The sequence below is a fragment of the Kitasatospora sp. NPDC018058 genome, assembly GCF_044327205.1.
Lineage (GTDB): Bacteria > Actinomycetota > Actinomycetes > Streptomycetales > Streptomycetaceae > Kitasatospora.
The window spans coordinates 113,802-340,521 of sequence record NZ_JBIRFA010000003.1 but is presented as its reverse complement, the minus strand read 5'-3'; the positions used below and the strand labels follow the sequence as shown (position 1 = coordinate 340,521).

Sequence of the window (226,720 nt, the reverse complement as noted above, 5' to 3'; positions counted from 1 at the left end):
ACCCGCTTCAAGGTCGAGACCGACTTCCTCACCCGCTACCCCGTGCAGCAGGCCGGCGGTCGGACCATCCTCGAACTCTGGGTGCCAGCCGAGGAGTTGGCAGAGTTCAACCGGCACATCGTCGGCCGTATCGAGGTCGTCCACGAGTTCCGGCCCCAGCCGTGACGCCGGGCACGGGCCAGGCGGGCATGGGTCAGGCGGGCACGGGCAAGGCCGACACGGGTACGGGCACGGCCGCGGCGGAGCGGGTCCTGCTCACCTCCGCCCAGACCACCAGCACCACCACCCTGCTCGCCGAGGCCGCCGTCCGGCGCGGCCTGACCACCGCCGTCCTGGACCGCCCGGGGACGGTCGAGCGGCTCGCCGGGCGACCCGTCCACTGGTACGGCGGGCCGCTCGCCGCCGCACGGATCGCCGCGCCGCTCGGCCTGGCCCTGCTCGAACCCGGGGACGACTGGCTCACCCGGCTCCCCGAGGAGTTCACCCGTCGTCGGATCGAACTCACCACCCTCGCCGAGGCCTGGACCCTGCGCCACCCGGCCTTCGTCAAGCCGCCCGCCGACAAGTCGATCCCGCCCGCCGTCTACCCGGACGGCTCCCGGCTGCCGCGCACCGGCGAGCGGATCGGCCCCGACACGCCCGTTCTGGTCAGCGAGCCGGTGACCTTCGCCGCCGAGTATCGGCTTTTCGTCCGCGACGGCGAGGTGCTCACCGGCAGCCGCTACGCCCGCTTCGGCCGACTCGACCCGGCACCGCTGACCGATGGGGCCGCTGCCTTCGCCCGCCGCCTGCTCGACACCGTCGGCCACACCCTGCCCAGCGCCGTCGCCCTGGACGTCGGCCCGATCGCCGACCCGTACGACCCGGCCGAGCACTGGGCCGTGGTCGAGGCCAACCTGCCCTGGTTCGCGCACTGTTACGCCGCCGACCCGGAGCGGGTCCTCGACGTGGTGCTGCGCGCCGCCGGACCGGCCGCCGAACTCGCCGAGGCCGACCGCAGGTTCGTCCGCCCGCTGACGGACAGCTGACCGATGGCCGGTCGACAGCTGACCGGCGACTTCCCGACACCTCGCGGACACCTGTCGTTCGACGCGGCGACGCCGAGCGGTACGGCGGGCGGTGAAGCATGGCGCGGTCGGCGGTGCCCTCGGCGGGCGCGGCCGGGTGTGCACGACCGAAAGGAAGCCCCAGCATGTCCGCAGCTCAGTGGCCCCGCCCCCGGGTGCTCGTCGTCGGGATCGACGGAGTACGCCACGACTACCTGGCCGAGGTGCCGATGCCACGCCTCCAGGAGGTCGCCGAGGCCGGGTTCCTGGTGCCGGTCACCGTCGCGGACGGCACGCCCACGATGTCCGGCCCCTGCTGGGCCACCATCGTGACCGGCGTCGAGCCCGCCAAGCACGGCGTCTGGGGCAACCACCTGGGCGGCAACCGGCTCGACGTCTTCCCCGACTTCGCCACCCGCCTCAACCGCGGCGATCGCCGCCGCACCTTCGTCGCGGCCGGCTGGGACCCGCTGATGATCAACCAGTCCGGCGGCCCGCTGTTCCGCGCCCCCGGCCGGCTCTCCTATATAGCCCCGGCCGAGGACACCCCCGAGGCCTGGGAGACCGTCGACGAGGAGGTCACCCGGGAGGCCGTCCACGTCCTCTCCACCGCCGACCCCGAGGCCTCCTTCGTCTACCTCGGCGCCGTCGACGAGACCGCCCACTTCCTCGGCTGCGGCGAGGAGTACCGCGCCTCGATGCGCACCGCCGACGAACGGCTCGGCCGTCTGCTCGACGCCGTCCGCGGCCGGGCGACCTACGCGGAGGAGCAGTGGACCGTCATCGTCGTCACCGACCACGGGCACGTCGACGCCGGCGGCCACGGCGGGCGCACGGTCGAGGAGCGGACCGCCTGGGTCGCCTGCGCCGGGCACGACATCCCGGCCGGCCCGCCCACCGGTGAGATCCGCCACCCCGACGTCGCCGCCCAGGTGTACGCCTCCCTGCTGCGCCCCATCGACCCGCACTGGACCCTCGACGGGCGCCCCTTCCCGGTCGCCCGACCGGTGCCGGCGACGGTCTGACCCACCTCTGCCCCGGCACTGTTCGGCGGACCCGTTCGAGGCCGTCCGTGCCCCGGGTGCAGCAGGCGGGGCTGCGGCGGTCCCGTGCTTCAGACAGGCTCGATCGGGGCCCGAACGGCACGTACCCGGGGATCGGGCCGCCGGACATACGCCTGAAGGTGGAGACGGTACCCCGTGGGTTGGATGCAAGATCGCGACCTCGTGGTGACGATCCGATGGGTCGGCCCGGGCCACGATAGGTACAGCCGGACGGCGGACCATTCCGCCGGACGGTCCGGACGGTCCGGACGGTTCGGACCGTCCGGACCGTCCGGAAACGGTCACACCGGCAACCGGCACATCGGCACCGGACACGGAGAGGGCAGTCGGGCATGAAGGGCATCGTGAGCAAGGTCGCGCTGGGAGTCGCGGGCGCCGGCATGGCCGTCGCCGTGGCCGCCGTGGCAATCGGCCCGCGGGTGTCCGAGTGGTGGGACGGGCGCCACCAGGAGCAGGCCTCGTACGAGAGCGGGTCCCAGGCCAAGGCCGACCGCCGATCGATGCCCGCCTGGCTGCCCGACAACGCCTCCTCGGTGAAGTACCTGATGTCCACCACGGGCGAGGACCGCCTGCTGCGCGCCACCCTCCCCGAGGGCCGGCTGCCCTCCGGCTGTACCGCCGGGCTGTCGGGCAAGGGCCCGCACCCGGTGCCGGTCTCGCTCAAGGCCGGCTGGTTCCCGGAGAGCATCGCGGCCAAGGCGAGCGGCACCTGCGGGCACTACAATGTGACGCTCACCGGCAACCAGCTCTACGCGTGGCAGGACGGCGCGGCGATGCAGGCGGCCCGTCGGGCCGAGCACGTCGCCAAGCACTGAGGGTGCTGACCGGGTGCTGATCCCGGATCGGCCGTCCTGACCAGGGAGTGGAACGGCCCGCCGGGCACCGGAAGGTGGCCGACGGGCCGTCGTCGTGCGCGTGCCGTGAGCCGTGCGGCGTGCTGTGATCGGCCAGTGGGCGGATCCGCCCGGACGCACCCCTGCCGTCGTTTCCCCCGCCGGGCTGCGATAGGACGGATCGCGAACGAACCCACGTCACCGCGTCCGTTAGGAGAGCCATGCCCGGCCCGACCGTCGGCCCCGCCGACGACACGTCGACCGCTCCCGCGCCCGCAGCAGACACCACGTCCGGCATCGGCCGGGCCGGTGCCGGCCGGGCGATGATCGCGGTCCTCGGCGGTCTCACCGCGCTCGGCCCGCTCACCACCGACCTCTACCTGCCCGGCCTGCCCGCGATCGCCGAGGAGCTGACGGTCGGACCGGCGGCCGTTCAGCTCACCCTCACCTTCTCGATGGTCGGGGTCGCGGCCGGGCAACTGCTCTTCGGGCCGCTCAGCGACCGCTTCGGGCGCCGCCCGCCGCTGCTCGTCGGCCTGCTCGTCTACACCGTGTCCAGTGTGGTGTGCGTGCTCGCGCCCAACCTGTCGGTGCTGATCGCCGCCCGCTTCGTCCAGGGCGCGGCCGGGTCGGCGGGGCTGGTCATCGGGCGAGCCGTCGCCAGGGACCGCTTCCAGGGCGTCGCGATGCTGCGCTTCCTCGCCTCGATCGCGCTGATATCCGGGCTGGCGCCGATCCTCGCCCCGATCATCGGCGCCCAGCTGATGCGGTTCACCTCCTGGCGCGGCACCTTCGGCGCGCTGACCGCGCTCGGACTACTGCTCACCCTGGCCGCGTTCGGCGCGCTGCGCGAGACGCTGCCGCCACAGACCCGGGACGGCGGCGGGGTGGGCGCGGCGCTGCGCACCATGGGGCGGCTGCTGCGCCATCGTCCCTTCCTGGGACTGGCGTTGACCAGCTCGCTGTCCTTCGGCGCGCTGTTCGGCTACATCAGCGGGTCGTCGACGGTGCTGCAGCACGTGTACCAGGTCTCGCCGCAGACCTACAGCCTGCTGTTCGGGCTGAACTCACTCTCGATCGTGGTGATGACCCAGCTGAACGGGCGGGTGCTGGCCCCGCGCTTCACGGCGCGGGCGCTGATGCTGGGCGGGCTCGTGACGGCGGTCGCGGCCGGGGTGGCGCTGGTGCTGCTGACGATGGTGTGGGACTTCGGGCTGGCCGGGTTCTGCCCGCCGCTGTTCGTGCTGATGGGCAGCCTCGGGGTGGTCCTGCCGAACACGGCGGCGCAGGCGTTGGGCATGGTCGAGCCGCAGGTGGCGGGGACGGCCTCGGCGCTGCTGGGCACCGGCAACTTCCTGTGCGGGGCGCTGGTCGCGCCGCTGAGCAGCCTCGGCGGACGGCCGTCGGCGGTGCTGCTGGCGGTGGTGGTGCTGGGGTGCGGGGTGCTGGCGACGGTGGCGTACGCGACGATGTGCCGACCGGGGTGGTTGCGGGCCGCGGCGAGGTGACCTCGGCGGACGGGTGACAGCTGGCGGCAGGTGACAACTGACGGCGAACAGATAACGGCTGACAGATTTCAACATCTGTCAGCCGTTATCTGTTGCGAGTCGGCCGTCGGCCGGCAGTCATCAGCCGCTAGGCGATCGAGAAGTCGTCCCCATAGACAGTGCCCTGCCCGTACCAGCCGTGCAGGTACACCGTCACGGTGCCCGAGGAGCTGGTCGTGAACGGCACGGACAGCTTGGTCCAGCCCGAGGAGTTGGTCCAGGTGCTGGCGGTGGCACCGCCGGTGACCCCGACGTAGGCGTAGTCGCCCTGCACCCACCCGCTCAGCGTGTAGCTGGTGTTGGGCTGCAGCGTCACGATCTGCGAGCACTCGCCGGTCTGGATCGCGCCGGGCGCTGCCCGCAGCGCGTAGGAGCCGGCGTGGACCGGGGTGGAGACCACGCCGCCGCCGCTCTGGCAGGTCCACGGGGCCGGGCTTCCGGCCTCCAGGTCGCCGTTGACCAGGCCGGTCGACGGCGCCGTGCCGGTGACGGTCAGCGCGTAGGTCGTGGTGTGGGTGCCGGAGGCCGCGCTGCCGGTGATCGTCAGCGGGTACCTCCCGGGCGCCACCGCCGAGGTGGTGGCGATGGCGAGCGTCGCGCTGCCTCCTGCGGTGACACTGCCGGGCGTGACGGTGGCGGTGACGCCCGCCGGGGCGCCGCTCACCGACAGGCTGACGCTCTGCGCCGAACCCGCCGCCACCGCCGTCACGATGGCCGCAGAGGTGGACGAACCGGCGGTGACCGTGGCCGAGCCGGGGTTCACCGCCACCGAGAAGTCGTTGGTCACCGTTGAGCCGCTGGTGAACGGCGCGAAGAGTTGGGAGAAGTCCCAGGTGTTCTGGCTGATGCCGGAGCAGGAGTCGTCCCCGCCCTTGCCCGGGCAGCCGCCGTTGTCGCGCTGGAGCGCCCAGAAGGACAGCGTGTTGATGCCCTTCGACACCGCCCAGTTGTAGACGGTGGTGGCGTTCGCCACCGTGAAGGTCTCGGCCGCGCCGTAATCGTCGATGCCGACCATCTCGGTGATCCCGATCGAACCCCACAGCTGCGCCGGGGTCTTGGACGGATAGAGCTCGGCCAGCTGGTTGTACAGGCCCTGCGCGGAGGTCTGGGTGTCGGCCGCCATGTCGTGGGTGGCGCCGTCGTAGTAGTCGAAGGTCATCATGTTGACGACGTCGATCCGTGCGTTGTTGCCGACCGCGTTCTTCAGCACCGCGAGGCCGCTGGCGGCCAGTCCGCCGGTGGTGGTCGGCAGGGTGTAGGAGAACCGGACGGTGCGCCCGTTGGCGGCGGCCCAGTCCTGCACGGTCTTGATGGCCTTGTTGCGGCGGTCGATCCCGGCCGTGTTGGTGAGCGAGTTGTCCTCGATGTCGAGGTCGATCCGGCCGATGTCGTAGGTGGTGATCAGGTTCTCGTAGGCGGCCGCGATCTGGTTGACGTCGGTGCAGCTGTCGGCCAGCTCGGTGCCGGTGTTGTCGGCGGTGTAGCCGCCGAAGGAGGGGATCACGTCCCCGCCGTTGGCCCGGATGGCGGCGATGTCGGCGCCGAAGGTCGAGGAGGAGACTGGCTTGGAGGTGTCGCCGTTCCAGTACGGGGTGCAGGAGCCCTTGGTGGCGGCCTGCAGGAAGGCCATCGTCAGGTACTTGGCGCCGGATTGCGCGGCCAGGGTGGCGGGGCTCTGGCCCGTCCAGGACTCGAAGTAGGGGGCGAACACCCGGCTGGGCAGCGGGGCCGCGGCCTGGGCGGTGCCCGTTCCGGCGGTGACCAGACCGGCCGCGGCGACCAGTGTGGTGCAGGCCGAAAGCGCGGCCTGGACGGTTCTGCGAAGACGCATGGATTCTCCAACAGGCGTGGTGGGGCATGGCGTTGGGGAGGCTCGAACGGGCCGGGGCGTTCGAGGCGGACGCAAGGGCATGCGGAACCCGTCGACTCGCGTGGAGGCGCGCGACGGTGCGAACGTGCGCACGCCGTACGGAGCGGGGGTGGAGCGGAACAGGGCAGGGCGGTGCCTCAGCCGCCGGTGGTCACACCCCCACAGTGCATCCCGGTCGGATCGACATGCTTATGTTTGGACTAGACCACTGGCCTGTCAAGGGACCTGACTGTTCGTCAGCATGCGTTCCCCGGCCGCAGAAGGGAGGGGATCCGCGGCCGGGGCGCGGCGGAGTCGGGTGGTCAGGCCCTGCGGCGCAGGTCGCCCAGCGTCTCCTCGACCAGCCGCAGGGCGGTGGTCTCCTGGTAGCAGCGCAGAGGCCGGAGCTTGACGACGGTCTGCGTCAACCATTCGTCGTCACCCAGGAGTTCCGGGCGGCGCTCGCAGGCGGCGTGCAGCAGCATGAAGCGGAGCAGCAGGATGTGACGGGCGGGGTACCAGGCGTGGTGGTGGGTGAACCGCGCGGTCCAGTCCTCCTCCGGATCGCGCAGCATGGAGCCCAACGCGGCGCCCGTCCAGGGGTTGTGCGGCCGGAGCGACAGGAAGCCGGCGGACCTCGTGGCGAAGACGGGGTCGCAGGCCACCTGGAGGCTGATGCCCCGGAAGCGGTCCCAGGTGACCAGCTTCGACTCTCGGCCGACGACGCGGTGCTCCATGCCCTCGGGGAGGAGGGCCAGGTGGGCCTTGCGGGTGTGGTCGCCGATCACCCAGTGCTCGTCCGTGCGCACCAGTGGGCCGAGCTGCAGCGAGCGGGCGGCGTCGGCGGGGACGGGCGAGGCGGTCCGGTCGGCGTTCACGGTGGCTCCTCGGGCAGGGTTCGGCACCTTGCCGACCAGTCTTCCCGGCTCACCTTTCACCGACCCTACACGACTCCCGCCTTTTCCCGTAAGGGAGTTCGGGTTCGCGGACGCCGATGGCCGCGCACCCGGCGGGCGGGGCGCGGCCACGGCTGCCCGGAGCTCAGGATGCCGGGCGGTCAGGGGGTGCTGAGCGTTCTAGCGCGTCGGCGGGCAGAGCGTGGCGCGCAGCGCGTCGTTGATCTTCGCGGCGGTGTCCGGCCCGAAGCCCTGCGGGTGGTCGGGCGAGGTGAAGTGCTGGTCGGCCAGTTCGATCAGCTTCGCCTTGTCCTTGGGGAACTGGTACATCGACTGGCACTGCTTGCGGGCCTGCTCCACCACCTGGTCGGGCTTGTCGCCGACGATCGCCGGGTCGATCGCCTTCAGCGCGGCGACCACCTTGCCGGTCACGTCGGCGTCCGGCTTGGCGGGCAGCCCCGCGTCGGCGGGCGGCGCGGGCTTGGCCGGGGCCGAGCCGTCCGTACCGGGCGCCGGTGCGCCCGTGGCGCCGTCGGCCGTGCCGGTCGCGGAGGGTGCGGGCGTCCCGGGCGTCCCGGCGGTTCCGGGCGTTGAGGCGGTCGAACCGGTCGAGCCGGGGGTCGAGGTGTCGGACGGGGTGGCGACGGCGGTGGTGGGGGAACCGGCCGCGGCGGTGGCCTTGCCCGAGCTCGATCCCGAGCTGGAGCAGGCAGCGAGGCTCACCGCGGCGAGTGCCGTGAGGGTGGCGGCGAGGAGTCGAGTGCGCATGGCGCCACACTGTCATGTTCGCGGCGTCGAAGGGAAGGTCCCCCCGTACGGCGGACGGCGGCCCGGAAGCCGAGGCCTCCGCACCGCCGTCCGAAGGGCGAGCCGTTCACCGTCCGCCGTACGCCCCGGGCGTCAGCCGAGCCGTTCACCGTCCACCCCGGGCGTCAGTCGAGCCCGTTGGCCTTCAGCCAGTCCTTGGCCACCGTCGAGGGGTCCTCCTTGTCGATCGCGACCCGCTTCATCAGTGCCGTCAGCCCGGCGGTGTCCAGCTTGGCCGACACCGCGTTGAGCGCTGCCGTCGCGGTGGCGTTCACGCCCGCCTTGCTGACCAGCGGGGTGACGTTCTGCGCGCCGAAGACGTTCTTCGGGTCGGTCAGCGGGACGAGCTTGTACTGGACGATCTTCGGGTCGGTGGTGAACACGTTGCCGACCTGGATGCTGCCGTCCTTGAGCGCGTTCGCGGTGGTGTCGGCGGTGGGCTTCCACTCCTTGAAGGTCAGCCCGTAAACGTCCTTGAACTGCTGCTCGCGGCGGGACTTGAACTCCGGCGGACCGCCGATGGTGAACTCGCCGGCCTTGGCGGCCAGGTCGGAGATGCTCTTGAGGTTGTACTTGTCGGCAGCCTCCTGGGTGACGCTGAGCGTGTCCTTGTCCTCGGCGGGGGAGGAGTCGAGGATCCCCAGCGAGGCGGGCAACGTCTTGGTCAGTGCCGCGTTCACGTCCTGGGTGGTGACGGCGGTGGCCGTGGCGTCCAGGTGGGCGAGCAGTGAGCCGTTGTACTCGGGAAGGACGGTCAGGTTGCCGCTCTGCAACTGCCCGTAGAGCACCTCGCGGCTGCCGATGTTGAACTTCTCCTCGACCTTGACGCCCTTGGCCTTGAGGGCCTGCGAGTAGATCGAGCCGAGCAGGACGTTCTCCGGGAAGTTCGCCGAGCCGACGATCACCGTCGACCCGGAGCCGCCGCCCGCCGCGGCGCTCGAACCCCCGTCGAGCGGGTTGCTGCTGGAGGAACTGCACGCGGTGGCGCCCAGGGCGAGCGCGGCGAGGGTGCCGAGGAGGACGGCGCGCCTGCTTCTCTTCATTGTCGACATGGTGACAGTTGTCCTTCCGGAACGGATGGGAGCGGAGAGTTTCAGCGGGCCCGGCGCTGGGCGCGTACCCCGGGCGGGAGCGCGAACCGGGCGAGCAGGGCGAAGAACAGCTGGGCGCCGACCGCGAGCAGCACCACCAGCAGCGCGCCGCCGACGGTCACCGCGTACTGGCGGGTCGCCAGTCCGTCGATGACGTAGCGGCCCAGACCGCCCAGCCCGACGTAGGCTGCCACCGTGGCGGTCGCGATCACCTGGACGGTCGCGGTGCGGAAGCCCGCCAGCAGGGTCGGCGAGGCCGACGGCAGGCAGACCTGGAGGAGCACCTGGGGGTGGGTCAGGCCGATGCCGCGCGCGGCGTCCCGGACGTCCGGGTCGGTCCCGCGCACCCCCTCGACCGCCGCCACCAGCAGCGGCGGCGCGGCCAGTGCGACCAGCGGGATCAGCACGGCGGTGTCGCCGACTCCGGCGAGCAGCACCGCCAGCGTCACCAGACCGAGGGTGGGCAGGGCGCGGGCGGCCCCGGCTAGCGCGGTGACCGCGGTGACACCGCGCCCGGTGTAGCCGATCAGCAGCCCGAGCGGCACGGCCAGCAGGGCCGCGAACAGCAGGGCCTCACCGGAGAGCAGCAGGTGCTCGGTGATCCGGTGCACGATCGAGTCCGGACCGCTGCGGTGGTCCGGGGCGGAGAAGAAGTCGCTCAGCCAGTCGAGCCAGTTCACGAGCCCGCCCCCTTCTCCCGGACGGCCCAGGGCGCGAGCAGCCGCCGGGCGGCCACCAGCAGCAGGTCGACGGCCAGCGCGAGCACGGCGATCAGTACGATGCCGGCCACGATCGGGGTCGGGAAGGTGCGCTGGAAGCCGTCGACGAACAGGTAACCGAGCCCGCCGCGTCCGACCAGTGCGCCGACGCTGGCCAGCGAGATGCTGGACACCGCGGCGACCCGCAGTCCGGCGATCAGGTACGGCACGGCGGCGGGCAGTTCGACCGAGGTCAGCCGGTGCCACGGCCCGTACCCCATCGCGGTGGCGGCCTGCCGGACGGACTCGGGGACGGCGCGCAGCCCGTCCACGGTGGTCGGCAGCAGCACGGCGAGGGCGTAGAAGGCGAGCGGGATCATCACGGTCGCCTGGGTGGCGAGCCCGGTGTAGGGGATCAGCACCACGAACACGGCCAGCGAGGGCAGCGCGTAGACGACGTTGAAGACCGCGGCCAGAGGCTGGTACAGCCGGGGGAACCGGGAGCAGGTCAGACCGAGCGGGACGGCCAGCAGCAGGCCGATGAGCACCGGGACCAGGGCGATCACGGCGTGGTCGGCGAGCAGATGGCCGAGGTAGCCGAGGTGGTCGCCGATCCAGTACCAGCGGACGATCGGTTCATCGTCCATCGTCGGCTCCGTCCGCCCGATCGGCGCCGGTCATCTCGTTGGCGCCGGTCGTCGTGTCGGTGTCGGCGGTGCCGTTCGCCCTGTCGGTGCCGGCCGGCTCGCCGGTGTCGACGCTCTTGTCGCAGGCGGCGCCGGTTCCCGTGACGGGCGCGAGCGCCGCGAAGATCGCCTCGCGGCTCACGGTGCCGGTGGCCCGGCCCTCGGCGTCCAGCGCGACCGCGACCCCGACGGGGGAGAGCACGGCGGCGTCCAGGGCGGTGCGCAGGGTGTCGGTGTCCGGGCGGTAGCCGGCCACCGGCTGCAGCTCGGCGGCGACGGCGTTGCGGTCGATCCAGCCGATCGGGCGGCGCTCGTCGTCCAGGGCCAACTCCCAGCCCCCGTAGCGGACTCCCTCGCCGACCGGGCGGAGCGGGACGGCGCCGGCAGGGCGCAGCCCGAGACCGCGCAGGCCACGGTCGCGGCCGAGGAAGGCGGCCACGCCGTCGTCGGCGGGGGCGGTCAGCAGGGTGTGCGGGTCGGCCAGTTGGGCGATCCGACCGTGCTCGCGCAGCACCACGACCTGGTCGCCGAGCCGGACGGCCTCCTCGATGTCGTGGGTGACGAACAGCACCGTCTTGTGCAGCTCGGACTGCAGCCGTAGCAACTCGTCCTGCAGCCCGGCGCGCACCACCGGGTCGACGGCGCTGAACGGTTCGTCCATCAGCAGCACCGGCGGGTCGGCGGCCAGCGCGCGGGCCACGCCGACCCGCTGCTGCTGGCCGCCGGACAGCTGGAACGGGTAGCGCTTGGCGGTCTCGGGGACGAGCCCGACCAGTTCGAGCAGTTCGGCGGCCCGGGCGCGGGCCTTCTTGCGGTCCCAGCCGAGCAGGTAGGGGACGGTGGCGATGTTGTCGATCACCCGCCGGTGCGGGAAGAGCCCGGCCTGCTGGATCACGTAGCCGATGCCCCGGCGCAACTTGGCGGGTTCCAGCTGGGCGACGTCGGTGCCGTCCAGCAGCACCCGGCCCGAGGTGGGCTCGACCATCCGGTTGACCATGCGCAGCAGGGTGGTCTTGCCGCAGCCGGACGGTCCTACCAGGACGGTTATCCGACCGGTCGGGACGTCCAGGTCCAGGCCCTCGACGGCGATGGTGCCGTCGGGGTGGCGCTTGCCAGCGCCCTCGAATCTGATCACGGGGTGTTTCCTCGTCAGGGCGCCCCGGGGAGGCGGCGCCTGTGTCGTTCGGTCGTTCGGTCGGGTCGTTCGATTGACGGCGGCTCCAACCGCCCGGGCGTTCTTCCGCCCGCGTGGCTGCCCAGGTTTGGACCGGCGGAAACTCCGATCAGACTATGACCTGAATCATCTCCTGTCCGTGATTTACCGTGTGGCACGTGCCGTGGAGCCCGGCTCAGACCAGGCTTGAGCCCCCGTTCCCGCGCCGCTTCTGCGCTCCGCTCGGGCCCGCGGCTCAGCCGCCCGGGCGGGTCGGCAGCCCCGCGGCCGCCCATCCGGCGAAGCCGCCGTCCAGGTCGGTCGCCCGGTGCAGTCCCAGCTCACGCAGCGAAGCGGCGGCCAGGCTGGAGGCGTAGCCCTCGGAGCAGACCACGATCGGCTCGATGTCGTAGCCCGTGGCCTCGGGGATGCGGTGACTGCCCGTCGGGTCGAGCCGCCACTCCAGGACATTGCGCTCGATGATGAGCGAACCGGGGATCTCGCCCTCGGCCGCCCGCTGCGCCGCCGGACGGATGTCCACCAGCAGCGCGCCCTCCAACTGGGCCTGGTACGCCTCCCGGGCGCGCGGGCGGTGCACGCCTTCGCGGGCGCGCTCCAGCAGGTCGTCGATCGTGGTCACCACTGCTCCGGTCCTTCCTCCGAGGTACGCACGAGCCCGCCGGCCCGCAGGTCGTAGTGCGCCATCGAGCTGAGCGGCGGCGAGTAGGCGTGCAGGGTGACGGCCGGGCCGGAAGCGGTGTTGCGGACGTCGTGTACGTACTCGGGGCCGAAGGCGCGGGCGGTCCCGGCCGGGATCCGGCGGATCAGCAGGCCCTGCTCCGGGCCGCCGAGGGACAGCTCCTCCAACTCGCCGAGGGCGACGGTGAACGCGCCGCGCGAGCCGCCGTGGTCGTGGAAACCGGTGGACTGGCCGGGCAGCCAGCTGATCAACCACACCTCGTGGTCGTCCTCGGCCACCAGGCGCTGGTACCAGCGCTCCTCGGTGGAGAGGCGGACCAGGTGGATCCACCGCTCGGGCCGCTCGGCCAGCTCGCGGACGACGGTCCGCAGGGCGTTCGGGGTGAGCGGGGCACGGGCGCGCTCGGCGGGGGGTGTCTCGGGGGTGTGCGTCGGGGTCTCGGCGGCGAGGTCCAGGCTCATGGGGCGTCCTCGGGTGCGGCGGGAACGTCGGCGGGGTGCGCCCGGGTGCGGCGGCCGCAGCGCTGGTGCCCGGGCGGGCGCGGGCCGACGGGGCGGCCCGGCACCACCGGGCACGGCACGCACGGTGCCGCCGGGCGGGCGGGAGTCAGAACTGCGGGTGTGGGTGCGCGGCGCGGGCCCTGGCAGACGTCACAGGGCGGGACCGGCGGGGGAGAACAAGGTCAACAGGCACAGATGGAACTCGCCTGGCGTCGCAGATCGACGTGCAGGCGGCAAACCAGAGTGGTGCCGGAGTCCATGCACCGGATCTTTTCCGAGCCGGTCGGACGAAGTCAAGCCGGGGCGCCCGCCTGTTGCGCCCTGTTAACCCTCGGCGGAGCGGCACGGCGCCGGGGGAGCCGCGGCCGACGGCGCCTGTGCGGAGTGGCCGGACGGCGTCGAGGGCGAGCCGCCGGGCGGCTGCGCGGGGACCGGCGCGACGTCGGAGCCCCCGGTCGGCGACAGCGCCTGCTCGATCACCGGCCCCGCCTGCTCGCCCAGGTAGCGGCCGAGCGTCTGGTAGGCGTCGAACTGCTGGTGGTCGAACCACTGGTCACTGGTGCCGTCGTTCGGGAAGGCCCGGTTCGCCACCGCGTAGGAGTGCAGCTCGTACGGCATGTCGGCGGTCAACACCGCCTGGAGGACGACCAGCGTGCCGTGCCGTTCGGACTCCGGCCGGCCGTCGGTGTCGGGGTAGCGGATGTCGCCGGTGATCACCCCGCGGGCCGAGAGCCGGTCGGCGAGCTGGGCCGCCAGCCCGCGCAGTGGTGCGCCGGCCCCGTCCCGCTCAGCGGCCCCGGCCCGGTCGCCGGCCCCGTGCTGGTCGGCGGTGGCGCTGCCCGGGATCAGCAGCTCCGGCCGGTGCAGGGTGATCACGATGCCGAGCTCCTCGCGGGCCAGGGTGATCGCGGCGGCCAGGTTCGCGGCGTAGCCCGAATCCCCGCTGGCGTCGATGCACACGGCCGTCCGCACCCGGTGCCGCAGCAGCTCGACCAACCCGAGGTTCTCGTAGTGGCCGCCGTCGGTGGTGAGCAGGAAGCGGTCGTCCGCCGGGAACCGGCCGGTCAGCTCCCGCAGTTGGTACGGGAGCCGACGGACCGCGGGCTGCGCCGCGCGGCGCCAGTCCGGGGCGCCGGACCAGACCGGGCCGAGCACCGCCGGGTTGGGCAGCCATGTCCCGAGCCGGGCGTTGGTCACCGCGAACAGGCCCTGGTAGACCTGGGACTGGCGCCCCATAGCGGAGGAGAAGGCGGCGCCGGAGACGGCCATCGCCGACTGGACGGTGAGGTCCCGGGCGATGTGCCGCCGGGTGCGCCGCTCCAGCAGGTCGGTGCGCGCGTACCCGACGTCCGGACCGCCCACGTAGTCGTGGGAGAGCGAGAAGGAGACCGCCCGACGGCCCGGCGGCGTACGGGAGTTGCCGGAGAGATTGGCCGCGGTGGAGAAGATCACCTGCGGGAAGTCGGGGTGCCGGGCGGCGTAGTGGCTCAGCCAGGTCTGCTCGCGGTAGAAGTCGTACCGGCGGGCGAACGACCGGCCGCCCTCGGTGACCCGGCGGACCGCGAACGCCGAGGCCAGGCGCAGCCGGTAGAACGGGTGCAGGCTCATCCAGGTCTGGTCGAGGTTGAGCCCGACCGCGCCGAGCACCAGCGGCAGCAGCACCTGGACGGCCGTCGGCCAGGCGTACCCTGTGGCGACCGCCCAGCCGAGGGCCAGCAGCGCGCCCGTCGTCATCGTGGTGAGGGCCGCCCACACCACGACGTACTGCGGCAGGTTGGCGGTCAGCCCGCCGCCGAGCCGGCCGACGCCGCGCAGTACCCCGGCGACCGCGGCCGCGCCGCTGCGGATCGTGCGGCGGTCGCGCCAGAGTATGCCGAGCAGGAGTGCGAGGTAGCTCAGCACCACGGTCAGGCTGAGCCCGGCGCCGGTCAGCTGCGGACCGGCCGCCAGCGCCTGTTGGAGCCGGACCGCGCCCCAGGCCAGCCCCGGCACCGCCAGCACCCCGACGGCCAGCAGAGCGGCCAGCGTGAGCGCGGCGTAGTAGAGCCGGTGCAGCGTGCGTGGCAGCAGCGCGTGCCAGCCGAGCGGCGGGAAGGCCAGCAGCCACAGCAGCCAGCACCCGGCCGCCGCGGCGAGCAGTGCGCCGACGGCGGCCAGCGCGGGAGCCCGGAACGCCAACCCGCCCGGTACGGCGCCCGCGTGGCGCAGTCCGGCCGCCGCCAGGCCGTCCAGGTCGGTGAGCGGGAGGGCGTGGTAGAAGCGGCTGAGGCCGAGGCCGAGCACCAGGACGGCGGCCAGCAGCAGGGTGAGCGCCGACAGCACGCCGCGCAGCAGCGTCCCGAGGGCGACCAGCCACTCGCCGGTGCCGTCGGCGATGAACTTGCTGTGGCGGCGGAGGTGGTCCTCCTCCGGGGAGCCGGGCTCCAGCACGGTGTCGGCCGTCAGCCCCGAGACGGCGTGCACCGGGCTGCCGGGGGCGGAGTCGCTGAGCGCGAGCTGCAGTGCGCCCACCGTGTAGCCGCCGCCCGAGACGGAGACCAGGTACCGGGCCCGTTTGAGCCACGGGCGCAGCGCCTGGAGGGCGCCGAGCGTGACGCAGGCCGAGCGGATGCCGCCGCCCGAGGCGCAGAAGCCCAGCTCGGCGGGCTCGCGGCCGGGTGGCACCCGGGCGGCTTCGCGCCAGTGGGTGCGGGCGCCGGGTGGCTCCTCGGACGGCTGCCCGCCGTGCCGGGCGGCCGTCGGCCAGGGCGGGATCAGCGCCGGACGCTCCGGGTCGGTTTCGTCCGCGGGCTTCGACGAGGAGGGCAGCAGCCCGCGTACCGCCCGGGCGGCCGTCACCATCAGCAGGCCCGCCGCCACCACCCCGGCGGGCGGGAGCAGCAGCCAGGCGACGGTGGAGAGTGCGGCCGCCAGCGCGAAGGGGGTGTCGGAACCGCCGTGGTCGAGCCCGATGCGCAGCAGAACGTTCCCGGTGAGGTCGCAACCGGCCGCGAGCAGCCCGGCCCCGCCGACCGCGAGGACCAGGGCCCGCTGACGCCGCCGGCCGAGCACGTACCCGCCGAGCAGCGCCGCGGCCACCAGGGTGAGCCCGTACCCGACGGTCAGCCAGACCTCGGCGCGCAGGGCGGCCGCGTAGTCCCCGGCGCGCTCGCCGACCACCGCCTCGGCGGCGGTACGGGAACCGGCCAGCCGCAGGGCGACCTCCCGTGCCGGGGGCGCCTGCCGGTGGTACAGCAGCCGGCCGAGGACCAGCGGCAGCAGGGCGCCGAGGGCGAGCAGCAGGCCCGCCCAGGCGGGCAGGGCGGGCGGGCGCACCGCCGCCGGGCCGTCGCCCGCGGCCGCATCCGAAGGACCCGTCGCACCCGAAGGACTCGTCACGCCCGGAGTGCCCGTCGAGCCCGAGGGGCCCGCCGTATCCGGAGTACCCGCAGTACGCTCCGCGCGCTTGCTGAACGCTGCCACCCACACCACCCCTTGGTCCCGATGCCACCCCGCGTCGTCGCCGTGCCGTCGCCGATTCCCCTGCCAGATCCCCGAATTGACGCCGCCAGGCCACGGTGTGACGGTCCGTCGCGGCGTCCACCGGCGGTTTACCCTGCGGTGGCCGATTCCGCACCCCGGGCGCCCGCATTCACTCGAATGAGTAAGGAGCGCACGTCCGGGGTAGATGAGCGTTTCATCCCACCCAGGACCACCCGCGTGTCCGCGTAACAAGATCGCCCCAGACGCGTTACCGCCAACGTATTGTCAGGCCACCAAGGCCCGGCCTACCGTCTACAGATCGCTTTCTACGCACGTAGACCCCTGCGGCTCCCCGAGCGGAACCGCAGGAGAGACCCGCCCCGTCAACCCTCAGACCGCGGGTCCGACCGCTCGGCCGGGCCCCGGAGTTGCGGAGGTACCCATGTCGCAGATCGTCCGTGCCGCGCTCGTCCAGACCCGCTGGACCGGCGACCAGGAGAGCATGATCGCCCTCCACGAGCGGTACGCCCGTGAGGCCGCCGCCCAGGGCGCGAAGATCATCGGGTTCCAGGAGGTCTTCAACTCCCCGTACTTCTGTCAGGTCCAGGAGCCCGAGCACTACCGCTGGGCCGAGGCCGTCCCGGACGGCCCGACCGTGGGCCGGATGCGGGAGCTCGCCCGCGAACTCGGCCTGGTCATGGTCGTTCCGGTCTACGAGGAGGAGCAGACCGGCGTCTACTACAACACCGCCGCCGTGATCGACGCGGACGGCAGCTACCTCGGCAAGTACCGCAAGCACCACATCCCGCAGGTCAAGGGATTCTGGGAGAAGTACTACTTCAAGCCCGGCAACCTCGGCTGGCCCGTCTTCGACACCGCCGTCGGCAAGGTCGGCGTCTACATCTGCTACGACCGCCACTTCCCCGAGGGTTGGCGCGCCCTGGGACTGGCCGGCGCGCAGATCGTCTACAACCCCTCCGCCACCAGCCGCGGCCTGTCCGCCTACCTGTGGCAGCTCGAACAGCCCGCCGCCGCCGTCGCCAACGAGTACTTCGTCGCCGCCATCAACCGGGTCGGCACCGAGGAGTACGGCGACAACGACTTCTACGGCACCTCCTACTTCGTCGACCCGCGCGGCCAGTTCGTCGGTGACGTCGCCTCCGACAAGGAGGAGGAACTCGTCGTCCGCGACCTCGACCTGGATCTGATCGAACAGGTCCGCCAGCAGTGGGCGTTCTACCGCGACCGCCGGCCCGACGCCTACGGACCGCTCGCCGAGGCCTGAGGAGCACCGCGATGACCACCCGCGACCCGCACCAGCGCACCGTCGTCCGCGGCGGCCTCGTCATCACCGCCACCGACGAACTCCACGCCGACGTCCTCATCGAGGGCGAACACATCGCCGCGCTGGCCGCCACCGGCAGCGCCGCCGCCGAGGCCTGGACCGCCGAGACCGCCATCGACGCCACCGGCCACTACGTCATCCCGGGCGGCGTCGACGCCCACACCCACATGGAGCTGCCCTTCGGCGGCACCGCGGCCTCGGACACGTTCGAGACCGGCACCCGCGCCGCCGCCTGGGGCGGCACCACCACCATCGTCGACTTCGCCGTCCAGCCCGTCGGCGGCTCGCTGCGCGAGGGCCTGGACACCTGGCACGCCAAGGCCGAGGGCAACTGTGCCGTCGACTACGCCTTCCACACCATCGTCTCCGACGTCAACGACGCCGTCCTCAAGGAGATGGACGCCCTCGTCGACTCCGGCGAGTCCACCTCCTTCAAGCTGTTCATGGCCTACCCCGGTGTCTTCTACAGCGACGACGGCCGCATCCTGCGCGCCATGCAGCGCGGCGCCGCCAACGGCGGACTGATCATGATGCACGCCGAGAACGGCATCGCCATCGACGTCCTGGTCGAACAGGCCCTCGCCGCCGGTCACACCGCCCCGCGCCACCACGGCGAGGTCCGCCGCGAACTGCTGGAGGCCGAGGCCACCCACCGGGCCATCAAGCTCGCCCAGGTGGCCGGCAGCCCGCTCTACGTGGTGCACGTCTCCGCCGCCTCCGCCCTCGCCGAACTCGCCCAGGCCCGCGACGCCGGGCTCAACGTCTTCGGCGAGACCTGCCCGCAGTACCTCTTCCTCTCCACCGACAACCTCGCCGAGGAGGGCGCGGACGGCTTCGAGGGCGCCAAGTACGTGTGCAGCACGCCGCTTCGGCCCCGCGAGCACCAGGAGGCGCTCTGGCGGGGGCTGCGCACCAACGACCTCCAGGTGGTCTCCACCGACCACTGCCCGTTCTGCTACGTCGGGCAGAAGGAGCTCGGCCGCGGCGACTTCTCGAAGATCCCCAACGGCCTTCCGGGCGTGGAGAACCGGATGGACCTGCTCCACCAGGCCGTGGTGGACGGGCACATCAGCCGACGCCGCTGGGTCGAGATCGCCTGCACCACCCCGGCCCGGATGTTCGGGCTGCACCCGCGCAAGGGCACCATCGCGCCGGGTGCCGACGCCGACCTGGTCGTCTACGACCCCACCGCGGTGCAGACCGTCTCCGCCGCCACCCACCACATGAACGTGGACTACTCGGCCTACGAGGGCCGACGACTCACCGGCCGGGCGCGGACGGTGCTCTCACGCGGCACCGTCGTGCTGGACGACGGCAGCTGGCTCGGCCGGGCCGGTCACGGCGCCTTCCTGCGCCGCGACACCTGCCAGTACCTGACCTGAGCCCTCCCTTCTCCCGCCCGGGGTCGCGCGGCACACGCCGGCCCCGGGCCGCCCTCCCACCCCTCCCGGAGCCACCCATGGACATCGGCCTCGTCCTGCAGACCGACCCGCCCGCCCGCCTGCTCATCGACCGGATGATCCGCGCCGAACAGGCCGGCTTCAGCCACGGCTGGACCTTCGACTCCTGCGTGCTGTGGCAGGAGCCCTTCGTCATCTACAGCCGGATCCTCGCCGAGACCGAACGCCTGACGGTCGGCCCGATGGTCACCAACCCCTCCACCCGCACCTGGGAGGTCACCGCCTCCCTGTTCGCCACGCTCAACGACATGTACGGCAACCGCACCGTCTGCGGCATCGGCCGCGGCGACTCCGCCATGCGGGTCGCCGGACGCCGACCGGCCACCCTCGACCGGCTCTCCCAGGCTATGCACGCCATCAAGGAGTTGGCCGAGGGACGCACCATCGAGGTGGACGGCACCGAGATGCACCTGCCGTGGGTGGGCCCCGGCGCCGCGCTGCCGATCTGGATGGGCGCGTACGGCCCGAAGGCGCTCGCACTGACCGGCCGCCAGGCCGACGGCTTCATCCTGCAGTTGGCCGATCCCTACCTCACCGAGTACATGATCAAGGCGGTCCGATCTGCGGCCGTCGAGGCCGGCCGGGACCCGTCCTCGATCACCATCTGCGTGGCCGCTCCCGCGTACGTCACCGCCGACGACTCGCCCGCCGCGCTCGCCCACGCCCGGGAACAGTGCCGCTGGTTCGGCGGGATGGTCGGCAACCACGTCGCCGACCTGGTCAGCCACTACGGCGAGCACTCCGGCCTGGTGCCCGACGCGCTCACCGACTACATCAAGGGCCGCCAGGGCTACGACTACAGTCACCACGGCCGGGCCGGGAACCCCGACACGACGTTCGTCCCCGACGAGATCGTCGACCGCTTCTGCCTCATCGGGCCGGTGGAGGCCCAGCGCGCCCGACTGGCGGCGCTCCGCTCGCTCGGCGTCGACCAGTTCGCCGCCTACGCCATGCACGACGCCGTCGAGTCCACCATCGACGCCTACGGGACGGGCGTCATCCCCCACCTCTGATCCCCTTGCATCAGACGGGAGTTGCCCATGACCGACTCCGCGGCCGGCGGCAGGCAGCGGCAGTACCCCGACGGCCGGGTCGAACTCGACCCGGCCGACGCGGCGTTGCCTCCCAACGGCTTCACCAGTGACGACCTGCGGCCGGTCCCGGTGCGGCAGCGCACCTGGACCACGTACAACTTCCTGGCGCTCTGGGTCGGCATGGCCCACAACATCCCGTCCTGGACGCTGGCTTCGGGCCTGGTCGCGATCGGCATGGACTGGAAACAGGCGGTGCTGACCATCGCGCTCGCCAATCTGATCGTGCTCTTCCCGATGCTGCTCACCGGACACGCGGGTACCAAGTACGGCATCCCGTTCCCGGTGTTCGCCCGGGCCTCGTTCGGGCTGCGCGGGGCCAACCTGCCCGCACTGATGCGCGCGGCGGTGGCCTGCGCGTGGTTCGGCATCCAGACCTGGATCGGCGGTGAGGGCATCTTCCTGCTGGCGGGCAAGCTGTTCGGCGAATCCTGGCGCACGGCACCGGAGTTCGGTGGATACCCGTGGACGCAGTGGCTCTCGTTCCTGCTGTTCTGGCTGATCGAGATGGCCATCATCGCCCGCGGGATGGAGGCGCTGCGGCGCTTCGAGAACTGGGCGGCGCCGTTCGTCATCGTCGGCGCGCTCGCCATGCTGGTGTGGATGACCGTCAAGGCGGGCGGGTTGGGGCCGCTGCTCTCCCAGCCGTCCCAGCTGGGCTGGGGCAAGGGGTTCTGGAAGGTCTTCTTCCCGTCGCTGATGGGGATGATCGGCTTCTGGTCCACCCTGTCGCTCAACATCCCCGACTTCACCCGCTTCGGCGGCAGCCAGCGGGCCCAGATCCGCGGCCAGGCGCTCGGCCTGCCGACGACGATGACGCTCTTCGCGCTGCTGTCGGTGCTGGTCACCTCGGGCTCCGAGGCGGTCTACGGCGAACCGGTGTGGGATCCGATCAAGTTGGCCGCGAAGTTGGAGAACCCGGTCGCCATCCTGTTCGCGCTGCTGACCGTCCTGGTCGCGACGCTGTCGGTGAACATCGCGGCCAACGTCGTCTCCCCGGCCTACGACCTGACCAATCTGCTGCCCCGGTTCGTCAACTTCCGCACCGGGGCGCTGATCACCGGCGTGGTCGGGATCGTGATCTTCCCCTGGAAGCTGACCGCCGACCCGCACGTCTACATCTACGTGTGGCTGGGAGTGGTCGGCGGACTGCTCGGAACGGTGGCCGGGGTGCTGATCGCGGACTACTGGGTCGTGCGCCGCACCCGCCTCCAACTCGCCGACCTCTACCGTCCGTTCGGCGCATACTGGTACGCGGCCGGGTGGAACTGGCGGGCGGTGGTCGCGCTGCTGGTCGGCGGCCTGCTGGCGGTCGGGGGCTCGTACTCGCCCGTCGACGGGCACGGGGTGAAACAGGGACCGTTCCCGGTGGACGGGGTGATCCCCTTCCTCAAACCGCTCGCCGACTACGGCTGGGCGGTCGGCTTCGCGTCGGCGTCGGTGCTGTACCTGGGGCTCAGCGCGGTGTTCGGCGGGTGGCGGGGAGCGAGCGCGGGGCGGCACACGGCGGGCGGGTGATCGGTGGCCCGGGGGAGCGACCGACGGGGTTCAGCGAACGGATAGCGGCGAACGGATACCGGCGAACAGATGACAGCGAACGGCGTCGGAAGGGCGCCGCGCGCGGATCGGGCGGTTCCCGGTGGCCGGATCCCGCTCGCCCGCCCCGGACGGCGGAACCGGGCCTGCGGGCGGCGGCGTCCTTAGGGGCAGAGCGGGCGGGACGGGGCCGTCGCGCTGCGGACGGGAGGGATGACGGATGAGCATCGTCGCGTGGATCGTGCTGGGCCTGGTGGCCGGAGCCCTGGCCAAGCTGCTGCTGCCGGGGAGGGACCCGGGCGGCCTGATCGTGACGACCCTGATCGGTATCGCCGGCTCCTTCGTCGGCGGCTGGATCGCGTCCCACTTCCTGCACAGGTCGATCACGGCGCGCTTCTTCGACGGACCGACCTGGGTGTCGGCGATCGGTGGCGCGCTGGTGCTGCTGATCGCCTACCGACTGCTGTTCGGCAACTCTCGTCGCTGACCGTGGAGTTGTCGCGAATCTGACGGGCCGGCCCCCGGGAGAGGGGGTCGGCCCGTACGTTTCGCCGCGCGGCGCCGTTCGGCTCAGGACTCCGCCGACACCTCGGCGACCCAGCCCGGCAGCTCTTCACGGGCGGCGAGCCAGGCGGGCGGGACGTCCGCGAGCCCGGTGCGGGCGGCGACCACCCCGGCGGCGATGGCGCAGGTGGTGTCCATGTCGCCGCCGCCCTCCAGGGTGTGCCAGATCGCCTCGGGCAGTGAGTCCAGGTGTCCGGCGGCGGACCACAGGGCGAACGGGACGGTGTCCGGAGCGGAGATCATCAGCCCCGAACCGAGCACGGTGGCGGCGTGCCGGACGCTAGTGCTCCCGGGCATCCGGGCGGCGATCCGCAGTCCGGAGCGGACCTCGCCGTCCGGCAGCCGCCCGGCCACCTCGGTCAGCAGCTCGGCCCGCCCGGGCGGGGTTCGGCCCCGGCTGCGGACGGCGAGCGCCGTGGCGAGCGCGACCGCCACCGCGCCGGTGGCCGCCTCCGGGTGGAAGTGCGTGGTGAGCGCCTGGAGTTCGGCCTGCCGGGCCACCTCGTCGAGGTCGTCGGCGAACCAGGCGCCCAGCGGGGCGACCCGCATCGCGGCGCCGTTCCCGTACGAGCCCTGGCCCTCGAACTGGCCCGAGGTGATGGCGCGCCAGTCCCCGCCCGCGCCGATCCCGCGCAGCACCCGGTGCATCGACGGGCCGTACTTGCGCCCGTACTCGCGGGTGTACTCCGCCGCGAACTGCTCGGCCAGCGCGTCCTGGTGGACCTCGCCCCGGGTGGTCAGGTGGCGGACCAGGACCAGGGCCATCGCGGTGTCGTCGGTCCAGTGCCAGGGCGCCGGGCGGGCCAGGCGGCCCGCCTGGGCGGCGGGCGCCTCGTCGGCCGGGACGGAGAACCACCGGTCGCCGAAGGCGTCGCCGAGGGCGAGCCCCCGCAGGCTGTCCAGGACCGGACCGGCCGCACGCATGCCATCCTCCATGTGAGATCAACTGTGGGCGGCAGTCTGCCCGACGGCCGGGGCGCCGGCGACCGGATTTCGCTCCGGACGCCGGCGCCCCGACTGCCGACAGCACGCTACTTGGCCTTCAGGCCGCCGAGAACGAGCTTCCAGACCGCCTCGAAGCGCTCGTCCGCGGTCGGCTCGGACCAGGTGGGCGCGTAGGCCGGGTCGTGGAAGGGCGCGGTGGCGTCGAAGACGGCGCGGGCGGTGCTGAGGATGTGGGCGAGCTTGAACTCCTTGCGGTCGATGCCGTCGTGGACGATCTGCGCGATCTGCTTGACCAGGGTGTCGATGTGCGCCGCCACGATGCCGCTGTTCTCCCCGACCAGCACCATGTAGGTGGCGAACAGCTCCGGGTCGTCCAGTGCCTTCTTCCGCTTGGCCGCGAACAGGGTGGTCAGCCAGTGCTTGAGGCGCTCGGCGGCGCCGCCGGCGTCGATCGAGATGGTCTCCAGCTCGTGGTGCGCCTGGTCGAGCCAGCGCTGGGTGACCGCCTCGCGCAGGGCGGCCTTGCTGGGGAAGTGGCGGTAGACGCTGCTGTGGCTGACGCCGAGTTCGCGGGCGACGTCCACGACGGTGGCCTTGGCCGGGCCGAACCGCCGGAGGACTTCCTCCGCCGCGATCAGGATCTGCTCGGCGGTGAGTGCGGTGTCCGTGGTCACGGGGAGGGCCGTCCTTAGGGTCGTGCGGTCAGGTGGTGCGGAGGGTTTCCGCTGGTCAGCGCTCGCTGTCCAGGTTCGCCATCTGCGCGGCAGCGTACCGGTCGCCCGCGGCGGCGCCGGCGGGGACGGCCGCCTCGATCGCGGCGAGGTCGTCCGCGGTCAGCGCGACGTCCAGGGCTCCGAGGGCCTCGGTCAGGCGGTCCCGGCGGCGGGCGCCGACCAGCGGGACGACGTCCTCGCCGCGCGAGGCGACCCAGGCGATCGCCACCTGGGCGACGCTCGCGCCCTTGGCGACGGCGACCTGGCGCAGCGCCTCCACGAGCGTGAGGTTGTGGGTCAGGTTGTCGCCCTGGAAGCGCGGGCTTTGGCCGCGGAAGTCGGTGCCGGCCACCGAGCGGTCCCGGTTCCAGTGGCCGCTGAGCAGGCCGCGCGAGAGCACGCCGTACGCGGTGATGCCGATGCCGAGTTCACGGGCGGTGGGCAGCACGGCGGCCTCGATCGAGCGGGAGAGCAGTGAGTACTCGATCTGAAGGTCGCTGATCGGGTGGACGGCGGCGGCGCGGCGCAGGGTGTCGGCGCCGACCTCGGACAGGCCGATGTGGCGGACGTGGCCGGCCTTCACGAGGTCGGCGATGGCGCCGACGGTCTCCTCGATCGGGACCTTCGGGTCGAGGCGGGCCGGGCGGTAGATGTCGACGTGGTCGGTGCGCAGGCGGCGCAGGGTGTAGGCGAGCGCGGTCTTGGTGGCGGCCGGGCTCGCGTCGTATCCGAGCCACTGGCCGTTCGGGTCGCGCTGGGCGCCGAACTTCACGCTGATCTGCACGCTCTCGCGGTCACGGCCGCGCAGCGCCTCGTGGATCAGCAGCTCGTTGTGACCCATGCCGTAGAAGTCGCCCGTGTCGAGGAGGGTGATCCCGGCGTCCAGGGCGGCGTGGATGGTGGCGATGCTCTCGGCCTCGTCGGCCGGGCCGTACAGGTCGGACATGCCCATGCAGCCGAGGCCAAGGGCGGAGGTGACGGGCCCGGAGGTGCCGAGCTCGCGCTGTGCGGGGCGGGTGGTCGAGGCCATGAAGTACTCCAGGGGCGGGGGCGGCGCCGGGTGGCGCGGGCGGTGTGACCCGGGTCTCACTATGGCATGACAGCGAACAGATTTCAAAATCTGTTCGCTGTCGTCTGTTATCTGAAATTTGAAATCTGTCGATTGTCATCTGTTCGGAGCGGCGGGGGCCGGTGCCGGGGTCGGCGAACGCAGCAGGTAGGCCCGGGCGGGCGGCAGGTTGCGCCACACCGTGCGCTCGCCCAGTCCGTACGTCGCCTCGAAGCGCCGCAACAGCCGCACCACCGCCCGGTGTCGGGCACCCCGACGCGGGCCGGAGGTGAGCGTGCGCGCCGTCGTCGTGCCGAGGTAGCCGAAGTACGTCAGCTCGCCGTCGGGCGCCAGCAGTCGCAGGTAGAGGTCGAGGATGTCCCGGACTCGGGCCGGCCCGAAGTTGGTGAACGGCAGCCCGGACACGATCACGTCGTACCGTCTTTCGGGGCGCGGGGTGGCGCCCGGCCCCTCGGTGGTTGCCTCCTGGATGGGCGTTCCCTCGCCCGTCTTGGGTAGCTCCTCCACCCGGCAGACCGACAGTCGCAGTTCCACCCCCGGCCTGCGTGCCGCCAGCACCGGGTCCTCCCGCAGCCGCTCGGCGAAGCGCGGGTTCGCCTCGACCACGTGCAGCCGATCGCCCGGGCGCAGCACCTGGGCCAGCCGTCGGGTCACCACGCCCGTCCCGGCGCCGACCTCCAGCACCGAGATCGGCCGGTTCGGACGGCTGGTCGCGGGTACCACCAGCGCGTTCACCAGCTCCGTGCCGCTCGGTGCCAGCGCGCCGGTGTCGTGGAAGGTGCGCAGTGCCTCAGCGAGGAACAGCAGGTGGTCCCCGCCGGCAGGCGAACCGAGCGTGTCGCGCGAACCGGGCTGCGGGGCTGGGGAGTCGGGGCGGCGGTGGAGCTGTCCGTTCGTCATGCTGTCGACGCTAGAGAGCCCGCGGCGGCCCGGAATCGGCCGGTGCGCGGCGCCTACCCCCGACCAAAGTCGAGGGTACGGCCACCCGGGAGAAGGGGGCGTCGGGCCGCCGCCCGACCTAGCATCGAGCGGACGGACGGACGGACGGACAGACGGGGCGGGAGGGGAGGAGTCCGATGCGCGCAGGCCTGCTCGGCTGGTACGGCCCGGACCGCCGGCCCCGGACCGACACGCTGCTGCTGCTCGGCGTCCTCGCCCTCGCCGTCGAGGAGGGACTGGCCCAGTGGCTGAACACCGACGGCCCGCTGCGCCTGCCCCGGAGCGCCGTTGCCGCGCTCGCCGCGCTCTGCCTGCTGTTCGCCCGGCGCTACCCGGTGGCCTCGGCCGTTCTGCCGGTGCTCACCGGCGGCCTGTTCAACCGGGCCTTCCCCGCCCTGTTCAGCGTCTACTACCTCGCCTCCCTCGGCCGGACCGGACCCGCGGCGGCCGGTGGCGCGGTCGTCGCGCTGCTCAGCTCGACCCGGGCCGACTCGCTGGTCGGCTGGGCGGGCATCACCGGCTCCCAACTGCTCGTCCAGGCCGCCGTCCTGTCCGTCGGGCTGTGGCTGCACGGCCGCCGAGTGCTGATCCGCACCCTGCACGAGCAGGTCGAAACCCTGCGCCGCGAGCGCGAGTTGCGGGCCGGGCAGGTCCGCTCCGCCGAACGCGCCCGGATCGCCCGGGAGATGCACGACGTGCTGGCCCACCGGCTCAGCCTGCTGGTGCTGCACGCCGGGGTGCTGCGCGACCAGGCCCGGGCCGGGACGGTCGTCGCCGACCCGGACCGGCTCACCCACCGCCTCGAACTGCTGCGTACCGCCGCCGCCCGCTCGCTCGACGACCTGCGCGACGTCCTGGGTGCCCTGCGCGCCGACCTGCCGGAGCCGCCCGCCGTCGGGGAGGAGCAGCCCGCGCCGACCGGGACGCCCCGCGTGCCGGCTCCCGCCCTGCGCGACCTCGCCGAACTGGTCGGCGAGGCGACCCAGGCCGGTCAGCAGGTCGAACTCGCCCTCTCCGGCGACCCGGAGGCCGTACCGACCACCCACCGGCTGGCGGTGCACCGGCTCGTCCAGGAGGCGCTGACCAATGCCCGCAAGTACGCGCACGCCGCGCCCGTCACCGTCCGGGTCGGTTACGGCGCCCCGGCCACCACCGTCGAGGTCCGCAACGGTCCGGGCGAGGCGTCGCCGAACGGGCCGGGCAGCGGCGGCGGGTACGGCCTGGTGGGGCTCAGCGAACGGGTCGGCGCACTGGGCGGCCATCTCGACGCGGGCCCGGACGGCACCGGTGGCTTCCGGCTCTCCGCCCGACTGCCCGCGCCGGACCGCCCGCCGCAGCCGTTCCCCGCTCCCGAGGCCGGCCGGCCCCTGGAGCCACCCACTGCGCAGTCACCGACCCCGCAGTCTCCGCCCCCGCAGCCGAAGGACGCCGCATGATCCGCACGATGGTGGTCGACGACGATGCGCTGGTACGCCTCGGACTGGTCGACCTCCTCGCCCAGGACCCGGCCCTGACCGTGGTCGCCGAGGCCGTCGACGGGCTGCAGGCCGTCGAGCTGGCCCGCGGCCACCGGATCGACGTCGCGCTGATGGACATCCGGATGCCCCGGCTCGACGGCATCGCCGCCACCCGGCGGCTGCGCGAACTGCCGGACGGCCCGCGGGTCATCGCGCTCACCACCTTCGACCTGGACGAGTACGTGTACCAAGCGCTCGCCGCCGGGGCCGACGGCTTCCTGCTCAAGGACACCCCGCCCGCCGAGATCGCCCGGGCCGTCCACGTGGTCGCGGGCGGCCAGGGGATGCTGCACCCGGCGGCCGCGCGACGGCTGATCGACCGGTACCACCGGGTCGGCACGCCCCGGTCGGTCGCCGCCCGGAGCCGGGTCGCCGGGCTCACCCCGCGCGAGACCGACGTGCTGCGCGAACTCGCCGACGGGCTGTCCAACACCGAGATCGCGGGCGTGCTGGGGATGCGGGAGAGCACCGTCAAGGCGCACGTCAGTCGGATCCTGACCGCGCTCGGCGTCGGCAATCGGGTCCAGGCCGCGCTGCTCGCGCGGGATGCGGGGGTGGTCGGGGACGGTGCCTGACGGGCGGCGCTCGCGAGGGCGGGCCGGGGCGCAGCGTCGGACGGTGTTCACGCGAATGTTTCCCGGACGTCAGGCCGGGGGCCGCGATGGGCTTCCCTGAGCCGTCGCGTGCCCCCGGTTCGTATCGCCTGCTGAGCCGTTGTCACCCATCCGGCGTGGAATTGCCGTGCCTTGGCGCTTTGCGCTGCCGAACGCGGGCGGCGGGTCCATGGTGGAGATGGGCGCGATCCGGCGACCGCGCCCGCGCGCCGATCCGGGCCCGCGCGCCGAGCGCCCGCCGCCGTTGTCCGACGGGTGTCCCAGGCCGGGGCCGGTACCGGCACGCTGGGAGCAGGGCCACCTCGCAGGAAACCGAACGGTTCTTCTAGGCTCACATCTCGGCTTCCCTGCGGTGGTTCGGCCTCTGCGCCCACCCCCCAGGAAGCCGCCGTGCACGGGGCTCCGGGTGGACCGGGGCACCGGATCGAGCGAGGAGGACGCAATGCCAAGCACGCCGCCCAGCCGTTCCACCGTACTTGGGCCAGACGGGCCGTTCCGACAGGTCGTCCATCATCCCGGCCGACCGGTGCGGTCCGGGCGGGCCTGGTGTCCGGGCGGGAGCGGTCGGCCGGTACGGCCGCTGAATACCGGCGGCGGCCGCGGAGGCGAGCGTTGAGTCCCCAGATCGTCGGGTCGCAGGCCGCTCCGGGTGCCGCCGCCGAACCCGACCCCGTACCGGTGACCGTTCCGACCGCCGCCGACGGTGAAGCACTCGTCGCCGCTACCGCTACTGCCGCTACCGCCACTTCCGGTACATCTGCCGCATCCGCCACTTCCGGTACATCTGCCGCATCCGCCGCTTCCGCTACGTCTGCCGCGGCCAAGACCGCCGCCGGTGTCACTACGGCGCTGCCAGGCCTGCCGCAGGCGCTCAGTGCCCGCGCCCGTACCCTCGCCGGTGCCGTCCGACGGCGCTGCGCCGACCTGGCCCGGATCGAGTCACCGAGCGGGGACGCGCCCAGACTCGACGCGCTGGCCGAGGAGTTGGCGGCCGGCTTCCGCGCCACCGGGGCCACCGCCCGCCGCGAACCCGGGCCGGCCGGTGATCACCTCGTACTGGAGTGGGAGGGCAGGGACGAGACCCTGCCGCACCTGCTGATCGTCGGCCACCACGACACCGTCTGGCCGGTCGGCACCCTGGCTGACTGGCCGGTGGCCGAGCGGGACGGGCGGCTCACCGGGCCCGGTGTGGTCGACATGAAGGGCGGACTCGCCATCCTGGAGGGCTCGTTGGCGCTGCTCGCGGACCTGGGGGAGCGGCCGCACCGCGCCGTGCGGCTGGTCGTGGTCTCCGACGAGGAGGTCGGCAGCCCGGACGGTCGGCGCCTGGTCGAGCGCCAACTGCGAGGCGCGGCCGCGGTGCTGGGGCTGGAACCGCCGCACCCGGACGGGCGGCTGAAGACCGCGCGGCGCGGCAGCACCAGGGTCCGGCTCACCGTGACCGGGCGGGAGGCCCACGCGGGCAACGACGCCCACGACGGGGTGTCGGCGGTGGACGAGCTCGTCGACCAGCTGGTGGTCGTCCGCGGCCTCGCGGGCCAGCCCGGCACCGAGCTCAACGCCGGTCGGATCAGCGGGGGTTCGCGGGCCAACGTGGTGGCCGGCCGGGCCGAGGCGGAGCTCGGCCTGCGGTTCGCCACCGCCGAGGCGCAGCGCCGCACCCTGGACAACCTCGCCCGGCTCACCGCGCTGCGCCCGGGTGCCCGGGTGCGGACGGAGGTGCTGTCCAGCCGCCCGGCCTGGCCTGAGCGGACCGGCAACCCGCTGCTGCGGCACGTGCGTTCGTTGGCCGCGGTGCTCGGGCAGCAGCTGGACGGCGCCCCGGCGGGCGGGGCCGGGGACACCAACCTGCCGGGCTCGCGCGGGCTGCCGACGCTGGACGGCTTCGGCGCGGTGGGCGCCGGCGCCCACGCCAGGCACGAGCACATCCGGCTGGATCAGCTCGCTCCCCGGGTCGCCCTGCTGGCAGCGCTGCTCGCCGTCCCGCTGCCGCGGTTGCGGGACCGCGCGGAGGGGTAGCCGGGGCGGCTGACAGAGGGGCGCTGACAGCGGACAGCTGACAGCGAACGGATAACAGCTGACAGATTTCAGAATCTGTCATCTGTTATCCGTTTCCCGTGCCCCGTTCATCCCTTGCCATCCCTCCACCCCGCCGCGCAGAATGGTACCGACCGAACGGTCAGTCGGTTGGCCTAGGCGCCCGACGGGACACAGAGCGCAAGAGCGGGAACACGAGAGGGGACCGTGGTGACAGCAGAGGTGGCAGAGGCGGTCCCCGCGCAGACGCCGGAGGACCGCTTCGAGACGGTGATCGCCGCCGAGCAGCGGATCGAGCCCAGGGACTGGATGCCCGACGCCTACCGGGCCACCCTGATCCGCCAGATCGCCCAGCACGCCCATTCCGAGATCATCGGCATGCAGCCCGAGGGCAACTGGCTCACCCGGGCCCCCTCGCTGCGCCGCAAGGCCATCCTGCTCGCCAAGGCCCAGGACGAGGCCGGCCACGGCCTCTACCTCTACGCCGCCGCCGAGACCCTCGGCGTCGACCGCGCCGAGCTCACCGAGAAGCTGATCAGCGGCCGCCAGAAGTACTCCTCGATCTTCAACTACCCCACCCTCACCTTCGCCGACGTCGGTGTGATCGGCTGGCTGGTGGACGGCGCCGCGATCTGCAACCAGGTCCCGCTCTGCCGCTGCAGCTACGGACCGTACGCCCGTGCGATGGTGCGGATCTGCAAGGAGGAGTCCTTCCACCAGCGCCAGGGCTACGAGCTGCTGATGACCCTGATGCGCGGCACCGAGGCCCAGCGCCGGATGGTCCAGGACGCCGTCGACCGCTGGTGGTGGCCGTCGCTGATGATGTTCGGCCCCTCGGACGCCGACTCGCCGAACACCGCCCGCTCGATGGCCTGGCGGATCAAGCGCCACACCAACGACGAGCTGCGCCAGCGCTTCGTCGACATGACCGTCCCGCAGGCCGAGCACCTGGGCGTCACCCTCCCCGACCCCGAGCTGCGCTGGAACGAGGAGCGCGGCGGCTGGGACTTCGGCGAGCCGGACTGGTCCGAGCTGACCAGGGTCATCCACGGCCAGGGCCCCTGCAACGCCCAGCGGATCGACCGCCGGCGGGCCGCCCACGAGGACGGCGCCTGGGTGCGCGAGGCGGCCGTCGCCTACGCGGCCAAGCGCGCCGCCGAACAGACCGCCCCCGTCGAGCAGCACACCGAACAGGAGAACGGAAAGTGACCGAGCCCAAGGCCGAGTCCCCGGCCGAGTCCAAGGCCGGCTGGCCGCTGTACGAGGTGTTCGTGCGTCCCCGGCGCGGCCTGAACCACGTCCACGTCGGCTCGCTGCACGCGTCCGACGACCGGATGGCCCTGCTCGCCGCCCGCGACCTGTACACCCGCCGCAACGAGGGCGTCAGCCTCTGGGTGGTCCGCTCGGACGCGATCACCGCCTCCACCCCGGACGAGCGTGACCCGTTCTTCGAGCCCAGCGGCGACAAGGTCTACCGCCACCCGACCTTCTACGACATCCCCGAGGATGTCCCGCACATCTGACGGGGGAGCCACCGTGCACGACCACACCACGTCCACCACCGAGGACGACCACGTCTACCTCAGCCTCGCGGACGCCACGCCCGGCCCCGAGGGCGAGGGCCGCTGGGCGTACGGGACGGGCTTCGCCGACCCGCTGCTCGGCGTGGACACCGCCCTGCCCGCCGGTCTGGACGGCGCCGACCTGGCCGCCTACTACCAGATGCTCGGCGACGACGCCCTGTTCCTCGCCCAGCGGCTGATCGAGTGGTGTACCCGGGCGCCCGAGCTGGAGGAGGAGGTCGCGCTCGCCAACCTCGGCCTCGACCTGCTCGGCCAGGCGCGGCTGCTGCTCACCCGGGCCGGCCAGGCCGACGGCTCCGGCCGCACCGAGGACGACCTGGCGTACTGGCGGGAGGAGCACGAGTTCCGCAACGTCCGCCTGGTGGAGACCCCGAATGGCGACTTCGCGTACTCGGTCGCCCGGCTGCTGCTGTTCGCCACCGCCCGCGGCGCGCTGTACGAGGCGTTGAGCTCGCACCCCGACCCGGTGCTGGCCGCGGTCGCCGCCCGGGGCGTCAAGGAGCTGGCGTACCACCGCGAGTACGCCACCGCCTGGACCCTGCGGCTCGGCGACGGCACGCCGTACTCGGCGGAGCGGATGCAGGCCGGGCTGGACGCGGTCTGGCCGCTGCTGGAGGAACTGTTCACCGCGCACCCGGTGGAGCAGCGGGTGGGCGTCGACCCGGCGGAGCTGCGCGAGCCGGTGCTGCGCTCGCTCGGCGCCGTGATCGCCGAGGCCGGGCTGACCGTGCCGGACGTCCCGCCGCTGGCCACCGTGCTCGGTCGGGCCGGCCGGGACGGGGTGCACACCGAGGCGCTCGGCCCGCTGCTGGCCGAACTGCAGGTGGTGGCCCGTGCCCACCCGGGGGCGACGTGGTGACGGACACCGTGGGCACCACCCGCGACCTGGCCTGGTCGGTCGCCGCGGCCGTCCCGGACCCGGAGCTGCCCATGCTCACCCTGGCCGACCTGGGGGTGCTGGCCGAGGTCGAGGTGGACGGCGGCGGCACGGTGACCGCGTGGTTGACCCCGACCTACTCGGGCTGCCCGGCCGTCGCCGAGATGGCCGCCGACGTGGACCGCCGGCTGCGCGCGGCCGGGTACCCGGACGTCCGGGTGCGGCTGCGGCTCGACCCGCCGTGGTCCACCGACCTGATCACCGCGGAGGGCCGCCGCAAGCTCGCCGAGGCGGGCATCGCCCCGCCGCGGCCGACCTCGGCCGTCGGCGCCGTCGGGGCCGGCCCGGTCCCGCTCAGCCTCGGGCCCACCCGCACCGGAACCGTGGCCCCCGTGCACTGCCCGCTCTGCGGCGGCACCGACACGGAGGAGCTGTCCCGCTTCGGCTCCACCGCCTGCAAGGCGCTCTGGCGTTGCCGCGCCTGCCGTGAGCCCTTCGAACGCGTCAAGGAGATCTGAATGCCCGCCGCCTCTCCCGCCGGCACCTCCGCCACGTCCGGCACGCCCGCGACGGACGCCGTGCGTCCCGCCCGCCGCCCGACCTTCCACCGGCTGCGGATCGACCGGGTGGAGCGGCTCTGCGACGACGCCGTGGCGGTGACCTTCGAGGTGCCGGACGGCCTGGCGGCCGAGTACGCCTTCCGCCCCGGGCAGACGCTGACCCTGCGCAAGCTGGTGGACGGCGCCGACGAGCGCCGCTCGTACTCGATCTGCGCCCCCGTCGGAGGGCCGCTGCGGATCGCCGTCCGGGAGGTGCCCGGCGGGCTGTTCTCGCGCTGGCTGGTGCGCGAGGCCCGGCCCGGCGAGGAGGTGGAGGTGCTGACCCCGTCCGGGCTGTTCACCCCCGAACTCGGCGTCCCCGCCGACCACGTGCTGCTCGCGGCCGGCTCCGGCATCACCCCGATGCTGTCGATCGCCGCCTCCGTGCTGGCCGCGGACCGCCGCTCCACCGTCACCCTGCTCTACGGCAACCGGCGCAGCGACACCGTGATGTTCGCGGACGAGCTGGCCGACCTGAAGGACCGCTACCTCGGCCGCTTCCAGCTGGTCCACGTGCTGTCCCGGGAGACCCGGGACGCTGAACTGCTCAGCGGCCGACTGGACCCGGAGCGGGTCCGGGCGCTGCTCTCGGCCCTGGTGGACGTCGGCAGTATCGGGCACTGGTGGCTGTGCGGCCCGTTCGGCATGGTCACCGGGGCGAAGGAGCTGCTCGCCGATCTGGACGTGCCCGGTGAGCGGGTGCACCAGGAGCTGTTCCACGCCGAGGACGAGCCGCTCGCCGAACGCGACGAGGACTGGGACCGCGCGGACGGCGACGCCGAGGGCGCGCCCGGCGAACGCAGCGAGGTCACCGTCGTCCTCGACGGGCGCGGCAGCACCCTCACCCTCCCGCGGGACCGCTCGATCCTCGACGGCGCCCAGCGCTCCCGCCCCGACCTGCCCTTCGCCTGCAAGGGCGGGGTCTGCGGCACCTGCCGCGCCCTGGTCACCGAGGGCGAGGTGGAGATGCGGCGGAACTTCGCGCTGGAGGAGAAGGAGCTGGCGGCCGGTTACGTCCTCACCTGCCAGGCCCGTCCGGTCACCGACCGGGTGACGGTCGACTACGACCGCTGAGCCCGCGCTGCGCCTCAGACGGCGGCGGGGAGCTGCTCGGGAAGCTGCTCGGGCGCCTTCGCGGGGACTTGTTCGGGCGTCTGCTCGGGCACCTTCGCCGGCTCCCCGAGCAGGTTGACCAGGTCGTTGACGGCCGCCCGCCCGGCCCGGTTGGCACCGATGGTGCTGGCGGACGGGCCGTAGCCGACCAGGTGGACGCGCGGGTCGGCGGTGGCGCGGGTGCCGGTCAGCGCGATGCCGCCGCCGGGGGAGCGCAGGCCGAGCGGTGCGAGGTGGCCGACCTCGGGGCGGAAGCCGGTCGCCCAGACGATCGCGTCCACCGCCAACTCCTGGTCGTCCCAGGCGACCCCGTGCTCGGTGAGCCGGTCGAACATCGGCCGTCGGTGCAGCGCGCCCAGCTCCTCGGCGCGCCGGTAGGCGACCGAGGGGCCGAGGCCGGTCACGCTCACCACACTGCGCACCGGCAGCCCCTGGCGGACCCGCTCCTCGACCTTGGCGACCACCGCGCGCCCGTACTCGGGGGTGAACGGGCCCTCGTGGTAGACGGGTTCGGAGCGGGTGACCCAGACCGTCTCGCCGACCGCGGCCACCTCCGAGAGCACCTGGATCGCCGAGGCGCCGCCGCCCACCACCAGGACGCGCTTGCCCGCGAACTCCTCGGGGCCGCCGTAGTCGGCGTAGTGCAGCTGACGGCCCGCGAAGTGCCCCGGGTAGTGGGGGAGGAAGGGGCGGGTCCAGGTGCCGGTGGCGTTGATCAGCGCGCGGGTGGACCAGGTGCCCCGGTCGGTCTCGGCCAGCAGCCGGGCGTCGGGGCGGTCGGACTCGGCGCGCACCGCGCGAACCGCGACTGGGCGCACGACCGGGAGCGCGTGCCGGGCCTCGTACGCGCTGAAGTACCCCGGCACCACCTCACGGGCGGGGGCCTCGGGGTCGGTCGGCGGGAGTTCGGCGTCCGGGAGGTCGTGGAAGCCGTGCACGGTGGCCATCCGCAGGGACGGCGAGCGGTGCGCCCAGGCGCCGCCGGGCGCCGCGTTCGCGTCGAGCACGACGAAGCCGCCGTCGGCTCCCTCCCGGTAGGGGGCGAAGCCGCGGCGGCGCAGGTGGTAGGCGGCGGACAGGCCCGCCTGCCCGGCGCCCACCACCAGGACGTCCACACGGCGCTGCGGCCCGCAGGGCCGTTGGCCGTCGAGTCGCCGGGCGTCGAGCGGCCGTCCGCCGAGTCGCCGTCCGCCGGGCCGTTGGCCGTCGGGAAGCTGCGGTGCGCTGTTGGTTGCACCGTAAACAGTCACGACGGTGAAACATCTGGGCGGCGGTGGCTGTTCCCGCGACCGGTTCCGGTGCCCGCGTCCGTAGCCGCGGTCGCGTCGAATCGCATCATCGGCGCCGTGTTCCCGCGACGCGTGCGGGGAGGCCTCAGGCGATCCGGGAGATCACCGCGGCGGTGCCGTAGGCGCAGACCTCGGTGCCCACGTCCGCCGCCCCGGTCACGTCGAAGCGCATCATCAGCACCGCGTTGCCGCCGCGCGCCTTGGTCTGCTCGATCAGCCGCTGCATCGCCTCGTTGCGGCTGTCGACCAGGGTCTTCGTCAGGCCCCGCAGCTCACCGCCGATCAGCGACTTCAGCCCGGCGCCGATCTGGCTGCCGACGTGGCGGCTGCGCACGGTCAGCCCGAAGACCTCGCCGATCACGTGGTCGACCCGGAAGCCGGGGATGTCGTTGGTGGTCACGACCAGGACGTCGGCGTTCGGGCCCTGCCCGCCGCCGTACTCGTTGATGTCAGCCATGGAGCCCATCCTGCCGGGGGCGTGCGTCCGAGTGACAGAGGCGCGGCCCGGCGGTGGCCGAGAAGGCTTCGCGAAGCTGGTTCAGACCGGTGATCGGGCGGCCGAAAAGCCGTACCGTAGCCCCATGGGCGAGCGAAGCGATCATCCGCAGGGGCCGGGCGCGGCGGAGTACTCCGGCGCGCCGGAGATCGAGGCGACGGTGGTGCTGGGCCTGCGGATCACCGACTGGCCGGCGCTGCGCGCGGCCGCGATCAGGGCCGTCGAGGAGCTGGACTTCGAGGGCATCGACCCGGCCGGCCAGCGCCGTGAACTGCTGCGCGAGGTGGCCGAGGACGCCAACGCGGCGCTCGGCGCGCTGCTGCACCCGGACCGGCTGGTGGCCGCCATCCCGGGTGTGGAGGCGATCGGCGGGACGCTGGAGATCAGCGTGACCGAGGACTTCACACCGGACTTCGCCGAACTGTTCCCGCTGGACGGCGAGGACGAGGACGGCGGCGCGGGCGCCGACTGGACCCTCACCCCGCGCACCGCCTGCCTGCTGCACGCCCAGTTGATCGGCCTGGGTGACGCCGCCTACGACGACCTCGACGAGCACGGCGACGACCCGGTGATCGAGAGCGAGGACACCGACTGGACGGTCTTCGCCCGGCTGCCCCAGCGCACCTGGCGGCTGCACCGGGGCTGGCGCCGCGCGATGGCCCGGGCCTTCGACGACCTGGCCGACGACCTCGCGCTCGGCGAGTGGCCGCTGCCGCGCTGCCTGGCCGAGGAGATCGCGCTGCGGATGGCGCTGGTGGACGCCCGGGCGCTGCTGGGCTCCCAGCCCGAGTCGGTGGCCGACATGATGGGCGATCTACCGGCCGACCTGTACGACTACGACTGGGACGGCTGCCACGATGAGCTGTTCGGCGTCTACGGGCCGGACGACGGGGACCCGGAGCTGGGCGCCGAGCAGCGCACCGAACTGCTGCTGGCGGCGACGCACCCGGAGGGGTGGTTCCTGATGTACGAGGACGCGGAGGAGCGGGACCCGCAGCGCGGGTACCGGCGCTGAGCGGGGGTCTGCGCTGAGCGGGGTCGGCCGGGGCGCCTCCGGTGAGCAGGGCGCGGTGGTGGGTGGGCGGCTAGGCTGCGGGCATGCCCGATGTGTCTGGTGCGTCCGGTCCGTCCGGTGCCTTCGCCGTGCCCGGTCCGCCCTCGGGGGAGTCGGGCGAGGATGAGCCGGTGCTGGCCCGGATCGCGCTCGGGCTGGACGGTGTGCAGGCGGCGCAGCGCGGACGGACGGCCGAGGCGCGGGCCAGCTTCGAGGCCCTGTGGGAGGCGCTGGGCGAGCGGGACGTGTTCCACCGCTGCGTCCTGGCGCACTATCTGGCCGACTTGCAGGACGACCCACGGGCCGAGCTGGAGTGGGACCGGCGGGCGCTCGCGGCCGCCGACTCGTTGACCGCCGAGCGCGCCCAGATGTACGAGTCGGCGCTCCAGGTGCGCGCCTTCTACCCCTCGCTGCATCTCAACCTGGCCTCGGACCACCTCAAGCTCGGCGAGCCCGACCTGGCGCGTGAGCAGCTGGAACGGGCGGTGCGGAGCCTGGACGCGCTGCCGGAGGACGCGTACGGCGCGGGTATCCGGGCGGCGGTGGACGAGCTGCGGCAGCGGCTGCGCTGAGCGGTTGGGCGGCTGGGCTGGGCTGGGCGGCTGGGCTGAGGGGCTGGGCTGAGGGGCTGAACGGAGCGACCGTGCTGTGTCCGGGGGCGGGCCGGGGTGGGTGACGGCGGGGCTGGCATGCTGGACGGGTGACTTCTCCGTTCGATGCCCCGACCCCTGTTCCCGCGCCCGACGGCGCTCCCGATGCCGGGGACTCACCCGCGCCCGAGGGCCGCGACGCGCGGCCGCAGTACGTGCTGCCGCTGGTCGTGCGGCTGGAGCGGGCCACGCCGCCGGGGCGGACCGACGCGCTGGAGACCTCGGCGCGGGCGGTGCTCACGCTGCTCGCCGATCCCCGGGTGACCGAGCCGGAGGGCGAGTGGGCGGAGCGGGTCACCGCCTGGGAGGACGCCCGGATCCGCAAGGTGGTCCGGCGGGCCCGGGGCGGGGAGTGGCGCCGCGCGGGGGAGCTGCCGGGCATCACCGTGCAGGGGCGGGAGGCGGAGGTGCGGGTGTTCCCGCCGGTCCCGTTGGACGGCTGGCCGAAGGAGCTCGCCAAGCTGCAGGTCTCCGGGACGGATCTGGAGGAGACGGCCGAGGTCGGTGCGCCCGAGCCGGGGCTGCCGGTGTTGTGGCTCAACCCGGAGCTGGAGATGAGCGCGGGCAAGACGATGGCGCAGACCGGGCACGCCGCTCAGCTCGCCTGGTGGCGGCTGGACGAGGCGCAGCGCAAGGAGTGGGCCGAGGCGGGTTTCGCGCTCGCGGTTCGGACGGCCTCGCCGGAGGCGTGGGAGGGGCTGGTCCGCAGCGGGCTGCCGGTGGTCCAGGACGCGGGCTTCACGGAGATCGCGCCGGGGAGCTGCACGGTGATCGCGGATCACCCGGCGCTGCGGTGACGGGTCGCAGAGGGCGGGCCGCGGAGGGCGAGTGGCGAGCGGCGAGTAACAGATGACAGCGAACGGATCACAGATTTCGAAATCTGTTATCCGTTCGCTGTTCGTTGTCCGCTGTTTGTTGTTCGCGGTCAGCCGGCCCGCGTCTACCGCCCCCGTCGTCTGTCGTCTGTCGTCCGTCGTCAGGCGCCCGAGGCCTGGTACCGCTGCATCGCCCGCCAGCCTCCGTACATTGCTGCGGCCGTCCAGAGGGCCATGATCAGCAGGCCGGTCCAGTGCCCGTAGTGGATGCCCGGTTCGGCCTGGGTGCGCGTCGCATACAGGCCGGCCCGGTCGGGCAGGAACTGGCCGACCTTACGGACGCCGGGGATCACGGCCAGCCAGGTGGTGCCGAGGAACACCATCGGGGTGAGCAGACCGAGCGCAGCGCTGAAGTTGCCCAGCATCGCGGTCAGTCCGAGGCAGATCAGCACCATCAGCGGGTGGTAGAGCACGCCGGCCAGGAAGCTGCGGCCCAGCCCGGGAGTGGACGTGTCCAGTCCGACGGTGGTGGCGACGGCCAGGAACGAGCCCGCCGTCGACAGCAGCCCGAGCAGCAGTCCCAGCCCGGCGCCGAGCAGCAGCTTGGCGCCGTACGACCGCCCGCGCCGGGGGACGGCGGTGAGCGAGGTGTTGATCATGCGGGTGTTGAACTCCTGCCCGATGAGCAGGATTCCCGTGCAGGCCACGGCGACGTGGCCGAACAGCAGCCCGTAGTAGATCCCGCCGGCCGGGTCTTCGCCGGGGGTGTGGTCCTTCGTGCCGTAGGCGATGTTGACGGCCACGGTGATGCCCACGGTCAGGGCCAGGGCGGTCAGCGGGGCCGCCCACTGCGAGGGCAGGGTGGTGAACTTGATCCGTTCGGCGCGCAGGGCGTTGGCGGCCGGTCCCAGGCTCATTCTCATCTTCCCTTCTTCCAAGGCGACTTGCCGCAGTGTCACTTCTCGCGCCGAAGGGCGCGCAGGCCGGCGTACGCCGAAGCGGCCGCCCAGAGCGCCATGATCAGCAGTCCGGTCCAGTGCCCGTACGTGACCTGCGGGTCGTCGACGTAGTGGAGCGCGTACTGGCCCGCGCGGTCGGGCAGGAACTGCGCCACCAGCCGTACCCCGGGCAGGCCGCCGAGCGCCGGCGAGGCCAGGAAGACGGTCGGGACGATCAGGCCCATGGCGGCGGTGAGGTTGCCGAACAGCGTGGTCAGCCCGAGGCAGAACACCACCAGCAGCGGTGGGTACAGCACTCCGGCGACGACGGCGCGGGTGAAGGCGGGGCCGTGCCAGTCGCCGGGGACGGTCGCCGCGTACCCCGCGAAGGCGCCCGCCGTTCCGGCCGCGCCGACGACGAGGCCGACCAGCGCACCGAGCGCGAGCTTCGCACCGTACATCCGGGCACGGCGGGGGACGGCAGTGAGGGAGACGTCGATCATGCGGGTGTTGAACTCCTGGCCGATCAGCAGGATGCCGAAGCAAGCCAGCGCGACATGGCCGAAGTTGAGCCCGTAGAAGACGCCCACGCCGGGATCGTCGACGATGTGCGGTTCCGCGCTGCCGAGTGCGGCGCCCACGGCCGTGGTGACGCCGGCGGTGAGCAGCAGGGCGAGCAGCGGGGTGAGCCAGAGCGAGCGGAGCGTGGTGAACTTGATGCGCTCGGAGCGGAGGACCTGGAGGGCTCGGGCGGCGGGGGGCGCGGACGCTCCGGGGGAGTCGATGCCGATGCTCATGCGGGCACTTCCGCGCGGTACTCGACGCTGTCGGCGGTCATCCGCATGAACGCCTCCTCCAGGGAGTCCTGTTGGACTGCGATCTCGTACAGGACGACGCCGTGCGCGGCCGCGAGTGCGGCGATCCGCTCCGGTTCGACGCCGGTCACCTCCCAGGCGCCACCGTCGACCTGGACGGCGGTGAAGTCGTGGCCGCCGCCGAACAGCGCGGCCAGCTTGTCCGGGTCCACGGCCCGCACCCGGATCCGGGTGCGGCCGTGCTGGTCGATGAACTCGGCGGTGGGGGCGTCCGCCAGCAGTCGGCCGCGGCCGATCACCACCAAGTGGTCGGCGGTGAGCGCCATTTCGCTCATCAGGTGGGAGGAGACCAGCACCGATCTTCCCTCGGCGGCCAGTTCGCGCAGGAGCGTGCGGATCCAGCGGATGCCTTCGGGGTCGAGGCCGTTCACCGGCTCGTCCAGCAGCAGTACCGCCGGGTCGCCGAGCAGCGCGGCCGCCACCCCGAGGCGCTGGCGCATGCCGAGCGAGAAGCGGCGGATGCGCCGGCCCGCGGCGTCCGTCAGGCCGACCTGGCCGAGCACCTCGTCCACCCGGCGCTCCGGCAGGCCGTTGCTGGCGGCGAGCCAGCGCAGGTGGCCGCGCGCCGTCCGGCCGCCGTGCAGGGCTTGGGCGTCCAGCAGCGCACCCACCTGCCGCAGCGGGTCGGCGAGTTCGGCGTACGGGCGGCCGGCGACGAGGGCGTGTCCGGCGGTGGGCTGTTCCAGGCCCAGGGCGAGGCGCATGGTGGTGCTCTTGCCGGCGCCGTTCGGGCCGAGGAAGCCGGTCACCAGGCCGGGTCGGACCTCGAAGGTCAGGTCGTCGACGACGCGTCGCCCGTCGTACTCCTTGGTGAGGCCCTGGATTTCGATCACGGCCGCGCTCCCCTCTGGCTGGTCCGGTGCGGGTGCCGGCGTCCTGCCGACGATCACATTCCACCGGAGCGGCGGTCCGGGCGGATCCCGCCGCGGAGTGGAGCCGCCTCCCTCCTGGGAGGGAGCGTGCCCCCGGCCCCGGGCGTGATCCCTCACCGGCCGCTGACCTGGCAGGATGGCTCGGTGACCAAGATCGCAGTGCCCAGGATCCTTGCGCCGCTGCTGGCCGGCGCCACCTATGCGCGTCTGCTGCACCTCCTGGTCGGATGGATCTTCATGGGAGTCATCCTGCTGATCTATCCGGGGACGTACGGGCTGACCGTTCCTCGGATCGTGGCGGAGGCCGCGGCCACGGATTGCGTCCTGCTGGTGCTCGTCGCCCTCATTCCGGCGGCGCGGCGGGCGGAGGGGGTCCAGGCCCGGCTGCTGCTGGTGCCCGACTGCGAGGCCGACATCGCCGACGATCCCTCCGGCAGTTGGGCCGACCGGTGGCGCACCGCGCTCTGGCTGGTCGGCCGGGTCGCGCTCGGCTCGGCCGTAGGGATGGCGACGGTGCTCGGCCTCGCCAACGGTGCCGACCTGCTGACGGGTCCGCAGGGGCCGCGCTACCTCCTGCTGCTGCCGGTGGCGCTGCTCGGCTACGGCTGGCTGGTGGTGGGTGCCGGGCGACTCCAACTCGCCATGGCGGTCCGGCTGTTGGGGCCGTCTCCGGCGGAGCGGTTGGCGGAGGCGGAGCTGCGGGCCGAACGGCTGCTGGAGCGAAACCGGTTGGCCCGCGAACTGCACGACTCCATCGGTCACGCCCTGACGGTGACGGTGCTTCAGGCCGGTGCCGCGCGGGAGGTCGGGGACGCGGCCTTCGTCGCCAAGGCGCTCGAAGTCATCGAGGAGACCGGGCGGCAGGCCATGGAGGACCTCGAACGCACCCTCGTGCTGCTGCGCGAGAGCCCTGAGGGCGCGGCCACCGAACATCCGGGCGTCGACCAGCTGCCCGCGCTCTTCGACACCGCGAGGGCGGCCGGCAGCCCGGTCGAGGCGCTGGTCGACCTGTCGGAGGGGAAGCTGCCCGGGGTGCTCTCCCGCGAGTCCTACCGGATCGTCCAGGAGGGCGTCACCAACGCGCTCAAGTACGCGCCCGGCGAGCCGGTCAGCATACGGATCGCCGTCCGGGGCGGGCAGTTGGAGCTGCGCTGCGCCAACGCGATGTCGGCGGCGGGGGGCGTCGCGGCACGGAATCCCGCCGCCGGGGCGCGCAAGGGCGGCAAGGGGCTGCGTGGCATCCGCGAGCGGGCCACGCTGCTCGGCGGGGAGGCCACGGCGGGGGCGTCGCAGGACGGCAGCGGGGAGTGGGTGCTGCATGTGCGGCTGCCCCTACGCTTGGGCTCGTGACGAATGATCTTGTGGCTGACGGTCCGACCAAGGGGGTTGCCGGGATGACCGACATCCTGCTCGCCGATGACGAGGAACTGGTTCGCGCCGGGATGCGGGCCGTCCTGGAGGCCCAGGGCGATCTGCGGGTGGTCGGCGAGGCGGCCGACGGCGCGGAGGCGGTGACCCTGGCCCGCGCGCTGCGCCCGCACGTGGTGCTGATGGATGTCCGGATGCCGGTCCTGGACGGCCTGGCGGCCACCCGCGAGCTGCTGCGCCCCGGCGCGCCGGGGGAGCGGCCGCCGCGGATCCTGGTCGTCACCACCTTCGAGAACGACGACTACGTCTACCAGGCGCTGCGCGCGGGCGCCGATGGCTTCCTGCTCAAGCGCTCCCGACCGGCCGAGATCGCCCACGCGGTACGACTGGCGGCCGCCGGCGAGTCGCTGCTGTTCCCCGCGGCGATCCGCCGCCTGGCGGCCGGGCACGGCAACCCCGGCGCCCGCGCGGCGATGGTCCGGGCGGCGCTGACCGAGCGCGAGGCGGAGGTGCTGCGGCTGATGGCCCGCGGGCTCAGCAACGGGGAGATCGCCGAGCAGCTGTTCCTCGGCGTGCAGACGGTGAAGACGCACGTCAGCAGCGTGCTGGCGAAGCTCGGCGCGCGGGACCGCACCCAGGCGGTGATCGCCGCGTACGAGTCGGGGTTCGTCGAGCCGTCGGAATGACCCCGGCGGGTCGGGTCGGCCGGCCGCGCGGTCAGGCCGGGTAGGCATGGGTCTGGGTGGCCTTGACGGAGGCCCAGACCGCCACCCCCGGCGCCAGCTCCAGCTCGGCGACCGCGGCCGGGGTGAGGTCGGCGGCCATCGGCAGGTCCCCCGACAGCTCGGCGCGCACCCGGTCGCCGTGCAGGTCCAGGCCGGTGACCTCGGCCTTCCACAGGTTGCGGGCGCTGGACCGCGGCCGTTCCCGGTACAGGGTCACCGCGGAGGGCGGGAAGGTCACGAAGGCCAGGCCGGTCAGCTCCTCCGCGGTGGACACGACCATGCCGTCCGGAAGGGCGACCCGGGAGCCGTCGGCCCGGCCCTGGTACAGGTTCAGCCCGACCAGGCGGGCGATGTAGTCGGTGCGCGGCCGCCGGGCGACCTCCGCCGGGCTGCCGGACTGCACCTCCCGGCCGTCCTCGATCACCACCAGCCGGTCGGCCAACACCATGGCGTCCAGCGGGTCGTGCGTCACCAGTACCGCCACCGCCTCGAACTCGGTCAGATGGCGCCGCAGTTGGGACCGGACGTCGAGCCGGGTGCGGGCGTCCAGGGCGGCCAGCGGCTCGTCCAGCAGGAGCAGCCGGGGACGGACGGCCAGCGCCCGGGCGAGCGCCACCCGCTGCGCCTGGCCGCCGGAGAGCCGGCCGGGGCGGACCGAGGCATGCTCGGCCAGGCCCATCCGCTCCAGCCAGGTGGCCGCCTCGGCGCGGGCCTCTCGCTTGGGGCGGCCCTGGCAGCGCGGTCCGAAGGCGACGTTGTCGAGCGCGCTGAGGTGCGGGAACAGCAGGTAGTCCTGGAACACCACACCGACCGGCCGCTCCTCGGCCGGGGTGTGCAGGCGCTGCGCCGGGTCCTCCAGCAGGTGGCCGTCCAGGCGCAGGTGGCCGCCGGTGAGCGGGAGCAGGCCGGCCAGGGCACGCAGGGCGGTGGACTTGCCGGCGCCGTTCGGGCCGAGCAGCGCGATCACCTCGCCGGGGGCGGCGGTGAGCGCGAGGTCGAGGGTGAACGCGGCGCGGTCCACCCGGAGGTGGGCGTCGAGGGTGGTGGTGTCGGTGGCGCTCATGGGCTCCGCATTCCGGGTCACGGGGTCGACATCCAGCGGTCGCGCAGGCCGACCAGGACGGCGACGGAGACCGCCAGCAGGACCAGCGACAGTGCGATCGCGGCTTCCGGGTCGGACTCCATGGCCAGGTAGACGGCCAGCGGCATGGTCTGGGTGCGGCCCGGGAAGTTGCCCGCGAAGGTGATCGTCGCGCCGAACTCGCCGAGTGCCCGGGCCCAGGCCAGGACGGCTCCGGCCGCGATCCCCGGGGCGATCATCGGCAGGGTGACCCGTCGGAACGCCGTCAGCCGGGAGGCCCCCAGGGTCGCGGCCGCCTCCTCGTAGCGGGGGTCGGCCGCCCGCAACGCGCCCTCGACGCTGATCACCAGGAAGGGCATCGCCACGAAGGCCTCGGCGATCACGACGCCGGTGGTGGTGAACGGCAGCGTGATGCCGAAGGCCGAGTCCAGCCAGGAGCCGACGATCCCGCGCCGCCCCAGCACCAGCAGGAGCGCCACACCGCCGACCACCGGCGGCAGCACCAGCGGCAGGGTGACCAATGCCCGGATCACCCGCCGGCCGGGCAGCTCGGTGCGGGCGAGCAGCCAGGCCAGCGGGACGCCGAGGACCAGCGAGACCGCGGTGGCGGTCGTCGCGCAGACCAGCGACAGCCGCAGGGCCTCCCAGACGGCGGTGCTGGTGAGCTGCTCCGACAGACCGCTCCACGGTGCCCGGACCAGCAGGCCGACCAGCGGGAGGATCAGGAACGCCAGTCCGAGCAGTGCCGGGAGCAGCAGCGTGACCGGGACGCGGTGCGCGCCCGGGCGGCGGCGCGGCAGGGCCTTCGCGGGTCCTGCCGTCGCCGGGGCGCCCTGGTCCTCGGTGCCGTCGCGGCCGGTGGTGCGGTTCTTCACGGTGCCTGGAAGCCCGCCGCGGTCAGCGCCTGCTTGGCCTCGGGCGACTGGACGTAGGCGACGAAGGCGGCCGCGCCGTCCTTGTTCGGCGCCTTGGCCAGCGCGGCGATCGGGTAGTCGTTCACGGCCTTGTCGGCCTCGGGGAAGTCCACACCGTCGATCTTCGCGGCATCGGACTGTACATCGGTCTTGTACACCAGAGAGGCGTCGACCTCGCCGAGCTCGACCTTGGTGAGCGCGCCCTTGACGTCCTGCTCCAGGGTGACCGGGGTGAGGTTGAGGCCGGCGGCCTTCAGCGCGGTCTGGGCGGCGGCGCCGCAGGGCACCTCCTTCGCGCACAGCGCGACCTTCACACCGGAGGTGGTGAGGTCCTTCAGGCCGGCGATGTGCTTGGGGTTGCCCTTGGGCACGGCGATGGTGAGGGTGTTCTTCACGAAGGTCTTCGGCTCGCCGCTGGCGCCGCCCGCGTCGGTGACGGTCTTCATGGTGGCGGGGCTGGCGGCGGCGAACACGTCCGCCGGGGCGCCGGAGTTGATGCTGGTGGCGAGGGCGGAGCTGCCGCCGAAGTTGAACGTGACCTTGGTGCCCGGGTTGGCGGCCTCGAACTTCTTGCCGAGGTCGGTGAAGGTCTCCTTGAGCGAGGCGGCGGCGAAGACGGTGATGTCGCCGTGGGCCTTCGGGGCACTGCCGGTGCCGCTGGTGCCCGCGCTGCCCGCGCTGCTGCTCGCGGTCGAGGAGGTGGAGCCGCCGTCGCTGCCGCAGGCGGTGACCCCGAGGCTGAGGGCGACGGCCGCTGCGGCGGCGACGGCGAGTCTGCGGGTGGCGGTCGTGCGGGTGCTCATCGGTGCTTCCCCTCCAGGGTGTGCGCCGGAAGGGGCGCGGAGCCCTGGCCGCAGGTGCGGCCATTACGGCGATCATAGTGCCGCAAATGCGAGTGATAAACCCTCTGTCGCTTCGCACAGGCGGGGCGGGGAAGGTGGCTCGGGCCCGCTGTGGGAAGGCTCAAACGCGCACGGACGGTTCGTGTGTGGGGGCGGTTCGGCGGGGTCGTCGGCGCCGCCGTGGAAAACCCGTCGCACCGAGGCCGGTCGAACGGTCAGAGTGTTCGCAGCCCGGTCGTACGATCGATGAGCGGTCGTGCCGGGCGCCCTTCGTTCGAGCCCAGGGGGAAGAGTCCGCCCATGTCCACACTTCGAGTCACCGCCGAGAGGCTCGTCATTCTTGAGCACCCGAACGCCGACGCCCTGGAGTTGGCGCAGGTCGGCCTCTATCGGGCGGTGATCGCGAAGGGTCTCTACCGGACCGGCGACTTCGCCCTCTACATCCCCGAACAGGCCGTCCTCCCGGATGGGTTGATCGAGGAGATCGGGCTGACCGGCAAGCTGGCCGGCTCCCGGGCGAACCGGGTGAAGGCGGTACGGCTGCGCGGAGAGCTCTCACAGGGCATCGTCTGTCGGCCCGGTGCGCTCGCCGACACCGACCTGGCCGCGGCCGCCGACCGGCGCGAGGACTTCGCCGAGCTGCTCGGGATCGTCAAGTGGCAGCCGCCGGTGCCGACGTCGATGAACGGCGACGTGGTCAGCGCGCCGGACCTGCTGCCCTGGGTGGACGTCGAGAACCTCAAGCGCTACCCCGACGTCTTCGAGCCGGGCGAGCCGGTGGTGCTCACCGAGAAGCTGCACGGCAGCTGCTGCCTGGTCACGTACACCGCCGCCACCGGGGAGGTGCAGGTCTCCTCCAAGGGGATCGGCGCGCAGGGGCTGGCGCTGGCCGAGGACGGGCGCAACCTGTACTGGCGGGCGGTGCGCGCGTACGACCTCCCGGCGGTGGCGGCCCGACTGGCCGAACGGCTGGGCGCCGAGCGGGTCGGCATCTTCGGCGAGGTGTTCGGCGAAGGCGTGCAGGACCTGACGTACGGGGCCTCCGCGCGCACCGAGCGGCCCGGGTACGCCGTATTCGACGTGTCCGCCGTGGTCGACGGGCAGCCGGCCTGGCTGCCCGCCGCCGAACTGCTGGACGGCGAGCTGCCGTTGGTGCCAGAGCTGTGGCGCGGGCCGTTCGACACCGAGACCGTGCTGGCGTACGCGCGCGGCAAGGAGAGCCACTCCGGGCGCGAACTCCACCTGCGCGAGGGCGTGGTGGTCCGGCCGGTGGCCGAGCGCTGGAGCCCGGTGCTGGGCGGGCGGGCGATCGCCAAGGTGGTCAGCGACGCCTATCTGACGCGCAAGGGCGGCACCGAGTACGAGTGATCCCGGCGCCTGTGACCGGTGCCTGCGGTTGGGGCGGGTGCGTACGATGCGCGCCCGCCCCCGCGTTTCGGCTGGACGCTTCCACGACTGAATACCCGTCAGTAAGGTTGAAGGATCGCCAGCGCAGAAGGAGTGCCGATGACCACCGCAGCCGCCGTACCCGGACCGGCCGGGAACCCCCTGGTCGGGTCGCTCTTCGCCCTCACCCGCCGTCCGCTACGCACCTACCTTGAGGCCCGTCGCGACCACGGGGACGTGGTGCGCTTCCAGGCCGGACCGCCCGGCCTGCGGGTCGAGTTCTACGCGGTCTTCTCGCCCGAGGGTGCCCACCAGGTCCTGGGCAGCGAGGCGGCCAACTTCCGCAAGGAGAACAGCTTCTACGACGAGCTGCGGACCAGCGTCGGCAACGGGCTGCTGACCAGCCAGGACGGTGACTACCAGCGCCAGCGACGGCTCATCCAGCCGCTGTTCACCCGGCGCCGGGTGGACGGCTACGCGGACGCACTCGCCCAGGAGGCGCAGGCGCTCACCGAGCGGTGGCGGGCCGTGCCGGGCGGGGTGGTGGACGCGGCGGAGGAGATGTCGCGGTTCGCGCTGCGCGCCGTCGCGCGGATCCTCTTCGGCGCCGACGTGGAGGAGGCGGTGGAGGTGGTGAACCACAACTTCCCGGTGCTCGGCGAGTACATCAAGGAGCGCGGCTTCGCGCCGGTCCGGATCCCGCGCACCTGGCCGACGCCGGGCAACCGGCGCGGCGCGGAGGCACAGCGGGCGCTGTACGAGATCTGCGACCGGATCATCGCCGAGCGGGCCGCGCGCGGGGGCGGCGACGAGGACGCGGACGACCTGCTGACCCTGCTCGGGCGGGCCCGCGGCGAGGACGGGGAGCGGCTGGATCCGTCCGAACTCCGTGACCAGGTCCTGGTGTTCCTGCTCGCCGGGCAGGAGACCACGGCCACCTCGATGGCCTTCGCGCTGCACCTGCTGGCCAAGCACCCGGAGCAGCGCAAGCTCGCGCAGGAGGAGGCGCGAACCGTCCTGGCCGGGCGGGCGCCGACGGCGGCGGACCTGGAGCGGCTGCCGTACATCACCCGGGTGCTCAAGGAGGCGATGCGGCTCTTCCCGGCGGCGGCGCTGATCGGGCGGCGGGCGGTCGAGGAGACGGTCATCGACGGGCACGTCATCCCGGCGGGGGCCCAGGTCGTGGTCGCGCCGCTGGTCACCCAGCGGCACCCGGACCACTGGGCGGAGCCGGAGCGCTTCGACCCGGACCGGTTCCTGCCGGAGGAGGAGAAGGTCCGGCACCGGTACGCCTGGTTCCCGTTCGGCGGGGGACCGCGGGCGTGCATCGGGCAGCACTTCTCGATGCTGGAGGCGGTGCTGACCCTCGGGGTGCTGCTGCGGGACTTCGAGGTGGAGGTGGTGGACCGGAGGGTGGCGCTCGTGCAGGGCATCACGCTGCGGGCGGCGAGCCCGATGCGGGTCCGGGTGACGGCGGCGGGCTGACGGGTTTCAGCGTTCAACTTTCAGCGGACAGATAACAGATTTCGAAATCTGCTATCTGTCCGCTGTCTGTTGTTCGTTGTCCGCTGTCGCTCGCCGTCGTGTCGTTCGCCTCGCCCCCATCACCGCTCGTCCGCAGCTGGGCATACGACCGGGTCATTCGAACACATCGCCCCCGCCGCGCGGGCAGCTTTTCAGATCTTCCGGTGGCCGATTCCGGCCCCTCGATAGCGTCCCAGGCACCCCAGGTCGAAAGCGCACATGCGGATGGCATATGCCTCGCGTGCAGTCCGCCCGGCCGGGGAGCCCGGGCGCACCGCGTACCGCCCCGGGCCCGACCGGTCGACCGGAGGTCCCATGGGCACCCTCAACCAGTTCAGCTTCGGCTGGCTGACCCCCGTCCTCTCGTACGTGATGGCCTGCGTCGGCGCCGCCCTCGGGCTGCGCTGCACCCTGCGGGGCCTGGCCGCGAGCGGCGCCGCCCGTCGGAACTGGCTGATCACCGCCGCCGCGGCGATCGGCTCGGGCATCTGGACCATGCACTTCGTCGCCATGTTCGGCTTCACCGTCGACGGCACCGAACTGCGCTACAACGTGCCGCTGACCGTGCTCAGCCTGGCGGTCGCGGTGCTGGTCACCGGCCTCGGCCTGACCGTGGTCTGCTACGCCAGCCACCGCGGCCTCGCCTTACTGGGCGGCGGCTTCACCACCGGGATCGGCGTCGCCGCGATGCACTACCTCGGCATGGCCGCCGTCCGGATGCACGGCGGGCTGCGCTACGACGCCGGGACGGTCGCGCTGTCCGTGCTGATCGCGGTGGGTGCCGCGACCGCCGCGCTCTGGGCCGCCGTCACCATCCGCAACGTGTACGCGGCCGCCGCCGCGTCGTTGGCCATGGGACTCGCCGTCAGCTGCATGCACTACACCGGCATGGCCGCCGTCCACGTCCAATTGGACCCCGCCCGCACCGGTCTCGGCGGGGTCAGCCCGATGGAGTTCGTCTTCCCGCTCGCCGTCGGCCTCGGCTCGTTCCTCTTCCTCGCCTCGGCCTTCGCCGCCCTCTCCCCGACCGCCCAGGAGCGCGACGGCTACCTGGTCGCGGGCGAGCTGACCATCGAGGAGTTCCCCGCGACGGCCGCCCACCCCGACGTCGAGTTCCCGGGCGCGGAAGCCCCCGACCGGTCCCGTCACCACAGCGCCGCCTGAATCCGGCCCCGAGCCCGCCCCGCCCGAAAGGCCCCTCACCCATGCGAGAAGACCGCGGTACCGCCCCCGGCGCCCGCCGGGGTGCCCACGCCGGGCCGCCCGCCCGTCCACCGCGCCCCGGCCCCTGGCTGCGCGGGCTGCGCCCCCGGACCGTCCGCGCCCGGATCATCGCCCTGCTGATGGTCCCGGTCGTCTCCGTCATCGCTCTCTGGGGCTTCGCGACCGTCACCACCGCCCAGGGCGTCTGGGACCTGCTGCGCCTGCGCGACGCCCAGCGCACCCTGCTCACCCCCGTCGCCGGGACGGTCGCCGGCCTGCAGGCCGAACGCGCCGCCGTCGGACAGCTGTTGGCCGCCCAGGGCTCTTCCCCCTCCGCTGCCCGGGAGAGCGCCCTGCGGGAGGCCGCCGACACCACCGACCGGGCGCTCGCTCCGTTGTTCCCCGACCCCCGGCACCCCGGCCAGGGCTACAACCGCGCCGACGCCCAGGGCCTCGGCGCCGACGCCGCCGCCCGCCTGGACGCCTTCGGCGCCTCCCTCACAACGCTGCCCGAGCTGCGCGCCCGGGTGCTGGCCCGGACCGTCGGCTGGCCCGAGGCGTACGCCGCGTACGGCGCGGCCGTGGACCGGGCGCTCGCCGTGTCCGGCGCCGTCGCCCCGCAGCAGGACGGCCGGGCGGCCGCCGACACCCGGGTGCTGCTGGACCTCGCCCGCTCCCGCGAACTCCTCGCCCGGGAGGACGCGTTGCTGCGCACCGCCCAGCTCTCCGGCGCGCTCGGCGACGACCAGCTGCGCGAGTTCTCCGGTGCGGCCTTCGCCCGGCGAGAGTTCGAGCAGGGCTCGGCCGCCGACCTGCGCCCCGCCGACCGGGACGCGCTGCTCGCCGTCACCGACGGCCAGGACCACCGCGAACTGGTCGGCTACGAGGAGAAGGCCCGCACCGCCGCCGACGGCCGGGCCGCCGTCGCCGCCGTGCCCGCGGACCGGTGGGCGATGGTCGCCGGGAACGTGGCCGGGGGCCTGCGCGCCGTCGAGGACCGGGCCGGACGGCTCGCCGCCGAGCGCCAGAACCCCTACGCCCTGGGCCTGTTCACTCCGGCCGGGATCGCCGTGCTGCTCGGTCTGCTCGGGGTGGTCGCCTCGCTGGTGATCTCGGTGCAGATCGGCCGTGGCCTGGTCGCCGAGCTGATCGGCCTGCGGAACTCGGCACTCGACCTCGCCGGTCGCAAACTGCCCGCCACGATCCGCAAGTTGCGCGCGGGGGAGGAGGTGGACATCGACACCGAGGTGCCCCGGCCGGTGGGTCGCGACGACGAGATCGGCCAGGTGCACCGGGCACTCGGCACCGTCCAGCGGGCGGCCGTCACGGCGGCGGTGGAACGGGCCGAGGTGCTGTCCGGGGTCTCCGGGGTGTTCGTCAACCTCGCGCGCCGCAGCCAGGTCCTGGTGCACCGCCAACTCACCCTGCTGGACGCGATGGAGCGGCGCACCGAGGACCCGTCCGAACTGGCCGACCTGTTCCGGCTGGACCACCTGACCACCCGGATGCGCCGGCACGCGGAGGGCCTGATCATCCTCTCCGGGGCCGTCCCCGGCCGGGCCTGGCGCCGGCCCGTCCCCCTGGTCGACGTGGTGCGCGCGGCCGTCTCGGAGGTCGAGGAGTACGCCCGGGTCGAGGTGCACCCGCTGCCGCGGGTCGCCGTGGTCGGCCACGCCGTCGCCGACCTCACCCACCTGGTGGCCGAACTGGTGGAGAACGCCACCGGGTTCTCCCCGCCGCACACCCGGGTGCACATCCGGGGCGAACAGGTCGGCAACGGCTACGCGCTGGAGATCGAGGACCGCGGCCTCGGCATGGGGCCGGCCCCGCTGGCCGACGCCAACCGCCGGATCGCCGCCGCCGAGCAGACCGACCTGTTCGACAGCGACCGGCTCGGTCTGTTCGTGGTCAGCCGGCTCGCCCGACGGCACGACGTCAAGGTCTCGCTGGTGACCTCCGCGTACGGCGGCACCACCGCCGTGGTCCTGCTGCCCACCGGGGTGCTGGCCGACGAGCGGGACGGCAGGGAGCAACTCTTCGAGCCGGTGCCGGAGTTGGACGTCGTGACCGCCCCGGAGGGTCCGGTCGCCGCGTCGTGGCCGGAGCCGGCACCGCTCCCGGCCGAGGAGCCGTCCTTCCCCGGCGACGGGGTGACGGAGATCGAGCTTCCGGCGGCGGGTGGGCCGCTGCCGGAGGGCGGGGCGCTGCTGCCCTTCGGCGTCCGGGGCGACGACCCCGGGCCGGTGCGCCGCACCCCCTTCCGGGCCTCCGGTGCCCGGACGGCCGGACCGGCTGCGGACGGGGGCCCGGGTGCCGCCTCCCGTCCGCAGTCCGGTCCGCCGCAGCCGTACCGTACGGCGGCCGCGCCGGTGGCCCAGGTGGCTGAGGTAGCCGCCGGGCAGGTCGGCGGGGAGACGGCCCCGACGGCGCAACCCGGCGACGGGCCCGAGGAGTTGCCGCGCCGAGTCCGGCAGGCGAGCCTGGTGCCCCAACTGCGCGAGGCCCCGGCCGATACGGGCCCGCGCAGCCGCCGGATCGCGGCCTCCGGAGCCGGTGCGGCGCTCGCGAGCCGCAGCCCGGAGGCAGCGCGGGCGGCGATGTCCGCATTCCAGAGCGGCTGGGCGCGCGGACTGCGCCCCGACCGGCGGCCCGAGGAACCGCCGACCGACCCCGCCCGGCCCCGGCCGCTGCACCACCACCCGTCCTCACCCCGACCCGAAGGAGACCGTCCGGTGCGACACGAAGTCGCTCCTTTTCAAGTGAACGGCCCAGCCGAGGAAGGCGGGTGATCTGGGTCGTTTCGGATCAGTGTCCGTAGGTCCGTCCCCACGTCCGCATGCGTCGCTGGTAACGGCGGGGTGTGAAGCCGGACGGGTCAAGCTCAAGAGCGCCTCGCGCCATCGAGGGGCAACAAGCAAAGGGGAAGACTGGACGGGTTAATGCGAATGAACCCTTGATGACGTCTCGTTATCTCCAAACCGCGCTGATGGTGTGCAATCGGCGGTTAGAAGGACCTGATGCGGAGGAGTATCGGACGGCCTGGGCTGCTACGCGGGCAAGCTCGGGTAGGACACCGTCGGTCCCGGGATTAAGAGGGAGCCCTAACCCAGTCGCAACTTGAAGGAGTGGAACGTGGGAACCCCGTCAGGGTCCGGACTTCCGTCCGGTAAGCCGGAGGCAACGAAGGCCCAATCCCCTGGCGGGAAGACGATGGTCCGAGAAGCGAATGCCGATGGGGCGAAAGCCCAGGGGAAACGACGGGGACTCCTCGATCCCGTTCCATAACCCGTCGGATACGGGTGGGTGCCCGGCCCGAAAGGGAGCTGACGCGGACCAGGTGGACCGGTGAAGACGAACAGCGAAGAAGCCAGAACCAAAGGATAAGTTAGACATGGAGGAAGGCGTGACGGCAGTACTTGAGACGGCGGTTATGCCCGCCATCGTGAACGGACCGGAGGACCCCGCTGAATACTGGAATGGCATCGACTGGGCCAGTCAAGAAGCGGCGGTACGGCGACTGAGGCAGAGAATCTTCACGGCCTCGCAGGAAGGGGATCTAAAAAAGGTCCGCAACTTGCAGAAGCTCATGCTGCGCTCACACGCGAATACGCTGGTCAGCGTAAAGCGGGTGACGCAGCAGAGCAAGGGCCGTCGGACGGCCGGGATCGACCAGGAGACTGCGCTCAGCCCCCACGAGCGGGGGAAGGTGGCGATGGAGATCGCCGCTGATTGGAAACCTGGGAAGGCCCAGCCGGTTCGTCGCGTGTACATCCCGAAGGCCAATGGGAAGCAGAGGCCGCTCGGTATCCCCGTGATTCGTGACCGGATCAGACAAGCCCAGGTCAAGAACGCGCTGGAGCCCGAGTGGGAAGCCCGGTTTGACCACCGGAGCTACGGCTTCCGGCCGGGCCGGGGCTGCCACGATGCGATCGGACGGATCTCCATCGTGCTGGGGCAGAAGAACGCCCAGCGCTTGTGGGTCCTAGACGCCGACTTGACGGCGGCGTTCGACCGTATCTCGCACGACCACCTGATGGCCGCCCTCGACACCTTCCCCGCGCGGGAAGCGGTTCGGGGGTGGCTGAGGGCCGGCGTGATGGACGGCGGCCGGTTCGCGCCGACCTTTGAGGGAACTCCTCAAGGCGGCGTGATCAGCCCGCTTCTGCTGAACATCGCCCTGCACGGCATGGAAACCGCCGCAGGGTGCGTCAACGAGGGCTCAAGCAACCGAGTCCGACCAGGCGCACCGATCCTTGTCCGATATGCCGACGACTTCGCGGTGTTCTGCCGCAATGAGGCGGAGGCGCGTCAGGTCAAGGAAAACCTGGCCCGCTGGATGGAGGGCCGAGGAGTCACCTTCAATGACGAGAAGACTCGCATTCTTCACGCCGAAGAAGGTTTCGACTTCCTCGGATTCAACGTCCGCCGGTACAGCGGCAAACTCCTCATCAAGCCGAGCAAGCAGGCCGTCAAGAGGGTCCGGGAACGGCTAAAAGCGGAAATGCTCGCGCTGCGCGGGTCGAACGCCAAGGCTGCCGTCAGGAAGCTCAATCCGATCATTCGGGGATGGGCGACCTACTACCGGACAGTGGTATCCAAGAAGATATTCCAGGACTTGGACCACTACGTGTGGAGACTCACATGGAAATGGACCAAGTTCCGCCACACGAAGAAACCGGTGGGCTGGCGCATCAATAGATATTTCGGCCAGTTCAACTCGACCCGACAGGACAACTGGGTGTTCGGCGACCGGGAGACCGGCGCCTACCTCTACAAGTTCAACTGGACCAAAATCGAACGGCACGTAATCGTCAAGGGAGGCAACTCCCCCGACGACCCCGCGCTGGCCGAGTACTGGTCGAGCCGCCGACGCAAGTCGGTCCCGGCGACGCTCGACAAGACGTCGGTGTCGTTGGCCGCCCGCCAGAAGGGGGTCTGCCCGCTGTGCAAGCAGGCGCTGATCTCCGGGGCCGAGTACGAGCCGGACAGCCCGCGTGAGTGGGCCGAATGGTTCTCGGCTGTGGCGAAGACGCTGCACAAGCACCACTTCGTCTACCGGCGGGACGGAGGCTCGGACGAGCGGACGAACCTTCGCCTCGTACACGCAGATTGTCACCGTCAGCACCACTCTGGCGATCACAGAAAGGCCCAGCAAGTATGACCTCCCGGCAAGACCAGAAAGGTCCGCTTGAGCCGGATGCCGCGACGAGTGGCACGTCCGGTTCTGAGGGGGCCGGGGTGCGGCAACGCACTCCGGCTACCCGAGTGATCGGCACCACCCACCGCGCGGGGGAACTGAACTGGCTCCTGGACGAGTTGGTCCAGCGCGCCCCCGAGGTCCGCTTCGCCGTGATGCTCTCCGCCGACGGCCTGGCCATGGGCGCCTCGACCGGACTGGACCGCGAGGACGGCGAGCACCTGGCCGCCGTCGCCTCCGGCTTCCACAGCCTGGCCAAGGGCGCCGGCCGGCACTTCGGCGCGGGCGAAGTCCGCCAGACCATGGTCGAGTTGGAGGGCGGATACCTGCTGGTCGCGGCGGCCGGGGAGGGCACCTGCCTGGCCGTGTTCGCCAGCGCGAGGGCCGACCTCGGGCTGATCGCCTACGAGATGGCCAGACTGGTCCGCCGGGTCGGGGAGCACCTGGGCGCCGCGCCCCGCGTGGTGCACGGCGGGTGAGCCCGGTGCCCCAGCCGGACCGGCCGTATCGAGCGGACCGCCCTCAACAGCCGGACCGCCCCTACCAGTCGGCGCCCGCGTTCCACCCGTACCACCAGCGACATCCGGAGCATCCGAGGGCGGAGCCCGGCGGACACCCCCGCAACCCGCTCGCTGCCGCCCACCGGGCCCGCTGGTACGACGACGAGGCCGGGCCGCTGGTCCGCCCGTACGCCATGACCAGGGGCCGGACCGGGGTCGGCGAGCAGCAGTTCGACCTGATCGCCGTGGTCGTGTCCGACCTACCCGACCCGGCGCTCGCCCCGGACACGCCCGAGCCCCCGGTCGGCCCGGAACAGGCGCGCATCCTCGACCTGTGCCGGGGCGCGCCGCTGTCCGTGGCCGAGCTGGCCGCCGACCTCGACCTGCCGGTGGGCGTCGTACGGGTGCTGCTCGGCGACCTGCTGGCGGCCGGGCTCATCCGGGTCAGCCGCCCCGTCCCGCCCGCCCTGCTCCCCGACGAGCGCATCCTCCAGGAGGTCATCCATGGACTCCGCGCACTCTGACCGCCCGTCCGGCCGTTGGCCGTCCGACCCGGTGGACCCGGCTGACACCGTGCTCGCACTCAAGATCCTGGTGGCGGGCGGCTTCGGGGTCGGCAAGACGACGCTGGTCGGCGCGGTCAGCGAGATCCGCCCGCTGCGCACCGAGGAGCGACTGACCGAGGCCGGGCGGGAGGTGGACGACCTCGACGGGGTGGAGCGCAAGACCACCACCACGGTGGCGATGGACTTCGGCCGGATCACCATCCGCGAAGGCCTGGCGGTCTACCTGTTCGGCACCCCGGGGCAGGACCGGTTCTGGTTCCTCTGGGACGAACTGGCGCAGGGCGCGCTCGGCGCCGTGGTGCTGGCCGACACCCGGCGGCTGACCGACTGCTTTCCGGCCGTCGACTTCTTCGAGCACCGGGGTATCCCGTTCGTGGTCGCGGTGAATCGTTTCGCCGGTACGCGCGAGTTCGGGCCGGAGGAAGTCTCCCGCGCGTTGGATCTGGAAGCCGGTACGCCGGTGGTGCTGTGCGACGCGCGACGGCGGGCCTCGGGGAAGGAGGTGCTGATCAACCTGGTCGAGCACGCGGGGCGGATGCATACCGCGCGGCTGCTGGCGGAGGCCTCGTCGGTTCGGTGAGAGCGGAGCTCGACGGACGGATCTCAACCGAACTCAGCGGATCTCAACCGATCTCGGCGAACGGAGTTCAGCGAACGGACTTCAGCGAACAGAGTTCAGCTGACGGATGACAGATTTCGAAATCTGTCATCCGTCAGCTGTCGATTGTCGTCCGCTGCCCGTCGTCGCTACCCGCTCAGCTGCGCCACTGGAAGACGATCTTCGTCCAGGCGGATCCCGGGCAGTTGCCCCACACGGCCCAGGCCTGCGGCCGCGCGCCGATCCACAGGCCGACCGTGTAGGTGCCGTTGGCGCAGTAGGTGATAGTGCGCAGCTGGCCGGAGTAGACGTTGCAGTACCCCTCCCAGCGCCAGCCGTAGTTGGCGGTGATCACGCAGTGGTAGGCGGCGGCGGCGATGTGGGGCGAGGCCGCCGCGACACCGGGGGTGATGGTCTGGTCGGCGGCGGGCGCCGCGGCGGCCGGCGGGGTGGCGGTCCCGAGCACGCCCAGGGCGGCCGCGGTGGCCATCCCGAACGTGGCGATCTTCCTGGCGATGCAGCCTCGCATGGCGGTTCTCCTCACTCAACGGTTCCCATCGGGCGGAGCGCCCCGGTCGGCGGGACGGCGGTCGGAGGTGAATTCCCCCCTCCCGTCCGGCCGATGACTAATTGCACACGAATAACTGCGCAGCGTGAGACGACGAACTATGATGTGACCTGTGTCACAATCGACCCAGTTGGGCTGAGGTCAGCCTCAACCGGGCGTTCGGGATGCCGATTTCCGGGGAGAGCGGCATGGCGGATTGCAGCGGGCGATATGCGGGCGGGCGAGGGAAGGGGTTCGGAACGGGTCCTACGGAACGCCAATCCGCCGATTTCAACCGGGTGTTCACCGACCTGCTGCCCAGGCTCCAGCAGGCGGCCGCGATGCTCACCGGAAGCCAGCTCGCGGCGGGCGACGTCGTTCACGACGCCTATCTGCGGATCGCCAGAAGCCCCGAGCGGTTCCTCAGCCATCCGCAGCCGTACGCCTACGTGTTCACCACGATGACGAACATCCTGCGCGACCAGTGGCGCCGGGAGCGCCGCCGTTCGGCGCTGCCCGAGGTGTCCGAGCCGGCCGAGGCGGCGGAACGCGGCCGGTCCGCGCTCGACCCGCGGTCCGGCGGGATGGCCGAGCTGCAGGCGCGCTGGGAGGTGATCCGACTGCTCGGCTTCCTGACCGCCAAGCAGGCCCGGGTCGTGGTGCTGGTGGACCTCGACGGCTACTCCGTCGACGAAGCCGCCGAACTGCTCGGCCTGCACCGCAGCACCCTGGCGGTCACCCGGCGCCGCGCTCACGGCCGACTGCGTGCCGTCCTGGAGCGGGAGCGTCGGCACGGCGCCTGAGGGCAGCGTCTGAGAGCGGCGTCTGAGAGCGGCGCCTGAGGACAACGGCTGAGAGCGGCGTCTGAGAGCGGCGCCTGAGGGCAACGGCTGGGGGCGGCGGCTGATGATGGCCCCTGGGAACCGCGCCGGACGGCCTCGGTCGGCCCTCCGACGCACCGAGCCGACGGCAAGTCGGCTGATGCGCCGCCCCGGCCCGTACGCTGAAAATCGTGATCACGGACGATGACCACCGCCTCTGTGCCCTGGCCGAGGACGGCCGCTGGCCCGAGCTGCTCGCCGCCTACCGGCAGGGCCGGGCGGCCGCTGTCGTGCAGGCCGGCGAGCAGGCCGCCGCGGCCCTGACCGCGCCGCTCGGCCACCTGATCGCCTATTCGGCGCCGCCCGAACTCGCCGTCCGGCTGTTCGACGCGGACGGCGGTGAGGGGGCGGTCGCCGGGGTGGCCGACCACGATGCCGGCCCGCTCTGGGAGGTGCTGGCGACCCGGCACTCCTGGCTGCGGCTGGCCCCGCTGCTCGGCCCGGCCCCGGTGCGCCGGCTGGTCGCGCACACCCGGGTGCTGCTCGGCGAGGACCTCTCCTACGGGGCCGAGCCCGACCCGGAGGGCGTGCCGCTGCGGCTGGAGCCGTGGGAGACGGCCGGATGGGGTGAGGCCTCGCGGGTGCGCGAGTACCTGCCCGGCGGGGGAGCGCGCAGCGCGGTGCTGACCCTGCCGGCCTGCAGGGAGGGCCTGGGCGAGGTCGAGCTGCCGGAACCGGGCGCGCGGCTGGGCGGTCAGCGGGTCACCCGGGCGCTGGCCGAACTGGCCGCGCTCGTGCCCTGGGCGGAGGTGGTCTGCGTGCGCGGCCAGGCCCCGTTGGCGGCCGCCGTGCTGGCCGGGGGCCGTCGGGTGGTCGGCGGGTACCTGCCGTTCGCGCTGGCCTACCCGGCGTTGGTGCAGGCCGCCGCCGTGGGCCGCACCCAGGGCGGCGCGCACGGGCGGCTGGGCCTGTGGCGGGCGCTGGGCGCGATGGCCGGCGCGGACCGGCCGGACCGCACCGAGGTGACCGCCCTGGTGGCCCGGATGCGCTGCTTCACCTGGCAGGAGCCGGCCGCCGGACTGCGCCATCTGCACCTCGCGCTGGAGGACCCGGCGAGCGGGGTGGCCTGGGCGGTCAGCGGGTCCCAGGAGTTCTGATCGGCAGAGGGCGGCGGGAACCCCCGGCCCGGCGCCGTTTCCGGGGTTGGTGGGAGGCGCCGGACCGGGGGAGTCGAGGGGGGCGGGGCCGCTCAGGCGGCGGCGGATGCGGCGGGTGCCGCGCCCTGGGCGGGGAGGGCCTCCGGCGCGGACGCGGGGGTGCCCGCGGCGCCGTGGGCGTCGACCAGGGTCAGCTCGTCGAACGGCAGCTCGCCGCCCAGCACCCGGCGGGCGCGCTCGGTGTCCAGCTCGCCGGTCCAGTGCCCGATCAGCACGGTCGCGACGGCGTTGCCCGCGAAGTTGGTGAGCGCCCGGGCCTCGGACATGAAGCGGTCGATGCCGACGATCAGGCCGACCCCGTCCACCAGCGCCGGCTTGTGCGACTGGAGTCCGCCCGCGAGGGTGGCCAGCCCGGCGCCGGTGACCCCGGCCGCGCCCTTGCTGGCGATCACCATGAACACCAGTAGCGAGAGCTGCTCGCCGATCGACATCGGCTTGTCCATCGCCTCGGAGATGAAGATCGAGGCCATGGTGAGGTAGATCGCGGTGCCGTCCAGGTTGAAGCTGTAGCCGGTGGGCACGGTGATGCCGACGACCGGGCGGCTGACGCCCAGGTGCTCCATCTTGGCGATCAGGCGGGGCAGCGCGCTCTCGGAGGAGGAGGTCGAGAGGATCAGCAGGAACTCGCGGCCGAGGTACTTGAGCAGCGCGAGCACGTTGATCCCGGCGACCAGGCGCAGCAGCGCGCCGAGCACCACGACGACGAACAGCGCGCAGGTCACGTAGAAGCCGATCATGATCACGGCGAGGCTCTTCAGTGCGGCGGTGCCGGTGGCCCCCACCACCGCGGCCATGGCGCCGAAGGCGCCGATCGGCGCGACCCACATGATCATCGACATGATCCGGAAGACCAGGCGCTGCAGGTGCTCGATCCCGCGCAGCACGGGGGCGCCGAGCGGGCCCATTGCCTGCAGTGCGAAGCCGGCCAGCAGGGCGACCAGCAGGGTCTGCAGGACCTTGCCCTGGGTGAGGGCCGAGAACAGGGTGTCGGGGATCATGCCGAGCAGGAAGTCGGTGGTCGACTGGGCGCCGCCGGCGGCCGCCTGGGCGTGGCCGGACTTGGCGAGCGCGGCGGTCAGGTGCAGGCCGTCGCCGGGCTCCAGCAGGTTGCCGACGACCATGCCGATGGCCAGCGCGACGGTCGACATGGCGAGGAAGTAGCCGATGGCCAGGCCGCCGACCTTGCCGACCTTCGCCGCCTTGGTGACCGAGCCGATGCCCAGCACGATGGTGCAGAAGATCACCGGGCTGATCATCATCTTGATCAGATTGACGAAGCCGGTACCGACCGGCTTCAGCTCCACGGCGAAACCGGGGGCGACCAGCCCGACCACCACGCCCGCGATCACGGCGGCGATCACGGCGAGGTAGAGGTAGTGGGTCCGGTCCTTGCGTCTGGGTCCCCCCGCCGTTGCGGCTCCAGCGATCGACATCTGCGGCTCCTTCGCCCTGCAGTCCTGGCGGCCCCGGGTGGTGGGCCGCTCCGACTATGGGGCTCGGGCGTGACGGAGGTCACGTTTGCGTTCATAGAGTTCACGGTCGGGCCTTCCCGGGGCTCCCGGTCGCGGGTTCCCAGGGCTCCCGGTCGTGCGTTCCCGGACTTCCCCGAGTTCCCCGAGTTCCCCGAGTTCCCCGAGTTCCCCGAGTTCCCCGAGTTCCCCGAGTTCCCCGAGTTCCCCGAGTTCCCCGAGTTCCCCGAGTTCTCGGCCGAGGCGGGCGATGGACTCCTGGGGAGCCTGATGGGCGTGGTGCACACTGGCAGGCATGTCCGTGCGCACCGCCCCCACCCGCCAGCGTCGGCGGCCGCCCCTGCCGCGCCGGCTGGTCCGCAGTCTGGCCGGGCAGCTGTTCGTCGTCCAGGTGGTCATCGTGGCCGCCGTGGTCGCGGGCGGCGCGGTGCTCGCGTACCTGTACACCGCCGAGCGCACCGAGGACGCGGCCCGCCGCGAGGTCACCTCCGTCGCCCACGCCGTCGCCGACTCGCCGTCCGTCCGCTCCGCCGTCGCCGGGCCCGATCCGACCGCGGTGCTCCAGCCGTACGTCGAGCAGGTGCGCCAGGACACCGGGGTCTCCTTCATCACCGTCATGGACACCGGCGGGGTGCGCTGGACCCACCCGCTGCCCGATCAGATCGGCAAGCGCTACCTCGGACACATCGACTGGGCGCTCGCCGGCCAGACCCGCAGCGAGACGTACACCGGCACGCTCGGCCCGTCCGTGCGGGTGGTCACCCCGGTGTGGGACGACCGGCACCAGGTGGTCGCACTGGTCAGCGTGGGCCTGACGCTGGAGTCGATCTCCGCCCAGCTGAGCGGCCCGCTGCTGGCCCTGGTCGGGGTCGCGGTGGCCGCGCTCGCCCTCGGCGGGGTCGGCACCTACCTCGCCAACTCCCGGCTGCGGCGGCACACCCACGGCATGGGGCCGGACGAGCTCAGCCACCTCTACGAGTACCACCAGGCCACCCTGCGCTCGGTGCGCGAGGGGCTGATCCTGCTCGACCGCTCGCACCGGGTCGTGCTGTGCAACGACGCCGCCCGCGAACTGCTCGGCCTGGCCGGTGAGTTGGATGGGCGGCCGATGGCGGAGCTGGGCCTGCCGGAGGCGCTGGTGGCGGCCGTGCTCGGCGAGGCGCCGGCGCGGGACGAGGTGCATCTGACCGCCGAGCGGGTCGTGGTGCTCAACACCTCCACCATCGGCACCGGTCTCGGCCGGGTGGTGACCCTCCGCGACCACACGGAACTGCAGTCGCTCAGCGGCGAGTTGGACTCAGTGCGCGGCTTCACCGAAGCACTCGGGGCGCAGGCGCACGAGGCCGCCAACCGGCTGCACGCGGTCGTCTCGCTGATCGAACTCGGCCGCCACGAACAGGCGGTGGAGTTCGCCACCGCCGAGCTCGAACTCGCCCAGCAGCTCACCGACCGGGTGGTCGCGGCGGTCAGCGAGCCGGTGCTGGCCGCGCTGCTGCTCGGCAAGGCGGCCCAAGCGGCCGAGCGGGGCGTGGAGTTGACCCTCACCGAGGACAGTCGGATCGACGACGGAGTGCTCCCGCCCGGCCTCTCCGCCCGGGACCTGATCACCGTGCTCGGCAACCTGATCGACAACGCCGTGGACGCCGCGATCGCCGGAGCCGCGCAGAGCCCCGTGCCGCCGGAGGTCACCGTCACCGCCCGGATCGACGGCGAGGCCTCCCCGGAAGCCTGCCTGCTGCTGCGAGTCGCCGACACCGGGGCGGGCATCGACTCGGCCGCCGTCCAGGACGTGTTCCGGCGTGGCTGGAGCACCAAGCAGGACGGCCGCGGACACGGCCTCGGGCTGGCCCTGGTCGCCCAGGCCGCCCGGCGCAACGGCGGCACCGTCGAGGTCGGGCGGGAGCGGGGCGCCGTGCTCACCGTGCGGCTGCCGCTGGCCGGCCGGGCTCGGGAGCGGGAAGGGGCCCTGACGTGACGGCGGCCGAGGGCGCCCGATCGGGTATCTCCGTACTGGTGGTCGAGGACGATCCGGTGGCCGCCGCCGCGCACACCCTCTACGTCGAGCGCGAGCCCGGCTTCCATGTCGCCGGGACGGTGCACAACTGCGCCGACGCGCTGCGCTTCCTGGAGAGGGCGCGCGCCGCGGGGACGCCCGTCGACCTCACCCTGCTCGACCTCTACCTGCCGGACGGCCACGGCCTCCAGCTCTGCCGCACGCTGCGCGCGGCCGGGCACGGCACCGACGTCATCGCGGTCACCTCGGCCCGCGACCTCGCCATGGTGCGGCAGGCGGTCTCGGCGGGGGTCGTGCAGTACCTGCTGAAACCGTTCAGTGCGGCCGCCCTGCACGACCGGCTGGAGCGCTACGCCCGCTACCACGACAGCCTCGGCCGGGCCGGGGAGGCGACCGGGCAGGACGAGGTCGACCAGGCGTTCGCGCTGCTCCGTACGTCCGACCGCAGCACGCTGCCCAAGGGGCTGAGCGCGCCCACCCTGGACACCGTCGCATCCGTCCTGCGCGAGGCGGCGACCGGGCTGTCGGCGGCGGCCGCGGGCGCCGCCGCCGGGGTCTCCCGGATCACCGCGCGGCGCTACCTCGAACACCTGGTGGACACCGGGCGGGCGGTGCGGGAGCCGCAGTACGGGAACGTCGGGCGGCCGGAGCTCTGCTACCGGTGGAAGGGCCGGGCGTGACCCCTCGGCGCGGTTGAGGTCCGGCCGCGCCGGGACCCCGGGTGTTCGGGCGTGACCTTTCGGTGCCGCGCTCGTTGGAGCGGTCGGGGGCGGCACCAGTCATGTCGGGGGAGGTTCACTCGCTCGGGTGGTTCTTGGTGCCCCGGGGCATCCCGCCAGGTCACGAGCGATAAAGTTAGGCTTACCTAACTTCTTCTGGGGGTTCGCCTTGTCGCTCGCCGCCGTACCCGCCCAGGCCGCCTCCGGGGCCACCGCCACCGGGGCCCCGTCCGCCGGCGAGGCCATCCTGCGCCGTCAGCGTGTCCGCGAGTCCGCCGCCCGGACGTACGCCCGCTCCTTCCCGATCGTCCCGGTCCGGGCCAACGGCATGACCGTCGAGGGCGCCGACGGGCGGCGCTACCTCGACTGCCTCTCCGGCGCCGGCACGCTCGCCCTCGGCCACAACCACCCCGTGGTGCTGGAGGCGATCCGCCGCACCCTCGACAGCGGCGCCCCGCTGCACCTGCTCGACCTCGCCACCGCCGAGAAGGACGACTTCACCAGCGCGCTGTTCGAGAGCCTGCCCGCCGAGTTCGCCGACCGCGCCCGGGTGCACTTCTGCGGACCGGCCGGGACGGACGCCGTCGAGGCCGCCCTCAAGCTGATGCAGACCTCGACCGGCCGTGCCGGCGCGCTCGCCTTCACCGGCGCCTACCACGGCATGACCGCCGGAGCGCTCGCGCTGACCGGCAGCGTCGCGGTCAAGGAGCCGCTGCCGAGCGGCGGCGAGGTGGTCCGGCTGCCCTACCCGTACGGCTACCGCTGTCCGTTCGGGGTCGGCGGGGAGGCGGGCGCCGAACTCGCCGCGACCTACGTGGAACGGCTGCTGGACGACCCCTCGGGCGGGGTCGTGCCGCCCGCCGCGATGATCCTGGAGGCCGTCCAGGGCGAGGGCGGGGTCGTCCCCGCGCCGGACGGCTGGCTGCGCGAGATGCGGCGGATCACCGCCGAGCGCGGCATCCCGCTGATCGTGGACGAGGTGCAGACCGGCGTCGGACGCACCGGCGCGATGTGGGCGGTCGAGCACAGCGGCATCGTCCCGGACGCCATGGTGCTCTCCAAGGCCATCGGCGGCAGCCTGCCGCTCGCCGTCGTCGTCTACGGCGAGGACTACGACGGCTGGCGGCCCGGCGCCCACACCGGCACCTTCCGCGGCAACACCCTCGCCATGGCCGCCGGGGCCGCCACCCTGCGGTACGTCGCCGCGCGCGGGCTGGCCGAGCGGGCCGCCGTGGTCGGCGCGCGGATGGTCGCCCGACTGCGGGAGCTCTCCGCCGAACTGCCGGTGATCGGCGATGTGCGCGGGCGCGGGCTGATGCTCGGCGTCGAACTGGTCGACCCGACGGCCGAGACCGACGCCTGCGGGGCCCGCCCGGCCGATCCGGCGCTCGCCGTCCGGGTCCGGGAGGCGTGCCTGGCACGGGGGCTGATCGTGGAACTCGGCGGGCGGCACGACGCGGTGCTGAGGCTGCTGCCGCCGCTCACCATCACCGACGAGCAGGTGGCGGCGGTGCTCGACCGGCTGGCGGAGGCGATCGAAGCCGCTGCTTCCGCCCGGGGTGGCGCGTGACCTCCGAGTCCGGCGCGGTACCCGAACTGCCGGGCGACGAAGTCCCGTTGGACGCGCTCGCAGGTGGGGCCGGCGGGCCCGGGGTGCTCGGGCCGCTCCTGGCCGCCGTCCTCGACGCGCTCGACACCGGCACCGGGCTGCGCTCCGGTCCACTACCGGCGGGCAGTCCCGCCGAGATCGCCGCCCTGGTCGCCGACGGACTGGCCGGCGCGGGCGGTCGCGGCGCGCTGGCCCGGCTCACCGAGCTGCTCGCCTATGGCTCCGTCGACCCGGCCGACCCGGCTTGCGTCGCCCACCTGCACTGCCCGCCGCTCGCCGTGGCGGCCGCCGCCGACCTCGCGGTCAGCGCGCTCAACCCCTCGCAGGACTCCTGGGACCAGGCCCCCGCCGCGACCGCCCTCGAAACCGCGCTGCTCGCCGAACTCGCCGCGCTGGTCGGCTACGACCCGACGCGCGCGGCGGGCGTGCTCACCTCGGGCGGCACCGAGTCCAACCTGATGGGGCTGATGCTGGCGCGGGACCAGAAGCTCGACGGCATCGTGGAGTTGGACGGACTCCCGGCCGGCGTACGACCCTGCATCCTCGCCTCCGAGGCCGCGCACTTCTCCGTCCAGCGCTCCGCCGCCCTGCTCGGGCTCGGCGAACGGGCCGTGGTCAGCGTGCCGGTTGACCGCCGACTCCGCATGCTGCCCGAGGAGTTGGAACGCGCCATGGCCGAGGTCAGCTGGGCCGGGCGGACCCCGATCGCCGTCGTCGCCACCGCCGGCACCACCGACACCGGCGCGATCGACCCGCTGGAGGCCGCCGCCGACCTGGCTCGCCGCTACGGCGCCTGGCTGCACGTCGATGCCGCGTACGGGGGCGGCGCGCTGCTCTCCGACCGACTCGCCCCGCTGCTCGACGGCATCGCCCGCGCCGACTCGGTCTCCCTCGACTGGCACAAGCTCGGCTGGCAGCCGGCCGCAGCCGGGGTGTTCCTGGTCCAGCGGGCGGAGACCTATGTGTCGCTCGCCCGGCGCGCCGAGTACCTTAACCCGGTGGACGACGAACAAGCCGGCTACCCCAGCCTGCTCGGCCGCTCGCTGCGCACCACCCGCCGGGCCGACGCCTTCAAACTGGCCGTCACCCTGCGCACCCTCGGCCGGGACGGGCTCGGGCGACTGGTGGACGCCTGCCACGAGTTGGCGCTGGCCGCCGCCTCGGCCGTCCGTGCCGAACCCTCGCTCGAACTCCACGCCGAGCCGGTGCTCACGGCTCTGCTGTTCCGCTACCGGCCGCCGGGGCTGACCGACGAGGCCGCCGTCGACGAGTTGAACGGGCAGCTGCGGCGACTGCTGCTGCGCACCGGGCGGGCGGTGGTCGGGCGCACCGAGCTGCCGGGCGAGGGGCCGGGGCGGGTCCGGCTGAAGCTGACCCTGCTCAATCCGCACACGACGGTGGGGGAGGTGGGCGCGCTGCTGCGGGAGGTGGTCGGGGCGGGGCGCAAGGTCGCGGGGGAGCGGGCGGGGTAGGGCTCGGCCCGAGGTTGTTTGAGGCAGCCTGGCCCGTTTGGGCCCGCCTCCGGTTCCGGTCTTCGGGTTTTGACTTCGGGCTTCGACTTCGGGCTTCGAACCTCGGGTGGAGACGGGTGCGGGGTGCGGCGGGGGGTCAGTCGCTGAGCAGGATGTCGCGGGTGAGTTCCCAGGTGCGGGGGTCGGCGGCGACCAGGAGTCCGTCCTCGCAGCCGGGGGCCTCGGGGCGGTAGGGGGTGCCGTCCAGTCGGGCGGCGACGCCGCCGGCCTCGCTGAGCAGCAGGGAGCCGGGGGCGTGGTCCCAGGGGAGGGTGCGCCAGTAGAGGATGAAGTCGAACCGGCCCTCGGCGACGTCCGGGTACTCGACCCCGGCGGCGCTTCGGCCGGGGGAGATCTCGCCGAAGGCCGAGCAGTTGGCCTCCAGTCGGCGGCGCCGGTCCGGGGAGAGGAAACGGCTCTTCAGGATGCCGGTCAGCTTGGCGGGGTCGGCCGGTGCCGGCGGGCGGGTGAGGCGCTCACCGTCGCGCCAGGCGCCGGCGCCCAGTTCAGCGCGGTAGCCGGTGGCGGTGGTGGGCTGCCAGATCCACGAGGCGACGGTTCGGCCGGAGCGGACGAGGGAGCACATCACGGCGAAGTCGGGGCGTCCAGCGACGAAGTTGGAGGTGCCGTCCACCGGGTCGACCAGCCAGACGGCGTGCTCGTCGTGGATGGCCCGGGCGAGGGACGGGTCGGCGGAGACCGCCTCCTCGCCGACCACCGGGACGGGGAGCAGCTCGCGCAGACGGCGGGAGATGATGGCCTCGGCCTCGCGGTCGGCGACGGTCACGATCTCGCCGGGCGCCTTCTCCATCACTTCGCCGGCGGCCAGTGCCCGGAAACGCGGCTCCACCGCCTCGGCCGACGCCTCGGCGAGTATCTCCGCCACCTTGTCCATCAGCACGTTCGCGCTCCCTTCGCTGCCTACCACTGTCGCACGCTTGCGCGGAGGGGGTTGCGGCGGACGGGGGCGGAGAACAGATGACAGATAACAGATGACGGATGACATATGTTGAAATCTGTCATCCGTCATCTGTTATCTGTCAGCTGAACCCGGTCGGCAGTCGGCAGTCAGCAGTCAGCCGTCAGCGTCGGCCATCAGCCGAAGGACACCACCCGTTCGTCCTCACGCCCCCACGTAGTGGAACCCCGGGCGCGGGTGCATCAGGAACTCATGGTGCGAGATGTTCCACGCGTACGCGCCCGCCATCGCGAACAGCACGCGGTCCGCCGCCCGCAGACCGTCCGCGCCCCCCGCCGCCCGCGCCAGCACGTCCTTCGGGGTGCACAGCTGCCCGGCCAGGGTGGCCCGGCCGGTGGTGACGGCGGGGCGCGGCCAGGGGTGTGGCCAGGCGTCGACCGGGAGCACCTCGAAGGGTTGGGAGTGTCCGCGGGTGGCAGGGGTGCGCAGGTGGTGGGTGCCGCCGCGGACCACCGCGAAGTCCTCGCCGTGGCTCCGCTTCACGTCCAGCACCTCGGTCGCGTACCAGCCGCAGTAGGCGGTCAGCGCCCGGCCCGGCTCGATCCGCAGGGTCAGTCCGGGGCGGGCGTCGAGCAGCTTGGCCAGGCCCTCGCCGAAGGCCGTCCAGTCGAAGCGTTCCGCCGGGGCGTCGTAGTCCACGGCCATCCCGCCGCCGATGTTGACCTCGGCCAGCGGGAAGCCGCTGCGCTCGGCCAGTTCAGCCGACCAGATGACGATCTGCTCAGCCACCGACAGCTGCTCCGCCGCCGTCAGCCCGCTGGCCAGGTGGGCATGCACCCCGCGCAGGCGCAGCTGCCGCCCGAGCGGACCGCCGCCGGTGAGCAGCCGGACGCACTCCTCGGCCCGCTCCGGGTCGAGCCCGAACGGCGTCGGCCGTCCGCCCATCGCGAGCGGCACGGCGTCCAGGGCGTCGGTGATCACCGGCAGGTTGACCCGGAGCAGCACGTCCACCGCCGCCTCCGGCCGGTCGGCGAGCACGGCGCCGAGCCGGTGCAGCTCCTGCTCGCTCTCGACGTGCCAGCGGTGCACCCCGGCGTCGACGGCGGCGGCGATCTCGGCCGGGGTCTTGCCCGGCCCGCCGAAGGCCAGCGGCGCATCCGGCACCGCGGCCCGCACATGCGCCAACTCCCCGCCGCTGGACGCCTCGTAGCCGTCGACGGCGTCGCGCAGCGCGGCCAGCAGCGGCGCTTCGGGGTTGGCCTTGGCGGCGTAGTACAGCTCGACCCGCTCGGGCAGGGCGGCCCGGACGGCGGCGGCGTGCTCGCGTAGCGCGGCCAGGTCGTAGACGTAGGCGGGCAGTTCGTCGGCCGCGAGGGAAGCGACGCGGCGGTGGACGGTACTGTTCATCGGAGGGCGCTCCCGGCGGGAAGGTGGGCGGTCATGCGGGCGGCCTCGGCGAGCACCGAGCCGGCCAGCGGGGAGGGCAGCCGGACGTAGCCGGCCTCGCGGTCGGCTTTGCGTTCCCAGCGGGTCAGCAGGTTGGCCTTGGCGGGCAGCGGGACGCCGGCCAGCAGGGCCCGCAGCCGGGGCGGTCGGCCGTGTGCGGCGGCGTACTCCTCCAGGGTGTCCCGGACGGCTTGCCAGAGCGCGCCCTCCAGCTCGGGGTGCCGGTCGGCGAGGGCGGCGAGCAGTTCGGCGACGTGGTTGACCAGCAGGCAGTAGACCACCCGGTCCCAGCCGCGCTCGGCGTCGTACGTCATCGGGCCGGCCACCTCGGGGGGGAGGGCGGCCAGGATGTCGGCGTTGTGCTCGGGGACCAGCTTCGTCCCCTCCAGGTCGCGGAAGAGCACCTGGGCCGGACGGCCGTCGGCGTCGACGCCGATCAGGACGTTCTGCAGGTGCGGCTCCAGCACCACTCCGTGGTCGAAGTAGGCGGCCAGTACCGGGGGCAGGAGCAGCCGCAGGTAGGCGCGCCACCAGCCGAGGGCCGCAGCGCCGTGCGAACCGTCACCCAGCAGCCGGGAGATGTGCGCCGAGCTGGTCGGGTGCTCGTCGGCGACGGCGGCCGCGAGCAGCGGGGTGACACCGGGCCGCAGCAAGCCGCCGAAGCCCTCGCGCACGATCAGTCCGAAGCCCTCGTACAGTGCCCGGTCGGGGTGGCCGTCGGCGCCGGGCAGGGCGAGGGTGCGGAAGGCGGGCTCGCGCAGCATCGCCGCGTCGGGGAAGCGCCGGGCGAGGTCGCTGAGCGCGGGGGCCAGCAGCCGGGTGAGTTGCACGGCGCCGGTCAGCTCGTAAGCGGCGTTCTTGCGTAGGCAGTTGGTGATGCGGACGTTGAGGCTGAACTTGAGGAAGGCGTCCGCGCCGTGCAGGGTGCGTACCGAGGCGGTGGCGGTGAAGCGCTCGCCGCGCGGGCCGAGGTCGAGGATGTCGCCGCGGGCGATGGCCGCGCGCACCAGCGGGTGGTCGCCGATGAGCTGGTACTGCCAGGGGTGGGCGGGCAGTAGCCGGTAGCCGGCCGGGACCTCGCCGAGGCCGTCCAGCAGGGCGCTCGCGCTCCCGTCCAGGGACTCCTCGGCCAGCAGCTCGGCGCGGACGGCGAGGTGGTGCAACGGGAAGGCCGCGCGGGACTCGGGCGCGTACCGGCTCCAGTCACCCCGGGCGGCGGAGCGGGACTTGGGGGCCGGGTGGAAGCGGTGGCCGAACAGCAGGGCCTGCTCGGACTCCAGGTAGCGGTCGTCCCCGGCGGTCGGGCGCGCCGCCAGGCCCTGGCTCACGCCGTGGTGGCTGGACGCCACCTGGTCGAGGAACTCCTCGTTCACCGTGCCGGTGCGCAGCTCCAGTTCGTCCTGGGCGTACTCGGCCAGCGCCCGCCAGCCCAACTCCTGCCAGCCGTCCGCCGTTTCCTCGAAGACCGGCCCGGTGAAGCGGTGCGCGCCGAGCAGCGAGGTGCGGCGCAGGGCGACCCGCAGCAGGGTGCCTCGGCGGGGCATGCGCAGCAGTAGGTGGCCCTCGTCGGCGGCGGTCTGGTGCTCGGGCGCGGAGACCTCGCGCAGCAGGCAGTTGAGCAGGGTGTGGGCCACCGCCTCGTCGGCGGTCGGCAGGTCGGTCGACAGGTCGACGGGGAGGCCGGTCGCGGTGGTGGCCGACTGCGGGTGGGCCGTACGGGCGGTCATCGGGGGCTCCTACGGGTCAGGAGGGCGAGCAGGGCGGCGGCCAGTGCGGCGGCGGTGCCGGTGACGACGGGGGCGGCCGGTCCGCCGCTGCCGTTGGCCAGCGCGGCGGCGAGTCCGGCGGCGACGGCACCGCACTTGGAGACGGTCTCGCGGGTGCCGAACATCCGGCCCGGCGCGCGGCCCCGGGCGGCTTCGGCGGCGAGGACGGCGAGGCAGACCAGGCCGAAGGTCATACCGAGCCCGAGCACCGCCCGGGTGAGGGCGAAGGTGAGCAGGGAGTCGGCCGGGGCGTGTCCGGCCAGCCCGAGGGCGACCAGGGCGAAGCCCAGGGCCAGCCCGGTGCGGGGCCGCGCCTCGACGGCGGCGTGCACCCGTCCGGCGGCGATCAGGTAGACCAGGTGCGGTAGCGCGAACAGGAAGCCCGCGACCGTGCCGTTGACGCCCGGCAGCCGCTGCTGCACCAGGGTGATCAGGTAGGGGAAGGAGATGATGGTGGCGAAGACGAAGGCGAACTCGAAGGTGTAGAGCAGCCTCAGTGAGCCCGGCGGGTCGGCCTGCGCCACGTCGTCGCCGACCAGCTCGGCGGCCGGGCGGATCGGTTCCGGCAGGAAGCTGAGCAGCACGGCGGCGGTCAGTGGCAGCAGCGCCATCACCAGGTACTGCCGGTGCGGGTCGATCCACGGCGACAGCGTGCCCACCAGGATCGGTGCCGCGACCAGGGAGGCCCGGGCGCTGCCCTGCATCAGGGTCAGCGCCTTGGACAGTCGGGATCCGTCCAGCGCCGAGGCGAGGTAGCCGTTGGTGGCGGAGAAGGTGCCGCCGAGGAAGCCCTGGAGCACCAGCGCGATGGTGAACGCGGGCAGGCTGTCGGCGGCGCCCGCGAGCAGGAAGGAGACGGCGAGGCCGAGTTGGGCGCGCAGCAGCAGCCGCTTCTGGCCGAAGCGGTCGGCCAGTCGGCCCCACAGCGGTGCGCCGAGGGCGGTGAAGACGGTCGGCGCGATGTAGAGCAGACCGGCCCAGCGGCCGTCGTGGTCGCCGAGGCCCGGGAGGATCTCGGTGAGGTAGGGCGGCAGGCCGAGGGCGGCGAAGGAGGCGACGAAGTAGCAGGCCGCGATGGCGTGCACCTGGCGCCGGTCCAGTCCGGCCGCCCCGACCGGCCGCGCCAGCGGTTCGACGGTCATCGTGAGCGGTCCTTCGGCAGCAGGTAGTTGGGGCCGTCGGTGTAGTGCTTGTTGATGTCGGCGGCGCCGCTGCGCTCCTTGCTGAGCAGGGTGCCGGCGCTCACCATGGCCTTGACGGGCAGCCGTTCGGCCTCCAGCAGGTCCGTGCGCAGCGGCTGTCCGGCCGGGCCCAGGCGGTCGAGGGCCTCGCCGAGGATGTCGCGGAGCAGTCCGAGGCCGCGCTCCGGCGGTACCCGGTCGTGCGCGGCGAGGCCGAACGCGAGCGAGGCGGCGCACAGGTGGCCGGTGATCGTGGTGAACAGGTCGGTGAGCGCGCGGTCCTGCTCGCCGAGAATTCTGGGGTCGCGGAACTCGGCTGCCAGCTGGGTGAGTTCGCCGATCCGGTCGGTGTTGATCCTCGGCCCGTCGTTGTCCTTGTAGAGCAGTCGCAGACCGGTGCCGTCCAGGACGAGCGAGGTGTTCTGCTGGTGCGACTCCAGGGCGATGCCGTAGCCGAACAGGGTGGTCTGCCAGTCGACCAGCAGTCGCAGCAGCTCCTCGTACAGCCCGAGGACGGAACCGGCGTAGAAGCGGTCGGCGAGGTGGTCGATCACCAGCCGCCCGTCGGGTGCCTCGGCGAGCACGGCGGCCAGCGGAACGGTGACGGCGTCGTCGAGGCCGTCCGGGTAGCGGCGCAGCAGCACGGCCAGCAGCTCGTCGTCGGCGTGGGCGTAGCGCTGCTCGTCGACGTGCAGCACCCGCCCGGCGAAGCGCGGTTCGCGGGCGACCACGGCCTCCACCAAGCGCTGCCCGACCGCCCCGTTGACCAGGGTGACCGGCTTGATGGTGCGCCGGTTGCGCAGCCCCAGGGTCGCGGTGGCCAGCGGGAGTTTGAGGTGGCAGGCCGGATCCTGGACGACGGCGACGGTGCGCATGGACAGCGTCGGCAGCACGGTGAGGTACGGCTCGGGGGCGAGCACCGCGCCCGGCGCGATCCGCTCGAAGTCCTCGCCCGCGGTGAGCGGATGGACCGGGAGGGTGAGGAACTCTCCCGGGACGCCGAGCTGTTCGGCGGTCGGCCACCAGGCGGGCAGCGGGCCGTCGCCGCGGACGGTCAGGTGCGCGGCCGGGACCGCGAGCCAGCGGAGTTCGAAGCTCGGGTGGAACTCCGGTGCGTAGGCGCGCAGTTGCGGCTCGGTCAGACCGGAGCGGCCGCGGGCGGTCGGGTAGACCGGGTGGTCGAGGAAGGCGGCGAGGGCCTCGAAGCCGAGCGAGGCGCTCGGGCCGGTCCAGTCGGCCACATCCTTGCCGTAGCGCTCGGCGAGCACCGTGTGCACCTCGGGGCGGACCCGGTCGTGCAGCTCCATGGTGGCCAGGGTCTGGCGGCACTCCTCGGCGAAGGCCAGGTGGCCGGGCCGGTCCAGCGGATCGGCGCGCTCGGCCAGGTGGGCGAGGATGGCGGGCAGCTCGGTGAGCCGGACGCCGTCGGCCTCCAACTCCGGGAGCCGGGCCGCGTGGTCGCCCTGGAAGCCCTCGGGGGCGACCGGCAGGGCGAGCGTCCCGTTGCTCAGCCAGGGGCCGTCGGCCCGCTGCTCCAGGACGCCGTCCGCGCGCAGGCCGAGCACGTCCTCGCGCAGCAGGGCGGACAGCACGCGCAGGGTCAGCTGGTCGGCCGAGGCCCCGCCGACGGGCGGGCTGTCGACGGGCGGGCAGTCGACGACCGGGCTGTCGGTGGGCGTGCTGTCGGTTGGCGTCATGAGGCGATCTCCCAGCGGCTGGCGGCGATGAACCCCGCCACGGCCGTGTCCACCGCGCCCTGGTCCGGGCCGACCGCCCAGACGATGCCCAGGTAGTCCCGGTTGGTGCGGTAGAGCCCGTGCCGGGCGCCGAGTTCGCGCACCGGGCGGTAGGAGAGCGTGACCCCGTCGGCCCGCCGCTCGAACAGCGGCTCGGGCGCGGCGGTCAGGGTGCCGGCCCGGTCCGCGCAGACGCGCTCGTGGCGGGCGTGCCGGTCGGTGTGCGCGCCGAGGTCGGCGGGCAGCGTCTCGCCGAGGTGGGTGCGCAGCACCAGCTCGAAGTAGGGGATGCCGAGGATCTCGGCGAGCATCAGGTCGCACTGGTCGCCGATGGCACGGTAGTTGACCTCGATGATGCGGGCGCGGCCGTCCGGCTGGAGAACGAACTCGGTGTGGCAGGCGCCGAGTCCGACGCCGAGCGCGTCGAGCTGGGCGAGCACCTGGTCGACCACCGGCTCGGGGTGCGCCGGTGTGAAGGTCAGCACCTCCTCGATGAAGTCCGGCGGCGGGGAGAGCCGGGTGCGGAAGCCGCCGAGGACGTGCCGGACGCGGCCGTCGCCGAGGGTCTCCAGGGTGCACAGCTCGCCGGCCAGGAATTCTTCGACCACCAGCGTGGCACCGGTGCGGCGCTGCTGGATCTCCTGGACGCGCAGGGCGAGTTCGTCGGCGTCGGCGACCAGCGTGACGTCCTCGCTGGCGACACCCTCGCGGGGCTTGAGGATGCACGGGAAGGGCGGGGTGAGGTCGGCCGGGTCCTGCCCGGGCGCCAGCTCGGCGGACCAGACCCGGTCCAGGCCGGTCTCGGCGAGGTGGCGGCGCAGCTCGCCCTTGTTCTTGGCCCGTAGCGCGGCCTTCCAGTCCTTGGCGGGCAGGCCGAAGTAGTCGGCGACCAGGGCGGTCTGGGTCTGCAGGTGGTCGCTGTTACTGAACACCGCGTCGGGAGCGTGGTGTTGGGATATCGCCCCGATCACCTCGCGGAAGTCCTGAACGTCGCACTCCACCAGCTCGTACGGGAACTCGGCGTCCGTGTAACCGCGTTGGTGGTCCTCGACGTGGTCGGTGAGGACGGTGACGTCGAGGCCTAGCCGGGCGGCGGCGGGTAGGAAGCCGCGGGTGACCGAGTCGGTGGGGTTGAGGGCGAGCAGGTAGAGCCGCATGGGGTGTCCTTGGGGGCGAGGTGACGGGCGAAGGACGGCGAACAGATCACGGATGACAGATTTCGAAATCTGTTATCTGTTCGCCGTCATCTGTCATCGGTTACTTGGGCGCGTCCACGCCCGCCGCCTTGGCGATGTCGACGAGCATCGCGTCCGCGGCCTGGACGCCGATGCCGGACATCCAGGTCTCGTCCGGAACGTTGAACACCTTGCTGTTCTTGACGGCGTTCAGGCCCTGCCAGACCGGGGTCTGCTGGACCTCGCTCTCCTTGGTCTTGGTCGGGTCGTCGGCGGTGGTGACGAACACCAGGTCGGCGTCGGCCTGGCTGATCTGCTCGGCGCTGACCTCGATGATGTTCTTGTCCGCGTCCTGAGAGGCCGGACGGGCCAGGCCCACGTCCTTGAGCACCACACCGCTGTAGGAGGCCTTGGCGTACAGACGGGTCGGGCCGGCCACGAAGCGCACCACCGAGGCGGTCGGCATCGTCCCGTTGTACTTTGCCTTGATCGCCTCGCCCAGCTTGTGCGCCCGCTCCTCGTAGTCGGCCAGCGCCTTCTTCGCCTCGTCCTCCTTGCCGAGCGCCTGGGCGTACAGCGCCAGGTTCTCCTTCCAGGGGAACCCGGTGGTCTCGGCCAACACGGTCGGCGCGATCGCGTTCAGCTGGTCGTACACCTTGGCGTGGCGGACCTTGGAGGACAGGATCAGATCGGGCTTGAGGGAGGCGATCAGTTCGAGGTTCGGCTCGTTCATCGGGCCGACGTCCTTGGTGTCCTTGATCTTGTCCTTGAGGTAGTCGGGGAACCCGCCCTCGGTCTTCATGTGCGGGGACACCGCGCCGACCGGCGTGATGCCGAGCAGCGTGACGTCGTCCAGCTCGCCGCTGTCCAGCACCACCACGCGCTTGGGCCGGGACTTGATCTCGGCGGTCCCAGCGGCGTGCTTGACGCTGCGCGGGAACCCGGCGGCGGTGCCGGCCGAGGCGGCGGCGGACGCGGAGTCGCCGGACTTGGCGGCGTCCCCGTTGCCGCCGCAGGCGGCGAGGAGCGTGGCGGACAGCGTGACGGCGAGGACGGCGACGGGAAGTCGGCGGTTCATGGGGGTTCCTTGGATCGGGTCGAACACGGGGGAGGGGAGGGGAGGGGAGTTCAGGCGGTGGCGACGGTGGTGACGGCGGCGGAGGAAGCGGCGGCGGCCCGGCTGCGCGCCCGGGGCACGACCAGCGGGGTTCCGGTCTCCGGGTCGGGCACCACCCGGCACGGCACACCGAACACGGACTCCACCAGCTCGGCCGTCAGCACCTCGGCGGGCGGACCGGCCGCAGCGAGCCGCCCGTCCTTGAGCACCACCAGATGGTCGGCGTACCGGGCGGCCTGCCCGAGGTCGTGCAGCACCATGACCACGGTGCGCCCGGCCTCGGCGTGCAGGTCGGCGACCAGGTCGAGCACGTCCAGCTGGTGCCGCAGGTCGAGGAAGGTGGTCGGCTCGTCGAGCAGCAGCAGGTCGGTCTCCTGGGCGAGCGCCAGCGCGATCCACACCCGCTGGCGCTGCCCGCCGGAGAGCCGGTCGACCTGCCGGTCGCGCAGCTCGGCGGTGCCGGTGCGCTCCAACGCCTCCTCGACCGCGGCCTGGTCGGCCTTGGACCACGGGCTGAGCATCCGCTGGTGCGGGTAGCGCCCCAGCCGTACCAGCGCCTCGACGGTGACCGCCTCGGGCGTGACCGGCTGCTGCGGCAGCAGGCCCATCCGCTTGGCGAGCGTCCGCGCGGGCATCCGATGGATGTCGGCGCCGTCCAGGGTGACGGTGCCGGCGGCCGGGTCGAGCAGTCGGACCAGCCCGCGCAGCAGAGTGGACTTGCCGCAGGCGTTCGGTCCGACGATCGCGGTGACGGCGCCGCCGGGCAGTTCGAGGTCGAGCCCGTCGACGATGGTCCGGTCGCCGTAGCGCAGTCCGAGGCCGTGGGCGGCTAGCCGGTTGGCGCCGACGTGATCGCTGCCGACCTGATCGGTGGCGGCCCGGTCGTTGCGGACCTGATCGGTGGCGGTCTGATCGGTGGCGACCTGGTTGGTGGCCGAGCTGGTCATCAGCTGCTCCTCTGGGGAAGCCGGCTCTGGCGGATCATCAGCACCAGGAGCCAGGGCGCGCCGAGGGTGGCGGTGACGGCACCGACCGGCAGGCCGTGGACGGGGATCACGTGCAACACCAGGAGGTCGGCCGAGAGCAGCAGCACGGCGCCGGTGAGCGCGGTGAGACCGAGTGTGCCGAGGGTGGGCGGTCCGGCGAGCAGTCGGACCAGGTGCGGGACGGCGAGCGCGACGAAGGCGACCGGCCCGGTGAGGGCGGCGGCCAGCGAGGCGAGCGTGATGGTGAGCAGCAGCAGCCAGAGCCGGTCCCGGGCGGGGTTGAGGCCGAGCGCGCCGGCCGAGTCGTCGCCGAGGTCGAGGACGGCGACCCGCCGCTGGCAGAGCAGCACGGCCCCGGCGGTCAGTGCGATGGCGGTGCCGCCGATCCACACCTCGGTCCAGTTGCGCCCGTACAGCGAGCCGGTGGTCCACTGCATCGCGGAGGAGGCCAGCTCGGCCGGGAACCGTACGATCATCAGGTTCACGGCGGCGGCCAGGCCCTGCTGGACCGCCAGGCCGACCAGCACCAGCCGGGTGACGGCCATCTTCGAGCGCCAGGCGAAGCCGCCGAGCAGCAGCGCCGCCAGCAGCCCGCCGCCGACCGCGGCCACCGGGATCAGCTGTTGGGAGGCGCCGGTGGCGAGCATCAGCACAGCGCCGAAGGAGGCGCCGCCGGTGATGCCGATGGTGTCGGGCGCGGCCAGCGGGTTGCGGAACAGCCGCTGGAGCATCGAGCCGGCCATCGCCAGCCCGGCGCCCGCGATCAGCGCGGACACCACGCGCGGCGCCCGGAACTGCTGCACCACCAGGACGTTCCCGGGCGCGCCCTGTCCGACCAGGGCGCGCAACGCGTCCCAGGAGGAGATGCTCACCTGGCCGGTGCCGAGCGCGATGCCGGTCAGCAGCACCAGCAGGGCGAGGGCCACCAGCGACCAGGCGGCGGTACGGGCCCGGCGGCGGGCGATGGCGCCCAACGGGACGGCGAGCGCGCTCATGCGCCCACCTCGCTTCGCGTGCTCACTTGGCCACCTTCCGGGCCAGCACCGCGAGCAGCGGGGCGCCGAGGAAGGCGGTCACGATGCCGACCTCGATCTCCGAGGGGCGCACCACGAGTCGACCGAGCACATCGGCGGTGAGCAGCAGCAGCGGACCGGCGATCAGGCAGCCGGGCAGCAGCCAGCGGTGGTCGTTGCCGAGCAGCGGGCGGACCAGGTGCGGCGCGGCCAGTCCGATGAACGCCACCGGTCCGGCGACGGCGACCGCGCTGCCCGCGAGCAGGACGACGGCCAGTCCGCCGACCACCCGGATCCGGACCACCGGCACGCCCAGCGACTGCGCGGTCTCGTCACCCAGGGCGAGCGCGTTGAGCGCGGGCGAGACGGCGAAGGCGCCGAGCAGGCCGAGCGCCAGGAACGGCAGTACGGGGGTGAGGGTGTCCAGGTGCCGCCCGGCGATCGAGCCGGCCAGCCAGAACCGGGCTTCGTCCAGGGTGCGGTGACTGGCCAGCATCAGCGCGGACGTCCAGGAGGTGAGCACCACGGTGAGCACGGTGCCGCCGAGCGCGAGCCGGACCGGGTCGAGGTCCCCGCCGCGCCGGGACATCGCGTACGCGGCGACGGCGGCGACGGCCGCTCCGGCGAAGGCGAACCAGACGTACTCGACCGGGCGGGAGAGGTCCAGGGCGTAGATCGCGGCGACCACGGCGAGGCTCGCGCCGGCGTTGATGCCGAGGGTGATCGGCGAGGCCAGCGGGTTGCGGGTGACGCCCTGGGCGACCGCCCCGGCGACGCCGAGCGCGGCCCCGACGGCCAGTCCGATGAGCGTGCGCGGGACGCGAAGGCCCGTCACCACATCGGCGTCACCGCCGTGGGCGGCGCCGGTGAGGGCGTCGATCACGGTCGACAGCGGGATGGATCGGGAGCCCAGTGCGAGGCTCAGGGCCGCACACAGCACGAGCGCGCACACGCCGGCGACCAGCAGCAACGGCCGCTGTACCGCCGAGGAACGAGGCGTCGCCGGGGCTGTGGTGGCCGGGGCTGTGGTGGCCGGCGGGTCGGTTCTCAACACGAGTCGATATCTTAGGTTAGGCTCACCTAAGTTCGTCAAGGTCGACCAGTGGATCGGGTGGTCCGCTCGACCGTGACGCAAGGTGGTCGGGTGGGCCCTTTGAGGCATTGTAAGGTGAGGCTCACCTAAATCGATCGTTCGGAATCGATCACGGGAGTGCCCATGGTCCCCGGAACACCCCTGCCCGTACGCGCCCAAGCGCGACCGTCCGCCCTGGTCGGCGACTACGAGCGGCTGCGCGAGCTCTGCCCGGTGCTGGAGCTACGCCTGCTCGACCCCGCCGAGCCCGACCTCTCGGCCGCCGACGGCTGGTACTCCGGCGCCCGACTCGCCACCGAAGAACGGGCCCTGGCCGCCGTCCTGGCCGGAGCCGAGGAGCGCATCGCCGCCGAACACGGCCGCGCGCCCCGCCCGCACGTCACCGCCTCCCGGCTGCTCCACCACTACGTCTGGTCGGCCTGCCTGCTCATCGCCGGCCCCTGGCACCTCGCCCGACGGGTCCCCGTCGTCGACCTCGCCGACCTCTGGCTGCACGCCCCCACCGGCCGGCTCGCGCTGCGCCCGGGCGGACACGTCGACCTCGCCGGAGCACCCGCCGGGGCCCTCACCGGAGTCCTCCCCGGTCACCTCCCCGGCGACGACGAACTGCGCGCCGAACTGCGGGCCGCCGTGGTCGCCCACCTCGAACCGGTGCTCGCCGCCTTCGCCGGACCGACCCGGCGCCGCGACCGCGCCCTCTGGGGCATGGTCACCGACGACCTCGCCTCGGCCGTCTGGTACCTCGGCCGGATGCTCGGCGCACAGGACGCCGCCCTCGCCGTCGCAGCGGAGGGCGCCGCCGTCGCCGCGGCCGGGGCCCTACTGCCCGGCGGCACCCTGCCGCTGCCCGGCGCCGCCGACTTCCGCCGGCTGCGCACCCCCGACGGCCGTGAACACCACACCCGCACCAGGCTCGGCTGCTGCCTCTACTACGCGGTCAAGCCGGAGGCCGTCGCCTGCCTGACCTGCCCGCGCACCGGCGACGAGGAGCGGCTGCGCCGACTCTGACGGTCCGTCCGCGAGGCCGCCCTACCGCCTGCCCCCGTCGCCCCCGTTCCCGCCCCCGTCCTCTTCGGGCCGGCGCAGCACCGCCACGCCCCGGTCCAGGTCCACCCCGAAGTTCGGAGGCGCCCCGGCCTCCGCGTCGTCCCGGTGCGCCAACTGCTCCCGCCGCTGCTCGATCTGCACCCGCTTGCCCGGGCTGAACAGCGCGTGCAGCTCCTCCAGGCCGCCGCCGCCCACCCCCACCCCGGGCCCGCGCGGCCGACGGCGCGGTGAGGACTCGCCCCGCACCTGGCAGGCCGCCAGCACCACCAGCCCGACCGTCACGGCCACCGCGCACCCCACACCCACGATCCACCCCATGTCCGCTCAACGCCTCACCACCGCAACGCCGTTCCCGGGCGGGCGGGCTCCGCCGACCTCCCCGGTCCCACCGGATACGCTGCCCACGAACCGTAAGGAGAGCCCTCCCATGACCGTGCGCGGAACCCTCGTGGACATTCCGACGACGGACGGCACCGCCGACGCCTACCTCACCCACCCCGACGACGGCGCGCCCCACCCCGGCGTCCTGTTCTACATGGACGCCTTCGGGCTCCGGCCCCACCTCAAGGCCATGGCCGACCGGATCGCCGCAGCCGGGTACACCGTCCTCGTCCCCAACGCCTTCTACCGCAACGGCCGCGCACCGCTGGTCGAGCTGCCCGAGCTGATCGACATCGAGCAGTGCGACGAGATCTTCGACCAGATCGTCCCGTTGCTCGCCACCCTCACCCCGGAGGCCACCGCCGGCGACGCGGACGCCTTCCTGTGGTGGTTCGCCGAGTCCCCCCTGGTCCAGGACGGTCCGATCGGGCTCACCGGCTACTGCCGGGGCGCGGTCCTCGCGCTGCGCACGGCCGCCAGCCACCCGGACCGGATCGCCGTCGCCGCGGGTTTCCACGGCGGCAACCTCGCCACCGGGCGCCCGGACAGCCCCCATCTGGGCGCCCACCGGATCACCGCCGAGCTGTACTTCGGCCACGCCGACCAGGACGAGTCGCTGCCGCCCGAGCAGATCGCCCGGCTCGACAAGGCCCTCACCGCAGCCGGGGTGCGCTACCGGGCGGAGGTCTACTCGGGCGCCCCGCACGGCTACACCCAGGCCGACACCACCCGCTACGACGCGGCCGCCGACGCCCGGCACTGGGAGGCGCTGCTCTCCCTGTTGAAGCGCACCCTGCCCGCGTAGGGCCTGTCTGCGAACTCCCGCCCGCCGGGCGACACCAGGGCACGCTCCGCCCCGTTTGTTGGTTCTCGGTTCGCCGGACGGCCGGACGGTGTTTGGGCGCCGGTGCCCTTGGGCAATCAGCGTCGGGTTCCTGCCGTGCAGGGGTAGGAATCCACGCTGACGGATCCAGGGGGGAACCGAACGTGCAGACCGGGTGGGAAACGCGAGTCGGGCCGGGGGGCCTGAAGGGCGTCCAGGAAGCCATCGTCAAGGTCCTCGCCGAGCGCACCCCGGCCGAGGTGCGGCCGGGTGAACTCGACCGCGACGGACGGGCGTTGCGCTGGGTGGAGGCCGGCTCGGGCGCCGGTGCGCCGATGGTGCTGATCGCCGGCAGCGGCACCTCCTCGCTCACCTGGGCCCCGGTGCTGCCCGAACTCGCCGAACACGGCCGGGTCGTGGCGTACGACCGGGCCGGGCTCGGCGCCAGTGAGCCCGACCGCGCCCTCGGCCTGACCCTGCAGGCGCAGATCGGGGACCTGGCCGCCCTGCTGCGGCACCTGGACGCCGGACCGGCCATCCTGGTCGGGCACAGCTGGGGCGGCCAGCTGGCCCAACTCCTCGCCTGGCAGCGGCCGGAGCTGGTGGCCGGCCTGGTGCTGGTGGACCCGGCCCACGAGGAGTTCCGGCCGGCGGCCATCGGCGCCGCCGAGGCGGTGCTGAACCGGCTCTGGCTGCTCCGGACGGTGCTGGCACCGACGGCGGGGCCGGGCGCGGGCGACGCGCTCGCCCGGGCCGAGGCGGCCGTCGTCGCCCATCCGCACCAGCGGCGGACCGTCCTCAGCGAGAACCGGATGACCGGCCTCGCCGTCGCCGAGCTGCGCCGCCGACGCGCCGCCGGGCGGCTGCCCGAGGTGCCGGTGGCCGTGCTGAGCGCGACCGAGGGACTGCCCCGCGTCATGCGCGCCCGCTGGACGGCCCTGCAGTCCCGGATCGCGGCCAACGCCGCCCGGGGCAACCACATCGTGGTGAGCGGCGCCGGGCACGCCGTCCACGCCGACAAGCCGCGCGCCGTCGTCACGGCCGTCCTGGAGGTGTCCGAGCATGCCGGGAACGTCCGGAACGTCTGACGAATCCTCCCAATGTCCGTCCGAACAGCGTCTGCTGGGGTCGCGGCACGCTCTGGCACACTGTGTGCCGACGGCCCGTCGGGGCGGGTCATGACACCTGGGGGGACAGGTCGATGAGTAGCACGGGCACCGTGCTCGGCGGGCGGTACACGCTGGTCGAGAAGGTCGGCGGCGGGGGCATGGGCGCGGTCTGGCGGGCCGACGACGAGGTGTTGGCCCGGCAGGTCGCGATCAAGATCCTGCGCGCGGACCTGTTCGAGGACGGCACCGCCGTCCAGCGCTTCCGCCGGGAGGCCCAACTGGTGGCCGCGATCGACCATCCCGGCATCGTGGACGTCCACGACTACGGGGAGAGCGGCGGGGACGACGACGAGCGCTGCGCCTACATCGTGATGGACCTGATCGAGGGCCGTCCGCTGCACCAGGTGCTCAAGGAGAGCGGGCCGATGAGCGCCGAGCGCGCACTCGCCATGCTCGCCGACGCCCTGGACGCGCTGCACGCCGCGCACCGGCGGGGGATCGTGCACCGGGACATCAAGCCGTCCAATCTGATGGTGGGCCCCGAGGACCGGGTGGTGATCACCGACTTCGGCATCGCCCGGGCGATCGCCAGCACCAAGCTCACCGCCCCGTACGCGATCATCGGCACGGCGGCGTACATGTCCCCCGAGCAGGCCGCGTCCGCGAGCACCGGGCCCGCCTCGGATCTCTACTCGATCGGCGTGGTCTGCTACGAGCTGCTGGTCGGTCAGGTGCCGTACCTGGGCGAGGGGCCGCTACAGGTCGCGCTCAAGCACGTCAACCAGCCGGTGCCGGAACTGCCGGAGACCTTCCCGGCGGCGATGCGGGAGCTGGTCGCCAGGGCGCTGGCCAAGGACCCCGAGGACCGGTACGAGAGCGCCGCCGCGATGGCGGCGGCGGCCCGGGCGGCGATCGGCGCGCCCGCGACGCCGTGGAAGCCGGCGGACAGCGGGACGATCGACCTGCGGGCGGCGGGGGCCGGCACGGGCGGTGGGGACCCGGTGGTGAAGGTGGATCCGCAGGCGGACACCGAGCCGGGCAAGCGCCGCTCGCGGCGCACCCTGCTGGTACCGGTCGTCATCCCGATCGTCATCTCGATGGGCACGGCGACCGCCCTGCTGATCGACCGCAGTCCCGGTGACTCCAACGCGGCCGTGCCGCCCGCCGCGCAGCCGACCGTGGTGGTGACCGTTCCGGCGGCCCAGACCGCCACCACTCCCGCGGCCACCACGACCGCGCCCGCCACCCCGCAGCCGACCGACACACCGTCGGCCACCCCGGCCGCCGACCAGCCGCCGTCCGGCGGACAGCCGAACCAGCAGCAGGCGCCCGTCCCGGTCCCCGGCCAGGGAGGGAACGGCGGCGTGGTGGGCGGCGGCGGTGCCCAGCCGGGCCGGACCAGCGGAGGCGGGAGCGCCAACTCCGGCTCCGGCGGTGGCGGTTCGGCGTCCGGTGGATCCGCCGGCGGTCAGGCCGGCCAGCCCACCGGCGGCGGTGGCGGGGGAGGGCCGGTCAACCCGTCGGACCCCAAGCCGCAGCAGCCGAGCCAGACCACCACCGGCGGCAACCCGCCCGCCCCGCAGACCCCCTCCCGGCCCGCGTCCTGCGGCGGCGGCAACTGGAGCACCATCGTCAGCGCCAAGGACGGCCGTCCGATCGGGATGCGCAACGACAACCTGAGCGGCGACAACCCGATGGTGCTCGGCGGCGCCGCGCAGTACGGCTGGGTGCGCTCCATCGATCCGGGCAGCTGGACCGTGATCAACGCGTGCAACAACGGCGGCCCGATGCTCGTCCAGACCATGGACGGCAAGGTCGTGCTGAACAACGGGTACAGCTTCCTCACCAGGTGGACGGTCCGCAACGGCAGCACCGCGGGTTCGTACACCCTGGGCGACTACCAGAACCAGTCCTGCATGACCGACAACGGCCCCGGCAACGAGATCACCATGGTCACCTGCACGCCCGGCAACTCGGCGCAGGAGTGGCGGTTCCAGTGACGGCGGACCGGGGGCGGGTGTCTTAGCAGACGCCCGCTCGGCGGGGCAAGGGGGACCGGTGGCGGGACCTCGCCATCTGCATGTCAAGGGTGTGTATGGAAACCTCTACACACTTGTAAAAGCCGATCGATTGATGATCGGGACTGATCGTTTTACTGGGGACTGATGACCATTCAGACGTCAGTGCAGGCGGTCGGCCGTTGTTTGATTCTGAACCCATCGCTCGACGGGGTGAATTGCCCCGATTTGACTGCCGCTTGACGTGCTTTACCAACTGGCGGGACCTGGCCAATAACTGAGGTAGACCTGTCATTTCACCTGTTGGATTGTCATGCTTCTGGTCATCCCCCAGCGGTAGCCCCCACCCCCACCCCTTGGTGGCGAGCCGCTCGACCGCACGGGGTTTCAGCACGTCAGCGCCCGTTCCGCCCCACAGGTGCCGACCCCGGCCCCCGGAACGCGGTGCGACCGCGCCCACACGCGGTTTCCCGGAAGGACTCGTACGTGAAGCGAAAGCTCGCGGCTGTCGCCGTTCTCTCGGCCACGGCCATGTTGACCGGTGTGATCCAGGTGAGCACCTCCGTCGCCCAGGCGTCGCCGGCTGCCCCCTCGCTCCAGGCCCAGGCCGCCCAGCAGCACGCCGCCGTCGTCGCGGTGGCGAAGGGGCAGTCCGGCCCGATCGCCAAGGCGCTCGCGCTCGGCGACCAGGAGAAGCTGGTGGCCAAGGACGCCATCGTCGACAAGGACGGCACCCGACACCTGCGCTACGAGCGCACCTACGCCGGCCTGCCGGTGATCGGCGGCGACCTGGTCGTGCACCAGAAGGCCGACGGTGCCGTGAAGTCGGTGAACAAGGCGGTCTCCGCCCAGATCGCGCTGCCGAGCCTGACCCCGCAGATCCCCGCGGACAAGGCCGCCGACCAGGCCACCGGCGCGGTCAAGGCCACCGTCGGGGTCACCGTCGACTCCGACGAGTCCCCGATCGCCGACGTCCACCAGACCGGCAAGCCCGAGCTGGTCGTCTGGGCCACCGACGGCAAGCCGCGTCTGGCCTACCGGACCACCGTCGAGGGCGTGCGTGCCGACGGCACCCCGAGCAGCCAGATCCTGATCACCGACGCCACGAGCGGCCAGGTCCTCTCCACCCACGAGAAGATCGAGACCGCGGCCGGCACCGGCAACGGCGTCTTCGTCGGCCAGGTCCAGCTCACCACCAACCAGAACGGCTCGCAGTTCGAGCTCAAGGACACCACCCGCGGCGGCCAGTCCACCAGCGACATGAACAACGGGACCTCGGGCAGCGGCTCGTTGTTCGCCAACCCCAACAACAGCTTCGGCGACGGCACCGTCAACAGCCGCGAATCCGCCGCCGTGGACGCCCAGTTCGGTGCCGCCACCACCTGGGACTTCTACAAGAACACCTTCGGCCGCAACGGCATCCGCAACGACGGTGTCGGCGCCCTCAGCCGGGTGCACTACGGCTCCAACTATGTGAACGCGTTCTGGAGCGACGACTGCTTCTGCATGTCGTACGGCGACGGCAACGGCGACGCCGCCCCGCTCACCGAGATCGACGTGGCGGGCCACGAGATGTCCCACGGCGTCACCGCCGCGACGGCCGCGCTCAACTACTCGGGCGAGTCCGGCGGCCTCAACGAAGCCACCTCGGACATCATGGGCACGATGGTCGAGTGGTACGCCAACCTGCCCTCGAACCCGCCGAACTACTGGATCGGCGAGCTGATCAACCTGCGCGGCGACGGTAGCCCGCTGCGCTACATGGACCAGCCGAGCAAGGACGGTCAGTCCGCCGACAGCTGGGACCCGAACGTCGGCAACCTGGACGTGCACTACTCGTCGGGTGTGGCGAACCACTTCTTCTACCTGCTGTCCGAGGGCAGCGGCGCGAAGACGATCAACGGGTTCAACTACAACAGCCCGACGGCCGACGGCTCGACGCTCGCGGGCATCGGCCGGGACAAGGCCGCGCAGATCTGGTACCGCGCGCTGACGACGTACTTCACGTCCACCACGGACTACGCGGGCGCCCGTGCGGCGACCCTCAGCGCGGCCTCGGACCTGTACGGCGCGAACAGCGCGGAGTACAACGCGGTCGCGGCCAGCTGGACCGCGGTCAACGTCAACTGACTCGGGCCTGAACCGGGCCGGTCCTGAGTTGGGCAAGGCCGGCCCGGGGCGCGTCCGAGTTGCCCGGCCCTGTGTGGGTGCATGCCGGCCGGGCTGACGGCGGGGGCGACGGTGTGCGGACCACCGTCGTCCCCGCCGTTGCGTGTCTTCGGTGGGGCCGGGTCAGTCGAGGTCCTGGGCCACCTCCCACACATGGCCGGCCGGGTCGGCGAAGGCCGCCGTCCGTCGACCCCACGGCCGGTCCACCGGGCCGTTGAGCACCGTGACGCCGCGCTCCGCCAGTTGGGCGCAGACCGCGTCCACGTCCGGGACCCGGACGGTGAGCAGCCCCCGCGCCCCCGTGGCGGGCGCCGCCACCGCCGCCGGTGCCACCAGCTCCGGCGCCTGCTCCGCCGCCAGCAGGTTGACCAGCAGGTTCCGCAGCCGGACGACGGCCGAGGCGTCGTCCTCGTAGACCACCGGGAGGCCGAAGACCTCCTGGTAGAAGGCCTTCGCGGCGGGGACGTCCGCCACGAAGAGCGTGATGACTTCCAGTTCGTCCAGTCGCGTGTCCATGGCCGCCCTCCGGGTCGTCGCGTATGCACGACGAGGGTGGCACGCGGGACTGACAGTACGTCAGCGTGTGCCGGGGTCGGAGTGGCGCTCCTGGGCCGCGAGGACGGCGTCGCCGTGGACGGCGGCCCAGGCGCCGAGCGCGCGGATCGGGCCGATCAAGGCGGTGCCGGCCGCGGTGAGGGTGTAGTCGACGCGAGGCGGGGCCTCGGCGTAACGGCGGTGCTCCACCAGGCCGTTGTACTCCAGCCGGCGCAGGGTCTCGTTGAGCACCTTGGGGCTGATCCCGCCGATCCGGTCCAGCAGGGCCCGGGGGCGCATCGGCCCGCGCTCGCCGAGGACGTACACCACCACGCTGTCCCAGCGGTTGGCGATCACCTCGAAGGCCAGCCGGGCGCGGCAGTCCGCGGCGAACACGCCGCCGCCCAGGTCCTCGTCCGTCCCGTCCTCGGCGTCGCCCCGGCCCTCGCTCCTCATGTACCCATCCTGCCCGATCCGTTGCGTACCGGGCGGTGTGCATCGGCCCGGCTAGCGTCCGGGGCGCGGCGGTTCGCGGAGGGCGGCCGCCGGTGACGGGCAAGGCGAATGCGAGGGATGGACCATGCGGATCGGCATTCTCGGTACGGGCGCGATGGCGGCGGCGCTGGGCGGGGCCTGGGTGCGGGCCGGACACGAGGTTCTGGTGGGTGGGCGCGACGTGGCGGCGGCTCGGCGACTCTCCGCTTCGGCCGGCGCGCTGGGTGGTGGTGAGTTGGCGGAGGCGGCGCGGTTCGGGCAGGCCGTGCTGGTCGCGGTGCCGGCGGAGGCGGCCGTGCCGGTGGTCGCGTCGCTGGCTGGCGAACTGGCCGGTCGGACCCTGCTGGACTGCACGGTGCCGATGGCCCCCGGTGCGGATGGGCCGGTGCTGACCACGGCGGGGGCCGACGACTCGATCGCCCGGCGGCTGGCCTCGGCGGCGCCGGACGCACGGGTGGCCAAGGTGTTCGGGATCTGCCACGAGAGCATCTGGACCCTGTCGCGGCCGGACTTCGAGGGGGCTTCGCTCGGTGTTCCGTACTGCGCGGACGATCCGGCGGCGGGTGCCGTGGCCGCCGAGCTGGTGGCCTCGATGGGGTGTGCGCCGGTGGACTGCGGCGGCCTTGACCGGGCTGGGCTACTGGAGGCGACGGCCGTGTTCGCGGTGGGCGTCTGGTGGTCGGGCGGCGAGGTGCGGCACGTCTTCCCATCGCCGGCTCTGGCGCCGGGGGCGCTGGACGACGACGAGTAGGGGCGGCCCCGTACACCGAGTAGAAGATGCCTGCTCGGGGCTGATCTCCAGCGAGAAGCCGGGCTTGTCCTGGTTGGCCGGGCGGCCGAGCCCGAGGTCCTTGAGTAGCGCGCCGACGAAGGTGTCGTTGAGGTAGAGCCGGGTGGGCGCACCGGCCAGGAAGCGGGCCATCTCGACCCGGGTGGCGGCCGCCCTGGCCGGCCCGCCGAGCGTGGTGACCGGGTCCCGCAGCTTCGTCCGGTACGTCGCGTCCGCCGCCCCGGCCTCGCTCTGGCGGCCCATCGCCTCGGCGTGCAGCCGGACGTTCTCCTTCCGGGTCGGCCCGGTGGTCTTGGACAGCGCGGTCGGCGCGACCCTGGAAAGCTGCTCGTACCGCTTGTCGTCGCGGACCTGGTTGCTCAGGATCAGGTCCGGCCGCAGCGCCGCGATCGCCTCCAGACTGGGCTGGCCGATCACATCGACCGCCTTCGTCCCGGCCAGCCGCTCGGCGGGCAGGTAGGCGGGGAAGGATGCACCCTCGCTGACCGTGGTGGCGCCCACCGGGCCGAGCCCGAGGCTGACCACCGAGTCCAGCGCGTCGGTGTCCAACGCCACCACCCGGCTCGCTCCGGCCGGCACGGTGCTCTCCCCGCGCGCGTGCCGGACGGTCCGGGTGCCGCCCGAGGCGGACGAACCGCCGCCCGGCGCGGAGGAGCCGGATCCGCAGGCGGCGAGCGCCAGGCCCGGGGCGAGTGCGGCGGCGAGGCCGAGCGCGGTTCGGCGGCTGAGGGGTCGGGTCATCGGCGGCTGCTCCGGCGGGCGGATTGCTCCCGGCGGGCGGACGGGGCGCGGGAATCCCCGCCCGCCTGGCAGACCCGCTACGCCTCGGATTCGTATTCCCGTCGCTGGCGCAGCAGTTCGGCGTATTCGGCCTTCACCAGTCGGTCCATCGCCAGCGTGAACTGGGCGTCGGCGACCGTACGGGCGAGCGGCCGGACCCGCAGGATGCGCTCGGTGAGCCGCGCCGCCTCGCCGGGCGCCAGCGGGGTCTCGCTGGAGAGCGCGCTGAGCAGGTGCGCGCTGACCACCTCGATGAAGATCTCGGCGATGGCGTCGACGTGCTCCCGGGTGCGTCGGCTGGCGTCCAGCACCGCGGAGAGCGGCACGCCCTCCGCGACCAGCTCGGTGGTGGCGTCCATCAGTCGACGGCTGACGTGGGTGATCCCGTCCTCCTCGACCGTGATGTAGCCCTGGGCGATCGACTCGGCGGTGTTCTCCTCGGTGAGCTGGTCCCCGAAGGCGCTCTTCAGCTCCTCCCAGTCCAGGCGTACCGGGGTCTCGTCCGACCAGGGCGCGACGATCGCCGCCTCCAGCCCGATCAGCTCGGCGACGTCCCGTCCGCTCTCCCCGGCGCCGATCAGTTCGGCGATCCCGCCCAGGGTGTGGCCGCGTTCGAGCAGTTCGCCGATCATTCGCAGCCGGGCCAGGTGCTCCTCGCCGTACCAGGCGATCCGGCCCTCCTTGCGGGGCGGCTGGAGCAGTTTGCGCTCGCGGTAGAAGCGCAGCGTGCGGGTGGTGATCCCGGCCGCTTCGGCCAGTTCCTCCACCCGGTACTCGCGCTTTTTGTCGTCCGCAGCAGCTCTGACCTTGTCCACGGCGATCAGCATAGGTCCGTGGTGTCGGCTGGGGATCCTTCGGGAACTTCCGGTGAATCGGGGCCGTCGCGCTTCTTCCATCCGGTGTCAGCAAGGACTACCCTGCCAACCGTGCCAGTGATTGCTGGCGCGATTGGCAGGGTCCCGGAGGCGAGCCCCCGGGAGGTTCCGGGGCGGACGCCTCGGGAGAGCGCGACGATCACCGCCCCACCCTCAGGAGGTTGCCGCATGGCATCCAGCAGCAAGCGCCCCCGCTCCGGCGAGTCCGCAGCGACCGACACCACTGCTGCGCAGGAGACCGTCCCGCACGTCCGGGTGGCGGTGATCGGCTCCGGCTTCGGCGGCCTCGGTGCCGCGGTCCGGCTGCGCCGCGCCGGGATCACCGACTTCGTCGTCCTGGAGCGCGCGGACTCCGTCGGCGGCACCTGGCGCGACAACAGCTACCCCGGCTGTGCCTGCGACGTGCCCTCGCACCTCTACTCCTTCTCCTTCGCGCCCAACCCCGACTGGCCGCGTAGCTTCTCCGGCCAGCCGGACATCCGCGCCTACCTGGAGAAGGTCGCCACCGTCTTCGGTCTGCGCCCGCATCTGCGCTTCAACACCGAGGTACTGGAAGCCTGTTGGGAGAACGAGCAGACCCGCTGGCGGATCACCACCTCGGCCGGGCAGTGGACCGCCGACGCGATCGTCTCCGCCGCCGGACCGCTCGCCGACCCGCAGATCCCCGACCTGCCGGGCCTCAGTGGTTTCCCCGGGAAGGTCTTCCACTCCTCCCGTTGGGACCACGACTTCGACCTGGCCGGCAAGCGCGTCGCGATGGTCGGCACCGGCGCCTCGGCCGCCCAGATCATCCCGTCGATCCAGCCCAGGGTCGGCAAGCTCACCGTCTTCCAGCGCACCCCGGCCTGGGTGCTGCCGCGCCGCGACCGGGAGATCAGCCAGCTGGAGAAGTGGCTGCACGGCCGCCTCCCGGTCACCGCCAAGATCCGCCGCGGCACCCTCTTCGCCCTGCGTGAGCTCCAGGTGGACGCCTTCGTGCGCCGCCCCGGAATGCTGCGCGTGGTCCAGCAGCTCGCCGAACGCCACATCGCCCAGGGCGTCGCCGACCCGGCGCTGCGCGCCAGGCTCACCCCGGACTACCGGATCGGCTGCAAGCGCATCCTGCTCAGCAACACCTACTACCCGGCGCTCGCCGCCGCCAACACCGAGGTCGTCTCCTCCGGCCTGCGTGAACTGCGCGGCTCCACCCTGGTGGCAGCCGACGGCAGCGAGCACGAGGTGGACGCCATCGTCTTCGGCACCGGCTTCCACGTCACCGACATGCCCATCGGCTCCCGGGTGTTCGGTGTGAACGGGACCAGCCTCGCGGAGGAGTGGAAGAACGGCATGGAGGCGCTGCGCGGCTCGACCGTGCGCGGCTTCCCCAACCTCTTCTTCGTGATCGGCCCCAACACCGGTCTCGGCAACAGCTCGATGATCCTCATGATCGAGTCCCAACTGAACTATCTGATCGACGCGTTGACCACACTCAGCTCGGTCGGCGCCACCGCGATGCAGCCCACCGCCCGGGCCCAGCGGCAGTGGAACCTCGAACTGCAGCACCGGATGGACCGCACCGTCTGGACCACCGGCGGCTGCCGCAGCTGGTACCTGGACCCGAGCGGCAGGAACACCGTGCTCTGGCCCGGATCCACGACGTCCTTCCGCCGCGCCACCCGCAAGGTCGACCTCGGCGAGTACGAGCTGATCATGCGCGCCGCACCCGCCAACGCCCGTACCGCCCAGGAGGTTTCCGCATGAGTGAGCGAGGCGAGCGAGTCATGGAGAGGTGCGTGTTGCGCGGAGTGGCTGCCGTGCGAAGCGAGGTGGGCGCATGAGCGCCGCCGTCCAGTTGCCCGCCGAGTACGTGCCGCCCACGCCCGTCGAGGAGTCGAGCGTCCGCTCGGCCGACGGCATCCGGCTGCACGTCGAGGTGCACGGCCAGCCGGGCGCGCCCACCGTGGTGCTTGCCCACGGCTGGACCTGCTCGACCGCTTTCTGGGCCCCGGTGATCCGCGAACTCTCTGCCCGCTACCGGGTGGTGGCCTACGACCAGCGCGGCCACGGGCGCAGCGAGATCCCGCCGAGCCGGGCCCGCTACTCCACCCGGGCGCTCGCCGAGGACCTCGCCGCCGTGCTCGCGCGGACCGTTCCGGCGGGGGAGCGGGCGGTGCTGGCCGGGCACAGCATGGGCGGGATGACCATCATGGCCGCCGGCGGTCGCCCCGAGGTCGCCGAGCGCACCGCCGCCAATGTGCTGATCTCCACCGGCCCGGCCGAGTTGGTCGCGGAACTCACCGTCCTGCCGGATGGCGTACGAGCCCCGGGTCTGCGGCGCTTCCTGAACCGGCAGCTGCTGCGCTCCCGGATGCCGCTCGGGCCGGTCACGCCGATCAGCCGCGCCGCGCTCAAGTACGCCACGATGGGACCGAGTTCGCCCGCCGGTCAGGTCGAGGCGACGGCCCGGATCGTGCACGCCTGCCCGACCGCGGTCCGCGCCCACTGGGCCGGGGTGCTCGGCCGGCTGGACGTACGCGCCGGGCTCGGCCGGATCACCGCGCCGACCGCCGTGGTGGTCGGCACCGCGGACCGGCTGACCCCGCCCGTGCACGCCCACCGGATGGTCGCCGAACTCGCCGACCCACAGGGGCTGTTGCTGCTGCCCGGGGTCGGGCACATGGCGCCGCTGGAGCGGCCGGTGGAGGTCGCCGCCGAGATCCACCGGATGGCCGCCGCGCACCTGGCCGCCGAAACCCCCGTTTCCGTTCCCGCCGCCGCTGCTTCCGCCGTCGAGAGGACCACCGTCGCATGAACGCCATCCCGCCGTTGTCCGCACAGGTCGTGGTGGTCACCGGAGCCGCCCGCGGCATCGGGGCCTCGCTGGCCCGCAAGCTCGCCCGGCGCGGCGCCAAGGTCGCGTTGCTCGGGCTGGAGCCGGAGGAGCTGAAGGCCGTCGCGACGCAGTGCGGCGCGGCCGCCACCTCCTGGGAGGTGGACGTCACCGACGTGGAGGCGCTCAGCGACACCGCCCGCCGGATCAAGGAGCACTACGGGCGGATCGACACCGTGGTCGCCAACGCCGGCATCGCCATCGGCGGACCGCTCATCGACAGCGACCACCGGGCGTTCAGCCGGGTCATCGAGGTCAACCTGCTCGGCAGCGTGGCCACCGCGCGGGCCTTCCTGCCGGCGCTGACCGAGAGCCGCGGCTACCTGCTGCAGATCGCCTCGCTCGCCGCGCTGACGCCCGCGCCGCTGATGAGCGCGTACTGCGCCAGCAAGTCCGGAGTGGAGGCCTTCGCCCACTCGCTCCGCGCAGAGGTGGCCTACCAGGGGGTCAAGGTCGGTGTGGGGTACCTGAGTTGGACCGACACCGACATGGTGCGCGGCGCCGACCAGGACGCCCTGCTGAAGCAGATGCGCAGCCGACTGCCGTGGCCGGCCAACAAGACGTATCCGTTGGAGCCCGCGGTGGACCGGATCGTCGCCGGGATCGCCCGCCGGTCCCCCCATGTGTACGCCCAGGCCTGGCTGCGCGGCATGCAGCCGGTGCGCTGGCTGCTGCCGAGCCTGATCGCGGTGGTCGGCTCCCGCGACGTCGCCAAGATCGCCCCGCAGCTCGCCGCGACCGCAGCCTCCCGGCTGCGCGCCGTCGGGGCCGGTGGTGCCGCCGACACGGCGGCGCGGGGAAGGCGGGCGGGGGTGGACAGCTGACAGCTGACGGACCACGGCTGACAACTGACAGATTTCGAAATCTGAAATCTGAAATCTGTCAGTTGTCAGCTGTCAGCCGTGGGCTGTCAGCCGCTCGCCGCGATCCCCGCCAGCACCCCCAACGCCCGTGCCAGCGCCGGCGGCGGCGGCGAGGCCAACCCAACCCGGACCGCCGACGGCGTGCTCCGCGGGTCGACGGCGAACGCCGCCGCAGGCGTCACCGAGATTCCCGCCCGCGCCGCCGCCGCGACGAAGGTCTCCGCCCGCCAGGCCCCCGGCAGCTCCCACCACAGGTAGTACGAGCACGGGTCCGCCCGCAGTCGCTGCCCCGCCAGCACCTCCCGCGCCACTGCCTGCCGAGCCGCCGCGTCCACGCGCTTCGCCGCCTCGACCGCAGCCAGCGTCCCGTCCCCGATCCAGCGCACCGCTGCCTCCAGCGCGAAACCGCTCGGCGCCCATCCGCCCGCCCGCAGCGCGCCCGCCACCCGCTCGCGCACCCCGTCCGGGACGACCGCGAACCCGGTGGTCAGCCCCGGGGCGAGCCGTTTGGACAGGCTGTCCACCAGGACGGTCCGCTCGGGCGCCAGCGCGGCGAGCGGTGACAGCCCGGGCCGGAGGAAGGACCAGACCGCGTCCTCGACCACCGGCAGGTCCAGCCGGCGCAGCTCCCCGGCCAGCGCGACCGCCCGCTCGTACGGCAGGCTCGCCCCGGTCGGGTTCTGCAGTCGCGGCTGCACGTACACCGCGCGCAGCGGCGCCGCACGGTGGGCCGCCGCCACGGCCTCGGGCAGCAGCCCGTCCTCGTCCATCGCCAGCGGCACCAGCCGGATGCCCAGCCGCTCCGCCACCGCCTTGACCACCGGATAGGTCAGCGCCTCCACCCCCAGCCGCTGCCCCGGCGGCACCAGCGCGGACAGCGCCCCCGCCATGGACTGCCGCCCGTTGCCCGAGAACAGCAGGCGCTCCGGGTCGACCGGCCAGGCGTCCGTCGACAACAGCCCCGCGAAGGCCCGCCGCGCCGCGCCCGTCCCGACCGCGCCGACCGGCCGCAGCGCCTCGCCCAGCGCGTCGGCCCGCAGCAGCGGCGCCAGCCCGTCGGCCAGCAGCTCGTCCTGCCCGGGCGCGGTCGGGTAGTTGAGTTCCAGGTCGACCGGTACGGCGGCGGGCTCGGTGAGCGCGACCCGCCCGTCGTCCGTACCCTGCCCGGCCCGGACGAAGGTGCCCCGCCCGACCTCCCCGACGGTCAGCCCGCGTCGGACCAGTTCGCGGTAGACCCGGGTCGCCGTCGAGTCGGCGATGCCCCGGCTGCGGGCGAAGGCGCGCTGGGTGGGCAGCTGCTGGCCGGGTCGCAGCCGTCCGTCGGCGATGTCGGCGGCGATCCCGTCCGCGATCAGGCGGTAGTCCTCCATCGGCGGTCGGCTCCTCCCGAGCCCTGAGCGATACAGCATTGCACCGAGCACAAAGTCATCATTGCATCGAGCTCGCTGCGCACTCTAGCCTCCTCCCATGAGCGAGTTGGACGCGTTGATATCCGCGGTGGACGGCCACGCCGTGCTCGGCATCGCCGCCGTGGCGCTGGGCATGGCGCTGTCGCCGGGGCCGAACATGATCTACCTGGTCTCGCGCTCGATCGCGCAGGGCCGCCGCGCCGGGCTGGTGTCGTTGACGGGCGTCGCGACCGGCTTCCTGGTCTACCTGGTCGCGGTGACCGCCGGGGTGGCCGCCGTCTTCTCGGTGGTGCCCGCGCTCTATACCGCGATCAAGCTGGCCGGCGCCGGCTACCTGCTCTGGCTGGCCTGGAAGGCGGTCAAGCCGGGCGGCGCGGCGGTCTTCGCCCCGCAGCAGCTGCCCCCGGACCCGCCGCGCCGCCTGTTCGTGATGGGCTTCCTGACCTGCCTGCTCAACCCCAAGATCGCCATCATGTACATCTCGCTGCTGCCCCAGTTCGTGGCGCCCGAGCGCGGCCACGTCGCCCTGCAGAGCCTGGTGCTGGGCCTGGCCCAGATCGTGATCGCGGTCGCCGTCAACGGTCTGATCGCGATGAGCGCGGGCAGCATCGCGAACTTCCTCAGCCGCCGCCCGGCCTGGCTGCGCGTCCAGCGCTACGCGATGGGCACCGTCCTCGGCGGCCTCGCCGTGCACATCGCCGCCGACCGCGCCAAGGCCGTCGCGGCCTGATCGGTACGACTGGCGTCTCGGCCTCGGCGGCGTCGCGCCGTGTGACGCCGAGGCGGTTTCGGCCGGAGCCGAGCAAGCGTCGGATGCGCCTCCTCGCCTGGATCTCATCACCCGGTCGGACGATGCTCCTGTCCGGCGCTACGAGCACGACCGACCGTCCGTCTCCGCAGCCCGCTGAGCAGGGGAGTCGCCCTGGGTATGGGCTCGGCTGCGGCGAGTCGGTACGGTCGGGGGTATGACCACAGCCTTGATCACCGGCGCGACCGCCGGCATCGGAGCCGCGTTCGCCCGCCGGCTCGCCCGCAGCGGCTACCAGCTCGTCCTGGTGGCCCGGGACACCGAGCGCCTGGAGCGCGCGAGCGCCGACCTGCACGCCAAGTACGGCATCGAGGCGGAGGTGCTGCGCGCCGACCTCTCGACCGATGAGGGCATCGCCGCCGTCGAGGCCCGGCTCGGCGACGCCGAGCGCCCGGTGGACCTGCTGGTCAACAACGCCGGCTTCGGCAACAAGGGCGCCTTCGGGGCCGTGCCGCTCCAGGCCGAGCTGGACATGGTGAAGGTGCACATCGAGGCGGTCCTGCGGCTGACCACGGCCGCCCTTCCGGGGATGCGCGAGCGCGGCCGGGGCGCGATCGTCAACGTCGCCTCGGTGGCGGCCTTCCTGCCGCGCGGCACGTACGGGGCGAGCAAGGCGTGGGTGGTGAGCTTCACCCAGGGCGTGCTGCGCGACCTCGGCGGTACGGGCGTGCGGATGATGGCGCTGTGCCCGGGCTTCACCCGCACCGAGTTCCACGAGCGGGCCGGCATGGGAACCGGCAACATCCCGTCCTGGTCCTGGCTCTCGGCCGAGCGGGTGGTCGACGAGGCGATGCGCGACCTGGCGCGCGGCAAGTCGTTGTCGGTGCCGGGCAGGCGTTACAAGGCGGCGGTGGCCGTCGCCCGGATGCTGCCCTCCGGCAAGCTCGGCGGCCTGTCCTCCAAGGCGGCGCGCACCTACCGGACGAACTGAGGCCCCGGCGGTCGGTCGGGGTATCGCAGCCGCGAGGGAATAGAGTCACCCTCACTATTAGCTTGCCTAACTATGAGCTGCTCTCGCTATGCTGGCACTCACCCGACCGCCGCCCCCGCGCCCGGCCCCACGCCCCCGCGCACCCGACCCAGGGAGGCCCGTCCTTGAGGCCCGCCGCCATCGACTGGACCCCGCCCGAGCACGCCAAGGGCGATCCCCGCCCGCCGGCCCAGTGGCGGCGCATCCTCGCGCTGTTCCGCCCGTACCGGGGCCGCCTCGCCACCGTCGGGCTGCTGGTGGCCGCCTCCGCCGTGGTCTCCGTCGTCTCCCCGTTCCTGCTCAAGGCCGTCCTGGACACCGCCATCCCGCAGGGCCGCACCGGACTGCTCAGCCTGCTCGCGCTCGGGATGATCCTCACCGCCGTGGTGAACAGCGTCTTCAACGTGCTGCAGACGCTGATCTCCACCACCGTCGGCCAACGGGTCATGCACGACCTGCGCACCTCCGTCTACAGCCACCTGCAGCGGCAGTCGCTGGCCTTCTTCACCCGCACCCGCACCGGCGAGGTGCAGTCCCGGATCGCCAACGACATCGGCGGCATGCAGTCCACGGTGACCTCCACCGCGACCAGCCTGGTCTCCAACCTCACCGCGGTGATCGCCTCGATCGTCGCCATGGTCGCGCTGGACTGGCGGCTGACCGTCGTCTCGCTGCTGCTGCTCCCGCTGTTCGTCTGGATCAGCCGACGGGTCGGCCAGGAGCGCAAGAAGATCACCACCGAGCGGCAGAAGCAGCTGGCCGCGATGAGTTCGGCGGTCCAGGAGTCGCTCTCGGTCAGCGGTATCCTGCTCGGCCGCACGATGGGCCGCTCCGACTCGCTCGCCCGGGAGTTCACCGGGCAGTCCGACCAGCTCGCCGACCTGGAGGTGCGGGCCAGCATGGCCGGGCGCTGGCGGATGAACACCATCCAGATCGTGATGGCCGCGATGCCCGCGCTGATCTACTGGGCGGCCGGGCTGACCTCCGCCGCCGGCGCGCCGATCGTCTCGGTCGGCACCCTGGTCGCCTTCGTCACCCTCCAGCAGGGCCTGTTCCGGCCGACCGTCAGCCTGCTCTCCACCGGCGTGGACGTGCAGACCTCGCTCGCGCTGTTCCAGCGCATCTTCGAGTACCTCGACCTGCCGGTGGAGATCGCCGAGCCGGCGCACCCGGTGAGCCTGACGGACATCCGCGGCGAGGTCCGCTTCGAGGGCGTCGACTTCCGCTACGACCCCGAGCAGGAGCGCCCGACCCTGGCCGGCGTCGAACTCAAGGTCCCGGCCGGGAGTTCACTGGCCGTGGTCGGCGAGACCGGCTCCGGCAAGACCACCCTCAGCTACCTCGTGCCGCGGCTGTACGACGTCACCGGCGGCCGGGTCACCCTGGACGGCGTGGACGTGCGCGAGCTGTCCTTCGACACGCTGGCCCGCGCGGTCGGCGTGGTCTCCCAGGAGACCTACCTCTTCCACGCCTCGGTCGCCGAGAACCTGCGCTTCGCCAAGCCCGGGGCCAGCGACGCCGAACTGGTCGAGGCCGCCCGGGCCGCGCAGGTCCACGACACCATCGCCGCCCTCCCGGACGGCTACGACACCCTCGTCGGCGAACGCGGCTACCGCTTCTCCGGCGGCGAGAAGCAGCGCCTCGCACTCGCCCGCACCATCCTGCGCAACCCGCCGGTGCTGATCCTGGACGAAGCCACCAGCGCGCTGGACAACCGCACCGAACGGGCCGTCCAGCAGGCCGTGGACACCCTGGCCGCCGGCCGTACCACCATCACCATCGCGCACCGGCTCTCCACCGTCCGCTCCGCCGACCAGATCGCCGTGCTCGACCACGGTGAGGTGGTCGAACTCGGCACCCACGAGGAACTGGTGGAGCTGGACGGCCGGTACGCGGCGCTGCTGCGCCGGGAGGCACCGGACGCGGCGGAGGCGGCGGCCTCCCTGCCGGAAGCCGCCCTCGGACACGCGTAAGGCCGTCGGGGAGGGGCGGTCAGGCCGCCTTCGGCACCTCGTTGTAGCTCTCCACGACCTCCTGGCCGGAGAGCCGCTGGATCGCCGCCATCACCTCGTCGGTCACCTGGCGACGGGCCTTCAGCGAGCGGGCCTGCCCGTGCAGCTCGTCGAAGTGCAGCGGCTCGCCGAAGCGGACGGTCACCTTCTTGATCCGCGGGACGCGCTTGCCCACCGGCAGAATCTGCTCCGGGCCCTCCAGGGCCACCGGCACGACCGGAACGCCCGCGGTCAGCGCGAGCCAGGCGACGCCCGTCTTGCCCCGGTAGAGCCGGCCGTCGAGGGACCTGGTGCCCTCGGGGTAGATGCCGAAGGCCTTGCCGTCCTCCAGGATCTCCAGCGCCGACTCCAGCGAGGCCTGAGCGGAACGGTAGGTGCCGCGCTCGACCGGTACCGCGCCGATCGACTCGAAGAAGCCCTTGGAGATGCGGCCCTTGAGGCCCGGTGCGTTCCAGTACTCGGCCTTGGCGAGGAAGTGCACCCGGCGCGGGGCGGTCAGCGGGATCACCACGCTGTCGATGAACGACAGGTGGTTGCTGGCCAGGATCACCCCGCCCTTGCGCGGCACGTTCTCGGCACCCTCGATGACCGGGCGCCAGATCCCCCGTGACACGGGTTTCAGCACCAGCCTGGTGACGAGATCGAGCATGTTCCCTCCCTGGACGAACGACCGCCCGGGAGGTGCCCGGGCCCGCAATCAGATCCGCAGACTACGACACCCACCCCCGCGCCCGTCCACTCCCGCCCGCCGTGGCGCGTACCACGGCCGGGTAGGGTACGGCCGTCCGAACCGAGCACGACCCCGCAGTACCCAGGAGGAAACGATGGAGAGCGTCGAGGCCATCAAGGAGATGTTCGACCGTTTCGACAAGAACGGCGACGGCAAGATCACTGCGGCCGAGTACGCGCTGGCCGCCAACGAGATGGGCGACCACAGCGTCACCATCTCGATGGCCGAGGCGCTGATCCACGCGATGGACACCCGTCACCAGGGCTACCTGGACTTCGAGGAGTTCCTGGCCGCCCGCCAGCGCTGAACTCGCGCCGACGGGGCCGGTCGCCGTACCGGCGGCACCGGCCCCGTCCGCAGGCTCCGAGGCCCTGCCCGCGGCCCCGCAGGGTCAGCCGTGCGCGACCGGGAACACCCGGCGCACCACCCGCTCCGCCGCCCCGCCGTCGTCCCAGACGCAGAACTTCTCCCGGAACCTCGCCCGCGCCGCCGGCTCCGGATCGCCCGCCCGCAGCGCCCGCGCCAGCCCGTCCGCGTCCGTCGTGACCGCGCCCGGCGGCTCCTCGAACAGGTCGAAGTACACGCCGCGCTCGCGCTGGTACTCCTCCCAGTCCGGCGCGAAGACGACGACCGGCCGGTCCAGCACCGCGTAGTCGAACATCATCGACGAGTAGTCCGTCACCAGCGCGTCCGCGGCCAGGTAGAGGTCCTCCACGGTCGGGTGCGCCGACACGTCCACGATCTCCGCCGCGTCCTCGCCCGCCACCAGGTCGCCCGGGCCGCCGGCGTGGAAGTAGTGGGTGCGCACCAGCAGCGTGAACCGCGGACCCAGCCGCCGGGCCAGCTCCTCCACGTCCAGCAGCGGCAGGTAGCCGCCCTTGCCGCCGCGGTGGGTCGGCGCGTACAGCACGGCCGTGGTTCCGGGCCGCAGCCCGAACCGCTCCCGCATCGCCCGGACTTCCTCCGGGGTCGCGTTGGCCAGCCGGTCGTTGCGCGGGTAGCCGGTGTCCAGCATCTCGTACCGGCCCGGGAAGGCCCGGGCGAAGTGCTCGCTGGTGTGCGGGTTGGAGGAGACCAGGAAGTCCCAGCGGTCGATGGCCTCCTGGAGCCGGTCGAAGTCCATCCCCTCGGCCGCCTCCGGGCGCTTCCGCAGGTCCATGCCCATCGCCTTGAGCGGGGTGCCGTGCTGGGTCTGGACGTGCACCGTGCCCGGCCGCTTCACCATCGTGCGCGGGAAGTTGACGTTGTTGACGAAGTACTTGGCGGTCGCCATCGCCTTGAGGTACGCGGGTGTGTTGACGATCACATACGGCACGCCGGGCGGCATGGTGGCGGCCTGGGTGCGGTTCTCCACCACCCACACGCCCCGGATCTGCGGGGCGAGTTCCTTAGCCTTCTCGTAGATCGCCGCAGGGCTGCACGCGTAACCCCGGTGCCAGTACGCGGCGTAGACCGCCAGGTGCTCGTCCAGCGGGAGGCGGCGGAAGGCGTTGTACGCGGTGAACCGGGCGCCGCTGCGCACACCCTTCTTCACCGCGGGCGCCACCGACCGTGCCCCGCGCTTGAGTTCGCGCGGCAGGCGGCCGGTGCGGCGCAGCTCCGCGTACGCGATCCGGGCGCCGCGCGCGGCCAGCCGGTACTGCACACCGCGCACCCCGCCGGGGAAGCGGTAGTCGGCCGGGCGGTGCCGCTCGAAGTGCTGGGAGATCCGGCGGAAGAACTCCTTGCGCCGGTCGGCGGGGACGAGCCCGGGGGTGTCGTAGACGTTCAGCGCCTGGCGGACGGTCCGGTCGAAGACCAGGGTGCGCAGCGACGCCGGGACGGGCCGACCGGGGTGGTCCTCCGGGCTGCCCGACCGGTCCATGAAGGCGAAGATCGCGTCGTACTGGGCGAAGACGTCGGCGTGCTTGGGGGAGGCGGTCGCGGTGATCGCGCCGTCCCGGCCGCGCCGGTAGAAGTAGCAGGGGCGGTCGAGGTAGCGCAGCCGCTCGGCGGCCAGCAGTGCGGGGTAGGTGACCGAGATGTCCTCGTAGTAGCCGCGGCCGAAGGCGACGCCCAGGCCCTCCAGGAAGGCGCGGCGGAAGACCTTGTTCCACACCGACATCACGGTCTGGAACAGCGCCGGGTGCTCGGCCAGCGTGCAGCCCTCGACCAACGGGGAGCCGACCAGCACGTGCCGCCAGGGGTTGGGCTCCGTCCCGCCGTCCGGGTAGACGTGGGTGAAGTCGGTGAGCAGCACGTCGGCGGGGGTCTCCAGGCGGCGCTCCTGCTCCAGCTCGTCCAGGATCACGCCGACGGTCCGCTCGGGCACCCAGTCGTCGCTGTCCACGAACCAGACGTACTCGCCGCGCACCAGCGGCAGGGCGGCCGCCCGGGCGCCGCCGAGGCCCTGGTTCTCGGTGAGGTGCAGCACTCGCAGGCGGGGGTCGCGGGCCGCGTAGGCGTCCAGGATCGCGCCGGAGCCGTCGGGGGAGAGGTCGTCGACCGCGATCACCTCGAAGCGGGTCTCCGTGGCGTGGGTTTCGCCGAGGATGGAGTCGAGGCAGCGCGGCAGGTACCGCTCCACGCCGTGGACCGGAAGCACGATGCTGAGGAGGAGGGACACGCTGGCCGAGTCTACCGATCCACCGGGCGCGACCTGCGGGGACGTCCGGTCGGTGGTGGGCGGCGGGGGCCGGGCCCGGAACCGCCGGTGCCGGGCCCCGAGCGGGGCGGCACCGGCAGTCTGGTGGCGGCCCGGCCGACCCTCTACGGCCGGCCGCCGGTCCGGGCACCCTGCGAGCCTGGCCACCGCAGCGTCGAGGTGACCGGGCAGTGGCTCGCGGGAGCCGGAGTTTGATCGAGTCATTTCATCACTCGAACACGCGCCTGGGTGCGGTGCGGGCACCCAACACGTGCAACAGATATTGCTTGGAGGATCGACGCGAGTCAATCCCCCGAATGTGTTCACTTCATGAACCATCCCACTGGCGCCGATCGTCCCGCCGGTGATCGTTTTATCGACCTTGTGGTTGTCCCCTATATGGGGGCGACTCGTCGACATGGCCGCGAGACCGTCCGGACGCCCCCGTGCGCCCGGCGCGTACCGCGCGAACGGGCGCCGGGCCAATGCCTCCTGGCCCTGCTGACGGCCCGCGGGTCGTGCACCATCATTGATGCCTAGTCGTGACCGGAGGGGTGGCCCCTGGTGCATCGTCAGTTGGCGCTGCACGATACGGTGGCACAACACCAAGGACGGTTGCGCGAAGGCCGTCTGTCACGGATAGTCTTCGCCTCACGGCCCTGGCGCCTCGTAGGGGTGGGAAAACTGATGGAACACATGCAAGTGCGGACTCGGCCCCGTGTGCCGGCGATCCAGTGCGGTGTCGGTGCGACCGGCCGCCGGATCGACCGACACCTGGCCGTGCTCGGCGCGCCCGCACTCTCGGCGGTTGACACCGCCGAGGCGCTCGGGCTGATAAGGGAGCTGACGCCGCGCGGCGCCGACGCCCCGGCGGCGGCCCGTCGTCGCCACACCCGGGTCTCGTTGCTGGCGCCACTGCGCCGGCTGCGGCGCAGCCTCTTCGGCGGGCGCGGCTAGCGGCCTCCCGGTCGCGGCCGACCCGGGCCTGACTCGACCCGGCGGACCAACCGGTCCGTCGGGTCTTCGTCGTGTCCGGAAGTCCGCCGGCGGGCAGGCCCGTCGCGCGGTGGATCCACCCGCCGATTTGGTCTGAACCTCTCACTCTATGCGAGTTTGCCTCCCTGGCAAGGGCAGACGGCGAGGCAGTACGCCCGGCCCGCTGACCTGGGTCAGGATGGCGCCATGGCGGACAACAACCACTCCACGTCGACCGGCTCAACCGGCTCGTTCCAGACCACCACCCTGGAGATCACCACCGGCAGCCGTGAGGTCGCGCTCGACATCACGGACCGCTGCGCCGTGTTCCTCAACGAGCGGGCCGCCGGGCGCGACGGCCTGCTCAACGTGTTCGTCCCGCACGCCACCGCCGGGATCGCCGTCCTGGAGACCGGCTCGGGCAGCGACGACGACTTCCTCGCCACCCTGCGCGACCTGCTCCCGGCCGACGGCCGCTGGCGCCACCGGCACGGCAGCCCCGGCCACGGGCGCGACCACGTGGTGCCCGGCCTGGTCGCCCCGCACGCCACCCTGCCGGTGATCGGCGGGCAGCTGGCGCTCGGAGTCTGGCAGTCCGTGGTGCTGATCGACACCAACGGGGACAACCCGCGCCGCACCGTCCGGCTGTCGTTCCTGGGCTAGGGCCTTGTCCGGCGGATCTTGCCGGGGCAGGGCGATCAGCGGGCCGGGGTGGCGTCGGCGACGTGCTCGGCCACGGCGGTCAGGTAGCGCTCGATCGCCAGGTGCTGGCAGAGCAGCGCGACCGGACGGCCCAGTCGGGCGTACCAGGCGGAGAGCCGGGAGAACGCGGCGACCTCGAACCACACCTCGCCGTCGGCGTCCATCGACACCAGGAACGACTCCTCGCCGCACTCCGGGTGCCCGGGAAGCGTTCCGTACGCGAAGCCGATCCGGTCCGGCTCCGCCACCGTCCACACCACTCGGCAGGGGATCACCAGGCGCGGCCACCGGGTGCCCGGCAGGTTCAGCCGCAGGAGCACGGTGGCCCCCTCCCGGGCCAGCTCGCCCGGCCACACCGCGAAGCCCGTCCCCAACTGGCTGCCCCAGCCGAGCACATACCGCCCGGCCCGCTCCAGCGCCTGCGGCCCGTGCCCCAGGTGGATCCGCCGCCGTAGATGCGCGTACCCGTCCGGTAGCCGACCGCCCCGGGTGGCCCCGACCTCGGCGTAGGTGGGGGTGGTGGCCCGGGCGGCATGCAGACGTCGGTGGAGATCGGCGACCATGTCGGCCACGGTAGTCGGGGGGTGGTGGCGCTCTGTGGGTGGGGCGGCTCGGACGACGGCGAACAGATGACGGATGACAGATGTTGAAATCCGTCATCTGTCATCTGTTATCTGTTATCTGGTCGCTGTCATCCGTCGGTCGTCATCCGTCCAGTGCGATCGCGTTCTTCGCCCGCTCCACCGAATCCTCGGAAGCCGGCCCGCCCGGGTTCTCGGTGGCCAGCGCCTGATTGAGCCGGACGAACGGGCGCAGCCGCCGCTCGTGCTCGGCGTAGGCGGCGCGGTGCTCCCCGCCGGAGCGGGTGAGGGCGTCGGCCAGCACGTACGCGCCGACCAGGGCGAGGCTGGTGCCCTGACCCGACAGCGGGGAGGCGCAGTAACCCGCGTCCCCGAGCAGGGCGACCCGGCCCCGTGACCAGCGGTCCAGGTGGATCTGCGCCATGGAGTCGCAGTAGAAGTCCGGCGCTTCGGCCAGGGCCTTCAGCAGCCTCGGAGTCTCCCAGCGCAACGCGGTCATCCGTTCGGCGACGAGGGCCTTCTGCGCCTCGGGACCGCGCCGTCCGGCCGGCAGCGGCTCGCCCGCGAAGCCGAAGCTGATCCGCAGCTCGGAGTTGCCGCGCACCGGGTAGACGCCGTAGCCCGCCTCGCCTTCGCGCAGCCAGAGCTGCCAGTCCTCCAGGGCGAGGAAGTTGTCCGCGCTGAAGATCGCCAGGTGCATGCCGAGGTGGCGGGCGAAGCGCTCCTCGGGCCCGAAGGCCAGCCGGCGTACGGTCGAGTGCAGGCCGTCGGCCCCCACGACCAGGTCGAAGCGTCGAGGCTCGGCGCGCTCGAAGCAGATGAAGGCGCCGTCCTCGCCCTCGGCCCGGTCGAGCGCGGTGACGGTGTCCCCGAAGACCAGCTCGACGCCCTCCGCCGCCGCCCGGTCGTGCAGCACGCGGACGAGGTCCTCACGCAGCAGCTCGACGTCCTCGCTGTCGAGTCGCCCGCCGCTGAAGGTGCTCTCGGTGGAGCGGTGGATCTCCCGGCCGTCGCCGTCCAGTACGGACATGCCCCGCATCCGGGTGCGGTGGGCGCGGATCTCCTCCAGCAGCCCGAGCCGATCGACCACCTTCAGCGCGACCCCGCGGACGTCCACCGCCTGCCCGCCGCCGCGCAGCCCGTCGGCCCGCTCCACGACCGTGGGGGCGAAGCCTCGACGGCTCAGCGAGACGGCGAGCGCGAGGCCCGCGATGCCGCCGCCGGAGATGAGCACGGACTTCATTGACAGCTCCCTGCCGTTGGTGCGCCGATGGCGCTCGTACGGTGTATGCGTCCTGAATGTACGGCGTACGTACAGGGCTGCCAAGGGCCGCTTTCCCGCTGCTGCGCTAGTGCAGCCAGCGGATTCGAGGGAGCGCCGCTGGTAGGGTCTGAGCTAGTACAGCACTGGTCATCGCGGAAAGAGATCCGCATCACCTGAGGGAGCCGGCCGCATGGTCTCCACGCCCGAGCCCGTCCCGCCCTACCGGCGCATCGTCGACCAGATCGCCCGGCGGATCACGGACGGCACGCTCGCACCGGGCGAGCGGGTGCCCTCGACCCGGCGGATCGCCCGGGAGTGGAACGTCGCCCTCGCCACGGCCACCAAAGCGCTCACCACTCTGCGGCTGGAAGGCCTGGTCGAGACCCTGCCCCGGGTGGGCACGGTGGTGGCGGCCCGCCAGGCGCCCCGGCGTCGTCCGAGCGCTCCTTCGGCAGAGGCTTCGCCGACCGCCGTTTCGGCGGCCTCGGGGGCGGCCGTCGAGCTGAGCCGGGAGGCGATCGTCCGGGCCGCCCTGGAGATCGCCGACCGCGAGGGCCTCGCCGCGCTCTCCATGCGCAGCGTCGCCGCCCGACTGGGCGTGGCGGCGATGTCCCCGTACCGGTACGTGCCGAGCAAGGACGACCTGGTGCTGCTGATGGCGGACGCGGTCTTCGGCGAGGAGACGTACCCGGCCGAGCCGACGGGGGACTGGCGGGCACGCCTGGAGCTCGGCGCGCACACCCTGTGGCGGACCTACCGCCGCCACCCCTGGCTCGCGCAGGTCGGCGCGCTCACCCGGCCGCTGATGCTGCCCGCGCTGATGGACCACGCCGAGTGGGCGCTCGCCGCCCTGGACGGCCACGGTCTGGACGCCGCGACCATGCTCGACCTGCACGTCCTGCTCTACTGCTACGTCCAGGGCGTCGCCGTCCACCTGGAACGGGAGGCCCAGGCCGAGGCCGGTACCGGCCTCACCGAGGAGCAGTGGATGGACCACCAGGGCCCGGCACTGGCGGCGCTGGTCGCGGGGGAGCGGCACCCGGTGTTCGCACGGACCGTCGGGAGCGTCGGGGGCGGCTACGACCTGGACCTGGACTCGCTGTTCGCGTTCGGGCTGGGGCCGATGCTCGACGGGGTCGGGGCGATGATCGAGGCGGCCCGGGCCCGGGCCGGGGGTCTCCGCGGCGGCGTCTTGCCGCAGGGCGGGGGCGGGGAGTAGGAAGGCGGCATGAGTGGCGCGGCGGACGATGTGGTGGTGACCGAGGGCGCGGCGGTGTGTGAGCTCGCGCCGGACGGCTCGGCGGAGGCCGCGCTGCGGCACGACCCGGGGGCGACCGGGCCGCGGGCCGACTGTGTGCTGTGCGGGGAGCCGACCGAGCTGCCGGCCGATCAGCCGGGCAGCACCCTGTGCCCGGTGTGCGCCTGGCAGCAGGCGCAGCGGGTGGCGTGTTCGGGCTGACAGGCCGTTCCTAGACGTCCTCTCGGGTGGCCAGGGCCAGGGTGGAGCCGTGGCGGCCCTTGCGGACCATGAGCTGGGCGGGGATGCGGCTGCGCAGGTCGGCGACGTGGCTGACGATGCCGACCGCGCGGTCCCGCTCGCGCAGGCCGTCGAGGACGTCCATCACTTCCTCCAGGGACTGTTCGTCCAGGGTGCCGAAGCCCTCGTCGATGAACAGGGTGTCCAGCGGCATGCCGCCCGCCTCGTCGGTGACCACGTCGGCCAGGCCGAGGGCGAGGGAGAGCGAGGCGAAGAAGCTCTCGCCGCCGGAGAGGGTCGCGGTGTCCCGCTCGGTGCCCGTCCAGGCGTCGACCACCAGCAGGGCCAGGCCGGAGCGCTTGTTGCCGGTGCCCCGGTCGTCGCTGTGCACCAGGGTGTAGCGGCCGCCCGACATCCGGACCAGCCGGTCGCTGGCCGCCGCCGCGACCTGCTCCAGCCGGGCCGCCAGGACGTACGACTCCAGGCGCATCCGCAGCCGGTTCTCGGTGGAGGTGCCGGCGGCCAGCGCGGCGAGCCGGTTGATCCGCCCGTACCGCTCCAGCGCCGGGGCGAGGTCCCCGGCCAGCTCGGTCAGCTGCCGCCCGATCGAGGCCAGCGCACCGCAGCGCTCGCGGGCGGCCGACCGGGCCGCGTGCGCCCGGCCGAGCCGGTCGGTGGCGGCGCCGAGCGCGGCAGCGGCGGCGGACAGGGCGACCGGCGGACGGGCCGCGGCCTCGGCCAGTTCGGGCAGCGCGAGCTCGTGCTGCACGGCGGCCGACTCCGCGCGGTGCCGCTCCAGCCGGGCCTCCAGCCGCTCGCGCTCCTCGCGCGGCAGCAGCACCGCGAGCGCCGCCGCGGCGTCCGGGAAGCCCGCCGCGGCGCAGGCCTGGCCGAGCTCCTCCTCGGCCTCGCCGAGTCGCGCCCGGGCCTGCGCGCAGGCCCGGGCGGCGGCGGCGGCCGCGGCCACCTCCTCGGCGAGCCGGGTGAGAGCCGAAGCCCGGTCGGCGACCGAGGACGCCTCGCCCCGGGCAGCCGCCACCTTGGCGGTCAGCTCCCGCTGCTCGGCGTCCAGCGCCTGCAGTCGGTCGGTGAGGACGGCGGCGCGCTCCTTGGCCTCGTGCAGCTCGTCCAGGCGGCGGGCGCGGTCCTGCGCCAGCCGGCCGATCTCCTGCTCGACCCGGCCGAGCGTCTCCGCCTCGTGCAGCGTCCCGCGGTGCTCGCACTCCAGCCCGGCCAGGGACTGCGCGAGCACGTCCGTACCGTCCGGCCCGGCCGCCCCGGCGGCGGTCGCCTCGCGCACCCGCAGCGCGGTCAGGGCCTGGTCGGCCGCCGTCCAGGCCTGCTCGGCGGCGGCCTGGGCCCGCCGGGACCGCTCCTCGTCCTCGGCGCTCACCCGGCTGCCGGCGGCGGCCTCGGCGGGCGCCGGGTGCTCGGGCGAGCCGCAGACCCGGCAGGCCTCGCCCACCCGCAGTTGCTCGGCCAGCTCGGCGGCCATCCCGGCCAGCCGGCGGTTCCGCAGGTCCAGGCTGTGCTCGCGGGCGTCCAACGCCGCGGTGCGCAGCTCGACGACCCGCGGCTCGGCGTCCATGATCTCGGACCGCAGGCCGTCGCGCTCCCGGGCCGCGCCCAGTCGGCCGGCCAACTCGGTGCGCTGACCGTCCAGTTGCTCGACCCGGGCGCTCGCCGCCTGGGCCCGGGACTGTCGCTCCTCCAACCGGCCCAGCTCGCCGTCGAATTCGGCGAGCCAGTCCTCGGCCTCCTCGGCCAGTTCCTCGGCGGCGCTCCGTTCCTGCGCCAAGGCACGCTGCTCACGGGCGAGTTCGGCGCAGCGCCGCTCCTCCGCCCGGGCCGCCTCCAGCCGGACCACCTCGGCCCGCAGCCGCAGCTCGGCCTCGGCCAACTCGGCGGCGCCCGCCTCGGTGTCGGTCCCGGCTTCGGCGTCGGCTCCGGTTCCGCCTTCGGCGAGCCTGCGGCCCTCGGGGCCGGACCGGGCCAGCGCCTCCCGGCGCCGCCGCTCCGCCTCCCGCGCGCGCCCGAGCGCCTCGGCCGCGTTGTCCCGCAGCCGCAGCGCTGACTCCACCCCGACGGCCTCCTGCGCGGCCGCCAGCCGCTGCCGGTCCCGCGCGGCGGCGGGTTCGAACCCGGCCAGCCGCTCGGCCTCGACCAGTGCCTCCCGGTGTCGACGCTGGCGCCCGGCCAACTCCTCGGCGGCCTCCCGGCCGTGCTGGGCCGCCCGCTGCGCCGCCTCCGCGCCCGCGAGCGCGGCCTCGGCGACGGTGAGCTGCTCGGCCGCGCCGCTGCGCAGCACCGCCGCCCAGCCGAGCACCCCGGCGGTCAGGTCGGCGTCGCCGTCCTCGGCCGGCACCCAGCCCTCGGCGGGCTCGGCGTCGGGCCCGGCCGCCTGCTCGGCCTTGCTGGCGAGATCGCGCAGGCGGCGCCGACCGGCCTGGACGGCGGCCTCCTGGGCGCGCCGCTGATCGGCGAGCCAGGACTCGACCTGCCCGTACCGATCGGTGTCGAACAGCCGTCGCAGCAGCTTGCCGCGCTCCTCCGAGTCGGCCTTGAGGAAGCGGGCGAAGTCACCCTGCGGCAGCAGCACCACCTGGCAGAACTGCTCCCGGCTCATGCCGATCAGCCGGTGGATCTCCTCCCCGGCCTCCTGGTGCGACTTGCTGAGCGGCCGCCAGCCGGGCGCGCCGTCGCCCGCGTCGGCCGCCCACTCGCGCAGCAGGGTCTGCGGCCGTTCGACCGTGGTGCCGCTGCCGACCTTCTTCGGCCGACGCTGCTCGGGCAGCCGGGTGATCTGCAGCCGCCGCCCGCCGAGCGTCAGCTCCAGCTGTACCTGGGTCAGTTGTTTCGGGTCGGCGTGATCGCTGCGCAGCCGGTTGGCCCGGCGGGCGTTCGGCGTCTCGCCGTAGAGGGCGAAGCAGACCGCGTCCAGCACGCTGCTCTTGCCCGCGCCGGTCGCACCGCGCAGCAGGAACAGCCCGCCGGCGGCGAGCGCGTCGAAGTCCACCGTCTCGCTGCCCGCGAACGGGCCGAAGGCGGTGACGGTGAGCCTGTGCAGCCTCATCGGGGCAGGTCCGCCTTCCGGTCGGTGCTCTGCCGGACGCGCTCGAAGCCCTCGCGCAGCCAACCGAGCTCGTCCGGCTCCGGCTCGGCGCCAGGGCGGACGTGCCGCAGGAAGCCCTCGGCGATCTCCAGGTCGTCCCGGCCGCTGACCCTGGCCGCGTACGACTCGGACGGCCCGCCCTCGCTCTCCTCGGGGTCGAACAGCAGCTGGAGGGTGTGCGGGAAGCGGCGGCGCAGCTTCTCCATCGGCTCGCTCGGGCGGGCCGTGTCGGTGAGCGTGGCCTGCACCCAGGACCGCTCGTGCTCGGCGTACCTCTCGTCGGTGAGGAGCGCGTCGAGCGTGTCGCGCAGGGTGGCGAGCGGGCGGGGCTGCGGACAGTCGATCCGCTCGGCGGCCACCGAGCCGTCGGCCGCGAGGTCGACCAGCCACATGGTCTTGCGCTGGCGCACCTCGGAGAAGGAGTAGGCGAGCGGGGAGCCGCTGTAGCGCAGGTGCGGGGCGAGGGTCTGGCAGCCGTGCAAGTGGCCGAGTGCGGCGTAGTGCACCCCGTCGAACACCGCGGCCGGCACGGAGGCGACCCCGCCGACCGCGATGTCCCGCTCGCTGTCGCTCGGCGTGCCGCCGGTGACGAAGGCGTGGGCCAGCACCACGGCCCTGGTCCCCTCCGGGCGCGCCGCCAGATCGGCCCGGACCTGGTCCATCGCCGCGCCGAGCACCGCCGCGTGCCCGCCCTTGGCCAGCCCGAAGCGCTCGCGCACCAGCGTCGGCTCCAGGTACGGCAGCCCGTACACCGCCACCGGCCCGTGCTCGTCCGCCAGTAGGACGGGCTCGGCGCACTCGCCCGGATCGGTCCGCAGGTGGATCCCGGCCCGCCCGATCAGCCCGGCGCCGACCCCGAGGCGGCGGGCCGAGTCGTGGTTCCCGCTGATGAACACCGTCGGCACCCCGAGGTCCGCCAGCCGGTGCAGCACGTCGTCGAACAGTGCGACCGCCTCCAGGCCCGGCAGTGCCCGGTCGTACACATCCCCGGCGACCAGCACGGCGTCCACGCCCTCGGACCGGACCACTGCCACCAGGTGGTCCAGGAAGTCGCGCTGGGCGTCGTGCAGGCTCTCCCGGTGGAACGAGCGCCCGAGATGCCAGTCGGAGGTATGCAGGAGTCGCATGGTCCCCGACGATAGCGCCCGGTCCTGACAATCCCGCCGGGCTCAGGTGTCACGGGCCCCTCGGCCACTGCCCGGCCCTGGAGGGTGTCCGGGGTGTCGGTGAAGCCGTTGGCGCCGCGCTCACGGTCCCCGGCCGGGGCGTGCGCCGCAGCGGCGGTCCGCCGAGGACCGGTCCCGCCGTGCGCATCCGTGCCACCGTCGCTGCGCCGGCGAACGTCCGAGCCGTGATCGTCGAGCCCCCTCGGCCGGCGGTCGCTGAGGCGACCTGCCAGGACAGCAGCCCCGGGATCGGGTCGTTCGTGGTCTCAGGAGGACGTGATTGATCGGCAATGGCCGAAATTCCGACAGGAAATCGCCAGGACCGTTCGACGTGCGACCGCACAGCCGGGCGGCCCTGACCTTGTTCGATTACTAGGGGTCGATTGTCGGTGGCTCTGTGTAGGTTCCGTGGTGTCGGCGACTCCGGGAGTCGGAGTGGCCGGTGCGGTCCGGCGCTGTCCGGTGCCGGCCGGTGCCGAGAGGGCGAGTGGGAGGAAACCCATGACTGTGCGGGAGTCGGTGTACGAGGTGTCGGGCATCGTGGTGGTGCGCGGCGGGCCGGCACGGGGGCGGCGGGTGCTGGTGTTCGGCGGGCGGCGGCCCGGGGCCGGGCTCGGCGGGGTGCCGACCGGCGGTCCCGGTGGGTCGGCACCGCCGGGAGGTGGGCGGCCGCCGGGCGGGCGGGCCGGTGGGGCCGGGGCGCGTGGGCGGCGTGGCGGCCGGGCCCGGGGTGCGCCGCCGCAGCCGGTGGCGGTCGCGCTGGCCGCGGAGGCCGCCGACTTCGCCGGGCTGGCGAAGTACGGGCTGTTCGGTGCGCTCGGGCACCAGGAGTACCTACGGCGGGCGGAGGAGCAGCTGAGGGGCCTGTACGGGCAGGGGCTGGAGGTGCACCTGCGCGTCCTGGAGGCGGGTGACTTCGAGGACTACTGCGCGGCGCTCGGGCTCGACCCCCGGACGTCCGCCGCGCGGGTCGCGTACGCGGGCGATCCGGAGCTGGCCGGGGAGCCGTTCGTCTACGCGGGGGAGCGGTTGGCCGAGCTGCTGCCGGTGCTGCTGGACGACCACCGGGCGCGGGTGCGGATGTCCGTCGCCTGCGCGGCGCTGCTGGACGCGGTCGGCGGCGACCCGGCCGGGCAGCGGCGGATGGCGGCGGTGATGCGGTACGTGACCTCGGTCTACCTGGCACTGGCCGAAGGCGCGGGGGAGGGCTGCCACCTGCTGACACTGCGGTGTCACGGTCCGGAGGACGGCGAGGAGCTCACCTCGGCGGTGGACGTCTGTGTGGAGGCGGGGCGACTGCACCCCGCCGGACGGGACACGGAGGCCTTCTGTGTCACGCTCGCGGCGGGCGTGGCCTCGGGTGGCGAGGGGGCGCTGCTGCTGCACGGCGATCCGTCGAGCGGGCCGCCGGTCAACTCGCCGGCTGACTCGTCGGCCGACGCTCCGGGCGGGTCGGCGGCCGACCGGCCGTCCGGGCCGCTGGTGCGTGGCTGGGCCCTCGCCGGTGGGCGGCTGCGGCCGATGACCGCCCACGAGGTGTTCGACGAGCTGGCCGACGACGCGGCGCGGGGGCTGCCCTTCCCGCCCGGGGTGGTCCCGCGGCCGGGGTTCCCGCTGCCGGGCTTCCCGGGATCCGGGGGCGGGGGTGGGTCGCTGGGGTGATCAGCGCGTTCGTGGTCGCCACATCCACCATGCGGCGCTGGGGACTGTTCATCGACCGCCTGTTCGGGGAAGATCGGAGAAGATCAACAGCAGGAGCGCCCGGTACCCCACGCCGCCGCTCCGGCCGCTCCGCTCCGAACCGTGCTCCGCAGGTCCGGCGAGCCCGACACCGAGAGGGGGGACGCACGGCATGGGCCGGATCGAGTTCACGGCGGAGGTCGCCGAGCTGCTCGGGAAGGTGCGGCGGCGTCCTTCGGCGGGCTGGCCGTGGCGGCCGGGCGAGCAGGTGCCGGACGGGTTGCCGGTGAAGCAGTCCTGGGGCTGGCTGTTCGCCCCGGACGGGCGGGTGCTGACCCTGGTGAACCCGCGGGACGGGATCTGTTCGCTGCCCGGCGGCTCGCTGGAGCCGGAGGACGACGGGGACCCGGCCGCGGCCCTGGCCCGGGAGGCGGGCGAGGAGGCCCAGGCCGTGATCGGCCGGCCGTACTACCTCGGCTACCTCTACGACCGGGTGGGTTCGGCGAACGGCGGGCACGAGTGCGCGCGGGTCCGGATGGCGGCGGCGCTGCGGGCGGTCGGTCCGAGCGCGGCCGACCCCGCCTCGGGCCGGCACTACCGGCGGCTGCTGGTCGCGCCGGGGCTCGCGGTCGAGCTGCTGGGCTGGGGCGCGCCCGGGCTGCGCCAGGCCCGGGCGGCGGTCGCCACGGCCGTCCAGTGGCTCGGGGTTCCGGCCGCGGCGAACGAGACGATCGAGGAGCTGCCGGCCGAGGGCTGCACGGTCTCCGCCGGGTCGGTGTACGCCGGGCGCGGCTGGTCGGCAGGAAGCTGACCGGGCCCCGGGCGGGCAGCTGATCCGAGCCTTCGGGCGCGGAACCGGCCCGGGCCCTCGGGTGGGGAGCTGAACCAACCCTTCGGGTGGAGTGCCGAACTGACGCAGCGGCAGCCGTACGCTGACCGGCTGTTGACGCCGAGCTGACTTCCCCCGATTTTCTCATCTACACGCGATGACCGACGCGCGTCGACGTGCACCGGCGCCCACCAGCGTGAACTCACGCTCCGTCTAGGGCGGTTCACTTCAGCGCCATCAGACTGGCCGTCAATGTCCTTGGCATGAGCGCTTCCGCGTCCGGCTACCGCCTGGTATCCCTTCCTGTGACCCACGTCATACCAGGAGGTGCCATGCTCCGCCCTGCCCGTGCTCTGTCCGTTGCCGCGATAGCGGCTCTCCTTTCCATGACGACGCTCTTCGCCGCGTCATCGGCCAACGCGGCCGGCGTGAACTATGTCGCCCTCGGGGACTCCTACTCCGCCGGTGTCGGTGCCGGCGGCTACCTGAGTGACAGCGGTAGCTGCAAGCGCAGCACCAGCGCCTACGCGTACCTGTGGAAGAGCGCGCACAAGCCGTCCTCCTTCAGCTTCGTGGCCTGCTCCGGCGCGAGAACCGGCGACGTGCTCAACAGTCAGATCTCCGCCCTGAACTCCGGTACCACGCTGGTGAGCCTCACGATCGGCGGCAATGACGCGGGCTTCGCCGACACCATGCAGACCTGTGTGCTGGGGAGCGACAGTGACTGCCTCGGCGCCGTGAACGCGGCCAAGAGCTACGCCCTCAACACCCTGCCCGGCCAGCTGGACCGGGTGTACTCCGCGATCCACGCCAAGGCGCCGAACGCCCACGTCGTGGTGATGGGCTACCCGCACCTGTACAAGGTGGGCGGCTCCTGCATCTTCGGCATCGGTGACACCAAGCGCGCCGCCATCAACGAGGCCGCGGACACGTTGGACGGTGTCATCGCCAAGCGGGTCGCCAATGCGGGCTTCACCTTCGGTGACGTCCGGAGCGTCTTCTCCGGCCATGAGATCTGCGGCTCGCTGAGCACCTGGCTGCACAGCACCACCCTGCCGATCGACGAGAGCTACCACCCGAACTCGGCCGGCCAGGCCAGCGGTTACCTCCCGGTCTTCAGCCGCTCCTGAGGCCGCGCCTCGGTGGCGATCCGCCAAGTAGGCCATGTTCGCGAGGAGTTCACTTCCACGCCGCCGGACTGCCAGTCTGCGTCCTTGGCGTGAGCCCTTCCGCGGCCGGTTACTACTTGGTATCCATTCTGTGACCCACGTCATACCAGGAGGTGCAATGCTCCGCCCTGCTCGTACCCTGTCCGTCGCTGCGATAGCCGCTCTCCTCACGCTGACGACGCTCTTCACGGCGTCCTCCGCCGACGCGGCCGGTGTCAACTACGTGGCGCTCGGGGACTCCTACTCGGCCGGCGTCGGTGCCGGCAGCTACCTGAGCGACAGCGGTAGCTGCAAGCGCAGCACCAACGCCTACGCCTACCTCTGGACGAACGCGAACGCGCCGTCCTCCTTCTCCTTCGTCGCCTGTTCGGGTGCGAGAACCGGTGACGTCCTCAACAGTCAGATCTCGGCCCTGGACTCCAGCACCACGCTGGTGAGCCTCACGATCGGCGGCAACGACGCCGGGTTCTCCAGCACCATGCAGACCTGTGTGCTGGGGAGCGACAGCGACTGCCTCAACGCCGTCAGCGCCGCCGAGAACTACGCCCTCAACACCCTGCCCGGCCAGCTGGACCAGGTGTACTCCGCGATCCACGCCAAGGCGCCAAACGCCCACGTCGTGGTGATGGGCTACCCGCACCTGTACCAGATCGACGGCTTCTGCATCTTCGGCATCGGTGACACCAAGCGCGCCGCCATCAACGAGGCCGCGGACACGTTGGACGGTGTCATCGCCAAGCGGGTCGCCAACGCGGGCTTCACCTTCGGTGACGTGCGCGACATCTTCTCCGGGCACGAGATCTGCGGGTCTCTGGACACCTGGCTGCACAGCACCACCCTGCCGATCGACGAGAGCTACCACCCGAACTCGGACGGCCAGGCCAACGGCTACCTGCCGGTCTTCAGCCAGTCCTGAGGCCCCGGCTCCAGCGCGCCGTCAGGTGCGTGACGCAACACCGGTGCGGCCGTCCCCTCCCGAGTTGTGGGAGGGGACGGCCGCACCGCCGTTTCAGCCGCCGGACGGGGCGGGCCGGGCCGGCGGGAAGGGGATTCCGGCGAGGGTCGGCAGCAGTTCGGCCTCCTCGTAGTCGAGGTGCGCCTCCAACAACTCGGCCGACATCCGGTCCAGTTCGGCCCGGAGTCGCTCGGGTTCGGCGACCGCGGCCCCGGCCAGCAGCGTCACCAGCTCCTGTTTGATCCGCCCGATCGCCCGGTGCTGCTCGCCGAGCCGCTCCAGCACCCCGGCCAGCTCCGGGTGGCTGCGGGCGAGCGCCGGGAAGATCGCGGCATCCTCCCCGGTGTGGTGGTGCGTCAACCCCTGGCAGAACGCCAGGCAGTGCTGTCGCAGCTGCAGACCGAGCCCGGCCGGACGGCCGGAGGAGTGGGCCCGCGCCTCCTGTCGGATGTGACGCAGCTGCGCGCGCAACCAGGTGTGCGCCTCCAGCAGCTTGTCGGCGAGGCTGTTCACCTCGCGGGGTGCGTCGGCCGGCGCCTCTGGTCGCTCCAGAACGATCACTGGCAACTCCCGCTCGGTGTGCGCCTGGTAGTCGCCGTACCCAGGTGCCTTCCGGGCGACGGTGGCGAACAGCCGCTCCCGGCGGGCGCCTTCGGCGGGTACGGCGATCGCCTCGAAGGCCTCGGTGCCGAGCTCGACCCGGACCACCGGGTGGGCCAGCCGGTTGCGGTACCACTGAGGGTGTTCAGGTGCTCCGGCCGCCGAGGCGACCACCAGCACCAGGCCCTCGGTCCGGACGTACCCGAGCGGGACGGTGTGCGGGCGCCCGGTGCGGGCCCCGGTGGTGGTCAGCAGGAGCAGATCGCCGCCCTCGAACGGGCCGCCGGCCCGGCCGCCGTTGGCGCGGAGCTCGTCGATGACATTCAGATTGAAGGAATTGACGGACGTGGAGGATGAATCGGGCATATGTGTGTGGTGAAGTCTCCGGAGAATTCGGGGAGGTCGCGGCCACACGCGGTACCAGCGGGCGGGCGGACACCGCGGTGACCGCCAAGGTCAGATCAGGGCAGCGGAGAAAGTACTCATCGCGCATCGTCCCCTTGTGAATTGGGTGCTGGTTCGGCTGCCGACCGGCCCACTGCTCTGTGGCCGACGCCGCGCCGCACGCCCCCATTAGAGCCGCGCCGCGGACGCCATGTCAACGATCGAGATCACCGGCCGGAGGGGCGGATGGCGGCGAACGGATGACAGATAACAGCTGACAGATTTCAGATGACGAAGTCTGTCATCTGTCATCCGTCAGCTGTCATTCCTCATCTGTCGGTCAGTCGGCCCGACGCGATTTCAGCGCAGATAGTCCACCAGCCCCGCCGGCTTGAGTCCGGCGGCGTCGGCGGCGAGGGCGGGCGGCAGGTCGGTGGCGAGGGTGTCGGTCCAGTGCATCAGCACCACGTCGCCCGGCTGCAGCAGGCCCGGGTGCCAGATGGTGGAGGCGCCCCGGCTGAAGTCGGCGTCGACGGTCAGCGCGGTGCGGATGCCGCAGTCGGCGGCGGCCTGCAGGGTGTCGGCGTTCCAGGCGAAGTACGGCGGGCGGAACACCGCAGGCGCGGTGCCGAACAGGCGGGTTATCGCGCTATCGCGTCCCGGGCGTCGCAGATCTCGACCTGCTGCTGCTCCAGCGGGAGCGTGCTGAGGTCCGAGTGCGAGACGCTGTGGTCCTGGATCGAGGAGCCGGGCACGGCGGTGACCCGCTTGAAGAAGTCCGGGTCGGCGCCGGCCGGCATCGGCAGTGGGAAGGCGGTGATCGGCAGGTGGTGGTGGTCGGAGATGAACCGCTCCGCCTCGGGGGTGCGCTGCCAGCCGTCGTCCACGGTGAGGAAGACGACTTGTCGTTGGTCGGGATCGAGCCCCGCGTCACCGCCGGGGCGGGCGCCGGACCGTCGACCCGGACGTCGTCCACCGAGAACGGCCCCTGCTGCTACCAGCCGTGCACGTACAGCCGGACGCTGCGGGCGTTCGGGCCGCCGGTGCAGCTCCAGCCTGGGATGCTGCCCCAGTCCGCGAGGCCGGCGGAGGGTAGCTCGTCGGAGTCGTTGAGCCGGGACGCTCCCGGAGGGGCGGGAGCGGGCTGTACCGGTGCGCCGCACGCGGACCGAAGAGCAGCAATGGACTGGACCAATCAGCCCGTCAAGGGAATTGGTCGGTGAGCCGTGCCGCCAGGGACCAGCTGCGCCATGATAAGCAAGACGGAACGTCAGAGATATTGCGCGCAACGACAGTTCAGGAGAGGTACAACTCCTCGATGTCCTCGGCGTAGTACTCCGCGATCGCCGCCCGCCGCAGCTTGAGCGAGGGCGTCAACAGCCCCTGCTCCTGGCTGAACTCCCGTGGCAGCAGCCGGAACGCGCGGATCGACTCGGCCCGTGACACGGCCGTGTTCGCCGCCGCCACCGCGCGCTGGATCTCGACGTGCAGCTGATCGTCCGCGAGCACCGCCCACGGGTCCAGCTGCGCCCGCCCGTGGGTCTTCAACCAGTGCGCCAGCGCGGCCGGGTCGAGCGTGATCAGCGCGGCCACGTACGGGCGGTCGTCGCCCACCACCAGGCACTGGGAGACCAGCGGATGCGCCTCGACCCGCTCCTCCAGCGCCACCGGGGCGAGGTTCTTGCCGCTGCTGGTGACGATCAGGTCCTTCTTGCGGCCGGTGATGGTGAGGTAGCCGTCCTTGTCCAGCCGGCCCAGGTCGCCGGTGGCGAACCAGCCGTCGACCAGTGATTCCGCCGTGCACTGCGGGTGGTTCAGGTAGCCGCCGAAGACCGAGTCGCCGCGCACCCACACCTCGCCGTCGTCGGCGATCGCCACCGACGCGCCCGGCACGGGCTGCCCGACCGTGCCGAGCTTCTGCCGTCCGGCCGGGTTGGCGGTGATCGCGGCAGTGGTCTCGGTCAGCCCGTAGCCCTCGTACAGCTGGAGCCCGGCGCCGGTGAAGAACAGGCCTAACTCGCGTCGCAGCGAGGACCCGCCGCACATCACGCTGCGCACCCGGCCGCCGAGCACGGCGCGCAGCCTGGGGTAGACGGTCCGCTCGTAGGCGAGGTGGCGCAGCCGCAGTGCCGCGCCCGGACTGGGGCCGCGACCGAAGACCTTCTGCTCCCGGGCGGCTGCCCACTCGACCGCCACCTGCCGGGCCTGCTCGAAGAGTTCGCCGCGTCCGGCCTCCTCGGCGGCGCGCCTGGCCTGCTGGAAGATCTTCTCGAAGACGTACGGCACGGCGTGCAGGAAGGTGGGCCGGAAGGTCTTCAGGGCGGGTAGTAGCGCGTCGGTGGAGACCTCGGGGATGTGGCCGATCCGGAAGCCGCCGCGGATCGCCGCGATCTGCACGGCCCGCCCGTAGACGTGCGCGAGCGGCAGGAACAGCAGGGTGGCGGGCTGGCCGCCGCCGGTGTCGCGGAAGACCTCGCCCCAGCCGTCGAGCAGCGCGTCGGCCTCGGCGGCCAGGTTGCCGTGGGTGATCAGGCAGCCCTTGGGGCGGCCGGTGGTGCCCGAGGTGTAGACGACGGTGGCGATGTTGGCGGCCGCGACGCCGAGCCGCTGGCGGTGCACCAGCGCGTCGGGCACGTCCCGACCGTCCTCGGTGATCGCGGCGACGCAGCCGCGGTCCAGCTGCCAGATGCCGGTCAGGTCGGGCAGGGCGTCGCAGACCGCGCCGACGGTCATCGCCGCGTCCTCGTCCTCGACCAGGCAGGCCACCGCCTGGGTCTCGGCGAGGATCCAGCGCACCTGTTCGGGTGCGGCGGTGGGGTAGACCGGGACGGTGATCGCACCGATCGACCAGAGTGCGTAGTCGAACAGCGTCCACTCGTAGCGGGTGCGGGACATCAGGGCGACCCGGTCGCCGTAGCGCACGCCGCGGGTCAGCAGGCCCTTGGCGAGGGCGAGCACCTGGTCGCGGAACTCGCGGGCGGTGACGTCCTGCCACCGTTCGTCGCCGGCCCTCCAGGACAGCTGGACCAGCTCGGGAGTACGTTCGGCGGTGTCGTACAGAGAGTCGGCGAGTCCTCCGGTGGCCTCGCGCCCGGGCGGGGCGGGGGTGGTGAACTCGCGCACAGTCCTCCCCAGTTCGCGTCTCGCGGCGCTGTCTGCCGGTCCCGGCGGGCGGGCGTCGGGGTGGCGGCGCCCGGTCGCGCGGGTGGAGCGAAACTATCGGATCGTCCTGTCACTGCCCAGGGTTGTGACGGTGAACCGACGAGATCGGCACGGGGTCGCTTGGATGGTGTCGCGATTGGGGAGGCGCGGGGGAGGAGTCGAGGAGTTGGTGCGTGCACCGCGTGACCTGGGCATTCGGGGTGCCGGTGGACGATCCGGGCGTGATCCGGGTCGGTGTCGGCCATCGGGCGGGGGCGAAGCGGCCGTGATTGCGGGCGGTTCCTGACGTGTCCTGGGCAAGGTGAGGGGGTGGAGTGGTTCGACCCTCGAACGTGTGGTCACGGCGTAGTAGAGTCTCGCAGACCTGAGGCCGGGAGCCCTCCGCAGCTTCCTTCCCATACCTCCGCAAAGTCCGTCCGAGCCGTCCTCCCCACGCCCGCCGAACCCGCCCGAGTCCGTCGAACCCTCCGCACACCTCACACCGCTTCCCCCGCTCCCCGTCCGCGCCTGGCACTTCCCGACCGAGGACTCCATGCGTCTGCGCAGCAGCTCGATCCGCGCGAAGATCATCGCGCTGCTCCTGGTGCCCATCGTCGCGCTCGCCGCCCTGTGGGTGTACGCGACGCTCGCCACCACCGGGGACGTCTGGAACCAGTTGGCGATCAGCCGTGCGTACAAGGAGTACGGCGCCGCGGTCGACCAGTATGCCAGCGACCTGCAGAGCGAGCGGCGGGCCGCCGTCCAGCGCCTGGCCGACCCGAACTCGCCGGTCGCCCGGGACGCCTTCGAGCACGCCAAGACCGCCACCGACCGCAGCCTCGCCGCACTGCGGCAGCGCAAGGACAGCGCCGGCGGCGAGCTCTCCGCCGCTCAGCGGGCCCGCCTGGTGCAGATCCTCGCCGCCGCCGACCAGATCACCCCGCTGCGCGCCCAGGTCGGCCGGCTCGCGCTCAACTGGGAGTTCGCGCTCGGGCAGTACAGCGACCTGGTCCGGCCGGTGTTCGGCTTCCGGTCCGCCTACGTGGCCCGGCAGAGCGGCCAACTCCCGCGGCAGGGAACCATCCTGATCGAGCTGGTGCGCGCCCGCGAGTACCTCTCGCAGGAGGACGCGGCCATGGAGGGCCTGCGCACCAGCGCCGCCAAGCCCACCGCCGAGCAGTACCAGGTCGCGCTGGACGCCCTGCACAACCAGCAGGCGCTGTTCACCGTCTACATCGCCGAACTCGAACCCGCCGACCAGGCCGACTACATCGCCCTGCGCGGCGGCGAGGCCTGGGGCGCGCTGGCCCGGGCCGAGGCGGACTTCGTCGGCGCCGGTGGCCCGGACCGGGTCGTGCAGGCACTCAACGGCGACAACTGGCGGGAGACCGCCGACCGTTCGCTCGGCGACCTCTCCTCGATCAACTCCCGGATCGCCGCCGGACTGGACGAGCGCGGGCGGTCTACCGCGATCGCGGCGCTCTGGAGCGGAGGCATCGCCGGTGCGGTCGGCCTGGTCGCCGTCGTCCTGACCATCCTGATCTCCTTCCGGATCGGTCGGGGCCTGGCCCGCGAGCTGATCGGCCTGCGCAACGCGGCCAACGAGCTGGCCACCACCCGGCTGCCCTCCGTCATGCTGCGACTGCGTCGCGGCGAGCCGGTCGACGTGGCGGTCGAGGCGCCCGAACTGCACTTCGGCCAGGCCGAGATCGGGCAGGTCGGCCAGGCCATCAACGCGGTCCAGCGGACCGCCGTCGAGGCCGCCGTGGAACAGGCCGAGCTGCGGCGCGGCGTCTCGGCGGTGTTCGTCAACCTGGCCCGCCGCAGCCAGGTGCTGCTGCACCGGCAGCTCACCCTGCTCGACACCATGGAGCGCCGCACCGAGGACCCGGCGGAGCTGGCGGACCTCTTCAAGGTCGACCACCTCACCACCCGTATGCGCCGGCACGCGGAGGGCCTGATCATCCTGGCCGGCGGCTCGCCCGGGCGCGCCTGGCGCAAGCCGGTCCGGATGGTGGATGTGGTCCGCGCGGCGGTCGGCGAGGTCGAGGACTACGCCCGGGTGGCCGTCCGGCCGTTCCCCGGCACCGGCCTGCTCGGCAGCGCGGTCGCCGATGTGACCCACCTGGTCGCCGAACTCGTGGAGAACGCCGCGGTGTTCTCCCCGCCGAACACCCAAGTCACCGTCCAGGGCGAGGTGGTGGCGCACGGCTTCGCGCTGGAGATCGACGACCGCGGCCTCGGGCTGAGCGAGCAGCTGCTCGCCGAGATCAACGAACGCCTCGCCGTGGAGCAGGAGTTCGACCTCGCCGACACCGACCGGCTGGGATTGTTCGTGGTCAGCCGGCTCGCCCGGCGGCACGGTATCCGGGTCCACCTGCGGCCCTCCCCGTACGGGGGGACCACGGCGGTGGTGCTGATCCCGCGCGAGCTGCTGGCGGAGGCGCCGGACGGGCTGCCGGAGCCGCCGGCCTCCGGGGCCGCGGGCGCTTCGGGCGCCGCGTCCGGCCGTCCCGCGAAGCGGGCGGCGGCGGGGCGGCGAGGGCAGCGCGACCTGGTCGCGGTGCCGGATACGGCCTCGGCCTCGGCATCCGCGTCCGCGTCCACGTCCGCCGCGACGTCCTCGGCGGGTCCGGGTGGCCGCCACCGGGTGACCGGTGGGCCGCGCCCGTCCGCGCCCGAGGCGGGGCGTACGGCCAACGGGCTGCCGCGCCGGGCGGCGCGGACCAAGGGCGGACCGGTGCTGGTGTCCGCGCCTGCGCCGGACGTCGAGGGCACTCGGGGAACGGGACGGCACCGGCGGGACGAGGCGGCTGCTGACACGCCGGTGGCCGACGCGCCCGTGACCGTTGCTCCCGTGGACGCCGCGCCGTCGGACGCCGTGCCGTCGGACGCCGTGCCGGTGGACGCCGCGCTCCGGACCCGGGGCGGTCTGCCCCGGCGGGTCCGGCAGGCGAACCTCGCGCCGCAGCTCAGGGAGCAGGCGAAGGAGCGGCTCAGGGGTGGGAACGGGTCCGAGGACCGCGCCGCCCGGGAGGCCGGGTCGGCGGGCGAGTCGGGTGAGGTCCGGGAGCTCAGGGAAGCCCGGGAGTGCTCGCCCGAGGAGGCCCGGGCCACCTTCGCCTCGTTCCAGCGCGGCTTCACCCGCGGGCGCGGTGCCACCGGTCCGGCCGACCGTGCCGCCCGGGACCGCGCCGCCCAGAGCCGTACCGCCCCGGACCGCATCCTGCAGGATCGTTCCGGCCCGTCAGACGCCCGGCCCACGGCCGTACCCGCCTGGCAGCCGCCGGACCTGTCCCGGCGGGCGATCAGCCCGGCTCCCGCCCCGGCGGCACTGCCCGCGCCCGCCCCCGAGGACGCCGGCCGGGCCCCGCTCGCCCGCCGGGTCCCGGCCGGGCAGCCGGTGCGGCGGAACCCGGCGTCCGTCCCGCCCGTACAACCAGTGACACTTGCAGTACCCGAAGCAGCTGAAGCACCCGCAGTACCGGCATCACCCGCATCACCTGCACCACCCGCCCCAGCGGAAGGAACTGATTCATGACCACTTCGACGCAGCCGTCCGGCGACCTCAACTGGCTCCTGGACGACCTGGTGGGACGCGTCGCGGCCCTGCGCCACGCGGTGATCCTCTCCAGCGACGGGCTGGCCACCGGTGCCTCCCGCGACCTCGACCGGGAGGACGCCGAGCACCTCGCCGCCGTCGCGGCCGGGTTCCACAGCCTGGCCAAGGGCACCGGCGGGCACTTCAAGGTCGGCGGGGTCCGGCAGACCATGGTCGAGCTGGACGAGGCCTTCCTGTTCATCACGGCCGCCGGCGACGGCAGCTGCCTGGCCGTGCTGAGCGAGGCCGAGGCGGACATCGGCCAGATCGCCTACGAGATGGCCCTGCTGGTCAAGCGGGTCGGCGAGCACATGGCCGCCGAGCCGCGCACCGAAACCGCCGCGCCGAGGAGCTGAGCGGTCCGATGGCGGATCCGAAGGCGGACGTGCCGGAGCGCCCGGAGGCGCTCGACGGCTCCCAGGTGCCGGTGGACTCGGCCGAGGCCACCGGCGAGGAGCAGGCGGCCGGCGAGGAGCAGGCGACCACGGACGAACCCGAGGTCGACCTGTTCCAGCCGCGTACCCCGGTCGACGACCGCTGGTTCGACGACGAGGCCGGCCCGGTGGTGCGGCTCTACTCGATGACCCGGGGCCGCACCCGGCCGGTCGAGGAGGGCCTGTTCGACCTGATCTCGCTGGTCACCGCCAAGGACCCCGGGCCGGACGCGGGGGCCGTGCCCGCGCACGTCCTCGACCCGGAGCACCAGACCCTGCTGGCCTGGTGCCGCCACGAGCCGCTGTCCGTCGCCGAGCTCGGCTCCTACACCGACCTGCCGGTCAGTGTCGTGCGCGTCCTGCTCGGCGACCTCTACGACGCCGACCTGATCAGCGTCACCCGACCCGTTCCGCTCGCCGAGCTGCCGGACGAGCGCCTGCTGCGAGACGTGATCAATGGACTCCGTGCGCTCTGACCACACCCCTGCGAGCCCGTCTCCGCAGCGTCGCGGGAACGACAACGACCCGCGCTGGCGCGGCGGTCCGGCCGCTGCGGTGAAGATCCTGGTCGCGGGCGGGTTCGGCGCGGGCAAGACCACCCTCGTCGGCGCGGTCAGCGAGATCCGGCCACTGCGCACCGAGGAGGAGCTCAGCGAGCTGGGCCGCCCGGTGGACGACACCTCGGGCGTCGAGGCGAAGCGCACCACTACGGTGGCCATGGACTTCGGCCGGATCGACCTGCGGCCCGGCCTCGCGCTTTACCTGTTCGGCACCCCCGGGCAGGACCGGTTCTGGTTCGTCTGGGACGAGTTGGCGCGTGGCGCGCTCGGCGCCGTGGTGATCGCGGACACCCGGCGACTGGCCGACTGCTTCCCCTCGGTCGACTTCTTCGAGCAGCGCGGCATCCCGTTCGTGGTCGCGGTCAACTGCTTCGAGGGCACCGAGCGGTTCGCCCCGGGGGAGGTCCGGGACGCGCTCGACCTCGACCCGGGGATCCCCGTGCTGCTGTGCGACGCGCGACTGCGGGAGGACGGGAAGGAACTCCTGGTCGCCCTGGTCGAGCACGCCGCCGCCCTCCGCCACCGGGCCCCCGCCCGGGCCTGACATCCGCGCCTGACGGCCCGGGCCTGACCGCCCGCCGGATACCGCTGGTCAGGGCCCTTCGTCCACTCGGCGTCTCATTCGGTCGTCCACATCCCGGACGTTCGGTGCGCTGAAGGTTGCCTAGACCGGCTCGGGCGTGGAAGGCTCTGTGGACGAAGGCCGCCCCGGCCATGCCGTCGGAGGGCCGGAAGCGTCCCGTTCGCGCGGGTGTTGCCGACCGGTGACGGGCCTTCGACGATCCGACGCGGCACCGTCGGCGCGCACCGGTAGTGGGCGTCGTCACGCAGAACGAAGGGGGAGGGTACCGGGGATGACCGCCAGTCAGCGAGGCATCGCCGCCATGCCCGGCCCCGTCGTGCCGGTGCTCACCGTCCGCCGCCACATCGACCACGCGCTGATCTGCAGCGCCTGTTGTCGCTGACGGCCTCACCTCGCCCCGGTACGTCCCCCGGCGGTTCCGGCCCACCCGGCCGCCGCCCGACGCACCGCCGACCCCCGTCGACCAGGCCGTAGCGGACCGCCCTCCCGGTGTGCCCGCGGCCGACCAACCGGCCCCGCCTCGCGGAGAAACCACACGTGGACATCGTCTGCCCCAGCCCTGCCCCCGGCGTCGCCGGCCGTACCCGTCCGACCGGGCCGGCTCCCGCGATGTGCGCGGGTCCGCGGACCGGGCGGTGGAACGGGCGCGCGCGCCGCGCCACGGACCGCCGACAGGGTCGGCTCGACCTCGAGCCGTTCTGGCCGTCCCGGCAGCCCCACCTGTTCGATCAGACGTGTCCGGGCTCGCCCAGCGCGTCCCGGCTCTCCGCCCGCTGACACCGGTTCGGCCCGGTCCGGCAACGGCAGTACGCCCGGTCGACGCGCAGACGACTCCACCCCGTCCGTCACGCGCGAAATGAGCGGCACGCCATGTCTTCCTCCTCCATCGCCACCCTGCCCCTGCCCGCCGCGACCCCGCACCTGCGCGCGGTCCGCTCGGTTCCCTCCGTTCCCTCCGTCGCCGCTGTCCCCTCGGCCGCCCCGGCCGCCCCGGCCGCCCCGGCCGCCAGGCCGCAGCCCGGGGCGGTCGTCCCACCGGTGCCGGCCTCGCTGCTGGCCGCGCTGCCGGAGGGGGCGACCGTCGTCGCCGCCCTGCCGCAGGGGCTGGTCGCCCAGTACGGCCCGCAGGCCGGCGGTGCGGCGGGCCACCCGATGGTCGGGTACCTGGTGCTGGTGCCGGCCGAAAGTCCGGCGGCTCCGCCCTCGGGGGCTGCCGGCCCCACCGTCTCGGGTGGCGTCTCAGCCACTGGACGCCCGGTCCGCCCGGCCGGGCGCGGGATCACCGTCGACACCGAGCGGCGCAACGCCTACGTCGACGGGCGGCTGCTCGACCTCACCTACCTGGAGTTCGAGCTGCTGGCCCACCTCACCGAGCACCCGCAGCGGGTGCACACCCGGGACCACCTGGTCTCGGCGGTCTGGGGCTACGGTCACGTCGGGGACGGGCGCACCGTCGACGTGCACGTCGCCCGGCTGCGCCGCAAGCTGGGAGCCGCTTACCGGGACACGATCGTGACGGTCCGTCGGGTCGGCTACAAGTACACCCCGGCCGGCTGACCGGAGCCGCCGTCGGTACCGGGACGACGGGCGGCTTGCAGCTGACGGTCGACGGCTGGCAGATCTCGAAGTCTGTCAGCCGTCGACCGTTCGTCGTCAGGAGTCGACCGGCCGTCAGTCGTTGGCGGCCAGTCGCCAGTCGCCAGTCGCCAGTCGCCAGTCGCCAGCCACCAGTTGAAAGTCGAGAGTCGAAGGCCGAAGGTCGCCTGCCGTCCGGCTCAGCGGCTCAGTCGGTCGATCTCCGCCAGCGCATCCGCCGTCAGCGGTCCGCCCGCCAGCGCGTCGAGGTTCTGGTCCAGCTGGGCCACGCTGCTCGCTCCGATGATCACCGAGACCACCCGCGGGTCCCGCAGCACCCAGCACAGCGCCAGCTGCGCCAGCGTCTGCCCGCGGCCCTCGGCGACCTTGACCAGCGCCCGCAGCTGCTCCAGCTTGGTCCCGCTCAGCGCCTCCTCGGTCAGGAACTTCCCGACCGACATCCGCGAACCGGCCGGCACCTCGCCGGAGAGGTAGCGGTCCGTCAACAGTCCCTGGGCGAGCGGGGAGTAGGCGATCAGGCTGGTCTGGGTGTCGCCCACCGCGTCCAGCACGCCACCCTCCTCCACGTGCCGGTTGAGGATCGAGTACGCCGACTGGTTCATCAGCACCGGCGTCCCCAGCTCGCGCAGGATCGCCACCGCCTCCCGGTGCTGCTCCGCCGGGTAGTTGGAGATCGCCGCGTACAGCGCCTTGCCCGAGCGGACCGCGCTGTCCAGCGCCCCCATCGTCTCCTCGATCGGGGTGTCCGGGTCGTAGCGGTGCGAGTAGAAGACGTCGACGTAGTCCAGTCCCATCCGTCCCAGCGACTGGTCCAGGCTGGCCAGCAGGTACTTGCGGCTGCCGCCGTTGCCGTACGGGCCGGGCCACATGTCCCAGCCGGCCTTGGTCGCGATGAACATCTCGTCGCGGTACGGCCGGAAGTCCTGCGCGAACAGGTAGCCGAAGTTGCGCTCCGCGCTGCCGTACGGCGGGCCGTAGTTGTTGGCCAGGTCGAAGTGCGTGACGCCCCGGTCGAAGGCCCGGCGCAGCACGGCCCGCTGCACCTCCAGCGGTTGGGCGTCACCGAAGTTGTGCCAGAGCCCGAGCGAGACGGCGGGCAGCTGAACGCCGCTGCGGCCGGCCTTCCGGTAGGTCATCGAGGCATAGCGGTCATCCGAGGCGAGGTAGCTCATGCCGGACATCTTGCCAGTCGTGAGTGGCGGATCAAGGCCTTGGCCCGCCCCGCCGTGAACTGAGCTCCGCCGCGCCGACCTTGGGTGACGGGAGCCGGACCGGCCCGCCCGAACCGTCGCGCGCGCCCGCCCGCGTGGCGCGCCGCACACCCCTCACCCGGCGTGATGCCCGCCACCGTGCGTGACGTGACGCGCGCCACCGGCCGCGGCGGAATGCCCTTCGGTGGCACGGGGGATGACGAACGGTCGAGGGGCCGTGGCCGCCGGGGGGCGGCGCACGGCCCTCTACCGTTCCGGCGGCCTGAACCTTCGAACGGGAAACCCCTGGCGCTCTGTACCTACTGGTATGTACAGTGATCCACATGAGCACTCAGGACCGCCTCATCGAGAGCACCCAGGCCCTTCTCTGGGAGCGCGGCTACGTCGGCACCAGCCCCAAGGCCATCCAGCAGCGCTCCGGGGTCGGCCAGGGCAGCATGTACCACCACTTCACCGGCAAGCCCGACCTCGCCGCCGTCGCCCTGCGCCGCAGTGCCGAGCAGATGCGCGGCATCGCCGAGGCCGACCTCGCCGCCCCCGGCACCGCCTACGACCGCATCGCCGCCTACCTGCACCGCGACCGCGAGGTGCTGCGCGGCTGCCGGATCGGCCGGATGGCCCAGGACCCGGACGTCGTCGCCGACCCGCAGCTGCGCGCCCCGATCGAGGAGACCTTCGACTGGCTGCGCGGCCGGATCGCCGACCTGGTCGCCGAGGGCCAGGCGAACGGCGAGTTCACCCCCGACCTGGACCCGGCGGACACCGCCGCCGCCGTGGTCGCCGTCGTCCAGGGCGGTTACGTACTGGCCCGCGCTTCGAACAGCGCCGAGCCCTTCGAAACGGCCGTCCGCGGCGCCCTCGGCCTGCTCGCCGTCCACCGCCGGGCCTGAAGCCGGACGGCCACGACGGACTGAAGCCCGAACAGCCCGAACAGCCCGAAGTCCGCCCGAAGCCCAGGACGAGGAGTCCCGCCGTGCACGCCATGCAGTACGAGATCACCCTCCCCGCCGACTACGACATGGGCATCATCCGCAAACGCGTCGCCGACAAGGGCCACCTGCTCGACGCCTACCCGGGCCTCGGCCTCAAGGCCTACCTGGTCCGCGAGCGCGGCCAGGACGACTCGCCGGTCAACCAGTACGCGCCGTTCTACCTCTGGCACACCGCCGAGGGCATGAACGGCTTCCTCTGGGGCCCGGGCTTCCGCGGCCTGAGCAACGACTTCGGCCGCCCCGCGGTCCGGCACTGGCTCGGCGCCGGACTCGCCGGGGGCTCCCGGACCGAGGCCCCGACCAGCGCCACCCGCGCGACCGTACGGCTCCCGGAGACCGCCGACCCCGCCGAGGCCGTCGAGCGGGCACTCGCCGAACTCCCCACGCACCCCGCCCTGCACACCGCGGCCGTTGCCGTGGACCCGAGCCGCTGGGAGCTGCTGCGGTTCGCCCTCTGGCACGGCCCGGCCCCCGAGGACGAGCCCGGCACCCGCTACCGGGTGCTGCACCTGTCCCGCCCCGAACTCGACCGGCTGCCGTCCGGCCGCCACTGGTGAAAGGACCCACCACCACGATGCCCACCACCGTGTCCACCACCACCGTGTCCACCACCACCGTGCCCGCGACCGCGATGCCCACGACCGCGACGACCGCCACCCCGGCCCCCGCCATGACCCCCGCCGACCTCACGCCCGCCACGCTCGACCGCGAAGCCGGCTACGCCCTGCTCGCCGACCTGGCCGGCCCCGTTGCCGCCGCGACCCTCGGCGGTCTGGACGGCCTCGCCCCCGGCTTCCCCGACTGGATCGTCACCAGCCTCTTCGGCGGTACCTACCAGCGCCCCGGCCTCGGCCTGCGCGACCGCCAGATCGCCAACCTTGCCGCGCTCACCGCCCTCGGCGGGGTCGAGCCCCAGCTCGCCGACCACGTGCGCAACAGCCTGCGGATCGGGATGACGAGGGAGGAGATCACCGAGGTCCTGGTCCACCTCGCCCCCTACGTCGGGGTCCCCAAGACCCTGGCCGGCCTCCGCGTCGCCACCGCCACCTTCGCGGCCGCCGACGACCAGGCCGAAGCCCGAGCCGCAGCCGAAGCCCAGGTCCGAGCCGAAGAAGCCCGAGCCGACGCCGCAGCCGAAGCCCGAGCCGACGCCCCGGCCGAAGCCCGCGCATGACCACCACACCCACCGCCGCCCGCACGGTACGGACCGTCCTGGGCGACCTCGCCCCCGCCGAGCTGGGCGTCACCGACTCCCACGACCACCTCTTCATCCGCAGCCCCCGCTTCCCCGGCCAGGAGCTGGACGACCCGGCCGCCGCCGAGGACGTCCTGCGCGCCTACGCCGCCGCCGGCGGCCGCACCCTCGTCCAGTGGACCCCGTGGGGCCTGGGCCGCGGCGCGGACTCCCTCGCCGAGTTGTCCCGCACGACCGGCGTCCACGTCGTCGCCGCCACCGGCGCGCACCAGACGGCCCACTACGCCCCCGGCCGCTTCCCGATCCTCGGCGACCAGGGGTCCCGACGCCCCGCCCCGTACGCCGACCTCGCCGAGCGCTTCGTCACCGAACTCACCGCCGGACTCCCGGGCGCGCCCGAGGGCGTCCGCGCCGGCCTGATCAAGATCGCCGACGACGCGGGCCCCAGCACCCGGCACACCCGCTGGATGATGGCCGCGGCCGCCGAGGCGCACCACGCCACCGGTGCCCCGATCGCCGTCCACCTGGAACCCGACGGCGACCCGTACCGCGTCCTGCGCCGGCTCCACGGCCGGCACGGAGTCCGCCCCGACCGGATCATCCTCGGCCACCTCACCCGCTTCACCGACCGGACCGTGCACCGCGGCCTCGCCGCCGAGGGCGTCTTCCTCGCTCTGGACAGCCCCTCCCGGATCGGTCACCCCGCCGACCTCCAGGCCTTCGACGTGATCGCCGACCTGGTCGAGGCGGGCCACGCCGACCGGCTGCTGCTCGGAGCCGACACCACCACCCGCACGGCCCGCGAGGTCGGCGGCCCCGCCCGGCTGCTCACCGACCTCGCCCCGCAGCTGGCCCGCAGCCACGGGCCCGAGCTGCCCGAACGGCTGCTGGTCGCCAACCCGGCCGTCGCCCTGGCCGTCGACTGGCGCGTCCCCTGAGCGCACCCCCTGAGCGCGTCCCCGCCGGGCCCGTTCCTGTGGCCGAGTGTGCCCGCCGGGGTTTGAATCCGAGTAGCCCCTGCCGGACCACGCCCCAGAGAGGCGGCCCGACGATGCACTCATGGCTCGCACCCGCCCGGCTCGCCGTCGCGGTCTTCCTCGCCGTCGCGCTCTGCTTCTCCGGCTACCACGCGGCGACCGACGCGACGGGGATCGTGAACTACTTCAGCTACTTCACCAACCTCGGCAACCTCGCCGGGATGGCTGTCCTGGGCTACGGCGGCTGGGCCGGGCTGACCGGGCGCCTGCCCGTGCCGGACGCGGTGCGCGGGGCGGTGGTGCTCTACCTGGCCGTCACCGGTCTGGCCTACGGCACGACGCTGGCGAACTACCCGGACCTGCTGGTGATCCCGTGGGTGGCGGACGTGGTCCACCGCGCGATGCCGCTGGTCGTGCTCGCCGACTGGCTGATCGACCCGCCCGCCCAGCGCATCCGCCCGGCGGTGGTGTTCAGCTGGATGGCGTTCCCGCTGGTCTACCTGGTGTACACACTGACCCGCGGCCACGCCGTCGACTGGTACCCCTACCCGTTCCTCGACCCCGCCCGGCCCGGCGGGTACCGCCGGATCGCGGGGGCGTGCTTCCTGATGACGGTGGCCTTCCTGCTGGTCGGCGCCGCCGTCGCCGCGGTGGGCAACGCCCTCGCCGCCCGCCGCGACGCCCGGCAGGGCGCGGTGCCGAACGGGCGGCACGCCCAGGCCGGAACCGGCTGACGTCGGCCCGCCGACCCCCGGCCGATCATCAGCTTTCTCCCAGCTCCCGCTAGGGTTGGTGAGCGCGTGCCCCGGCGGGGGAACCGGGGAGACCTCCTCGGATGTCCTGAGCGGAGGGGGCGGGGAGTTCGAGGCGTGGGAGCAAGCAGGACATGGGTCTGACGAGCCACAAGGTGTTGGCGCTGGCCGTATTGATCGCCGTCGTGATGATGGCCGGCACGGTCTGGCTGTGGCCCAGACTCGCCGAGAAGACCTGGCAGGCGGTGCTCGGCCGGGTCGGGACGCTGCTCGCCACCCAGCTCGCAGTGCTCGCCGCACTCGGTCTGGTGGCGAACAACTACTTCGCCTTCTACAGCAGTTGGGACGACCTGCTGGGAACCGGCAGCACCGGCCCGGTGGTGATCCACAACAAGGCGGACGCCTCCGGCCGACTCATGGTCGAGACCGTCGGCCACGCCTCGGTCCAGGGCGGGGGAGCGTTGGGCCGCGAGCCCAGCCGGTCCGGCGAGATCCGCAAGGTTCGGATCGACGGCAAGGTCAGCCGGCTGTCCACCGAGGGCTACGTCTACCTGCCGCCCCAGTACTTCCAGCCCGAGTACGCGCAGAAGCAGTTCCCAGCCGTGATCGTCAGCACCGGCTTCCCCGGGATCGCCGAGAACCTGATCACCCGCTTCAACTATCCGGGCGCCGCGCTCAAGCTGCTGCAGGACGGCAAGATGCAGCCGACCGTCATGGTTCTGATGCGCCCCTCGCCCGCCCTGCCGCAGGACACCGAGTGCGAGGACATCCCGGGCGGCGCCCAGTCCGACACCTACTTCACCAAGGACGTCCCCTCGGCGATCCAGGCCAGCTTCCGGGTCTCCACCGACCCGCAGGCCTGGGCCTTCATGGGCAACTCCACCGGCGGCTACTGCGCGCTCAAGCTGGCCATGCGCCACCCGGACGTCTTCCCGACCGCCGTCGCCCTGTCCGCGTACTACGACGCCGCCGACGACCCGACCACCGGCGACCTCTTCGGCGGCAGCAAGCAGCGCCGTGACGAGGCCAACCTGATGTGGCGCCTGAAGAACCTGCCCCAGCCGAAGATCTCCGTGCTACTGGCCGGCACCAAGAAGGGCGACGGCAACTACAAGCAGGAAACCGAGGCCTTCATCGACGCGGCGCAGAGCCCGATGAAGGTCTCCTACAGCATGCTGGACAACGGCGGCCACAACTTCGAGACCTGGAGCGCGCTGCTGCCCTCCTCGCTGGAGTGGCTGTCCGACCACCTCAAGGTGCCGAACCAGACCGTCTGACGCCCGCGTCGGACAGACCCGACGACCCGAAGAACCTGAGACTGGACTGAACCCCCGGAGCCACGGCTCCGGGGGTTCAGTCCACGTTCAGGAAGCGCCTCAGGCCACCCGCTCCAGCGTCCCGGTGTGCAGCTGTCCGACCCGGCCGCCCTCGCCCTCGAAGGTCCAGAAGGCCCGCACGGTCAGCTTGTTGAGGTCCATCACATGGCTGACGGTGATCCCGCTCTGCTCCGTCCAGCTGACGAAGTAGATCTCCGGCGCGACCTCGGCGACGTGCAGCAGCACGTCCTCCCACTGGCCCGCCGACTCGCCGAGGCCCTCCCAGCGCAACCGCCTGCCGTCGGCCGAGTAGGTGTTGCGGAAGGCCGCGCCGTTGTCGGCCCGGAAGAGGTAGGTACGGCCGGCGAAGGCGGGCAGGGACGCGGTCATGGTGAGGCGGGACCTCTTCTCTGGAGCGTGGGCGGACCGTACGGGACGGGCGGGAGGTGCAGGGGTCGGGCGGGTCGGGCAGGTCGTGCGGATCGGGCTCGGCGCACTTGTGCACCACGGAAAATGTCAGGGTTCCAATTTATCCGACCGGGCGGACTCGGGCGGCCCGAGCGCCACGGTACGGGCCGCCACCGCGCCACGCCGACCGAGCCTGGGCGAACCCGGGGGAGAGCGGTACCTGCGGTGCCGCCACCTGCCCGTCCACCGGCCTCGCCCAGTACCTGGCCGGCACCGGTCGCAAGGTCTTCGCCATCGGCTTCGCCCACAAGCACGGCGACAACCTGCTCCAGGCCCAGGCCCAGGCCCAGGCCGTCGGCGACGCGCTCGCGCTGATCCGGGCCCGCCTCGGCGTCCCGCAGGTCGACGTGGTCGCCTGGAGCAAGGGCGAGGTCGCCGCCCGGGCGTACGTGTCCTCGGTGCGCCCCTCCTGGGGGAGGACGTACGCGGGCGACGCGCGCCGCCTGGTCACCCTCGGTGGACCGAACGGCGGGCTCGACTACGTCTACGCGCACGGCTGGGACTTCGACCTCGCCACCTGGCCGGCCTGCGGCGGCACCGCCAACGCACCGTCCCCGCACCTCTCAATGGCCTGCTACGGCACCTACACCGCGCAGCCCTGCCTCGGCGTGCTGCCGAGCGGCGGCTACGACTGCTACCCGGGCCAGCGCCAGCTGCTCGCCCGCTGGGACGGCACCTACGGGGTAACACCCCCGCCCAGGACTGGTGGACCACCTACTACGGCGGCCAGGGCTTCTACACCTCCGGCCAGGGCATCCAGGCGGCCGTCGACGCCGGCTCGCTGATCGCCCCGCTCCAACAGGCCGGCGTCCTCGCCTCCGTCCGCACCTACCTGCTGGCCGGCGGGTCGGCCGACATCCCCGGGGTGCTCGACGAGAACCGCGGCCCCAGCGACGGCATCGTCTTCACGGCGAGCGCCCTGGACACCACCGGCATCGCGACGGTCGGCGGCACCCGGCTGCTCACCGGCCTCAACCACCTGGAGCTGGCCTGGTCGCCGGACGCCGAGAGCCAGGTCAACAGCTGGCTCGGCTGACCACCGCGGCTGGCCGCCCCGATCGACGATGGAGCGCCGCGACCGACCACCGTGATCAGCCACTGGGCCACCGTCGGCACCCACCACGGCGCCGACTCGAAGCGCACGTAGCCCGGGAACCGGCCGCTCTCAGGAACGGGCAACCGTCTCGACCACCCTGATGTCGAACGGCTGCCGGTTGCCGCTCGCCTTCCGGTCGTCCGCGCTGAGCACCTCGACCCGGCCACCGCGGAGCCTGCCCTCGGGGAGGTCCGGGTCCAGCCGGACCGGGATCAGGGCGGTCGCGCTGCGCAGCGGCGGCAGTCCGGGCCCGAAGACGCAGCTCACCCGGCGGCCGTGGTGGAGCACCTGGCAGTCGGCGGGGAAGTACGGGCCCTCGGGGGTGACGCCCACGGGCAGGGCGACCACGACGGTGAACGGCGAGGCGGTGGTGTCCGGGCCGCGGTTGGCGACGACGGCGTGGATCGTGGTGGTGCCGCCGGGCGGGGCGGCGTCCGGGGCGAGCCGCACCACTTCCAGGCCGGAACCGGAGGGCACGGCGGCCACGGTGAGGTCCGCGCCCGGCCGGAGGGCGGGCTGCCGCAGCGCCCAGGACGGCACCCCGACCAGCACCGCCGTCGCGCAGCCCGCCGCCACGGCGGCGACCAGCCCGGCGCGGAACCGGCCGACACCGGACCGGCCGGCACCGGACCGGCCGACACCCGACCTCCCGGCACCGAACCGCCCGCTCCGCGCGTCCAGGTGTGCCATCCCCGTTCACCCTGCCCTCACGCTCCGGCCGCCCGCGCCGTAGCGGGCCGCGTCCGCACCAGGGTGGCGGAACCGCAGCCGCCGGCGCGCCGCAACCCGCCCGCCGTCCGTCGAACGAGGGACAGCGCGCCCGGGAGGCGGGGCGGCCCACCTCCCATGCTCAGCACCGTGGTTGACGTGCTGTCAGGGTGCGATGACCTGCCCGAGCCGGGTCGCGATCTGACGCATCACCGGCACCAGCGCGGAGGCGCCCGCCTGCTCCTCCAGCGCCCGGATGCGGGCCTCCGGGCCGGACACCGAGAGCGCGGTGGGCGTCGGCGCGCCGGGGACGGCCAGCGCGATGCAGCGGACGCCGATCTCCTGCTCCTGGTCGTCCACGACGTAGCCGCGCTCGCGCGCCTCGGCGAGCTGACCCATCAGCTCCTGCGGGTCGGTGACCGTGTACTCGGTGTGCGCGGGCAGCGGGTTGGGCCCCAGGACCGCGCGCGCCTCGTCCTCCGGGAGCTGGGCGAGCAGCGCCTTGCCGACACCGGTGCAGTGCGGCTGCACCCGCCGTCCGACCTCGGTGAACATCCGCATCGAGCGCCGCGACTGCACCTGCCCGACGTACACCACCTCGCCGCCCTCCAGCACCGCCAGGTTGGCGGTCTCGCCGGTGGCCTCCATCAGCTCGGCCAGGTACGGGCGGGCCCAGCTGCCGAGCAGGCGGCCGGCGGTCTCGCCGAGGCGGATCAGCCGGGGGCCGAGGGTGTAGCGGCGCGCGGTGTCCTGGCGGACATAGCCCTGCTGGACGAGGGTACGAACCAGTCGGTGGATGGTCGGCATCGGGAGGCCGGAACTGGTGGAGAGCTCGCTGAGCGTGGCCACGCCGCCGGAGTCGGCCAGCGCCTCCAGGAGTTGGAAGGCGCGCTCGACGGACTGCACGCCGCCGCTCGCGCGGTCGGCACCTGTCGTCGATGCTGTGTCGGGGGTCGCAACCACCGGCGTTCCCTTCGCTGTCGGGGAGGAGTAGAGTCCCGGCGACCCAATCAACAAACCGTTGAAATTCTGTATCGCGGAAACTAGTCTCCACCTTACAGAATCGAACTCGCCGACAAGCGGGTTCCGATCGAGGAAGTTCCCAGGGGAGTTCCCACCGGAGCTCCCTTCGCCAGGCTCAACCGTCTTAGGAGTGTCCTGCTCATGGCTGCAGATCAGGGGCCCTCCCCCAGCCTCCGGCCGGGGGTACCCCCAACCGCCTCCCCCGCCGCTCCGGTCGTCACTGTCGCCGGTCCGCGCGTCCACCGGGCGGAGGAGGTGCTCACTCCGGAGGCGGTCGCCTTCGTCGTCGGCCTCCATCGCGCGTTCGAGGGCCGCCGGCAGGAGCTCCTGGCCAGGCGGAGGACCCGCCGCGCCGAGATCGCCCGCACCGGCACGCTGGACTTCCTCCCGGAGACCGCCGACGTCCGGGCCGGTGACTGGAAGGTCGCCGAGGCGCCGCGCGCCCTCCAGGACCGCCGGGTCGAGATCACCGGCCCCACCGACCGCAAGATGGTCATCAACGCGCTCAACTCCGGGGCGAGGATCTGGCTCGCGGACTTCGAGGACGCCACCTCCCCGACCTGGGAGAACGTGGTCGGCGGCCAGGTCAACCTGATCGACGCGTTCGAGGGCCGGATCGACTTCACCAGCGCGGCCGGCAAGGCCTACACCCTCAAGCCAGCCGCCGAACTCGCCACCGTCGTGGTCCGCCCGCGCGGCTGGCACCTGGACGAGAGCCACCTGCTGGTCGACGGCGTCCCGGTGGCCGGCGCGTTCGTCGACTTCGGTCTGTACTTCTTCCACAACGCCGCCCGGCTGCTCGCCAAGGGCGCCGAGGACCCCAACTCCGGGCCGTACTTCTACCTGCCGAAGACCGAGAGCCACCTCGAAGCCCGGCTGTGGAACGACGTCTTCACCCACGCCCAGGCCGAACTCGGCATCCCGCACGGCACCGTCCGCGCCACCGTGCTGATCGAGACCATCACCGCGGCCTTCGAGATGGACGAGATCCTCTACGAGCTGCGCGACCACGCGGCCGGCCTCAACGCGGGGCGCTGGGACTACCTGTTCTCGATTGTCAAGAACTTCCGCGACGCCGGCGAGCACTACATCCTGCCGGACCGCAACAGCGTCACCATGGCCTCGCCGTTCATGGCCGCGTACACCCGGCTGCTGGTGCGGACCTGCCACAAGCGCGGCGCCCACGCGATCGGCGGCATGGCCGCGTTCATCCCCAGCCGCAAGGACCCGGAGGTCAACGCCGCCGCGTTGGAGAAGGTCAAGGCGGACAAGGACCGCGAGGCCGGCAACGGCTTCGACGGCTCCTGGGTCGCCCACCCGGACCTGGTGCCGGTCGCCCGCGCCTCCTTCGACGCGGTGCTCGGTGAGCGCCCCGACCAGAAGGACAACCCGGGGCCGTCCGAGCCGGTCACCGCGGCCGAACTGCTCGACATCGCGGGCGCCGGGGGCACCTGCACCCGCGTCGGGCTGCACAACGCCGTCCAGGTCGGCATCCGCTACATCGAGGCGTGGCTGCGCGGCCTCGGCGCGGTCGGCATCTTCAACATGATGGAGGACGCCGCCACCGCCGAGATCTCCCGCTCGCAGATCTGGCAGTGGATCCACAACGGGGTCGTGCTGTCCGACACCGGCGAGAAGGCCACCGCCGAGCTGGTCCGCACCCTGGTCGCCGCGGAGCTGGCCGAACTCCGCGCCGAGCTGGGCGCCGAGGCCTACGCCGCCGGCCGCTGGCGGGAGGCCGCCCAGCTCTTCGAACAGGTTGCCCTGGCCGGGGAGTTCGCGGACTTCCTGACCCTCCCCGCGCTTCCCCTGCTGGGCTGAGCACCAATCTATCCGTCGGCGCCGCCACTGCCGCCTGTCGGGCTGTAGCAGTTCCGCCACGCCTTTACTCCGTTCCGTACGGCGACGACATCCACCAGTCCTCTCGTCGCCGTGCGGAACGGCTTTTCCATGAGGAGTCCACGTATGGTCCGCATCTTCTTCAACGGGCAGGCCATGGTCGGCGGCCCGTTCCATGCCAAGGTCGCCGACTCGCTGATCGGCCCGGCCCGTACCGCCCCCGGTTACCGCTTCTTCTCCATCGACGACGTCTGCCCCGGGCTCCTGTGCGACGCCACCGTGGACACCGCGATCGAGGGCGAGCTGTACGAGATCACCCTGGAGCACCTGAGGGACGTCATCCTGCCCGGCGAGCCGCGGGAGTTGGAGCTCGGCGTGATCGAACTGGAGGACGGCTCCGCGTGCCTGTCCATGCTGCTCGCACGCGGCGAGGTCGAGCGCGGCGTGCACCGCGAGATCACCCACCACGGTGGCTGGCGCGCCTACCTGGCCACGCTCGGCCGCACCGCCTGAACACACGCCAGCGAACAGGTGGCGGATGACAGCTTTCGTCATCTGTCATCTGTTATCTGTCATCTGTTCGCTGAACTCTGTCCGCCGTCAGCCGCCCGCCCCCGGAAAACGCCGTAGCCCCGAACCCTCGCCGTGGGTCCGGGGCTACGGTCCGCACACCCGGCCGGGCGTACGGAGTCCGGGTCACGCACCGTCCCTGGGCGCCCCGGAGCCACTGGAGCGTCAGACCGGCCGGGAGGCCAGCTCCTTGGCCGCTCGGGCGCAGGCGCGGGCGATCCGGTCCTCGTTGACGGTGGTCAGCTCGCCCTTCTCGACCACGGCGTTGCCGTTGACGAACAGCACCGTCAGCGGCGGCAGCGCGCCGAAGGTGAGGGCCGCGACCGGGTCGGCGATCGAGGAGTGCATGACCCCGTCGATCCTCCACAGCGCCAGGTCGGCGAGCTTGCCGACCTCGATCGAGCCGATCTCGTCCTGCCGCCCGAGCACCCGGGCGCCGCCCATGGTGCCCAGCCGCAGCGCCTGGCGCCCGGTGAGGGCGGTCGGGTAGCCGTGCAGCCGGTTGATCAGCAGCGCGTTGCGCAGCTCCGTCCCCAGCTCGCCGGACTCGTTGGAGGCGGTGCCGTCCACGCCGAGCCCGACCGGCACGCCGGCCTTGAGCATGTCGGGCACCCGGGCGATTCCGGCGGCCAGCCGGGCGTTGGAGGACGGGCAGTGCGCGACGCCGGTGCCGGTCTCGGCGAACTTGGCGATGTCGGAGTCGTTCATGTGGACGCAGTGCGCCATCCAGACGTCCTCGCCGAGCCAGCCCACCGACTCGAAGTAGTCGGTCGGCCCCATGCCGAACAGCTCCTTGCAGAACTGCTCCTCCTCGGCCGTCTCCGAGCCGTGGGTGTGCAGCCGTACGCCCTTGCGGCGGGCGAGTTCGGCGGACTGGCGCAGCAGGTCGGTGGAGACCGAGAACGGCGAGCAGGGAGCCAGCGCGACGTGCAGCATCGAGCCGAAGGAGGAGTCGTGGTACCGGTCCACGGCGGCTTCGGAGGCGGCCAGGATGTCGTCGAGCTCCTCGACCGCGTGGTCCGGCGGCAGCCCGCCGTCCTTCTTGCTGCGGTCCATCGAGCCGCGCAGCGCGGTGAAGCGCAGGCCGAGCTCCTGGACGGCCTCGATGGAGGCGCCGAGGACGTCGCCGCCGTCCTTGGGGAAGACGTAGTGGTGGTCCGAGGCGGTGGTGCAGCCGGACTTGAGCAGGGCGGCGGCCGAGCCCTGGCTGGCGGCGTGGACGAGGTTCTCGTCGATCCGCGCCCAGGTCGGGTAGAGGGCGACCAGCCAGTCGAACAGGATGTCGTCCTGGGCGAGGCCGCGGGTGATCCACTGGTAGAAGTGGTGGTGGGTGTTGACCAGGCCCGGGGTGAGCAGGTGGCCCTCGCCGTTGATCCGGCGCACCACGTTGTCCAGCCACGCCGGGGCGGGGCCGTTGCCGACGGATTCGATCGTGTTGCCGAGGATGACCACGTGGCCTCGGGCGTACTCGGTGTCGGCGGCGTCGACGGTGGCGATCGCGACGTTCTCGATCACGATCCGCTGGTCGGCGGGCGGGGGCTGGACTGCCATGGTGTCACTCCTATGGGGGAGGGCCAGGAGGGGCGCGCACCGGCTGGTGCGCGCCTCTACCCGGACCGGTCAGGACGGTGTCGCCGTCGGCACCGTCGCGTCGGAGGTCTGGTCGGATCTGGTCCGGCGGGCGGTTCCGACGTGGTGGAAGAGCAGGTTGAGCAGGACGGCCATCACGCAGCCGGCCGAGATCCCCGAGTGCATCAGGGTCCGGACGGCCTCCGGGAAGGAGTCGTAGAAGGTCGGTACGGCGATCGGGATGATCCCGACCCCGAGCGAGACCGACACCAGGATGGTGTTGGAGCCGGACTCCATGCCGGCCTCCGCGAGGGTGCGGATCCCGCTCGCCGCGACCGTGCCGAAGAGCACGATCCCGGCGCCGCCGAGTACGGGCTGCGGCACCAGGGAGACGACCGAACCGAGCACGGGGAAGAGCCCCAGCAGGATCAGGACGCCGCCACCGGCCGCGACCACGAAGCGGCTGCGGATCCTCGTCAGCGCCACCAGCCCGATGTTCTGGGCGAAGGCGCTGGCGGCGAAGCCGTTGAAGACGGGGCTGAGCGCGGTGGCCAGTCCGTCGGCCCGTAGGCCGGCGGCGAGCGTGGGTTCGTCGGCCTCGCGCTCCACGATCTTGCCGAGCGCGAGCATGTCGGCGGTGGACTCGGTCATCGAGACCAGCATGACGATGCAGAGCGAGGCGATCGCGGCAGCGTCGAACATCGGCGCGCCGAAGTGGAACGGGGACGGGAGGGCGAAGACCTTCGCCTCCCTGACCGCGCCGAAGTCGGCCAGCCCCAGCGGGAAGGCGATCAGGGTGCCGAACGCCAAACCGACGAGCAGGGACAGCTGCTGCCAGAAGCCGCGCAGCAGCCGGTTGCAGAGCACCACCGCGGCGAGGGTGATCGCGGCGAGGCCGATGGCCCGCATGGAGCCGAACCCGGGGGCGCTCGGCGAGCCGCCGCGCGCCCAGTTCACCGCCACCGGGAGCAGGGACACCCCGATGAGGGTGATCACGGTGCCCTGGACGACCGGGGGGAAGAACCGGATGAGCTTGCAGAAGTACGGCGCCGCGAGGAAGCACAGGACCCCCGCGACGATCACCGCTCCGAAGATCACCGGGAGGGCGGTCTTCGGTCCGTGTTCGTTCGCTATCGCGATCATGGGCGCGACGCCCGCGAACGAGACGCCGTTCACGAACGGCAGCCGCGCGCCGATCCTCCAGACGCCGAGGGTCTGGAGCAGGGTGGCCAGTCCGGCGGTGAACAGGCTGGCCGAGATGAGCAGGGCGAGGTCGGCGGCGGAGAGCCCGACGCCGGCGCCGACGATGAGCGGGGGTGCGACGACCCCCGCGTACATCGCGGCGACGTGCTGGAGCCCCGTGGAGAACAGCTTCATCGGGGGCAGCACCTCGTCCACGGGGTGGGTACCGGACCCGGACGGCTTGCCGGGGAGGCGGTGTGACGTGCCGTCCGGGCCTGGGGTTCTTGCCGGGGTGGAACCGCCGTCTGAACTGCTGGTGGTGCTGGGTGCCATGTCGAGCCCCTCTTGTGCCCGTGGCTCCCGGCGCGCCCGTGGCGCTGGAGACCCCCCGAGGGCGGGACGGCGGAGCAAGGATCCCTCGGGGTGCTTCTCCAGTGCCCCGGGCCGGCCGCCGCGAGGCAGACACGAACTCCGGTTGGTGGGGGTGGAGAAACAGGTGGTGCGGGTGGTGCGGTCCGCCCGGACTCGACCGGCCGGCGCGGGCCGGAGGGTGCGGCGACTCCGGGCGCAGTCCGTGCGGTCGGGGGCGGGGGAGGTCAGGCGACCGGGATGACCGGGACGACGCCCTCGCGGTGCACGGTGCCCTCGATCAGGCCGTACATGCGGTCCGCGGCGTAGTAGACCTCGTTCTCGTTCTTGAGGCCGAAGGGCTCCAGGTCGACGAGGAAGTGGTGCTTGTTGGGCAGTTCGAGGCGTACCTCGTCCACCTCGGCGCGGTTGTTGAGGACCCGGGTTCCCATCGCGTGCAGGGTCTGCTGCAGCGAGTAGGAGTAGGTCTCGGCGAACGCCTCCAGCATGTGCCGCTTCACGTGGGTGTAGGAGCGGTTCCAGTTGGGCTGGGCCTCGCCGTCCCGGCCGCTGTAGCCGAACTTCCAGCGGGCGGTGACCTGGGTGGCGAGGATGCGGTCGTACGCCTCCTGCAGGGTGGTGTACTTGTCCTTGATGTAGCCCCAGAACTCCGAGTTGGTGGAGTTCATGACGATGAGGTCCTTGAGGCCGGAGATGACCTGGACCTTCTCACCGTCGTAGACGACCTCGGTGGTGCGGGTCTCCTGGCCGTTGCGGACGAAGGAGTGGCCGACCTCCTCCGAGCCGATGAAGCGGGCCGAGCTGTCCGGCGTCTTGATCCGGTCCCAGGCGTACTCCTCGATCCGGATCCGGGCGCTGTGCACGACCCCGCGCTCGGTGTCGTCGACGAAGTGCCGGGCCAGGATGATGCCGAAGGCCTCGGCCGACTCGATCCCGTACTCCTTGGCGAAGGCGTAGACGGTGTTCTTGGTGGTGTCGGTGGGAAGGCAGTTGGCGTTCGACCCGGTGAGGTGGACGTCCTCGAACTCGCCCTGGAGGGAGACCGAGACGTTCAGGTCCTTGATCTCGTGGCGGGTGGAGTCACGATAGACCCGGACGATGCGGTTCTCCGCCTTGCCGTACTGGTTCTGACCGAGCACGTGGGCCATGACAGGCTCCTAAGCTTCCAGGTCGGTCTACTAGCTTCCGCGGTAGACCGAGTATCCGAACGGGTTCAGCAGCAGCGGCACGTGGTAGTGCTGCTGCGCGGGCGCGACCGTGAAGACGATCGACACCTCGGGGAAGAACGGCGGCTCCGTGGACTTGAGCGCGTAGTGGGCGCCGGTGTCGAAGAGCAGCCGGACGACCGAGCCCGCCTCCACGGCCGGCAGGTCCTTGACCCGGCCGTCGGAGTCCGTGGTGGAGGTGCCGAGCACCTGCCAGCCACCCTCGGTGTGCAGTGCGAGCTCGACCGGGACGCCCTCGGCCGGGCGGCCGAGGCTGGTGTCGAGCACATGGGTGGAGATGCCAGTCATGGGTGAGGTGACCTTACTGATGGCAGAGATGATGATGCGTCAGGTCTCGGATGGGATGCGACATCCTGGCGGCGCGCGCCGTCCCGTGGAGCATTCTTGACGATGTGTCAGGTCGCGTCGAGGAGGCGGTTGAGCCGAATGTCGTTGATCTTGCGCAGCTCGCCCCGGACGATCTCCGCCTCGGTGGCGGGGTCGTTGGGGTAGCGCTCGCGCAGGGCGGCGAGCATGGTGGCCGCGGTGCGGCCGGTCGCGCAGATCAGGAACACATGGCCGAACTTGGCCTCGTAGGCTGCGTTGGCCCGGTGCAGTTCGTCGAGGACCGCTTGGTCCACGCCCTGGATGCCGGCCTGCTCGCGCTCGGAGGTGGCGTCGCCCGCCTTGGGTCGGCCGATCCGGGCGTGGCCGGCCATCGCGTCGCGCAGGTCCGCGGCGGTCAGTCCTGCCATCGCCGCCGCGTTGGCGGCGAGCAGGGCCTCCCGGCTGGACCAGGGCTGGGCCTCCGCGAGGGCGGCGGCCCAGCGGGGGCTGGAGCATACCTCCAGCAGGAGCTCTTCCAGCTCCGCGGCGTCGGTCGCGGCCAGGGCGTCAAGGGCGTGGGGGTGGTTGGTCACGGGTGGACCTCCTGAAGAGTGGTGCCACCCGGAAAAGCTAGATCGACCCCACCCTGTCGTCAACAGTTTGTTGAACGGTTGGTGGTTACGTTTTGAACCGGCCCGCGATGCCGGGCCCTTTCGTGTGCGATTCGCCAAGTGTGCCCCGCCGTGGGCCGATCCGGACTGTCCACAGCGGCGGGGTCACTCGTTCGGCGGGCCGCTTTGCGGGCTCGCCCAGGAGGGGCCTCGGGCCTCAGGAGGACTTCGTGCCGTCCTGGCGGTTGAGGTAGTTGTACACGGTGAAGCGGCTGACGCCGAGCGCCGAGGCGACCGTCTCGACCCCGTGGCGGACGGTGAAGGCGCCGCGCTCCTCCAGGAGCGCGACGACCCGCTGCTTCTCTCCGCGGTCGAGCTCGGCCAGCGGTCGGCCGTCGAACTGGCGGGTCATCTCGGCCAGTAGCCGGTCCAGCGCACTGCTCAGGTGCGGCAGCCGGATGGCCAGGGCCGGGATGCCCTCCCACTCCAGGACGACGTCCTCGGCCTTCGCCTCGTCCAGCGGGACGGGCGTCGCGCCGACCGCGTCCAGCAGCGGCTTGACCGCCGCGGCGAGCGGGTGCTGCGCGTGCTCGGTCACGGCGTACCGCCCTCCTCGCCCAGCACGCTGACCTGGACCGAGATCCGGGTCGCGCCGGCGTCCAGGGTCTCCCGGAGCAGCCTGGTCACCGCGGTGAGGACCTGGTCGGCCTCGCCCTCGGCGCCGGTCCCGAAGGGGCCGACCGACACATCCAGGCCGGCCTCGTCGACGACCTTGCGGGCCGCCGCGGCGTGCTCGGGGAACGTGTCCAGCTCGAACGGTTCTGTCGTGAACTCCACCATCAATCGCACGTGCTCACTGTATCGAGCGGGGGTGGCGGCGGGCAGGGGCCGGGCACCCGTCCGCAGGTCCCGGGCGGTCCGGAGGGGGCTCCGGGCAACTTCAACAAAATGTTGTGACGCCCTTGACACCCGCTCGGCGAGCCGGAGATGCTTCCACCACACAGAATCCCTCTTCCGGATCGTGGAAGTTGCGGATGAAGGAAGAGAGTGAGAGGTGATGGACGTGACGGCGGCCGCCAAGCACGGCTTCACGGTCAACCTGTCGATCCTGTTCAGCGAACTCCCGCTGCTGGAGCGCCCCGCGGCGGCTGCCGCGGCCGGCTTCACGGCCGCCGAGCTCTGGTGGCCCTTCGGTACGGAGCACAACCCGTCCCGGACCGAACTGGACGCGCTCCGCAAGGCGTTCGGCGACGCGGGGGTCCGGCTCACCGGCCTCAACTACCTGGACGACCTGAGCCGGGGCGTTAGGGGCACCGTCTCGGTCCCGTCCGAGAAGGAGCGGTTCCGCGCCAACGTCCCGGTCGCGGCGGAGCTCGCCGCCTCGCTCGGTGCCACCGCGCTCAACGCGCTGTACGGCAACCGGGTCGAGGGCGTCGAGCCGGCCGAGCAGGACGCGCTGGCGCTGGAGAACCTGGTGCTCGCCGCCCGGGCCGCGCACGGGATCGGCGCGATCCTGCTGATCGAGGCCCTCAACAAGGCCGAGTCCCCGGACTACCCGCTGGTCTCCGCGGCCGCCGCGGTCGAGGTGGTCGACAAGGTCAACGCCGCCACCGGCCTGGGGAACGCCAGATTCCTCTGCGACCTGTACCACCTGGCCAAGAACGGCGAGGACCTGGCGGCGGTCATCGACACCTACGCCGACCGGATCGGCCACGTGCAGATCGCCGACAATCCGGGCCGCAACGAGCCCGGCACCGGCGAGCTGGACTTCGAGGACCTGTTCACCCGGCTCAGCGCCGCCGGCTACCGCGGCCCGATCGGCCTGGAGTACCGCCCCTCCACCGGCGTCAGCGCCGACGGCTTCGGCTGGCTGCCGCGCGAGCTGCGCGCGGCCCGGTAGCGCGGCCCGATCGCGCAGCCCGCCCGCCCGGTAGCCCGCCCGGCAGCCCGCCCGGCAGCCCGGCGGCGCGGCGCACCCGCCGCCCGCCCGGCAAGCCACCACCCACCCCCCCACACGTAAGGAACTCGACGCGATGAGCGCCTCCCGCAAGATCGCCTTCGTCGGCCTCGGCATCATGGGCAAGCCCATGGCCGTCAACCTGGTCAAGGCCGGCCACCGGGTGACCGGCTTCGACCTCTCCCAGGCCTCGATCGACGCCGTCGTCGCGGCCGGCGGCCAGGGCGCCGCCAGCATCGCGGACGCGGTGAAGGACGCCGAGGTCGTCATCACCATGGTGCCGGCCGACCCGCACGTCGAGGCGGTCATCCTCGGCGAGGGCGGCGTCCTGGAGAACGTCAAGGCCGGCACCCTGGTGATCGACATGTCCTCGATCACCCCGCAGACCTCCATCAAGGTCGGCAAGGCCGCCCAGGAGAAGGGCGTGCGCGCCCTGGACGCCCCGGTCTCCGGCGGCGAGGCCGGTGCGGTCGAGGCGGTCCTGTCGATCATGGTCGGCGGTGCGGCGGAGGACTTCGCCGAGGCCGAGCCGCTGTTCGACGCGCTGGGCACCACGGTCGTGCACGTCGGCCCGGCCGGTGCCGGCCAGACCGTCAAGGCCGCCAACCAGCTGATCGTCGCGGTCAACATCCAGGTGCTCGCCGAGGCCGTGGTGTTCCTGGAGAACGCCGGCGTCGACCTCGCCGCCGCGCTGGACGTGCTCGGCGGCGGCCTGGCCGGTTCGACCGTGCTCAACCGCAAGAAGGCGAACATGCTCAATCGCGAGTTCGCCCCCGGCTTCCGGATCGACCTGCACCACAAGGACATGGGCATCGTCACCGACGCCGCCCGTGCCGTGGGCGCCGCGCTGCCGGTCGGCGCCGTGGTGGCCCAGCTGGTCGCCTCCGCCCGGGCCAACGGCGACGGCTCGCTGGACCACTCGGCGCTGCTGCGCGGCGTCGAGCGGCTCTCCGGCCGCGAGGTCGAGTGACACCCCGGGGGCTCCCGAGCGGAGCCCCCGGCCCTGAGCACCTTCTGGTGGCGTGTACCTGATCCGGTCGTGCCCGCGCCGCCAGGAGGCAAGACCCGACCGGCGTGCGGGCCGGGGCTCATCCACCCGCCCGCCGGTCGATCCAGCCGGTGATGCGCGCACCCTCCCTGGGGGCACTTCGGTCGTGCCCAGTGCGCATCGCCCGGCCCCCCTCCCCGCCGAGGGGAGCCCCTCGTACGTCGGAAGCGGGACGAGGGGAACGGCGGGGAGGGGGGCGCACCGCCCGTGCGGGTCGCACCGCCCGTGCGGGCGTGCACCACCCGGGCGGGGGGTCGCATCCCCGAGGCCCCCGGACACATGCTTGTCGAACCACCGTCATACCCGTACGGAAGTGAGGACCACACCATGCCCCCCACCCCCCACCAGGGCCATGTGGTCGTAGCTCCGGACAAGTTCAAGGGCACCCTGGAGGGCGCCGAGGTCGCCGCCCGGATCGCCGCCGGCATCCGGCGCGCCGTGCCCGGCACCGAGGTGCGCGAACTGCCCGTCGCCGACGGCGGCGAGGGCACCCTGGCCGCCGCGCTCGCGGCCGGCTTCACCCGCGTCCCGGCCAAGGTGGCCGGCCCGACCGGCCTGCCGGTGGACGCCGCGCTGGCCGTCCGTGGCGACACCGCCGTGGTCGAGCTGGCCCAGGCCTCCGGCCTCGCCCGGCTCCCCGGCGGCCGGACCGCGCCGCTCGCGGCCGGCTCCTACGGGGTCGGCCAGCTGATCGGCCGGGCCGTCTCGCTGGGCGCCAAGCGGATCGTGCTGGGCCTCGGCGGCAGCGCCGGCACCGACGGCGGCGCCGGCATGGTGCAGGCGCTCGGGGTCAGCCTCCTGGACCCCGAGGGCACCGAACTGCCGCCCGGCGGGGCCGCGTTGCGCAAGCTCGACCGGATCGAGCCCGGCCGGCTGGCCGAGCTGCTGACCGGCGTCGAGATCGTGGTCGCCTGCGACGTGGACAACCCGCTGCTCGGCCCGCGCGGCGCCACCGCCGTCTACGGCCCGCAGAAGGGCGCCGACGGGGCCGACCTGGTGGTCCTGGAGGAGGGCCTGACCCGCTTCGCCGACCAGGTCGCCGCGGTCACCGGCCGCGACGTCCGGGAGGCCCCCGGTGCCGGGGCCGCGGGCGGGGTGGGCTTCGCCGCGCTCGCCCTGCTCGGCGCCACCATGCGACCCGGAATCGAGCTGCTGCTCGAACTGCTGGGTTTCGACGAGGCCGTGCGTGGGGCACGCCTCGTCGTCACCGGCGAGGGCTGCCTGGACGCGCAGACGCTCCACGGCAAGGCCCCCGCCGGAGTCGCCGCGGCGGCTGCCCGGGCGGGGGTTCGGGTGGCCGCTGTGGCGGGCCGGTTGGAGCTCTCCGAGCCCGAGTGGCGTGCGGCCGGGTTCACCCTCGCGATCGCCCTCACCGATCTGGCGGAGCAGCCGGGGGACAGCCTGACCAAGGCCGGTGAGCTGGCCGAGGTCGCGGGGGAGCGGTTGGCCGAAGAGCTGCTGCCGGGCTGAGCCCTCGTACGTTCCTCCATTGACGTTTTGTTGAAGGCGGGCCTAGGCTCCCGGCAATCCTTCGCCTCCGCCCGCGTTCCGCCACCCCCAACTCCCAGGTTTCGGAGGTCCCCCATGCCTGTCGGCCAGCCAGCGGTGATCCGCTCCCGTCGGGTGGTGCTGCCTGACGGCGAGCGCCCCGCGGACGTGCTGATCCGGGACGGGAAGATCGAGCGGGTCGCCGCGCACGGCTCGCTCGCGATCGGCGACGGCGAGCTCGTCGACCTCGGCGACGCGGCCTTGCTGCCCGGCCTGGTCGACACCCACGTGCACGTCAACGAGCCCGGCCGCACCGAGTGGGAGGGCTTCGCCACCGCCACCCGGGCGGCCGCGGCCGGCGGCGTCACCACGATCATCGACATGCCGCTCAACTCGATCCCGCCCACCACCACGGTGGCGGGGCTGGCCGCCAAGCGGAAGACCGCCGAGGGTCAGGCCTGGGTCGACCTCGGCTTCTGGGGCGGCGCCGTCCCCGGCAACGTGCCGGACATCGAACCCCTGTACCGGGAGGGCGTGTTCGGCTTCAAAAGCTTCCTCGCCCCCTCCGGCGTCGACGAGTTCCCGCACGTCGAGGGCGCCGACCTGGAGGCCGCACTGGCCGAGCAGGCCCGGATCGGGGCGCTGGCGATCATCCACGCCGAGGACCCGGCGGTGCTGGCCGCCGCGCCGCAGCAACCCGGCGTCCACTACCGGGACTTCCTCGCCTCCCGCCCCGCCGGCGCGGAGACCGCGGCCGTCGCCCACCTGCTGGCGGCGCTTGACAAGACCGGCTCCCGTCGGACCGGCGCCCGGGTGCACATCCTGCACGTCTCCTCGGCGGCCGTGCTGCCGCTGCTGCGCCGGGCCCGCGAGGACGGCGTCCAGGTGACCGCCGAGACCTGCCCGCACTACCTGACACTGTCGGCCGAGCAGGTGCCGGAGGGAGACACCGCCTTCAAGTGCTGCCCGCCGATCCGCGACGAGGCCAACCGGGACGCGCTCTGGGAGGCCCTGGGGCGCGGCGAGTTCATCGCCGTCGTCTCCGACCACTCCCCGTCCACTCCCGACCTCAAGTCGCTGCCCGAGTACGGCGGCAGCGGTGACTTCGCGGCAGCCTGGGGCGGCATCGCCTCGCTGCAGCTGGGCCTGCCGGCCGTCTGGACCGAGGCCCGCCGGCGCGGCCACACCCTGGCCGACGTGGTGCGCTGGATGTCCGCCGGACCGGCCGAGCTGGTCGGCCTCAGCGGCATCAAGGGCGCCATCGCGGCGGGCTGCGACGCCGACCTGGTCGCCTTCGACCCTAACGGCGAATTCGCCGTCCACGCGGGCGAGTTGCATCACCGCAACCCGGTCACCCCGTACGCGGGACGGACCTTGACCGGCGCCGTCCGCACCACCTGGCTGCGCGGCCGCGCGGTGGACACCGGCGGCGAGCCGTTCGGCCGCCAGCTCACCCGGCCCGCCAACCCCATTTTCGAAAGCACTTCTTGAGCCGACACGGCCTGTACCGACACCGTCTTCCGAGGAGAGTCAGTGACCACTGCCGACACCCCGAGCGCTCCCTTCGCCGAGCTGGTCGACCTGGCCTCCCGGCTGCTCGGCGCGGGCGTCGTCGCCACCAATGAGGACACCTTCGCGGACGCGGAGAACCTGCTGGTCGCCAAGCCCGCCGAGTTCCGCCCGCACACCTTCGGCCACAAGGGCCAGATCATGGACGGCTGGGAGTCCAAGCGCCGGCGCGGCGTCTCCGCCGACCAGCCGCACCCCACCGACCAGGACCACGACTGGGCGATCGTCCGGCTCGGCGTCGGCGGCGTGATCCGCGGCCTCATCGTCGACACCGCCCACTTCACCGGCAACTATCCGGAGAGCGCCTCGGTCGAGGCCGCCTCCGTCCCCGGGCACCCCTCGCCCGAGGAACTGCAGGACGCCGAGTGGACCGTCATCCTGCCGCGCACCCCGCTCCAGGGCGACACCACCCACGAGTTCGCCGTCCAGGACGACACCCGCTACACCCACGTGCGGCTGAACATCTTCCCGGACGGCGGCGTCGCCCGGCTCCGGGTGCACGGCGAGGTGCTGCCCGACCCGCGCGAACTGGACGGCCTCACCTTCGACCTGGCCGCCCAGGAGTACGGCGGCGTGGCCGAGGCGGCCTCCGACCGCTACTTCTCCTCCCCGCACAACCTGAACGCTCCCGGTCGCGCCTCCGTCATGGGCGAGGGCTGGGAGACCCGGCGTCGGCGCGACAAGGCCAACGACTGGGTACAGATCGCCCTGGCCGGGGGCGGCGAGGTCCTGGCCGCCGAGGTGGACACCACCCACTTCGTCGCCAATGCCCCCGGCTGGGCCGACCTGATCGGCTTCGACGCCTCGACCGGGCAGGACCCGGCCGAGGGCGAGTGGTTCGAGATCCTGCCCCGCACCCGTCTGCAGCCCGACACCCGGCACCGCTTCCGGCTCGACGTGGGCCGCCCGGTGACCCATGTGCGGATCAACGTCTACCCGGACGGCGGGCTCGCCCGCCTCCGGCTCACCGGCCGCCTCACCGAGGCCGGCCGCGCGGCCCTCGCGCTGCGCTGGTTCAACGCCGTCCCGGCCGCCGAGGCCGCGGCCGCGCTCACCGCCGCCGGCCTGGCCGGCGAGGAGGCCGCCGCGCTGACCGCCGCCCGTCCGCTGGCGGACCCGGCCGCGGCCGCCGCCGCGGTGGCCGGCCTCCAGCCGTCCGACGGCCCCGACGGCGAGCACTCCGCCCGCCGCCGCTCGGCGCTCTGGCGCCTGCTCGGCATTTGAGCCGCGGCGCTCGCCCACCTCTCCACGCACCGCCTTTTCGAGACCTGAAGGACCCTCCATGTCCAAGATCCTGACCACGGAGTCCGGCGCCCCGGTCGCCGACAACCAGAACTCGGCCTCGGCCGGCGAGTACGGCCCGCTGCTGATCCAGGACCAGCACCTGCTGGAGAAGCTGGCCCGGTTCAACCGCGAGCGCATCCCGGAGCGCGTCGTGCACGCCCGCGGCTCCGGCGCGTACGGCTACTTCGAGGTCACCGACGAGGTGTCGCAGTACACCCGGGCGGCGTTCCTGTCCGAGGTCGGCAAGCGCACCGAGGTCTTCCTGCGCTTCTCCACCGTGGCCGGCAACCTGGGCGCCAGCGACGCGGTGCGCGACCCGCGCGGCTTCGCGCTGAAGTTCTACACCGAGGACGGCAACTACGACCTCGTCGGCAACAACACCCCGGTGTTCTTCATCAAGGACCCGATCAAGTTCCCCGACTTCATCCACTCGCAGAAGCGCGACCCGTACACCGGCGTGCAGGAGGCGGACAACGTCTGGGACTTCTGGGCCCACTCGCCGGCCTCGACCCACCAGATCACCTGGCTGTTCGGCGACCGCGGCATCCCGGCCTCGTACCGCCACATGAACGGCTACGGCTCGCACACCTACCAGTGGGTCACCGCCGAGGGCGAGGCCTACTGGGTGAAGTACCACTTCAAGACCAACCAGGGCATCCGCTCCCTGGACGGCGGCCAGGCCGCCGAGGTGGTCGGCGCCGACGCCGACTCGCACCAGCGCGACCTGCACCAGGCCATCGAGCGCGGGGTGTTCCCGTCCTGGACCCTCTACGTCCAGCTGATGCCGGTCGCCGAGGCGGCGGACTACCGCTTCAACCCCTTCGACCTCACCAAGGTGTGGCCGCACGCCGACTACCCGCTGGTCAAGGTCGGCCGCCTGGTGCTCAACAAGAACCCGGAGAACGTCTTCGCCGAGGTCGAGCAGGCCGCGTTCTCGCCGAACAACTTCGTGCCCGGCATCGGCCCGTCCCCGGACAAGATGCTCCAGGGCCGGCTGTTCGCCTACGCGGACGCCCAGCGGTACCGCCTCGGCGTCAACCACACCCTGCTGCCGGTGAACGCCCCGCGCGCCACCGAGGCCGCCAACTACGGCCGGGACGGCCTCATGGCCGTCAACAGCGCCGGCCGCGGCAAGAACTACGAGCCCAACTCGTACGACGGCCCGACCCAGAGCGACAGCGCGCTTGCCGCGCCGGTCAAGGTGGACGGCCACACCGGCACCCACACCACGCCGGTCCACACCAAGGACGACGACTTCTTCCAGGCCGGCGAGCTGTACCGGCTGATGTCGGAGGGCGAGAAGGCCCGCCTGGTCGACAACATCGCGGGCTTCCTGGCGCAGGTGACGCGGGACGACGTGGTGGAGAAGAACCTGGCCCACTTCCACGCCGCCGACGAGGAGTACGGCGCCCGGGTCGAGGCCGCCGTCGCCAAGCTGCGCGCCGGCGACGAGGGCTGATCCTGACTCAGGGGCCGGGGACCGACTGACCGGCCGCCCCTTCCGCACCCCCTCACCGGCCGCCGGGGCCCGCACCCCGGCGGCCGCATGACGGGCCCCTCCCCCCAGGGCAGTGGGGGAGGGGCCCGTCGGGCGTCGTGCGGCCGGAGTCGTCCCGTGGGGCCCCTTTTACCAGCCGACCGGCAGCTGCTCCACGGAATGTTCACGGATATTCACGGACGCCAGTTGCCGGGCCCGCCGGGTGGATAGGCTGGAGGCCGCCCGCGGTCGCTCCGTGGGGGACATCGGAAGGGGACGACATGTCGACACCAGCCCCGGGTCGTCACGCCGCGCTGGACCAGGGTCTGACGGGCCCGTTCACCTCCCTGCAGTACGCCCTCAGACTGCTGGAGGCCGTCGACCGGCACCCCGACGGTGCCACCCTGGTCGCCCTCGCCAGGGAGACCTCGCTCGGCCTGCCGACCGTCCGGCGGCTCGCCGAGCTCCTCGAGATCGAGGGCTACCTCCAGTGCCAGGACGGCGGTTGGGTGCTCGGCGGTACCTTCGCCCTGCTCGGACAGCACAACCGGGAGCAGCTCGTCAAGGCCCGGCTGAACCGTAAACTCGCAGAACTCCGGGACGAGTTGGGCGCCGCAGTGTACTTCAGCCGGTACCACGACGGGGAGTTGTCGGTCGAGGCGGTCTCGGCATCCGACTTCGCGCCGGCCGTCCAGGAGTGGGTGGACTTCCGCGCCACCGCGCACGCCAGCGCGATCGGCAAGTGCCTGCTCAGCCAGCTGGACGTGGACGGCCGGCGCGACCACCTCTCCCGGCACCCGGTCGCCCGGCTCACCTCCCGCACCGTCACCGACGCCGACCAGCTGATGCACCGGCTGGAGCGGCAGCCGGCCACCGTGCCGGTGCTGGACATCCAGGAGTACGCCCTCGGCACGGTGTGCGCCGCGGTGCCGATCACGGCCGGCAGCACGGTCGGCTGCCTGGCCACCTCGATGCCGGTGGACAACATCCACAAGCTGAAGGCCGCCGCCGAGCTGCTGGCGGCCCGGGCGGCGCCGCTGATGCTGGCGATGGCGGTCTGAGCGGCGCCGCCGCGCGCTGCCCGGCCCTGCTTGACGGGCCCCGTCGGACGTCTCGCGTCCGGCGGGGCCCGCCTGCTTTCCGGCGGAGTGTTCCCGGGTTCCCGACGGAGTGTTTCCGAGGCGGAGTGTTTCCGAGGTCGCCTCCCGGTGCACAACACTTATTAGACTCGATGTCGATAAGAGCCGCCGAAACCCTTGTCGGCACCGCTACCGGCGAGTACGTTTCCCTGAGCCGAGCCGCCGCTCCCAGGTCAGGAGGGCCTGCCATGCCCCGATCCACCCCCGTCCCCGCCCTCGCCGCCCCCGCCCCGCGCGTGCACGACGGCCTCGTCCTGGAGCCCCGGGACGTCCGCTTCGACTGGGCCCGGCTGCCGCTGCACTGGATCCCGGACGAGCCGATGGCCACCCACGTCATCAACGTGCTGCACCTCCTGCTGCCCGAGGGCGAGCGCTGGTTCGTCAGGGTGTTCAAGGAGGCGCTGCCGCTCATCCGGGACGAGCAGCTGCGCGAGGAGGTGCTCGGGTTCATCGGGCAGGAGGCCATCCACGCCGAGGCGCACCAGGAGGTGCTCGACCACCTGCTCGGCCAGGGGCTCGACCCGCGTCCGTACGTGCGACAGATCGCCTGGCTGTTCCAGCGCATCCTGGGCGACAAGCCGGGCCTGACGCCGGCCCGGCGGCGGGAGAACATCATCGAGCGGGTCGCCTTCATCGCGGCGATCGAGCACTTCACCGCCTTCCTCGGCGACTGGGCGCTCAACTCGCCGGGACTGGACCGGGCCAAGGCCGATCCGACGATGCTCGACCTGCTGCGCTGGCACGGCGCCGAAGAGGTCGAGCACCGCAGCGTCGCCTACGACCTGATGGTCCACCTGGACCCGGGCTACCTGCGCCGGGTGCGCGGGATGGCGGTGTCCGGGCCGCTGCTGGTCCACCTCTGGGTGCGCGGGGCCCGCTTCCTGCTGGCCGCCGACCCGACGCTGGAGGGGCGGCTCAAGCCCACCTGGCGGGAGGCGGGGCGGATCGCCAAGCGCGGACTGCTGCCGGACCCGCTCCGGTCGATCCGCTCCGGGCTGCGCTACCTGCGGCCGGGATACCACCCGACCCAGGAGGGGTCCTCCAGCCAGGCGCTGGGCTACCTCGCCGCCTCCCTGGCCGCCCGCGCCGCCGCCGCGAACGACTGACAACTGACAACTGACAGATTTCAGCGAACACAGAACGTCATCTGTTCGCTGAAATCTGAAGTCTGAAATCTGAAACCCGTCAGCTGTCGCCCGCCCCTCTCCCACGCCAAGGACCCACCCGGATGGACCTGCTCACCCCGCCCCCCGACCTCTACGGCCGCCCCCGCGCCGACGCCTTCATCCGCTTCCTCACCGCCTTCGGTGACCGCTACTCCCCGGCCCTCGGCGGCCCCCTGCTGCGCCGCAACCCCCGCCGCCCGCTCAGCCGCCCCACCCCGCAGCTGCAGCTGGTCGTCACCGCCCGCCGGGAACTCGCCGCCGACGTCACCGAGTTGAGCCTCGCCGACCCCTCCGGCGGCCAGCTGCCGCCCTGGCAGCCCGGCGCCCACCTGCGCCTCGCCCTGCCCTCCGGCCGCGAGCGCCACTACTCGCTCAGCGGCGACCCGGCCGACCGGCGCGGCTACCGGATCGCCGTCCGCAAGCTGCCCGAGGGCGGCGGCGGATCCGTCGAGATCCACGACACCCTGCACCCCGGCGCCCGCCTCGCCGCCCGCCGCCCGCGCAACGGCTTCGCCTTCTGCGCCGAGCCCGCGGTCCTGCTCCTGGCCGGCGGCATCGGCATCACCCCGCTGCTGCCGATGGCCCGCGAGGCCCAGCGGCACGGCCTGGACTGGCGCCTGGTCCACGTCGGCCGCAGCGCCGACAGCCTCCCGTACGCGGAGGAGCTGCGCTCCCTCGACCCGCACCGCGTGGTGCTGCGCACCGACGACGAGCACGGTGGCGTCCCCACCGGCGCCGAACTGCTCGCCCACGCCCCGCGCGGCGCGGCCGTCTACTGCTGCGGCCCGGCCCCGATGCTCACCGCCGTCCAGCGGGCACTGGACCGGTCCCCGGCCTCCGCCCTGCACTTCGAGCGCTTCGGCGCGGCCCCGATCGCCGACGGCGAGCCCTTCGCCGTCCAGCTCCGCACCGACGGCCCGACCTTGGACGTCCCTGCCGACCGCTCCGCCCTGGACGTGCTGCGCGAGGCCCGCCCGAACCTCCCGTACTCCTGCCACCAGGGCTTCTGCGGCACCTGCGAGGTCCGTCTGCTGTTCGGTACGCCAGACCACCGGGACCGCCGCCTCACCCCCGAGCAGCGTGCCGCCGGCGCCCTGCTGCCCTGCGTCTCCCGGGCCGCCGAGGGCGAGACCCTCGTGCTCGACGTCTAACCGCCGCCCAGCCGCAGCGGCCCGAGAAGGAGCCTCCCGATGCCCCCGATGGCGAATGCGATGCCGACGTTCCCCTACGCCGAGCGCGACCTCGCCCGCTTCCGCGAGACCCAGCAACTCGCCTACCACTGCGCCGAACAGGTCGCCGCCTGGATCGAACCGGGCGTCACCGAGCGGCAGGCCACCGCCGAGCTGCGCCGCCGCCTGGTCGCCGCAGGGGTGCAGGACTTCTTCCACGTCCCCTTCGCCTGGTTCGGCGACCGGACGGCCTTCCGGCACTTCCACACCCCGCTGCAGTTCTTCGCCGGCGACCGCAAGCTGGAGGAGGGCATGCCGTACGTGCTGGACTGCGCACCCGTCGTGGACGGCTACACCGCCGACATCGGCTACGGCGGCAAGGTCGGCGAGAACAAGGTCTGGGACCTCCTGGCCGCCGACCTCAAGGTCTACCGCGAGCTGATCCTCGCCGAGGTGCGCGCCCGCAAGCCGCTCAACGGGGTGTACGCGGCCGTGGACGCGCAGATCGCCGCGCACGGCTACGACAACCGCCACCAGGTCTACCCGGGCCGGGTGATCGGCCACCAGGTCACCCGCACCACCGTGCGCGGCCCGGCCGGGGTGAACGTCCTCGGCTTCGGCGTGCGCACCCTGCAGACCCTCGGCCGCGAACTCATCTCCGAGCGCCTGCACGGCCGTTCGCCACTGTGGGCGGACGGCCGCGCCTCCCGGCACGCGCCCACCCCGGGCCTGTGGGCGGTCGAGCCGCACATCGGATTCCGCGGCGTGGGCATCAAGTTCGAGGAACTGCTGGTGGTCACCGAGGACGACGCCTACTGGCTCGACGACGACCTCCCGCACGTCCGCCGCTGGACCGCCACCGACGAGTCGGCCGACACTGACCGGGCCGACGCCGACCGGGTCGACGCCCAGCCGACCGATGACGAGCCGACCGCCCTGGAGGCCACCCGATGACGACCCCGATCCGCCGCCGGACCGTCCACTCCGGCGGCCTCCCGCTCGCCGTCTTCGAACAGGGCGACCCGGACGCCCCCACCGTCCTCCTGGTGCACGGCTACCCGGACACCCACGCCGTCTGGGACGACATCGCCGCCGACCTCGCCCGCGACCACCACGTGGTCCGCTACGACGTGCGCGGCGCCGGCGAGTCGGGCGTCCCCGCGAACCGGGACGGCTACCGCCTGGAGCAGCTCGCCGACGACCTGTTCGTCGTCGCCGACGCCGTCAGCCCGGAGCGCCCGGTCCACGTCGTCGCCCACGACTGGGGCTCGATCCAGTCCTGGGAGGCCGTCACCGCTCCCGGCGCCGAGCGCCGGATCGCCTCGTACACCACCATGTCCGGCCCCTGCCTGGACCACATGGGCTACTGGCTGCGCCACCGGCTGCGCCGCCCCACCCCGCGCCACCTCGGGCAGTTGCTCCACCAGGGCCTGCACTCCTGGTACATCACCGCTTTCCACCTGCCCTTCCTCGCCCCCGCCGTCTGGCGCCTCGGCCTGGCCCGGGCCTGGCCGCGGGTGTTGCGCGACCTGGAGCACGTCTCCCCGCGCGCGGACCACCCGAAGCCGAGCCTGCGCCGCGACGCGGTCCGCGGCATCGAGCTGTACCGCGCCAACTTCCGCCCCACCATGGGCAGTCCGCGTGAGCGGTCGACCGAGGTGCCGGTCCAGCTGATCACCCTCACCCGGGACCGCTACGCCGGCACCTACCTCTCCGAGGGCCTGGAGCGCTGGGTGCCCGAGCTGACCCGACGCACGCTGCACGCCGGCCACTGGGCGGCGCTGCTGGAGAAGGGAGCCACCGTGGCCGGCATGGTCCGCGAGTTCACTGCCCGCATCGAGACCGGGAGCCCGGGCGACACCCGAACCGCCGAGGGTGACGGCCGGTTGGTGGTCGTCACCGGCGGCGGCAGCGGCATCGGACGGGCCACCGCGCTCGCCTTCGCCGAGGACGGTGCCCGGGTGGTGGTCTGCGACCTCGACCTCGCGGCCGCCGAGCGCACCGCCGAACTCGCCTCGCTGATCGGCCCGAAGGCGCACGCCTACCGGGTGGACGTCGCCGACGGCGCCGCGATGGACGAGTTCGCGCAGACCGTCGCCGCCGAGCATGGGGTGCCCGACGTGATGGTCAACAACGCGGGCATCGGCCACTCCGGAACCTTCCTGCAGACCACCGAGAAGGAGTGGCAGAGGGTCCTGGACGTCAACCTCTGGGGCGTGATCCACGGCTGCCGAGCCTTCGGCACCCTGATGGCCGACCGCGGCCAGGGCGGCCACATCGTCAACGTCTCCTCGGCCGCCGCCTACCTGCCGGCCAAGGCGCTCACCGCCTACGCCACCAGCAAGGCCGCGGTGTTCATGCTCTCCGACTGCCTGCGCGCGGAGTTCGTCGCCCACGGCATCGGCGTCTCCACCATCTGCCCCGGCATCGTCAACACCAACATCACCCGCACCTCCACCTTCTCCGCCACCACCGCCGCCGAGCAGGCGGCCAAGCAGGCCCGGGCCGCCAAGCTCTACGCCCGCCGCGGCTTCCCGCCGGAGAAGGTCGCCGGGGCCATCGTCACCGCCGTGCGCACCGGCAAGCCCGTCGTCCCGGTCACCCCCGAGGCCAAGGTCGCCCGCCTGCTCTCCCGGCTCAGCCCCGGCCTCCTCCGCCTGGCCGCGCGTCTGAACGTCACCTGAGCGGCTTCGACCGGCTGCCCACACCCGATGAGGTGTGGGAGCGGGCCACCGAGGTGCAGGCCCTCCTCACCGTCGCCGGCAACCGGCGGGCGCCGTCCGTGGCGGACCTCGCCATACCTCCGCGCCGGCCGGCGGCGGCAGGCCCGGGGGGCGTGCCCGGCATCCCGACCGGCCCGCCGCAGATCTTCGAGGCCCACCGCGTGGTGCGCTGAACACTGCTCCAGGAGGCCGTCACGCGGCGTGCGGTGAGCTGCTCGCGGCCGCGTCCTCCGAAGGCGCAGCGGCCACGTCGTGGTGGATCGGCCCGTCCCCGGCGCTCAGGGGCAGGCAGCTGCCGCCGCGCCGGTGGGCGATGATCTCGGCGGCGACCGAGACCGCCGTCTCCTCGGGGGTGCGGGCGCCCAGGTCGAGGCCGATGGGGGAGCGCAGCCGGGCGAGCTCGGCGTCCGTCAGCCCGGCCTCGCGCAGCTTGGCCTCCCGGTCGCGGTGGGTGCGGCGCGAACCCATCGCGCCGACGTAGCCGACCGGCAGCCGCAGGGCGCGTTCCAACAGGGGGATGTCGAACTTGGCGTCGTGGGTGAGCACGCACAGCACGGTGCGTCCGTCGATCCGGCCGAGCTGGGAGTCCAGGTAGCGGTGCGGCCAGTCGGTCACCACCTCGTCCGCGTCCGGGAAGCGACGGGCGGTGGCGAAGACCGGCCGGGCGTCGCAGACCGTGACGTGGTAGCCGAGGAACTTGCCGATCCGCACCACGGCGGCGGCGAAGTCGATCGCGCCGAAGACCAGCATCCGGGGTGCGGGCACGTAGGACTCGACGAAGCAGGTGACCGTGCCCTGCTCCCGCTCGTCGCAGGGCCGCCCGTCCAGGCCGAGCACGATCCGCCCGGTCTGCCCGGCGTCCAGCATCGCCCGGGCCTCGGCGATGAGCGCCCGCTCCAGCGCGCCGACCGTGGACGGTCCCACCGAGAGCGCCCCGGAGGCATCGCCGGCGGTGACCGCGAGGGTGGCGCCGAGCAGCCCGGCCGGGCCCTCGATCACCCGGGCGAGCGCGACCGGGGTCCCGGCGGCCAGGTGGGTGAGGCCCGCGTCCATTCCGGGGTCCGCCCCCGGCACGACCGGCTGGACGAACACGTCGAGGATCCCGCCGCAGGTCAGCCCGACCGCGAAGGCGTCCTCGTCGCTGTAACCGAAGCGTTCCAGGACCGGCTCGCCGCTCTCGATCGCGGCCTGGCACAGCTCGTACACCGCGCCCTCGACGCACCCGCCGGAGACGCTGCCGACCGCCTCCCCGGCCGCGTCCACGGCCAGTGCCGCCCCCGGGTCTCGCGGGGCGCTGCCGCAGACGCCGACCACGGTGGCCACGGCGAAGGAACGCCCGGACGCGTGCCAGGCCTGCAACTGCTCGGCGATGTCCTGCATGTCGGAGGCTCCTTACACGGTTTCGACAGTAGCGGGAGAGCCGCCGTACGGGAAACGATCCCGTACGGCGGCGGTGGTGCGTGAGGAACGGCGCCTAGTGCACGCCCAGCCAGGACTTGATCGGAGTGAGCGCGAAGTACAGCACGAAGACCGCGGTGAGGATCCACATCAGCAGCCCGGGCTCGCGCCACTTGCCCTGGCCGGCCTTGAGGACCGAGTACGAGATCACGCCGGCGGCGACGCCCGCGGTGATGCTGTACGTGAAGGGCATCAGCACGCAGGTGAGGAAGGCCGGGATGGCGACCTCGCGGTCGGACCAGTCGATGTGCCGGGCCTGGCTCATCATCATCGAGCCGATCACCACCAGGGCGGCGGAGGCGACCTCGACCGGGACGATGCCGGCCAGCGGCGAGAAGAACAGCATCAGGGCGAACAGGCCGCCGGTGACGGTGGAGGCGAGGCCGGTCCGGGCGCCGTCGCCGACACCGGTCGCGGACTCGACGAAGACCGTCTGGCCGGACGCGCCCGCCAGGCCGCCGACCGCGCCGCCGGCGCCGTCGATGAACAGCGCCTTGGACAGGCCGGGCATCCGGCCCTGCCCGTCCGCCAGCCCGGCCTCGGTGCCGACGCCGATGATGGTGGCCATCGCGTCGAAGAAGCCGGCCAGCACCAGGGTGAACACCGCGACCGAGGCGCTGATCGCGCCCATGCCGTGGCCGCCGAAGGCGCCGAACAGGTCGACGTGGCCGAACAGGCTGAAGTCGGGCGCGGAGACCGGGCTGCCGGGCCACACCGGCACGGAGTTCTTCCAGGCGGAGGCCGGCACATCGGCGACCTGGTTGACGATCATCGCGAGTACGGTGCCGCCGGCGATGCCGATCAGGATCGCGCCGCGGATGCCGCGCGCCATCAGCACGAAGACGGACAGCAGGGTGACACAGAAGATCAGCACCGGCCAGCCGGTCAGCTCGCCGGCCGGGCCGAGCGAGAGCGGGGTGGGGCCGCCGGTGTGCATGAACCCGGCCTTGTAGAGGCCGATGATCGTGACGAACAGGCCGATACCGATGGTGATCGCGTGCTTGAGCGGCAGCGGGATGCCGTTCATGATCTTCTCGCGCAGGCCGGAGGCCACCAGCAGCACGATCAGCAGGCCGTAGATCACGCACAGGCCCATGGCCTGCGACCAGGTGGTGTGGGGGACGACGAGCGCGGAGACCGCGCCGGAGACCGAGAGTCCGGCGGCCAGGGCCAGCGGCACGTTGCCGACCAGGCCCATCAGGATGGTGGTGACGGCGGCCGCGAGCGCGGTGGCGGTGGTCAGTGCGGCGTGGTCGAGCTTGACGCCGTCGACGTCCGCGCCGCTGAGGATCAGCGGGTTGAGCAGGATGATGTACGCCATCGCCATGAACGTGGTGAGGCCGCCGCGCAGTTCGTTGGCGAGGGTCGAGCCCCGGGCGGAGATCTTGAAGTACGCGTCCAGCGCGCCGTTCGGGCGTGGTGCCGGGGACGAGGGACGGGTCTCGTCCCCGGTGGGTCTGTCTGCTTCGGTGGTGCCGGGCTCCGTGGGGATCCTGGTCATGTCCACTCCCAAGTGTCAAAGGGGGTTGGGGTGGGCGAGCCGACCTGACTGCCAGTCAACGAAGGTGGCACAGGGGGACGGTATCGACTCACTGTGGGGGGCACTCGTCGGGGGAGTGCCAGCGGTGCAGTTGAGGGTGGTGCGCACCGCTGCGGAACCCCGGCGTGGGCAGGGCAGCGGGTGGGGGAGGCCCCGGGGCGGCGGGGAAGACGCGTCACCGCCCCGGGGAGGTTCGTTCTGCCGGAGCTGCCGGAGCTGCCGGAGCTGCCGGAGCTTCCGGAGCTTCCGGAGGTCGTACTCCCGAACGTCGAACTCCCGGGATCAGCCCGGCTGTTCGGTGGTCAGGTGCTCGGGCCGGACCGGGATCCGGTTGAGCGCCAGGCCCGTGGCGTTGCGGATGGCCGCCACGATCGAGGGCGTCGCCGACACGGTCGGCGCCTCGCCGACGCCGCGCAGCCCGTACGGGGCGTGCGGGTCGGGAAGTTCGAGGACGTCCACCGGGATCGGCGGAGTGTCCAGGATGGTGGGGATCAGGTAGTCGGTGAAGGAGGCGTTGCGGACCTTGCCGTCCCGGACGATGATCTCCTCCATCACCGCGAGTCCGAGCGCCTGGGTGCAGCCGCCCTGGATCTGGCCGACCACGGAGAGCGGGTTGAGCGCCTTGCCGACGTCCTGGACGGCGGTCAGCTCGACCACCTTGACCAGGCCCAGCTCCACGTCCACGTCCACCACCGCGCGGTTGGCGCAGAAGGTGTACTGGACGTGGCCGAAGCCCTGGCCGGTCTCCTTGTCGAAGGCCTGGGTGGGCCGGTGGTGGTGCTCGCGGGTGAGGTCGATGGCCTCGTCGCCCAGCAGGTCCACCATGGGGACCAGCACGCCGGCGCTCTCCGAGACCACCTTGCCGCCGGCCAGCGTGATGTCCTTGTGGGACCAGCCGTAGCGGCGCCGGCCCTTCTCGATCAGCTCCCGCCGGACGGCCTCGGCGGCCAGCTTCACCGCGCCGCCGGTCATGTACGTCTGGCGTGAGGCGGAGGTCGAACCGGCCGACCCCACCTCGGTGTTGGCCGGGTGGATGGTGACCTGCTCGACGCCCAGCTCGGTTCGGGCGATCTGGGCGTGCACGGTGACGCCGCCCTGGCCGACCTCGGCCATCGCGGTGTGCACCATGGCGACCGGCTCGCCGCCGATCACCTCCAGGCGCACCCGGGCGGTGGAGTAGTCGTCGAAGCCCTCGGAGAAGCCGACGTTCTTGATGCCGACCGAGTAGCCGACGCCGCGCACGATGCCCTCGCCGTGCGAGGTGTTGGACAGCGCGCCGGGCAGCGCGCGCACGTCCAGGTGATCGGTGTCCAGCGGCGGCGGCAGTGGCATGTCCTTGGCGCGCTGCAGCAGTTCGGCCACCGGCGCGGGCGAGTCGATCTGCTGGCCGGTGGGCATGAAGTCACCCTCCGACATCGCGTTCAGCTGCCGCAACTCCACCGGGTCCATGCCGAGTTCGGCCGCCAGCTTGTCCATCTGCGACTCGTAGCCGAACGCCGCCTGCACCGCGCCGAAGCCGCGCATCGCCCCGCAGGACGGGTTGTTGCTGTAGAGCGCGATGGCGTGCATCCCGACGTTCGGGATCACGTACGGGCCGTGCCCGAGCGAGGCCGCGTTGCCGACCACGGCGGGGGAGGCGGAGGCGTACGCGCCGCCGTCCAGCACGATCCGGCAGTCGGCGAAGACCAGCTTGCCGTCCCGGGTGGCGCCGTGCTCGTAGTGCATCCGCGCCGGGTGGCGGTGGACGTGGCCGTAGAAGGACTCGTCCCGGGAGTAGACGATCTTGACCGGCTTGTTGGTGTGCTGGGCCAGCAGGCAGGCGTGGATCTGCATGGAGATGTCCTCGCGGCCGCCGAAGGCGCCGCCGACACCGGCCAGGGTGAGCCGGACCTTCTCCTCGGGCAGGTCCAGCACCGGGGCCATCTGCTCGCGGTCCACGTGCAGCCACTGGGTGGCGATGTACAGGTCGATGCCGCCGTCCTCGGCGGGCACCGCCAGGCCGGACTCCGGGCCGAGGAAGGCCTGGTCCTGCATGCCGACCTCGTAGTCGCCGCTGACGATGACGTCCGCCATCGCCCGCACCTCGTCGGTCACGCCGAGGCCGGAGACCAGTCTCTGCTCGTGGCAGATGTTGCCGTACGCGTGCGACTTGTACTCGTGCGGCTCGTGCACGTACCCGTGGGTCTCCGGGTCCAGGCACTGCTCCTCGGTGACGATCGGGGTGAGCACCTCGTACTCGACCTTGATCTTCTTCACCGCGCGCCGGGCCGTCTCCGGGTGGTCGGCCGCGACCAGCGCGATCGCCTCACCGTGGTAGCGGACCTTGTCGATCGCCAGGGCCGGCTGGTCCTGGATCTCCAGGCCGTAGTACTTGGAGCCGGGGATGTCCTCGTGGGTCAGCACCGCGTAGACGCCGGGCACCTTGAGCGCCTCGGAGATGTCCACCGAGAGGATGTCGGCCCGGGGGTGCGGCGAGCGCAGCGCCATACCCCAGAGCATGTCCTCGTGCCACATGTCGGACGAGTACGCGAACTCGCCCTTGACCTTCAGGTTGCCGTCCGGGCGCAGCGGCGAGCCGCCGATGCCGTCCTTGGAGGCCTGGTTGATGTTCTGCAGGTTCTTCTGGCCCTGGATGGTCCGCACGGTCATTCCGAACCAGCCCCCTCACCGGCGCACTTGCGGGCGGAGGCGAGCCGCACCGCGTCCATGATCTTCTCGTAGCCGGTGCACCGGCACAGGTTGCCCGACAGCGCCTCGCGGATGTCGTTGTCGCTCGGCTGCGGTTCGCGATCCAGCAGCGCGTCGGTCTGCACCAGCAGACCCGGGGTGCAGAAGCCGCACTGGACGGCGCCGGCGTCGATGAACGCCTGCTGGACCAGGCCCAGCTCGCCGTTCTCCTCGGTCAGGCCCTCGACCGTGCGCACCTCGCGGTCCTGCACCTGGCCGGCCGCGACCAGGCAGGAGCAGACCGGCACGCCGTCCAGGTAGACGGTGCACGAGCCGCACTCGCCCTGCTCACAGGCGTTCTTCGAGCCCGGCAGACCGACCCGCTCGCGCAGCACGTAGAGCAGGCTCTCGCCCTCCCACACGTCGTCGGCCTCGACCGGCTTGCCGTTGGCGGTGAACGTGACCCTCATGCCGCGCTCCTGATCTGCTTGCTGTAGTCGTTCCAACACCACGTGAGGGTGCGGCGGGCCATCACGGCCAGCGCGTGCCGCCGGTAGTCGGCGGTGCCCCGGACGTCGTCGATCGGGGAGGCGGCGGCCTTCACCAGCTCGCCGAAGCGCTGGATCACCTCGGTGCCCAGCAGCTCGCCGGACTCCCAGAGCCCGCGCTCGGCGAGCACACCCCGGAGGTACTCCTCGGCCTCGACGGCGCGGCGCGGCGTGGGGGCGGCCGAACCGATACCGGTGCCGACGGTTCCGTTCCCGGGGTGCAGGGCGAAGCCGAACGCGCAGACCGCGATCACCATCGCGTTGCGGGTGCCGATCTTCGAGAACTGCTGCGGGCCGTCCGCGACCGGGATGTGCACGGCCCGGATCAGCTCGTCCGCCTCCAGGCAGTTGCGCTTGACCCCGACGTAGAACTCGTCGATCGGGATCATCCGGGTGCCGCGCACCGAGGCCGCCTCGACGTACACGTCCCGCCCGGCCGCCAGCAGCGCCGGGTGGGAGTCGCCGGCCGGGGAGGCCGCGCCCAGGTTGCCGCCGACGCCGCCGCGGTTGCGGATCTGAGGGGAGCCGACGGTGTGGGCCGCCAGCGCGAGCCCGGGCAGCGGGCCGGACAGCTCCGCGATGATCCGGGCGTACGGGACGGAGGCGCCGAGCCGGACGACGCTGCCGTCGTTCGTCCATTCGGCGAGCTCGGTGACACGGTTCAGGTCGAGAATCGCGGATGGCCGGTGCACGTCGAAGTTCAGCTCGACCATGACGTCCGTGCCACCCGCGATGGGCAGCGCGGTCGGGTACTCGGCCTTCGCCGCGAGAGCCTCGTCCCAGGTGGCGGGCCGAAGGAACTCCATGCGGGTGTCTCCTCAAGTCTTCGCCGACCGGGTGTCCGGTGGCGTGTCGCCCAGTGAACCCCTGTGACGGGGGCCACTGGCAGTCACCGATGGCATGAAGCCCCGGCTGTGGTCCCGCCCGGCATCCTGTACGTTCCTCTAAGGAGGAGAATCCCGCAGCCCAGGTGTTCGCCGAGTGCTACCTACGACCGTAATCCGGCCGTGACGGGCGGGCTACGGCCCCGTGACCCGGCGGCCCCTGGTACGTAACACCGAGCACGGATGTTCGGGCACACTGTGACCTCCGGACCGGACGGCCGACCCCCTCCCCCCGTTCCAGTCCCCTGTATGCCGCCTGTTCCAGCCCCCGTTCCAGCCCCTGTTAGGAGTCCGCGGATGCGTGTCCGTGACCTGCTCGCCCCCGGCGCCCCGCGACTGCGCCTGCTCGCGGCCGAGGAGGAGCTGGACCGGCAGGTCAGCGGTGTGATGACCACGGACCTGCACGACCCAGGCCGCTACCTGCACGGCGGCGAGCTGGTGCTCACCGGGATGCTCTGGCGCGGCGGCCCGGCCGACTCCGAGCGGTTCGTGCGGACCATCGCGGCCGGCGGCGCGGTCGCCCTGGCGGCCGGCGAGGCCGAGGTCGGCCCGGTGCCCGAGGACCTGGTCGAGGCCTGCCGCAGACACCGGATGCCGCTGCTGGCCGTCCCCGACGACATCGCCTTCGGCACCGTCACCGAGTTCATCGGCCGGCAGGTCTCCGCCGACCGCGCCGCCGACCTCGCCGCGCTGGTCGACCGGCACCGGCTGCTGGTCTCGGCGGCCGGCGGCGGCGGGCTGGACGCCGTGCTGGACCTGCTCGGCGGCGACCTCGACCTGGACTGCTGGGTGCTCACCCCGACCGGCGCGGTGATCGCCGGCCCGGCCGACCGGCTCACCGCCGAGGACCGCGACCAGCTGGTCCGCGCCCACCTCGCCGCCCAGCGCCAGCGCCGCCGCCCCCCGCACCGGGCCCGACTGGCCGGTGGCGCCTACTCGCTGCTGCCCGCCGCGGCCTCCGCCGAGCACGAGGCGCCGCTCGCCGACTGGGTGCTCGCGGTGGCCGGCGACGTCACCGAATGGACCACCAAGCGCCAGCAGCTCGCCGAGAACCTGGCCCGGCTGGTCGCCGCCGAACGCCACCGCCGGGACGAGGGCCGTCGGCTGCGCCGCCGCCTGGCCGACGAACTGCTCGCCCTGCTGCGCCGCGACGCCGACCCGGCCGAGATCAGCCGCACCCTGTACGCCTCCTCGGCGATGGCCGCCCGCTACGAGAGCCCCGAGCCCAAGTCCCCGTCCCAGGGCGACTCCTGGCTGGTGCTCAGCGCCGAGGGCACCGGCCTGCCCGAGGGCATGGTGCGGGCCGTCCTGGAGGAGGCGCTCGGCGGCACCACCGACCGCGCGCTGGTCGCCGGGTCGGGCAACGGCGCCGTGGTGGTGCTGCCCGCCCTGGACAGCCCGGTGCCCGCCGACACCCTGCGCGACCTGCTCGCCCCGCTGGAGGCCGGGCTCGGCTCGGAGGGCCGGATCACCCTCGGCGTCTCCGCCCCCGCCCCAGGGGCCGGCGGCCTGCGCGGCGCCCTGGAGGAGGCCCGGCACGCCCGCCGGATCGCCGCCGCCCGGGTCGGCCGGGTCTGTGTGGCCGGCCCCGAGGAGCTGGCCTCGCACGTGCTGCTGCTCGCCGCCGTCCCGGACGAGGTCCGCCGCGCCTTCCGCAGCCGGCTGCTGGACAAGGTGATCGCGTACGACATCGAGCACCAGGCGGACCTGGTGCGCACTCTGGAGGCCTTCCTGCGCTCGGACGGCTCCTGGACCCGCTGCGCCGGGCAGCTGCACGTCCACGTCAACACCCTGCGCTACCGGATCGGCCGGATCGAGGAGCTGACCGGGCGGGACCTCTCCCGGCTGGAGGACCGGGTGGACTTCTACCTGGCGCTCGAACTGGCCTGATCCGCCGTCGCCCCACTCCCCGTCGTCTCCGGTCCCGTCAGGTTGCGTCCGGTCCGGCCGGATCCGTCCGGTGGCTGCCGGGGAAACGGCCGAGGGCCCGCCGCGAACGATCGCGGCGGGCCCTCAGTCGTGACGGGCGGTCACTACTGCGCGGGGATGATCGTGGTCAGCCACTCGAAGGCGCTCGGGACCATCCGCTTCCACATGTCGGTGGTGTGCGGGCCGGTGCTCTCCTCGACCTGGACCTTGGTCGGCTCCTTGGCCACGGCGGCGATCGCCTGGCCGTCCTCGTAGCCGTCCCCCTTGGCGCCGCTGACCAGCAGGGCGACCTTCGGCGGCTGCTGGGCGGTCTTGAGGATGTTGACCGGGTTGTTGGCCTCGCGCAGCTTCGGGTCCTTGCCGACCAGCGAGTCACCCTCGGTCGCCGGGTCGTTGTAGCCCGACATCGCGATGCCGGCCCGGTAGCGGTTGGGGTGGGCCACCGAGAGCTTGGCCGCGCAGTGGGCACCGGCCGAGTAGCCGGCGATCGCCCAGCGGTCCGAGGACGGGTCGGCGCGGAAGTTGTCCATCACCATCTGCGGGACGTCGCGGGTGATCCAGGCGTCGGCGTTGATCTTGCCGGGGATGTCGGTGCAGCCTGCGTCCTGGTGGTTGCCCAGCAGCAGGGTGCGCGGCGAGACCAGGATGAACGGGGCGACCTTGCCCTGCTGCATCAGCGGCTTGAGCTGCTCGGACACCTTGAGCGTGCCGTACCAGGTGGAGGACGAGCCCGGGTAGCCCGGGATCAGCTCGACGACCGGGAACTTCTTGTCCTTGAACGCGGGGTCGTTGTACTGCGGCGGCAGCCAGACCAGCACCTCACCGTCGACGCCGGAGACCTGGCCCTTGAGCTCGGTCTTCTGGACGTCGCCGGGCACCGCCGGGTCGTTCACGCCGCCGAACTTCTGCAGCACCTTCGGCGGCTGCTTGCCGGCGTCGCCGGACTGGCCGTTCTGGGCGGTGCCCGCGGCCGGGTCCGCCGGAGGCACCGAGGGCACCGCGCGGACGTGGTCACCGGTGCCGAGCAGGTCGTCCCAGTTGCCGTAGATCAGGTTGGCGTTGTTGACCATCACGAAGACCATCAGCACGGCCGTGACCTGGCAGAACATGATCATGACGAGCCGGGAGAGGATCTGCACCGGCTGGGGGCCGCGCACCTTCCCCCAGAACAGCAACGCCACTGTGATGGAGACCGGCACAAGGATGACGGTGAGGATGAAGAATGGCGTACCTGTCAGTTCCATCGAGTTCTCGTATCCGGGTCGCTCGCCGTCCGGGCCCCACTCGCCCGGACGCACGTCAATGGCATCAGACGGCTGAGAACCGATGATCGGTTGCCGTCCGAATCTGTGCGGAACCTGAGAGGAACATCACGTTGCCGTGATGCCCCCGCTTCGGATCGGCGCCTAGTCTGCCACCCGGACGGCGGTGGTCCGGACCAGATGTTCAGCGGACTACCAGGAAGGTCCCCCGAGGCACCTTACAACCCGCGCCGTTCGCGGTGCTGGGCGAGGCGGTGCGATCCCGCATGGGCGGGCCAGAGAGACTAGGGGGATGAGCACAACCCGCTTTCGCCCGTCCCGCCGCTTCTGGCCCGTGTGCGCCGTCCTGGCCCTCGCGGTCACCGCGGCCGGTTGCAGCAGTACCGGAGGCAGACGCGCCGAGGAGGCCCGCGCCAAGGCGGCGGCCGCCGGCGGCAGCGCCGTCACCACCCCGCGCTGGAAGGTCGCCATGGTGACCCACGCCGGTGCCGGCGACGCCTTCTGGGACAGCGTGCGCAAGGGTGCCGAGCAGGCCGCCGCCAAGGACAACATCACCTTCCTGTACTCCAACGACGCGCAGACCCAGAATCAGGTCCAGCTCGTCCAGGCCGCCATCGACCAGAAGGTCGACGGCCTGCTGGTCACCCTCGCCAAGGGCGACGCCATGGCCGACGTCCTCGGCAAGGCCGAGGCGGCCGGCATCCCGGTGATCACCATCAACTCCGGCCAGGAGTTCTCCGCCAAGTTCGGCGCGCTCACCCACATCGGCCAGGACGAGACCACGGCCGGCCAGGCGGCCGGCGCGGAGCTGGCCTCCCGTGGCCGCAAGAGCGTGCTCTGCGTGATCCACGAGCAGGGCAACGTCGGCCAGGAGCAGCGCTGCTCCGGCGCCCAGTCCAAGTCCGGCGCCGCCTTCCAGGTCCTCTACGTCAACGGCGTCGACATGCCTGACGCCCGCGCCGCGATCTCCGCCAAGCTCCAGGCCGACCCCGGCATCGACACCGTGCTCACCCTCTCCGGCCCGATGGCCGCCACCGGGCTGCAGGCCATCCAGGACGCCCACCGGAACGTCGAGTTGGACACCTTCGACCTCGGCCAGCAGGTGGTGGCCGGCCTCAAGTCCGGCAGCGTCGGCTTCGCCGTCGACCAGCAGCCCTACCTCCAGGGCTACGAGGGCGTCGACCTGCTCTGGCTGTACAAGTCCAACCTGGACATGCTCGGCGGCGGCAAGCCCGTCGCGACCGGCCCGCAGATCCTGACCAAGGACAACGCCGACGCGCTCGCCGAGTACGTCGCGAGGGGGACCAGGTGAGCGCGTCGAGCACCTCGGACCTGCTCGTTCAGGACCGCCCGGCGGTCCTGCGGCGGCTGCTCGCACGCCCGGAGCTCGGCTCGCTGATCGCCGCCGTCGCGGTGTTCGCGGTCTTCGCCGCCGTCGCCGAACCCTTTCTGCGGGTCTCCTCGTTGGGCACCGTGCTCTACGCGGCGTCCACCATCGGGATCATGGCCGTGCCGGTCTCGCTGCTGATGATCGGCGGCGAGTTCGACCTGTCGGCCGGCGTCCTGGTCACCACGGCCGCGCTGACCTCCTCGATGGTCTCGTACCAGTTCACCGCGATCACCTGGGTCGGTGTCCTGGTCTCGTTGGCGACCACCCTGGCGATCGGCTGGTTCAACGGCTGGATGCTCGGCCGCACCAGGCTGCCCAGTTTCATCGTCACCCTGGGCACCTTCCTGATGCTGACCGGCGCCAACCTGGGTGTCACCAAGGCGATCTCCGGGACGGTCTCCACCAAGTCGATCGCGGACATGCAGGGCTTCGAGTCCTGCCGCTGGCTGTTCGCCTCAGAGGTGAACATCGGCGGGCTGGCGATCAAGGCCACCGTCTGGTGGTGGCTCGGCCTGCTGGTGGCCGGCAGCTGGGTGCTGATGCGCACCCGCTTCGGCAACTGGATCTTCGCGGTCGGCGGCGACGCGGCCGCCGCCCGCGCGGTCGGCGTGCCGGTCGCCCGGACCAAGACCGTGCTCTACCTGGGCGTCGGCTTCGGCGCCTGGGTGCTCGGGCAGCACCTGCTGTTCTCGTTCGACACCGTGCAGTCCGGCGAGGGCGTCGGCAACGAGCTGATCTACATCGTCGCGGCGGTCATCGGCGGCTGCCTGATCACCGGCGGCTACGGCTCGGTGGTCGGCTCCGCGCTCGGCGCGCTGATCTTCGGCATGGCCAGCAAGGGGATCATCTACGCCCAGTGGAACCCGGACTGGTTCAAGTTCTTCCTCGGCGCGATGCTGCTGCTGGCCGCGCTGCTCAACGCCTACGTCAAGCGCCGGGCGGAACGGGGACCGCGATGAGTGACGAGCTTCTGTCCCTCGAAGGTGTCGGCAAGACCTACGGGACGGTCCGGGCACTGCAGGACGTCTCGCTGACCCTGCGGGCCGGCGAGATCAGCTGCGTGCTGGGCGACAACGGGGCCGGCAAGTCCACCCTGATCAAGATCATCGCCGGGCTCCACCAGCACGACGAGGGCAGCTACACCATCGGCGGCGAGGAGGTCCGCTTCGACTCCCCGCGCCAGGCCCTGGACCGCGGCATCGCCACGGTCTACCAGGACCTCGCGGTCGTCCCGCTGATGCCGGTCTGGCGCAACTTCTTCCTCGGCTCCGAGCAGGGCATGCGCCGCTGGGGCGGCCTGCGCCTGGACGCCGACGGCATGCGGGCCACCACCCGCGAGGCGCTCGCGAAGATGGGCATCGACCTGCACGACGTCGACCGGCCGATCGGCACCCTCTCCGGTGGCCAGCGCCAGTGCGTGGCGATCGCCCGTGCCGTGCACTTCGGTGCCAGGGTGCTCATCCTGGACGAGCCGACCGCGGCGCTCGGCGTCAAGCAGTCCGGGGTGGTGCTCAAGTACGTCACGGCGGCCCGCGACGCCGGGCTCGGGGTCGTCCTGATCACCCACAACCCGCACCACGCCTACCTGGTCGGGGATCATTTCACCCTGCTCAAGCGGGGGCGGATGGCCGGCAGCCACCCGCGAGCCGAGATCGGCCTGGAGCAGCTCACCACCGAGATGGCGGGCGGCTCCGACCTCGCCGAGCTCTCGCACGAGCTGGCCCGACCGAACGACACCACGTCCAGTGAGGAGCGTCCGCAGCCGTGACCAGCCCCCAAGGCAGCACCCGGCCGGCTGTTTTGCCCACCCTGCTGGGCCTCGGCCCGCGCGCCGAGCGCCGACGCCGCGCCCTGCCCGCGGGGATACTGCGGCTGCCCACCATCGGCGTCGACATCGGCGGTACCAAGGTCGTCGCGGGAGTCGTCGACGGTGAGGGCAAGGTGCTGGAGAAGCTGCGCACCGACACCCCCCACAAGAGCAAGAGCCCCAAGGTCGTCGAGGACGTCATCGTCGAGCTGGTGTTGCAGCTCGCCGACCGCCACGACGTCCACGCGGTCGGCATCGGCGCGGCCGGCTGGGTCGACGCCGACCGCTCCCGGGTGCTCTTCGCCCCGCACCTCAACTGGCGCAACGAGCCGCTCCAGGAGGTGCTCAGCGAGCGGCTGCGCTTCCCGGTGATCGTGGAGAACGACGCCAACGCGGCCGCCTGGGCCGAGTGGCGGTTCGGCGCGGGGCGCGGCGAGGACCACATGGTGATGCTCACCCTGGGCACCGGCATCGGCGGCGCGGTCGTCCGGGACGGCTACGTCGACCGGGGCAAGTACGGCCTGGCGGGCGAGTTCGGGCACATGCAGGTGGTGCCCGGCGGGCACCGCTGCCCGTGCGGCAACCGCGGCTGCTGGGAGCAGTACTCCTCGGGCAACGCGTTGGTACGGGACGCCCGTGAGCTGGTCGCCGAGGAGTCCCCGGTGGTGCAGCCGCTGCTCGCCCGGGCGGGCGGCGCGGTCGAGGGCATCACCGGTCCGCTGGTCACCGAGGCCGCCCAGGACGGCGACCCGACCGCGACCGAGTTGCTCTACGAGGTCGGCACCTGGCTCGGCGTCGGCATCGCCAACCTGGCCGCCGCCCTCGACCCGGGCCGCTTCGTCATCGGCGGCGGCGTCTCCGAGGCCGGCGACCTCCTCCTCGGCCCCGCCCGCGACACCTTCCGCCGCACCCTCACCGGCCGCGGGTTCCGCCCCGAGGCCACCATCGTCCACGCCGCCCTGGGCAACGAGGCCGGCCTCGTCGGCGCCGCCGACCTGGCACGCCAGGTCGCCCGCCGCTTCCGCACCATCAAGCGGCGGCGGGTGGAGCGCAGCGCGCTGTAGGGGCGGGGCACCTGCCGGGCGCTTCGGCGACGGGCGACTTTCAGCTGACAGATTTCAGCGAACAGATTTCGTCTTCTGTTCGCTGAAATCTGTCAGCTGTTTTTTGTTCTCAGCCCCCGCCTTCCCGTCGATCCGTCAACTACCCATTGGTAGTCGTGCGGTGTGGTTGTCGGATCACGCCTCCTGTGGAACAACTGATGAGTTGACGCCAAATCAGGAGGACACGGATGAGGGCTCTGACCCGCCTCGCGCCATCACTGCTGATCGCCACCGCTCTGATAGGGGCCACCACCGGGCCGGCCGGGGCCGCGGCGCCGCCGCCGAAGGTGCCGGAGGCGGTGGGGTGGGGCGGGGCGGTGGCCAGTGTGGACGCCGACGCGACCGCGGCCGGGATCGAGGTGCTGCGCAAGGGCGGGAACGCCGTGGACGCGGCGGTGGCGGCCGCGGCGGCGCTCGGGGTGACCGAGCCGTACTCGTCCGGGATCGGCGGTGGCGGGTACTTCGTCTACTACGACCACGCCACCGGCCGGGTGCACACCATCGACGGCCGTGAGGTGGCCGGCCGCACGGCCGACAGCGGGCTGTTCCTGGAGGACGGCAAGCCGCTGGCCTTCGCCGACGCCGTCACCAGCGGCCTGTCCGTCGGCGTCCCCGGCACCCCCGCGACCTGGGACTCCGCGCTGCGCCAGTGGGGCACCCGCTCGCTCGCCCAGAACCTCGAACCCGCCGAGCGGATCGCCGAGAACGGCTTCGTCGTCGACGACACCTTCCGCGGCCAGACGGCCGACAACTACGCCCGGTTCAAGGACTTCCCGGCCACCGCCAAGCTCTACCTGCCCGGCGGCAAGCCCCCCGAGGTCGGCACCGTGCTGCGCAACCCCGACCTCGCCGCCACCTACCGTCTGCTCGCCAAGGACGGCGTGAAGGCCTTCTACCAGGGCGAGTTGGCCAAGGACATCGTCAACACCGTGCAGCACCCGCCGGTCGACCCGGCCTCCGGCCGCAACGCCCGTCCCGGGAAGGTCGACACCGCCGACCTGGCCGCCTACCAGGCCCGCCGCCAGACGCCCACCCACGTCGCCTACCGCGACTACGACGTCTACTCGATGGCCCCGTCCAGCTCCGGCGGCACCACCGTCGGCGAGGCGCTCCACATCCTGGAGGACGGCGACCTCTCGACCTACAGCGGCACGCAGTACTACCACCACTTCCTGGACGCCTCCCGGATCGCCTTCGCCGACCGCAACCGGTGGGTCGGCGACCCGGCCTTCAGCGACGTCCCGACCAAGCAGCTGCTCTCCGAGCGCTACGCCGCCTCCCGGGCCTGCCTGATCGGCCCCGACCGCGCCCTCACCAGTCCGCTCGCCCCCGGCGACCCGCGCCACCCGGCCGACTGCGCCGACACCGGCCAGGCCGTCGCCGAGCCGTACGAGGGGCCGAACACCACCCATCTGACGGTCGCGGACCGCTGGGGCGACATCGTCTCGTACACCCTCACCATCGAGCAGACCGGCGGCAGCGGCATCACCGTTCCCGGTCGGGGCTTCCTGCTCAACAACGAGCTGACCGACTTCGACTTCGTCCCGCTCACCGCGGGCGTGCCCGACCCGAACCTGCCCGGCCCGGGCAAGCGGCCGCGCTCCTCGATGTCCCCGACCATCGTGCTGCGCGACGGCGAGCCGCTGCTGGCCACCGGCAGCCCCGGCGGCGCGACCATCATCACCACCACCCTGCAGGTGCTGCTCGGTCGGCTCGACCGGGGCCTGAGCCTGGAGCAGGCCATCGCCGCTCCGCGCGCCAGCCAGCGCAACACCGTCGCCACCCAGGCCGAGCCCGGTTTCCTGGCGCTGCCCGAGCGGGCCGGGCTGGAGGGCCTCGGGCACCGGTTCACGTCCGTGGCCGAGATCGGCGCCGCCACCGGCGTGGAGCGGCTGCCGGACGGCCGCTGGGTGGCCGCCGCCGAACCGGTGCGGCGCGGCGGCGGCTCGGCCGCGGTGGTCCGACCCGCGGGCTGATCGGATCGGCCTGTCAGTGGCGGGCGGTATGTTCGGGGTGGGCCTCCCCCGGGGCCCACCCCCGTCCGTACCGACCGAACCACCGGGAAGGCCGCCCGCCGTGACCGTCCGCATCGCCACCTGGAACATCAACTCCGTCACCGCGCGGCTGCCCAAGCTCCTGGAGTGGCTGGAGAGCGCCAAGCCCGACGTGCTCTGCCTCCAGGAGCTCAAGTGCGCGGCCGACGCCTTCCCGTACGACGAGGTCCGCGAGCTCGGCTACGAGACGGCCGCGCACGGCACCGGCCGGTGGAACGGCGTCGCCATCGTCTCCCGGCTCGGTCTGGAGGACGTCGTGCGCGGCCTGCCCGACCAGCCCGGCTTCCTCGCCGACGGCGCCATGCTGTCCGACGTCGAGCCGCGTGCGATCGCCGCCACCTGCGGCCCGGTCCGGGTCTGGTCGGTCTACGTGCCCAACGGCCGCGAGGTCGGCCACGCGCACTACCGGTACAAGCTGGAGTGGCTGGAGGCGCTGCGCAAGGCGTCCGTCGAGGACGCGGCCGGCCCGCGCCCCTTCGCCGTCCTCGGGGACTTCAACATCGCCCCCACCGACGAGGACGTCTACGACGTCGCCGCCTTCGAGGGCCTCACCCACGTCACCCCCGCCGAGCGCGCCGCGCTGGAGGAGCTCGGCGGGATCGGCCTGCACGACGTGCTGCCGCGCCCGCTCAAGTACGACCGCCCCTACACCTACTGGGACTACCGCCAGCTGGCCTTCCCGAAGAACCGGGGCATGCGGATCGACCTCACCTACGCCAACAAGCCCTTCGTGGACGCCGTCACCGACAGCTACGTGGACCGCGAGGCCCGCAAGGGCAAGGGCACCTCGGACCACGCACCGGTCGTGGTCGACCTCGATCTCTGAGTCGCGAGGATCACGCTGGGTGACGGGCTGTCGCTCGAACGGTCCTGAGCGGTGGCCGGGTGCGGGGTGCCTGCCTACCGTCGGTGAATGACCGGGTGCAGTTGAAAGAGCACGTGGACATGGGAGTCCCCGACTGCGCCCGAGAATCCCGGAGGTTCCGGCATGCGCCCCATGCGTACGGCCGCCGCCGCCCTGATCGGCGCGACGGTGCTGACCGGTCTGACGGCCCCCCTCGCATCCGCCAGGGAGGGTGCGGCCTCGGTCAGCCCGACCCGGGCCGCACCGGGCCAGACCGTAAGGGTCACGGTCTCCTGCGAGAAGTCGGACAAGCCCGACGCCAAGACCATCGCCGCCCACTCCGCCGCCTTCGAGGGCGGCCCCGCGACCCTCACCCTGGGCGCCGACGGCAAGCACACCGGCTCCGCCCGGCTGGCCTCCCAGCACTCCGGGGACAGCAAGGTCGACGGCACCTGCCCGGACGGCGGCGCCTTCTCGACCACCGTCACGGTCACCACCGTGACGGCCGCCGGCCCCGACAACGGCCTCGGCGACTGGGGCAAGGCGGCGGGGGAGTGGGCCGGCTCGCTCGGCCAGTCCGGTGCCGGCAGCCAGCAGGTCGCCCCGCACGGCGCGGTGACGACCGGCCTCGGCGGCTCGGTCGCGGGCAACCCGGCGGAGCTGGTCAGCGGCCTGGCGCTGGTCGCGGGCGGTATCGGCGGCTGCTGGCTGCTTCGGAGGCGCGCTGCCTGACGGCCCTCACCTCCTGCGCGTTCCCGCGTCGCGCCGTCGGACCCTGATGGGACCGGCGGCGCGACGGTGCGTCAGGCGGCCGCGCGCTCCTGCCGCTCCTGGTGCTGGAGGATGCCGCTGGCCAGCAGGTACTGGGCCAGGACGTACGTCGCCATGATCCAGAACTGATGCCCCGGCAGCTCGCGCCACTTCGCCAGCTGGGTGGCGATCAGCGTGTCGGAGAGCAGGAACAGCGCCCCGCCCAGCCCGGTCCGCCAGCCCAGCCCGGCCGAGGTGACGGCCGTCGAGGTGAGCAGCAGGCTGTAGCCCGCCACCGGGACCTGCAGGTCCCCGAGGTCCGGCCAGAGTCGGCCGACCAGGCCCACCCAGGCCGTCGCGTACGCGGCCGCGACCACCAGGGCGCGACGGCGGTCGGTGAGCGCCCCGCGCTGGACGAACATCGTCACGTAGCAGACGTGCGCCGCCGCGAACGAGCCCATGCCGGCCAGGAACGCGGGGTCGTTCTTCAGCTGGAGCAACACGTCCCCGCCCGCGCTCGCCAGCAGCGCCGGCGCCAGCAGCTTCGGCGGCTGCCGACCGGCCGTCGTGGCCGCCGTCACGCTGTGCGCGGCCAGCAGCGGCATCAGGGCCGGCTTGGTGGCGTTCTGCAGCACCGAGGCGCCGGACAGGATCGAGCCCAGGTGTGCCGCCGAGGTGGCCGCGAACCCGCCGAGCAGGCCGGTGGCCGAACGCAGGCGGCTGCCGAGGCCGGCGACGCGGGTGGTCGTACCGATACTCATGCGCCCGCCTCTCCCCCAGCCTCCGGCCGGGGATACCCCCACCGCTCGGCAGGGGCATTCGCCCATGCACACCTTTTGATGATTCGCTCGCTTCGCTCACTCATGTGGCGAGTGCCTCCGAGTCGCTCGGGTGGGGGTCCATCGACCCTAGGGGAGCCGATGGGGCCGGGGAAAGAGCAGGTTACCCGTGCGTAACCCCGGCTGGGTACGGGGGATGACGGGGCGGCCGGGTAGCGGAGGGTGTGCGGCCGCTTCAAGGGCTCTTGCGGAGAGTTCCTCAGGAGGGCCGTTGCTGCCACCGGGTGACCCGGTCACCGTCTAGTCTGGATCCCGACATGGAGCAGCAGGAGTACGCGGTCGGCGCCACCCGGGTGGCCGTCGGCAGGCCGGACGGACGCACGGGCGGGGCAGGGCGGGCAACCGCCGACGCCGTCCTCGCCGTACGCGAAGCCGACTCCTCCCCGGGCCGCTCGTCGGACTCCCCGCCGGGCTCCGGGCCGGACTGCGATCCCGCCGGTGCTGACGCGGTAGCCGAGCTCGCTCCCGAGGGCGGCGCTGACGGCCCGCAGTCGACCGGGGAGGGCCTCTCGCCCGACCCGGGGCTGCTGCGGCTCGCCCACTGGTTCGCCGCCGCCGCCCCCGGCACCGCGGACGACCTGTGCACCGCCTCCTTCGGCCTCTACCCCGCCCGCCACCTCGGTGCCCCCGCCGAGCCCGCCGACCCCGGCGTCAGTTGGTGGCACGGCCCGACCCCCCACGGCGGCGCCACCGTCCCGCGCGCCCGCGACGCCCGCACCGACGGCGGCCTGCGCCGGGCCCGGCGCGACGATGCCGCACTGCCTGTCGTCCGGTCAGGCGCCAAGCCGGGCAGGCCCGGCAGGCATCGCAAGCCCGAGCGGGTCCGGGCGCTCCCGGGCACGCCCGCCGAACCGCAGGATCGATCCGACGCGGAGCTCCCGGCCGCCGAACGCCGCATCGCCGCCCGGCTGTTGCTCGCCCACCCGCTGGTCACCGCCTCCGGCCCGCACGCCGACGGCTTCCCGCTGATCCACCGTCACCGCGACTGGCTCACCGAGCGCTTCGACACCCTGCTCGGCTACCGGCTGGTCGTCGGCCCCTGGCACGCCCGGCTCTGCAAGGCGGGCCTCGGCCCCGGCGCCGCCCGCCGCCTCGAACACCCCGCCACCAGCGCCCCGTTCACCCCGGCCGGCTACGCCCAACTCGCGCTCGCCCTGGCCCTGCTCGTCGACGCCCCCGAGCAACTCCCGTACGGGCGGCTGCTCGACGCGATGCGCGCCGCCGCCCCCGAACTCGCCGCCGAGCCGGCCGACCTCACGATGGCGCTCGCCGCGCTCGCCGCCTGGCAGGTGCTAGGCGACCTGCCGTCCGACCCGGCCGACGCCGACTTCGTGCTCACCGTCGACCGCGAACTCGCCCGCGCCGTCCCGGCCGGCCCGCCCGCCCTCGCCGACGACGCCGCCGACCTCATCCGCCGCGCCGCCGAGGCCGAGCCCGCCACCGCCGTCCGCCGCCTCCTCGCCGAGACGCCCGCCGTCCTCGCCGCCGACCTCCCCGAGGAGCGGCGCGCCTGGTTGCACGAACACCGGCTCAGCGGCCCGGCCGCGCTCGCCGAGTTCCTCGGCCTCGAGGCCGAACTGCGCGCCGAGGGCGTCGCCCTGCTCGACCCGGCCGCCGAGCTCACCGACCTCGCCCTCCCCGGCGCCGGCACCCTCGCCCAGGCCACCCTGCTGCTGGTCGAGCGCCTGGTCGAGGAGGTCCGCCCGCTGCCCGGCGAGAGCAGTGACGGCGACGTCCCCATCCCCGACGCCCTGATAGACGGCGTCCTCGGCGACATCACCGACGAATACGGCCTCCCCGCGCGCTACCTCGCCGACCGCACCGCCCTGCGCCGAGACGCCCTCGACCTCCTCCACCGTCTCGGCCTCATCACCCCCACCCCCCGCACCACCTGGCTCCTCCGCCCCCCGGCCGCCCGCTACGCCCCGGCCCCCGACCTCCACCCCACCCCCAGCACCGGCCGCCACTCCCGCCCGGCGGTCCCGCCCCAGGCGGCGGCGCGTGAGGGGCGGCGGGCGTAGGAGGGATTCCGGCGCCGCCCGTGGCAGCAGCCGCCCGAAAGGGGGACCGGTATCGCTCGCGCCCGCGTGGGCGGCACTGGGCGTGGGCCCGTGCGAGGCGGCGGGCGGCGGGCAGCGGTCGCTGCGCCCGCACACGGACCTCATGGGTCCGCTCTGACGACGGCCCGTAGGCGCGTTGCGTCTTCCCCCGCAGGGAACGCGAAAGCACCGCGTCCGGGGTGGACGGCGGTGCTGGGTGGGGCCGACTACTTGCTGGCGGTGGTGGTGGCGAGGGGGTCGCGCTGGACGGTTTCGACGGTGGCGCCGACGCCGAGGGCGCCGAGGGCGATGGAGGCGAGGACGGCGGTGCAGGCGAGGAGGCGGCGGTGGCGCTGCGGGAGGGGGAAGCGCGGTTCCTGGTAGGGCGCCTGAGGGCTGGCGTTCATGACAGGGAGGGTCTCAGGGCGGTGTGAACGGTCGGTACGCGCGGGTGAAGTCCGGACGGGGGTTGGGCGTCGGTTGGCCGCATACGCCCCACCCGACGGCCGGGTGGGGCGTATGCGCTGGTCAGTGGGGGCTTCCGCGTTCGACGAGGGCCCCGCCGCCGGCGACCCGTGCGGCGGCCCGGAGGCCGTGGGTGGGGCGGAGACGGGTCGGGACTTTCGTTCCGTCGGGCCGGCAGGGGACGGACGGTCAGGCCGCGCGTTCCTCGCTCGGCCGGTGCGCGGCGGCGAGGTAGCGGGAGAGTGCCCGGCGGCTGCGGGTGAGGTCGTCGATCCGGGCGTCCAGGTCGGCGAGTTCGCCGCGCAGGGTCGCGACCAGGTCCGGGCAGGCCTCCAGGACGGGGACCGGGCCGGTGGCGCAGGGCAGCAGTTCGGCGATGACCCGGGTGGGCAGGCCGGCCGCGAGCAGGCTGCGGATCTGCCAGACCCGCACGGTGTCCTCCTCGCCGTACTCCCGGTAGCCGGCCGCGGTGCGGGCGGGCTGGAGCAGGCCCTGTTCCTCGTAGTAGCGGAGCAGGCGGGTGGACACCCCGGTCAGGCGGGCGAGTTCTCCGATGCGCATGATCGGGCAACGCGGTCCGTGATCGGGGTGTTCCCGGTCGGCTCAGGCCTTCACGAACTCCAGCAGCACGTCGCGGAGTCGGGGCAGTGCCTCGACCATCGGCAGGTGACCGCAAGGGAGTTCGACGAAGCGGGCGCCGGGGATGCGCTCGGCCAGCAGGCGGTGCTGGGACGGTTGGACGAGCATGTCCTCGGCTGTGCCGACGACCGTCGTGGGGACGGTGATCGCGGCCAGCTCCTCGCGCACGTCGACCTGGGCGGCGAGCCGGAACTGCTGTGGGAAGCCCTTCGGCAGCGGGGACTTGAGCGCCTCCTCCAACGCGGCGAGCTGCTCGGCGGGCAGCGCGTCCACCCAGCTGTGGCCGAGGACGACGGTGAGCATCAGCCGGGCGAGGGCGGCCGGCCGGTCCTCGAGGGTGACCATCAGCTCCGAGAGCATGCTCAGCCGCGCCGAGCCGCCGGCCACGCCCGCGAGCAGCAGCAGCGAGCGGACCCGCTCGGGGTGGCGGGTGGCGATCCGGACCGCGACGGCGGCGCCCAGCGAGAAGCCGGCCAGGTCGAAGGTGGACAGGCCCTCCTCGTCGGCGGCGGCGACCAGCCGCTCGGCGAGCTCGTCGAGGGTGGGCTCGCCGGGCTCGTACGGGCTGTCACCGGAGCCCGGGTAGTCGGGGGCGACGACGGTGCGGTGCGCGGCGAGGTCGGGCAGCAGCGGGCCCCAGTTGTCCCGGGCGCTGCCGGCGGCGCCGTGGGCGAGCAGCAGGCCGGGGCCGGAGCCCTGGACGATCCGGGCGAGCGGGGTGAACGGGGCGAACGGGGTGGGGGTGGACGGCATGAGGGCCTCCTCGGCGGGGCGAGCGGGGATGGGCGGGTGGCGCGGACGGGCGCGGACGGGCGCGGACGGACGTGGACGGACGTGGACGGACGTGGACGGGCCGGACAGGCGGGATTTCGCGGGTTCACGCGGGTTCACGCGGGACTGCTCCGACAGCGGGAACGCTAGGTGTTCTCACCGGTGAGAAGGTCAAGCCGGAGATCGCGCGGGAACCCCGGCCGACGGCCCTGGTTACGGGAAGCGCCGGAGCCCCTACGCTGAGACATGGAGTGCCATTCGGACAGTGCCGTCCGGATGCCGCTGCGCTCCGCCGCCGGGGTGCTCACTGTGCCCGCGTTGGCCGCGCCGGTGTTCGCCCCGGGCCGGGTGGCCGCCGAGGAGGTGACCTGGCCCGTGTCCGGAATCGTCAAACCGCTTCCTGCCGAGTGGTTCGTCCCGCACGACACCAATGCCGAGATGCGTTGGGAGGCTCTGCGTGACGCCGACGGCAAGGCCACGATCGGCCGTCATGTGCCGACGGAACGGTTCTTCGTCCGCAACCACACCGGCACCCCGCTGATCGACCCGGACCGCTGGCGGCTGCGGCTGTTCGGCAGCGGCTTGCGCGGCGCCCCGACGGCCGAGCAGGCGGTCGAGTTCGGCCTGGCGGACCTGCGGACCCTGCCGGCCACCCGGATCGACGCGGTGATCGAGTGCGCCGGCAACGGCCGCAGCTACTACCGCAGCCAGCAGCACCAGTCCGTGCCCGGCACCCCGTGGACGCTCGGCGGCATCGGCTCGGCGAGCTGGCGCGGGGTCCGGCTGGCCGAGGTGCTGCGGGCGGCCGGGTTGACCGACGGCGCGGTGGACCTGCTGCCGGTCGGCCTGGATCCGGACTACGTGGTCGGCGGCGTCAACTACGGCCCGGTGCGCCGCCCGCTGCCGGTCGCCAAGGCGCTGGAGGACGTGCTGCTCGCGTACGAGATGAACGACGAGCCGCTGACCCCCGACCACGGCGCGCCGGCCCGGCTGGTGGTGCCCGGCTGGGTGGGCATCGCCTCGATCAAGTGGGTCGGTGGCATCGAGGTGGCCGACCACCCGCTCCGCTCGCCGTGGAACACCGACTTCTACCGGATGTTCGGCCCGGACTACCCGCCCGGCGGCGGCGCCCCGCTCAGCACCCAGGTGGTGAAGTCCGCCTTCGAGCTGGCCGCGGGCGCGGTGCTGGAGGCCGGGCGAGACCACCGGCTGCACGGACGCTCGTGGTCCGGCACCGCCCCGGTGAGCCGGGTCGAGGTGAGCACCGACGGCGGCCGGAGCTGGCGGCCCGCCGCGCTGTGCGAGGAGCCGCTCGCCGACAACTGGACGCGCTGGAGCATCGACTGGTGCCCCGAGCGGCCCGGCCCGTACGAGCTGCGCGCCCGCGCGACGGACCGCCTCGGTGGCACCCAGCCGGAGCGGGCGCCGTTCAACCGGGAGGGCTACCTGTTCGGCGCCGTGGTGGTGCACCCGGTGGCGGTGGTCTGACGAGGCCGGGGCTCAGCCGGTGGACTGGACCTCGTACGGGGCCGGGTAGTGGGTCTCGTACGGAGTCAGCACCAGCCGCACCACGTCCTCCAGCCGCCGCCGGGCGTCCCCGAGGGTGGTGCGGCCGGTCACCCAGGCGGTCAGCTCCCCCTGCCAGGCGTGCGCGACGATGTGCCGCACCAGGTCGCTCGCCGCCGCCGGCACCTCGGCCGTCACCGCCTGCAGGGCGGCGCTGTCGGCCCGGGCCATCCCCTGCAGGGCTTCGCTGGCGAAGGGATCGGTGGAGGCGGCGACGGCCACCCGAAGCCGGGCCAGCTCGGGCTGGCGCTGGTAGGCCCGCATCCCGCCCCGGACGTACCGCACCGCCCGGTCGGTGGCCCCCAGCCCGGCGCGCGGTCCGCGCAGCTCGGCCACCAGGTCGGCCAGCAACAGGCGGTGCCACTCGGCGATCGCCGCCGCCAGGAGGTGGTCCTTGGAGGAGAAGTAGCGGTACGCCGTCCCCAGGGCGACTCCGGACCGCTCGCAGACCTGCTTCATCTGCAGCCGCTCGACGCCGATCTCGTTCACCAGGGCGAGCGCGGCCGCGATCAGGCTTTCGCGGCGTTCGAGCTGACGCGGAGACATCGCCTCCACCGGCCGTGGTGACAGGTCAACCTTGGTCACCCGCACCATGATACGGGCCGGGGCCGCTCAGGAGTATGACGCCGACCGGCCCCCTTCCGTTCGCCCGGCGGCCACCGGGGTGACCGGGGCCGTCCGTCGGCTACGGCAGCCTGCGGATCAGCGCCTCCTGGACGGCCGAGGCCACCAGTCGGCCGTCCCGGTCGTAGAACTCGCCGAGCGACAGGCCCCGGCCGTCCGAGGCGGACGGGCTGCGCTGGGCGAACAGCAGCCATTCGTCGGCCCGGAACGGGCGGTGGAACCACATCGCGTGGTCCAGCGAGGCCATCAGCAGCCGGGGCGGCTCGGTGCGCTGGAAGAAGTTCGGCTGCTCGTGCAGTCCGGCGGTGGAGGCCAGCGTCAGGTCGGACAGGTAGGTGAGCGCGCAGGTGTGCAGCAGTGGGTCGCCGGCCGGGAACGGGGTGGCGATGCGCAGCCAGACGAACTGCTGCGGCATCCCGGGGACGGCCGGCGGCACGCCCGGGGCGTCCGCCGGGACGAAGCGCAGTTCGAGGTCGCGGAAGCCGTCGGAGTTCCTGATCGCGGCCTGCAGCTCCTCGTCCCAGTGCGAGAAGGCGTCGGGCAGGGAGTCCGGGGCGGGCACCGGCGGCATCTCGCGGTGGCGCTCGTCGGTCGGCTCCGGGCGCTTGAAGGAGGCGGTGAGGCTGAAGATCTCGTTCCCGTCCTGCACCGCCCGGACCCGGCGGGTGGCGTAGGTGACGCCCTCGCGCAGCCGTTCGACCTCGTAGGTGATCGGCCGGGTGGGGTTGCCGGGCAGCAGGAAGTAGCTGTGCAGCGAGTGCACCGCGCGCAGGGCCTCGCAGGTGCGTCCGGCGGCGGCGAGGGCCTGGGCGGCGACATGGCCGCCGAAGGCGCGCATCGGGGCCCCGGCGTGGCAGTAGCCCCGGAACGTGTTCTCGTCCAGCTGCTCGATCTCCAGCAACTCGGCGAACGGAGCGGCCGGGCGGGGCGCCTGCGCGGCCGGGATCTGCTGTTCGGTCAGGTCGGTCACCGGCCCATAGTGGCAGAAGCCAACCGTACGGTGGTGTGTCCTGGGTAACACTCACGGGTGTAGAACGCGTTTCATTTCGATGTCGGCCCGAGGGGCTGTCAGACCGGTCACCTAGCGTGCTCCGCATGACGCAATCCGCACATGCGTACGCCTATCTGCGCCCGTCGGCCATCCTGGACGGCACTGACGGCCGAAGCTTCGACCTGGCCACCTCCGGCGGCGCCACCCCGCTCGGGGCGGCGGCCAACCCGCGCTTCTTCGCGGGCTTCCTGGCCGATCCGGCCCCGGCCGCGGCCGCGCTGCTCGCCGTCGCGGACGTCGCCGCCGCCCGCTACTACCAGCCCCGGCTGCGGGCCTCGCTCGATCCGGTGGTCACCGCCAACGGGGACCGGCTGCGCTTCGAGTCCTTCTCCGGCTGCTGCGGCGTCTACGCCCGGCTCGACGTGCTCCAGGCCGGGCTGGACGGTGACGAGATCGGCCACGGCACCACCAACGTGGACGTCAACAACCCGCTCCGCGAGGCGCTGACCAGGATCGGCCCGGCGGACCCGCTGCACCTCGCGGTCGGGCCGGACGCGCTGGAGGTCACCGGCTTCGACGGGCCGCTGGTGGAGAAGAAGGTGCCGCTGCCGGAGCGCCGGCTGCGCGGCTTCGCCGAGACCCAGGTGGTCGCCGCCGGCTTCGGCCTGCGCGCCGAACTGCCCGCCGTCGAGGCGGTGCGCTTCCTGCGCTCGCTGCCGCGCGGCGGACGCGGCACCGTGGGCTGGGTCGTCCCGGCCGGGCGGGCGCTGCGGCCCACCACCCGGCCGGTGCCCGGCGTGTTCGCGCCCGGGCGTGGCTCGAAGCGCGGGCACGTCTACATGGACCGGTGGTGGGAGGACGTCCAGCGGATCGCCGTCGCCCAGCCGGGCATCGGCGCCGGGCCGGAGGGGCCGGACGGCGAGCGGCTCGCCCCCGAGTTCCAGGGGCTGCTGGACGGCACCGAGCCCAGCGTGTCCCGGGCCCGCAAGGTGCACGACTGGGCCTGGCGGCCGATCCCGCACTGGATCGCGATGCTGCCCCGGCACCGGGAGGAGCTGGCCGCGCGCTGGCTCGATCACTTCGCCATGGGCGCGGACCGGGACGAGCGCGGGGCTGGGCGGTACCTCCTGCTGCTCGCCGAGTCCGGCGGCCCGGCCGGGCTCGCGCTGCACCTGGCGGTGGCGTACGGCCTGGGCGCCCGGCACGCCGAGGACCGGACCGGCGCCGTCGACGCGTTGCTGGTGCTGGCCGCGCGCGGGGACCTGGACGGCGCGTTGCTCGGGCGGGAGCTGGGTGAGCTGATGGCGCGCGGCACGGTCACGCCGACCCGGCTGGTGGCGGCGCTCGGCCTGGCGGCGGAGACCGGTGCCGGCGGGACGGTGTGGGTCGGGTCGGGTGGTGAAGGAGGCCCGGGCGCCGCGGGACGTGCTCGCGGGGTGAGCGGGCGGCGGGGCCGGGTGGGGGCTCACGGCTGACGACTTCCAGATGACAGCGTGCAGATGACAGCGTTCAGCGAACAGGTTTCAGCGAACAGATTTCAGCGAACGGATTTCGAAATCTGTTCGCTGAAATCTGTTACCTGTTCGCGCACCGCCGTCTCGGCGACCAGTGGCTCGATGCCGCGCGGCATGGCCGTCACCGCGCGCCACCAGAGCCGCAGCGCCGGCGGGTCGACGGGCTCGAAGGGCTTGCCGGGGCGGGGGGCCGCGAGGCGGGCGCCGAGCGCCTGGGCGGCGGTGACGACGCGCTCGGCGGGCTCCTCCCACGGGTGGGCCGCCAGGTTGAAGGTGCACCAGTGGATCGGCAGCAGCAGTTCGCCGCCCAGGTCCAGGTGTGCCCGGACGCCCTCTTCGGGGGTCATGTGCACCTCGGGCCAGAACGCGCTGTACGCGCCGACCTGCATCATCGTCGCGTCGAACGGTCCGAGCCGACGCCCGATCTCCGCGAAGCCGGGGAAGTACCCGGTGTCCCCGCTGTGGAAGATCCGGTGCCCGCCGCCCGCGACCACCCAGGACGACCACAGGAACAGCGTGCTGGTGCGCGGCCCGCGGCTGCAGTAGTGCCGGGCGGGGGTGGCGGTCAGGGTCAGCCCGGCGACCTCGGCGGACTCCCACCAGTCCAGTTCGACGATCCGTCCGACCGGCACCCCCCAGTGCTCCAGGTGCGCCCCGACCCCGAGCGGTACGGCGAACACCGCGTCGCCGCCGATCAGGGCCCGCACGGTGGCCATGTCCAGGTGGTCGTAGTGGTCGTGCGAGACCACCACCACGTCCACCGGCCCGAGTTCGGACAGCGGCAGCGGCACCGGGTGCAGCCGCTTGGGCCCGGTCCAGGCGAACGGGGAGCAGCGCTCGCCCCAGACCGGGTCGATCAGCACGCGCCGGCCGCCGATCTCGGCGAGCACGGTGGCGTGCCCGAGCCAGGTGAGCCGCAGCCCGGACTCCGGCGGCGTGGCCAGGTCGACCGGCAGCAGTCGGTGCACCGGCACGGCGCCGGCCGGCGAGCGGCGGGTCTTGTCCCCGCCCAGCTGGGCGCGGGTGATCTCCAGCGGGCTCCGCTCGTACACCAGGCGACGGGTCGGCACCGGGTTGCGGAAGGCGCCGTCGACGAACTGGGGCGAGCGGCGGATCCGGGCCAGCCGCTCGCCCCGGGGGTCGGCCCCGAAGGCGTCGGCCCGGACCCGGTGCCAGGCCGCGCGGGGGAGTCCGGCCAGTCCGGGGACGGCGCGGTCGGCGGCCGGTCCTGCGGGCGGCGGGACGAGCTGTGAGGCCAGACCGGCGAGACGGGAGAACCACGGGGCGGGGCGGGGCACGGCTCCTCCAGGGACGGTCACGGCTACCGGGCATGCCCGGGCGCGCACCCTTGGGGCAGATGGGCCCACGGTGGCACGACAACCATCTCGTCGGAGACTACTCGCCGTGGGCCGTCCGGACCCGGTGGGGAGTCCGGCACGGTCCAATCGGCGTACCCGGCGCGGGCCGGAACCCGGATCCGCGCTGCGCGTGGAAATCGGCGCTACGCGTCCCGGTCGGCGCTACGCGTAGAAGCGGGTGATCGCCTCCGCGACGCAGTGCGGCTTGGCGCTCTGCTCGCTCGTGATGGTGAACCGGACCACCGCCTGGACCCCGCCCGGCACCTCGGTGGCCGAGACCAGCTCGGCGGTGGCCCGGATCGCCGTGCCCACCGGCACCGGGGCCGGGAAACGCACCTTGTCCGAGCCGTAGTTCAGCGCCATCCGCACGCCCTCGACGCTGTAGCACTCCATGGCCAGCACCGGGATCATCGACTGGGTCAGATAGCCGTGCGCGATGGTCGAGCCGAACCGGCTCTCCTTCGCCCGCTCCGGGTCCACGTGGATCCACTGGTGGTCCCCGGTCGCCTCGGCGAACAGGTCGATCTGCCGCTGGTCGATGGTGTGCCACTCGCTGGTGCCCAGCTCGGTGCCAACGGCGGCGGTCAGCTCGGCGAGGGAGGCGAAGGTCGTCACGGTGCGCTCCTGGAAGGGGACGGGCCCGGCGAGGGGCCAGGACGCCGGAAGCGTATGCCTACCCCTCGGTATCTGTCAGGAGCGGACGGGGAAAAGGGAAGCTCAGTGCGGCGGGCGGCGGGCCGCAGCGCGTCAGGGCCGCAGCGCCGTGTGCCCCAGCGGGCCAGGTCCCGGCGAGCCCTGGCCGGTCGGGAACAGCCGCCGCCCGCTGACCAGCTCCGGCACCAGCGCGATGAACAACGGCTCCGGATCCCCCACCCACGGCCGCAGCCCGGAGCGCAGCACCCGCCGCACCTGGTCGGGGTCTCTCACCGCGTCCGCCCGCCCGTGCACCAGCACGCTCCAGCCGGTGCGGGAGACCGGGTCCAGCAGATCGGCCTGGAAGGCCACCACGGTGCCGTCAAGCCCGCGCGCGGTGGCACTTCCCCGGCGCACGGCGAGCACCAGCCGCCCGTCAAGGACCTCGAAGGAGACCGGCAGGACGGCCGGCAGCGCGTGCTCGGTGTACACCACGCGCCCGACGGGCACGGTGCTGAGCAGCCGCAGGCACTCGGCCTCGCTCAGGGTCTCCACACGGTCCTCACGCTCCATGCGTCCGATCGTCCTCCGGTCGGTACGCGCGTCGATAGGGCCCATGGTCCCTGAGTGGACGGGCCGGGAGCCCCGTCGGCGGCCGCCCGGAGCGGTAGCCTGCCCGGCGGGTGGAGGAATGGTGGAGGAGGGGGCGGACGGATGGCCGGCGGGGTCGATCTGGTGGTGATCGGGGCGGACGGCGGGCCGGACCGGGCGTACGGGGGTTCGGCGCTCGCGCCGGACGGCGCCCGGCTGCTGGCCGAGGTGCTGCCCGGGATGTGCTTCGACACCGGCGCGGCCGGCTGTCGCGTCACCCGTACGGCGCCGGACGCGGACGCCAACGCGATGCTCACCGCCGTCCGGGGCGCCGCCCAGCACCCCGGCCGCTGGCTGGTGGTCTGCCTGGTCGGCCAGCTGGTCGCCGACCCCCGCGGTCGCCGGCTCGCCCTGGTCGCCGGCGGCAGCACCCCCGACAACGCCTACCGGCGCGGCCTGGCCTGGGACTGGGTGGTCAGCGCGATGGTGCACGGCGACCAGGAGGAGGCGCTGCTGCTGGTCGACGCGGTGGCCGACCGCGACACCTGGACGGCGCTGGAGCGCGGCGGCGAGGACAGCGCGGGCGAACTGCTCAGCTACCCCCGGGTCCCGCTGTGGGGCCGGATCGGTCGCTTCACCCCGGGCAGACGCGGCCGGGACGCCGTACTGCCGGGCGGCGAGGGCTCGTTCAGTCGGGCACTCACCACCGTCCTGCGCCACGGCGTCCCGGGTGCCCCCGCGGCCGTCGCCCCGCTGGACCTCCAGCCCGCCGTCGCCGGGTTGCTGGACGGGGGAGAGTCGGCCGGTAGTTCGGGTGCGCCGGGCGCGCGCCTGCTCGTTCCGCCGCACGGCGGGCGCCTGTTGATGCGCAATCGGGCCGCGGTTCGGGGCGCATTGGCCGGATTGTCGCTTTCCGAAGAACTGTTGGCCGTTCTGTGGCGGGAAAGTGCCCCGACGGAACCGCCTTCCACGTAAGGTCAGGGGGCCTGAGGTGTTGCCGTGATGGGGTGGGTTGGCGAAGAATCGATCCCCAACGGAAACACCGGCGGGACGAAGTAAATCTTCTGGCGGCCGTGGATCACGGATCGGCTCGGTCGCGACGAGGTGGGGCGATGCGGCAGCGCGGAAATGTGTTGCGCCCTGGGGCGGTTGGGGTTGGTGGGGCGGTCCTGGTGTTGCTGCTCGGCGCTTGTGCGAGCGGTGGTGCCGGCGGTTCCGTCGATCGTCTCGGTTCGGCCGCGCCCACGGTTGCGGGAGTGAACCCGTTAACTCCTTCGGGTGGTTCGGTAAACGCCACGATCGCGCCGACCGACGGCCCGGAAGGCGCCATGGCGCGGCTCGCCCTGAGTGAGTATCAGGACTGGTGGCAGGCCCAGTCCGAGGTATTCGGGCGCACGGATTCGGACGGTTTCACGCTGCAGCAGTACTCCTCCGGCCGCGCTCTGTCCGACACCCTCGTCAGCCTCCGTCAACTCCACGAGGCCAAAGTGGTGATGACCGGAACGCCGCGCAATTCGGCGGTGGTGAAGGCGATTGATCTGAAAGCCGATCCGCAGACCGCCGTGATCGAGGACTGCGTCGATCTCTCGGGCTGGCATCGTGTCGACGCCGTCACCGGGGCCGCAAAGGATCCCGGGCAGCGCTTGAACCGGTACGTCGCGACCGCGTCCCTGCGCAGGTTCCAAGCACATTGGCTGATCTACGAGTTCACACGGGAGGTGGACCGGACATGCTGAACGCGCGGAAACCGGCCAAGCGGTTCGCGGTCGTCGCGTCGTTGTCCGCCGGGCTGCTGCTGTCCTCGGCGGTGACGGCGACGGCGGACGAACCGCCGAGCGGCGGGGCCGAACAGTGTTTCCCGAGCGTGATCTGCGCCCACGCCGATTCCGGCGGAACGACCCCCGCGCCCGGAGCCTCGAATCCCGGTGGGGGCGGCGGCGGTGCGGTGGACCCGGGCCCGGAGCTGTGCAGCTACCACGACGTGCAGTGGGCGTGCCACGACCCGCAGTGGGGTTGGTTCAACAGCGACCAGGGCTGCTACTTCCGTCCGCTGGACAAGCAACTGCCCGAGAGCGACGACGCGTGGAAGGGGCACAAGGCCTCGGAGGGCTCGCTCTACTCGAAGGTCTGCCCGCAGACGAACGGGGGCCAGGACGGCGCCCAGATCGAGTTCGTGCCCAACGGGCCCGACGGGCAGCGCCAGAAGACCCTGGCGGAGCTCAAGCAGGAGGCCTTCGACCAGGTCAGACTCCCCGCGCCGGTGGGCCGGGTCGCGCCCGGCGGGACGGCGGTGGTCAAAGCGCCGGTCTGGCTCTGGGCGGAGAACTCGGTGCCGCCCAAGCCGGGGTACGCCGAGTCCGGGGGTGTCTCGGTCACCGTCACGGTCCGACTGACCGGCACCACCTGGGACTTCGGCGGCGGCCAAACCGCGGAGTGCGCGACGGCCGGGACGCCGTACGACCCCAAGTACGGCGCCGCCAAGTCCCCGGACTGCGGCTACGAGTTCAAGGTCGGCTCGGGCACGAAGCAGAACGGCGTCTTCAGCGCCACGGTGCGGACACACTGGGCGGCCGACGTGGTCGTCACGGGGCCGAAGCCGGCGACCTACACGATCGACGGGCTCAAGCAGGACAGCGAACCCTTCGCGGTCAAGGTCGCCGAGGTGCAGGTCCTCAACTGACCGCGCCACGACGGCGATTCGACCACTGACGATCCGGAAGCGAACGAGGGAAGGGCGGAACCCGGTGGAGAACCGTACATTCGCGACGCCGGGATCCGGCACACCCGCCGGCGCCGCGGTGTCCGTGGCGCCCCCGGAGCAGCAGGAGCAGGGCAGGGGCCGCGGCCGTGCCGCGCCGCACGCGCCCGGGCGGACCATGCGTGCCCGGCGGCGGCGTCCGGCGGTGCTGGCGATGGCGGTCGCGCTGATCGCGGCCGGCGGGCTGGGCGGCGCCGTCCTCTACGACAGCACCGGGCAGCGGGTCGCGGTTCTGGCGCTGGCCCGGGACGTGCCCTGGGGGCAGGTGATCACCGAGGACGACCTGGTGGTGGCCCGGATCGCGGGCGACCCGGCGCTGCGGCCGGTGTCGGCCCAGGACCGGGCCAAGGCGGTCGGCATGCGGGCCGCCACCGACCTCAAGCGCGGTTCCATGCTGACCGGTTCGGACCTGGCGCAGGGCTTGTCGGTGCAGCCGGGGCAGATCGTGGTCGGGGTGTCGGCCAAGCGAACCCAGTTGCCCGCCAGCCGGCTCCAGCCCGGGGTGCAGATCGTCGTGGTCGACACCCCCGAGAACGGCCGGGCCGACTCGCTGCCGGCGACGGTCATCACGGTCGGCCGGGTGGACACCGACGGCAGCCAGGTGATCGACGTGGCGGTCGGCGCGGCGGACGGGCCCCGGCTGGCGCAGTGGGTGGCGAGCGGGCGGATCCAGGTACTGCTGGCGCCGCGCGCCGCCCCGGGCGGGGCCGGGGCCGGTTCCCCGGCCTCCCCGTCGGCGGCACCCACCGGCACGGCCACCACGCCCGCCACCCCGGCCGGAACGGGCGCCCCGGCCGGGACGGGTGGCGCCTGATGGCGGTGATCGCGGTGGTCGGCGGTCCGGGCGCGCCGGGCGCGACCACGACCGCGCTGGCGCTGCTGCTGGCCTGGCCGCTGCAACCCGGTCGGCGGATCCTGCTGGTCGAGGCCGACCCGGACGGCGGTGCGGTGCTCGCGGGCGCCCTGGAAGGCCGGGTCGACGCGGTGTACGGCCTGCGCAATCTCGCCGTCGCCGACCGGCGCGGGCTGCTCGCCCAGACCATCTGGGAGCAGCTGATCGACCTCTCTCCCGAGGGCAACGCCGAGCGGCTGCTGCTGCCCGGCCTGACCGACCCGGCCCAGGCGCCCGGCCTCGCCTACACGTGGGAGCCGTTCGTCGACCTGCTGCACGGCATCGAGCAGCAGGGCTACGACGTCATCCTGGACCTCGGCCGCTCCGGCGCCACCGGGACGAGCGCGGTGCTGGCCCGTCGCGCGGACGTGGTGGCGGCGACGGTGCGCACCACGCTGCGCGGGCTGAGCGCGGCCCGCCCCCGGCTCGCCGCCCTCGCCGAGGACCTGACCGCCGGCGGGACCGGGGCGGACGCGCTCGGGCTGCTGCTGGTCGCCGAGGGGCCGTACTCGGGGGCGGAGGTGTCCCGGGAGTTCGGCCTGCCGGTGCTCGGGGTGTTACCGCACGCCGCCCGTACCGCGCGGGTGCTCTCCGACGGCGGCGACACCACCGACCGGCGGTTCATCCGCTCGGAGCTGATGCGCACGGCCCGTTCGGTCGCCGACGAGCTGCAGCTGCTGGTCCGCCGCCGACGCCAGCGGCTCGCCCCGAACGCCGCGCCGACGCCCGCGCCCGCCCAGCTCACGGCGCCGAACCCGCCCGCCGTGCCCGCCGTGCCCGCCGCGCCCACCGTGCCGGTGCCCGCCCCGGGGCCGGTGCCCGCCCCGGCGCCGGTTCCCGCCCCGGGGCCGGTGGCGCCGCTGCCGCCGATGGACGCTCCGGCCCCGTACGGACAACCGCCCTACGGACAACCGCTTCACGGACAGCCGTCGTTCGGACCGCAGCCCTACGCGGAACCCGCCCACGGCCCCGGCGAGGGTGAGCGGCCCTCGTACGCCCCGCCCCTGATCACCACCGGACCGGTCGCGCCGCTGGCCGGGCTGGCGCCGCAGCCGGCCGCCCCGGCGCCGTTCCCGGCGCATGTCCGGTCACACGTCCAGGCACCGAGACCGGCCGACGGGGACGAGCAGTACCCGCTCCAGCAACCGGTGGTGACGGAGCGCCAGGGAGACGGTCGGCCGTACCCGTACAACCCCGGGGAGGTGCTCCGTGCGCGGTAGCCCCCTGCACCAGCGCCCGACGGCCGACCCGGCCGCCCTGCCCTGGTCGACACCCACGTCCACGTCGGCACCCACGCCGGCACCCGCGCCGGCACCCGCGCCCGCCGCCGCGCCGCCTCGGCCCGCGCAGGCGTACCAGCCCGGCCCGGTCGCGCCCCAGCCCGTCGCCCCCGCTCACGGCGGTGCGGCCGGGCCCACCGCCGTACCCTCCCAGCTGCCCTCGCTGGACCTGCGCGGCGCCGCCACCCGCCCGGCCGTCGACCCGCAGGTCGCGCGCGAACTCAAGCGTCAGGTCGCGGCCGAACTGCACCAGCAGATCAGCCGGTTGACCGTCGGCTCCGGCTCGGAGCCGGACCGCGCCACCCGCCGCCAGCGCGGTCGCGCGCTGATCGAGGAGGCGGTCGCCCGCTGGTCCGACGCCTACGCCCAGACCCACGGCATCCCGCCCACCCGGGAGCAGGACCGCGCCCTCGCCGAGGCCGTCTTCGACCTGCTGTTCCGGGCCGGCCGGCTCCAGCCCTACCTGGACGACCCGGAGATCGAGAACATCCTGATCAACGGCTGTGACGACGTCTGGGTCTCCAAGGTGCACCAACCCCTGCGCCAGGTCCCGCCGGTGGCCGACAGCGACGCCGAACTCATCGAGCTGCTCCAGGACTTGGCCCGCCAGCACGGCGGCGGCGAGCGCAGTCTGTCCACCGCCAGCCCGACGCTCGCCCTGCGCCTGGAGGGCGGCATGCGCCTGCAGGCGCTCACCGAGGTGACGCCCCGCCCGTACGTGGCGATCCGACGCCACCGGGTGGCCTCGGCGACGCTGCCCGAGATGGTCGAACTCGGCACTCTGGACGGAACCTTGGCCGCATTCCTGGCCGCCGCGATCCGGGCCCGGAAGAACGTGATGATCACCGGCACCCAGGGTGTCGGCAAGACCAGCCTGCTGCGCGCGATGGCCGCCGAGATCCCGCCGGACGAGCGGATCGGCACCCTGGAGTCGGAGTTCGAGCTCTGGCTGCACACCCTCGGCCACCTGCGCCAGGTCGTCCCGATGGAGGCCCGCGAGGGCAACGGCGAGCGCGTCGACGGCCGTCTGGCCGGGGAGTTGACGATCGGCGACCTCATCCCGGCGGCGCTGCGCATGACCCTCTCCCGGATCATCGTCGGCGAGGTCCGCTCCGGCGAGGTCGTCCCGATGCTGCGGGTCATGACCAACGGTGAGGGCGGCTCGATGTGCACCCTGCACGCCCGCGGCCCGCACATGGTGGTCGACCGCATCGCCGAACTCTGCCTGGAGTACGGCTCGCACATGACGGACGCCCTCGCCTACCGGCTCACCGCCAACGCCCTGGACCTCATCGTGCACGTCACCATGGTCGACGAGACCGCCGTCGGCGGCCGGCGGCACCGCTTCGTCTCGCACGTCCTGGAGGTCACCGGCCTCGGCGAGAGCGGCCGGCCCGCGCTGAACACCGTCTTCGGCCCCCGGCCGGACCTCGGCGAGCCGCGCGCCGTCCCCCATACCCCGCCGCAGTGCCTGGACGACCTGCGCCGGGCCGGGTTCGACGCCTCGCTGCTCGGCTCCCGGTACGGGGGCTGGGCCACCCCGCTGCAGCTGCGGATCGGCGGTGGCGCGCGGTGATGCTGCTGTTCGCCCTGTGCGGGCTGGCGGTCGCGGGCGGTCTGGTCGCCCTGGTGGCCTGGGCCCGCGGCAGCGAGCCCGCCGACGAGGACGAACCGGGCCGCCGGGACAACCCGCTGGCCGGCCGCGCCCACGTCTTCTGGTACGGCGCCCCCGGCACGGCCTCGCTGCGGATGGTGCGGCTGCGCCGGATCCAGCTGCCCCTGGCGCTCGCCGGAGCGCCGCTGGCCTGGCTGTTCACGGGCATCCCGCTGACCGCGCTGCTGGTGCCGCTGGCCGTCTTCGGCCTGCCCTGGCTGTTCGACACCACCCGCCCGGACACCCACCGGATCGAGCGTCTGGAGGCGCTGTCCGAGTGGACCCAGCGGATCGCCGACGTGCTGCTGCTCGGCGTCGGCCTCAACCAGGCCATCGTCACCAGCCGCCGCACCGCCCCCGCCGCCCTGGAGGACGAGATCGGCGAGCTGGCCGCCCGGTTGCAGGCCCGCTGGCGACCCGAGGAGGCGCTGCGGGCCTTCGCCGACAGCCTGGCCGACGCCACCGCCGACAAGGTGCTCGCGGCCCTCGTGCTGCGGGCCGGGGACAGCGGCCCGGGCCTGGCCCGGACGCTCTCCGACATGGCCGACTCGGTGCGTGAGGAGGTCCGCCAGCGCCGCGCCATCGAGGCCGACCGGGCCAAGCACCGCACCACCATCCGCTGGCTGGTCGGCATCATCGTGCTGGTCGTCACGGTCGGCTCCTTCAACACCGAGTACACCCGCCCCTACGGGACCTTCCTCGGACAGGTCGTGCTCGCCGTGGTCGCCGCCCTGTTCGTCGCGATCATCGCCTGGATGCGGGCGCTGGCCTCGCACCCGCCGGTGCCCCGGCTGCTCACGCCGGACCGGCGCGGCAAGGGCGGGCGCCGCCTTCCCGGCCCCGAGCAGGAGCCCGTCGAGCAGCTCGGGGAGGCCCGGTGATCTCCCCCTGGTCCGTGCTCGCGGGCGCGGCCGCGGCCGGCGGCCTCGCCCTGCTGATCGCCGAACTGCGTCCCGCGCCGCCGGACTTGCGCCAGGCGCTGGACCGGCTGCACCGAGCCCCGGCGGACCGGCCGCAGGACCCGGACGAGCGGCCGCGCTGGTACGACCGGATCGGCGAGCGCTCGCTCACTCTGCGCGGGGTCTCCATCCCGCGCCGCGAACTCTCCCTGATCGGCCGTACCCCGGCCCGGTTCATGGTGCACAAGCTGCTGTTCGCCGCGCTCGGCCTGGTGCTGCCCGCCTACCTCGGCGCGATGGTCGTGCTGATGGACGTCGGTCTGCCCTTCGCCCTGCCGCTGGTCGCCGGACCACTGCTGGCCGGGCTGCTGTTCTTCGTCCCGGACGCGATCGTGCGCGGTGAGGCCAAGGAGGCACGCACCGAGTACCTGCACGGCATCGCCGCCTACCTGGAACTCGTCGCCATGGAGCGGGCCGCCGACTGCGGCCCCGCCGAGGCGCTGCGTCGCGCCGCCTCGGTCGGACAGGGCGTGGTGTTCCGCCGGATCCGCGACGCGCTGGAGCGCGCCGCCACCGACCGCCTCCCGCCCTGGGCCGGACTCGACGCGCTGGCCGAGGAGTTGGGCCTCAGCCCGCTCCAGGACGTGGCCGACATCATGCGGCTGTCCGGCACCGACGGCGCCGCCGTGTACGACACCCTGCGGGCCCGTGCCAAGGGCCTGCGCGGCGAACTGCTCGCCGAGGACCTCGCCCGCGCCAACGCCGACAGCGAGCGGATGGTCGCGCCCGGGGCCGCCCTGACCCTGCTGATGACCGTCCTGATCGTCTTTCCCGCGCTCCACCAGATGCTCAACTGATGCCTGCGCCCGAGCAGCTGACACCACACCACACCCCGGGAGAACCCGATGACCGTACGACTCGCCCAGCTGGCCGGCCGGGTGCTGCGGCCCGTCCTGCTGCCCGTGCAGTTCGCCCTGCTGTTGTTCACACTCCGGCTGGGCCGGCTGCGGGCCGCCCGCGCGCGCGGCGACCGCGGCGCCATCAGCATCGAACTGGCCCTCGCCATCATCGCCTTGGTGTTCGTCGCGGGTGCCGTGGCGACCGCGCTGTACCTGCTGAAGGACAAGGTGGTCACCAAGGTCGAGCAGGACCCGAACATGCCGGGTGGCGCGGGCGGCGCGGGTGGCGCCTCCAAGTGATCCGCCTGCCTCGCCGCCGCGGCGACCGGGGGTCGATGAGCATCAGCCTCGCCATCGTCTTCCCGGTCGTCCTGCTGCTCGTGCTGCTCGTCGTCCAGGCCGCGCTGTGGTGGTACGACCGGCAGGTCGCGCTCACCGCCGCGCGCGAGGGCGTGGACGCCGGGCGGTTGCAGGGGAACCTGGAGGACAAGGACAAGGACGCGGCCGCCCAGCGGCAGGCTCGGGAGTTCCTGGACCGGCAGGGCGTGGGCTCGTACGAGGTGCGGACCGACGGAAGCACGGACAAGACGATCCGGGTCACCGTGGAGTTGACGCCCCCGCTGCTGATACCCGGGCTCACGGCACCCGGCATCCGGCAGTTCGCCGAGGCACCGCGCGAGCGCTTCGTGCCGCCGGTGGTGGCACCGACGGTGGCGCCGTGAGACGGGGGCCCCGGTGGAGGGCGCGCCGGCGGGACCGGGGCGGGATCGCTATCGAGGCGGCGATCGTCGTGCCGGGCGTGGTCGGGCTGGTCCTGGTGGCGATCGCCGCCGGGCGGGTGCAGACCACGGCCGGCACGGTCGAGGCCGCCGCCCGCGCCGGGGCCCGGACCGCCTCGCTGCAACGCAGCGTGGACGGGATGGACAAGCCGGCCAAGGACTCCGCCCTCGACACGTTGCGCCAGCAGGGCGTCTCCTGCCGCGACGGCGACGTCAAGGTGACCACGGGCGAGTTGGCGCTGCCGGACGGTCCGGTCGCGACCGTCAAGGTCACCGTGATCTGCGACGTCGAACTCGCCGACCTGCTCGGCGGACCGTCCGGTGTGCCCGTGACGAAGCACCTCGTCGGGGAGTTCACCTCGGTGGTGGACCGTTACCGAGGCACATGACGGCGGCGCGGCCCCGCGCGCGGCGATCGGGGGGTTGGGGGCGGCCCGCGCGGGGGAGACGCAAGCGGAGAGCGCTCGGGGGATGACGCAACGGCACCGAGCGGCGCCCGATGGGGGCCGGTGGGGAGACATCGTGCGGATTGGGGGGAGGGGGTGCGAGTGCTGAGCGGCCTGCGGCGCCGAGGCGTGCGGCGGGGTCCGCGCCGGTCGGACCGGGGCGCGGTCGCCCTCTTCGTGGCGATCTGCGCGGCCTACCTGGTGCTCGTCGTCGCCCTGGTGATCGACGCGGGCGGCCGACTGCGGGTCGCCGAGCGCACCGACGCCTACGCCCAGGAGGCCGCGCGGGTCGGCGGGCAGCAGCTCGACCAGGCGGCCGTGCTGCAGGGGAAGGGCTTCAAGGTCAAGCAGGACTACGTCCGGCGGGCCGCCGACGCCTACCTCGGGCTGTACGGGCTGCGGGCCGGCGACGTCGCGTTCTCCGGTGACGGCAAGGTCGTCACCATCACCGTGCAGGCCGACTACCGGCCGGTCCTGCTGGGTGCCCTCGGGGAGCGGAAGGTAACGGGCAAGGGCAGTGCGACCCTCGTCCACGGAGTCGAGAAAGCGGAGACCGACTGATGGCCGCGCCACGTGCCAAGGACCAGGCCCGAACCGCCCCGGCCCGTAGTGGCCGGACCGGAACCGGGAACGACCGGGATCGAATCGCGAGGGGCCGGACCGCGAGGGATCGGAGTCGAAGCACGCACCGGGCCGGACGCGGCCGCGGCGGCGCGCTGATCACCGCGCTCGCCGCGCTGGTCACCCTGCTCGCCCTGCTGTTCGGCATCCCCGCGCTGTTGCTGTACGGCACCCGCGCGGTCGCCTCGATGGGCGAGGTCGCCCCGGGCGGGGTGGGTGAGGCGCTCACCGGTCCGGACGACGGACGGCTGTTCCTCTGGCTGCTGGTGGTGGTCGGCTGGCTGGCCTGGGCGTGCTTCGCGCTCTCCGTCCTGCTGGAGATCCCCGCCCAGCTGCGCGGCCGGATCGCCCGCCGGATCCCGGCCTTCGGCTGGAGCCAGCGGCTCGCCGCCGGGCTGGTCGGCTCGGTGCTCGCGCTGCTGCCGGTGGCCGGCTCGGCCTTCGCCGCGGTGCCCGAGCTGACCCACAACCCGGTCACCCAGGCGCAGTTGACCCCCGGCGTGCAGCGGGCGGCGCTGCCCGCCGCCCAGTCCGCGCCCGCGCTGAGCCCGGCCGCGGAGCAGCACCCCACGTACACCGTCCGGGACAGCCGGCCCGCGGACAGCCTGTGGTCCATCGCGGAGCGCCAACTGGGCTCGGGTGAGCGGTGGGTGGAGATCGCCAAGCTCAACGACGGCCGGGTGATGGACGATTCGGGCGTCCGCTTCGACGCGGACCGGCCGATCCAGCCCGGGTGGGAGCTGCTGATGCCGGCGGACGCCAAGCCGGACGAGGCGAAGGCGCCCGCACAGGCACCGGCCCAGGCCCCCGCCCCCGCTTCCGGGCAGGCGCAGGCGCCGCAGACCGGGACGGAACCGGGCGCGGGCGGGCAGAAGACCGTGACCGTCCAGGCCGGGGACAGCCTGTCGGCCATCGCCCAGCGGGAGTTGGGGGACGGTGAGGCCTGGCCGAAGCTGTTCGACACCAACAAGGGGGTGCGGGCGCCGGACGGGGAGCGGCTGACCGACCCGGACGTGCTGGAGCCGGGGATGGTGCTCACGGTGCCGGGGGCGGCTGCCCCGGCCGCCCAGACGCCCGCTCCGGCCCCAGCCCCGGCCCCAGCCCCGGCCCCAGCCCCGGCCCCGGAACAGACGCCGGCGCCCGCCCCCGGTCAGGCCCCGGCCACCCAGGCGCCGGCCCCCGCGCCCACCCAGGCCGCCCCGACCCAGGCCGCCCCGGCGCCGGGCGCGCCGCAGTCGGCCCCGGCGTCGACGCCCGCCCACACGCCCGCCCCCGCCGCGCACGCCGACTCGGCGTCCGACGGTGACTACACCGTCGCCCTGGCTGCCTCCACCGTCGGCGTCCTGCTCGCCGCCATGATGGTCGGCACCGTCGCCTACAAGCGCGGCACCCAGCTGCGCGCCCGCCGCCCCCGGCACCGCATCGCGCTGCCCGCCGCCGAGGCCGCCGCCTTCGAGAACGAGCTGATGGTTCGCCAGGACCAGGCCGGGCTCGAACTGCTGGACCGCGCCCTGCGCACCCTGGCCCGCAACACCGTGCGCGGAGGCAAGCGCCTGCCGGCCATCGTCGCGGCCCGGATCACCCCCGGCCACACCATCGAGCTGCACCTGTCCGGCCCGGCCGCGCCGATCGCACCGTTCCGCGCCGCGCACGCCGCCAACGTCTGGTGGTGCGGCGAGGAGTCCGGCGACCTGCTCGGCGCCGCCCAGGCCCGCAAGACCGCCGCGCCCTACCCGGCGCTGGTCACCCTGGGCACCTCTCCCGACGGCTCGGTGGTCCTCGCCGACCTGGAGGCCGTCCGGCTGCTCCACCTCTCCGGTCACCCCGACGACGCCCGCGACGTGCTGCGCACCCTCGCCGTCGAACTGGCCCACAGCCCGCTGGCCGACCGGCTCCACCTGCACCTGGTGGACCTCGCCGAGGAGGTGCCGATCAGCGGCCCGGCCGCCGAGCGCGTCCACCGCCACCCCACCCTGGAGGCCGCGCTGGCCGCGCTCGGCCCGCGCACCGCCAAGGCCCGTGCCACCCTGGTCGCAGCCGAGGCCGCCAGCCCGCGGGAGGCCCGCAGCCGGGGCCAGGCGGACGAGTCCTGGGTGCCGGAGATTGTGCTCTGCGCCCAGCAGCCCGGCGGCGACATCCCCGCCGAGCTGGGCCGCCTGCTGGACGCGCGCCCGCGCACCTGCGTCGCCGTCATCACCCGCGCCCCAGAGCGCGGCACCGGCCCGGTCGCCCGTTGGACCCTGCCGGCCACCGGCCAGGCCACCATCCCCGGCCTGCACCTGACCGTCGAGCTCCAGCGGCTCGACGCCCACCAGTACGACCAGGTCGCCGAACTGCTCCGGGCCGCCGACGACACCACCCAGCACCCGGCGCCCGCCTGGACCCTGGACGGTCCCGGCCTCGACCCGGATCCGGACGGGGACCCGGACACCGTCGAACTGTCGCCCGCCGTACCGGTGCTGGCCGTGGTGGGCGCTCCGGCCGAGGAGGCCGAGGCGGAGGCGGACGCGGACACCGCCGCCGGGCCCCGGCTGCTGGCCCGGGTCATCGGCACCGGCGCGAGCCCGTTCGCGGGCACCGACCCGGTGACGCCCGCCCCCGCCCCCGCCCCGGCCCCCGTCCCGGCACCGGCCGGCCCGGCGCGGTTCGCCGTCAACGGGCAGGGGCGCCACGCGGCCGCCGAGACCGAGCAGGCCGACGAGACCACCCGCGACCTGCGGCTGCCGGGCGAACCGGCCTCAGCGGCGGACCCGGCCCTGGACACGGCTGTGGACGAGGCCGTGGACGCGGCCGAGGCGGCGCAAGCGGTGCCGGCGGACGCCCCGGTGGTCGTCCTGCCCGTCCAGCCCGTGGTGCCGCAGCCGTCCGCCGAGCCCGCCCCGACGCACCAGAGCGCGCCCGCGCCCACCGGCACCGACCCGCGTGTGCCGTCCCGGCCGGAGCCCGGTCCCGAGCCGGAGCCCGGTCCCGAGCCCGAGTCCGAGCCCGGTTCGGTCGCGGAGCACCAGGCCGAAGCCGAGGAGCGGGTGGAAACGGAGGCCGAGCCCGGACCGGCCGCGGTCGCCCCGGTCGCCCGGACCAGCTCCGGCCGCAGCGACAGCGACGACCTGCTCGCCATCCTGCGCTCCCCGGAGGCGCACACCCCGCGCAACGCCCCCCGGATCCGGCTGCTCGGCCCGGTCGACGTGGCCGGCACCATCGGCGCCGTCGAACCCGGCGCGCTGCCCCGGCTCACCGAGCTCGCCGTCTACCTCGCGCTGCGCCCCGGCTCCGACCACCACGCCCTCGACCACGACCTGCACCCCGGCGCCGCCCACCTCGACCCGCACCCCACCGCCGCCGACGCCAAGAGCCCGCTCCCGGCCAAACTCGCCGACCTGGCCGCCTGGTTCGGGACCTCCGCCGAGGGCCGCGCCTACCTGCCCACCGAGCCCGCCGACGGCTACGCCTTCGTCCAGGCCGTCACCTGCGACTGGGACGAGTTCCGCAGCCTCTACCGGCGCGGCATGCGCAGCACCAGCGTCACGGCCGACGCGGCCCTCGCCCACGCCCTGGCCCTGGTTCGCGGCGCCCCGTTCGCCGAGGCCCCGCCCGCCTCCTACGGCTGGGCCGAGGCCGAACGCCAGGACATGATCGCCGCCATCGTCGACACCGCCCACGAACTGGCCGCCCGTCGGCTCCAGTACGGCGACCACCGCAGCGCCGAGGCCGCCGTCTTCCGCGGCCTCGCCGTCGCCCCGGACGTCGAACTCCTGCACCGGGACCTCTTCTACGCCTACGCCTCGGCCGGCGCCCGGGACCAACTCCTGCGCGCCGTCAACCGCCTCGACGCCCTGAGCCGCCGCACCGGCCGCGACCTGGACGCCGACACGGTAGCCCTGCTGCGCGACCTGCTGGCCGGCTCCTGAGCCGGTCGGCCACGCGGTGGGCTCGAGCGGGGGCCGGCATGTCGGCCCCCGCCCTTGCGTCAGGCGTTCTTGTCGTTTCCCCGTTGCGCGCTCCGCGATGCCTGGCGCATCGCCTTCGCAATCCCCGCCGACGCTTCGCCGATGGTTCGTCCACGGGTCAGGAGGCCGCCCGGAGCCAGCTGTCGAGGGTGGCGAAGTCGGTGTCGGTGAGGCCGACTCGGGGGTCGACGCGGTGCAGCAGCGCGGGGGCGGGGGAGTGGGCCTCGACCCAGTGGCGGTCGGCCGGGGCGATCTCGTCGTCCACCCAGGCGAACGGGCGGCCGGCCGCCCAGGCGAGCAGCGGGCGGGTCTTCCAGTGCGGTGGTCCGCCGTGGCCGTCGTCCTCGTCATCCGTCACCGGCCAGTCCACGACGGGCAGTTGCGGCAGGCCCAGCCGGGGTGAGAGGCAGTCGTTGGCGTCCTCCAGCCAGGTGGTGGCCCAGACCAGCTCGCAGGGCAGGGCCAGCAGGTGCCGACCGAGCGCCGGGTCGACGCGGGCCACCAGCGGGTTCTCGTACGGGCCCGGGCCCGGGTAGGTGGGGTAGCCGCCCGGGGGCGGGGCGCCGAAGGGGATGAGGGGGCCGTCGACGTCGAGGAAGAACAGGGGCGTGCCGGAGCCGGTCATGACGGCACGGTAGCGGGGGCTGCGGGCGGCGTGGCGCGCCGATCGGTACCCGGCCTGGATCGGGTGTGCCGGGATCTCGTAGGGTGGCGCGCACGGAACGTGGTGGCAGTCACCACGCAGGCAAGGGCATCAGGCGCCGCGGAAGCGGCGGGGCGGGGCGGTGACCAGAAGATGGCGGAGACGACAGCTGTTTCCGGAGGTCCCGAACCGGCTGCGGACTCGGGCCCCTGGGACGCCGTACCGCCGCCGCCCGCGCGCCAGCCCGCCGAGGAGCACCCGCCCGGACCCGCCGCGCTGTACGAGCCGCCGCCCGCGCCCCCGGCGCCCCCGGCCGCATCCGCCCCGGTGCCGCCGGCTCCGGTACCGCCCGTGCCGCCGGTGGCACCCGCGCCGCCGGTCGCACCCACCGGATGGACCCTCACCGGCCTGCCCGCCGCGGGCGCGCCGTCCTCGGCCACGCCGCCGCCGTTCGTCGTCCCGGGCGGCGCGTCCGCCGGCACCGGCGGGCTGGGTGCGGCACCGCGCGGCCGGATCCTGGTGATCGAGGGCGGGTACGGCAACTCCGGCCGCCGCACCTGGGGCCGGGGCGGTCCGACCCAGGCACCGGTGCTGTCGGCGATGCTCGCCGCCGTCTCACCGCAGGTACTGCTCGCCGCGGACGCGGTGGACGCCGTCCACCTCCCCGGCGCCAGCGACCCGCACACCGTCCTCGCCCACCTGCGCGCCGCCTCCCGGCACCCCGGGCCGCTGCTGGTGCACCTGGGCGGGCACGTGGTCGCCGACAAGCGCGGCGGCCAGCTCCAGCTGACCCTGCGCGACTCCAAGCAGGACGGACTGCCCTGGCAGGCCGTCGCCGCCGAGCTGAGCCACCGTCCGGCCGAGTGGCAGACCCTGGTCATCGCCGACCTGAGTGCCGACCAGAACGCCTGGCCGTACCTCCAGGGCACCGTTTCGCCGCTCAGCGAGGGCATCCCGCTGTGGGCGGTCGTCAGCCCGGACCCGGAGCAGATCGGCACCTTCACCCGCGCCCTGATCGAGGCGCTGCACGGCGGCCGCCCCGGCGCGGGCGACGTGCTGGCGCCCGAGCAGCTGCGGCAGCAGGTGTACTCGGTGCTGCGGCCGGACGTGGTCATCCTGGCCACGCACGTGCCGGACCGCCCGGTGTTCCGCAACACGGCCCGGCGGGGCGAGACCCCGGTGGCCGGGATTCCGCCGATGTCGGACGCGGTGCCGATGACGGATGCGCTGCGGATGGCTGACGCCGTGCCGATGGCGGACACCGGGTCGGTGTCGGACGCCGTTCCGACGGAGCGTCCGCTGCCCCCGGTGCCGCCGCTGCCGCGTCAGGCCGGGCCGCAGGACGCCGTGGCCGGGCGGCCGGTGCCGACCCCGCCCGCCGACGGCCTGGTGAGCCTGATCAAGTCGGGCGTGCCGCCCACCCCGCCGCGACCGGCCCGGCCGGTCAGTCTGCTGAAGGCGGGCGAGCAGCCTGCCGAGGCGTCGAACGTGAGCCTGCGCAAGCCCGGTTCGGCCGACGCCGAGGTGTCGGTCGTGGACGCCGTGCGACCGGCGGGCGTGACGCTGCGCAAGGCGCAGCCGGAGCCGGTGACGCTGGGCGGGTCCGTCGAGCCGGCTGAGGTCGTCGAGGAGAGCGTCGAGGTGGTCGCCGAGGTGGCCGAGGTGGCCGAGGTGGCCGAGGTCGCGGGGGTCGCCGGGGTCGCTGAGATGGCGGTCGCGGAGGAGCGCCAGGACGCCGTCCCGGCCGAGGTTGAAGCTGTCGAGGTTGTAGCGGCCGAGGCCGAGGCCGAGGCCGAAGCGGTCGAGGCGGCGCCGGCGGACGAGGCGCCGCAGGACCGGGCCCCGGCCGAGGAGGCGCCCGCCGAGCAGCCGCCCGCGCCGGCCGACGCCCCTGCCGAAGCTCCTGCCGAGGCCGTCGCCGAAGCCCCGGCCGCCAACGCGCCCCGCGCGGACTACCGCGAGGTCATCGGACGGATCGTCCGCAGCGCCGACGCCGGGGACCACGCCGCCGCCACCGATCTCGCCTTCGCGCTCGAACTGGAGGCGATCGCCGAGCACGGGGCCGTCTCCGGGCCCGTCCTCCAGGTGCGTCAGGTGCGCGCGCACGTGTGCCGGCTCGCGGGCCGACCGGCCGAGGCGGCCGACATCTACCGCGAGGTGGCCCTGACGCTGCTCCGCTCGCTGGGCGCGGACCACCCGGAGACCCAGCAGGCGGCCACCAATGCCGAGGCCTGCTGGCGTTCGATCAGCGACCGCGCGGAGGCCATCCGGATCGCCCCGGAGATCATCGAGCTGCGCGCCTATCTCCCGGGCCCCGACGGCCGCAAGCTCCGCGCCGCCGAGCGCTACCTCGCCCAGCTGGCCGCCGCCCCGGCCCCGGTCGAGCAGGCCTGAACCCAGCTACCGGCCGTCGGCTGAAACCGACGGCCGAGCGCTGACCGCCAACACCTGACGGCGAACAGCGAACAGCGAACAGAAAACAGGGAACAGAAAACAGCGAACGGATGACAGATTTCGAAATCTGTCATCCGTTCGCTGTTATTCGTCGGCTGTCACCGGACGGCTGCCAGCTGCCAGCTGCCCGCCGTCACACGCCAGCCCCTGCTTACTGCTGGTCCTCGTCGCCCTGCACATCGCCGGCGAGCGCGTGGACGAACTTGGCGCCGTCGATGGTGCCGAGGCCGCTCGCGAGGTCGTAGCCCTCGGTGGCGTTGTAGCCGGTGACGCCGTTCCAGCCGTTGTCGCCGTCCTTGACGTCGACGATGCCGCTCCACTGGTTCGGCAGCAGGCTCAGGCCGTACATGCGCCAGTTGAGCTGGCCGAGGCGGTGGCCGGCCAGCTGGTCGGCGAGGGCGACGACACCCGAGAACAGCGGGGTGGCCTCGCTGGTGCCGCCGGTGAGGTGCCAGCCGACCGCGGTCGGGTCGTAGGACTCGTAGGTCCAGGCGGCGCCGTCCACGGCCGCGCTCATGCTGATGTCGGGCGTGCCGCGGTGGTTGCCGGTGACGTTCGCGACGCCGGCCTGGTACCACGGGCGCTCGAAGATGCCGGAGACGCCGCCGCCGCCGGCGCCGGACTTGTCGTGCCACACCTTGTCGGCCGCGGTGCGCTTGCCGTTGTCGTCCAGGGTGAGCTGGGTGCCGCCGACGGAGGTGACCAGCGGGTCCGAGGACGGCCAGGAGTTGACCTTGTACGGGTACAGGTCGGTGCCGTTGAGCTGCGAGTCGGTCGCGCCGTTGTCGCCGGAGGCGGCGAGCACGGTGACGTTGCGGTCGGCGGCGGCCTTGAAGGCGTAGCGCAGGTCGGTCAGCGACTTGAAGTCGCCCTTGTCGTAGCCCGGGAAGGTGTTCTCGGTGGCGCCGAAGCTCTGCGAGATGACGTCGCCGCGACCCTCCTTGATGAGGGCCTTCTCGGCGTCCATCATCTCGGGCAGACCGGTGGTGCCCTCGGTCTCCGCGACGCCGGTCTCGACCAGGATGATGTGCGCGTCGGGGGCGATCGCGTGGGCGTACTCGACGTCCAGGGTGGTCTCGCCGGCCCAGCCGGTGTGGTCGGGGTTCTTCGGGTCGAACGCGGGGACGTTGCCCCACTTCTTCACCTCGACCTGGGTGTCCGGGATGCCCCACTGCTTGTCGAAGACCTCCAGGTCGTGCTGGATGGTCGGCGAGCCGAAGGAGTCGACGATGACGATCGTGCGGCCCTTGCCGGTGACGCCCTCCTTGTACAGGGGGTCCAGGTTGTAGGCGGTGCGGTACTGCAGCGGCGAGTAGCAGTGGATGCCGATCTGGCTGACGCACTGGGTGGTGCTCAGCGGCGCCGGGCGGGCCGTGGCGAGGTGGTGGCCGGCCGAGGCGGGGCGGACGTGAACGCCCGCGAGGTTGTGCGAGGGGGCGGCGGTCGCGGCGCCGACAGCCGGTACGGCGATGGTGCCGGCCGTCAGGGCGGTGGCCCCTACGGCGAGCAGAGCCAGGGCACGGCGGAGGGTAGCGGGGCTGCCCATGGGACTCCTTTGAAGGGGGCGCAGGGCCCGACCTTGGTCCGGTCGGGTTGGTCCGGCCATCCCATCGACTGCCGCATGATCATGCCATAGTCATTTGGTGGGGTAGTCCGATCGACGACATGGTCATGCTCGGCCACGCGAAAAGGTAAAGGCCGTCCCAGGAGAAGGTAACCTCGCATCTGGGACGGCCGACTGATCATCCGTCAGTCACGTATCACCGATTTCACAGTTTTCACCGAGTTGGCCAAGTTTACCAAGTTGACCGGCCTCTGGTAAGCCTCCGTCAGGTCATCGGGCCCCGCCGTTGACGTACAGCGTCTGCCCGCTGACGTACGAGGCGTCCTCGCTGGCCAGGAAGGCCACCACCGCCGCGATCTCCTCCGGCTGCCCCACCCGGCGCAGCGGCGTGCGGGCGGCCACCTCGGTCTGGTGGTCCTCGGCGGTGGCGCCGACCCGTTCGGCGGTGGCCGCCGTCATCGCGGTGGCGATGTAGCCGGGGGCGACGGCGTTGACGTTGATGTTGAACGGCCCGAGCTCGATCGCCAGGGTCGCGGTGAGCCCCTGGATGCCGGCCTTGGCGGCCGCGTAGTTGGCCTGGCCCCGGTTGCCGAGCGCGGAGCGCGAGCTGAGCGAGACGATCTTCCCGTACTTCTGCGCCACCATGTACTTCTGCGCCACGTGGCTGCAGTTGTACGCGCTGGTCAGGTTGACCGTCAGCACGGCGTCCCAGTCGGCCTTGGGCATCTTGAAGAACAGGTTGTCCCGGGTGATCCCGGCGTTGTTCACCAGGATGTGCAGTCCGCCGAGGTCCTCCGCGACCCGCGCGAACACCGCGTCGACGGAGTCGTAGTCGGCCACGTCGCAGCCGTACGCCCGGGCGGTGCCGCCCTTGGCGATGATCTCGGCGACCGTCCCGGCCGCCCGCTCGGCGGTCAGGTCGACCACGGCGACCGTCGCGCCCTCCTCCGCCAGCCGACGGGCGGTGGCCGCGCCGATGCCCTGCGCCGCGCCGGTCACCACGGCGACCTTCCCCGTGAAACGGGCCATGTCAGTTCCTCCGATCACTGGAAACTCCCTCAGACGTTCTCGACCAGCACGGCCGTACCCTGCCCCACGCCCACGCACATCGTGGCCAGGCCGCGACGGGCGCCGGTGCGGTGCATCCGGTGCAGCAGGGTGGTCAGGATGCGGGCGCCCGAGCCGCCCAGCGGGTGGCCGAGGGCGATCGCCCCGCCGCTGGGGTTGACCACCTCGTCCGCCTGCTCCGGGCTGAACCCGATGCCGTCGACGGAGGCCAGCGCCTGGGCGGCGAAGGCCTCGTTGAGCTCGGCGGTGTCCAGGTCGGCCGGCGTCCAGCCGACCCGCCCGAGTACCTTCCGCGTCGCGGGCACCGGGCCGATGCCCATGACGTCCGGGTGCACTCCGGCCGAGGCCCCGGCCACGTACCGGCCGAGCGGCTGCAGCCCGAGGTCGCGCAGCGCCTCCTCGCTGACCAGGAGCAGCCCGGCCGCGCCGTCGTTCATCGGCGAGGCGTTCCCGGCCGTGACGGTTCCGCCCGGGCGGAAGGCCGGCTTGAGCCTGGCGAGCTTCTCCAGGCTGGTGTCCTCGCGGATGCCCTCGTCCTGGCTCACCGTCACCCCGTCCGGCCGCTCGACCGGGATCAGCTCGGCGTCGAAGTGCCCGTCCTTGCGGGCGGCGGCGGCCCGCTGGTGGCTGCGCAGCGCGAAGGCGTCCTGGCGCTCCCGGCCGATGCCGTACCGGCCGGCCACCTCCTCGGCGGTCTCGCCCATGCTGAGCACGCCGTGCAGCTCGGCCATCCGGGGGTTGGTCAGCCGCCAGCCGAGCCGGGTGTCGTAGGTCTCGATCCGGTGCGGCAGCGCCTCGTCGGGGCGGGGTAGGACGAAGGGCGCGCGGGTCATCGACTCGCAGCCGCCGGCCAGCACCACGTCGGCCTCGCCGGAGCCGATGGCCCGGGCCGCGAGGGTGACGGCCTCCAGGCCGGAGGCGCAGAGCCGGTTGACGGTGGCGCCGGGGACGGTCTCCGGCAGGCCGGCCAGCAGGACGGCCATCCGGGCGGCGTTGCGGTTGTCCTCGCCGGCCTGGTTGGCGGCGCCCCAGTAGACGTCGTCGATCCGGGCCGGGTCGAGGGAGGGTACGTCGGCGAGCAGGGCGCGCAGCACGGTGGCCGAGAGGTCGTCCGGGCGGACCGTGGCGAGCGCTCCGCGCAGCCGGCCGATGGGTGTGCGGCGGGCGGCGGCGAAGTAGACAGGACGCACGTCGTGCTCCTAATCGGGTTATCGGGACAGGAGGGTCAGAAGGCGTTGACGCCGGTCAGGGCACGCCCGATGAGCAGCTGATGGATCTGGCTGGTGCCCTCGTAGAGGGTCATCACACGCGCGTCGCGCAGGTACTTGCCGACCGGGTACTCGTCGATGAAGCCGTAGCCGCCGAACACCTGGAGCGCGTTGTTCGCGGCCCGGACGGCGGCCTCGCTCGCGTAGAGCTTGGCGATCGAGGACTCGGTGGCGAACGGCAGGCCGCGTTCGATGTGGTCGGCGACCTTCCAGGTGAGCAGCCGGGCGGCCTCGACGTCCACCGCGATGCCGGCCAGCAGTTCCTGGACGAGCTGGTGCGAGGCGATCGGCCGGCCGAACTGTTCGCGCTCACCCGCGTAGCGGACGGAGGCCTCCAGGCAGGCGCGGGCGATGCCGACGCAGCCGGCCGCGACCGACATCCGGCCCTTGGCCAGGGCCGCCATCGCCACCGTGAAGCCCTTGCCGACCTCGCCGAGCCGGGCGCCGTCGGGCACCCGGACGTTGTCGAGGGCGAGTTCGGCGGTGGCCTGGCCGCGCAGGCCGAGCTTGCCGTGGATGGTGGTGCGGCTGAAGCCGGGCAGGTCGGTGGGGACGAGGAAGGCGGTGATGCCCCGGTGGCCCCGCTGCTCGGGCTCGCTGCCGCCGGTGCGGGCGAAGACCAGCGCGACGTCGGCCCAGGTGCCGTTGGTGATGAACGTCTTGGTGCCGCTGATCAGCCAGTCTCCCCCACTCTTCGAGCGGGAGGTGCCCCCATCGTCCCGGACGGCCCGGGTGGTCAGATTGGCGGCGTCCGAGCCGGTGCCGGGCTCGGTGAGCGCGAAGCAGCCGAGCGCCTCGCCCGAGGTGAGCCGGGGCAGCCAGTGCCGCTTCTGCTCCTCGGTGCCGTAGCTGTTGATCGACTTGCCGACCAGGCCGAGCGAGACCGAGACGATCCCGCGCACGGCCGAGTCGCCGCGTCCGAGCTCCTCCAGCACCAGGCAGTACGCGAGGTGGTCGCCGCCGCTGCCGCCGTACTCCTCCGGGATGGTCAGACCGAGGAAGCCGACCTCGGCCAGCTTGCCGATGATCGCCCGGTCCACGGACTCCACTCGGTCCCACTCGGCGGCGTACGGCACGATCTCGCGGTCGGCGAAGGCGGCGGCGAGGTCCCGGACGGCGCCCTGCTCGTCGGACAACTCCAGATTCACGGCGGCTCCCGACTCAGGCCCGGCGGAGGCTGCAGGCCGATAAACTAGCGCTGCAAGTTTTACGGGGGGACTGTAGCCCCGGGCGGCCCGCGCTGGGAAGAGGCACCTGCCAGAATCGGTCCCCACCCACCCGACCGGGGGAGCCGGCCGGAGGAATCGGAGGAAGTCACCGCGATGGCCCGTCCGCGCACCCCGCTGCTCAGCCGCGACCGCATCGTCGCCGCCGCCCTGCGGCTGATCGACGAGGAGGGACTGGACGCCCTCTCCACCCGGCGCCTGGCCACCGTGCTGTCGGTCAGCGGGCCCTCGCTCTACAACCACTTCGCCACCAAGGACGAACTGTTGGACGCGGTGGTGGACAGCGTCATCGGTGAAGTCGACTTGTCGATGTTCGGCGACGCGGACCCCGGCCTCCCGGTCGGCCTGACGACCCCCTGGCCGGAGGCGCTGCGCGACTGGGCCCGCTCCTACCGCGCCGCGCTGGCCGCCCACCCCAACATCGTCCCGGTGCTCGCCCAGGGCCCGGGGCGGCGGCCCAACGCGCTGCGGCTGGCCGACGCCGTCTTCGGGCACCTGGTCGAGTCCGGGTGGCCGCGCGGCCAGGCCACCCGGATCGGCGCGCTGATGCGCTACTTCGTCACCGGCTCCGCGCTCGCCTCCTTCGCGGCCGGCTTCCCGGCGGACGCCGGGGTCTACGACGCGGCCGACTACCCGCACCTCGGCGAGGCGCACCGGCTGGCCGGGCACCGGGGGACGGTGGACGAGGGCGCGTTCGAGACCGGCCTGGAGGCGCTGCTGGACGGACTCGTGCTGCGCTTCGAGCGCCTCGTCGCGCGTTCGTAGCCCCGGTGCCGGGCCCCTCCTACCAGGGTTCGCGGGCGACGAAGGCCGGCCGCTGATCCGGGTCCACCGGGTCGTAGTACCGGTGGTAGACCGGCGTCAGCCCGCCGGAGACCGGGGGCACGATCCAGCTCCAGTCCGCCGGGGTGGGGCGGCCCAGCCGCTTCTCCTGGGCGACGTGCTTGAGGAAGCGCTCCGACTCGGTGTGGTGGTCGGTGATCGTCACCCCGGCCTCCTGGAAGGAGTGCAGCACCGCGATGTTGAGCTCGATCAGCGCGCGGTCGCGCCAGAGCGTGCGGTCGCTGGAGGTGTCCAGGCCCAGCCGCTCGGCGACCGTGCCGAGCATGTCGTAGCGGTCGGCGTCGGCCAGGTTGCGGGCGCCGATCTCGGTGCCCATGTACCAGCCGTTGAACGGTGCGGTGGGGTAGCGGACGCCGCCGATCTCCAGCGTCATGTCGCTGATCGCGGGGACCGCGTACCAGCGCAGTCCGAGCTCGGCGAACCACTCGTACCCAGGGTGGCTGAGCGGCACCTCCAGCGTGGTGTCGTCCGGCAGCCCGTACCAGACCGGGCGCTCGCCGGGGCGCTCCTGGATGAGCAGCGGCAGCACCTCGAAGCGGTCCTCGGCGCACTTCCAGCCGAGGTCGCGGGCCCGGGCGGCGAGCACGGCGCCCGCCGGGTCGCCGACCACGCCGTCCTCGACCCGGTGCCCGGCGTAGCGGACCAGCTGCTGGTTGAGGATGCGCGCGGCCGGACGGCCCGGGCGGTCGGGGGCGAACACCGAGACCACCGGGCGGATCCGGCCGCTGTTGCCGGCCGTGCGCAGGTGCTCGAAGCACTCGGTGGCGATGTCGTCGGCCGAGGAGAGGTGGCGCAGGTCGCGGACCACCAGGCTGCGCCAGTAGAGCCGGCCGATGCAGCGGGCGGCGTTGCGCCAGGCGAGCTTGGCGCCGTAGGCCAGTTCGGCGGGGGTGTGCCGGTAGCTGCCGGTGCGGTCGATCTCGTCCAGGACGGCGCGCAGTCGCGGCTGCGGATCACCGGCGGCGGGCTGCTCGCGGTGGAACTGGCGGATGAACTCGGCGGCCCGGCCCGGGTCGGTGAACGGTGGTGGCGCGGGCGAAAGTTGCGGGTCCGGCAGCTGCGGTTCGGGCGGTTGCGCCGCGGGGGTCTGGGATGCGGGCGTCTGGGGTGCGGGTGCGGGTGCGGCTGCGGGGGCGGGTGCTTGCGCTGCGGACGTCTGCGCCGCGGGCGTCGGAACGGTCTGCGGGGTCTGCGGGGTCTGCGGGAACAGCGCCGGAACGGGCTGTGGGAACGCGCCCGGTGCGTGGGCGTGGGCGTACGGACAGCCGCCGCTCGGGGCGGCGGCGGTTCTGCGGGTGCGGAGCCGGTTGAAGATCAAGGACACATCCCTCCTGCCGCACAGGAGTACCGGAGGTGGCTGAGGCGCCGCAGAGAGTGAACGATTCGGCCCCCGCACCCGCGCCGATCGCGCTAGGGTGCGGGGGCCGAAGGTCCGACCGTCGGATCAGCCCATGGAAGGCTGATCAGCCCATGTCCTCCAGCCGGACGCCCTTGGTCTCCTTCATGAACTTGGCCACGAAGACGGTCGACAGCGCCGCGAAGGCCGCGTACACCAGGTAGGTCGCCGAGAGGTTCCAGCGCGAGAGGGACGGGAACGAGACGGTGATCACCCAGTTGGCGATCCACTGCGCGGAGGCGGCGACGGAGAGCGCGGCGGCGCGGATCCGGTTCGGGAACATCTCGCCGAGCATCACCCAGACGACCACGCCCCAGGACATCGCGAAGAACAGCACGAAGGCGTTGGCGCTGATCAGGGCGACGGTGCCCTGGAGGTCGGGCAGCGAGACGTTGTCGCCGGTGCCGGTGGCCGAGGAGAAGGCCCAGCCGGCTGCGGCGAGGGTGACGGCCATGCCGACCGAGCCGATCAGGGCGAGCGGCTTGCGGCCGATCCGGTCGACCAGCAGGATCGCGATCACGGTGCCGAGGATGTTGATGACCGAGCCGATGAAGCTGATCAGCAGCGAGTTGCTCTGGTCGATGCCGACCGACTGCCACAGGATCGACGAGTAGTAGAAGATCACGTTGATGCCGACCAGCTGCTGGAAGACCGACAGGCCGATGCCGACCCAGACGATCGGCAGCAGGCCGAAGCGGCCGCCGAGCAGGTCGCGGAAGCGCGGGCGGTGGTCGGAGGCGATCAGCGACTGGATCTCGGCGATCCGGGCATCGGCGTCCACGCCCTCGCCCTCGACCTCGGCCAGCACCTTGCGGGCGTCGTCCAGGCGCTCGGCCTGGATCAGGTAGCGCGGGGACTCGGGGATCACCGAGGAGAGCACGAAGTAGACCGCGGCCGGGACCACGCAGATGCCGAGCATCCACTGCCAGGCCTCCAGGCCGAGCAGGTGGCCGCGGGTGTCACCGCCGGCGGCGTCCGCCAGTACCCAGTTGACCAGCTGGGATATCGCGATGCCGAGCACGATCGCGGCCTGCTGGAAGGAGGCCAGCCGGCCCCGGTACTTGGTCGGCGCGACCTCGGCGATGTAGGTCGGGGCGATCACCGAGGCGATGCCGATGGCCGCGCCGCCGAGGACGCGCCACAGGGCGAGGTCCCAGGGGGAGAAGGGCAGCATCGAGCCGACGGCGCTGACCGCGAACAGCAGCGCGCCCGCCTTCATGACCTTGATGCGGCCGTAGCGGTCGGCGAAGCGGCCGGCCAGCGCGGCGCCGACCGCCGAGCCCAGCAGCGCCGAGGAGACGATCAGGCCGGTCTCGCCGCTGCCGACACCGAACTTCCCCTGGATGCCGGAGACGGCGCCGTTGATCACGGAGCTGTCGTAGCCGAACAGGAAGCCGCCGAGGGCCGCTGCGGCGGTGATGAAGACGACGAAGCCGAGGCGGCCGGGCGCGGGGGCCTCGACCGCCCCGGAGGGCTTCTGGGTGACGCTCACGATCTTGACTCCTGGTACTCAACACTGAGCTCGGTAGTCGCGATCGTAACCCCTATTCGTTTAAGTCTTGTATACCGGGGACCTAGCAACCCACTTCACGAATTCGTAAGGTGAAAAAGCAAATTGGGCTCCCCGTGCCCTGGGCGCCGGTGCGGTGACCGCGCCCGGTGTGGTCACGCCGGTGCGGCCGCCCCTGGGCGCCCGCTCTGGGGCGGTCATCGCGCGCGTCCGCTCAGATCGGGGCCGAGAGGGACAGTCCGAACCGGCCCTCCGGGTCCGTCCACCAGTGGGTCAGCCGCAGCCCGGCCGCCGCCAGCTCCCCGGCCACCCGCTCCCGGCGGAACTTGGCCGACACCTCGGTGCGCAGCTCCTCGCCCCGGTCGAAGTGCACCGGAAGGTCCAGCGCCGGGATCTTCACGGTCTGCGAGCGCAGCGAACGCAGCCGCATCTCGATCCACTCCTGCTCGGGGTCCCAGAGCGCGACGTGCTCGAAGGCGTCCGGGTCGAAGTCGGCGCCCAGCTCGCGGTTGAGCACGTTGAGCACGTTGCGGTTGAACTCGGCGGTCACCCCGGCGCTGTCGTCGTAGGCGGCGATTAGTACCGCCGGATCCTTGACCAGGTCGGTGCCGAGCAGCAGGAAGTCGCCCGGGTCGAGGGCGGCGCGCAGGCCGCTCAGGAAGGTCGCGCGCTCCTGCGGCAGCAGGTTGCCGAGGGTGCCGCCGAGGAAGGCGACCAGCCGGGGGCCGCCGTCCGGGGGCAGGCCGAGCCGGGCGGTGAAGTCGGCGAGCACGCCGTGCACGGCCAGTCCGGGGTACTCGGCGGCGAGCGCGGTGCCGGCGGCGGTCAGGGCGCTCTCGCTGACGTCCACCGGGACGTAGGTCTCCAGGGTGTCGCGCGAGCGCAGCGCGTCCAGCAGCAGCCGGGTCTTCTCGGAGGAGCCGGAGCCCAGCTCGACCAGGGTGCGGGCCCCCGTGGCGGCGGCGATCTCGCCGGCCCGGGCGGTCAGGATGGCCCGCTCGGCGCGGGTCGGGTAGTACTCGGGCAGTCGGGTGATCTCCTCGAACAGCTCGCTGCCCCGCGCGTCGTAGAACCACTTGGGCGGCAGCCGCTTGGGTTCGGAGGTCAGGCCGTGCTGCACGTCGTGGCGCAGCGCGGTGCTGAAGTGGTCGGCGGGCAGCAGTCGGGCGAGATCGAATGTGTCCATGACAGGGTGGTTCCTCTGTTCAGAAGATGAAGGGAGAGTGGACGGTCAGCCGTGGCTGGGAAGCTGCCGGGCGGTGACGCCCCGGGCGTCGGCCAGCAGCAGGGAGCCGTCCGGGACGGGCGTCCAGCCCGGGTCGTCGTCGTACGGCTCGGAGGCCACCACCGTTCCGAGGCCCGGCAGGGTGCGGTGGTGCAGGGTGTCGCCCCAGGTGGTCGCGGCGATCGCGGTGCCGTCGGTGAGCAGCAGGTTGAGCCGCCCGGTGGTGTGCGCGGCGACGTCCGCGACGGTGCCCGCCAGCGCCTCGCCGAGGTCCGCGCCCCGGCGCAGCCGGTGCAGGGTGAGGGCCCACAGCAGCGCCGAGTCGGTGCGGGCCTCCAGCTCCAGCAGCTCGGCCGGCGGGAGGAGGGCGGCGAGCGCGTCCAGCTTGCCGGGCCAGCCGGCCACCGCGCCGTTGTGGCTGAACAGCCAGCGCCCGGCGGCGAACGGGGCGGCCGCGCTCTCGCCCGCCGCGCAGCCCTCGGTGGCGGAGCGGATGGCCGCCAGGAGTGCCCGGGTGCGGATCACCCGGGCGAGGTCGGCGAAGGTCGGGTCCGCCCAGATCGGCCCGGACCGGCGGTAGCGGGCGGGCAGCTCGTCGCCGTCCGCGTACCAGCCGAGGCCGAAGCCGTCCACGTTCACCGTGCCGTGCCGCTGGGTCCGGGGCGCCCAGGACTGGCGGTACAGCGCGTACGGCGGGTGCACCAGCAGCTCCTGCGGCGTCAACGGTTCGCCCAGGTAGGCGATGTGTCGACACATCAGGCCTCCTCCGGGCTGCGGGCGGTGCGGAAGCCGGCGAAGATCTGCCGCCGGATCGGGTAGTCCCAGTTGCGGAAGGTGCCCCGGCAGGCGACCGGCGCCACCGCGAAGCAGCCGCCGCGCAGCACCTTGTACTCGGGCCCGAAGAAGACCTCGGAGTACTCCTCGTACGGCCAGGCCCGGAACCCCGGGTAGGGGCGGAAGTCGCTGGCCGTCCACTCCCACACGTCGCCCATCAGCTGCCGGACACCGTAGGGGGACTGTCCCTGCGGGTAGCTGCCGGCCGCGGCCGGGCGCAGGTGGCGCTGGCCGAGGTTGGCGTGTTCGGGGCCGGGCGGGCCGTCGCCCCAGGGGTGGCGGCGCGAGCGGCCGGTGGCCGGGTCGTGCCGGGCCGCCTTCTCCCACTCCGCCTCGGTCGGCAGGCGCCGCCCGGCCCAGCGGGCGTACGCGTCCGCCTCGTACCAGCTGACGTGCAGCACCGGCTCGTTCGGCGGGACGGGCTCGACCGTGCCGAAGCGTCGGCGCAGCCACTGGCCGTCCTGCCGCTTCCAGAACAGCGGGGCGGTCAGGTCGGCTCGGCGGCGGTGTTCCCAGCCCTCCGGGGTCCACCAGCGGGGGTCGTCGTAGCCGCCGTCCGCGATGAAGCGCTGGTAGGCCGCGTTGGTGACCGGAGTGGTGTCCAGGAAGTAGGCCGGCAGGTCGACGGCGTGCGCCGGGCGCTCGTTGTCCAGCGCCCACGGCTCGGTGTCCGTGCCCATGGTGAACGGGCCCGCGGGGATCAGGACTTCGGCGGGCAGGGTGGCCGCGTCGGCGGGCGCGGGCGGCGGCGGGGGAGCGGCCAGAGCCGGTTCGCCCCTGCGGAGCTGGTGGGTGATCAGCATCGTCTCGTCGTGCTGCTGCTCGTGCTGGGCGATCATCCCGAAGGCGAAGCCGGCGTCCAGCAGCGGCGCGCCCTCCAGCGGGCTGGCGGCCAGCAGGTCCAGGACCCGGCCACGCACCTCGTGGGCGTACGCGCGGGCCTCGGCGGGCGGCAGCAGCGGCAGGCTGGGGCGCTCGGCGCGGGGGTGCTGGAAGGCGTCGTACAGCGGGTCGATCTCGGGGTGCATCGGGTCGCGTCCGCCGACGTTGCGCAGCAGCCAGAGCTCCTCCTGGTTGCCGATGTGCGCGAGGTCCCAGACCAGCGGGGACATCAACGGCGAGTGCTGGGCGGTGAGATCGGCGTCCTCGACGCAGTCGGTCAACGCGGCGGTCCGGGCGCGGGCGGCCAGCAGCTCGGCGGCGATGCTCTCGCGCAGCGCCTCGGTGCCCGTTCCCGGGTCGGCGGGCGGTCGGACGTCGGTCATGATGCCTCCTCCGGGGGAGTGCGTCGGGCGCCGGTGCGCAGGGCGTCCAGCTGGTCGTCGGCCGGGCAGCGGCCGCGCGCGGGGTAGCGCTCGGCGAACTCGGCGACGGCGGTGCGCAACCGCCCGGCGCCGGGTAGGCGGCCCAGAGCGGCGTCGGCGGCGGCGAAGCAGGTGAGGGTGGCGCGGCGCAGCCCGGGGTCGGCGACGGCCAGGGTGGCGGCGCGGCGCCAGACATCGCTGCGGGGCGGGCGCGGGCCGGTAGCCCCCTCCCGCCGGTCGAAGGAGTCGAGCGGCTCCAGCGCGGCGAGCGCGGCGTCGGCGGCCACCGGGTCGTCCAGCAGTGCGGTGACCAGAGCGGCGGGCACCACCCAGCCGTCACCGGGCTGGGCGTCGATCATCCGCAGCTCCAGGTGGCCTCGCGGGCGCACCGGCGGGAACAGCGTGGTGCAGTGGTAGTCCAAGTCGGCCAGCGTGGGCGGGCGTTCGCCGCTGCCGCGGATCCAGTCGCGGAAGGTCAGCCCGGGCTGGGCCGTCCACGGCATGCCCTCCGGCCTTTGCACGCACAGGACTTCGGCGTCCAACACGTACTGTGCCCAGGCCTCGCGGGGGTCGCCGTGGTCCGGCTCGGGGGCCAGGGTGCGGGTCGGGTCCATCCGGGACCAGACGGTCTGCCGGGTGGACCGGTGGCCGGTCGGTCTGCCGTCCAGGAGCGGGGAGTTGGCGAAGGCGGCGACCAGCACCGGGCCCAGCCGGTGGACCAGCTGCCAGCGCCGTTCCACCGCGTGCGGGCCGTTCGCGTCACCGGCGTCCAGGCACACCTGCACGGAGGCGGTACCGGTCATCATGATCCGGCCCCACGGGCCAGCCGAGTCGAAGAAGCGCTCCATCGCGAGGTAGCGCGGGTGGTCCAGCACCATCCGCCGGGGACGGGCCAGCGGGTCCGTCCCGGTGCCGGTGAGGCGCAGGCCCTGCGCCGCGAAGGCGGCCCGCAGGGCGGTCAGATCGCGTCGTGTGTCGCCGACGCAGGCCAGGAGGCCGGTGGCGGGCGGGGAGCTGAGCTCGACCTGTCCGCCGGGTTCGAGCGTGAGGCGCGAACCGGAGGGGAGCGAGGTGCCGTCCGGGCCGCCGAGGGGCAGCGACTCCAGTGCGGCGTGGAGCAGTTCGGGTCGGACGGGTCGGGTGGGACATCGGTCGTCATGGACGAACCACTCGACCTCGACACCCACCAGTCGAGGCGGTCCGATCTTGAAACAGACGCCCGACACATGGCTGCGCGCCCCCGATTCGGTCAGCGGGGTCACCCCCGTCGGGGGCGTCGGTGCGCTCTGCCGGTCGGGCGGAGTGGTGCGGGAAATCGGTGTCACCGGACTCACCATCCTCGGGATCACGATTGCGGCCCGGTCTACCCTGCCCAGTCTGCTACGGAGCATGCGGGGGCGCTTCGCAAATATCGCGTGAATGTTCGTTTTTGCAGGTCAGTGGCATGGCGATCGAGTGAATGCGAGGGTTTGGAGCGGAGTGTGCGCGGGGTGTGGGGGTTGATCTCGGCACGGGCACACGCCCGGGTCACAGGCGGTCCAGCCGGGCCAGGACGGTGTCCAGCACCGGGCCCGGCAGGGCGTAGTTCAGCCGCAGCGCGCCCGAGCCGCCGGGGCCGAAGTCGGCGCCGTCGGAGGCCTCCAGGCCGCAGCGCTCCAGCAGCGCCCGGCGGGCGGTGGCGGGCGGCAGGGCGAGGGCGGCGGCGTCCAGCCAGAGCAGGTAGGAGGCCTGCGGCGCCGAGCGGACGGCGGGGCCCAGGCGCCCGGTGAGCCGGTCGCGGGCGGCGGCGAGGTGGGCGAGCAGGGCGTCCAGCCACGGGCCGCCCTCGCGCAGCGCGGCCTGCTGCACGGTCTGCTCCAGCAGACCGCCCTCCCAGAGGCCGTAGCCGGCCAGGGTGTCGGTGAGCCGGGCGCGCAGGGCGGGGTCGGGGACGAGGGCGAAACTGCTGGGGATGCCGGAGCAGTTGAAGGTCTTGCCGACGGAGTTCAGGGTGACCGTGCGGTGCCGGACGGCCGGGTCGACGGTGGTGACCGCCACGGGGTGGACGTGTCCGGGATGGGTGAGGTCGCCGTGCACCTCGTCCGAGACCAGCCATGCGTCCGCCTCGGCGGCCCGTTCGGCCAGGGCGCGCAGGTCGGCGGCGGGCCAGACCCGGGCGGAGGGGTTGTGCGGGCTGCTCAGCAGGACGGCGGCGGTGGGGCGGGGGAGCGGGCCGTCGGGAAGGCGGTAGCCGTCCGGGCCGAGGGGGAGCCGCAGTTCGCGCCGGTCGATCCCGGCCGCCCGGCAGAGCTGGGCGAAGCCGCCCCATTCGGGGGTGGGGAAGAGGACGGGCGCCTGCGGGCGGAGGGTGTCCAGCAGCAGGCGCAGCGCGGTGCGCGGACCACAGGGGAGCAGCAGGACCCAGTCGGGGTCCACCGCCACGCCGTGCCGGGCGCGGTACCAGTCGGCGACCAGGGTCCGCCCGGCCGGATCGCAGACCGTGTAGCCGTACGCGCGGTGGCGGGCGCGCCGCTCCAGTGCCGCGGCGACGGCGGGCGGGCCGGGCAGGTCCATGTCGGCCAGGCCCATCGGGATCACCCCGGGGGCCTCGGCCCGGGTCCACTTGCTGCTGCCGGTGCCCGTGCGGTCGAAGGGGGTGTCGAAGGCGGGGTCGGGCGCACCGCGAACAGCCGACGGATTTCGAAAGGCGTCATCCGTCCGCTGGAATCCATCGTCCGTCACCGCTCCGCCGTCCCCTGCCCGCCGGCGCCTGCGCCGTCTGCTCCGCCACCCGTCAGATACGCCGCGAGCCCCCGCCGCCCCCGGTACATCATCACCGCGTGATTGGCCCGGAACAGTGGGTGCAGCGGCAGCGCGAGGCGCCGCAGCAGGGACTTGCCGGGCCGGGCGTCCTCCTCGAACAGCACCCGGCTCCGCGCGTCGCCCGGTCCGTCCGCCGCGACCGTGAACCGCGACCACCCGTCGAGGTCGCCCCGCATCGCCGCCTCCAGCACCCCGGCGGCCGGGTCACGGCGGGTCGACTCCAGGCCGATCACCAGCCGGTACGGCAGCAGCGCGCGGACCACCAGCTCGCCGGACTCCTCGTCGGTCTCCCGGGCCTCGCGGATCTCGGGCCACCACAGCGGGTAGCTCCGCACGTCCTCCAGGGCCGCGTACACCGCCGACGCCGGTGCCGCGAGCCGCCACACGCCCCGGAAACGGTAGTGGTTGGGGTCCACCCGCCCACCCTAACCGCGCCGGCGCCGCGCCAGGGCGGACCGCCGATGGACCGCCGCCGAGTTGGCGCCCGGCGTACGGACCCGGCGTACGGACCCGCTGCCCGGGAGTCCCTCGCCGGCACCTCCGGGGCCCGGGCGACGGGTGAACGCGCCGTGAAGGACGCAGTTCGCAGGGAAGGGCGCACTCCGCTTGCACCCGTTCGGGGTGCGGGGGAGGATCTTCCGTGCTTGTAGTCTCATCAGTCACGGCAGCATTCCCCAGGCGCTGCACCACCGGAACCGGAGTGAAGGAGTCACGGGCATGCGGCGACCGAGCTGGGTACCGGAGGGCACGGACCTGGACAAACCGAACGCCGCGCGGGTCTACGACTACTACCTGGGGGGCTCGCACAACTTCGAGGTCGACCGGGAGATGGCCCGCAAGGCGCTGGCCCTGTGGCCCGAGCTGCCGCAGACCATGCGCTCCAACCGGGCGTTCCTGCGCCGCGCGGTGACCTTCCTCGCCGAGCGCGGTGTCACCCGCTTCCTGGACATCGGCTCCGGCATCCCGACCTTCGGCGCGGTGCACGAGGTCGCCCGCGCGATCCGGCCCGAGGCCGAGGTCGTCTACGTGGACCGCGACCCGGTCGCCGTCGCCCACAGCCGCCTGCTGCTCCAGGACGACCCGCGCAGCGCCGTCGTCCAGGCCGACCTGCGCGACGTCGAGGACCTGCTGGCCCGCCCCGAGGTGACCGGGCTGCTGTCCGGCGGCGAGCCGGTGGCCGTCCTGCTGGTGGCCGTCGCCCACTTCGTCAGCGACGACGAGGACCCCTGGAAGCTGATCGGCGTGATCCGCGACGCGCTCCCCGCCGGCAGTGCGTTGGTCCTCTCGCACGCCTCCCTGGAGGCCCGCCCGGACCAGGCCGAGAACCACCAGAAGCTCTACCGGATGACCCCGACCCCGCTGACCATGCGCACCCGCGAGCAGGTCAACGAGATGTTCGCCGGCTTCGAGCTGGTCGAGCCGGGCGTGGTCCACCTGCCGCAGTGGCGCCCGGACCAGCCGGACACGGTCGGCGAGCACCCCGAGCGGATCGCCGGGGTGGCGGGCGTGGGGTTCCGCCCTTGAGCGGTCGCCACGGGAGAGCAACCGACGGCCGTACGCCCCGAGCGGCGGCCGCCGGCTCTCCCGTCGCGCGCACCACCGGCCGGCGAACGCCCACGGCGAGCCGGCGAACGCGCGCAACGGCCCGCAGAGCCGGGGCGGTCGGATGAGCGGCACCACCCCGGTGAACGGCACCGCAGAGCGGTTCCACGAGGACTGGTCCCGGCTGCTCTCCGCCGACCACGGCATCGCCGTCCACCCCGGCCTGCTCGGCCGGCTGGTCGAGCGCACCGCCGCACTGCTCCACCGGGCCCAGCGGGAGGAGCCCTTCGAGCCCCGGCTGGCCGCCCAGGCCGGCGCCGAACTGGTCGACGCGCACTTCACCGACCCGGTCCTGCTCGCCCGCGCGGTCGAACTGCTCCAGTCCCAGCCGATCGGCGACGACCGGGGCCCCGCGCTGACCGGCGCCTTCGCGGCCGGCTGGGCCAACGCCCTGCGCGAGCGCACCCTGTGCGAGCAGGAGGCCATCCGCACCGCCGCCGACGCCGCCCGCAAGGAGGCCGAGCGCGCGCTGCGCGCCTCCGAGGCCCGGTTCCGCGCCCTGTTCGAGAGCGCCGCGATCGGCATCGGCATCGGCGACACCGACGGCAACATCCTGGCCGTCAACAAGGCCCTGCAGGAGCTGTTCGGCGCCGGTCCCGCCGACATGATCGGCCGCCGGGTCGGCGACCTCGTCCACCCCGAGGACACCCCGGGCGTCTGGGAGGCTTACGAGGAGCTGATCAGCGGCAAGCGGGAGTACTTCCAGTTCGACAAGCCGTACTACCGCCAGGACGGCGAGGTGATCTGGACCCACCTGACCGTCTCGCTGATCCGCGACGACGACGGCGTCCCGCAGTACCAGGTCGCGATGCTGGAGGACATCACCGACCGTTACCGGCTCCAGGAGCGGCTGCGCCACCAGGCCACCCACGACCCGCTGACCGGCCTCCCCAACCGCGCCGCCTTCTTCGAACGGCTGGAGAAGCTCTTCGAGGAGCCGGAGCCGGGCGCCCGGTTCGGCCTCTGCTACGTCGACCTCGACGGCTTCAAGGTGGTCAACGACAGCCTCGGCCACGACATGGGCGACCAGCTGCTGTCCGCGGTCGCCGCCCGGCTGAAGGCCGCCCTCACCCCGCTCGGCCACCTGGTGGCCCGGCTCGGCGGCGACGAGTTCGTCGTCCTGCTGGAGAACTGCCGGGGCGAGCAGGAGGCGGTGGCCGCGGCCAAGACCGTGCTCAAGTCGCTGGCCGGGCCGGTGCTGATCGGCGATCACAAGCTCGCCGTCGGCGCCAGCGTCGGCGTGCTGGAGCGGCGGGTGTCCACGACCACCCCCGGCGCCGCCGTCCGGGCCGCTGACCTCACGCTCTACCGGGCCAAGGAGGCCGGCCGCGGCCGCTGGACGTTGTTCGACCCCAAGGAGAACGCCCGCGCGGTCAGCCGCTACGCGGTGTCGGTCCGGATGCCGGCCGCCCTGGACCGCGGCGAGTTCTTCATCGACTACCAGCCGCTCTACAAGCTCGCCGACGGCCGGATGGCCGCCGTCGAGGCGCTGGTCCGGTGGCGCCACCCGCAGCTCGGGGTGCTCGGCCCGGACGAGTTCGTCACCACCGCAGAGGAGACCGGGCTGATCATGCCGCTCGGCCGCTGGGTGCTGGAGCAGGCCTGCGGCCAGGCCGCCGACTGGATCAAGCAGTACGGCGACGCCGCGCCGCAGCTGAACGTCAACCTGGCGGTCCGCCAGGCGCGCAGCGCCGCGCTGGTCGCCGACCTCGGGCGGATCCTGGACAGCACCGGCCTGGAGCCGTCCTGGCTGCAGCTGGAGATCACCGAGTCGACCGTGGTCGGCCCCGAGGACGAGGCGCTGCGCACCCTGCACGGGCTGGTCGACCTCGGCGTCTCGCTGGCCGTGGACGACTTCGGCACCGGCTGGTCCAACCTCGCCTACCTGCGCGACCTGCCGGTCTCCGGGCTGAAGATCGCCGGGTCCTTCGTCGGCGACCTGCACGACCCGGCGAAGGACGGCGCGACCGGGTGGCGGATCGTCAGCGGCCTGGTGTCGATGGCGCACGCGCTCGGCCTGACCGTCACCGCCGAGGGCGTGGAGACCCGCAAGGACGCCGAGCGGCTGCGCACCATGGGCTGCGACTGGGCGCAGGGCTGGCACTTCGGCCGTCCGGTGCGGCCGGCCGAGATCGCCCGCCGGATCGTCGAGGAACCGCAGGGCCGTCCCGTCCAGGGCTGAGCCGCCCTGGGGGCCGTAGCCGTCCGCTGTTCTCTGCCGGCTGCCGGCGGCCGGCCGTCAGCTGTCGGCCGTCAGCCCACCAGCCGGGAGAGCTCGATCGAGTGCCCCGTCCGCTCCACCTTCGCCGTCAGGTACCGCACATTGCTCGCCGACAGGTGGACGCCGGTCGGCACCCGTCGCCGGACGGTGATGCCGAGGTCGGCCAACTGGGCGGCCTTGTCCGGGTTGTTGCTCAGCAGGTCGATGCC

203 protein-coding genes and 1 pseudogene (2 of these 204 only partly in view) are annotated in these 226,720 nt (G+C 73.3%); 113 read left to right on the top strand and 91 right to left on the bottom strand.

Going from position 1 to position 226,720, the window contains the following annotated elements; translation table 11 throughout:
* The 5 genes from ACH4E7_RS06435 to ACH4E7_RS06415 form a co-directional block, all read left to right on the top strand.
* On the top strand, positions 1-165 hold the final stretch of the coding sequence (locus tag ACH4E7_RS06435; RefSeq protein ID WP_396247843.1) for an ADP-ribosylation/crystallin J1. 210 nt of this gene lie to the left of the window's left edge; only the last 165 of its 375 coding nucleotides appear in the window; the start codon falls outside the window, past its left edge; its stop codon occupies positions 163-165.
* Entirely contained in the window at positions 162-1,028 is an 867-nt protein-coding gene (locus ACH4E7_RS06430; RefSeq protein WP_396247842.1) for an ATP-grasp domain-containing protein, read from the top strand. The genes ACH4E7_RS06435 and ACH4E7_RS06430 overlap by 4 nt, the downstream gene beginning before the upstream one ends.
* A 164-nt stretch (positions 1,029-1,192) precedes the next feature.
* Entirely contained in the window at positions 1,193-2,071 is an 879-nt protein-coding gene (locus ACH4E7_RS06425) for an alkaline phosphatase family protein (RefSeq protein ID WP_396247841.1), read from the top strand.
* 371 nt (positions 2,072-2,442) lie between these two features.
* Positions 2,443-2,925 carry a hypothetical protein gene (locus tag ACH4E7_RS06420; protein WP_396247840.1) on the top strand — a complete coding sequence of 161 codons (483 nt, stop codon included), beginning with the start codon at positions 2,443-2,445 and terminating at the stop codon, positions 2,923-2,925.
* 239 nt (positions 2,926-3,164) lie between these two features.
* Positions 3,165-4,451: a multidrug effflux MFS transporter gene (locus tag ACH4E7_RS06415; RefSeq protein WP_396247839.1), complete on the top strand. Its 1,287-nt coding sequence runs from the start codon at positions 3,165-3,167 to the stop codon at positions 4,449-4,451.
* A 127-nt stretch (positions 4,452-4,578) separates the two neighbouring features.
* Here ACH4E7_RS06415 and ACH4E7_RS06410 read toward each other — a convergent pair whose 3' ends face one another.
* The 11 genes from ACH4E7_RS06410 to ACH4E7_RS06360 form a co-directional block, all read right to left on the bottom strand.
* Complete coding sequence (locus ACH4E7_RS06410; RefSeq protein ID WP_396247838.1) at positions 4,579-6,321, bottom strand: glycosyl hydrolase family 18 protein; 1,743 nt, start codon at positions 6,319-6,321, stop codon at positions 4,579-4,581.
* Between the two features lie 341 nt (positions 6,322-6,662).
* Complete coding sequence (locus ACH4E7_RS06405; RefSeq protein ID WP_396247837.1) at positions 6,663-7,217, bottom strand: hypothetical protein; 555 nt, start codon at positions 7,215-7,217, stop codon at positions 6,663-6,665.
* A 198-nt stretch (positions 7,218-7,415) separates the two neighbouring features.
* Complete coding sequence (locus ACH4E7_RS06400) at positions 7,416-8,003, bottom strand: hypothetical protein (protein ID WP_396247836.1); 588 nt, start codon at positions 8,001-8,003, stop codon at positions 7,416-7,418.
* A gap of 164 nt (positions 8,004-8,167) precedes the next feature.
* Positions 8,168-9,085, bottom strand: a complete 918-nt coding sequence (locus ACH4E7_RS06395; RefSeq protein WP_396247835.1) for an ABC transporter substrate-binding protein — start codon at positions 9,083-9,085, stop codon at positions 8,168-8,170.
* Positions 9,086-9,135: 50 nt separating this feature from the next.
* Positions 9,136-9,813, bottom strand: a complete 678-nt coding sequence (locus ACH4E7_RS06390) for an ABC transporter permease (protein WP_396247834.1) — start codon at positions 9,811-9,813, stop codon at positions 9,136-9,138.
* Complete coding sequence (locus tag ACH4E7_RS06385; protein ID WP_396247833.1) at positions 9,810-10,478, bottom strand: ABC transporter permease; 669 nt, start codon at positions 10,476-10,478, stop codon at positions 9,810-9,812. The genes ACH4E7_RS06390 and ACH4E7_RS06385 overlap by 4 nt, the downstream gene beginning before the upstream one ends.
* Positions 10,468-11,652, bottom strand: a complete 1,185-nt coding sequence (locus ACH4E7_RS06380; RefSeq protein WP_396247832.1) for an ABC transporter ATP-binding protein — start codon at positions 11,650-11,652, stop codon at positions 10,468-10,470. The genes ACH4E7_RS06385 and ACH4E7_RS06380 overlap by 11 nt, the downstream gene beginning before the upstream one ends.
* A 274-nt stretch (positions 11,653-11,926) precedes the next feature.
* A complete protein-coding gene (locus tag ACH4E7_RS06375) occupies positions 11,927-12,313 on the bottom strand; it encodes a rhodanese-like domain-containing protein (RefSeq protein ID WP_396247831.1) in 387 nt (128 codons plus the stop codon).
* Positions 12,307-12,831, bottom strand: coding sequence for a cysteine dioxygenase (locus ACH4E7_RS06370; RefSeq protein ID WP_396247830.1), 525 nt, complete (start codon positions 12,829-12,831; stop codon positions 12,307-12,309). Before ACH4E7_RS06370 ends, ACH4E7_RS06375 begins: the two co-directional genes overlap by 7 nt.
* A gap of 221 nt (positions 12,832-13,052) precedes the next feature.
* A complete protein-coding gene (locus ACH4E7_RS06365; protein ID WP_101948289.1) occupies positions 13,053-13,130 on the bottom strand; it encodes a putative leader peptide in 78 nt (25 codons plus the stop codon).
* A 64-nt stretch (positions 13,131-13,194) separates the two neighbouring features.
* On the bottom strand, positions 13,195-16,248 hold the full coding sequence (locus ACH4E7_RS06360; protein WP_396247829.1) for a hypothetical protein: 3,054 nt from the start codon (positions 16,246-16,248) through the stop codon (positions 13,195-13,197).
* A 526-nt stretch (positions 16,249-16,774) separates the two neighbouring features.
* On the opposite strand from ACH4E7_RS06360, the gene ACH4E7_RS06355 reads away from it, so the two are divergent.
* The 5 genes from ACH4E7_RS06355 (at position 16,775) to ACH4E7_RS06335 (ending at position 22,251) form a co-directional block, all read left to right on the top strand.
* Positions 16,775-17,617, top strand: coding sequence for a nitrilase-related carbon-nitrogen hydrolase (locus ACH4E7_RS06355; protein WP_396247828.1), 843 nt, complete (start codon positions 16,775-16,777; stop codon positions 17,615-17,617).
* Positions 17,618-17,628: 11 nt separating this feature from the next.
* Positions 17,629-19,059: a dihydropyrimidinase gene (gene hydA / locus ACH4E7_RS06350; RefSeq protein ID WP_396247827.1), complete on the top strand. Its 1,431-nt coding sequence runs from the start codon at positions 17,629-17,631 to the stop codon at positions 19,057-19,059.
* 77 nt (positions 19,060-19,136) lie between these two features.
* Positions 19,137-20,150, top strand: coding sequence for a TIGR03842 family LLM class F420-dependent oxidoreductase (locus ACH4E7_RS06345; RefSeq protein WP_396247826.1), 1,014 nt, complete (start codon positions 19,137-19,139; stop codon positions 20,148-20,150).
* 27 nt (positions 20,151-20,177) lie between these two features.
* Positions 20,178-21,746, top strand: coding sequence for an NCS1 family nucleobase:cation symporter-1 (locus ACH4E7_RS06340; RefSeq protein WP_396247825.1), 1,569 nt, complete (start codon positions 20,178-20,180; stop codon positions 21,744-21,746).
* Positions 21,747-21,984: 238 nt separating this feature from the next.
* The gene (locus ACH4E7_RS06335) at positions 21,985-22,251 is read left to right on the top strand and encodes a GlsB/YeaQ/YmgE family stress response membrane protein (RefSeq protein WP_355670434.1); all 267 of its coding nucleotides are present in this window, start codon (positions 21,985-21,987) and stop codon (positions 22,249-22,251) included.
* Between the two features lie 83 nt (positions 22,252-22,334).
* Here ACH4E7_RS06335 and ACH4E7_RS06330 read toward each other — a convergent pair whose 3' ends face one another.
* The 4 genes from ACH4E7_RS06330 to ACH4E7_RS06315 form a co-directional block, all read right to left on the bottom strand.
* Positions 22,335-23,252: an ADP-ribosylglycohydrolase family protein gene (locus ACH4E7_RS06330; protein WP_396247824.1), complete on the bottom strand. Its 918-nt coding sequence runs from the start codon at positions 23,250-23,252 to the stop codon at positions 22,335-22,337.
* A gap of 107 nt (positions 23,253-23,359) precedes the next feature.
* Positions 23,360-23,947 carry a TetR family transcriptional regulator gene (locus ACH4E7_RS06325; protein WP_396247823.1) on the bottom strand — a complete coding sequence of 196 codons (588 nt, stop codon included), beginning with the start codon at positions 23,945-23,947 and terminating at the stop codon, positions 23,360-23,362.
* Positions 23,948-24,002: 55 nt separating this feature from the next.
* Positions 24,003-25,016 carry an aldo/keto reductase gene (locus ACH4E7_RS06320; RefSeq protein WP_396247822.1) on the bottom strand — a complete coding sequence of 338 codons (1,014 nt, stop codon included), beginning with the start codon at positions 25,014-25,016 and terminating at the stop codon, positions 24,003-24,005.
* Between the two features lie 135 nt (positions 25,017-25,151).
* Entirely contained in the window at positions 25,152-25,955 is an 804-nt protein-coding gene (locus ACH4E7_RS06315; RefSeq protein WP_396247821.1) for a class I SAM-dependent methyltransferase, read from the bottom strand.
* Between the two features lie 176 nt (positions 25,956-26,131).
* Here ACH4E7_RS06315 and ACH4E7_RS06310 point away from each other — a divergent pair, with 176 nt between their 5' ends.
* From ACH4E7_RS06310 to paaE, 8 genes are all read left to right on the top strand, one after another.
* The gene (locus ACH4E7_RS06310) at positions 26,132-27,430 is read left to right on the top strand and encodes a sensor histidine kinase (protein WP_396247820.1); all 1,299 of its coding nucleotides are present in this window, start codon (positions 26,132-26,134) and stop codon (positions 27,428-27,430) included.
* Complete coding sequence (locus ACH4E7_RS06305; protein ID WP_396247819.1) at positions 27,427-28,086, top strand: response regulator; 660 nt, start codon at positions 27,427-27,429, stop codon at positions 28,084-28,086. The genes ACH4E7_RS06310 and ACH4E7_RS06305 overlap by 4 nt, the downstream gene beginning before the upstream one ends.
* A 651-nt stretch (positions 28,087-28,737) precedes the next feature.
* Positions 28,738-30,144 (top strand): M20 family metallopeptidase, encoded by a 1,407-nt coding sequence (locus ACH4E7_RS06300; protein ID WP_396247818.1) that lies wholly within the window; start codon positions 28,738-28,740, stop codon positions 30,142-30,144.
* Positions 30,145-30,384: 240 nt separating this feature from the next.
* Positions 30,385-31,371 (top strand): 1,2-phenylacetyl-CoA epoxidase subunit PaaA, encoded by a 987-nt coding sequence (paaA, locus tag ACH4E7_RS06295; protein ID WP_396247817.1) that lies wholly within the window; start codon positions 30,385-30,387, stop codon positions 31,369-31,371.
* Positions 31,368-31,685, top strand: a complete 318-nt coding sequence (gene paaB, locus ACH4E7_RS06290; protein WP_355670425.1) for a 1,2-phenylacetyl-CoA epoxidase subunit PaaB — start codon at positions 31,368-31,370, stop codon at positions 31,683-31,685. Before paaA ends, paaB begins: the two co-directional genes overlap by 4 nt.
* Positions 31,669-32,604: a 1,2-phenylacetyl-CoA epoxidase subunit PaaC gene (paaC, locus tag ACH4E7_RS06285; protein ID WP_396247816.1), complete on the top strand. Its 936-nt coding sequence runs from the start codon at positions 31,669-31,671 to the stop codon at positions 32,602-32,604. Before paaB ends, paaC begins: the two co-directional genes overlap by 17 nt.
* Complete coding sequence (gene paaD, locus ACH4E7_RS06280; protein ID WP_396247815.1) at positions 32,598-33,140, top strand: 1,2-phenylacetyl-CoA epoxidase subunit PaaD; 543 nt, start codon at positions 32,598-32,600, stop codon at positions 33,138-33,140. The genes paaC and paaD overlap by 7 nt, the downstream gene beginning before the upstream one ends.
* Positions 33,141-34,295 carry a 1,2-phenylacetyl-CoA epoxidase subunit PaaE gene (paaE, locus tag ACH4E7_RS06275; RefSeq protein WP_396247814.1) on the top strand — a complete coding sequence of 385 codons (1,155 nt, stop codon included), beginning with the start codon at positions 33,141-33,143 and terminating at the stop codon, positions 34,293-34,295.
* A gap of 14 nt (positions 34,296-34,309) precedes the next feature.
* On the opposite strand, the gene ACH4E7_RS06270 is transcribed toward paaE, so the two are convergent.
* Complete coding sequence (locus ACH4E7_RS06270) at positions 34,310-35,449, bottom strand: NAD(P)-binding domain-containing protein (RefSeq protein WP_396247898.1); 1,140 nt, start codon at positions 35,447-35,449, stop codon at positions 34,310-34,312.
* Between the two features lie 259 nt (positions 35,450-35,708).
* Entirely contained in the window at positions 35,709-36,080 is a 372-nt protein-coding gene (locus tag ACH4E7_RS06265; protein ID WP_355670421.1) for a YbjQ family protein, read from the bottom strand.
* 124 nt (positions 36,081-36,204) lie between these two features.
* Between ACH4E7_RS06265 and ACH4E7_RS06260 the strand changes: the two genes are divergently transcribed.
* The 3 genes from ACH4E7_RS06260 to ACH4E7_RS06250 all read left to right on the top strand — a co-directional run bounded on the left by ACH4E7_RS06260 (position 36,205) and on the right by ACH4E7_RS06250 (position 38,620).
* Positions 36,205-37,134 (top strand): hypothetical protein, encoded by a 930-nt coding sequence (locus ACH4E7_RS06260; protein WP_355670420.1) that lies wholly within the window; start codon positions 36,205-36,207, stop codon positions 37,132-37,134.
* Between the two features lie 83 nt (positions 37,135-37,217).
* Complete coding sequence (locus tag ACH4E7_RS06255; RefSeq protein ID WP_396247813.1) at positions 37,218-37,745, top strand: hypothetical protein; 528 nt, start codon at positions 37,218-37,220, stop codon at positions 37,743-37,745.
* Between the two features lie 128 nt (positions 37,746-37,873).
* Positions 37,874-38,620, top strand: coding sequence for an aminoacyl-tRNA hydrolase (locus tag ACH4E7_RS06250; protein WP_396247812.1), 747 nt, complete (start codon positions 37,874-37,876; stop codon positions 38,618-38,620).
* Between the two features lie 179 nt (positions 38,621-38,799).
* Here ACH4E7_RS06250 and ACH4E7_RS06245 read toward each other — a convergent pair whose 3' ends face one another.
* From ACH4E7_RS06245 to ACH4E7_RS06235, 3 genes are read right to left on the bottom strand one after another with little or no spacing between them, the layout of a single operon-like run.
* Positions 38,800-39,555 carry a hypothetical protein gene (locus ACH4E7_RS06245; protein WP_396247811.1) on the bottom strand — a complete coding sequence of 252 codons (756 nt, stop codon included), beginning with the start codon at positions 39,553-39,555 and terminating at the stop codon, positions 38,800-38,802.
* Between the two features lie 38 nt (positions 39,556-39,593).
* Positions 39,594-40,373: a hypothetical protein gene (locus ACH4E7_RS06240; protein WP_396247810.1), complete on the bottom strand. Its 780-nt coding sequence runs from the start codon at positions 40,371-40,373 to the stop codon at positions 39,594-39,596.
* Entirely contained in the window at positions 40,370-41,284 is a 915-nt protein-coding gene (locus tag ACH4E7_RS06235; RefSeq protein WP_396247809.1) for an ATP-binding cassette domain-containing protein, read from the bottom strand. The genes ACH4E7_RS06240 and ACH4E7_RS06235 overlap by 4 nt, the downstream gene beginning before the upstream one ends.
* Before the next feature lie 183 nt (positions 41,285-41,467).
* On the opposite strand from ACH4E7_RS06235, the gene ACH4E7_RS06230 reads away from it, so the two are divergent.
* Both ACH4E7_RS06230 and ACH4E7_RS06225 read left to right on the top strand, forming a co-directional pair.
* Entirely contained in the window at positions 41,468-42,673 is a 1,206-nt protein-coding gene (locus ACH4E7_RS06230) for a sensor histidine kinase (protein ID WP_396247808.1), read from the top strand.
* A 44-nt stretch (positions 42,674-42,717) separates the two neighbouring features.
* Positions 42,718-43,377 (top strand): response regulator, encoded by a 660-nt coding sequence (locus ACH4E7_RS06225; RefSeq protein WP_396247897.1) that lies wholly within the window; start codon positions 42,718-42,720, stop codon positions 43,375-43,377.
* A 31-nt stretch (positions 43,378-43,408) separates the two neighbouring features.
* Here the strand turns inward: ACH4E7_RS06225 and ACH4E7_RS06220 are convergent, their stop codons facing one another.
* Genes ACH4E7_RS06220 through modA form a run of 3 tightly spaced genes read right to left on the bottom strand, consistent with a single transcriptional unit; the run spans position 43,409 to position 46,214 of the window.
* Positions 43,409-44,479 carry an ABC transporter ATP-binding protein gene (locus ACH4E7_RS06220; RefSeq protein ID WP_396247807.1) on the bottom strand — a complete coding sequence of 357 codons (1,071 nt, stop codon included), beginning with the start codon at positions 44,477-44,479 and terminating at the stop codon, positions 43,409-43,411.
* Between the two features lie 17 nt (positions 44,480-44,496).
* Positions 44,497-45,372 carry an ABC transporter permease gene (locus tag ACH4E7_RS06215; protein WP_396247806.1) on the bottom strand — a complete coding sequence of 292 codons (876 nt, stop codon included), beginning with the start codon at positions 45,370-45,372 and terminating at the stop codon, positions 44,497-44,499.
* Complete coding sequence (gene modA / locus ACH4E7_RS06210; protein ID WP_396247805.1) at positions 45,369-46,214, bottom strand: molybdate ABC transporter substrate-binding protein; 846 nt, start codon at positions 46,212-46,214, stop codon at positions 45,369-45,371. Before modA ends, ACH4E7_RS06215 begins: the two co-directional genes overlap by 4 nt.
* A 339-nt stretch (positions 46,215-46,553) precedes the next feature.
* On the opposite strand from modA, the gene ACH4E7_RS06205 reads away from it, so the two are divergent.
* From ACH4E7_RS06205 to ACH4E7_RS06170, 8 genes are all read left to right on the top strand, one after another.
* Positions 46,554-47,621, top strand: coding sequence for an RNA ligase (ATP) (locus ACH4E7_RS06205; protein ID WP_396247804.1), 1,068 nt, complete (start codon positions 46,554-46,556; stop codon positions 47,619-47,621).
* A gap of 138 nt (positions 47,622-47,759) precedes the next feature.
* Complete coding sequence (locus ACH4E7_RS06200; RefSeq protein WP_396247803.1) at positions 47,760-49,124, top strand: cytochrome P450; 1,365 nt, start codon at positions 47,760-47,762, stop codon at positions 49,122-49,124.
* A gap of 354 nt (positions 49,125-49,478) precedes the next feature.
* Positions 49,479-50,327: an MHYT domain-containing protein gene (locus tag ACH4E7_RS06195; RefSeq protein ID WP_396247802.1), complete on the top strand. Its 849-nt coding sequence runs from the start codon at positions 49,479-49,481 to the stop codon at positions 50,325-50,327.
* Positions 50,328-50,368: 41 nt separating this feature from the next.
* Entirely contained in the window at positions 50,369-53,155 is a 2,787-nt protein-coding gene (locus ACH4E7_RS06190; RefSeq protein WP_396247801.1) for a nitrate- and nitrite sensing domain-containing protein, read from the top strand.
* Between the two features lie 602 nt (positions 53,156-53,757).
* Positions 53,758-55,527, top strand: coding sequence for a group II intron reverse transcriptase/maturase (gene ltrA, locus ACH4E7_RS06185; protein ID WP_396247800.1), 1,770 nt, complete (start codon positions 53,758-53,760; stop codon positions 55,525-55,527).
* Positions 55,528-55,631: 104 nt separating this feature from the next.
* Positions 55,632-56,042 carry a roadblock/LC7 domain-containing protein gene (locus tag ACH4E7_RS06180; RefSeq protein ID WP_396247799.1) on the top strand — a complete coding sequence of 137 codons (411 nt, stop codon included), beginning with the start codon at positions 55,632-55,634 and terminating at the stop codon, positions 56,040-56,042.
* A gap of 197 nt (positions 56,043-56,239) precedes the next feature.
* On the top strand, positions 56,240-56,587 hold the full coding sequence (locus ACH4E7_RS06175; protein ID WP_396247896.1) for a DUF742 domain-containing protein: 348 nt from the start codon (positions 56,240-56,242) through the stop codon (positions 56,585-56,587).
* Positions 56,568-57,209 carry a GTP-binding protein gene (locus tag ACH4E7_RS06170; protein ID WP_396247798.1) on the top strand — a complete coding sequence of 214 codons (642 nt, stop codon included), beginning with the start codon at positions 56,568-56,570 and terminating at the stop codon, positions 57,207-57,209. The genes ACH4E7_RS06175 and ACH4E7_RS06170 overlap by 20 nt, the downstream gene beginning before the upstream one ends.
* Before the next feature lie 175 nt (positions 57,210-57,384).
* On the opposite strand, the gene ACH4E7_RS06165 is transcribed toward ACH4E7_RS06170, so the two are convergent.
* Positions 57,385-57,756, bottom strand: a complete 372-nt coding sequence (locus ACH4E7_RS06165; RefSeq protein WP_396247797.1) for a hypothetical protein — start codon at positions 57,754-57,756, stop codon at positions 57,385-57,387.
* A gap of 317 nt (positions 57,757-58,073) precedes the next feature.
* Here ACH4E7_RS06165 and ACH4E7_RS06160 point away from each other — a divergent pair, with 317 nt between their 5' ends.
* Positions 58,074-58,577, top strand: coding sequence for an RNA polymerase sigma factor (locus ACH4E7_RS06160; protein WP_396247796.1), 504 nt, complete (start codon positions 58,074-58,076; stop codon positions 58,575-58,577).
* Positions 58,578-58,786: 209 nt separating this feature from the next.
* On the top strand, positions 58,787-59,752 hold the full coding sequence (locus tag ACH4E7_RS06155; RefSeq protein WP_396247795.1) for a hypothetical protein: 966 nt from the start codon (positions 58,787-58,789) through the stop codon (positions 59,750-59,752).
* A gap of 92 nt (positions 59,753-59,844) precedes the next feature.
* Here the strand turns inward: ACH4E7_RS06155 and ACH4E7_RS06150 are convergent, their stop codons facing one another.
* A complete protein-coding gene (locus tag ACH4E7_RS06150; protein WP_396247794.1) occupies positions 59,845-61,245 on the bottom strand; it encodes a cation:dicarboxylate symporter family transporter in 1,401 nt (466 codons plus the stop codon).
* Between the two features lie 331 nt (positions 61,246-61,576).
* Between ACH4E7_RS06150 and ACH4E7_RS06145 the strand changes: the two genes are divergently transcribed.
* The 4 genes from ACH4E7_RS06145 (at position 61,577) to ACH4E7_RS06130 (ending at position 67,095) form a co-directional block, all read left to right on the top strand.
* Positions 61,577-63,256: an ATP-binding protein gene (locus tag ACH4E7_RS06145; protein ID WP_396247793.1), complete on the top strand. Its 1,680-nt coding sequence runs from the start codon at positions 61,577-61,579 to the stop codon at positions 63,254-63,256.
* On the top strand, positions 63,253-63,975 hold the full coding sequence (locus ACH4E7_RS06140; RefSeq protein ID WP_396247792.1) for a response regulator: 723 nt from the start codon (positions 63,253-63,255) through the stop codon (positions 63,973-63,975). Before ACH4E7_RS06145 ends, ACH4E7_RS06140 begins: the two co-directional genes overlap by 4 nt.
* 208 nt (positions 63,976-64,183) lie before the next feature.
* The gene (locus tag ACH4E7_RS06135; RefSeq protein WP_396247791.1) at positions 64,184-65,584 is read left to right on the top strand and encodes a diaminobutyrate--2-oxoglutarate transaminase; all 1,401 of its coding nucleotides are present in this window, start codon (positions 64,184-64,186) and stop codon (positions 65,582-65,584) included.
* Positions 65,581-67,095: a pyridoxal phosphate-dependent decarboxylase family protein gene (locus ACH4E7_RS06130; protein ID WP_396247790.1), complete on the top strand. Its 1,515-nt coding sequence runs from the start codon at positions 65,581-65,583 to the stop codon at positions 67,093-67,095. Before ACH4E7_RS06135 ends, ACH4E7_RS06130 begins: the two co-directional genes overlap by 4 nt.
* Positions 67,096-67,231: 136 nt before the next feature.
* Here the strand turns inward: ACH4E7_RS06130 and ACH4E7_RS06125 are convergent, their stop codons facing one another.
* The 10 genes from ACH4E7_RS06125 to ACH4E7_RS06080 all read right to left on the bottom strand — a co-directional run bounded on the left by ACH4E7_RS06125 (position 67,232) and on the right by ACH4E7_RS06080 (position 79,443).
* Entirely contained in the window at positions 67,232-68,029 is a 798-nt protein-coding gene (locus ACH4E7_RS06125; protein ID WP_396247895.1) for an inositol monophosphatase family protein, read from the bottom strand.
* Positions 68,030-68,257: 228 nt separating this feature from the next.
* Positions 68,258-69,460 (bottom strand): type III PLP-dependent enzyme, encoded by a 1,203-nt coding sequence (locus tag ACH4E7_RS06120; protein WP_396247789.1) that lies wholly within the window; start codon positions 69,458-69,460, stop codon positions 68,258-68,260.
* Positions 69,457-71,226 carry an IucA/IucC family protein gene (locus ACH4E7_RS06115; protein ID WP_396247788.1) on the bottom strand — a complete coding sequence of 590 codons (1,770 nt, stop codon included), beginning with the start codon at positions 71,224-71,226 and terminating at the stop codon, positions 69,457-69,459. The genes ACH4E7_RS06120 and ACH4E7_RS06115 overlap by 4 nt, the downstream gene beginning before the upstream one ends.
* On the bottom strand, positions 71,223-72,407 hold the full coding sequence (locus ACH4E7_RS06110; RefSeq protein WP_396247787.1) for an MFS transporter: 1,185 nt from the start codon (positions 72,405-72,407) through the stop codon (positions 71,223-71,225). Before ACH4E7_RS06110 ends, ACH4E7_RS06115 begins: the two co-directional genes overlap by 4 nt.
* Positions 72,404-74,143, bottom strand: a complete 1,740-nt coding sequence (locus ACH4E7_RS06105; RefSeq protein ID WP_396247786.1) for an IucA/IucC family protein — start codon at positions 74,141-74,143, stop codon at positions 72,404-72,406. Before ACH4E7_RS06105 ends, ACH4E7_RS06110 begins: the two co-directional genes overlap by 4 nt.
* Positions 74,140-75,339 (bottom strand): acetyl-CoA carboxylase biotin carboxylase subunit family protein, encoded by a 1,200-nt coding sequence (locus tag ACH4E7_RS06100; protein WP_396247785.1) that lies wholly within the window; start codon positions 75,337-75,339, stop codon positions 74,140-74,142. The genes ACH4E7_RS06105 and ACH4E7_RS06100 overlap by 4 nt, the downstream gene beginning before the upstream one ends.
* A gap of 100 nt (positions 75,340-75,439) precedes the next feature.
* Entirely contained in the window at positions 75,440-76,435 is a 996-nt protein-coding gene (locus ACH4E7_RS06095) for an ABC transporter substrate-binding protein (protein ID WP_396247784.1), read from the bottom strand.
* Between the two features lie 50 nt (positions 76,436-76,485).
* Positions 76,486-77,421, bottom strand: a complete 936-nt coding sequence (locus tag ACH4E7_RS06090; protein ID WP_396247783.1) for an ABC transporter ATP-binding protein — start codon at positions 77,419-77,421, stop codon at positions 76,486-76,488.
* Complete coding sequence (locus ACH4E7_RS06085) at positions 77,421-78,455, bottom strand: FecCD family ABC transporter permease (RefSeq protein WP_396247782.1); 1,035 nt, start codon at positions 78,453-78,455, stop codon at positions 77,421-77,423. The genes ACH4E7_RS06090 and ACH4E7_RS06085 overlap by 1 nt, the downstream gene beginning before the upstream one ends.
* Before the next feature lie 22 nt (positions 78,456-78,477).
* Positions 78,478-79,443 carry a FecCD family ABC transporter permease gene (locus ACH4E7_RS06080; RefSeq protein WP_396247894.1) on the bottom strand — a complete coding sequence of 322 codons (966 nt, stop codon included), beginning with the start codon at positions 79,441-79,443 and terminating at the stop codon, positions 78,478-78,480.
* 246 nt (positions 79,444-79,689) lie between these two features.
* On the opposite strand from ACH4E7_RS06080, the gene ACH4E7_RS06075 reads away from it, so the two are divergent.
* The gene (locus ACH4E7_RS06075) at positions 79,690-80,574 is read left to right on the top strand and encodes a (2Fe-2S)-binding protein (protein WP_396247781.1); all 885 of its coding nucleotides are present in this window, start codon (positions 79,690-79,692) and stop codon (positions 80,572-80,574) included.
* Between the two features lie 21 nt (positions 80,575-80,595).
* Here ACH4E7_RS06075 and ACH4E7_RS06070 read toward each other — a convergent pair whose 3' ends face one another.
* Positions 80,596-80,931 (bottom strand): DUF6191 domain-containing protein, encoded by a 336-nt coding sequence (locus tag ACH4E7_RS06070; protein ID WP_396247780.1) that lies wholly within the window; start codon positions 80,929-80,931, stop codon positions 80,596-80,598.
* Positions 80,932-81,040: 109 nt separating this feature from the next.
* Between ACH4E7_RS06070 and ACH4E7_RS06065 the strand changes: the two genes are divergently transcribed.
* The 4 genes from ACH4E7_RS06065 to ACH4E7_RS06050 all read left to right on the top strand — a co-directional run bounded on the left by ACH4E7_RS06065 (position 81,041) and on the right by ACH4E7_RS06050 (position 87,074).
* A complete protein-coding gene (locus ACH4E7_RS06065) occupies positions 81,041-81,799 on the top strand; it encodes a dienelactone hydrolase family protein (RefSeq protein WP_396247779.1) in 759 nt (252 codons plus the stop codon).
* A 182-nt stretch (positions 81,800-81,981) separates the two neighbouring features.
* Entirely contained in the window at positions 81,982-82,905 is a 924-nt protein-coding gene (locus ACH4E7_RS06060) for an alpha/beta fold hydrolase (RefSeq protein ID WP_396247778.1), read from the top strand.
* 113 nt (positions 82,906-83,018) lie between these two features.
* Positions 83,019-84,926, top strand: coding sequence for a serine/threonine-protein kinase (locus ACH4E7_RS06055; RefSeq protein WP_396247777.1), 1,908 nt, complete (start codon positions 83,019-83,021; stop codon positions 84,924-84,926).
* Positions 84,927-85,475: 549 nt separating this feature from the next.
* Entirely contained in the window at positions 85,476-87,074 is a 1,599-nt protein-coding gene (locus tag ACH4E7_RS06050; RefSeq protein WP_396247893.1) for a M4 family metallopeptidase, read from the top strand.
* Between the two features lie 162 nt (positions 87,075-87,236).
* Here the strand turns inward: ACH4E7_RS06050 and ACH4E7_RS06045 are convergent, their stop codons facing one another.
* Complete coding sequence (locus ACH4E7_RS06045) at positions 87,237-87,629, bottom strand: VOC family protein (RefSeq protein ID WP_396247776.1); 393 nt, start codon at positions 87,627-87,629, stop codon at positions 87,237-87,239.
* 60 nt (positions 87,630-87,689) lie between these two features.
* The gene (locus ACH4E7_RS06040) at positions 87,690-88,103 is read right to left on the bottom strand and encodes a winged helix-turn-helix transcriptional regulator (RefSeq protein ID WP_396247775.1); all 414 of its coding nucleotides are present in this window, start codon (positions 88,101-88,103) and stop codon (positions 87,690-87,692) included.
* A gap of 124 nt (positions 88,104-88,227) precedes the next feature.
* On the opposite strand from ACH4E7_RS06040, the gene ACH4E7_RS06035 reads away from it, so the two are divergent.
* Positions 88,228-88,893 carry an NADPH-dependent F420 reductase gene (locus ACH4E7_RS06035; RefSeq protein WP_396247774.1) on the top strand — a complete coding sequence of 222 codons (666 nt, stop codon included), beginning with the start codon at positions 88,228-88,230 and terminating at the stop codon, positions 88,891-88,893.
* On the opposite strand, the gene ACH4E7_RS06030 is transcribed toward ACH4E7_RS06035, so the two are convergent.
* Both ACH4E7_RS06030 and ACH4E7_RS06025 read right to left on the bottom strand, forming a co-directional pair.
* Positions 88,780-89,673 carry an ABC transporter substrate-binding protein gene (locus ACH4E7_RS06030; protein ID WP_396247773.1) on the bottom strand — a complete coding sequence of 298 codons (894 nt, stop codon included), beginning with the start codon at positions 89,671-89,673 and terminating at the stop codon, positions 88,780-88,782. The genes ACH4E7_RS06035 and ACH4E7_RS06030 overlap by 114 nt on opposite strands.
* 77 nt (positions 89,674-89,750) lie before the next feature.
* Entirely contained in the window at positions 89,751-90,527 is a 777-nt protein-coding gene (locus ACH4E7_RS06025) for a MerR family transcriptional regulator (RefSeq protein WP_396247772.1), read from the bottom strand.
* Between the two features lie 228 nt (positions 90,528-90,755).
* On the opposite strand from ACH4E7_RS06025, the gene ACH4E7_RS06020 reads away from it, so the two are divergent.
* From ACH4E7_RS06020 to ACH4E7_RS06010, 3 genes are all read left to right on the top strand, one after another.
* A complete protein-coding gene (locus ACH4E7_RS06020) occupies positions 90,756-92,327 on the top strand; it encodes a flavin-containing monooxygenase (protein ID WP_396247771.1) in 1,572 nt (523 codons plus the stop codon).
* A 73-nt stretch (positions 92,328-92,400) separates the two neighbouring features.
* The gene (locus tag ACH4E7_RS06015) at positions 92,401-93,378 is read left to right on the top strand and encodes an alpha/beta fold hydrolase (protein WP_396247770.1); all 978 of its coding nucleotides are present in this window, start codon (positions 92,401-92,403) and stop codon (positions 93,376-93,378) included.
* A complete protein-coding gene (locus tag ACH4E7_RS06010) occupies positions 93,375-94,280 on the top strand; it encodes an SDR family oxidoreductase (RefSeq protein WP_396247769.1) in 906 nt (301 codons plus the stop codon). The genes ACH4E7_RS06015 and ACH4E7_RS06010 overlap by 4 nt, the downstream gene beginning before the upstream one ends.
* An 86-nt stretch (positions 94,281-94,366) precedes the next feature.
* Here ACH4E7_RS06010 and ACH4E7_RS06005 read toward each other — a convergent pair whose 3' ends face one another.
* The gene (locus tag ACH4E7_RS06005) at positions 94,367-95,689 is read right to left on the bottom strand and encodes a PLP-dependent aminotransferase family protein (protein WP_396247768.1); all 1,323 of its coding nucleotides are present in this window, start codon (positions 95,687-95,689) and stop codon (positions 94,367-94,369) included.
* Between the two features lie 97 nt (positions 95,690-95,786).
* On the opposite strand from ACH4E7_RS06005, the gene ACH4E7_RS06000 reads away from it, so the two are divergent.
* The 3 genes from ACH4E7_RS06000 (at position 95,787) to ACH4E7_RS05990 (ending at position 99,479) form a co-directional block, all read left to right on the top strand.
* Complete coding sequence (locus ACH4E7_RS06000; protein ID WP_396247767.1) at positions 95,787-96,458, top strand: LysE family translocator; 672 nt, start codon at positions 95,787-95,789, stop codon at positions 96,456-96,458.
* Positions 96,459-96,693: 235 nt separating this feature from the next.
* Positions 96,694-97,467 carry an SDR family NAD(P)-dependent oxidoreductase gene (locus ACH4E7_RS05995; RefSeq protein WP_396247766.1) on the top strand — a complete coding sequence of 258 codons (774 nt, stop codon included), beginning with the start codon at positions 96,694-96,696 and terminating at the stop codon, positions 97,465-97,467.
* Positions 97,468-97,631: 164 nt separating this feature from the next.
* Positions 97,632-99,479, top strand: a complete 1,848-nt coding sequence (locus ACH4E7_RS05990; RefSeq protein ID WP_396247765.1) for an ABC transporter ATP-binding protein — start codon at positions 97,632-97,634, stop codon at positions 99,477-99,479.
* 19 nt (positions 99,480-99,498) lie between these two features.
* Here the strand turns inward: ACH4E7_RS05990 and ACH4E7_RS05985 are convergent, their stop codons facing one another.
* Positions 99,499-100,167, bottom strand: a complete 669-nt coding sequence (locus ACH4E7_RS05985) for a lysophospholipid acyltransferase family protein (RefSeq protein WP_393024317.1) — start codon at positions 100,165-100,167, stop codon at positions 99,499-99,501.
* A 175-nt stretch (positions 100,168-100,342) separates the two neighbouring features.
* Here ACH4E7_RS05985 and ACH4E7_RS05980 point away from each other — a divergent pair, with 175 nt between their 5' ends.
* Positions 100,343-100,555, top strand: a complete 213-nt coding sequence (locus ACH4E7_RS05980) for an EF-hand domain-containing protein (protein WP_270142241.1) — start codon at positions 100,343-100,345, stop codon at positions 100,553-100,555.
* An 84-nt stretch (positions 100,556-100,639) separates the two neighbouring features.
* On the opposite strand, the gene ACH4E7_RS05975 is transcribed toward ACH4E7_RS05980, so the two are convergent.
* Positions 100,640-102,853 carry a CDP-glycerol glycerophosphotransferase family protein gene (locus ACH4E7_RS05975; protein WP_396247764.1) on the bottom strand — a complete coding sequence of 738 codons (2,214 nt, stop codon included), beginning with the start codon at positions 102,851-102,853 and terminating at the stop codon, positions 100,640-100,642.
* 705 nt (positions 102,854-103,558) lie between these two features.
* Here ACH4E7_RS05975 and ACH4E7_RS05970 point away from each other — a divergent pair.
* Positions 103,559-103,828: a hypothetical protein gene (locus ACH4E7_RS05970; RefSeq protein ID WP_380609447.1), complete on the top strand. Its 270-nt coding sequence runs from the start codon at positions 103,559-103,561 to the stop codon at positions 103,826-103,828.
* Positions 103,829-104,053: 225 nt separating this feature from the next.
* The gene (locus ACH4E7_RS05965; RefSeq protein WP_396247763.1) at positions 104,054-104,509 is read left to right on the top strand and encodes a YjbQ family protein; all 456 of its coding nucleotides are present in this window, start codon (positions 104,054-104,056) and stop codon (positions 104,507-104,509) included.
* 35 nt (positions 104,510-104,544) lie between these two features.
* Here the strand turns inward: ACH4E7_RS05965 and ACH4E7_RS05960 are convergent, their stop codons facing one another.
* Both ACH4E7_RS05960 and ACH4E7_RS05955 read right to left on the bottom strand, forming a co-directional pair.
* On the bottom strand, positions 104,545-105,111 hold the full coding sequence (locus ACH4E7_RS05960) for a DUF1990 family protein (RefSeq protein WP_396247762.1): 567 nt from the start codon (positions 105,109-105,111) through the stop codon (positions 104,545-104,547).
* 142 nt (positions 105,112-105,253) lie between these two features.
* Complete coding sequence (locus tag ACH4E7_RS05955) at positions 105,254-106,372, bottom strand: FAD-dependent monooxygenase (RefSeq protein ID WP_396247761.1); 1,119 nt, start codon at positions 106,370-106,372, stop codon at positions 105,254-105,256.
* A gap of 211 nt (positions 106,373-106,583) precedes the next feature.
* On the opposite strand from ACH4E7_RS05955, the gene ACH4E7_RS05950 reads away from it, so the two are divergent.
* Positions 106,584-107,612 carry a TetR/AcrR family transcriptional regulator C-terminal domain-containing protein gene (locus ACH4E7_RS05950; protein ID WP_396247760.1) on the top strand — a complete coding sequence of 343 codons (1,029 nt, stop codon included), beginning with the start codon at positions 106,584-106,586 and terminating at the stop codon, positions 107,610-107,612.
* A gap of 9 nt (positions 107,613-107,621) precedes the next feature.
* Positions 107,622-107,852: a hypothetical protein gene (locus ACH4E7_RS05945; RefSeq protein ID WP_396247759.1), complete on the top strand. Its 231-nt coding sequence runs from the start codon at positions 107,622-107,624 to the stop codon at positions 107,850-107,852.
* Between the two features lie 10 nt (positions 107,853-107,862).
* Here the strand turns inward: ACH4E7_RS05945 and ACH4E7_RS05940 are convergent, their stop codons facing one another.
* Together ACH4E7_RS05940 and ACH4E7_RS05935 are read right to left on the bottom strand one after the other, a co-directional pair.
* On the bottom strand, positions 107,863-110,943 hold the full coding sequence (locus ACH4E7_RS05940; protein ID WP_396247758.1) for an AAA family ATPase: 3,081 nt from the start codon (positions 110,941-110,943) through the stop codon (positions 107,863-107,865).
* The gene (locus ACH4E7_RS05935) at positions 110,940-112,109 is read right to left on the bottom strand and encodes an exonuclease SbcCD subunit D (RefSeq protein ID WP_396247757.1); all 1,170 of its coding nucleotides are present in this window, start codon (positions 112,107-112,109) and stop codon (positions 110,940-110,942) included. The genes ACH4E7_RS05940 and ACH4E7_RS05935 overlap by 4 nt, the downstream gene beginning before the upstream one ends.
* A gap of 540 nt (positions 112,110-112,649) precedes the next feature.
* On the opposite strand from ACH4E7_RS05935, the gene ACH4E7_RS05930 reads away from it, so the two are divergent.
* The 4 genes from ACH4E7_RS05930 to ACH4E7_RS05915 all read left to right on the top strand — a co-directional run bounded on the left by ACH4E7_RS05930 (position 112,650) and on the right by ACH4E7_RS05915 (position 116,742).
* Complete coding sequence (locus tag ACH4E7_RS05930) at positions 112,650-113,810, top strand: hypothetical protein (RefSeq protein WP_396247756.1); 1,161 nt, start codon at positions 112,650-112,652, stop codon at positions 113,808-113,810.
* A 190-nt stretch (positions 113,811-114,000) separates the two neighbouring features.
* A complete protein-coding gene (locus ACH4E7_RS05925) occupies positions 114,001-114,639 on the top strand; it encodes a hypothetical protein (RefSeq protein WP_396247755.1) in 639 nt (212 codons plus the stop codon).
* Positions 114,640-115,043: 404 nt separating this feature from the next.
* The gene (locus ACH4E7_RS05920; protein ID WP_396247754.1) at positions 115,044-115,787 is read left to right on the top strand and encodes an SGNH/GDSL hydrolase family protein; all 744 of its coding nucleotides are present in this window, start codon (positions 115,044-115,046) and stop codon (positions 115,785-115,787) included.
* Positions 115,788-115,944: 157 nt separating this feature from the next.
* Complete coding sequence (locus ACH4E7_RS05915; RefSeq protein WP_396247753.1) at positions 115,945-116,742, top strand: SGNH/GDSL hydrolase family protein; 798 nt, start codon at positions 115,945-115,947, stop codon at positions 116,740-116,742.
* A 93-nt stretch (positions 116,743-116,835) separates the two neighbouring features.
* Here the strand turns inward: ACH4E7_RS05915 and ACH4E7_RS05910 are convergent, their stop codons facing one another.
* From ACH4E7_RS05910 to ACH4E7_RS05895, 4 genes are all read right to left on the bottom strand, one after another.
* Complete coding sequence (locus tag ACH4E7_RS05910; protein WP_396247752.1) at positions 116,836-117,747, bottom strand: nitroreductase/quinone reductase family protein; 912 nt, start codon at positions 117,745-117,747, stop codon at positions 116,836-116,838.
* A 378-nt stretch (positions 117,748-118,125) separates the two neighbouring features.
* The gene (locus ACH4E7_RS05905) at positions 118,126-118,380 is read right to left on the bottom strand and encodes a hypothetical protein (protein ID WP_396247751.1); all 255 of its coding nucleotides are present in this window, start codon (positions 118,378-118,380) and stop codon (positions 118,126-118,128) included.
* 26 nt (positions 118,381-118,406) lie between these two features.
* Positions 118,407-118,928, bottom strand: coding sequence for a polysaccharide deacetylase family protein (locus ACH4E7_RS05900; protein WP_396247750.1), 522 nt, complete (start codon positions 118,926-118,928; stop codon positions 118,407-118,409).
* A 133-nt stretch (positions 118,929-119,061) separates the two neighbouring features.
* Positions 119,062-120,888, bottom strand: coding sequence for an AMP-dependent synthetase/ligase (locus tag ACH4E7_RS05895; RefSeq protein WP_396247749.1), 1,827 nt, complete (start codon positions 120,886-120,888; stop codon positions 119,062-119,064).
* 571 nt (positions 120,889-121,459) lie between these two features.
* On the opposite strand from ACH4E7_RS05895, the gene ACH4E7_RS05890 reads away from it, so the two are divergent.
* The 5 genes from ACH4E7_RS05890 to ACH4E7_RS05870 all read left to right on the top strand — a co-directional run bounded on the left by ACH4E7_RS05890 (position 121,460) and on the right by ACH4E7_RS05870 (position 127,641).
* Positions 121,460-124,447 carry a nitrate- and nitrite sensing domain-containing protein gene (locus ACH4E7_RS05890; protein WP_396247748.1) on the top strand — a complete coding sequence of 996 codons (2,988 nt, stop codon included), beginning with the start codon at positions 121,460-121,462 and terminating at the stop codon, positions 124,445-124,447.
* Positions 124,444-124,863, top strand: coding sequence for a roadblock/LC7 domain-containing protein (locus ACH4E7_RS05885; RefSeq protein WP_396247747.1), 420 nt, complete (start codon positions 124,444-124,446; stop codon positions 124,861-124,863). The genes ACH4E7_RS05890 and ACH4E7_RS05885 overlap by 4 nt, the downstream gene beginning before the upstream one ends.
* An 8-nt stretch (positions 124,864-124,871) precedes the next feature.
* The gene (locus ACH4E7_RS05880; RefSeq protein WP_396247746.1) at positions 124,872-125,417 is read left to right on the top strand and encodes a DUF742 domain-containing protein; all 546 of its coding nucleotides are present in this window, start codon (positions 124,872-124,874) and stop codon (positions 125,415-125,417) included.
* Positions 125,418-125,496: 79 nt separating this feature from the next.
* Positions 125,497-126,045 carry a GTP-binding protein gene (locus ACH4E7_RS05875; RefSeq protein WP_396247892.1) on the top strand — a complete coding sequence of 183 codons (549 nt, stop codon included), beginning with the start codon at positions 125,497-125,499 and terminating at the stop codon, positions 126,043-126,045.
* Positions 126,046-126,954: 909 nt separating this feature from the next.
* The gene (locus ACH4E7_RS05870) at positions 126,955-127,641 is read left to right on the top strand and encodes a winged helix-turn-helix domain-containing protein (RefSeq protein WP_396247745.1); all 687 of its coding nucleotides are present in this window, start codon (positions 126,955-126,957) and stop codon (positions 127,639-127,641) included.
* A 218-nt stretch (positions 127,642-127,859) separates the two neighbouring features.
* Here ACH4E7_RS05870 and ACH4E7_RS05865 read toward each other — a convergent pair whose 3' ends face one another.
* Positions 127,860-128,852, bottom strand: a complete 993-nt coding sequence (locus ACH4E7_RS05865) for an aldo/keto reductase (RefSeq protein WP_396247744.1) — start codon at positions 128,850-128,852, stop codon at positions 127,860-127,862.
* Positions 128,853-129,214: 362 nt separating this feature from the next.
* Here ACH4E7_RS05865 and ACH4E7_RS05860 point away from each other — a divergent pair, with 362 nt between their 5' ends.
* The 6 genes from ACH4E7_RS05860 (at position 129,215) to ACH4E7_RS05835 (ending at position 134,084) form a co-directional block, all read left to right on the top strand.
* Positions 129,215-129,781, top strand: coding sequence for a TetR/AcrR family transcriptional regulator (locus ACH4E7_RS05860; RefSeq protein ID WP_396247743.1), 567 nt, complete (start codon positions 129,215-129,217; stop codon positions 129,779-129,781).
* An 83-nt stretch (positions 129,782-129,864) separates the two neighbouring features.
* Positions 129,865-130,440, top strand: coding sequence for a DUF4865 family protein (locus ACH4E7_RS05855; protein WP_396247742.1), 576 nt, complete (start codon positions 129,865-129,867; stop codon positions 130,438-130,440).
* A gap of 17 nt (positions 130,441-130,457) precedes the next feature.
* Positions 130,458-131,057 (top strand): carboxymuconolactone decarboxylase family protein, encoded by a 600-nt coding sequence (locus ACH4E7_RS05850; RefSeq protein ID WP_396247741.1) that lies wholly within the window; start codon positions 130,458-130,460, stop codon positions 131,055-131,057.
* The gene (locus ACH4E7_RS05845; protein WP_396247740.1) at positions 131,054-132,016 is read left to right on the top strand and encodes a phosphotriesterase; all 963 of its coding nucleotides are present in this window, start codon (positions 131,054-131,056) and stop codon (positions 132,014-132,016) included. The genes ACH4E7_RS05850 and ACH4E7_RS05845 overlap by 4 nt, the downstream gene beginning before the upstream one ends.
* Positions 132,017-132,129: 113 nt before the next feature.
* Positions 132,130-132,789, top strand: a complete 660-nt coding sequence (locus ACH4E7_RS05840; protein ID WP_396247739.1) for a Pr6Pr family membrane protein — start codon at positions 132,130-132,132, stop codon at positions 132,787-132,789.
* A gap of 152 nt (positions 132,790-132,941) precedes the next feature.
* Entirely contained in the window at positions 132,942-134,084 is a 1,143-nt protein-coding gene (locus tag ACH4E7_RS05835; RefSeq protein WP_396247738.1) for an alpha/beta hydrolase, read from the top strand.
* Positions 134,085-134,183: 99 nt separating this feature from the next.
* Here ACH4E7_RS05835 and ACH4E7_RS05830 read toward each other — a convergent pair whose 3' ends face one another.
* Positions 134,184-134,513, bottom strand: coding sequence for a MoaF-related domain-containing protein (locus ACH4E7_RS05830; protein WP_396247737.1), 330 nt, complete (start codon positions 134,511-134,513; stop codon positions 134,184-134,186).
* Between the two features lie 107 nt (positions 134,514-134,620).
* Between ACH4E7_RS05830 and ACH4E7_RS05825 the strand changes: the two genes are divergently transcribed.
* A complete protein-coding gene (locus ACH4E7_RS05825) occupies positions 134,621-135,376 on the top strand; it encodes an esterase/lipase family protein (protein ID WP_396247736.1) in 756 nt (251 codons plus the stop codon).
* 80 nt (positions 135,377-135,456) lie between these two features.
* The gene (locus ACH4E7_RS05820; RefSeq protein ID WP_396247735.1) at positions 135,457-135,627 is read left to right on the top strand and encodes a hypothetical protein; all 171 of its coding nucleotides are present in this window, start codon (positions 135,457-135,459) and stop codon (positions 135,625-135,627) included.
* A 129-nt stretch (positions 135,628-135,756) separates the two neighbouring features.
* Here ACH4E7_RS05820 and ACH4E7_RS05815 read toward each other — a convergent pair whose 3' ends face one another.
* Together ACH4E7_RS05815 and ACH4E7_RS05810 are read right to left on the bottom strand one after the other, a co-directional pair.
* Positions 135,757-136,377: a hypothetical protein gene (locus tag ACH4E7_RS05815; RefSeq protein WP_396247734.1), complete on the bottom strand. Its 621-nt coding sequence runs from the start codon at positions 136,375-136,377 to the stop codon at positions 135,757-135,759.
* Positions 136,378-136,560: 183 nt separating this feature from the next.
* On the bottom strand, positions 136,561-137,358 hold the full coding sequence (locus ACH4E7_RS05810; protein WP_396247733.1) for an IclR family transcriptional regulator: 798 nt from the start codon (positions 137,356-137,358) through the stop codon (positions 136,561-136,563).
* A gap of 201 nt (positions 137,359-137,559) precedes the next feature.
* Here ACH4E7_RS05810 and aceB point away from each other — a divergent pair, with 201 nt between their 5' ends.
* Positions 137,560-139,239 (top strand): malate synthase A, encoded by a 1,680-nt coding sequence (gene aceB, locus ACH4E7_RS05805; RefSeq protein ID WP_396247732.1) that lies wholly within the window; start codon positions 137,560-137,562, stop codon positions 139,237-139,239.
* 144 nt (positions 139,240-139,383) lie between these two features.
* Positions 139,384-139,770 (top strand): gamma-glutamylcyclotransferase, encoded by a 387-nt coding sequence (locus tag ACH4E7_RS05800; RefSeq protein WP_396247731.1) that lies wholly within the window; start codon positions 139,384-139,386, stop codon positions 139,768-139,770.
* Positions 139,771-139,992: 222 nt separating this feature from the next.
* Here the strand turns inward: ACH4E7_RS05800 and ACH4E7_RS05795 are convergent, their stop codons facing one another.
* The 7 genes from ACH4E7_RS05795 to ACH4E7_RS05765 all read right to left on the bottom strand — a co-directional run bounded on the left by ACH4E7_RS05795 (position 139,993) and on the right by ACH4E7_RS05765 (position 145,930).
* On the bottom strand, positions 139,993-141,378 hold the full coding sequence (locus ACH4E7_RS05795) for an 8-oxoguanine deaminase (RefSeq protein WP_396247730.1): 1,386 nt from the start codon (positions 141,376-141,378) through the stop codon (positions 139,993-139,995).
* Between the two features lie 69 nt (positions 141,379-141,447).
* The gene (locus ACH4E7_RS05790) at positions 141,448-142,911 is read right to left on the bottom strand and encodes a nucleobase:cation symporter-2 family protein (protein WP_396247729.1); all 1,464 of its coding nucleotides are present in this window, start codon (positions 142,909-142,911) and stop codon (positions 141,448-141,450) included.
* Positions 142,912-143,174: 263 nt separating this feature from the next.
* The gene (gene pucL / locus ACH4E7_RS05785; RefSeq protein WP_396247728.1) at positions 143,175-144,095 is read right to left on the bottom strand and encodes a factor-independent urate hydroxylase; all 921 of its coding nucleotides are present in this window, start codon (positions 144,093-144,095) and stop codon (positions 143,175-143,177) included.
* A gap of 30 nt (positions 144,096-144,125) precedes the next feature.
* On the bottom strand, positions 144,126-144,461 hold the full coding sequence (gene uraH, locus ACH4E7_RS05780; protein WP_396247727.1) for a hydroxyisourate hydrolase: 336 nt from the start codon (positions 144,459-144,461) through the stop codon (positions 144,126-144,128).
* Positions 144,462-144,568: 107 nt separating this feature from the next.
* Positions 144,569-145,072, bottom strand: coding sequence for a 2-oxo-4-hydroxy-4-carboxy-5-ureidoimidazoline decarboxylase (gene uraD, locus ACH4E7_RS05775; RefSeq protein WP_396247726.1), 504 nt, complete (start codon positions 145,070-145,072; stop codon positions 144,569-144,571).
* A gap of 235 nt (positions 145,073-145,307) precedes the next feature.
* The gene (locus ACH4E7_RS05770) at positions 145,308-145,688 is read right to left on the bottom strand and encodes a helix-turn-helix domain-containing protein (protein ID WP_396247725.1); all 381 of its coding nucleotides are present in this window, start codon (positions 145,686-145,688) and stop codon (positions 145,308-145,310) included.
* Positions 145,685-145,930: a thiamine-binding protein gene (locus ACH4E7_RS05765; protein WP_396247891.1), complete on the bottom strand. Its 246-nt coding sequence runs from the start codon at positions 145,928-145,930 to the stop codon at positions 145,685-145,687. Before ACH4E7_RS05765 ends, ACH4E7_RS05770 begins: the two co-directional genes overlap by 4 nt.
* A 217-nt stretch (positions 145,931-146,147) precedes the next feature.
* Between ACH4E7_RS05765 and ACH4E7_RS05760 the strand changes: the two genes are divergently transcribed.
* The 12 genes and pseudogenes from ACH4E7_RS05760 (at position 146,148) to ACH4E7_RS05705 (ending at position 160,283) form a co-directional block, all read left to right on the top strand.
* Positions 146,148-146,990: a TIM barrel protein gene (locus ACH4E7_RS05760; protein ID WP_396247890.1), complete on the top strand. Its 843-nt coding sequence runs from the start codon at positions 146,148-146,150 to the stop codon at positions 146,988-146,990.
* Between the two features lie 133 nt (positions 146,991-147,123).
* Complete coding sequence (locus ACH4E7_RS05755) at positions 147,124-148,017, top strand: 2-hydroxy-3-oxopropionate reductase (RefSeq protein WP_396247724.1); 894 nt, start codon at positions 147,124-147,126, stop codon at positions 148,015-148,017.
* 405 nt (positions 148,018-148,422) lie between these two features.
* Positions 148,423-149,565 (top strand): glycerate kinase, encoded by a 1,143-nt coding sequence (locus tag ACH4E7_RS05750; RefSeq protein WP_396247723.1) that lies wholly within the window; start codon positions 148,423-148,425, stop codon positions 149,563-149,565.
* Positions 149,566-149,679: 114 nt separating this feature from the next.
* Positions 149,680-151,074 carry an allantoinase AllB gene (allB, locus tag ACH4E7_RS05745; RefSeq protein ID WP_396247722.1) on the top strand — a complete coding sequence of 465 codons (1,395 nt, stop codon included), beginning with the start codon at positions 149,680-149,682 and terminating at the stop codon, positions 151,072-151,074.
* A 42-nt stretch (positions 151,075-151,116) separates the two neighbouring features.
* Positions 151,117-152,163: pseudogene (gene alc, locus ACH4E7_RS05740) on the top strand (allantoicase); the annotation flags it as partial.
* Positions 152,164-152,434: 271 nt separating this feature from the next.
* Positions 152,435-153,895, top strand: a complete 1,461-nt coding sequence (locus ACH4E7_RS05735) for a catalase (protein WP_396247721.1) — start codon at positions 152,435-152,437, stop codon at positions 153,893-153,895.
* 299 nt (positions 153,896-154,194) lie between these two features.
* Entirely contained in the window at positions 154,195-154,974 is a 780-nt protein-coding gene (locus tag ACH4E7_RS05730; RefSeq protein ID WP_355670668.1) for an IclR family transcriptional regulator C-terminal domain-containing protein, read from the top strand.
* 266 nt (positions 154,975-155,240) lie between these two features.
* Positions 155,241-156,158 (top strand): metal-dependent hydrolase, encoded by a 918-nt coding sequence (locus ACH4E7_RS05725; protein ID WP_396247720.1) that lies wholly within the window; start codon positions 155,241-155,243, stop codon positions 156,156-156,158.
* Positions 156,159-156,280: 122 nt separating this feature from the next.
* Positions 156,281-157,369: a PDR/VanB family oxidoreductase gene (locus ACH4E7_RS05720; RefSeq protein WP_396247719.1), complete on the top strand. Its 1,089-nt coding sequence runs from the start codon at positions 156,281-156,283 to the stop codon at positions 157,367-157,369.
* 39 nt (positions 157,370-157,408) lie between these two features.
* Positions 157,409-158,341 (top strand): M24 family metallopeptidase, encoded by a 933-nt coding sequence (locus ACH4E7_RS05715; protein ID WP_396247718.1) that lies wholly within the window; start codon positions 157,409-157,411, stop codon positions 158,339-158,341.
* Positions 158,338-160,071 carry an SDR family oxidoreductase gene (locus ACH4E7_RS05710; protein ID WP_396247717.1) on the top strand — a complete coding sequence of 578 codons (1,734 nt, stop codon included), beginning with the start codon at positions 158,338-158,340 and terminating at the stop codon, positions 160,069-160,071. Before ACH4E7_RS05715 ends, ACH4E7_RS05710 begins: the two co-directional genes overlap by 4 nt.
* A 32-nt stretch (positions 160,072-160,103) precedes the next feature.
* Positions 160,104-160,283, top strand: a complete 180-nt coding sequence (locus tag ACH4E7_RS05705; RefSeq protein ID WP_396247716.1) for a hypothetical protein — start codon at positions 160,104-160,106, stop codon at positions 160,281-160,283.
* 19 nt (positions 160,284-160,302) lie between these two features.
* Here ACH4E7_RS05705 and ACH4E7_RS05700 read toward each other — a convergent pair whose 3' ends face one another.
* From ACH4E7_RS05700 to ACH4E7_RS05680, 5 genes are all read right to left on the bottom strand, one after another.
* Positions 160,303-161,490, bottom strand: a complete 1,188-nt coding sequence (locus ACH4E7_RS05700; protein WP_396247715.1) for an XdhC family protein — start codon at positions 161,488-161,490, stop codon at positions 160,303-160,305.
* A gap of 94 nt (positions 161,491-161,584) precedes the next feature.
* A complete protein-coding gene (locus ACH4E7_RS05695) occupies positions 161,585-163,069 on the bottom strand; it encodes an NCS2 family permease (RefSeq protein WP_396247714.1) in 1,485 nt (494 codons plus the stop codon).
* A gap of 321 nt (positions 163,070-163,390) precedes the next feature.
* Positions 163,391-165,757: a xanthine dehydrogenase subunit D gene (gene pucD / locus ACH4E7_RS05690; protein WP_396247713.1), complete on the bottom strand. Its 2,367-nt coding sequence runs from the start codon at positions 165,755-165,757 to the stop codon at positions 163,391-163,393.
* Positions 165,754-166,245: a (2Fe-2S)-binding protein gene (locus tag ACH4E7_RS05685; protein WP_396247712.1), complete on the bottom strand. Its 492-nt coding sequence runs from the start codon at positions 166,243-166,245 to the stop codon at positions 165,754-165,756. The genes pucD and ACH4E7_RS05685 overlap by 4 nt, the downstream gene beginning before the upstream one ends.
* Positions 166,242-167,129 (bottom strand): FAD binding domain-containing protein, encoded by an 888-nt coding sequence (locus ACH4E7_RS05680; RefSeq protein ID WP_396247711.1) that lies wholly within the window; start codon positions 167,127-167,129, stop codon positions 166,242-166,244. The genes ACH4E7_RS05685 and ACH4E7_RS05680 overlap by 4 nt, the downstream gene beginning before the upstream one ends.
* A 375-nt stretch (positions 167,130-167,504) precedes the next feature.
* Here ACH4E7_RS05680 and ACH4E7_RS05675 point away from each other — a divergent pair, with 375 nt between their 5' ends.
* Entirely contained in the window at positions 167,505-169,097 is a 1,593-nt protein-coding gene (locus ACH4E7_RS05675; RefSeq protein ID WP_396247710.1) for a PucR family transcriptional regulator, read from the top strand.
* Positions 169,098-169,240: 143 nt separating this feature from the next.
* Here ACH4E7_RS05675 and ACH4E7_RS05670 read toward each other — a convergent pair whose 3' ends face one another.
* Positions 169,241-170,380, bottom strand: coding sequence for an alpha/beta hydrolase (locus ACH4E7_RS05670; RefSeq protein ID WP_396247709.1), 1,140 nt, complete (start codon positions 170,378-170,380; stop codon positions 169,241-169,243).
* A gap of 310 nt (positions 170,381-170,690) precedes the next feature.
* On the opposite strand from ACH4E7_RS05670, the gene ACH4E7_RS05665 reads away from it, so the two are divergent.
* The 7 genes from ACH4E7_RS05665 (at position 170,691) to ACH4E7_RS05635 (ending at position 178,328) form a co-directional block, all read left to right on the top strand.
* Positions 170,691-171,710, top strand: a complete 1,020-nt coding sequence (locus tag ACH4E7_RS05665) for a substrate-binding domain-containing protein (RefSeq protein ID WP_396247708.1) — start codon at positions 170,691-170,693, stop codon at positions 171,708-171,710.
* Positions 171,707-172,747 carry an ABC transporter permease gene (locus ACH4E7_RS05660; RefSeq protein ID WP_396247707.1) on the top strand — a complete coding sequence of 347 codons (1,041 nt, stop codon included), beginning with the start codon at positions 171,707-171,709 and terminating at the stop codon, positions 172,745-172,747. Before ACH4E7_RS05665 ends, ACH4E7_RS05660 begins: the two co-directional genes overlap by 4 nt.
* Positions 172,744-173,556 carry an ATP-binding cassette domain-containing protein gene (locus ACH4E7_RS05655; RefSeq protein WP_396247706.1) on the top strand — a complete coding sequence of 271 codons (813 nt, stop codon included), beginning with the start codon at positions 172,744-172,746 and terminating at the stop codon, positions 173,554-173,556. The genes ACH4E7_RS05660 and ACH4E7_RS05655 overlap by 4 nt, the downstream gene beginning before the upstream one ends.
* Positions 173,553-174,659: an ROK family glucokinase gene (locus ACH4E7_RS05650; protein ID WP_396247705.1), complete on the top strand. Its 1,107-nt coding sequence runs from the start codon at positions 173,553-173,555 to the stop codon at positions 174,657-174,659. Before ACH4E7_RS05655 ends, ACH4E7_RS05650 begins: the two co-directional genes overlap by 4 nt.
* Before the next feature lie 227 nt (positions 174,660-174,886).
* Entirely contained in the window at positions 174,887-176,674 is a 1,788-nt protein-coding gene (gene ggt, locus ACH4E7_RS05645) for a gamma-glutamyltransferase (protein WP_396247704.1), read from the top strand.
* Positions 176,675-176,774: 100 nt separating this feature from the next.
* Positions 176,775-177,578 carry an exodeoxyribonuclease III gene (locus ACH4E7_RS05640; protein WP_396247703.1) on the top strand — a complete coding sequence of 268 codons (804 nt, stop codon included), beginning with the start codon at positions 176,775-176,777 and terminating at the stop codon, positions 177,576-177,578.
* A gap of 162 nt (positions 177,579-177,740) precedes the next feature.
* The gene (locus ACH4E7_RS05635; RefSeq protein WP_396247702.1) at positions 177,741-178,328 is read left to right on the top strand and encodes a hypothetical protein; all 588 of its coding nucleotides are present in this window, start codon (positions 177,741-177,743) and stop codon (positions 178,326-178,328) included.
* A 71-nt stretch (positions 178,329-178,399) separates the two neighbouring features.
* Here ACH4E7_RS05635 and ACH4E7_RS05630 read toward each other — a convergent pair whose 3' ends face one another.
* Entirely contained in the window at positions 178,400-179,107 is a 708-nt protein-coding gene (locus ACH4E7_RS05630; protein WP_396247701.1) for a lysoplasmalogenase, read from the bottom strand.
* 335 nt (positions 179,108-179,442) lie between these two features.
* On the opposite strand from ACH4E7_RS05630, the gene ACH4E7_RS05625 reads away from it, so the two are divergent.
* The gene (locus tag ACH4E7_RS05625; protein ID WP_396247700.1) at positions 179,443-181,206 is read left to right on the top strand and encodes a DUF2398 family protein; all 1,764 of its coding nucleotides are present in this window, start codon (positions 179,443-179,445) and stop codon (positions 181,204-181,206) included.
* 245 nt (positions 181,207-181,451) lie between these two features.
* Here ACH4E7_RS05625 and ACH4E7_RS05620 read toward each other — a convergent pair whose 3' ends face one another.
* The 3 genes from ACH4E7_RS05620 to ACH4E7_RS05610 form a co-directional block, all read right to left on the bottom strand.
* Entirely contained in the window at positions 181,452-181,631 is a 180-nt protein-coding gene (locus ACH4E7_RS05620) for a hypothetical protein (protein WP_396247699.1), read from the bottom strand.
* Between the two features lie 247 nt (positions 181,632-181,878).
* Positions 181,879-182,250 (bottom strand): MerR family transcriptional regulator, encoded by a 372-nt coding sequence (locus ACH4E7_RS05615; protein WP_396247698.1) that lies wholly within the window; start codon positions 182,248-182,250, stop codon positions 181,879-181,881.
* 42 nt (positions 182,251-182,292) lie between these two features.
* Positions 182,293-183,081 carry an alpha/beta fold hydrolase gene (locus tag ACH4E7_RS05610; protein WP_396247697.1) on the bottom strand — a complete coding sequence of 263 codons (789 nt, stop codon included), beginning with the start codon at positions 183,079-183,081 and terminating at the stop codon, positions 182,293-182,295.
* 264 nt (positions 183,082-183,345) lie between these two features.
* Here ACH4E7_RS05610 and ACH4E7_RS05605 point away from each other — a divergent pair, with 264 nt between their 5' ends.
* Positions 183,346-184,587 (top strand): sulfite oxidase, encoded by a 1,242-nt coding sequence (locus ACH4E7_RS05605; protein ID WP_396247696.1) that lies wholly within the window; start codon positions 183,346-183,348, stop codon positions 184,585-184,587.
* A 12-nt stretch (positions 184,588-184,599) separates the two neighbouring features.
* Here the strand turns inward: ACH4E7_RS05605 and ACH4E7_RS05600 are convergent, their stop codons facing one another.
* Positions 184,600-185,250 carry a TetR/AcrR family transcriptional regulator gene (locus tag ACH4E7_RS05600; protein WP_355670643.1) on the bottom strand — a complete coding sequence of 217 codons (651 nt, stop codon included), beginning with the start codon at positions 185,248-185,250 and terminating at the stop codon, positions 184,600-184,602.
* Between the two features lie 100 nt (positions 185,251-185,350).
* On the bottom strand, positions 185,351-186,259 hold the full coding sequence (locus tag ACH4E7_RS05595) for an acyl-CoA thioesterase (RefSeq protein WP_396247695.1): 909 nt from the start codon (positions 186,257-186,259) through the stop codon (positions 185,351-185,353).
* A 125-nt stretch (positions 186,260-186,384) separates the two neighbouring features.
* Here ACH4E7_RS05595 and ACH4E7_RS05590 point away from each other — a divergent pair, with 125 nt between their 5' ends.
* Positions 186,385-187,755 carry a DUF6493 family protein gene (locus ACH4E7_RS05590; protein ID WP_396247694.1) on the top strand — a complete coding sequence of 457 codons (1,371 nt, stop codon included), beginning with the start codon at positions 186,385-186,387 and terminating at the stop codon, positions 187,753-187,755.
* Between the two features lie 62 nt (positions 187,756-187,817).
* Here ACH4E7_RS05590 and ACH4E7_RS05585 read toward each other — a convergent pair whose 3' ends face one another.
* The 3 genes from ACH4E7_RS05585 to ACH4E7_RS05575 all read right to left on the bottom strand — a co-directional run bounded on the left by ACH4E7_RS05585 (position 187,818) and on the right by ACH4E7_RS05575 (position 190,358).
* A complete protein-coding gene (locus ACH4E7_RS05585) occupies positions 187,818-188,993 on the bottom strand; it encodes an MBL fold metallo-hydrolase (protein WP_396247889.1) in 1,176 nt (391 codons plus the stop codon).
* Between the two features lie 321 nt (positions 188,994-189,314).
* Positions 189,315-189,767 (bottom strand): MaoC family dehydratase, encoded by a 453-nt coding sequence (locus ACH4E7_RS05580; protein WP_396247693.1) that lies wholly within the window; start codon positions 189,765-189,767, stop codon positions 189,315-189,317.
* Positions 189,768-189,899: 132 nt separating this feature from the next.
* Complete coding sequence (locus tag ACH4E7_RS05575) at positions 189,900-190,358, bottom strand: pyridoxamine 5'-phosphate oxidase family protein (RefSeq protein ID WP_396247692.1); 459 nt, start codon at positions 190,356-190,358, stop codon at positions 189,900-189,902.
* 141 nt (positions 190,359-190,499) lie between these two features.
* Between ACH4E7_RS05575 and ACH4E7_RS05570 the strand changes: the two genes are divergently transcribed.
* From ACH4E7_RS05570 to ACH4E7_RS05510, 13 genes are all read left to right on the top strand, one after another.
* A complete protein-coding gene (locus ACH4E7_RS05570) occupies positions 190,500-191,351 on the top strand; it encodes a hypothetical protein (RefSeq protein WP_396247691.1) in 852 nt (283 codons plus the stop codon).
* A 197-nt stretch (positions 191,352-191,548) separates the two neighbouring features.
* The gene (locus ACH4E7_RS05565; RefSeq protein ID WP_396247690.1) at positions 191,549-192,112 is read left to right on the top strand and encodes a hypothetical protein; all 564 of its coding nucleotides are present in this window, start codon (positions 191,549-191,551) and stop codon (positions 192,110-192,112) included.
* Positions 192,106-193,056 (top strand): hypothetical protein, encoded by a 951-nt coding sequence (locus tag ACH4E7_RS05560; RefSeq protein WP_396247689.1) that lies wholly within the window; start codon positions 192,106-192,108, stop codon positions 193,054-193,056. Before ACH4E7_RS05565 ends, ACH4E7_RS05560 begins: the two co-directional genes overlap by 7 nt.
* A 64-nt stretch (positions 193,057-193,120) precedes the next feature.
* The gene (locus ACH4E7_RS05555; RefSeq protein WP_396247688.1) at positions 193,121-193,948 is read left to right on the top strand and encodes an SAF domain-containing protein; all 828 of its coding nucleotides are present in this window, start codon (positions 193,121-193,123) and stop codon (positions 193,946-193,948) included.
* Positions 193,948-195,246, top strand: a complete 1,299-nt coding sequence (locus ACH4E7_RS05550) for a hypothetical protein (protein WP_396247687.1) — start codon at positions 193,948-193,950, stop codon at positions 195,244-195,246. Before ACH4E7_RS05555 ends, ACH4E7_RS05550 begins: the two co-directional genes overlap by 1 nt.
* Positions 195,236-196,882 carry a CpaF family protein gene (locus ACH4E7_RS05545; protein WP_396247686.1) on the top strand — a complete coding sequence of 549 codons (1,647 nt, stop codon included), beginning with the start codon at positions 195,236-195,238 and terminating at the stop codon, positions 196,880-196,882. The genes ACH4E7_RS05550 and ACH4E7_RS05545 overlap by 11 nt, the downstream gene beginning before the upstream one ends.
* Positions 196,882-197,841: a type II secretion system F family protein gene (locus ACH4E7_RS05540; protein WP_396247888.1), complete on the top strand. Its 960-nt coding sequence runs from the start codon at positions 196,882-196,884 to the stop codon at positions 197,839-197,841. Before ACH4E7_RS05545 ends, ACH4E7_RS05540 begins: the two co-directional genes overlap by 1 nt.
* Positions 197,838-198,716: a hypothetical protein gene (locus tag ACH4E7_RS05535; RefSeq protein WP_396247685.1), complete on the top strand. Its 879-nt coding sequence runs from the start codon at positions 197,838-197,840 to the stop codon at positions 198,714-198,716. The genes ACH4E7_RS05540 and ACH4E7_RS05535 overlap by 4 nt, the downstream gene beginning before the upstream one ends.
* A gap of 48 nt (positions 198,717-198,764) precedes the next feature.
* The gene (locus ACH4E7_RS05530; RefSeq protein ID WP_355670631.1) at positions 198,765-199,058 is read left to right on the top strand and encodes a hypothetical protein; all 294 of its coding nucleotides are present in this window, start codon (positions 198,765-198,767) and stop codon (positions 199,056-199,058) included.
* Positions 199,059-199,093: 35 nt separating this feature from the next.
* A complete protein-coding gene (locus ACH4E7_RS05525; protein WP_396247684.1) occupies positions 199,094-199,480 on the top strand; it encodes a TadE/TadG family type IV pilus assembly protein in 387 nt (128 codons plus the stop codon).
* Positions 199,477-199,926 carry a TadE/TadG family type IV pilus assembly protein gene (locus ACH4E7_RS05520; protein ID WP_396247683.1) on the top strand — a complete coding sequence of 150 codons (450 nt, stop codon included), beginning with the start codon at positions 199,477-199,479 and terminating at the stop codon, positions 199,924-199,926. Before ACH4E7_RS05525 ends, ACH4E7_RS05520 begins: the two co-directional genes overlap by 4 nt.
* A 153-nt stretch (positions 199,927-200,079) precedes the next feature.
* A complete protein-coding gene (locus tag ACH4E7_RS05515) occupies positions 200,080-200,544 on the top strand; it encodes a hypothetical protein (RefSeq protein WP_396247682.1) in 465 nt (154 codons plus the stop codon).
* Complete coding sequence (locus ACH4E7_RS05510) at positions 200,544-204,512, top strand: LysM peptidoglycan-binding domain-containing protein (protein WP_396247681.1); 3,969 nt, start codon at positions 200,544-200,546, stop codon at positions 204,510-204,512. Before ACH4E7_RS05515 ends, ACH4E7_RS05510 begins: the two co-directional genes overlap by 1 nt.
* 157 nt (positions 204,513-204,669) lie before the next feature.
* Here the strand turns inward: ACH4E7_RS05510 and ACH4E7_RS05505 are convergent, their stop codons facing one another.
* The gene (locus ACH4E7_RS05505; RefSeq protein ID WP_396247680.1) at positions 204,670-205,176 is read right to left on the bottom strand and encodes an HAD domain-containing protein; all 507 of its coding nucleotides are present in this window, start codon (positions 205,174-205,176) and stop codon (positions 204,670-204,672) included.
* A gap of 369 nt (positions 205,177-205,545) precedes the next feature.
* On the opposite strand from ACH4E7_RS05505, the gene ACH4E7_RS05500 reads away from it, so the two are divergent.
* Complete coding sequence (locus ACH4E7_RS05500; RefSeq protein WP_396247679.1) at positions 205,546-207,588, top strand: hypothetical protein; 2,043 nt, start codon at positions 205,546-205,548, stop codon at positions 207,586-207,588.
* Positions 207,589-207,799: 211 nt separating this feature from the next.
* Here ACH4E7_RS05500 and ACH4E7_RS05495 read toward each other — a convergent pair whose 3' ends face one another.
* The 4 genes from ACH4E7_RS05495 to ACH4E7_RS05480 form a co-directional block, all read right to left on the bottom strand.
* Entirely contained in the window at positions 207,800-209,194 is a 1,395-nt protein-coding gene (locus ACH4E7_RS05495; protein WP_396247678.1) for a S8 family serine peptidase, read from the bottom strand.
* A gap of 288 nt (positions 209,195-209,482) precedes the next feature.
* Positions 209,483-210,241 carry a 3-oxoacyl-ACP reductase FabG gene (gene fabG, locus ACH4E7_RS05490; protein ID WP_396247677.1) on the bottom strand — a complete coding sequence of 253 codons (759 nt, stop codon included), beginning with the start codon at positions 210,239-210,241 and terminating at the stop codon, positions 209,483-209,485.
* A 29-nt stretch (positions 210,242-210,270) separates the two neighbouring features.
* Positions 210,271-211,470, bottom strand: a complete 1,200-nt coding sequence (locus ACH4E7_RS05485) for a thiolase family protein (protein ID WP_396247676.1) — start codon at positions 211,468-211,470, stop codon at positions 210,271-210,273.
* 35 nt (positions 211,471-211,505) lie between these two features.
* Positions 211,506-212,696, bottom strand: a complete 1,191-nt coding sequence (locus ACH4E7_RS05480; protein WP_396247675.1) for an acyl-CoA dehydrogenase family protein — start codon at positions 212,694-212,696, stop codon at positions 211,506-211,508.
* Between the two features lie 174 nt (positions 212,697-212,870).
* On the opposite strand from ACH4E7_RS05480, the gene ACH4E7_RS05475 reads away from it, so the two are divergent.
* Positions 212,871-213,539 carry a TetR/AcrR family transcriptional regulator gene (locus ACH4E7_RS05475; RefSeq protein WP_396247674.1) on the top strand — a complete coding sequence of 223 codons (669 nt, stop codon included), beginning with the start codon at positions 212,871-212,873 and terminating at the stop codon, positions 213,537-213,539.
* A 19-nt stretch (positions 213,540-213,558) separates the two neighbouring features.
* Here the strand turns inward: ACH4E7_RS05475 and ACH4E7_RS05470 are convergent, their stop codons facing one another.
* The 8 genes from ACH4E7_RS05470 to ACH4E7_RS05435 form a co-directional block, all read right to left on the bottom strand.
* On the bottom strand, positions 213,559-214,941 hold the full coding sequence (locus ACH4E7_RS05470) for a nitric oxide synthase oxygenase (protein WP_396247673.1): 1,383 nt from the start codon (positions 214,939-214,941) through the stop codon (positions 213,559-213,561).
* Positions 214,942-215,080: 139 nt separating this feature from the next.
* Positions 215,081-216,505 carry a sugar porter family MFS transporter gene (locus tag ACH4E7_RS05465; protein WP_396247672.1) on the bottom strand — a complete coding sequence of 475 codons (1,425 nt, stop codon included), beginning with the start codon at positions 216,503-216,505 and terminating at the stop codon, positions 215,081-215,083.
* A 232-nt stretch (positions 216,506-216,737) separates the two neighbouring features.
* Positions 216,738-217,709, bottom strand: coding sequence for an L-histidine N(alpha)-methyltransferase (egtD, locus tag ACH4E7_RS05460; RefSeq protein ID WP_396247671.1), 972 nt, complete (start codon positions 217,707-217,709; stop codon positions 216,738-216,740).
* Between the two features lie 45 nt (positions 217,710-217,754).
* Positions 217,755-218,504 (bottom strand): ergothioneine biosynthesis protein EgtC, encoded by a 750-nt coding sequence (gene egtC / locus ACH4E7_RS05455; RefSeq protein WP_396247670.1) that lies wholly within the window; start codon positions 218,502-218,504, stop codon positions 217,755-217,757.
* Positions 218,504-219,847 carry an ergothioneine biosynthesis protein EgtB gene (gene egtB, locus ACH4E7_RS05450; RefSeq protein ID WP_396247669.1) on the bottom strand — a complete coding sequence of 448 codons (1,344 nt, stop codon included), beginning with the start codon at positions 219,845-219,847 and terminating at the stop codon, positions 218,504-218,506. Before egtB ends, egtC begins: the two co-directional genes overlap by 1 nt.
* Positions 219,844-221,211 (bottom strand): ergothioneine biosynthesis glutamate--cysteine ligase EgtA, encoded by a 1,368-nt coding sequence (egtA, locus tag ACH4E7_RS05445; protein WP_396247668.1) that lies wholly within the window; start codon positions 221,209-221,211, stop codon positions 219,844-219,846. The genes egtB and egtA overlap by 4 nt, the downstream gene beginning before the upstream one ends.
* A gap of 202 nt (positions 221,212-221,413) precedes the next feature.
* Entirely contained in the window at positions 221,414-222,607 is a 1,194-nt protein-coding gene (locus ACH4E7_RS05440; protein ID WP_396247667.1) for an aminotransferase class I/II-fold pyridoxal phosphate-dependent enzyme, read from the bottom strand.
* Positions 222,604-223,104: an SRPBCC family protein gene (locus tag ACH4E7_RS05435; protein ID WP_396247666.1), complete on the bottom strand. Its 501-nt coding sequence runs from the start codon at positions 223,102-223,104 to the stop codon at positions 222,604-222,606. The genes ACH4E7_RS05440 and ACH4E7_RS05435 overlap by 4 nt, the downstream gene beginning before the upstream one ends.
* Before the next feature lie 301 nt (positions 223,105-223,405).
* Between ACH4E7_RS05435 and ACH4E7_RS05430 the strand changes: the two genes are divergently transcribed.
* Both ACH4E7_RS05430 and ACH4E7_RS05425 read left to right on the top strand, forming a co-directional pair.
* Entirely contained in the window at positions 223,406-224,212 is an 807-nt protein-coding gene (locus ACH4E7_RS05430; RefSeq protein WP_396247665.1) for an SAM-dependent methyltransferase, read from the top strand.
* A 142-nt stretch (positions 224,213-224,354) separates the two neighbouring features.
* Positions 224,355-226,472 (top strand): putative bifunctional diguanylate cyclase/phosphodiesterase, encoded by a 2,118-nt coding sequence (locus ACH4E7_RS05425; protein WP_396247664.1) that lies wholly within the window; start codon positions 224,355-224,357, stop codon positions 226,470-226,472.
* Positions 226,473-226,543: 71 nt separating this feature from the next.
* Here ACH4E7_RS05425 and ribA read toward each other — a convergent pair whose 3' ends face one another.
* Positions 226,544-226,720, bottom strand: the end of a protein-coding gene (gene ribA / locus ACH4E7_RS05420; RefSeq protein WP_396247663.1) for a GTP cyclohydrolase II. The gene runs 453 nt beyond the window's last position; the window shows 177 of its 630 coding nt (coding positions 454-630); the start codon falls outside the window, past its right edge; its stop codon occupies positions 226,544-226,546.

Coding starts and splice junctions, on each gene's coding strand:
- hydA (WP_396247827.1), top strand. CDS start 17,629: ATGACCACCCGCGACCCGCACCAGCGCACCGTCGTCCGCGGCGGCCTC.
- ACH4E7_RS06385 (WP_396247833.1), bottom strand. CDS start 10,478: ATGGACGATGAACCGATCGTCCGCTGGTACTGGATCGGCGACCACCTC.
- ACH4E7_RS05750 (WP_396247723.1), top strand. CDS start 148,423: ATGCCCCCCACCCCCCACCAGGGCCATGTGGTCGTAGCTCCGGACAAG.
- ACH4E7_RS05765 (WP_396247891.1), bottom strand. CDS start 145,930: ATGGTGGAGTTCACGACAGAACCGTTCGAGCTGGACACGTTCCCCGAG.
- fabG (WP_396247677.1), bottom strand. CDS start 210,241: ATGGCCCGTTTCACGGGGAAGGTCGCCGTGGTGACCGGCGCGGCGCAG.
- ACH4E7_RS05530 (WP_355670631.1), top strand. CDS start 198,765: ATGACCGTACGACTCGCCCAGCTGGCCGGCCGGGTGCTGCGGCCCGTC.
- uraH (WP_396247727.1), bottom strand. CDS start 144,461: ATGACTGGCATCTCCACCCATGTGCTCGACACCAGCCTCGGCCGCCCG.
- ACH4E7_RS06170 (WP_396247798.1), top strand. CDS start 56,568: ATGGACTCCGCGCACTCTGACCGCCCGTCCGGCCGTTGGCCGTCCGAC.
- ACH4E7_RS05960 (WP_396247762.1), bottom strand. CDS start 105,111: ATGGTCGCCGATCTCCACCGACGTCTGCATGCCGCCCGGGCCACCACC.
- ACH4E7_RS05630 (WP_396247701.1), bottom strand. CDS start 179,107: ATGAGTATCGGTACGACCACCCGCGTCGCCGGCCTCGGCAGCCGCCTG.
- ACH4E7_RS06240 (WP_396247810.1), bottom strand. CDS start 40,373: ATGAGCATCGGCATCGACTCCCCCGGAGCGTCCGCGCCCCCCGCCGCC.
- ACH4E7_RS05550 (WP_396247687.1), top strand. CDS start 193,948: ATGGCGGTGATCGCGGTGGTCGGCGGTCCGGGCGCGCCGGGCGCGACC.
- ACH4E7_RS06330 (WP_396247824.1), bottom strand. CDS start 23,252: ATGCGTGCGGCCGGTCCGGTCCTGGACAGCCTGCGGGGGCTCGCCCTC.
- ACH4E7_RS05610 (WP_396247697.1), bottom strand. CDS start 183,081: ATGCCGTCCACCCCCACCCCGTTCGCCCCGTTCACCCCGCTCGCCCGG.
- ACH4E7_RS05870 (WP_396247745.1), top strand. CDS start 126,955: ATGTCTTCCTCCTCCATCGCCACCCTGCCCCTGCCCGCCGCGACCCCG.
- ACH4E7_RS06245 (WP_396247811.1), bottom strand. CDS start 39,555: ATGAGCCTGGGACCGGCCGCCAACGCCCTGCGCGCCGAACGGATCAAG.
- ACH4E7_RS06120 (WP_396247789.1), bottom strand. CDS start 69,460: ATGAACAGTACCGTCCACCGCCGCGTCGCTTCCCTCGCGGCCGACGAA.
- ACH4E7_RS06010 (WP_396247769.1), top strand. CDS start 93,375: ATGAACGCCATCCCGCCGTTGTCCGCACAGGTCGTGGTGGTCACCGGA.
- ACH4E7_RS06190 (WP_396247801.1), top strand. CDS start 50,369: ATGCGAGAAGACCGCGGTACCGCCCCCGGCGCCCGCCGGGGTGCCCAC.
- ACH4E7_RS05730 (WP_355670668.1), top strand. CDS start 154,195: ATGTCGACACCAGCCCCGGGTCGTCACGCCGCGCTGGACCAGGGTCTG.
- ACH4E7_RS05930 (WP_396247756.1), top strand. CDS start 112,650: ATGACTGTGCGGGAGTCGGTGTACGAGGTGTCGGGCATCGTGGTGGTG.
- ACH4E7_RS05715 (WP_396247718.1), top strand. CDS start 157,409: ATGCCCCCGATGGCGAATGCGATGCCGACGTTCCCCTACGCCGAGCGC.
- ACH4E7_RS05835 (WP_396247738.1), top strand. CDS start 132,942: ATGGGTCTGACGAGCCACAAGGTGTTGGCGCTGGCCGTATTGATCGCC.
- egtB (WP_396247669.1), bottom strand. CDS start 219,847: ATGACCGACGTCCGACCGCCCGCCGACCCGGGAACGGGCACCGAGGCG.
- ACH4E7_RS06165 (WP_396247797.1), bottom strand. CDS start 57,756: ATGCGAGGCTGCATCGCCAGGAAGATCGCCACGTTCGGGATGGCCACC.
- ACH4E7_RS06365 (WP_101948289.1), bottom strand. CDS start 13,130: ATGGACTCCGGCACCACTCTGGTTTGCCGCCTGCACGTCGATCTGCGA.
- ACH4E7_RS05605 (WP_396247696.1), top strand. CDS start 183,346: ATGGAGTGCCATTCGGACAGTGCCGTCCGGATGCCGCTGCGCTCCGCC.
- ACH4E7_RS06125 (WP_396247895.1), bottom strand. CDS start 68,029: ATGGACAAGGTGGCGGAGATACTCGCCGAGGCGTCGGCCGAGGCGGTG.
- ACH4E7_RS05725 (WP_396247720.1), top strand. CDS start 155,241: ATGCCCCGATCCACCCCCGTCCCCGCCCTCGCCGCCCCCGCCCCGCGC.
- ACH4E7_RS05755 (WP_396247724.1), top strand. CDS start 147,124: ATGAGCGCCTCCCGCAAGATCGCCTTCGTCGGCCTCGGCATCATGGGC.
- ACH4E7_RS06335 (WP_355670434.1), top strand. CDS start 21,985: ATGAGCATCGTCGCGTGGATCGTGCTGGGCCTGGTGGCCGGAGCCCTG.
- allB (WP_396247722.1), top strand. CDS start 149,680: ATGCCTGTCGGCCAGCCAGCGGTGATCCGCTCCCGTCGGGTGGTGCTG.
- paaE (WP_396247814.1), top strand. CDS start 33,141: ATGCCCGCCGCCTCTCCCGCCGGCACCTCCGCCACGTCCGGCACGCCC.
- ACH4E7_RS06020 (WP_396247771.1), top strand. CDS start 90,756: ATGGCATCCAGCAGCAAGCGCCCCCGCTCCGGCGAGTCCGCAGCGACC.
- ACH4E7_RS05815 (WP_396247734.1), bottom strand. CDS start 136,377: ATGGCACACCTGGACGCGCGGAGCGGGCGGTTCGGTGCCGGGAGGTCG.
- ACH4E7_RS06145 (WP_396247793.1), top strand. CDS start 61,577: ATGTCCGTGCGCACCGCCCCCACCCGCCAGCGTCGGCGGCCGCCCCTG.
- pucL (WP_396247728.1), bottom strand. CDS start 144,095: ATGGCCCACGTGCTCGGTCAGAACCAGTACGGCAAGGCGGAGAACCGC.
- ACH4E7_RS05685 (WP_396247712.1), bottom strand. CDS start 166,245: ATGAGGGTCACGTTCACCGCCAACGGCAAGCCGGTCGAGGCCGACGAC.
- ACH4E7_RS06050 (WP_396247893.1), top strand. CDS start 85,476: ATGTTGACCGGTGTGATCCAGGTGAGCACCTCCGTCGCCCAGGCGTCG.
- ACH4E7_RS05980 (WP_270142241.1), top strand. CDS start 100,343: ATGGAGAGCGTCGAGGCCATCAAGGAGATGTTCGACCGTTTCGACAAG.
- ACH4E7_RS05915 (WP_396247753.1), top strand. CDS start 115,945: ATGCTCCGCCCTGCTCGTACCCTGTCCGTCGCTGCGATAGCCGCTCTC.
- ACH4E7_RS05830 (WP_396247737.1), bottom strand. CDS start 134,513: ATGACCGCGTCCCTGCCCGCCTTCGCCGGCCGTACCTACCTCTTCCGG.
- ACH4E7_RS05845 (WP_396247740.1), top strand. CDS start 131,054: ATGACCACCACACCCACCGCCGCCCGCACGGTACGGACCGTCCTGGGC.
- ACH4E7_RS06100 (WP_396247785.1), bottom strand. CDS start 75,339: ATGCGGCTCTACCTGCTCGCCCTCAACCCCACCGACTCGGTCACCCGC.
- ACH4E7_RS05615 (WP_396247698.1), bottom strand. CDS start 182,250: ATGCGCATCGGAGAACTCGCCCGCCTGACCGGGGTGTCCACCCGCCTG.
- ACH4E7_RS06220 (WP_396247807.1), bottom strand. CDS start 44,479: ATGAGCGCCACCGACACCACCACCCTCGACGCCCACCTCCGGGTGGAC.
- ACH4E7_RS06030 (WP_396247773.1), bottom strand. CDS start 89,673: ATGACCCGACCCCTCAGCCGCCGAACCGCGCTCGGCCTCGCCGCCGCA.
- ACH4E7_RS05940 (WP_396247758.1), bottom strand. CDS start 110,943: ATGAGGCTGCACAGGCTCACCGTCACCGCCTTCGGCCCGTTCGCGGGC.
- ACH4E7_RS06320 (WP_396247822.1), bottom strand. CDS start 25,016: ATGGCCTCGACCACCCGCCCCGCACAGCGCGAGCTCGGCACCTCCGGG.
- ACH4E7_RS05880 (WP_396247746.1), top strand. CDS start 124,872: ATGGCGGATCCGAAGGCGGACGTGCCGGAGCGCCCGGAGGCGCTCGAC.
- ACH4E7_RS06095 (WP_396247784.1), bottom strand. CDS start 76,435: ATGAACCGCCGACTTCCCGTCGCCGTCCTCGCCGTCACGCTGTCCGCC.
- ACH4E7_RS05890 (WP_396247748.1), top strand. CDS start 121,460: ATGCGTCTGCGCAGCAGCTCGATCCGCGCGAAGATCATCGCGCTGCTC.
- paaC (WP_396247816.1), top strand. CDS start 31,669: ATGTCCCGCACATCTGACGGGGGAGCCACCGTGCACGACCACACCACG.
- ACH4E7_RS06415 (WP_396247839.1), top strand. CDS start 3,165: ATGCCCGGCCCGACCGTCGGCCCCGCCGACGACACGTCGACCGCTCCC.
- ACH4E7_RS05510 (WP_396247681.1), top strand. CDS start 200,544: ATGGCCGCGCCACGTGCCAAGGACCAGGCCCGAACCGCCCCGGCCCGT.
- ACH4E7_RS05655 (WP_396247706.1), top strand. CDS start 172,744: ATGAGTGACGAGCTTCTGTCCCTCGAAGGTGTCGGCAAGACCTACGGG.
- ACH4E7_RS05970 (WP_380609447.1), top strand. CDS start 103,559: ATGGAACACATGCAAGTGCGGACTCGGCCCCGTGTGCCGGCGATCCAG.
- ACH4E7_RS05575 (WP_396247692.1), bottom strand. CDS start 190,358: ATGGAGCGTGAGGACCGTGTGGAGACCCTGAGCGAGGCCGAGTGCCTG.
- ACH4E7_RS06075 (WP_396247781.1), top strand. CDS start 79,690: ATGGTCCCCGGAACACCCCTGCCCGTACGCGCCCAAGCGCGACCGTCC.
- ACH4E7_RS06150 (WP_396247794.1), bottom strand. CDS start 61,245: ATGTCGATCGCTGGAGCCGCAACGGCGGGGGGACCCAGACGCAAGGAC.
- ACH4E7_RS06070 (WP_396247780.1), bottom strand. CDS start 80,931: ATGGGGTGGATCGTGGGTGTGGGGTGCGCGGTGGCCGTGACGGTCGGG.
- ACH4E7_RS05885 (WP_396247747.1), top strand. CDS start 124,444: ATGACCACTTCGACGCAGCCGTCCGGCGACCTCAACTGGCTCCTGGAC.
- ACH4E7_RS05865 (WP_396247744.1), bottom strand. CDS start 128,852: ATGAGCTACCTCGCCTCGGATGACCGCTATGCCTCGATGACCTACCGG.
- ACH4E7_RS05950 (WP_396247760.1), top strand. CDS start 106,584: ATGGTCTCCACGCCCGAGCCCGTCCCGCCCTACCGGCGCATCGTCGAC.
- ACH4E7_RS06355 (WP_396247828.1), top strand. CDS start 16,775: ATGTCGCAGATCGTCCGTGCCGCGCTCGTCCAGACCCGCTGGACCGGC.
- ACH4E7_RS06090 (WP_396247783.1), bottom strand. CDS start 77,421: ATGACCAGCTCGGCCACCAACCAGGTCGCCACCGATCAGACCGCCACC.
- ACH4E7_RS06085 (WP_396247782.1), bottom strand. CDS start 78,455: ATGAGCGCGCTCGCCGTCCCGTTGGGCGCCATCGCCCGCCGCCGGGCC.
- ACH4E7_RS06200 (WP_396247803.1), top strand. CDS start 47,760: ATGACCACCGCAGCCGCCGTACCCGGACCGGCCGGGAACCCCCTGGTC.
- ACH4E7_RS05720 (WP_396247719.1), top strand. CDS start 156,281: ATGGACCTGCTCACCCCGCCCCCCGACCTCTACGGCCGCCCCCGCGCC.
- ACH4E7_RS06425 (WP_396247841.1), top strand. CDS start 1,193: ATGTCCGCAGCTCAGTGGCCCCGCCCCCGGGTGCTCGTCGTCGGGATC.
- ACH4E7_RS06005 (WP_396247768.1), bottom strand. CDS start 95,689: ATGGAGGACTACCGCCTGATCGCGGACGGGATCGCCGCCGACATCGCC.
- ACH4E7_RS06340 (WP_396247825.1), top strand. CDS start 20,178: ATGACCGACTCCGCGGCCGGCGGCAGGCAGCGGCAGTACCCCGACGGC.
- ACH4E7_RS05625 (WP_396247700.1), top strand. CDS start 179,443: ATGGAGCAGCAGGAGTACGCGGTCGGCGCCACCCGGGTGGCCGTCGGC.
- ACH4E7_RS06205 (WP_396247804.1), top strand. CDS start 46,554: ATGTCCACACTTCGAGTCACCGCCGAGAGGCTCGTCATTCTTGAGCAC.
- modA (WP_396247805.1), bottom strand. CDS start 46,214: ATGAGCACCCGCACGACCGCCACCCGCAGACTCGCCGTCGCCGCCGCA.
- ACH4E7_RS05735 (WP_396247721.1), top strand. CDS start 152,435: ATGTCCAAGATCCTGACCACGGAGTCCGGCGCCCCGGTCGCCGACAAC.
- egtD (WP_396247671.1), bottom strand. CDS start 217,709: ATGGACACATTCGATCTCGCCCGACTGCTGCCCGCCGACCACTTCAGC.
- ACH4E7_RS05665 (WP_396247708.1), top strand. CDS start 170,691: ATGAGCACAACCCGCTTTCGCCCGTCCCGCCGCTTCTGGCCCGTGTGC.
- ACH4E7_RS06015 (WP_396247770.1), top strand. CDS start 92,401: ATGAGCGCCGCCGTCCAGTTGCCCGCCGAGTACGTGCCGCCCACGCCC.
- ACH4E7_RS06000 (WP_396247767.1), top strand. CDS start 95,787: ATGAGCGAGTTGGACGCGTTGATATCCGCGGTGGACGGCCACGCCGTG.
- ACH4E7_RS05955 (WP_396247761.1), bottom strand. CDS start 106,372: ATGAAGTCCGTGCTCATCTCCGGCGGCGGCATCGCGGGCCTCGCGCTC.
- ACH4E7_RS06065 (WP_396247779.1), top strand. CDS start 81,041: ATGACCGTGCGCGGAACCCTCGTGGACATTCCGACGACGGACGGCACC.
- ACH4E7_RS05570 (WP_396247691.1), top strand. CDS start 190,500: ATGGCCGGCGGGGTCGATCTGGTGGTGATCGGGGCGGACGGCGGGCCG.
- ltrA (WP_396247800.1), top strand. CDS start 53,758: ATGGAGGAAGGCGTGACGGCAGTACTTGAGACGGCGGTTATGCCCGCC.
- ACH4E7_RS05920 (WP_396247754.1), top strand. CDS start 115,044: ATGACGACGCTCTTCGCCGCGTCATCGGCCAACGCGGCCGGCGTGAAC.
- ACH4E7_RS05425 (WP_396247664.1), top strand. CDS start 224,355: ATGAGCGGCACCACCCCGGTGAACGGCACCGCAGAGCGGTTCCACGAG.
- ACH4E7_RS06410 (WP_396247838.1), bottom strand. CDS start 6,321: ATGCGTCTTCGCAGAACCGTCCAGGCCGCGCTTTCGGCCTGCACCACA.
- ACH4E7_RS05945 (WP_396247759.1), top strand. CDS start 107,622: ATGAGTGGCGCGGCGGACGATGTGGTGGTGACCGAGGGCGCGGCGGTG.
- ACH4E7_RS06110 (WP_396247787.1), bottom strand. CDS start 72,407: ATGACCGTCGAACCGCTGGCGCGGCCGGTCGGGGCGGCCGGACTGGAC.
- ACH4E7_RS06305 (WP_396247819.1), top strand. CDS start 27,427: ATGATCCGCACGATGGTGGTCGACGACGATGCGCTGGTACGCCTCGGA.
- ACH4E7_RS06420 (WP_396247840.1), top strand. CDS start 2,443: ATGAAGGGCATCGTGAGCAAGGTCGCGCTGGGAGTCGCGGGCGCCGGC.
- ACH4E7_RS06265 (WP_355670421.1), bottom strand. CDS start 36,080: ATGGCTGACATCAACGAGTACGGCGGCGGGCAGGGCCCGAACGCCGAC.
- ACH4E7_RS05935 (WP_396247757.1), bottom strand. CDS start 112,109: ATGCGACTCCTGCATACCTCCGACTGGCATCTCGGGCGCTCGTTCCAC.
- ACH4E7_RS06105 (WP_396247786.1), bottom strand. CDS start 74,143: ATGACGCCAACCGACAGCACGCCCACCGACAGCCCGGTCGTCGACTGC.
- ACH4E7_RS06400 (WP_396247836.1), bottom strand. CDS start 8,003: ATGCGCACTCGACTCCTCGCCGCCACCCTCACGGCACTCGCCGCGGTG.
- ACH4E7_RS06055 (WP_396247777.1), top strand. CDS start 83,019: ATGAGTAGCACGGGCACCGTGCTCGGCGGGCGGTACACGCTGGTCGAG.
- ACH4E7_RS05860 (WP_396247743.1), top strand. CDS start 129,215: ATGAGCACTCAGGACCGCCTCATCGAGAGCACCCAGGCCCTTCTCTGG.
- ACH4E7_RS06370 (WP_396247830.1), bottom strand. CDS start 12,831: ATGAGCCTGGACCTCGCCGCCGAGACCCCGACGCACACCCCCGAGACA.
- ACH4E7_RS05800 (WP_396247731.1), top strand. CDS start 139,384: ATGGTCCGCATCTTCTTCAACGGGCAGGCCATGGTCGGCGGCCCGTTC.
- ACH4E7_RS06045 (WP_396247776.1), bottom strand. CDS start 87,629: ATGGACACGCGACTGGACGAACTGGAAGTCATCACGCTCTTCGTGGCG.
- ACH4E7_RS06255 (WP_396247813.1), top strand. CDS start 37,218: ATGCCCGATGTGTCTGGTGCGTCCGGTCCGTCCGGTGCCTTCGCCGTG.
- ACH4E7_RS06225 (WP_396247897.1), top strand. CDS start 42,718: ATGACCGACATCCTGCTCGCCGATGACGAGGAACTGGTTCGCGCCGGG.
- ACH4E7_RS05540 (WP_396247888.1), top strand. CDS start 196,882: ATGCTGCTGTTCGCCCTGTGCGGGCTGGCGGTCGCGGGCGGTCTGGTC.
- ACH4E7_RS05675 (WP_396247710.1), top strand. CDS start 167,505: ATGCGTGTCCGTGACCTGCTCGCCCCCGGCGCCCCGCGACTGCGCCTG.
- ACH4E7_RS06260 (WP_355670420.1), top strand. CDS start 36,205: ATGGGCGAGCGAAGCGATCATCCGCAGGGGCCGGGCGCGGCGGAGTAC.
- ACH4E7_RS05670 (WP_396247709.1), bottom strand. CDS start 170,380: ATGGAACTGACAGGTACGCCATTCTTCATCCTCACCGTCATCCTTGTG.
- ACH4E7_RS06345 (WP_396247826.1), top strand. CDS start 19,137: ATGGACATCGGCCTCGTCCTGCAGACCGACCCGCCCGCCCGCCTGCTC.
- ACH4E7_RS06115 (WP_396247788.1), bottom strand. CDS start 71,226: ATGACCGCCCGTACGGCCCACCCGCAGTCGGCCACCACCGCGACCGGC.
- ACH4E7_RS05700 (WP_396247715.1), bottom strand. CDS start 161,490: ATGCAGGACATCGCCGAGCAGTTGCAGGCCTGGCACGCGTCCGGGCGT.
- ACH4E7_RS05635 (WP_396247702.1), top strand. CDS start 177,741: ATGCGCCCCATGCGTACGGCCGCCGCCGCCCTGATCGGCGCGACGGTG.
- ACH4E7_RS05790 (WP_396247729.1), bottom strand. CDS start 142,911: ATGGCACCCAGCACCACCAGCAGTTCAGACGGCGGTTCCACCCCGGCA.
- ACH4E7_RS06315 (WP_396247821.1), bottom strand. CDS start 25,955: ATGACGAACGGACAGCTCCACCGCCGCCCCGACTCCCCAGCCCCGCAG.
- ACH4E7_RS05985 (WP_393024317.1), bottom strand. CDS start 100,167: ATGCTCGATCTCGTCACCAGGCTGGTGCTGAAACCCGTGTCACGGGGG.
- ACH4E7_RS05430 (WP_396247665.1), top strand. CDS start 223,406: ATGCGGCGACCGAGCTGGGTACCGGAGGGCACGGACCTGGACAAACCG.
- ACH4E7_RS05620 (WP_396247699.1), bottom strand. CDS start 181,631: ATGAACGCCAGCCCTCAGGCGCCCTACCAGGAACCGCGCTTCCCCCTC.
- ACH4E7_RS05495 (WP_396247678.1), bottom strand. CDS start 209,194: ATGGGCAGCCCCGCTACCCTCCGCCGTGCCCTGGCTCTGCTCGCCGTA.
- ACH4E7_RS06395 (WP_396247835.1), bottom strand. CDS start 9,085: ATGAAGAGAAGCAGGCGCGCCGTCCTCCTCGGCACCCTCGCCGCGCTC.
- ACH4E7_RS05995 (WP_396247766.1), top strand. CDS start 96,694: ATGACCACAGCCTTGATCACCGGCGCGACCGCCGGCATCGGAGCCGCG.
- pucD (WP_396247713.1), bottom strand. CDS start 165,757: ATGACCGTGCGGACCATCCAGGGCCAGAAGAACCTGCAGAACATCAAC.
- ACH4E7_RS05925 (WP_396247755.1), top strand. CDS start 114,001: ATGGGCCGGATCGAGTTCACGGCGGAGGTCGCCGAGCTGCTCGGGAAG.
- ACH4E7_RS05560 (WP_396247689.1), top strand. CDS start 192,106: ATGCTGAACGCGCGGAAACCGGCCAAGCGGTTCGCGGTCGTCGCGTCG.
- ACH4E7_RS05680 (WP_396247711.1), bottom strand. CDS start 167,129: ATGGAGTTCCTTCGGCCCGCCACCTGGGACGAGGCTCTCGCGGCGAAG.
- ACH4E7_RS06195 (WP_396247802.1), top strand. CDS start 49,479: ATGGGCACCCTCAACCAGTTCAGCTTCGGCTGGCTGACCCCCGTCCTC.
- ACH4E7_RS05850 (WP_396247741.1), top strand. CDS start 130,458: ATGCCCACCACCGTGTCCACCACCACCGTGTCCACCACCACCGTGCCC.
- ACH4E7_RS05910 (WP_396247752.1), bottom strand. CDS start 117,747: ATGCCCGATTCATCCTCCACGTCCGTCAATTCCTTCAATCTGAATGTC.
- ACH4E7_RS05710 (WP_396247717.1), top strand. CDS start 158,338: ATGACGACCCCGATCCGCCGCCGGACCGTCCACTCCGGCGGCCTCCCG.
- ACH4E7_RS05590 (WP_396247694.1), top strand. CDS start 186,385: ATGACGCAATCCGCACATGCGTACGCCTATCTGCGCCCGTCGGCCATC.
- ACH4E7_RS06310 (WP_396247820.1), top strand. CDS start 26,132: ATGCGCGCAGGCCTGCTCGGCTGGTACGGCCCGGACCGCCGGCCCCGG.
- ACH4E7_RS05840 (WP_396247739.1), top strand. CDS start 132,130: ATGCACTCATGGCTCGCACCCGCCCGGCTCGCCGTCGCGGTCTTCCTC.
- ACH4E7_RS06040 (WP_396247775.1), bottom strand. CDS start 88,103: ATGAGGAGCGAGGGCCGGGGCGACGCCGAGGACGGGACGGACGAGGAC.
- ACH4E7_RS05965 (WP_396247763.1), top strand. CDS start 104,054: ATGGCGGACAACAACCACTCCACGTCGACCGGCTCAACCGGCTCGTTC.
- ACH4E7_RS06035 (WP_396247774.1), top strand. CDS start 88,228: ATGCGGATCGGCATTCTCGGTACGGGCGCGATGGCGGCGGCGCTGGGC.
- ggt (WP_396247704.1), top strand. CDS start 174,887: ATGAGGGCTCTGACCCGCCTCGCGCCATCACTGCTGATCGCCACCGCT.
- aceB (WP_396247732.1), top strand. CDS start 137,560: ATGGCTGCAGATCAGGGGCCCTCCCCCAGCCTCCGGCCGGGGGTACCC.
- egtC (WP_396247670.1), bottom strand. CDS start 218,504: ATGTGTCGACACATCGCCTACCTGGGCGAACCGTTGACGCCGCAGGAG.
- ACH4E7_RS05505 (WP_396247680.1), bottom strand. CDS start 205,176: ATGACCGGCTCCGGCACGCCCCTGTTCTTCCTCGACGTCGACGGCCCC.
- ACH4E7_RS05695 (WP_396247714.1), bottom strand. CDS start 163,069: ATGACCAGGATCCCCACGGAGCCCGGCACCACCGAAGCAGACAGACCC.
- ACH4E7_RS05795 (WP_396247730.1), bottom strand. CDS start 141,378: ATGGCAGTCCAGCCCCCGCCCGCCGACCAGCGGATCGTGATCGAGAAC.
- ACH4E7_RS05475 (WP_396247674.1), top strand. CDS start 212,871: ATGGCCCGTCCGCGCACCCCGCTGCTCAGCCGCGACCGCATCGTCGCC.
- ACH4E7_RS05525 (WP_396247684.1), top strand. CDS start 199,094: ATGAGCATCAGCCTCGCCATCGTCTTCCCGGTCGTCCTGCTGCTCGTG.
- ACH4E7_RS05760 (WP_396247890.1), top strand. CDS start 146,148: ATGGACGTGACGGCGGCCGCCAAGCACGGCTTCACGGTCAACCTGTCG.